This is a genomic window from Pseudomonas sp. FP198 (assembly GCF_030687895.1).
Classification (GTDB): Bacteria; Pseudomonadota; Gammaproteobacteria; order Pseudomonadales; family Pseudomonadaceae; genus Aquipseudomonas.
The window spans coordinates 1,323,372-1,550,965 of sequence record NZ_CP117452.1 but is presented as its reverse complement, the minus strand read 5'-3'; the positions used below and the strand labels follow the sequence as shown (position 1 = coordinate 1,550,965).

214 protein-coding genes, 6 tRNA genes, 3 pseudogenes and 2 riboswitches (2 of these 225 cut by a window edge) are annotated in these 227,594 nt (G+C 61.1%); of the genes and pseudogenes, 111 read left to right on the top strand and 112 right to left on the bottom strand.

Annotated features, from left to right (window positions below; all coding sequences use genetic code 11):
• From PSH78_RS07295 to cobO, 10 genes are all read right to left on the bottom strand, one after another.
• Positions 1-161, bottom strand: the start of a protein-coding gene (locus PSH78_RS07295) for an adenosylcobinamide-GDP ribazoletransferase (RefSeq protein WP_305499449.1). 571 nt of this gene lie to the left of the window's left edge; the window shows 161 of its 732 coding nt (coding positions 1-161); its start codon is at positions 159-161; its stop codon lies off the left edge, out of view.
• Between the two features lie 2 nt (positions 162-163).
• Positions 164-739 (bottom strand): alpha-ribazole phosphatase family protein, encoded by a 576-nt coding sequence (cobC, locus tag PSH78_RS07290; RefSeq protein WP_305499448.1) that lies wholly within the window; start codon positions 737-739, stop codon positions 164-166.
• Complete coding sequence (gene cobT / locus PSH78_RS07285) at positions 736-1,791, bottom strand: nicotinate-nucleotide--dimethylbenzimidazole phosphoribosyltransferase (protein ID WP_305499446.1); 1,056 nt, start codon at positions 1,789-1,791, stop codon at positions 736-738. Before cobT ends, cobC begins: the two co-directional genes overlap by 4 nt.
• On the bottom strand, positions 1,788-2,309 hold the full coding sequence (gene cobU / locus PSH78_RS07280; protein ID WP_305499445.1) for a bifunctional adenosylcobinamide kinase/adenosylcobinamide-phosphate guanylyltransferase: 522 nt from the start codon (positions 2,307-2,309) through the stop codon (positions 1,788-1,790). The genes cobT and cobU overlap by 4 nt, the downstream gene beginning before the upstream one ends.
• Before the next feature lie 132 nt (positions 2,310-2,441).
• On the bottom strand, positions 2,442-3,893 hold the full coding sequence (locus tag PSH78_RS07275) for a cobyric acid synthase (RefSeq protein WP_305499443.1): 1,452 nt from the start codon (positions 3,891-3,893) through the stop codon (positions 2,442-2,444).
• On the bottom strand, positions 3,890-4,882 hold the full coding sequence (cobD, locus tag PSH78_RS07270) for a threonine-phosphate decarboxylase CobD (protein WP_305499442.1): 993 nt from the start codon (positions 4,880-4,882) through the stop codon (positions 3,890-3,892). The genes PSH78_RS07275 and cobD overlap by 4 nt, the downstream gene beginning before the upstream one ends.
• Complete coding sequence (gene cbiB / locus PSH78_RS07265; RefSeq protein ID WP_305499440.1) at positions 4,875-5,783, bottom strand: adenosylcobinamide-phosphate synthase CbiB; 909 nt, start codon at positions 5,781-5,783, stop codon at positions 4,875-4,877. The genes cobD and cbiB overlap by 8 nt, the downstream gene beginning before the upstream one ends.
• On the bottom strand, positions 5,780-6,430 hold the full coding sequence (gene bluB, locus PSH78_RS07260) for a 5,6-dimethylbenzimidazole synthase (protein WP_305499439.1): 651 nt from the start codon (positions 6,428-6,430) through the stop codon (positions 5,780-5,782). The genes cbiB and bluB overlap by 4 nt, the downstream gene beginning before the upstream one ends.
• Positions 6,427-7,806, bottom strand: coding sequence for a cobyrinate a,c-diamide synthase (locus PSH78_RS07255; protein WP_305499437.1), 1,380 nt, complete (start codon positions 7,804-7,806; stop codon positions 6,427-6,429). The genes bluB and PSH78_RS07255 overlap by 4 nt, the downstream gene beginning before the upstream one ends.
• 11 nt (positions 7,807-7,817) lie before the next feature.
• Positions 7,818-8,429, bottom strand: a complete 612-nt coding sequence (gene cobO / locus PSH78_RS07250) for a cob(I)yrinic acid a,c-diamide adenosyltransferase (protein WP_305499435.1) — start codon at positions 8,427-8,429, stop codon at positions 7,818-7,820.
• Between the two features lie 81 nt (positions 8,430-8,510).
• Positions 8,511-8,726, bottom strand: a riboswitch (cobalamin riboswitch).
• Between the two features lie 159 nt (positions 8,727-8,885).
• On the opposite strand from cobO, the gene PSH78_RS07245 reads away from it, so the two are divergent.
• Together PSH78_RS07245 and PSH78_RS07240 are read left to right on the top strand one after the other, a co-directional pair.
• The gene (locus PSH78_RS07245; RefSeq protein ID WP_305499434.1) at positions 8,886-9,470 is read left to right on the top strand and encodes a hypothetical protein; all 585 of its coding nucleotides are present in this window, start codon (positions 8,886-8,888) and stop codon (positions 9,468-9,470) included.
• A 210-nt stretch (positions 9,471-9,680) separates the two neighbouring features.
• Positions 9,681-10,994 (top strand): annotated as a pseudogene (locus PSH78_RS07240) (sorbosone dehydrogenase family protein).
• A 125-nt stretch (positions 10,995-11,119) separates the two neighbouring features.
• Here the strand turns inward: PSH78_RS07240 and PSH78_RS07235 are convergent.
• The 5 genes from PSH78_RS07235 to PSH78_RS07215 form a co-directional block, all read right to left on the bottom strand.
• Positions 11,120-11,653 (bottom strand): C40 family peptidase, encoded by a 534-nt coding sequence (locus PSH78_RS07235; protein WP_305499432.1) that lies wholly within the window; start codon positions 11,651-11,653, stop codon positions 11,120-11,122.
• Between the two features lie 166 nt (positions 11,654-11,819).
• On the bottom strand, positions 11,820-12,446 hold the full coding sequence (locus tag PSH78_RS07230; RefSeq protein ID WP_305499431.1) for a C40 family peptidase: 627 nt from the start codon (positions 12,444-12,446) through the stop codon (positions 11,820-11,822).
• A gap of 213 nt (positions 12,447-12,659) precedes the next feature.
• A complete protein-coding gene (gene hda / locus PSH78_RS07225) occupies positions 12,660-13,364 on the bottom strand; it encodes a DnaA regulatory inactivator Hda (protein WP_003178999.1) in 705 nt (234 codons plus the stop codon).
• 169 nt (positions 13,365-13,533) lie between these two features.
• The gene (locus PSH78_RS07220) at positions 13,534-14,607 is read right to left on the bottom strand and encodes an AI-2E family transporter (RefSeq protein ID WP_305499429.1); all 1,074 of its coding nucleotides are present in this window, start codon (positions 14,605-14,607) and stop codon (positions 13,534-13,536) included.
• Positions 14,608-14,639: 32 nt separating this feature from the next.
• Entirely contained in the window at positions 14,640-15,698 is a 1,059-nt protein-coding gene (locus PSH78_RS07215) for a DUF2066 domain-containing protein (protein ID WP_305499427.1), read from the bottom strand.
• Between the two features lie 365 nt (positions 15,699-16,063).
• On the opposite strand from PSH78_RS07215, the gene purM reads away from it, so the two are divergent.
• The 4 genes from purM to PSH78_RS07195 all read left to right on the top strand — a co-directional run bounded on the left by purM (position 16,064) and on the right by PSH78_RS07195 (position 18,975).
• Positions 16,064-17,122, top strand: coding sequence for a phosphoribosylformylglycinamidine cyclo-ligase (gene purM, locus PSH78_RS07210; protein WP_305499425.1), 1,059 nt, complete (start codon positions 16,064-16,066; stop codon positions 17,120-17,122).
• Positions 17,122-17,772: a phosphoribosylglycinamide formyltransferase gene (purN, locus tag PSH78_RS07205; RefSeq protein ID WP_305499423.1), complete on the top strand. Its 651-nt coding sequence runs from the start codon at positions 17,122-17,124 to the stop codon at positions 17,770-17,772. The genes purM and purN overlap by 1 nt, the downstream gene beginning before the upstream one ends.
• 8 nt (positions 17,773-17,780) lie before the next feature.
• Positions 17,781-18,494 (top strand): DUF3108 domain-containing protein, encoded by a 714-nt coding sequence (locus PSH78_RS07200; protein WP_305499421.1) that lies wholly within the window; start codon positions 17,781-17,783, stop codon positions 18,492-18,494.
• Between the two features lie 286 nt (positions 18,495-18,780).
• Positions 18,781-18,975: a hypothetical protein gene (locus PSH78_RS07195; RefSeq protein WP_305499420.1), complete on the top strand. Its 195-nt coding sequence runs from the start codon at positions 18,781-18,783 to the stop codon at positions 18,973-18,975.
• 127 nt (positions 18,976-19,102) lie between these two features.
• Here the strand turns inward: PSH78_RS07195 and PSH78_RS07190 are convergent, their stop codons facing one another.
• The 7 genes from PSH78_RS07190 to PSH78_RS07160 all read right to left on the bottom strand — a co-directional run bounded on the left by PSH78_RS07190 (position 19,103) and on the right by PSH78_RS07160 (position 27,575).
• Positions 19,103-19,642: a DUF2058 domain-containing protein gene (locus PSH78_RS07190; RefSeq protein ID WP_305499418.1), complete on the bottom strand. Its 540-nt coding sequence runs from the start codon at positions 19,640-19,642 to the stop codon at positions 19,103-19,105.
• Between the two features lie 26 nt (positions 19,643-19,668).
• Positions 19,669-20,502: a nucleoside triphosphate pyrophosphohydrolase gene (gene mazG / locus PSH78_RS07185; protein ID WP_305499417.1), complete on the bottom strand. Its 834-nt coding sequence runs from the start codon at positions 20,500-20,502 to the stop codon at positions 19,669-19,671.
• A gap of 135 nt (positions 20,503-20,637) precedes the next feature.
• On the bottom strand, positions 20,638-22,884 hold the full coding sequence (gene relA / locus PSH78_RS07180; protein WP_305499415.1) for a GTP diphosphokinase: 2,247 nt from the start codon (positions 22,882-22,884) through the stop codon (positions 20,638-20,640).
• Between the two features lie 101 nt (positions 22,885-22,985).
• A complete protein-coding gene (rlmD, locus tag PSH78_RS07175; protein WP_305499414.1) occupies positions 22,986-24,356 on the bottom strand; it encodes a 23S rRNA (uracil(1939)-C(5))-methyltransferase RlmD in 1,371 nt (456 codons plus the stop codon).
• Positions 24,356-25,258 carry a cysteine synthase CysM gene (cysM, locus tag PSH78_RS07170; RefSeq protein ID WP_305499413.1) on the bottom strand — a complete coding sequence of 301 codons (903 nt, stop codon included), beginning with the start codon at positions 25,256-25,258 and terminating at the stop codon, positions 24,356-24,358. The genes rlmD and cysM overlap by 1 nt, the downstream gene beginning before the upstream one ends.
• 186 nt (positions 25,259-25,444) lie before the next feature.
• Complete coding sequence (locus tag PSH78_RS07165; RefSeq protein ID WP_305499412.1) at positions 25,445-26,866, bottom strand: sensor histidine kinase; 1,422 nt, start codon at positions 26,864-26,866, stop codon at positions 25,445-25,447.
• Complete coding sequence (locus PSH78_RS07160; RefSeq protein ID WP_305499410.1) at positions 26,853-27,575, bottom strand: response regulator transcription factor; 723 nt, start codon at positions 27,573-27,575, stop codon at positions 26,853-26,855. Before PSH78_RS07160 ends, PSH78_RS07165 begins: the two co-directional genes overlap by 14 nt.
• Before the next feature lie 215 nt (positions 27,576-27,790).
• On the opposite strand from PSH78_RS07160, the gene PSH78_RS07155 reads away from it, so the two are divergent.
• The 4 genes from PSH78_RS07155 to PSH78_RS07140 all read left to right on the top strand — a co-directional run bounded on the left by PSH78_RS07155 (position 27,791) and on the right by PSH78_RS07140 (position 32,618).
• A complete protein-coding gene (locus PSH78_RS07155) occupies positions 27,791-30,541 on the top strand; it encodes a response regulator (protein ID WP_305499409.1) in 2,751 nt (916 codons plus the stop codon).
• Positions 30,542-30,607: 66 nt separating this feature from the next.
• Complete coding sequence (locus PSH78_RS07150) at positions 30,608-31,597, top strand: 2-hydroxyacid dehydrogenase (RefSeq protein WP_305499408.1); 990 nt, start codon at positions 30,608-30,610, stop codon at positions 31,595-31,597.
• Between the two features lie 182 nt (positions 31,598-31,779).
• Complete coding sequence (locus PSH78_RS07145) at positions 31,780-32,214, top strand: hypothetical protein (RefSeq protein ID WP_305499407.1); 435 nt, start codon at positions 31,780-31,782, stop codon at positions 32,212-32,214.
• A complete protein-coding gene (locus tag PSH78_RS07140; protein ID WP_305499406.1) occupies positions 32,214-32,618 on the top strand; it encodes an META domain-containing protein in 405 nt (134 codons plus the stop codon). The genes PSH78_RS07145 and PSH78_RS07140 overlap by 1 nt, the downstream gene beginning before the upstream one ends.
• Positions 32,619-32,787: 169 nt before the next feature.
• Here the strand turns inward: PSH78_RS07140 and PSH78_RS07135 are convergent, their stop codons facing one another.
• Positions 32,788-33,255, bottom strand: a complete 468-nt coding sequence (locus PSH78_RS07135; protein WP_305499405.1) for a TlpA disulfide reductase family protein — start codon at positions 33,253-33,255, stop codon at positions 32,788-32,790.
• A gap of 105 nt (positions 33,256-33,360) precedes the next feature.
• Between PSH78_RS07135 and arsC the strand changes: the two genes are divergently transcribed.
• From arsC to PSH78_RS07120, 3 genes are read left to right on the top strand one after another with little or no spacing between them, the layout of a single operon-like run.
• Positions 33,361-33,714: an arsenate reductase (glutaredoxin) gene (gene arsC / locus PSH78_RS07130; RefSeq protein ID WP_305499404.1), complete on the top strand. Its 354-nt coding sequence runs from the start codon at positions 33,361-33,363 to the stop codon at positions 33,712-33,714.
• The gene (gene wrbA, locus PSH78_RS07125) at positions 33,711-34,316 is read left to right on the top strand and encodes an NAD(P)H:quinone oxidoreductase (protein WP_305499403.1); all 606 of its coding nucleotides are present in this window, start codon (positions 33,711-33,713) and stop codon (positions 34,314-34,316) included. The genes arsC and wrbA overlap by 4 nt, the downstream gene beginning before the upstream one ends.
• A complete protein-coding gene (locus tag PSH78_RS07120; RefSeq protein ID WP_305499401.1) occupies positions 34,309-34,734 on the top strand; it encodes a DUF2069 domain-containing protein in 426 nt (141 codons plus the stop codon). The genes wrbA and PSH78_RS07120 overlap by 8 nt, the downstream gene beginning before the upstream one ends.
• Before the next feature lie 100 nt (positions 34,735-34,834).
• Here PSH78_RS07120 and PSH78_RS07115 read toward each other — a convergent pair whose 3' ends face one another.
• Positions 34,835-35,509, bottom strand: coding sequence for a DNA-3-methyladenine glycosylase I (locus PSH78_RS07115; RefSeq protein ID WP_305499399.1), 675 nt, complete (start codon positions 35,507-35,509; stop codon positions 34,835-34,837).
• Positions 35,510-35,575: 66 nt separating this feature from the next.
• Positions 35,576-36,400, bottom strand: coding sequence for a tRNA 2-thiocytidine(32) synthetase TtcA (ttcA, locus tag PSH78_RS07110; protein WP_305499398.1), 825 nt, complete (start codon positions 36,398-36,400; stop codon positions 35,576-35,578).
• Between the two features lie 431 nt (positions 36,401-36,831).
• On the opposite strand from ttcA, the gene PSH78_RS07105 reads away from it, so the two are divergent.
• Positions 36,832-37,434 (top strand): Yip1 family protein, encoded by a 603-nt coding sequence (locus PSH78_RS07105; RefSeq protein ID WP_305499396.1) that lies wholly within the window; start codon positions 36,832-36,834, stop codon positions 37,432-37,434.
• 162 nt (positions 37,435-37,596) lie between these two features.
• Positions 37,597-38,091 carry a SprT family zinc-dependent metalloprotease gene (locus PSH78_RS07100; RefSeq protein ID WP_305499395.1) on the top strand — a complete coding sequence of 165 codons (495 nt, stop codon included), beginning with the start codon at positions 37,597-37,599 and terminating at the stop codon, positions 38,089-38,091.
• 121 nt (positions 38,092-38,212) lie between these two features.
• Here PSH78_RS07100 and PSH78_RS07095 read toward each other — a convergent pair whose 3' ends face one another.
• Together PSH78_RS07095 and PSH78_RS07090 are read right to left on the bottom strand one after the other, a co-directional pair.
• On the bottom strand, positions 38,213-39,388 hold the full coding sequence (locus PSH78_RS07095) for a CaiB/BaiF CoA-transferase family protein (protein ID WP_305499394.1): 1,176 nt from the start codon (positions 39,386-39,388) through the stop codon (positions 38,213-38,215).
• Between the two features lie 311 nt (positions 39,389-39,699).
• Positions 39,700-41,052: a dicarboxylate/amino acid:cation symporter gene (locus PSH78_RS07090; RefSeq protein WP_305499392.1), complete on the bottom strand. Its 1,353-nt coding sequence runs from the start codon at positions 41,050-41,052 to the stop codon at positions 39,700-39,702.
• Positions 41,053-41,386: 334 nt separating this feature from the next.
• Here PSH78_RS07090 and PSH78_RS07085 point away from each other — a divergent pair, with 334 nt between their 5' ends.
• On the top strand, positions 41,387-42,385 hold the full coding sequence (locus PSH78_RS07085) for an AraC family transcriptional regulator (RefSeq protein ID WP_305499390.1): 999 nt from the start codon (positions 41,387-41,389) through the stop codon (positions 42,383-42,385).
• Between the two features lie 187 nt (positions 42,386-42,572).
• On the opposite strand, the gene PSH78_RS07080 is transcribed toward PSH78_RS07085, so the two are convergent.
• From PSH78_RS07080 to PSH78_RS07070, 3 genes are all read right to left on the bottom strand, one after another.
• The gene (locus PSH78_RS07080; protein ID WP_305499389.1) at positions 42,573-43,919 is read right to left on the bottom strand and encodes an ATP-binding protein; all 1,347 of its coding nucleotides are present in this window, start codon (positions 43,917-43,919) and stop codon (positions 42,573-42,575) included.
• Entirely contained in the window at positions 43,916-44,593 is a 678-nt protein-coding gene (locus PSH78_RS07075; protein ID WP_025215075.1) for a response regulator, read from the bottom strand. The genes PSH78_RS07080 and PSH78_RS07075 overlap by 4 nt, the downstream gene beginning before the upstream one ends.
• Positions 44,594-44,687: 94 nt before the next feature.
• Complete coding sequence (locus PSH78_RS07070; protein ID WP_305499387.1) at positions 44,688-45,287, bottom strand: hypothetical protein; 600 nt, start codon at positions 45,285-45,287, stop codon at positions 44,688-44,690.
• 142 nt (positions 45,288-45,429) lie between these two features.
• On the opposite strand from PSH78_RS07070, the gene PSH78_RS07065 reads away from it, so the two are divergent.
• Together PSH78_RS07065 and PSH78_RS07060 are read left to right on the top strand one after the other, a co-directional pair.
• The gene (locus tag PSH78_RS07065; protein WP_305499385.1) at positions 45,430-46,221 is read left to right on the top strand and encodes a dienelactone hydrolase family protein; all 792 of its coding nucleotides are present in this window, start codon (positions 45,430-45,432) and stop codon (positions 46,219-46,221) included.
• Between the two features lie 199 nt (positions 46,222-46,420).
• Positions 46,421-47,146 (top strand): 4'-phosphopantetheinyl transferase, encoded by a 726-nt coding sequence (locus PSH78_RS07060; protein WP_305499383.1) that lies wholly within the window; start codon positions 46,421-46,423, stop codon positions 47,144-47,146.
• A 117-nt stretch (positions 47,147-47,263) separates the two neighbouring features.
• Here the strand turns inward: PSH78_RS07060 and PSH78_RS07055 are convergent, their stop codons facing one another.
• Complete coding sequence (locus PSH78_RS07055; protein ID WP_305499381.1) at positions 47,264-48,874, bottom strand: ATP-binding protein; 1,611 nt, start codon at positions 48,872-48,874, stop codon at positions 47,264-47,266.
• Complete coding sequence (locus PSH78_RS07050; RefSeq protein WP_305499379.1) at positions 48,871-49,593, bottom strand: response regulator transcription factor; 723 nt, start codon at positions 49,591-49,593, stop codon at positions 48,871-48,873. Before PSH78_RS07050 ends, PSH78_RS07055 begins: the two co-directional genes overlap by 4 nt.
• Before the next feature lie 859 nt (positions 49,594-50,452).
• On the opposite strand from PSH78_RS07050, the gene PSH78_RS07045 reads away from it, so the two are divergent.
• Complete coding sequence (locus PSH78_RS07045) at positions 50,453-53,344, top strand: ribonucleoside-diphosphate reductase subunit alpha (protein ID WP_305499377.1); 2,892 nt, start codon at positions 50,453-50,455, stop codon at positions 53,342-53,344.
• A 265-nt stretch (positions 53,345-53,609) separates the two neighbouring features.
• Here the strand turns inward: PSH78_RS07045 and flgE are convergent, their stop codons facing one another.
• The 6 genes from flgE to PSH78_RS07015 all read right to left on the bottom strand — a co-directional run bounded on the left by flgE (position 53,610) and on the right by PSH78_RS07015 (position 58,717).
• Positions 53,610-54,929 carry a flagellar hook protein FlgE gene (flgE, locus tag PSH78_RS07040; protein ID WP_305499376.1) on the bottom strand — a complete coding sequence of 440 codons (1,320 nt, stop codon included), beginning with the start codon at positions 54,927-54,929 and terminating at the stop codon, positions 53,610-53,612.
• A 32-nt stretch (positions 54,930-54,961) separates the two neighbouring features.
• Positions 54,962-55,681 carry a flagellar hook assembly protein FlgD gene (gene flgD, locus PSH78_RS07035; protein WP_305499375.1) on the bottom strand — a complete coding sequence of 240 codons (720 nt, stop codon included), beginning with the start codon at positions 55,679-55,681 and terminating at the stop codon, positions 54,962-54,964.
• 15 nt (positions 55,682-55,696) lie between these two features.
• A complete protein-coding gene (gene flgC / locus PSH78_RS07030; protein WP_305499374.1) occupies positions 55,697-56,140 on the bottom strand; it encodes a flagellar basal body rod protein FlgC in 444 nt (147 codons plus the stop codon).
• A 3-nt stretch (positions 56,141-56,143) separates the two neighbouring features.
• Entirely contained in the window at positions 56,144-56,551 is a 408-nt protein-coding gene (gene flgB, locus PSH78_RS07025; protein ID WP_305499373.1) for a flagellar basal body rod protein FlgB, read from the bottom strand.
• 357 nt (positions 56,552-56,908) lie between these two features.
• Positions 56,909-57,736, bottom strand: coding sequence for a protein-glutamate O-methyltransferase CheR (gene cheR, locus PSH78_RS07020; protein ID WP_305499372.1), 828 nt, complete (start codon positions 57,734-57,736; stop codon positions 56,909-56,911).
• A gap of 54 nt (positions 57,737-57,790) precedes the next feature.
• Positions 57,791-58,717: a chemotaxis protein CheV gene (locus tag PSH78_RS07015; protein WP_305499370.1), complete on the bottom strand. Its 927-nt coding sequence runs from the start codon at positions 58,715-58,717 to the stop codon at positions 57,791-57,793.
• 78 nt (positions 58,718-58,795) lie between these two features.
• On the opposite strand from PSH78_RS07015, the gene flgA reads away from it, so the two are divergent.
• The 4 genes from flgA (at position 58,796) to PSH78_RS06995 (ending at position 61,391) form a co-directional block, all read left to right on the top strand.
• Complete coding sequence (flgA, locus tag PSH78_RS07010; protein ID WP_305499368.1) at positions 58,796-59,560, top strand: flagellar basal body P-ring formation chaperone FlgA; 765 nt, start codon at positions 58,796-58,798, stop codon at positions 59,558-59,560.
• A gap of 161 nt (positions 59,561-59,721) precedes the next feature.
• Positions 59,722-60,036: a flagellar biosynthesis anti-sigma factor FlgM gene (gene flgM, locus PSH78_RS07005; RefSeq protein WP_305499366.1), complete on the top strand. Its 315-nt coding sequence runs from the start codon at positions 59,722-59,724 to the stop codon at positions 60,034-60,036.
• Positions 60,037-60,084: 48 nt separating this feature from the next.
• On the top strand, positions 60,085-60,552 hold the full coding sequence (locus PSH78_RS07000) for a flagella synthesis protein FlgN (protein WP_305499365.1): 468 nt from the start codon (positions 60,085-60,087) through the stop codon (positions 60,550-60,552).
• Between the two features lie 92 nt (positions 60,553-60,644).
• The gene (locus PSH78_RS06995) at positions 60,645-61,391 is read left to right on the top strand and encodes a flagellar brake protein (protein ID WP_305499364.1); all 747 of its coding nucleotides are present in this window, start codon (positions 60,645-60,647) and stop codon (positions 61,389-61,391) included.
• Positions 61,392-61,454: 63 nt separating this feature from the next.
• On the opposite strand, the gene PSH78_RS06990 is transcribed toward PSH78_RS06995, so the two are convergent.
• From PSH78_RS06990 to PSH78_RS06970, 5 genes are all read right to left on the bottom strand, one after another.
• On the bottom strand, positions 61,455-62,822 hold the full coding sequence (locus PSH78_RS06990) for an MFS transporter (protein ID WP_305499362.1): 1,368 nt from the start codon (positions 62,820-62,822) through the stop codon (positions 61,455-61,457).
• Positions 62,823-62,892: 70 nt separating this feature from the next.
• The gene (locus PSH78_RS06985) at positions 62,893-64,131 is read right to left on the bottom strand and encodes a glutamine synthetase family protein (RefSeq protein ID WP_305501195.1); all 1,239 of its coding nucleotides are present in this window, start codon (positions 64,129-64,131) and stop codon (positions 62,893-62,895) included.
• A gap of 329 nt (positions 64,132-64,460) precedes the next feature.
• On the bottom strand, positions 64,461-65,153 hold the full coding sequence (locus PSH78_RS06980; protein WP_305499360.1) for a sensor histidine kinase KdpD: 693 nt from the start codon (positions 65,151-65,153) through the stop codon (positions 64,461-64,463).
• Positions 65,146-66,753, bottom strand: a complete 1,608-nt coding sequence (locus tag PSH78_RS06975; RefSeq protein WP_305499359.1) for a tetratricopeptide repeat-containing response regulator — start codon at positions 66,751-66,753, stop codon at positions 65,146-65,148. Before PSH78_RS06975 ends, PSH78_RS06980 begins: the two co-directional genes overlap by 8 nt.
• Before the next feature lie 166 nt (positions 66,754-66,919).
• Positions 66,920-66,996: transfer RNA gene (locus tag PSH78_RS06970), tRNA-Arg, on the bottom strand.
• Between the two features lie 528 nt (positions 66,997-67,524).
• Here PSH78_RS06970 and PSH78_RS06965 point away from each other — a divergent pair.
• Positions 67,525-67,851 carry an Arc family DNA-binding protein gene (locus PSH78_RS06965; protein WP_010226671.1) on the top strand — a complete coding sequence of 109 codons (327 nt, stop codon included), beginning with the start codon at positions 67,525-67,527 and terminating at the stop codon, positions 67,849-67,851.
• Between the two features lie 119 nt (positions 67,852-67,970).
• Here PSH78_RS06965 and mgtE read toward each other — a convergent pair whose 3' ends face one another.
• Positions 67,971-69,413, bottom strand: coding sequence for a magnesium transporter (gene mgtE, locus PSH78_RS06960; protein WP_305499357.1), 1,443 nt, complete (start codon positions 69,411-69,413; stop codon positions 67,971-67,973).
• Between the two features lie 321 nt (positions 69,414-69,734).
• Here mgtE and PSH78_RS06955 point away from each other — a divergent pair.
• Positions 69,735-70,245 (top strand): annotated as a pseudogene (locus PSH78_RS06955) (cell envelope protein SmpA); the annotation flags it as partial.
• A gap of 22 nt (positions 70,246-70,267) precedes the next feature.
• Here PSH78_RS06955 and PSH78_RS06950 read toward each other — a convergent pair.
• The 7 genes from PSH78_RS06950 to ltaE all read right to left on the bottom strand — a co-directional run bounded on the left by PSH78_RS06950 (position 70,268) and on the right by ltaE (position 76,223).
• A tRNA-Arg gene (locus PSH78_RS06950) sits at positions 70,268-70,344 on the bottom strand.
• Positions 70,345-70,416: 72 nt separating this feature from the next.
• A tRNA-Arg gene (locus PSH78_RS06945) sits at positions 70,417-70,493 on the bottom strand.
• Positions 70,494-70,599: 106 nt separating this feature from the next.
• Positions 70,600-70,690 (bottom strand) — tRNA-Ser (locus tag PSH78_RS06940).
• A 62-nt stretch (positions 70,691-70,752) separates the two neighbouring features.
• Positions 70,753-70,941, bottom strand: a complete 189-nt coding sequence (gene csrA / locus PSH78_RS06935; protein ID WP_003178872.1) for a carbon storage regulator CsrA — start codon at positions 70,939-70,941, stop codon at positions 70,753-70,755.
• A 185-nt stretch (positions 70,942-71,126) separates the two neighbouring features.
• Positions 71,127-72,368, bottom strand: coding sequence for an aspartate kinase (locus PSH78_RS06930; RefSeq protein WP_305499355.1), 1,242 nt, complete (start codon positions 72,366-72,368; stop codon positions 71,127-71,129).
• Positions 72,369-72,451: 83 nt separating this feature from the next.
• Positions 72,452-75,073 (bottom strand): alanine--tRNA ligase, encoded by a 2,622-nt coding sequence (gene alaS / locus PSH78_RS06925; RefSeq protein ID WP_305499353.1) that lies wholly within the window; start codon positions 75,071-75,073, stop codon positions 72,452-72,454.
• A gap of 145 nt (positions 75,074-75,218) precedes the next feature.
• Complete coding sequence (gene ltaE, locus PSH78_RS06920; protein ID WP_305499351.1) at positions 75,219-76,223, bottom strand: low-specificity L-threonine aldolase; 1,005 nt, start codon at positions 76,221-76,223, stop codon at positions 75,219-75,221.
• Positions 76,224-76,484: 261 nt separating this feature from the next.
• A riboswitch (FMN riboswitch) is annotated at positions 76,485-76,652 on the top strand.
• A 101-nt stretch (positions 76,653-76,753) separates the two neighbouring features.
• Here ltaE and PSH78_RS06915 point away from each other — a divergent pair.
• Complete coding sequence (locus tag PSH78_RS06915) at positions 76,754-77,263, top strand: 6,7-dimethyl-8-ribityllumazine synthase (RefSeq protein ID WP_305499349.1); 510 nt, start codon at positions 76,754-76,756, stop codon at positions 77,261-77,263.
• A 123-nt stretch (positions 77,264-77,386) separates the two neighbouring features.
• Here PSH78_RS06915 and astE read toward each other — a convergent pair whose 3' ends face one another.
• The 7 genes from astE to PSH78_RS06875 form a co-directional block, all read right to left on the bottom strand.
• Positions 77,387-78,394, bottom strand: a complete 1,008-nt coding sequence (gene astE, locus PSH78_RS06910) for a succinylglutamate desuccinylase (RefSeq protein ID WP_305499347.1) — start codon at positions 78,392-78,394, stop codon at positions 77,387-77,389.
• A 12-nt stretch (positions 78,395-78,406) separates the two neighbouring features.
• Positions 78,407-78,694 (bottom strand): topoisomerase II, encoded by a 288-nt coding sequence (locus PSH78_RS06905; RefSeq protein WP_305499345.1) that lies wholly within the window; start codon positions 78,692-78,694, stop codon positions 78,407-78,409.
• Between the two features lie 68 nt (positions 78,695-78,762).
• The gene (gene astB / locus PSH78_RS06900) at positions 78,763-80,109 is read right to left on the bottom strand and encodes an N-succinylarginine dihydrolase (protein WP_305499343.1); all 1,347 of its coding nucleotides are present in this window, start codon (positions 80,107-80,109) and stop codon (positions 78,763-78,765) included.
• Between the two features lie 144 nt (positions 80,110-80,253).
• Positions 80,254-81,723, bottom strand: a complete 1,470-nt coding sequence (astD, locus tag PSH78_RS06895; RefSeq protein WP_305501194.1) for a succinylglutamate-semialdehyde dehydrogenase — start codon at positions 81,721-81,723, stop codon at positions 80,254-80,256.
• The gene (gene astA, locus PSH78_RS06890; protein WP_305499341.1) at positions 81,720-82,745 is read right to left on the bottom strand and encodes an arginine N-succinyltransferase; all 1,026 of its coding nucleotides are present in this window, start codon (positions 82,743-82,745) and stop codon (positions 81,720-81,722) included. The genes astD and astA overlap by 4 nt, the downstream gene beginning before the upstream one ends.
• A gap of 56 nt (positions 82,746-82,801) precedes the next feature.
• Positions 82,802-83,821, bottom strand: coding sequence for an arginine/ornithine succinyltransferase subunit alpha (gene aruF / locus PSH78_RS06885; RefSeq protein ID WP_305499339.1), 1,020 nt, complete (start codon positions 83,819-83,821; stop codon positions 82,802-82,804).
• Positions 83,822-84,054: 233 nt separating this feature from the next.
• Positions 84,055-85,275: an aspartate aminotransferase family protein gene (locus PSH78_RS06875; protein ID WP_305499337.1), complete on the bottom strand. Its 1,221-nt coding sequence runs from the start codon at positions 85,273-85,275 to the stop codon at positions 84,055-84,057.
• A gap of 334 nt (positions 85,276-85,609) precedes the next feature.
• Between PSH78_RS06875 and PSH78_RS06870 the strand changes: the two genes are divergently transcribed.
• Together PSH78_RS06870 and PSH78_RS06865 are read left to right on the top strand one after the other, a co-directional pair.
• Positions 85,610-90,715: a dermonecrotic toxin domain-containing protein gene (locus PSH78_RS06870; RefSeq protein WP_305499335.1), complete on the top strand. Its 5,106-nt coding sequence runs from the start codon at positions 85,610-85,612 to the stop codon at positions 90,713-90,715.
• 312 nt (positions 90,716-91,027) lie between these two features.
• Complete coding sequence (locus PSH78_RS06865) at positions 91,028-96,037, top strand: leucine-rich repeat domain-containing protein (RefSeq protein ID WP_305499334.1); 5,010 nt, start codon at positions 91,028-91,030, stop codon at positions 96,035-96,037.
• Positions 96,038-96,042: 5 nt separating this feature from the next.
• Here PSH78_RS06865 and PSH78_RS06860 read toward each other — a convergent pair whose 3' ends face one another.
• The 6 genes from PSH78_RS06860 to acs form a co-directional block, all read right to left on the bottom strand.
• Positions 96,043-97,023, bottom strand: a complete 981-nt coding sequence (locus PSH78_RS06860; RefSeq protein ID WP_305499333.1) for a GlxA family transcriptional regulator — start codon at positions 97,021-97,023, stop codon at positions 96,043-96,045.
• A 112-nt stretch (positions 97,024-97,135) separates the two neighbouring features.
• The gene (locus PSH78_RS06855; RefSeq protein WP_305499332.1) at positions 97,136-97,900 is read right to left on the bottom strand and encodes an ABC transporter ATP-binding protein; all 765 of its coding nucleotides are present in this window, start codon (positions 97,898-97,900) and stop codon (positions 97,136-97,138) included.
• Between the two features lie 56 nt (positions 97,901-97,956).
• The gene (locus PSH78_RS06850; protein ID WP_305499330.1) at positions 97,957-98,655 is read right to left on the bottom strand and encodes an ABC transporter permease; all 699 of its coding nucleotides are present in this window, start codon (positions 98,653-98,655) and stop codon (positions 97,957-97,959) included.
• Positions 98,652-99,341, bottom strand: coding sequence for an ABC transporter permease (locus tag PSH78_RS06845; protein WP_215008046.1), 690 nt, complete (start codon positions 99,339-99,341; stop codon positions 98,652-98,654). The genes PSH78_RS06850 and PSH78_RS06845 overlap by 4 nt, the downstream gene beginning before the upstream one ends.
• 90 nt (positions 99,342-99,431) lie before the next feature.
• Entirely contained in the window at positions 99,432-100,205 is a 774-nt protein-coding gene (locus PSH78_RS06840; protein ID WP_305499327.1) for an ABC transporter substrate-binding protein, read from the bottom strand.
• Positions 100,206-101,000: 795 nt separating this feature from the next.
• Positions 101,001-102,956 (bottom strand): acetate--CoA ligase, encoded by a 1,956-nt coding sequence (gene acs / locus PSH78_RS06835; protein ID WP_305499326.1) that lies wholly within the window; start codon positions 102,954-102,956, stop codon positions 101,001-101,003.
• A 445-nt stretch (positions 102,957-103,401) separates the two neighbouring features.
• Here acs and PSH78_RS06830 point away from each other — a divergent pair, with 445 nt between their 5' ends.
• A complete protein-coding gene (locus PSH78_RS06830; protein WP_305499325.1) occupies positions 103,402-103,665 on the top strand; it encodes a DUF2790 domain-containing protein in 264 nt (87 codons plus the stop codon).
• Positions 103,666-103,923: 258 nt separating this feature from the next.
• On the opposite strand, the gene PSH78_RS06825 is transcribed toward PSH78_RS06830, so the two are convergent.
• Positions 103,924-104,118 carry a hypothetical protein gene (locus PSH78_RS06825; RefSeq protein WP_305499324.1) on the bottom strand — a complete coding sequence of 65 codons (195 nt, stop codon included), beginning with the start codon at positions 104,116-104,118 and terminating at the stop codon, positions 103,924-103,926.
• Positions 104,119-104,153: 35 nt separating this feature from the next.
• On the opposite strand from PSH78_RS06825, the gene PSH78_RS06820 reads away from it, so the two are divergent.
• The 4 genes from PSH78_RS06820 to PSH78_RS06805 all read left to right on the top strand — a co-directional run bounded on the left by PSH78_RS06820 (position 104,154) and on the right by PSH78_RS06805 (position 109,972).
• Positions 104,154-105,404 carry a ribonucleotide-diphosphate reductase subunit beta gene (locus PSH78_RS06820; RefSeq protein ID WP_305499322.1) on the top strand — a complete coding sequence of 417 codons (1,251 nt, stop codon included), beginning with the start codon at positions 104,154-104,156 and terminating at the stop codon, positions 105,402-105,404.
• 392 nt (positions 105,405-105,796) lie between these two features.
• On the top strand, positions 105,797-106,084 hold the full coding sequence (locus PSH78_RS06815) for a hypothetical protein (protein ID WP_305499320.1): 288 nt from the start codon (positions 105,797-105,799) through the stop codon (positions 106,082-106,084).
• Positions 106,085-106,362: 278 nt separating this feature from the next.
• Positions 106,363-108,567, top strand: a complete 2,205-nt coding sequence (locus PSH78_RS06810) for an ATP-binding protein (protein ID WP_305499318.1) — start codon at positions 106,363-106,365, stop codon at positions 108,565-108,567.
• 1 nt (position 108,568) lies between these two features.
• On the top strand, positions 108,569-109,972 hold the full coding sequence (locus tag PSH78_RS06805; RefSeq protein WP_305499317.1) for a hypothetical protein: 1,404 nt from the start codon (positions 108,569-108,571) through the stop codon (positions 109,970-109,972).
• Positions 109,973-110,005: 33 nt separating this feature from the next.
• On the opposite strand, the gene PSH78_RS06800 is transcribed toward PSH78_RS06805, so the two are convergent.
• Complete coding sequence (locus tag PSH78_RS06800; protein ID WP_305501193.1) at positions 110,006-110,890, bottom strand: DNA cytosine methyltransferase; 885 nt, start codon at positions 110,888-110,890, stop codon at positions 110,006-110,008.
• 150 nt (positions 110,891-111,040) lie between these two features.
• On the opposite strand from PSH78_RS06800, the gene PSH78_RS06795 reads away from it, so the two are divergent.
• The 4 genes from PSH78_RS06795 (at position 111,041) to PSH78_RS06780 (ending at position 113,942) form a co-directional block, all read left to right on the top strand.
• Entirely contained in the window at positions 111,041-112,243 is a 1,203-nt protein-coding gene (locus PSH78_RS06795) for a restriction endonuclease (RefSeq protein WP_305499316.1), read from the top strand.
• A gap of 6 nt (positions 112,244-112,249) precedes the next feature.
• Complete coding sequence (locus PSH78_RS06790) at positions 112,250-112,669, top strand: very short patch repair endonuclease (RefSeq protein ID WP_305499315.1); 420 nt, start codon at positions 112,250-112,252, stop codon at positions 112,667-112,669.
• Positions 112,670-113,055: 386 nt separating this feature from the next.
• Positions 113,056-113,565 (top strand): Bro-N domain-containing protein, encoded by a 510-nt coding sequence (locus PSH78_RS06785; protein ID WP_305499314.1) that lies wholly within the window; start codon positions 113,056-113,058, stop codon positions 113,563-113,565.
• Positions 113,566-113,750: 185 nt separating this feature from the next.
• Positions 113,751-113,942: a DNA-binding protein gene (locus tag PSH78_RS06780; protein ID WP_305499312.1), complete on the top strand. Its 192-nt coding sequence runs from the start codon at positions 113,751-113,753 to the stop codon at positions 113,940-113,942.
• 56 nt (positions 113,943-113,998) lie between these two features.
• On the opposite strand, the gene PSH78_RS06775 is transcribed toward PSH78_RS06780, so the two are convergent.
• Together PSH78_RS06775 and PSH78_RS06770 are read right to left on the bottom strand one after the other, a co-directional pair.
• Complete coding sequence (locus PSH78_RS06775) at positions 113,999-114,385, bottom strand: type II toxin-antitoxin system VapC family toxin (protein ID WP_305499311.1); 387 nt, start codon at positions 114,383-114,385, stop codon at positions 113,999-114,001.
• Complete coding sequence (locus PSH78_RS06770) at positions 114,382-114,627, bottom strand: type II toxin-antitoxin system Phd/YefM family antitoxin (RefSeq protein WP_305499310.1); 246 nt, start codon at positions 114,625-114,627, stop codon at positions 114,382-114,384. The genes PSH78_RS06775 and PSH78_RS06770 overlap by 4 nt, the downstream gene beginning before the upstream one ends.
• 391 nt (positions 114,628-115,018) lie before the next feature.
• On the opposite strand from PSH78_RS06770, the gene PSH78_RS06765 reads away from it, so the two are divergent.
• Positions 115,019-116,008 (top strand): hypothetical protein, encoded by a 990-nt coding sequence (locus PSH78_RS06765; protein WP_305499308.1) that lies wholly within the window; start codon positions 115,019-115,021, stop codon positions 116,006-116,008.
• 17 nt (positions 116,009-116,025) lie between these two features.
• Here PSH78_RS06765 and PSH78_RS06760 read toward each other — a convergent pair whose 3' ends face one another.
• The gene (locus tag PSH78_RS06760; protein ID WP_305499306.1) at positions 116,026-116,721 is read right to left on the bottom strand and encodes a hypothetical protein; all 696 of its coding nucleotides are present in this window, start codon (positions 116,719-116,721) and stop codon (positions 116,026-116,028) included.
• 303 nt (positions 116,722-117,024) lie between these two features.
• Here PSH78_RS06760 and PSH78_RS06755 point away from each other — a divergent pair, with 303 nt between their 5' ends.
• Positions 117,025-117,342 (top strand): helix-turn-helix transcriptional regulator, encoded by a 318-nt coding sequence (locus PSH78_RS06755; RefSeq protein WP_305499305.1) that lies wholly within the window; start codon positions 117,025-117,027, stop codon positions 117,340-117,342.
• A gap of 10 nt (positions 117,343-117,352) precedes the next feature.
• Here PSH78_RS06755 and PSH78_RS06750 read toward each other — a convergent pair whose 3' ends face one another.
• Positions 117,353-118,399 carry an MBL fold metallo-hydrolase gene (locus PSH78_RS06750; protein ID WP_305499303.1) on the bottom strand — a complete coding sequence of 349 codons (1,047 nt, stop codon included), beginning with the start codon at positions 118,397-118,399 and terminating at the stop codon, positions 117,353-117,355.
• A 189-nt stretch (positions 118,400-118,588) separates the two neighbouring features.
• Between PSH78_RS06750 and PSH78_RS06745 the strand changes: the two genes are divergently transcribed.
• Entirely contained in the window at positions 118,589-119,197 is a 609-nt protein-coding gene (locus tag PSH78_RS06745; protein WP_305499301.1) for a TetR/AcrR family transcriptional regulator, read from the top strand.
• A 3-nt stretch (positions 119,198-119,200) separates the two neighbouring features.
• Here the strand turns inward: PSH78_RS06745 and PSH78_RS06740 are convergent, their stop codons facing one another.
• A complete protein-coding gene (locus PSH78_RS06740; protein WP_305499299.1) occupies positions 119,201-120,148 on the bottom strand; it encodes a LysR family transcriptional regulator in 948 nt (315 codons plus the stop codon).
• 14 nt (positions 120,149-120,162) lie between these two features.
• Between PSH78_RS06740 and PSH78_RS06735 the strand changes: the two genes are divergently transcribed.
• Both PSH78_RS06735 and PSH78_RS06730 read left to right on the top strand, forming a co-directional pair.
• Complete coding sequence (locus tag PSH78_RS06735; RefSeq protein ID WP_305499297.1) at positions 120,163-120,873, top strand: CTP synthase; 711 nt, start codon at positions 120,163-120,165, stop codon at positions 120,871-120,873.
• Positions 120,870-121,184, top strand: coding sequence for an antibiotic biosynthesis monooxygenase (locus PSH78_RS06730; protein ID WP_305499295.1), 315 nt, complete (start codon positions 120,870-120,872; stop codon positions 121,182-121,184). Before PSH78_RS06735 ends, PSH78_RS06730 begins: the two co-directional genes overlap by 4 nt.
• A 263-nt stretch (positions 121,185-121,447) precedes the next feature.
• Here the strand turns inward: PSH78_RS06730 and PSH78_RS06725 are convergent, their stop codons facing one another.
• Positions 121,448-121,774: a DUF2025 family protein gene (locus PSH78_RS06725; protein WP_305499293.1), complete on the bottom strand. Its 327-nt coding sequence runs from the start codon at positions 121,772-121,774 to the stop codon at positions 121,448-121,450.
• A 235-nt stretch (positions 121,775-122,009) separates the two neighbouring features.
• Between PSH78_RS06725 and PSH78_RS06720 the strand changes: the two genes are divergently transcribed.
• The 3 genes from PSH78_RS06720 to PSH78_RS06710 all read left to right on the top strand — a co-directional run bounded on the left by PSH78_RS06720 (position 122,010) and on the right by PSH78_RS06710 (position 124,766).
• On the top strand, positions 122,010-123,137 hold the full coding sequence (locus PSH78_RS06720; RefSeq protein WP_305499291.1) for a glycerophosphodiester phosphodiesterase: 1,128 nt from the start codon (positions 122,010-122,012) through the stop codon (positions 123,135-123,137).
• Between the two features lie 122 nt (positions 123,138-123,259).
• Complete coding sequence (locus tag PSH78_RS06715; protein ID WP_039758030.1) at positions 123,260-123,565, top strand: PepSY domain-containing protein; 306 nt, start codon at positions 123,260-123,262, stop codon at positions 123,563-123,565.
• A gap of 178 nt (positions 123,566-123,743) precedes the next feature.
• Positions 123,744-124,766, top strand: a complete 1,023-nt coding sequence (locus PSH78_RS06710) for a transporter (protein WP_305499288.1) — start codon at positions 123,744-123,746, stop codon at positions 124,764-124,766.
• Positions 124,767-124,956: 190 nt separating this feature from the next.
• Here the strand turns inward: PSH78_RS06710 and PSH78_RS06705 are convergent, their stop codons facing one another.
• Positions 124,957-126,582: a methyl-accepting chemotaxis protein gene (locus tag PSH78_RS06705; RefSeq protein WP_305499287.1), complete on the bottom strand. Its 1,626-nt coding sequence runs from the start codon at positions 126,580-126,582 to the stop codon at positions 124,957-124,959.
• A gap of 288 nt (positions 126,583-126,870) precedes the next feature.
• On the opposite strand from PSH78_RS06705, the gene PSH78_RS06700 reads away from it, so the two are divergent.
• From PSH78_RS06700 to PSH78_RS06690, 3 genes are all read left to right on the top strand, one after another.
• Positions 126,871-127,014: a hypothetical protein gene (locus PSH78_RS06700; RefSeq protein WP_305499286.1), complete on the top strand. Its 144-nt coding sequence runs from the start codon at positions 126,871-126,873 to the stop codon at positions 127,012-127,014.
• Positions 127,015-127,089: 75 nt separating this feature from the next.
• Positions 127,090-127,302: a hypothetical protein gene (locus PSH78_RS06695; RefSeq protein ID WP_305499285.1), complete on the top strand. Its 213-nt coding sequence runs from the start codon at positions 127,090-127,092 to the stop codon at positions 127,300-127,302.
• 83 nt (positions 127,303-127,385) lie between these two features.
• On the top strand, positions 127,386-128,585 hold the full coding sequence (locus PSH78_RS06690) for an MFS transporter (RefSeq protein WP_305499284.1): 1,200 nt from the start codon (positions 127,386-127,388) through the stop codon (positions 128,583-128,585).
• Here PSH78_RS06690 and arfB read toward each other — a convergent pair.
• Positions 128,582-128,995 carry an alternative ribosome rescue aminoacyl-tRNA hydrolase ArfB gene (gene arfB, locus PSH78_RS06685; protein WP_305499282.1) on the bottom strand — a complete coding sequence of 138 codons (414 nt, stop codon included), beginning with the start codon at positions 128,993-128,995 and terminating at the stop codon, positions 128,582-128,584. The genes PSH78_RS06690 and arfB overlap by 4 nt on opposite strands.
• Positions 128,996-129,278: 283 nt before the next feature.
• On the bottom strand, positions 129,279-130,700 hold the full coding sequence (locus PSH78_RS06680; protein WP_305499280.1) for an amino acid permease: 1,422 nt from the start codon (positions 130,698-130,700) through the stop codon (positions 129,279-129,281).
• Positions 130,701-131,357: 657 nt separating this feature from the next.
• Between PSH78_RS06680 and PSH78_RS06675 the strand changes: the two genes are divergently transcribed.
• Together PSH78_RS06675 and PSH78_RS06670 are read left to right on the top strand one after the other, a co-directional pair.
• Positions 131,358-131,495: a hypothetical protein gene (locus PSH78_RS06675; RefSeq protein ID WP_003178782.1), complete on the top strand. Its 138-nt coding sequence runs from the start codon at positions 131,358-131,360 to the stop codon at positions 131,493-131,495.
• A gap of 85 nt (positions 131,496-131,580) precedes the next feature.
• Entirely contained in the window at positions 131,581-132,546 is a 966-nt protein-coding gene (locus tag PSH78_RS06670; protein WP_305499279.1) for a leucyl aminopeptidase, read from the top strand.
• A 225-nt stretch (positions 132,547-132,771) separates the two neighbouring features.
• On the opposite strand, the gene rluB is transcribed toward PSH78_RS06670, so the two are convergent.
• The 6 genes from rluB to PSH78_RS06640 form a co-directional block, all read right to left on the bottom strand.
• Positions 132,772-134,007, bottom strand: a complete 1,236-nt coding sequence (gene rluB / locus PSH78_RS06665; RefSeq protein WP_305499278.1) for a 23S rRNA pseudouridine(2605) synthase RluB — start codon at positions 134,005-134,007, stop codon at positions 132,772-132,774.
• 144 nt (positions 134,008-134,151) lie between these two features.
• Positions 134,152-134,343: a DUF1289 domain-containing protein gene (locus PSH78_RS06660; protein ID WP_305499277.1), complete on the bottom strand. Its 192-nt coding sequence runs from the start codon at positions 134,341-134,343 to the stop codon at positions 134,152-134,154.
• Between the two features lie 122 nt (positions 134,344-134,465).
• Complete coding sequence (scpB, locus tag PSH78_RS06655; RefSeq protein ID WP_305499275.1) at positions 134,466-135,425, bottom strand: SMC-Scp complex subunit ScpB; 960 nt, start codon at positions 135,423-135,425, stop codon at positions 134,466-134,468.
• Positions 135,426-135,436: 11 nt separating this feature from the next.
• Entirely contained in the window at positions 135,437-136,135 is a 699-nt protein-coding gene (locus tag PSH78_RS06650; RefSeq protein WP_305501191.1) for a ScpA family protein, read from the bottom strand.
• A 132-nt stretch (positions 136,136-136,267) separates the two neighbouring features.
• Positions 136,268-136,897 (bottom strand): L-threonylcarbamoyladenylate synthase, encoded by a 630-nt coding sequence (locus tag PSH78_RS06645; protein WP_305499273.1) that lies wholly within the window; start codon positions 136,895-136,897, stop codon positions 136,268-136,270.
• Between the two features lie 13 nt (positions 136,898-136,910).
• Complete coding sequence (locus PSH78_RS06640; RefSeq protein WP_305499271.1) at positions 136,911-137,774, bottom strand: PHP domain-containing protein; 864 nt, start codon at positions 137,772-137,774, stop codon at positions 136,911-136,913.
• An 87-nt stretch (positions 137,775-137,861) separates the two neighbouring features.
• Between PSH78_RS06640 and PSH78_RS06635 the strand changes: the two genes are divergently transcribed.
• The 14 genes from PSH78_RS06635 (at position 137,862) to PSH78_RS06570 (ending at position 150,225) form a co-directional block, all read left to right on the top strand.
• A complete protein-coding gene (locus PSH78_RS06635; protein WP_305499270.1) occupies positions 137,862-138,458 on the top strand; it encodes a septation protein A in 597 nt (198 codons plus the stop codon).
• Position 138,459: 1 nt separating this feature from the next.
• Positions 138,460-138,759 carry a YciI family protein gene (locus PSH78_RS06630; RefSeq protein ID WP_305499269.1) on the top strand — a complete coding sequence of 100 codons (300 nt, stop codon included), beginning with the start codon at positions 138,460-138,462 and terminating at the stop codon, positions 138,757-138,759.
• A gap of 247 nt (positions 138,760-139,006) precedes the next feature.
• Positions 139,007-139,417, top strand: coding sequence for a translation initiation factor 2 (locus tag PSH78_RS06625; protein ID WP_305499267.1), 411 nt, complete (start codon positions 139,007-139,009; stop codon positions 139,415-139,417).
• A 7-nt stretch (positions 139,418-139,424) separates the two neighbouring features.
• Positions 139,425-140,102, top strand: a complete 678-nt coding sequence (locus tag PSH78_RS06620; RefSeq protein ID WP_283553908.1) for a response regulator transcription factor — start codon at positions 139,425-139,427, stop codon at positions 140,100-140,102.
• A 309-nt stretch (positions 140,103-140,411) separates the two neighbouring features.
• Positions 140,412-140,849 (top strand): Spy/CpxP family protein refolding chaperone, encoded by a 438-nt coding sequence (locus PSH78_RS06615; RefSeq protein WP_305499264.1) that lies wholly within the window; start codon positions 140,412-140,414, stop codon positions 140,847-140,849.
• A 68-nt stretch (positions 140,850-140,917) separates the two neighbouring features.
• Entirely contained in the window at positions 140,918-142,258 is a 1,341-nt protein-coding gene (locus PSH78_RS06610) for a HAMP domain-containing sensor histidine kinase (protein ID WP_305499262.1), read from the top strand.
• 74 nt (positions 142,259-142,332) lie between these two features.
• A complete protein-coding gene (locus PSH78_RS06605) occupies positions 142,333-142,851 on the top strand; it encodes an RNA polymerase sigma factor (protein ID WP_305499260.1) in 519 nt (172 codons plus the stop codon).
• A 113-nt stretch (positions 142,852-142,964) separates the two neighbouring features.
• Positions 142,965-143,927, top strand: coding sequence for a FecR domain-containing protein (locus PSH78_RS06600; protein ID WP_305499258.1), 963 nt, complete (start codon positions 142,965-142,967; stop codon positions 143,925-143,927).
• Between the two features lie 119 nt (positions 143,928-144,046).
• Positions 144,047-146,641, top strand: a complete 2,595-nt coding sequence (locus tag PSH78_RS06595; RefSeq protein WP_305499256.1) for a TonB-dependent receptor — start codon at positions 144,047-144,049, stop codon at positions 146,639-146,641.
• A 78-nt stretch (positions 146,642-146,719) separates the two neighbouring features.
• Positions 146,720-147,310: a biliverdin-producing heme oxygenase gene (locus tag PSH78_RS06590; protein WP_305499254.1), complete on the top strand. Its 591-nt coding sequence runs from the start codon at positions 146,720-146,722 to the stop codon at positions 147,308-147,310.
• A gap of 134 nt (positions 147,311-147,444) precedes the next feature.
• Positions 147,445-147,876, top strand: a complete 432-nt coding sequence (locus tag PSH78_RS06585; protein WP_305499252.1) for a YbaN family protein — start codon at positions 147,445-147,447, stop codon at positions 147,874-147,876.
• 33 nt (positions 147,877-147,909) lie between these two features.
• Complete coding sequence (locus PSH78_RS06580; RefSeq protein WP_305499251.1) at positions 147,910-149,256, top strand: CoA transferase; 1,347 nt, start codon at positions 147,910-147,912, stop codon at positions 149,254-149,256.
• A 174-nt stretch (positions 149,257-149,430) separates the two neighbouring features.
• On the top strand, positions 149,431-149,790 hold the full coding sequence (locus PSH78_RS06575) for a DUF5064 family protein (RefSeq protein ID WP_305499249.1): 360 nt from the start codon (positions 149,431-149,433) through the stop codon (positions 149,788-149,790).
• A gap of 258 nt (positions 149,791-150,048) precedes the next feature.
• Positions 150,049-150,225: a hypothetical protein gene (locus PSH78_RS06570; protein ID WP_305499247.1), complete on the top strand. Its 177-nt coding sequence runs from the start codon at positions 150,049-150,051 to the stop codon at positions 150,223-150,225.
• A gap of 7 nt (positions 150,226-150,232) precedes the next feature.
• Here the strand turns inward: PSH78_RS06570 and PSH78_RS06565 are convergent, their stop codons facing one another.
• Positions 150,233-151,126 (bottom strand): helix-turn-helix domain-containing protein, encoded by an 894-nt coding sequence (locus tag PSH78_RS06565; RefSeq protein ID WP_305499245.1) that lies wholly within the window; start codon positions 151,124-151,126, stop codon positions 150,233-150,235.
• Positions 151,127-151,296: 170 nt separating this feature from the next.
• Between PSH78_RS06565 and pobA the strand changes: the two genes are divergently transcribed.
• Together pobA and PSH78_RS06555 are read left to right on the top strand one after the other, a co-directional pair.
• Positions 151,297-152,487: a 4-hydroxybenzoate 3-monooxygenase gene (pobA, locus tag PSH78_RS06560; RefSeq protein WP_305499243.1), complete on the top strand. Its 1,191-nt coding sequence runs from the start codon at positions 151,297-151,299 to the stop codon at positions 152,485-152,487.
• A gap of 51 nt (positions 152,488-152,538) precedes the next feature.
• Positions 152,539-154,083 (top strand): MDR family MFS transporter, encoded by a 1,545-nt coding sequence (locus PSH78_RS06555; protein WP_305499241.1) that lies wholly within the window; start codon positions 152,539-152,541, stop codon positions 154,081-154,083.
• 125 nt (positions 154,084-154,208) lie between these two features.
• Here PSH78_RS06555 and PSH78_RS06550 read toward each other — a convergent pair whose 3' ends face one another.
• On the bottom strand, positions 154,209-155,558 hold the full coding sequence (locus tag PSH78_RS06550) for an MFS transporter (RefSeq protein ID WP_305499240.1): 1,350 nt from the start codon (positions 155,556-155,558) through the stop codon (positions 154,209-154,211).
• Between the two features lie 356 nt (positions 155,559-155,914).
• Here PSH78_RS06550 and PSH78_RS06545 point away from each other — a divergent pair.
• Positions 155,915-158,090: pseudogene (locus PSH78_RS06545) on the top strand (hypothetical protein).
• Between the two features lie 285 nt (positions 158,091-158,375).
• Here PSH78_RS06545 and PSH78_RS06540 read toward each other — a convergent pair.
• Positions 158,376-158,681, bottom strand: coding sequence for a DUF2288 domain-containing protein (locus tag PSH78_RS06540; protein ID WP_305499239.1), 306 nt, complete (start codon positions 158,679-158,681; stop codon positions 158,376-158,378).
• A gap of 30 nt (positions 158,682-158,711) precedes the next feature.
• Between PSH78_RS06540 and PSH78_RS06535 the strand changes: the two genes are divergently transcribed.
• From PSH78_RS06535 to PSH78_RS06510, 6 genes are all read left to right on the top strand, one after another.
• Positions 158,712-158,960, top strand: coding sequence for a hypothetical protein (locus PSH78_RS06535; protein ID WP_305499238.1), 249 nt, complete (start codon positions 158,712-158,714; stop codon positions 158,958-158,960).
• Positions 158,961-159,020: 60 nt separating this feature from the next.
• Positions 159,021-160,148: a branched-chain amino acid ABC transporter substrate-binding protein gene (locus tag PSH78_RS06530; protein WP_305499237.1), complete on the top strand. Its 1,128-nt coding sequence runs from the start codon at positions 159,021-159,023 to the stop codon at positions 160,146-160,148.
• A 230-nt stretch (positions 160,149-160,378) separates the two neighbouring features.
• A complete protein-coding gene (livH, locus tag PSH78_RS06525) occupies positions 160,379-161,302 on the top strand; it encodes a high-affinity branched-chain amino acid ABC transporter permease LivH (RefSeq protein WP_014336891.1) in 924 nt (307 codons plus the stop codon).
• Positions 161,299-162,555, top strand: a complete 1,257-nt coding sequence (locus tag PSH78_RS06520; protein ID WP_305499236.1) for a high-affinity branched-chain amino acid ABC transporter permease LivM — start codon at positions 161,299-161,301, stop codon at positions 162,553-162,555. Before livH ends, PSH78_RS06520 begins: the two co-directional genes overlap by 4 nt.
• Positions 162,552-163,319 carry a high-affinity branched-chain amino acid ABC transporter ATP-binding protein LivG gene (gene livG, locus PSH78_RS06515; RefSeq protein WP_060738896.1) on the top strand — a complete coding sequence of 256 codons (768 nt, stop codon included), beginning with the start codon at positions 162,552-162,554 and terminating at the stop codon, positions 163,317-163,319. The genes PSH78_RS06520 and livG overlap by 4 nt, the downstream gene beginning before the upstream one ends.
• Positions 163,320-164,021, top strand: coding sequence for an ABC transporter ATP-binding protein (locus PSH78_RS06510; RefSeq protein ID WP_186613630.1), 702 nt, complete (start codon positions 163,320-163,322; stop codon positions 164,019-164,021). It begins immediately after the preceding gene.
• Between the two features lie 164 nt (positions 164,022-164,185).
• Here PSH78_RS06510 and PSH78_RS06505 read toward each other — a convergent pair whose 3' ends face one another.
• A complete protein-coding gene (locus PSH78_RS06505) occupies positions 164,186-165,094 on the bottom strand; it encodes a LysR family transcriptional regulator (protein ID WP_305499234.1) in 909 nt (302 codons plus the stop codon).
• 104 nt (positions 165,095-165,198) lie between these two features.
• On the opposite strand from PSH78_RS06505, the gene PSH78_RS06500 reads away from it, so the two are divergent.
• The 3 genes from PSH78_RS06500 to PSH78_RS06490 all read left to right on the top strand — a co-directional run bounded on the left by PSH78_RS06500 (position 165,199) and on the right by PSH78_RS06490 (position 168,256).
• Positions 165,199-165,798 carry a short chain dehydrogenase gene (locus PSH78_RS06500; RefSeq protein ID WP_305499232.1) on the top strand — a complete coding sequence of 200 codons (600 nt, stop codon included), beginning with the start codon at positions 165,199-165,201 and terminating at the stop codon, positions 165,796-165,798.
• 59 nt (positions 165,799-165,857) lie between these two features.
• Entirely contained in the window at positions 165,858-166,532 is a 675-nt protein-coding gene (locus PSH78_RS06495; RefSeq protein ID WP_305501190.1) for a COG3650 family protein, read from the top strand.
• A 110-nt stretch (positions 166,533-166,642) separates the two neighbouring features.
• Positions 166,643-168,256 (top strand): NAD(P)/FAD-dependent oxidoreductase, encoded by a 1,614-nt coding sequence (locus PSH78_RS06490; RefSeq protein WP_305499231.1) that lies wholly within the window; start codon positions 166,643-166,645, stop codon positions 168,254-168,256.
• Between the two features lie 121 nt (positions 168,257-168,377).
• Here the strand turns inward: PSH78_RS06490 and PSH78_RS06485 are convergent, their stop codons facing one another.
• Positions 168,378-169,472, bottom strand: coding sequence for a PLP-dependent cysteine synthase family protein (locus PSH78_RS06485; protein WP_305499230.1), 1,095 nt, complete (start codon positions 169,470-169,472; stop codon positions 168,378-168,380).
• Between the two features lie 267 nt (positions 169,473-169,739).
• On the opposite strand from PSH78_RS06485, the gene nhaA reads away from it, so the two are divergent.
• Positions 169,740-170,927, top strand: a complete 1,188-nt coding sequence (gene nhaA / locus PSH78_RS06480) for a Na+/H+ antiporter NhaA (protein WP_305499228.1) — start codon at positions 169,740-169,742, stop codon at positions 170,925-170,927.
• A gap of 627 nt (positions 170,928-171,554) precedes the next feature.
• Here nhaA and PSH78_RS06475 read toward each other — a convergent pair.
• On the bottom strand, positions 171,555-172,019 hold the full coding sequence (locus tag PSH78_RS06475; RefSeq protein WP_003184697.1) for a glycine zipper 2TM domain-containing protein: 465 nt from the start codon (positions 172,017-172,019) through the stop codon (positions 171,555-171,557).
• A 172-nt stretch (positions 172,020-172,191) separates the two neighbouring features.
• Between PSH78_RS06475 and PSH78_RS06470 the strand changes: the two genes are divergently transcribed.
• Entirely contained in the window at positions 172,192-172,476 is a 285-nt protein-coding gene (locus PSH78_RS06470; protein WP_305499226.1) for a hypothetical protein, read from the top strand.
• On the opposite strand, the gene pdxH is transcribed toward PSH78_RS06470, so the two are convergent.
• The 4 genes from pdxH to dinG all read right to left on the bottom strand — a co-directional run bounded on the left by pdxH (position 172,424) and on the right by dinG (position 177,903).
• On the bottom strand, positions 172,424-173,071 hold the full coding sequence (gene pdxH, locus PSH78_RS06465; protein ID WP_305499225.1) for a pyridoxamine 5'-phosphate oxidase: 648 nt from the start codon (positions 173,069-173,071) through the stop codon (positions 172,424-172,426). The genes PSH78_RS06470 and pdxH overlap by 53 nt on opposite strands.
• Positions 173,072-173,095: 24 nt before the next feature.
• A complete protein-coding gene (locus PSH78_RS06460) occupies positions 173,096-174,214 on the bottom strand; it encodes an OmpA family protein (protein WP_305499223.1) in 1,119 nt (372 codons plus the stop codon).
• Positions 174,215-174,333: 119 nt separating this feature from the next.
• Positions 174,334-175,479: a serine hydrolase domain-containing protein gene (locus PSH78_RS06455; protein WP_305499221.1), complete on the bottom strand. Its 1,146-nt coding sequence runs from the start codon at positions 175,477-175,479 to the stop codon at positions 174,334-174,336.
• A 279-nt stretch (positions 175,480-175,758) separates the two neighbouring features.
• On the bottom strand, positions 175,759-177,903 hold the full coding sequence (gene dinG, locus PSH78_RS06450; RefSeq protein ID WP_305499220.1) for an ATP-dependent DNA helicase DinG: 2,145 nt from the start codon (positions 177,901-177,903) through the stop codon (positions 175,759-175,761).
• Positions 177,904-178,002: 99 nt separating this feature from the next.
• Here dinG and PSH78_RS06445 point away from each other — a divergent pair, with 99 nt between their 5' ends.
• A complete protein-coding gene (locus PSH78_RS06445; protein WP_305499219.1) occupies positions 178,003-178,467 on the top strand; it encodes a DUF2269 family protein in 465 nt (154 codons plus the stop codon).
• Positions 178,468-178,593: 126 nt separating this feature from the next.
• Here the strand turns inward: PSH78_RS06445 and PSH78_RS06440 are convergent, their stop codons facing one another.
• The 4 genes from PSH78_RS06440 to PSH78_RS06425 all read right to left on the bottom strand — a co-directional run bounded on the left by PSH78_RS06440 (position 178,594) and on the right by PSH78_RS06425 (position 181,280).
• The gene (locus PSH78_RS06440) at positions 178,594-179,352 is read right to left on the bottom strand and encodes a collagen-like protein (RefSeq protein WP_305499218.1); all 759 of its coding nucleotides are present in this window, start codon (positions 179,350-179,352) and stop codon (positions 178,594-178,596) included.
• The gene (locus tag PSH78_RS06435) at positions 179,345-179,617 is read right to left on the bottom strand and encodes a DUF1145 domain-containing protein (RefSeq protein ID WP_305499216.1); all 273 of its coding nucleotides are present in this window, start codon (positions 179,615-179,617) and stop codon (positions 179,345-179,347) included. The genes PSH78_RS06440 and PSH78_RS06435 overlap by 8 nt, the downstream gene beginning before the upstream one ends.
• Positions 179,618-179,762: 145 nt before the next feature.
• Positions 179,763-180,488, bottom strand: a complete 726-nt coding sequence (locus PSH78_RS06430; RefSeq protein ID WP_305499214.1) for an OmpA family protein — start codon at positions 180,486-180,488, stop codon at positions 179,763-179,765.
• A 90-nt stretch (positions 180,489-180,578) separates the two neighbouring features.
• On the bottom strand, positions 180,579-181,280 hold the full coding sequence (locus PSH78_RS06425) for an OmpA family protein (protein ID WP_305499213.1): 702 nt from the start codon (positions 181,278-181,280) through the stop codon (positions 180,579-180,581).
• 192 nt (positions 181,281-181,472) lie between these two features.
• On the opposite strand from PSH78_RS06425, the gene PSH78_RS06420 reads away from it, so the two are divergent.
• The 4 genes from PSH78_RS06420 to PSH78_RS06405 all read left to right on the top strand — a co-directional run bounded on the left by PSH78_RS06420 (position 181,473) and on the right by PSH78_RS06405 (position 183,226).
• Complete coding sequence (locus PSH78_RS06420; protein ID WP_305499211.1) at positions 181,473-181,970, top strand: DUF6231 family protein; 498 nt, start codon at positions 181,473-181,475, stop codon at positions 181,968-181,970.
• A gap of 14 nt (positions 181,971-181,984) precedes the next feature.
• A complete protein-coding gene (locus PSH78_RS06415) occupies positions 181,985-182,461 on the top strand; it encodes a YchJ family protein (RefSeq protein ID WP_305501189.1) in 477 nt (158 codons plus the stop codon).
• A gap of 70 nt (positions 182,462-182,531) precedes the next feature.
• A complete protein-coding gene (locus PSH78_RS06410; RefSeq protein ID WP_305499209.1) occupies positions 182,532-183,017 on the top strand; it encodes an LEA type 2 family protein in 486 nt (161 codons plus the stop codon).
• A 5-nt stretch (positions 183,018-183,022) separates the two neighbouring features.
• Positions 183,023-183,226 (top strand): SEC-C metal-binding domain-containing protein, encoded by a 204-nt coding sequence (locus PSH78_RS06405; protein WP_305499208.1) that lies wholly within the window; start codon positions 183,023-183,025, stop codon positions 183,224-183,226.
• A gap of 139 nt (positions 183,227-183,365) precedes the next feature.
• Here the strand turns inward: PSH78_RS06405 and PSH78_RS06400 are convergent, their stop codons facing one another.
• Entirely contained in the window at positions 183,366-183,923 is a 558-nt protein-coding gene (locus PSH78_RS06400; protein ID WP_305501188.1) for a cysteine hydrolase family protein, read from the bottom strand.
• Between the two features lie 182 nt (positions 183,924-184,105).
• On the opposite strand from PSH78_RS06400, the gene PSH78_RS06395 reads away from it, so the two are divergent.
• The 10 genes from PSH78_RS06395 to pdeM all read left to right on the top strand — a co-directional run bounded on the left by PSH78_RS06395 (position 184,106) and on the right by pdeM (position 197,389).
• Positions 184,106-186,556: a penicillin acylase family protein gene (locus tag PSH78_RS06395; protein ID WP_305499206.1), complete on the top strand. Its 2,451-nt coding sequence runs from the start codon at positions 184,106-184,108 to the stop codon at positions 186,554-186,556.
• Positions 186,557-186,793: 237 nt separating this feature from the next.
• Complete coding sequence (locus PSH78_RS06390; protein WP_305499204.1) at positions 186,794-187,825, top strand: ligase-associated DNA damage response exonuclease; 1,032 nt, start codon at positions 186,794-186,796, stop codon at positions 187,823-187,825.
• A complete protein-coding gene (locus PSH78_RS06385; protein WP_305499202.1) occupies positions 187,822-189,510 on the top strand; it encodes an ATP-dependent DNA ligase in 1,689 nt (562 codons plus the stop codon). The genes PSH78_RS06390 and PSH78_RS06385 overlap by 4 nt, the downstream gene beginning before the upstream one ends.
• Before the next feature lie 403 nt (positions 189,511-189,913).
• Entirely contained in the window at positions 189,914-190,696 is a 783-nt protein-coding gene (locus PSH78_RS06380; protein WP_305499201.1) for a transporter substrate-binding domain-containing protein, read from the top strand.
• A 57-nt stretch (positions 190,697-190,753) separates the two neighbouring features.
• Positions 190,754-191,482 (top strand): ABC transporter permease, encoded by a 729-nt coding sequence (locus PSH78_RS06375; RefSeq protein WP_305499200.1) that lies wholly within the window; start codon positions 190,754-190,756, stop codon positions 191,480-191,482.
• A complete protein-coding gene (locus PSH78_RS06370; RefSeq protein WP_305499199.1) occupies positions 191,479-192,189 on the top strand; it encodes an ABC transporter permease in 711 nt (236 codons plus the stop codon). Before PSH78_RS06375 ends, PSH78_RS06370 begins: the two co-directional genes overlap by 4 nt.
• Positions 192,190-192,217: 28 nt before the next feature.
• Positions 192,218-193,336 carry a succinylglutamate desuccinylase/aspartoacylase family protein gene (locus PSH78_RS06365; RefSeq protein ID WP_305499198.1) on the top strand — a complete coding sequence of 373 codons (1,119 nt, stop codon included), beginning with the start codon at positions 192,218-192,220 and terminating at the stop codon, positions 193,334-193,336.
• Between the two features lie 13 nt (positions 193,337-193,349).
• The gene (locus PSH78_RS06360) at positions 193,350-194,114 is read left to right on the top strand and encodes an ABC transporter ATP-binding protein (RefSeq protein WP_305499197.1); all 765 of its coding nucleotides are present in this window, start codon (positions 193,350-193,352) and stop codon (positions 194,112-194,114) included.
• 132 nt (positions 194,115-194,246) lie between these two features.
• Positions 194,247-196,733, top strand: coding sequence for a ligase-associated DNA damage response DEXH box helicase (locus PSH78_RS06355; RefSeq protein ID WP_305499196.1), 2,487 nt, complete (start codon positions 194,247-194,249; stop codon positions 196,731-196,733).
• Entirely contained in the window at positions 196,733-197,389 is a 657-nt protein-coding gene (gene pdeM, locus PSH78_RS06350) for a ligase-associated DNA damage response endonuclease PdeM (protein ID WP_305499195.1), read from the top strand. Before PSH78_RS06355 ends, pdeM begins: the two co-directional genes overlap by 1 nt.
• Before the next feature lie 35 nt (positions 197,390-197,424).
• Here pdeM and PSH78_RS06345 read toward each other — a convergent pair whose 3' ends face one another.
• Both PSH78_RS06345 and dcd read right to left on the bottom strand, forming a co-directional pair.
• Positions 197,425-197,631: a hypothetical protein gene (locus tag PSH78_RS06345; RefSeq protein WP_305499193.1), complete on the bottom strand. Its 207-nt coding sequence runs from the start codon at positions 197,629-197,631 to the stop codon at positions 197,425-197,427.
• A gap of 100 nt (positions 197,632-197,731) precedes the next feature.
• A complete protein-coding gene (gene dcd, locus PSH78_RS06340; RefSeq protein ID WP_274105043.1) occupies positions 197,732-198,298 on the bottom strand; it encodes a dCTP deaminase in 567 nt (188 codons plus the stop codon).
• A gap of 353 nt (positions 198,299-198,651) precedes the next feature.
• Between dcd and PSH78_RS06335 the strand changes: the two genes are divergently transcribed.
• Positions 198,652-198,861, top strand: a complete 210-nt coding sequence (locus tag PSH78_RS06335) for a cold-shock protein (protein ID WP_002554837.1) — start codon at positions 198,652-198,654, stop codon at positions 198,859-198,861.
• A gap of 196 nt (positions 198,862-199,057) precedes the next feature.
• Here PSH78_RS06335 and PSH78_RS06330 read toward each other — a convergent pair whose 3' ends face one another.
• Positions 199,058-200,065, bottom strand: coding sequence for a DUF481 domain-containing protein (locus tag PSH78_RS06330; RefSeq protein WP_305499191.1), 1,008 nt, complete (start codon positions 200,063-200,065; stop codon positions 199,058-199,060).
• 146 nt (positions 200,066-200,211) lie between these two features.
• Here PSH78_RS06330 and PSH78_RS06325 point away from each other — a divergent pair, with 146 nt between their 5' ends.
• From PSH78_RS06325 to PSH78_RS06310, 4 genes are all read left to right on the top strand, one after another.
• Entirely contained in the window at positions 200,212-200,574 is a 363-nt protein-coding gene (locus PSH78_RS06325; RefSeq protein ID WP_305501187.1) for an MGMT family protein, read from the top strand.
• 44 nt (positions 200,575-200,618) lie between these two features.
• Positions 200,619-202,178 carry an AmpG family muropeptide MFS transporter gene (locus PSH78_RS06320; protein WP_305499190.1) on the top strand — a complete coding sequence of 520 codons (1,560 nt, stop codon included), beginning with the start codon at positions 200,619-200,621 and terminating at the stop codon, positions 202,176-202,178.
• Between the two features lie 129 nt (positions 202,179-202,307).
• A complete protein-coding gene (locus PSH78_RS06315) occupies positions 202,308-204,023 on the top strand; it encodes a proline--tRNA ligase (protein WP_305499189.1) in 1,716 nt (571 codons plus the stop codon).
• 17 nt (positions 204,024-204,040) lie between these two features.
• Complete coding sequence (locus tag PSH78_RS06310; protein ID WP_305499188.1) at positions 204,041-204,994, top strand: hypothetical protein; 954 nt, start codon at positions 204,041-204,043, stop codon at positions 204,992-204,994.
• Between the two features lie 76 nt (positions 204,995-205,070).
• On the opposite strand, the gene dinB is transcribed toward PSH78_RS06310, so the two are convergent.
• The gene (gene dinB, locus PSH78_RS06305) at positions 205,071-206,132 is read right to left on the bottom strand and encodes a DNA polymerase IV (RefSeq protein WP_305499186.1); all 1,062 of its coding nucleotides are present in this window, start codon (positions 206,130-206,132) and stop codon (positions 205,071-205,073) included.
• Between the two features lie 283 nt (positions 206,133-206,415).
• Between dinB and PSH78_RS06300 the strand changes: the two genes are divergently transcribed.
• The 4 genes from PSH78_RS06300 to PSH78_RS06285 all read left to right on the top strand — a co-directional run bounded on the left by PSH78_RS06300 (position 206,416) and on the right by PSH78_RS06285 (position 210,871).
• A tRNA-Met gene (locus PSH78_RS06300) sits at positions 206,416-206,492 on the top strand.
• Between the two features lie 220 nt (positions 206,493-206,712).
• Positions 206,713-206,789: transfer RNA gene (locus tag PSH78_RS06295), tRNA-Met, on the top strand.
• Between the two features lie 150 nt (positions 206,790-206,939).
• Complete coding sequence (mprF, locus tag PSH78_RS06290) at positions 206,940-209,582, top strand: bifunctional lysylphosphatidylglycerol flippase/synthetase MprF (protein ID WP_305499185.1); 2,643 nt, start codon at positions 206,940-206,942, stop codon at positions 209,580-209,582.
• Positions 209,582-210,871: a virulence factor family protein gene (locus tag PSH78_RS06285; protein WP_305499183.1), complete on the top strand. Its 1,290-nt coding sequence runs from the start codon at positions 209,582-209,584 to the stop codon at positions 210,869-210,871. The genes mprF and PSH78_RS06285 overlap by 1 nt, the downstream gene beginning before the upstream one ends.
• A gap of 201 nt (positions 210,872-211,072) precedes the next feature.
• Here the strand turns inward: PSH78_RS06285 and PSH78_RS06280 are convergent, their stop codons facing one another.
• Entirely contained in the window at positions 211,073-212,914 is a 1,842-nt protein-coding gene (locus PSH78_RS06280; protein ID WP_370871112.1) for a potassium transporter Kup, read from the bottom strand.
• A gap of 336 nt (positions 212,915-213,250) precedes the next feature.
• On the opposite strand from PSH78_RS06280, the gene rimO reads away from it, so the two are divergent.
• From rimO to tsaA, 5 genes are all read left to right on the top strand, one after another.
• On the top strand, positions 213,251-214,591 hold the full coding sequence (rimO, locus tag PSH78_RS06275; RefSeq protein WP_305499179.1) for a 30S ribosomal protein S12 methylthiotransferase RimO: 1,341 nt from the start codon (positions 213,251-213,253) through the stop codon (positions 214,589-214,591).
• Between the two features lie 316 nt (positions 214,592-214,907).
• Positions 214,908-215,381, top strand: a complete 474-nt coding sequence (locus PSH78_RS06270) for a GNAT family N-acetyltransferase (protein ID WP_305499178.1) — start codon at positions 214,908-214,910, stop codon at positions 215,379-215,381.
• An 82-nt stretch (positions 215,382-215,463) separates the two neighbouring features.
• Positions 215,464-216,174, top strand: a complete 711-nt coding sequence (locus PSH78_RS06265) for an rRNA pseudouridine synthase (protein ID WP_305499177.1) — start codon at positions 215,464-215,466, stop codon at positions 216,172-216,174.
• 64 nt (positions 216,175-216,238) lie between these two features.
• Positions 216,239-216,700 (top strand): DUF1456 family protein, encoded by a 462-nt coding sequence (locus PSH78_RS06260; protein ID WP_305499176.1) that lies wholly within the window; start codon positions 216,239-216,241, stop codon positions 216,698-216,700.
• A 3-nt stretch (positions 216,701-216,703) separates the two neighbouring features.
• Positions 216,704-217,402: a tRNA (N6-threonylcarbamoyladenosine(37)-N6)-methyltransferase TrmO gene (gene tsaA / locus PSH78_RS06255; protein ID WP_305499175.1), complete on the top strand. Its 699-nt coding sequence runs from the start codon at positions 216,704-216,706 to the stop codon at positions 217,400-217,402.
• 201 nt (positions 217,403-217,603) lie between these two features.
• Here tsaA and fpr read toward each other — a convergent pair whose 3' ends face one another.
• Positions 217,604-218,383 carry a ferredoxin-NADP reductase gene (gene fpr, locus PSH78_RS06250; RefSeq protein WP_003198368.1) on the bottom strand — a complete coding sequence of 260 codons (780 nt, stop codon included), beginning with the start codon at positions 218,381-218,383 and terminating at the stop codon, positions 217,604-217,606.
• 122 nt (positions 218,384-218,505) lie between these two features.
• On the opposite strand from fpr, the gene PSH78_RS06245 reads away from it, so the two are divergent.
• Positions 218,506-219,432 carry a LysR family transcriptional regulator gene (locus tag PSH78_RS06245; RefSeq protein ID WP_181289263.1) on the top strand — a complete coding sequence of 309 codons (927 nt, stop codon included), beginning with the start codon at positions 218,506-218,508 and terminating at the stop codon, positions 219,430-219,432.
• Positions 219,433-219,435: 3 nt separating this feature from the next.
• On the opposite strand, the gene PSH78_RS06240 is transcribed toward PSH78_RS06245, so the two are convergent.
• From PSH78_RS06240 to PSH78_RS06230, 3 genes are all read right to left on the bottom strand, one after another.
• A complete protein-coding gene (locus PSH78_RS06240; protein ID WP_305499171.1) occupies positions 219,436-219,798 on the bottom strand; it encodes a diacylglycerol kinase in 363 nt (120 codons plus the stop codon).
• A 70-nt stretch (positions 219,799-219,868) separates the two neighbouring features.
• A complete protein-coding gene (gene erdR, locus PSH78_RS06235; RefSeq protein ID WP_305499169.1) occupies positions 219,869-220,522 on the bottom strand; it encodes a response regulator transcription factor ErdR in 654 nt (217 codons plus the stop codon).
• Between the two features lie 213 nt (positions 220,523-220,735).
• Positions 220,736-221,482, bottom strand: coding sequence for a tRNA-uridine aminocarboxypropyltransferase (locus tag PSH78_RS06230; protein ID WP_305499167.1), 747 nt, complete (start codon positions 221,480-221,482; stop codon positions 220,736-220,738).
• Between the two features lie 183 nt (positions 221,483-221,665).
• On the opposite strand from PSH78_RS06230, the gene PSH78_RS06225 reads away from it, so the two are divergent.
• Positions 221,666-222,088 (top strand): quorum-sensing-regulated virulence factor family protein, encoded by a 423-nt coding sequence (locus tag PSH78_RS06225; protein ID WP_305499165.1) that lies wholly within the window; start codon positions 221,666-221,668, stop codon positions 222,086-222,088.
• Here PSH78_RS06225 and PSH78_RS06220 read toward each other — a convergent pair whose 3' ends face one another.
• Complete coding sequence (locus PSH78_RS06220; RefSeq protein ID WP_305499163.1) at positions 222,089-222,283, bottom strand: hypothetical protein; 195 nt, start codon at positions 222,281-222,283, stop codon at positions 222,089-222,091.
• A gap of 398 nt (positions 222,284-222,681) precedes the next feature.
• On the opposite strand from PSH78_RS06220, the gene PSH78_RS06215 reads away from it, so the two are divergent.
• Together PSH78_RS06215 and PSH78_RS06210 are read left to right on the top strand one after the other, a co-directional pair.
• Positions 222,682-222,879 carry a hypothetical protein gene (locus PSH78_RS06215; RefSeq protein ID WP_305499162.1) on the top strand — a complete coding sequence of 66 codons (198 nt, stop codon included), beginning with the start codon at positions 222,682-222,684 and terminating at the stop codon, positions 222,877-222,879.
• On the top strand, positions 222,860-223,978 hold the full coding sequence (locus PSH78_RS06210; protein ID WP_305499160.1) for a TIGR00730 family Rossman fold protein: 1,119 nt from the start codon (positions 222,860-222,862) through the stop codon (positions 223,976-223,978). Before PSH78_RS06215 ends, PSH78_RS06210 begins: the two co-directional genes overlap by 20 nt.
• A gap of 44 nt (positions 223,979-224,022) precedes the next feature.
• Here the strand turns inward: PSH78_RS06210 and recX are convergent, their stop codons facing one another.
• The 6 genes from recX to PSH78_RS06180 form a co-directional block, all read right to left on the bottom strand.
• Positions 224,023-224,490, bottom strand: coding sequence for a recombination regulator RecX (gene recX / locus PSH78_RS06205; RefSeq protein WP_305499159.1), 468 nt, complete (start codon positions 224,488-224,490; stop codon positions 224,023-224,025).
• 8 nt (positions 224,491-224,498) lie between these two features.
• Complete coding sequence (gene recA / locus PSH78_RS06200; protein WP_079303629.1) at positions 224,499-225,551, bottom strand: recombinase RecA; 1,053 nt, start codon at positions 225,549-225,551, stop codon at positions 224,499-224,501.
• 83 nt (positions 225,552-225,634) lie between these two features.
• Positions 225,635-226,135 carry a CinA family protein gene (locus PSH78_RS06195; RefSeq protein ID WP_305499157.1) on the bottom strand — a complete coding sequence of 167 codons (501 nt, stop codon included), beginning with the start codon at positions 226,133-226,135 and terminating at the stop codon, positions 225,635-225,637.
• Between the two features lie 71 nt (positions 226,136-226,206).
• Positions 226,207-226,743, bottom strand: coding sequence for a lysis system i-spanin subunit Rz (locus PSH78_RS06190; protein WP_305499155.1), 537 nt, complete (start codon positions 226,741-226,743; stop codon positions 226,207-226,209).
• Positions 226,725-227,288: a glycoside hydrolase family 19 protein gene (locus PSH78_RS06185; protein WP_305499153.1), complete on the bottom strand. Its 564-nt coding sequence runs from the start codon at positions 227,286-227,288 to the stop codon at positions 226,725-226,727. Before PSH78_RS06185 ends, PSH78_RS06190 begins: the two co-directional genes overlap by 19 nt.
• Positions 227,289-227,312: 24 nt before the next feature.
• On the bottom strand, positions 227,313-227,594 hold the 3' portion of the coding sequence (locus PSH78_RS06180; protein ID WP_305499152.1) for a phage tail assembly chaperone. It continues 165 nt past the right edge of the window; only the last 282 of its 447 coding nucleotides appear in the window; the start codon falls outside the window, past its right edge; it ends in the stop codon at positions 227,313-227,315.

Sequence of the window (227,594 nt, the reverse complement as noted above, 5' to 3'; positions counted from 1 at the left end):
CCCGACAACCAGGCATCGAGCCCCCAGAGCAAGCCGCCGAACAACAACCCTACCGACGGATAGAACAGCAGCGAACGACCCAGTTGCGCCGGTTCAGGCATGCCCGGCAAGCGCACCGGCAGGCTGCTGAGAAATTGCAGGGCGATCCAGAAAGGCAACATCTTCAGCCCGCCTCTTCGAGGACGGGACCGGACGCCACCAGAAGAGAGAACAGCGCGCCGTGGGCGACTTCGACATTGAGCAACTGCTCGCGCGGCAAACCGCGGGCGCGGGCCAGCAGCAACCGCATCACGCCGCCATGGCTGACCAGCAGGATGCGCTGCCCGGCGTAGGCTTGATGCAAGCGTTCGAGCGCCGCCAGCACTCGCGCCGAAAACTCCAGCACCGGCTCGCCGTCCGGCGGCGTGAAGCCGTAGGGATCGGCCCAGAATCGCCCCAGCGCCTCGGCGTCAGTCTCCATCAATGCCGCCGCGCTGCGGCCTTCCCAGGCGCCGAAATGCAATTCCTGCAGGTCCTTGTCCAAGTGCACCGGCAAGCCAAGTCGCGCGCCCAGCTGTTCGGCGAAACGCGCGCAGCGCTGCAACGGCGAACTCACCAGCCGATCCCACGGCCCGCCCGCTGCGACCGCCGCGTGCATCTGTTCCCAGCCTCGTGGCGTCAGGGCGTCGTCGAGACTGCCGCGCAGCCCGCCGCCCAGTTCGGTCTCGCCATGGCGCAACAGGTCCAGGCGCAAGGTCATGCCGGGCGATCCGCCACGGCCGCTTCGGCGAAGGTCGCCATCTGCCCGTGGAGGTCACAGGCCAGGCGCAACAACGGCACCGCCAGCGCCGCCCCGCTGCCCTCGCCCAGGCGCAAGCCGAGGTCCAGCAGCGGTTCGGCAGCGAGGGTTTCCAGCACGTGGCGGTGTCCCGGTTCGGCGCCACGGTGGGCGAACAACAACCAGGGCCGGCACGCCGGATTGAGCCGCACCGCCACCAGGGCCGCGACGCTGCAGATGAAGCCATCCACCAGCACGGCGATGCCCTGCTGCGCACAGGCCAGATAGGCGCCGACCAACGCGGCGATTTCAAACCCGCCAAGGTTGCACAGCGTTTGCAGCGGGTCGCCGTTCGACGCACCGTGCACGGCCAGGGCGCGTTCGATGACCTCGGTCTTGCGGCGGATACCCGCCGCATCCAGCCCGGTGCCCGGCCCGACCAGATGCGCCACCGGGCAATCGAGCAAGGCACAGGCCAGCGCGCTGGCCGCCGTGGTATTGCCGATGCCCATCTCGCCACCGATGAACAGTTGCGAACCGCTGGCGGCGGCGCGCATGACGCTGTCGCGTCCGGCTTGCAGGGCTTGCTCGCCGTGGGCCAGGGTCATGGCCGGGCCCTGGAGGAAATTGGCGGTGCCCGGGCCGACCCGCAAATGCCGCACGCCGGGCAAGTCCAGCGAAGGCGTCACGGTGCCCAGGTCGACGACCTCCAGGCAAGCGCCCAACTGCCGCGCGAGCACACTGATGGCCGCGCCGCCGCTGACAAAGTTGAGCAGCATCTGCCCGGTCACTTCCTGGGGATAGGCCGAGACGCCTTCGGCCACCACGCCGTGGTCGCCAGCAAAAATCGCGATCCACAACTGCTCAAGGCTCGGCTTGACCTGCCCTTGCAGGCCCGCCAGTTGCACCGCCACCGACTCCAGGCGCCCGAGAGAGCCGGCCGGTTTGGTCAGTTGTTGTTGCCGCGCCAACGCTTGTTCCAGCACTTGGCTATCAACAGGCTTGCACGGGTCCAGCCACCAGCGGTGATTCATAACGCAGTACCTTTGAGAGTCAGGGGCAGGCCGGCGACGGTCAGCACAACGCGCTGGCAACGTTCGGCCAGGGCTTGATGCAGCCAACCGGCTTCATCGACGTAACGGCGAGTCAACTCGCCCAGCGGTACGACACCCAGGCCGGTCTCGTTGCTGACAAAAATGATTTCACCGGGCAGCGCGCCGATGCAGTCCAGCAGGGCTTCGCGCTCGGCAGCCAGTCGGTCGGCATCGTCGAGCATCAACAGGTTGGTCAGCCAGAGGGTCAGGCAATCCACCAGCAGGCAGCGCTCGCTCGCGGCGGTATCGCGCAATACCTGCGCCAGCGCCAGCGGCTCCTCCACCAATGCCCACTCTGCCGGGCGCCGGGCGCGATGCTGGGCGACACGTTGGTTCATCTCGCCGTCCAGGGGTTGGCTGGTGGCGATGTAGGTCACCGCCAGGCCGGTGCCTGCCGCGAGTTTCTCAGCCAGGCGACTCTTGCCGGAGCGGGCGCCGCCGAGGATCAGTTGCAGCATGGGTCGTTCTCTTTCAAATAGGCGGTGTTGGTGCTGGCCCCTTCGCGAGCGGGCTCGCTCCCACAGGGATTATGTACACCGCAAGGCCCATGTGGGAGCGAGCCTGCTCGCGAAGGGGCCCTTTCAGCCGCCTCAAATCCCACAGAGTTCACGCAACACCCCGGTATCCAGATGCCGCTCCACCAGATCCGCCAACCGCTCGATATCGCGCTCGCGCAACCCGTGGTAATCCACCGCTTGCACATCCTGCACACCCGCCCAGCGCAGCAACGCGCTGCTCGCCGCTGGCGTTTCAAACAGCCCATGCAAATAGGTGCCGAAAATCTGCCCGTCGAGGCTCCGCGCACCGTCGCAGCGACCGTCGTCCAGCGTCACCGCAGGGTTTTCCAGGGCCGGTCCAATGGTCACGCCCGCATGGATCTCATAGCCGCTGACCTCGGCATCCTCCAAAGTCAACCGCCCGCGCACGTTGCGCAACTGCTTCTCACGCTCCAGTGTTGTCTCGAAGTCCAGCAGGCCCAGCCCGGCACTCGAACCGGCCGCGCCTTCCAGCCCGAGCGGATCGTGGACCTGACGGCCAAGCATCTGCAAACCACCGCAGATGCCCAGCAACTTGCCGCCGTAGCGCAGGTGCCGATTGATCGCCGTCTCCCAGCCGTTGGCGCGCAGGTAGGCCAGGTCGCTGCGCACGCTTTTCGAACCGGGCAGGATGATCAGGTCGGCCGGCGGGATGGTCTGGCCGGGGCCGATGAATTGCAGGTCGACCTGCGGGTGCAGGCGCAGCGGATCGAAATCGGTATGGTTGCTGATGCGCGGCAGCACCGGCACCACCACCTTGAGTACCTGTTCGGCCTTGTCAGCCTGACGCTGATCGAGACCGTCCTCGGCTTCCAGGTGCAAGTCCATCACATAGGGCAATACGCCAATCACCGGTTTGCCGGTGCGTGCTTCGAGCCAATCCAGGCCGGGTTGCAGCAACGCCAGGTCGCCACGAAAACGGTTGATAATGAAACCTTTGACCCGCGCCTGTTCGCTGGGCGAAAGCAACTCAAGGGTGCCGACCAGATGGGCGAATACGCCGCCGCGATTGATGTCGGCGATCAGCAGCACCGGGCAATCGACGGCCTCGGCAAACCCCATGTTGGCGATGTCGCCGGCACGCAGGTTGATTTCCGCCGGCGACCCCGCGCCCTCCACCATTACCAGCGGATACGCCGCGCGCAATCGCTGATGGGAAGCCAGCACCGCTTGCATCGCGATGGCTTTGTAATCGTGATACGCCACCGCGTTCATGCTGGTCACGGCGCGGCCATGGATGATGACTTGGGCACCGGTGTCGCTGTTGGGCTTGAGCAGCACCGGGTTCATGTCGGTATGCGGTTGCAGCCCACAGGCCTGGGCCTGGACCGCCTGGGCCCGGCCGATTTCGCCGCCATCGGCGGTCACCGCGCTATTGAGCGCCATGTTCTGCGGCTTGAACGGCACCACGCTCACACCCTGGCGCCTGACCCAGCGACACAGCGCCGTGACCAGGGTGCTTTTACCGGCATCGGAGGTGGTGCCCTGCACCATCAAGGTGGTCATTGAATGTCCTTGGCGTAGGCCTCGAAAGCCTGTTCGAGACGCAGGAATTCCGCGTCATTGGCCGGCAGCCCGAAGCGCAGGCTGCTGGTGTTGATGAACAGCCGCAGGAGAATGCCGCGCTGGGCCATGAATTCATAAAGGGCCCGGGCGTGCTCGGTAACCAGCCACTGGAACAATCCGCAGCCACCGTGGGGCTTGAAGCCGTGGTGTTCGAGCAGCAGCGCCAGGCGCTGACTCGTTTCCTCGCAACGCTGGCGCTGGCGAACATGTGCCTCGGTATCCAACAGGCACGCCTGGCCCAACACCCGCGTCGGCCCGCTGACGGCCCACGGCCCGACCTGTTCGGCGAGCAGCTTGAGCAAGCGTCGCTCGGCCAGGACGAAACCGAGGCGAACCCCGGCCAGGCCAAAAAACTTGCCGAACGAGCGCAGCACGATCAACCCGACCTGATGGGCATAGGCGGCGAGGCTCAGGTGCGGCGTGATATCCATGAACGCTTCGTCCACCACCAGCCAGCCACCCCGCTGGGCCAGCCGCGCATGCCAATCCAGCAGGCGTTCGGGCTTCAGGCTCAGGCCCGTGGGATTGTTCGGGTTGACCACCACCAGCACGTCGAGGCTGTCGAGGAAGAAATCCACTTCCGCTTCCAGTACTTCGCGCACGATGTAGCCGCTGCGGCGCCACGCTTCGGCGTGTTCGGCGTAACAGGGCGACAAGACCCCGACCTTGCCCGCTCGGCGCAGGCGCGGCAGCAGCTGGATGGCCATTTGCGAACCGGCCACCGGCAGCACATGCGTCGCTTCGTAATAGTCGCAAGCGGCCTGTTCCAGACCATCGTCGGTCTCCGGCAGGCGCGCCCAGGCGCGCAATGGAATCGCCGGGATCTCGAACGGCCAGGGCGCGAGGCCACTGGACAGGTCGAGCCAGTCGGCCTCGGCAATCCCGTATTGCCGGGCGGCGTTGCGCAGTCGTCCACCATGCTCAAGCATAAAACTCGGCTCCGAGGCAGAGAATCAGCAGCCATAACCATACGCCGCGTTGCACCAATTGCCAGCCTCGGTCAATCGAATCGGCACTGGCCGGCACGCCCTCGCCCAATGGCGGGCGTTGATGCAGTTCGCCGTGATACACCGCCGCGCCACCCAGCTCCACGCCCAGCGCGCCGGCACCGGCGGCCATCACCGGCCCGGCATTCGGGCTGTCCCAGGTCGGGCCCTGGCTGCGCCAGCATTTGAGTGCCAGGCGGGTCTTGCCGAGCACGGCGTAGGTCAACGCCACCAGGCGCGCGGGAATGTAGTTGAGCAGGTCGTCGATCTTCGCCGCCGCCCAGCCGAAACGCTCGAAGCGCTCGTTGCGATAGCCCCACATGGCGTCGAGGGTATTGCTCAATCGATACAACACCACGCCGGGCGCACCGGCCACGGCGAACCAGAACAACGCGGCGAAGACCGCGTCGCTGCCGTTTTCCAGGACCGACTCGGTGGCGGCGCGGGCGACAGCGGTTTCGTCCAGCTCGGCGGTTTCGCGGCTGACCAGGTAACCGACGCGTCGACGCGCCTCGTCCAGGTCACCGCTGCGCAACGCCCGGGCCACCGGCTCGACATGCTCGCCGAGACTGCGCAGGCCGAGGGCGCAATACAGCGCCAGAATCTCCACCATCCAGCCAATCATCGGTGCCCAGGACAGGGCGGTGGCGAGCAAGGTCAGCGGCACCACGGCGATCACCCACGCCGTTACCCCGTGGCTGCGCCAGCCACGCCCGCCAGAGTTGAAACGTTGTTCGATGCGATCGGCAAAGCCACCGAAGGCCACCAGCGGATGCCAACGCCGGGGCTCCCCCAGCAGCGCATCCAGCGCCACCGCGGCGGCACTGAGCAACGCTACGCTCATGGGCGCACTCCCCAGCGGTTTTCATACAGCAGTTCGGTGAGCGGACGCGGTTGCGCCCAGCCTTCCAGGGCCAGCATCGGCGCCGGGTAGAAGCCTTCGACCGGCCCCAGGCACAGGACCGCCAACGGCTTGGCCCCGGCGGGCAGGCCCAGCAGGTCAGCCAGGGCCTGGGGTTCGAACAGCGACACCCAACCCATCCCCAGCCCTTCGACGCGGGCCGCCAGCCACAGATTCTGGATGGCGCAGGACAGCGAGGCCAGGTCCATTTCCGGCAAGGTCCGGCGACCGAATATGTGCCGCTCGCGGTCGTCCATCAATGCCGCCACCAGTACCTCGGCGCAGTCGTTGATGCCTTCGACCTTGAGCTGCATGAATTCATCGCTGCGCTCGCCCAGGGCTTCGGCGGTACGGATGCGTTCCTCTTCCACCAGTCGCTGGACCTGCCCACGCAAGGCGCGGTCGCTGATGCGGATGAAGCGCCACGGTTGCATCAGCCCGACGCTGGGCGCCTGGTGCGCGGCTTCCAGCAAACGGCGCAGCAACGCCGGTTCGACCGTACCGCCGGTGAAATGGCGCATGTCGCGGCGTTCGGCGATGGCGCGGTAGACGGCTTCGCGTTCGGCCTGGGTAAAGGCGTTGTCAGTCATGGCCTCATCGCGAGCAAGCTCGCTCCCACATTTGAATCGCGGTCCCCTGTGGGAGCGAGCCTGCTCGCGAAGGCGGCCCCAGGGTCGGGCGCAAACAACGCGGCAATCGCCTCGGGATTGGACGGAAAGTAAAAGTGCACATAGGAAGCCGTCATCCGCCCCAAGCGGAAAACCGCCTCAGCCCCTCGCCCGCCGTTTGGGCTATGCCCACGGGCAATCGGCTCAAGTTCAGTGCTGGTCAAGGAGTGATGATAGGTATGCCCGCGCAGGGTGCCTTCCGGCAGCTCGACTGACTGCAACGCGAGGGCCGCAAGGCGCTTTTGCATCTGCGCTTCACCGCTCAACAGGCCAAGCAGCTCAGCGCGAGTGCCCTCGACATCAGTCAGTGAGTCGAGCAGGTAGAGCATGCCACCGCATTCGGCGAGCAGCGGTTTGCCGGCTGCATGGTGGGCACGGATCGCCGTCAGCATCGGCACGTTCCGGGCCAGTGCAACGTGATGCAGCTCCGGGTAACCGCCAGGCAAATACAGGCTGTCCGCCTCGGGCAGTTCGGTGTCATGAATTGGGGAAAAGAAGGCCAGTTGCGCGCCCATGGCCCGCAGCAGGTCGAGGCTGGCGCCATAGGTGAAGGCAAACGCTTCGTCACGGGCGACGGCGATGCGCACACCGTCGAGCCACGGCTCAACGGTTGTCAGTTCGGGGGCGGCGAACTCGACCTGGGGCGGCAGCGCCACTTCACAACTGCCGGCCAATGCTTCGGCCGCTGCGTCGAGGCGAACGTCCAGGTCATTCAGTTCGCTGGCCTGGACCAGTCCGAGATGGCGGCTCGGCAACTCGATGCCGGTTTCCCGCGAGAGCGCGCCGTACCAGCGCAGGCCTTCGGTCAGGCTGCCTTCGAGCAATTGCGCGTGGCGCAGGGTGCCGACCCGGTTGGCCAGGACGCCAGCGAACGGCAAGTCCGGCTGATAACGGGCCAGGCCCAGGGCCAGGGCGCCGAATGTCTGGGCCATGGCGGTGCCGTCGATCACGGCCAGCACCGGCACGCCGAAGTGGCGCGCCAGGTCGGCGCTGGACGGGGTGCCGTCGAACAGCCCCATCACGCCTTCGATCAGGATCAGGTCCGCTTCGGCGGCGGCTTCCCATAACAGTCGGCGACTTTCCTGCTCGCCGACCATCCACATGTCCAGTTGATAGACCGGCGCGCCGCTGGCGCGCTCAAGGATCATCGGATCAAGAAAATCAGGCCCGCATTTGAACACACGCACCTTGCGCCCCTGGTTGCGATGCAAGCGTGCCAGCGCCGCGGTGACGGTGGTCTTGCCCTGGCCGGAAGCCGGCGCGGCAATCAGCACCGCCGGACAGTGGCGGCTGGTCATCGAGGTTTCGCTCACAGTTCGACGCCTTTCTGCGCCTTGATACCGGCCTGGAAGGCATGTTTGATCATGCCCATTTCGGTCACGGTATCGGCCAGTTCGATCATCTCCGGCTTGGCGCCACGGCCGGTGACGACCACATGTTGCATGGGCGGGCGGGCCTGCAGATCGCTCAACACCTGATCGAGATCGAGATAACCGTGCTTGAGAGCGATATTGAGCTCATCGAGCACCACCAGGCCGATGGATGGATCGCCGAGCAGTTGCCGCGATACCGCCCAGGCGGCTTCGGCGGCGGCGATGTCGCGCTGGCGATCCTGGGTCTCCCAGGTAAAGCCTTCGCCCATGACGTGAAAGCGCACCTGCTCCGGGAAACGGCGGAAAAACAGCTCCTCGCCGGTGCTGTTGCGCCCTTTGATGAACTGCACCACGCCGCACTGCATGCCGTGGCCCATGGCACGGGCGAGCATGCCGAACGCCGAACTGCTCTTGCCCTTGCCGTTGCCGGTCAGCACCAGCAGCAGGCCACACTCGTTGGGCGAATTGGCGATGCGCTCGTCAATCACGGCTTTCTTGCGCAGCATGCGCGCCAGGTGGCGTTCGTCGCGATCGGGCGTATCGGTCATGAGGGGAGCTCTCCGTTGGGACTGGATAACGGCGGGCGGGCACAAAAAAGGACGGCAGCGAGCCTGGCATCGCCCACCGTGATGCCGTTGGATGAATCAGGCCGGTCTCCGGGCTCATGAGCGGCGTAATGCCTGGCTGCGCGCCTTCCCATGTCATGCGACACAGTGGCCTAGGCACAGCGTTGACTCATTTACCGTTGCGGGGGCAGCGCCGGGTTCGCATTCGCTCACCGGCTTCCCTGTTTCACCCTGTCGGCCGCGACCGCGCCACAGAGCACCTGAAACAAGCCGCGAAGGTTAGAGGGTTGGGGATGGAGCGTCAATTAAAGCCGCCACCTGTATCCGCTCGTTGACTGGCCCTGATCAATAAACTGACAGCGATCTTGTGCGAAGTTGCGGCAAGTGATATCAAATAGACACTACGACCCGATAGCACAAGAACAAGAGGGCAAACGCATGCAAGGCATGATCATCAGCAATCCGAAGCTGGAGTTTCTGCGCCCGGTGCTGGAACGCTGGTTCGACTGTATCGATCGCTACAACGCCGTGCGCGGCGACAACGACACCCCCTACTGGCATGATGAAAAAGCCAACCTCGGGCTGCTGTCTGCCGCTGCCTGGATGGCTGAGATGGTCACGCTGCAGAACGCAGCGACGCGCAAGCAGAACGAAGAAGGCGAACGCAACGTCAGCGCCGACCTGTTCATTGCCAGCGCCGATGAGCGCGCCTTTATCCAGGCCACCCAGCGCTGGCCGAAGGTCAACAACCTGAACCTGACCCAACCCTTGCTCGAAGCCGCCAGCGACGCCAAGCGCATCAGCTACGCCAGCGACCTGAAACTGGGCTGCCTGTTCGTCGCCCCGCAAAAAGCCCAGCAAAGCGCCACGCCGGAAGAATTGCAGGACATGATCGACGACCTGCAGAAGGAGAACACCTGCGCCGTGGCCTGGTACTTCCCCTACGCCTATCGCAAATTGCGCAACGAGGCGGGCCAGTACCATCCGGGTATTGCGGTGCTGCTGAAGCAGGCGCACGGCTGATTCATCGACCTGTGGGAAAACATGTGGGAGCGAGCCTGCTCGCGAAGACGGTGCAACAGTCAACCATCGATGTTGCCGGATATAGCGCTTTCGCGAGCAGGCTCGCTCCCATAAAGGAATCTGCTTGCCTGACTGTTGTTACCCACCGTTGAACCATCCCACGTCTACGCTCCTCTATGAGTAACCACATGCACTCATAGGGAAGCCCGCATGCTCAAGCCACCTCATCTGTTAATCATTGCCCTGGCTACGGGGCTTGTCGCGTGTGGCGAGTCTTCCACATTGCAGGTTTCCGACGGCACCGGCCCGTCGCCGAAACTGCCCGAGCCGAACAAAGACCCTGATTCCCACGGTGAATATCGCCGAAGCGGTCGGCTGGCCGGACGGCGCCAAGCCAACCCCGGCCCAAGGCCTGCAGGTAGTCGCGTTTGCCGAAGGGCTGGATCATCCGCGCTGGCTTTACGTACTGCCCAATGGTGATGTGCTGGTCGCCGAAACCAACGCCCCGCCCAAGCCCGACGATACCCAGGGCATTCGTGGCTGGGTCATGAAAAAAGTTATGGGCCGGGCCGGTGCCGGCGTGCCCAGCCCCAACCGCATCACCCTGCTGCGAGACGCCAATCACGATGGCATCGCCGAGACCCGGACGATTTTCCTGGAGAACCTCAATTCGCCGTTCGGCATGACCCTCGTCGGCAATGACCTGTACGTGGCCGACACCGACCGGTTGATCCGCTTTCCGTACAAGGAAGGCGACACACAGATCAAGGCACAGCCAACCAAGGTGGTCGACTTGCCGGGTGGCACTTTGAACCACCACTGGACCAAAAACGTCATCGCCAGCCGGGACGGCAGCAAGCTGTACGTGACCACCGGTTCGAACAGCAACGGTTGGCGAGAACGGCATGGAGGCGGAAGAAGGCCGGGGCGGCAATCTGGGAAGTCGACCGGGCCACAGGCACCCACCGCATCTTCGCCGCAGGCCTGCGCAATCCCAATGGCCTGGCGTGGGAGCCACGCAGCGGCGCGTTGTGGACGGCGGTCAACGAACGGGACGAGATCGGCAGCGACCTGGTGCCGGACTACATCACGTCGGTGAAGGATGGCGGCTTCTATGGCTGGCCCTACAGTTATTACGGGCAGAACATCGACGTCCGGGTCGAGCCGCAAAACCCCGCGCTGGTGGCCAAGGCCATCGCCCCCGACTATGCGGTGGGCCCGCATACCGCCTCCCTGGGCCTGAGCTTCGCCGAAGGCAGCAAGCTGCCCGCGCCGTTTACCGAAGGGGCTTTCATCGGGCAACACGGCTCCTGGAACCGCAAGCCCCACAGTGGCTACAAAGTGATTTTTGTTCCGTTCAGCGGCGGCAAACCGGTCGGACAACCGGTGGATGTGTTGACCGGCTTCCTCAATGCAGACGAAAAAGCCCAGGGCCGGCCGGTGGGCGTGGTGATCGACAAGCAGGGTGGGTTGTTGGTGGCGGATGATGTCGGGAACAAAATCTGGCGGATGTCAAAAAACTAAAGCTGAACCCGTGGCGAGGGAGCTTGCTCCCGATGGGTTGCGCAGCAGCCCCCGGCTTTTCTAGCGGTCGCTCCGCAACCGAGCGGGAGCAAGCTCCCTCGCCACAAGAGCCTATGCAGCAGGAATCAGGGATTACGCGCCAGGTGCTCCGGCTGCAGCACGCGCTTGGCGCCCAGGTAGGCTTTCTGCCAATAGGCCTTGGACAGACTGTCGAGCTTGACCGTCCCGCCCGTGGCTGGCGCGTGGACGAAACGCCCCTCGCCGACATAGATTCCGGCATGGCTGACCTGGGAGCCGCCATTGGTGGCGAAGAACACCAGGTCGCCACTCTGCAACGCATCCTTGCCGACTTCCGGCGCGCGCATGCTGATCATTTCGCGCGTGGAGCGTGGCAGCGAGATACCAGCCGCGTCACGGTACACATAGCCGATCAAGCCACTGCAATCGAAACCTGAATCCGGCGTGTTGCCGCCCCAGCGATAAGGCGTGCCCACCAGGCCCAAAGCCCGGAACAGCACGTCTTCGGCGGCGGGAGAAAAAGTCTGGGAAGGTGCGAACACCACCGGAGCCCGCACTGGCGCGGGCGGTGGGGTGCGACTGGCGCAAGCGCTGAGCAGTGCGGCAAGAACCATGAGAGCGAGACGGGCGGAGGTCGACATAGGCACAACAATCCTGATCTGGATGCGGCTTTTTCTGCCGTGGAGATGGAAACAGATCCGCCCGCGTAATACGCAGGCGGATTGCCATCAATCAATGATCATGGATTCTAGCGGCTATGAGCCAAACTTCAAGTAAGACTTTAAGTTTGCCCTACAAACTGTACGTTTACTTGCGAGCCGTCACTACCGTCGGTGCCATGGCGAGGGCACGCTTGGCTTCGATGAAGGTCTTGCTCCAGTAGCTGTCGCCCAGGCTGTCGATTCGCACCCCACCGCTGCGGCGGCTGCTGGAGTGGATGAACTGGTTGTCGCCCAGGTAGATACCGGCGTGGCTGACGCGACCGCGACGACCATTGGTGCTGAAGAACAGCAGGTCACCGGGTTCGAGCTGGTTGCGAGCGACCAGCGGGGCCTTCACGTTGATCATTTCACGCGTGGAACGCGGCAGGGTCATGCCCGCTTCTTCGCGAAACAGGTAGCCGATGAAGCCGCTGCAGTCGAAGCCGGCTTCGGAGGTCCCGCCAAAACGATAACGTGTGCCGATCAACGACATGCCGCGCTCCAGGATGCTGTCTGCCAGCACTGGAAGCTGATAAGGCTTGCTGCCGGCGAAGTCTGCCAGCTCTTTGTCGGAGGCCATTTCTTCCTGGAACGCAACGGCGGAAGACTGGGCGGTAACGGTGTTTTTCACCTGTGGTTGTGGCGCTTGCTGGGTCACTGGAGAGTGGGCAGCGCAACCGAACAACAGGGTAACGAGTGCGAGAGGCACGAGGGGTGCGAAGCGATTTAGCATGGGCACGACCGTGGCTGAGGTAGTAAAGATGGCGAGACTATGCCTTCTATCAACCTCATTTGCAAATTCAATCGATGCAAATGTGACTTCTCGGTTTTACCTTTACATCTAAGCGCTTAAGCCCATTTCAAGCGTCATGTGGCCTGCAGCCCAGCAGGGCCGCGGGTTTCGCCGCGAGCAAAACAGGCTATGAGCCACTACGGCGTGACCGTTCTACCAGCCTAAAGTTTCTTTCAAAAAAGGAATAGTCAGCTTGCGCTGGGCCTGGAGCGAGGCCTGATCGAGGCGTTCGAGCAATTCGAACAAGGCGCTCATGCTGCGGGTGCCACGGGTGAGGATGAAATGCCCGACCTCGTCGGTCAGGTGCAGGCCGCGTCGAGATGCACGCAATTGCAACGCGCGAAGTTTGTCTTCGTCGGAAAGCGGGCGCATCTGGAAGATCAGCGCCAGGGTCAGGCGGGATTTCAAGTCCGCCAGCTTCACCGGCAACTCCCGTGGCGAGGTCGATGCGGCAATCAACAGGCGCCGACCACTGTCGCGCAACCGGTTGAACAGATGGAACAACGCCTCTTCCCAATCGGCCTTGCCGGCCACTGCCTGGAGATCATCCAGGCAGACCAGTTCGTACTGCTCCAGGTTGTCGAGGATTTCCACGCCGCGATCCAGCAGCTCGGCCAGTGGCAGGTACACGGCAGGCTCACCCAACTGCTCGAAGCGCAAGCACGCCGCCTGTAACAGATGCGTGCGCCCTACCCCGTCCTTGCCCCACAGATAGATCAGGCTCTCGGTCCAGCCGGCGTCGGCTTCGCAAAGCCGCTCGACATAGCCGAGTGCAGCGGCATTGGCGCCTGGGTAGTAATTGATGAAGGTGGCGTCATCACGCAGACGCACACCAAGGGGCAGCTGAATCGGTTTCATGCTGACTGAACGGCTCCAAGGGAACCATTAGTGGCCTCTGTGTAAAGTTTGCAAAGTTTATACCCGTGGCGCGGACCGCACAATGCGCCGGACCACGAGCAAAATCAAAGGTTTGCAGCAGCAAGGGCACGGAGCGTCAGTTTCCCTGACGCCGCGCCTGCGATTTTCCCTAGAGGTCGGGGTCCTCTGCGCCGCTATATATGTCGGAATCCTTGTACAGATCGTGCATATGCCGCACCAGCACCATGATCACCGCCGCCACCGGCAGCGCCAGCAGGATCCCGGTGAAGCCGAACAACTCGCCACCCGCCAGGATCGCGAAGATCACCGCCACCGGGTGCAAGCCGATACGATCCCCCACCAGCAACGGCGTCAGCACCATGCCCTCCAGCGCCTGCCCGACCATGAACACCGCGACGATGCCGACCATGGGATACAGGTCGCCGCCAAACTGGAACAGTCCGGCGATCAACGCGGCGCCAATCCCGATGACAAACCCCATGTAGGGCACGATGGCCGCCAACCCGGCGATCAGGCCGATCAACAGGCCCAGCTCCAACCCTACCAGCATCAGCCCCGCCGCGTAGATGAAACCCAACGCGACCATGACCAGCAACTGCCCCCTGACAAACGCCCCCAGCACTTCGTGGCATTCGCCAGTCAGCGTCATGATGCGTTCTTCGCGATGACGCGGGAGCAGGCTGCGGATCTTCGCCATCATCAGGTCCCAATCGCGCAGCAGATAAAAGGCCACCACGGGAATCAGCACCAGGTTCGCCAGCCAGCCGATCAGCGCCAGGCTCGAAGCCGTGGCCTGGCTCAATACCACGCCGACGATATCGGTGGTCTGCCCCATGTGTTCACTGATGGCGGCCTTGACCTTGTCGAACTTCCAGAAACCGTCCGACAGGCCCAGCTTCGATTGCACCCACGGCACCGCGGTGTGCTGCAGCCAATCGAGCATCTGCGGTGCCAGCTCGTACAGGCGCACCAGTTGCTTGGCCAGCATGGGTATCAGCACCAGCAGCAGAGCGCTGACGATCAAGGTAAACAACGCAAACACCGCCACCACGCCCCAGGTCCGGGACAGCCCGAGTTTTTCCAGGCGATCGACCACCGGATCGAACAGATAGGCCAGTAACAGCGCAACCAGGAACGGCGTGAGGATCGGGTGAAGCAAGTAGATAAATGCAATCAGCAGGGCGACCCCACCCAACCAGAACCAACGCCGCGTATCACCCATGAACCACTCCTGCCCCTATAAAAGAAAGAAAACTACCAGCGGAATCGCAAGTTAGCCGCCGGCGACGGTGTCGGTGTCGCGACCGGAACCGTTCCGTCGGCGGCCGGCTGCGCCGCAGGCGCTTGCGCGACGGCTTCACCCGGCGGCAATTCCTGCAGTTTGGCCAGGGCCAGTTGTGCCTTCAATTGCTCGGCGCTGCCGTTGACCTTGTAGACGATCATGTCGCCCTCGACCCGCTGCACCTGGCCAGCGAACGGTTCGAGCAGGCGCCCGAGCGCCGCATAACGTTCCAGATTCATGCCTTGGACTTCCAGCAACTGCTCGGTCGCCACGCCCGGCTTGGCCACGAAACGCGGCGCCAGGCGCTGGCTCACCGCCAACATCACGGCATCGGCCAATGCCGTGGGATCGGCTCCCTGGGCGCTGCCCTGTTCGCGCTGGTCGCCCAGCCACAGGCGCCAGGTAGCCTGCCACTGGCCACCCTCCTCCTTGGCATGGACCGCCAGCAAGGCATCCGAGCCATACCGGTCCGACGCCTCACGCAACGGCGCCGGATCGTTGCCCTGCAACGTCGGCGCGGTGGCGACAATCTGCTCGCTCAAATCCGCCAACGGCAGGTGCAGCGGCAAGCCCCGGTGCTGGGCCGCGCGGCGCAGAGGCGTGGCGCTGGCCTGGCCATCGCCGACCAGGCTGGAGCCTTCTGCCGAGTCATTCAGCCACCAGCCTAGAATCGATGGTCGATTCGCGCCCCAGAGAGGCAGGCCCGCCGAACGCAACGCGCGGTCGGTGCTGGCGGGATCGAAGTCCACCTGCAGGCTTTCCGGAGGACCGGCGTCGTAGCCATATTGCAGAATGATCTGCTGCGGATCCTTGCGGATCGCCGCCAGGCCGGGATTCTGCGCGGCCTTGGCGTCGCCGGTCAGGCGTAGCACCAGGGTGTCCAACGCTCGCAACGTTGCCTGGTTACGCTCATCCGGCACCTGGCTGCTGACCGGCTCACGCACCTGATAAAGGTTATTGAGGGTTTCGGCATGGCTCGCCAGGCTGATCAGCGACAGGCAGCCCATGGACAAGAATTTGAAAAGACGCATGGAAGATTCCCGGACATAACGGCTGGCACCGGCCGTGTGGAGAAGATTGAGCATGGCTGTGACCACGGCACCGGGGAAAACATTCACCACCCGGCGCGAGTTTTCTACTGTCATAACCATAGCCGCTTACCGCTACACCTTATACAGACGCGTCGCCCAGTACCAATACAAGAAATAACGGTTTTTTTTGGCGGATATGTCCCTGCCCGTCGGCGCGAGGATGGCCGCTGGTCCACAAGCCTGATAAAATCGCGCGCCTTCGCAGACCGGCAATGGCTGGGCACCGGAATAATTCGTACAACGGTTATTCAATGACCCCGGCGATCGGTCGTTACCCAGAAATCCCCCCTTTAAAGGCCTGGATCATGAGCAAGCAACCCTCCCTGAGCTACAAGGACGCCGGTGTAGACATCGACGCCGGTGAAGCATTGGTCGAACGCATCAAGAGCGTCGCCAAGCGCACCGCGCGCCCGGAAGTCATGGGCGGCCTGGGCGGTTTCGGCGCCCTCTGCGAGATCCCGGCCGGCTACAAGCAACCGGTCCTGGTCTCGGGTACCGACGGCGTCGGCACCAAGTTGCGCCTGGCCTTGAACCTGAACAAGCACGACAGCATCGGCATCGACCTGGTGGCCATGTGCGTGAACGACCTGGTGGTCTGCGGCGCCGAACCACTGTTCTTCCTCGACTACTACGCCACCGGCAAACTCAACGTCGACACCGCCGCCCAGGTCGTGACCGGCATCGGCGCCGGCTGTGAATTGTCCGGTTGCTCGCTGGTCGGCGGCGAAACCGCTGAAATGCCAGGCATGTACGAAGGCGAAGACTACGACCTGGCCGGTTTCTGCGTTGGCGTCGTGGAAAAGGCCGAGATCATCGACGGCTCGAAAGTCGCCGCCGGCGACGCCCTGCTCGCCCTGCCATCTTCCGGCCCGCACTCCAATGGCTACTCGCTGATCCGCAAGATCATCGAAGTCTCGGGTGCCGATATCGAGAACACCCAGCTCGACGGCAAGCCACTGGCCGACCTGCTGATGGCCCCGACGCGCATCTACGTCAAGCCGCTGCTCAAGCTGATCAAGGACACCGGTGCCGTCAAGGCCATGGCCCACATCACTGGCGGCGGTCTGCTGGACAACATTCCGCGCGTGCTGCCAAAAGGCGCCCAGGCCGTGGTCGACGTGGCGAGCTGGACCCGCCCGGCGGTGTTCGACTGGCTGCAGGAAAAAGGCAACGTCGATGAAACCGAAATGCACCGCGTGCTGAACTGCGGCGTGGGCATGGTCATCTGCGTGGCCCAGGAGCACGTCGAAACCGCGCTGAACGTCCTGCGTGACGCGGGCGAGCAGCCTTGGGTCATCGGCCAGATCGCCACCGCGGCCGAAGGCGCCGCACAGGTCGAGCTGAAAAACCTCAAGGCACACTGATGTCCGCAACCTGTGACATCGTGGTGCTGTTGTCCGGCACCGGCAGTAACCTGCAGGCCCTGATCGACAGTACACGGACCGGCGACAGCCCGGTCCGGATCCGCGCGGTGATTTCCAACCGCGCCGATGCCTACGGCCTGCAACGTGCCAAGGCGGCGGGTATCGATACTCGCGTCCTCGATCACCAGGCGTTCGACGGCCGCGAGGCCTTCGATGCCGCGCTGATCGAACAGATCGACGCCTTCAATCCGCAACTGGTGGTCCTGGCCGGTTTTATGCGCATCCTCAGCGCCGGCTTCGTGCGTCACTACCAGGGCCGCCTGTTCAATATCCATCCGTCGTTGCTGCCCAAATACAAAGGGTTACACACTCACCAGCGTGCGCTGGAGGCCGGTGACACGGAGCATGGCTGCTCGGTTCACTTTGTCACCGAGGAACTCGATGGCGGACCACTGGTCGTACAGGCAGTAATACCGGTAGAGTTGCACGACACGCCGCAAAGCCTGGCGCAACGGGTCCACGCCCGCGAACACCAGATCTACCCGATGGCCGTGCGTTGGTTTGCCGAAGGCCGGCTGACGCTCGACGATCGCGGAGCCTCACTGGACGGCCAGTTGCTCGCCGCCAGCGGCCATTTGATTCGATACTAGGAGATTTTATGCGTCGCGCCCTGCTCTTCGCTTGCGCTCTGCTTGCCCTGCCCCTGGCACAGGCCGCAGACCTTCAACCGTTCTCCGCCAGCTATACCGCCGACTGGAAACAGCTGCCCATGAGCGGCACCGCCGAGCGCAGCCTGACCAAGGAGGCCAACGGCACCTGGAAGCTGAGCTTCAAGGCATCGATGATGATCGCCAGCCTGACCGAAGAAAGCACCCTGACCCTGGACAAGGACACCCTGCTGCCGCAGTCCTATCACTTCGAGCGCGGTGGCCTGGGCAAGGCCAAGAAGGCTGACCTGGATTTCGACTGGAATGCCAAGATGGTCACCGGCACCGATCGCGGTGACGCGGTCAAGCTTCCATTGAATCGCGGCATGGTCGACAAATCCACGTATCAACTGGCCCTGCAGCACGACGTGGCGGCCGGCAAGAAAAGCATGAGTTATCAGGTCGTCGATGACGGTGAAATCGATACCTATGACTTCCGCGTGCTCGGCTCGGAAAAAGTCGACACCAAGGCCGGCCAGATCGACGCCATCAAGGTCGAGCGCGTGCGCGACCCGACACAAAGCAAGCGCATCACCGTGCTCTGGTTCGCCAAGGACTGGGATTACCTGCTGGTCCGCCTGCAGCAAGTCGAGACCGACGGCAAGGAGTACAACATCATGCTCCAGGACGGTACGGTCAACGGCAAGGCTGTGAAAGGCAGCTGATCAGCGCCGAATGTTAAAAAGCCCCGCAGATGCGGGGCTTTTTAATGCGCGGATTTCAGGTTCACCATGTAAATCCCACAGGGTCCGGTAGCTGCTTGACGACATGAAATCTTTTTCATGAACACCACCTGCGACCAAACGCCGCGCCCTGCCTGGCCTGCACGAGGGCTACACGCTTCATGAAAACTTCTTAATCGCCCCGGCCATTTACTTAGCTCGCTATCCAAATCTATAACAAAACCCTGCACACGCCTTGCTGCAGATAACAGAGATTGGAGCTTGCAAGATGACTGTGAAAGTAACTGAACGCGACGACGCCCACATGTCCCACGAAGGCATTGCCGCCGGGATCCGGATCTGGGATGTGCATCAACAGGATCTGCTGGTGGGCATGTTCCATTCCGAGACGGACGCTCATAACTACAAGGCCGAGCTGGAACGTGAGGAGCGGCAGCGTTTGCGTGAGATGGCTGAGTCCTGAATGACACGGGGCCCCTGTGGCGAGGGAGCTTGCTCCCGCTGGGCTGCGTAGCAGCCCCTTTTTGTGAGCGCTTCGCACTCAAGCGGGAGCAAGCTCCCTCGCCACAGTTTGTTTCAGGTCGCCGGTCCTACCACATCAAATCATCAGGAATCTGATACGCCGCGTACGGATCATCGGCATCCACTTCTTCGGTCTGGGTGTTGAGCTGGACGATGCGCTTGGGGTCGCGCTCCTGGATCTTCAGCGCCGCTTCGCGCGGGATCACTTCATAGCTCCCGGCATGATGGACGATCGCCAGGGAACCGCTGCTCAGCTTGTTACGCATCAGCGCATTGACCGAGATGCGCTTGACCTTCTTGTCGTCGACGAAGTTGTAGTAGTCATCGGTGGTCAGCTTCGGCAGGCGCGACACCTCGATCAATTGCTTGATCTGCGCGGCACGGGCCTTCTGCTCGGCCTTTTCCTGCTGCTGGCGGTTGAGCTCCTGGTCGCGCTTGACCTTCTCGGCCATGGCTTCCTGGGCCGCACGCTGCTGGGAGTCGTCCAGTTCGACCTGGCCTTTGTGGGCCAGGCGTTGCTGCTTCTGTTTCTCTTTGCCGACCTGCTTGGCCTGCTTTTGGTTGACCAGCCCTGCTTTGAGCAACTGGTCGCGAAGGGAAAGGCTCATGGTGCTTACTCACTTAGGCAACGGCCTCAGCCGCAGCTGGGCAAATTCTTTTCCTGACGTTTGGCTTCGCCCCACAAGGCGTCCAACTCTTCGAGGGTGCAATCTTCCATGGGACGGTGGGTCTCGCGCAATGCCTGTTCGATAAATCGGAAACGTCTTTCAAACTTTGCATTGGCGCCACGCAAGGCCGTTTCGGGGTCGACTTTCAAGTGTCGAGCCAGGTTCACCACGCTGAACAGCAGGTCACCCACTTCGTCGCTGATGGCTGCGGTGTCATTGTCCGCCATGGCTTCGAGCACTTCGTCGAGCTCTTCACGGACCTTATCGAGCACCGGCAGCGGTCCCGGCCAATCGAAACCGACCTGACCGGCGCGCTTCTGCAACTTCGCCGACCGCGACAAGGCCGGCAATGCCGCCGGTACATCATCAAGCAACGACAACTGCTCGGGCACCGAGGCCTTCTCGGCGCGCTCCTCTGCCTTGATTTCCTCCCAGCGCTGCTTGACCTGCTCTTCGCTCAGGCGCGGGGTATCCTCGGCTGCGTAAAGGTCACCGGTGGGAAACACATGGGGATGGCGGCGAATCAGCTTGCGGGTGATGCTATCGACCACGCCGGCGAATTCGAAACGGTTTTCTTCCCGGGCCAGCTGGCTGTAATACACCACCTGGAACAGCAAATCGCCCAACTCGCCTTGAAGGTGATCGAAGTCGCCGCGCTCGATGGCGTCGGCCACTTCGTAGGCTTCCTCCACGGTATGAGGGACGATGGTTGCGTAGGTTTGCCTGATGTCCCACGGGCAGCCGTATTGCGGGTCGCGCAAGCGGTTCATCAGGTGAAGCAGGTCTTCGAGGCTGTACATCAATCATCCCACCACAAAAAAATCCCTGTGGGAGCGAGCCTGCTCGCGAAAGCGGTACATCAGTCAAAACCATACCGGCTGACACACCGCTTCGCGAGCAGGCTCGCTCCCACATTTCCGGACTGTGCCTGACCTTTAGCCCGGCGTCCGATTGCGCCGGGTCTCGATGATGTTCGGCAACTGGGAAATCCGCCCCAGCAACCGCCCCAATGCATCCAGCCCCGGAATCTCGATGGTCAGGGACATCAGCGCGGTGTTGTCCTCCTTGTTCGAGCGGGTGTTGACCGCCAGCACGTTGATCCGCTCGTTGAGCAGCACCTGGGACACGTCACGCAGCAGGCCGGAACGGTCGTAGGCGCGGATGATGATGTCCACCGGGTAGGTGAGCACTGGCACCGGGCCCCAGCTGACCTGGATGATCCGCTCCGGTTCGCGACCGGCCAGTTGCAGCACCGAGGCGCAATCCTGGCGGTGAATGCTCACGCCACGGCCCTGGGTGATGTAGCCGACGATCGCATCCCCCGGCAGCGGCTGGCAGCAGCCGGCCATCTGGGTCATCAGGTTGCCCACGCCCTGGATCTGGATGTCGCCGCGCTTGCCGGGCTTGTAGCCGGTGGCCTTGCGCGGAATCAGTTCCAGTTGCTCGTTGCCGCGTTCCGGCTCCACCAGTTGCTGGGCGAGGTTGACCAGTTGCGCCAGGCGCAGGTCACCGGCGCCAAGGGCGGCGAACATGTCCTCGGCGGTCTTCATGTTGGCTTTTTCAGCCAGCTTGTCGAAATCCACCTGCGGCAGGCCCAGGCGACTCAGCTCGCGTTCGAGCAGGGTCTTGCCGGCGGCGACGTTCTGGTCGCGGGCCTGCAACTTGAACCAGTGGACGATTTTCGCCCGCGCTCGTGAAGTGGTGATGTAGCCCAGGTTCGGGTTCAGCCAGTCGCGGCTCGGCGTGCCGTGCTTGCTGGTGATGATCTCGACCTGCTCGCCGGTCTGCAGGCTGTAGTTGAGCGGCACGATCCGCCCGTTGATCTTGGCGCCACGGCAGTTGTGGCCGATCTCGGTATGCACCCGGTAGGCGAAGTCCAGCGGCGTCGCTCCCTTGGGCAGGTCGATGGCGTGGCCGTCGGGAGTGAAGATGTAGACCCGGTCCGGCTCGATGTCGACCCGCAACTGCTCCGCCAGGCCGCCGATGTCACCGAGTTCCTCGTGCCATTCCAGCACCTGGCGCAGCCAGGAGATTTTCTCTTCGTAATGGTTGGACCCGGACTTGACGTCGGTGCCCTTGTATTTCCAGTGGGCGCAAACCCCCAGCTCGGCTTCTTCGTGCATGGCATGGGTGCGGATCTGCACCTCCAGCACCTTGCCTTCCGGGCCGATGACCGCGGTGTGCAGCGAGCGGTAGCCGTTTTCCTTCGGGTTGGCGATGTAGTCGTCGAACTCCTTGGGAATGTGCCGCCACAAGGTGTGGACGATCCCCAGCGCGGTGTAGCAATCGCGCATTTCCGGAACCAGCACGCGCACGGCGCGAACGTCGTAGATCTGGCTGAATTCCAGGCCTTTGCGCTGCATTTTGCGCCAGATCGAGTAGATGTGCTTGGCCCGGCCACTGATATCGGCTTCCACGCCGGTGGCCTGCAATTCCTCACGCAACTGAGTCATGACATCGGTGATGAAGCGCTCGCGATCCAGCCGTCGTTCATGCAACAGCTTGGCGATCTGCTTGTACTGGTCAGGCTCCAGGTAGCGGAAGGACAAGTCCTCCAGCTCCCATTTGATGTGACCGATACCGAGACGGTGGGCCAGCGGCGCGTAGATGTCGAACACCTCACGGGCGACACGGTTGCGTTTTTCGTCGTCGGCGGACTTCACGGCGCGGATCGCGCAGGTGCGCTCGGCCAGCTTGATCAGCGCGACACGCACGTCGTCGACCATGGCCACGAGCATCTTGCGCAGGTTTTCCACCTGGCCCTGGGTGCCCAGGACCATGGACTGGCGCGGGCTGAGGCTGGCGCTGATGGCCGCCATGCGCAACACGCCGTCGATCAGCTTGGCGACCACGGTGCCGAAACGCTGGTTGACCATCGGCAGCTGGATCTGCCCTTCACGCACGCCGCGGTACAGCACCGCGGCGACCAGCGAGTCCTGGTCGAGCTTGAGGTCGGCGAGGATTTCGGCGATCTCGAGGCCCGTCTGGAAACTCGAGGTGCCTTCGGACCACAGGTTCTTCGCCGCGTTGTGTTGCTGTTCCGCCTCACGAGCGAACTCGCAGGCTTGCTTCAAGGCTTCGCGATCCAGTGCCGGATCGATACTGACCGCGTGATCGAGCCAAGCCTCGAGATTGATACTGCCGTCGGTGTTGATCGGCTGGTGTGCTCTCACCTGTACCATCTTTACTTACCTTCCCTATGACGCAGATTCAATGCGTCCACATCGCTGACCTTCGTTGCCCGTGTTTCCGCCCAGGGCTGTGGCGGGTCGGCACGAACGGGTCAGTCGGACAAGCCATCCTGGCTCGCTTCAAATAACGCCATGGCCTCGACATGCGCCGTCTGAGGAAACATATCGAGAATCCCGGCACGTTTTAACCGGTAGCCCTGCTTGATCAATTCGACCGTGTCCCGGGCCAAAGTTGCCGGGTTGCACGACACATAAACCAGCCGCCTGGCACCCAGCGAGGCCAGCTTGCGCACCACCTCGAAAGCACCATCACGGGGTGGGTCCAAGAGTACCGCAGAAAAGCCTTCGCCGATCCACTCGGCAGCCGCCAAAGGCTGGGATAAATCGGCCTGAAAAAAGGCAGTGTTATGCAAATTGTTGCTGAGGGCGTTCGCCGCCGCGCGCTCGACCATGGTCTGCACGCCCTCCACCGCCACCACCTCGCGCACCTGCCTGGCCAGCGGCAAGGCAAAGTTGCCCAGGCCACAGAACAGGTCCAGCACTCGCTCATCGGGTCGAGGCGCCAGCCATTGCAGCGCCTGGGCGACCATCGCCTCGTTGACGGCGGCGTTCACCTGGATGAAATCCCCCGGCCGGTAAGCCAGCTCCAGGTCCCAGGTTACCAGGCGATAACCCAGGGCCTGCCCCGGATCGACCGGTTGCGGCTCGCCTTCGCCATGCAGCCACAACTGGGCCTCATGGAACGCGCAGAAATCCTTGAGGATCGTCAGGTCGGCTTCCGACAACGGCGCCATATGCCGCAGCAATATCGCCAGGGACGAGCCGGCGAACAACTCGACATGGCCCAAAGCCTGAGGTTTACCCAAACGACGAAGCATTTCCGGCAGGCGACTCATGATCGGCTGCAAGGGCTGTACCAGCACCGGACATTCGCCGATGGCAACGATGTCCTGGCTGCCGACGGCACGGAAACCCACTTCAAGCTTTTTCGCTTTCTGGTCCCAACGCACCGCCACCCGGGCGCGACGTCGGTAGCCGAATTCCGGCCCGCTCAACGGCGCGGCCCACTCATCCGGCTCGACACCCGCCACTCGCGACAATTGCTCGGCGAGCATGCGCTGTTTCAGGGCGAGCTGTTCGCCGTGGGGCAAATGCTGGACGCTGCAACCGCCGCAGCGACCGGCATGCACGCAGGGCGCTGCACGACGCAGTTCGCTGGAGGAAAACACCCGTTCGGTGCGGGCCTCGACCACTTTGCCATGGGCACCGAGCACCCGCGCCTCGACCTCTTCACCGGCCAGGGCGCCGATGACAAACCAGGTCCGCCCATCGACAAACGCAATGCCCCGGCCATCGTTGGCCAGGCGCTCAATCGTCAGGCGCTGCTTTTTTCCGGTAGGCACTTGCGGGGCCCGGCTTCCGCCGCTGGGCTGGAAGCGCAAGCCTCTTTCTTGTTTGGCCATCAGTTGGGCGCGTCGAAGATGCCGGTCGACAGGTAACGGTCGCCACGGTCGCAGATGATCGCGACGATCACTGCATTTTCCACTTCCTTCGACAAACGCAGCATGCCCGCCACGGCACCGCCCGAAGACACGCCGCAGAAAATACCTTCCTCACGGGCCAGGCGACGGGTCACGTCTTCGGCTTCGCTCTGGGCCATGTCGATGATGCGATCCACGCGATCGGCCTGGTAGATCTTCGGCAGATATTCCTCGGGCCAGCGGCGGATGCCGGGGATGGCCGAGCCTTCCATCGGTTGCAGGCCGATGATCTGCACGTTCGGGTTCTGTTCTTTCAGGTAGCGTGAAGTACCCATGATGGTGCCGGTGGTGCCCATCGAGCTGACGAAATGGCTGATCGTGCCATCGGTCTGGCGCCAGATCTCCGGGCCGGTGGTGGTGTAGTGGGCTTCTGGATTGTCGCCATTGGCGAACTGGTCCAACACCTTGCCCCGGCCCTCGGCCTGCATGCGCTCGGCGAGGTCACGGGCGCCTTCCATGCCCTCTTCCTGGGTCACCAGGATCAGCTCGGCGCCATAGGCCGTCATCGCCGCCTTGCGCTCGGCGCTGGAGTTATCGGGCATGATCAGGATCATCTTGTAGCCCTTGATCGCCGCCGCCATCGCCAGGGCGATGCCGGTGTTGCCGGAGGTCGCCTCGATCAGCGTATCGCCGGGGCGGATCTGCCCGCGCAATTCGCCACGGGTGATCATCGACAGCGCCGGCCGGTCCTTGACCGAACCCGCCGGGTTGTTGCCTTCGAGCTTGAGCAAAAGCGTATTGCTGGTCGCGCCGGGCAGGCGCTGCAAACGAACCAGCGGGGTGTTGCCGACGCAATCGGCGATGGTTGGGTACTGCAAAGTCATGGCGTATTCGCAATCCGGGCTGCGGGGGCGCCTATCATACCGGCAAACCCGGCGAGGCCATATCACGCAAAGTGTGGTGGTTATGGCTTATGGGAATAAGCAGCGCCCAGGCCAAACGCACTCACGTGGCGAGGGAGCTTGCTCCCGCTGGGTGACGAAGTCGCCCCAATCCGGGTTTGTGGGGTGTCAGGCAGTTTGCAGGGGGCCGCTGCGCGCCCCAGCGGGAGCAAGCTCCCTCGCCACGGAGGCGGTGGCTGCTTGAGTGGCGACCAGACGCAGATTCAACCGCAGGCCCTTCCTGCCGTTCTGCGCCCACAGCCGTCCAGCCTGGCGCGCCAGCGCATTACGGGCGATGCTCAGGCCCAGCCCGAAACCGCCGTCTCCCGGGCGCGAGCCATCGAGACGGGTGAACGGGTCGAAGATACGCTCAAGATCCTGCTCGGCCACGCCACCGCCTTCGTCCTCAAGCCACAGCAGCCAGAAACCGCCCTCACGCCGACCGCCCAGCCGCACCACGCCACCGGGCGGCGAGTGCCGGATGGCGTTGCGCAGGATGTTTTCCAGAGCCTGCGCCAGGGTGTTGAGGTTGCCCTGGACCCAGCAATCGGCATCGACGGCGCATTGCAGTTGAGCGCTGGGCCAGCCGCTTTCGTAACAGGCGTTTTCCGTGAGCATTTCCCACAAGGCCTGGACCTGGATCGCCTCGACCGCCAATGGCGCGCGTTCGGTGTCGAGCCAGGCCAGTTGCAGGGTGTCCTCGACCAATCGCTGCATGCCTTCGACTTCCCGGGCGACGCGCTCGCGCAACTGGCCCAGGTCCCGCTCGCTGTCGCTGGCGACTTGCAGGCGACTCAGCGGTGTGCGCAGCTCATGGGACAGGTCGCGCAGCAGTTGCTGTTGCAGCGCGACGGTCGATTGCAACCGCTCGGACATGTGATCGAAAGCCCGACCCAGCTCGCCCAGTTCATCGGCACGCTCGGTGGTACGGCTGGACAGGCGCACGCCCAACTGATCGGCCCGCCAGGCATTGGCCTGTTCGCGCAGTTGATTGAGCGGCACCACCAGCAGGCGATACAGCCCGACACAGAGCAACAGGGTGAACAATCCAGGAATCACGCCGTTGGTCATCACCCGCCAGAACCATTGGTACTGCCCCGGCAGGAAACGCTCGGGCAGTTCGATCACCAGGCTGCCGACGGACGGGTCGCCGGGGAACGGCACCCGCAGCCACGGTCGCCCTTTCTTGTGGATCGGCCAATCCAGACCACGGAGGAAGGTCAGACGCTCGACCTCTTTCTCGGTCAGCGGCTGCCCGCTCAACGATTGCAGGTCGGGGCCGATCACCCCCACCCAGCTTGCCTCGCGCGGCTGCATGCCTTGCAACCAGCGGTCCACCCCCGCCTGCCGGCCGGAACGCCAGGCCTGCTCGGCCTCGGCGGCGTAACGCGTGAGGGTGCCGCGGGCCTGGTCCGAGAGGAACTGGTTGCGCTCCTCCATATAACGGCCCCATGACCAGCTCAGCCAGATCATCAGCAGACAGAACGCCACCAGCAGGCAGGCCAGTTTCCAGAACAACGAGTGCCGCCCAGGCAGATCAGACCACTTCATCGACGGCACTCAACACGTAGCCCTTGCCCCACACCGTGCGCAGCTCTCGCGCGGTGTAGCCGATAGCCTTGAGCTTGCGGCGGATCTGGCTGACATGCATGTCCAGGCTGCGATCATGCGGTGCATAGCCGCGCTGCAACACATGCTGATAGAGGAAGGCCTTGCTCAAGACTTCACTGTCGCTGCGGTGCAGGACGTCGAGCAAACGGTATTCGCTGCGCGTCAGCCCTGCCCATTGGCCTTGGACTTGTACATCACTGCGCTGCTCATCAAAATCCAGGTCCTGCATCTGGTGCGGGGTCATCACCTCGGCCGGGCGCCGATCCAGCGCCACTCGGCGCAGGATGGCCTCGATGCGCACGCGCAACTCCGCCATGCTGAACGGTTTGGGCAGGTAATCGTCGGCGCCGAGGCGAAAGCCGCTGATGCGATCCGCTTCCGCGCCCAGGGCAGACATCAGCAACACCGGGGTCGAATGGCTCCTGCGCAAACGGGTCAGCACCGCGAGGCCATCCAACCCGGGCAGGAGGATGTCCATCAGCACCACGTCGAAAGCCTGCCGGCAGGCGATGTCCAGGCCATCCTGGCCGTTCTGGCACCAGGTCACTTCGAAGCCGCTGCGGGCCAGATGCTCATGGACATAAGCGCCCAGCACGGGGTCGTCTTCGATGGCAAGGATGCGCGGCGGCACAGCGGGGATGGGATTCATCAGTATCTGCAAACAATTCTCAGTTGAACAATTATTCAAGATCGGCTCCCGACAGGCAACCGCCGTGTATCGCCACGGCAAATGGCCAGCCGGTCGGGATGCGCGAGGACATGAATTTTACGAAGAAGGCGCGCCTGCAAATCGCTACACTGCGCAGATGTTGCGCGCCGGATGCGCGTAAAGCTCAATCGGACCGCTGGATGCAGGAGACAAGTGTGCTCAAGAAACTGGGAATCAAAGGCCGTGTGCTGCTGCTCACCCTGCTGCCGACCACCTTGATGGCGCTGGTCCTGGGCGGTTATTTCACTTGGGTGCAGCAATCGGACCTGCATGCTCAGTTGCTGCAACGCGGTGAAATGATCGCCGAACAACTGGCACCGCTGGTCGCTCCGGCCATGAGCCGCCAGGACATCGAGCTGCTGGAGCGCGTCGCCACCCAGTCCCTCGAACAAACCGATGTTCGCGCGGTGACCTTCCTGGCCCCCGATCGCACACCGCTGGCCCATGCCGGCCCGACCATGCTCAACCGGGCGCCGGAGGGCAACAGCAGCCAACTGCTGCAACGCACCGGCAACGACGCCACACGCTACCTGTTGCCGGTGTTCGGCAAGCATCGCAACCTGGCTGGCGAACTGATTCCCGAAGAAGCCGATCGCCTGCTGGGCTGGGTCGAGCTGGAGCTGTCCCACAGCGGCATGTTGCTGCGCGGCTATCGCAGCCTGTTCGCCAGCCTGCTGCTGATCGCCGCCGGCCTGGGTTGTACCGCGCTGCTGGCTCTGCGCATGGGCCGCACCATCAATCGACCGCTGAGCCAGATCAAGCAGGCCGTGGCGCAGCTCAAGGACGGGCATTTGGAAACCCGCCTGCCACCGCTGGGCAGCCAGGAGCTGGATGAACTGGCGTCGGGCATCAACCGCATGGCCGGCACCTTGCAGAATGCCCAGGAAGAGTTGCAGCACAGCATCGACCAGGCCACCGAAGACGTGCGCCAGAATCTGGAAACCATCGAGATCCAGAACATCGAGCTGGACCTGGCCCGCAAGGAAGCGCTCGAAGCGAGCCGGATCAAATCCGAATTCCTCGCGAACATGAGCCATGAAATCCGCACGCCGCTCAACGGCATCCTCGGGTTCACCCATTTATTGCAGAAAAGCGAGCTGACCCCGCGCCAGCTCGACTACCTGGGCACCATCGAAAAATCCGCCGACAGCCTGCTCGGCATCATCAACGAAATTCTCGACTTCTCGAAGATCGAGGCCGGCAAGCTGGTGCTCGACAGCATCCCCTTCAACTTGCGGGACCTGCTGCAGGACACCCTGACCATCCTCGCCCCCGCCGCGCACGCCAAACAGTTGGAGCTGGTGAGCCTGGTCTACCGCGACACGCCGTTGTCGCTGGTGGGTGACCCGCTGCGGCTCAAGCAGATCCTCACCAACCTGGTGAGCAACGCGATCAAGTTCACCCGTGAAGGCACCATCGTCGCCCGCGCCATGCTCGAAGAGGAGCACGAAGACAGCGTGCAGTTGCGCATCAGCATCCAGGACACTGGCATCGGCCTGTCCAGCCAGGACGTGCGGGCGCTGTTCCAGGCCTTCAGCCAGGCCGACAACTCCTTGTCCCGGCAGCCCGGCGGGACCGGTCTGGGCCTGGTGATCTCCAAGCGACTGGTGGAGCAGATGGGCGGTGAGATCGGCGTCGACAGCACGCCAGGCGAAGGCTCGGAGTTCTGGATCAGCCTGCGCCTGCCCAAGACCCGCGACGACGCCGAAGACCTGCCCGGCCCGCCGCTGCTGGGGCGCCGCGTGGCGGTTCTGGAAAATCACGAGCTGGCCCGCCAGGCCTTGCAGCACCAGCTGGAAGACTGCGGTTTGCAGGTGACGCCGTTCAATACCCTGGAAAACCTGACCAACGGTGTCACCGTCGCTCACCAGACGGACCAGGCGATTGACCTGGCCGTGCTCGGCATCACCAGCAACGACATGCCGCCGGAGCGTCTCAACCAGCACATCTGGGACCTCGAGCACCTGGGCTGCAAAGTGCTGGTGCTGTGCCCCACCACCGAACAGACGCTGTTCCATCTCTCGGTGCCCAACCCCCACAGTCAATTGCAGGCCAAGCCGGCCTGTACCCGCAAGCTGCGCCGGTCGCTTTCCGACCTGGTCAACCCGCGCCCGGCCCGCAACGAACCCAATGAACCGGTGGCCAGCCGCGCGCCCAAAGTGTTGTGCGTGGACGACAACCCGGCCAACCTGCTGCTGGTGCAGACCCTGCTCGAAGACATGGGCGCCCGGGTGCTGGCGGTGGAAAGTGGTTACGCGGCGGTCAAGGCCGTGCAGAAGGAAACCTTCGACCTGGTCCTGATGGACGTACAGATGCCCGGCATGGATGGCCGCCAGAGCACCGAAGCGATCCGCCAATGGGAAAGCGAGCGGCATTGCACGCCACTGCCGATCGTCGCCCTTACCGCCCACGCCATGGCCAACGAAAAGCGTGCCCTGTTGCAAAGCGGCATGGATGACTACCTGACCAAGCCCATCAGCGAGCGCCAGCTGGCCCAGGTCGTGCTCAAATGGACCGGCCTGGCGCTGCGCAACCAGACCCCGGATCGGGGCGCTGATGCCCAGGGCAGCAGCGAGCTGCTGGTGCTCGACCACGAGGAAGGCCTGCGCCTGGCCGCCGGCAAGGCCGACCTGGCGGCGGACATGCTGGCGATGTTGCTCGCCTCCCTAGAAGCCGACCGCGAAGCGATCCGCCAGGCCAGCGAGGCCAACGACCACAACGCCCTGATCGAACGGGTCCACCGCCTGCACGGGGCCACGCGCTATTGCGGCGTACCGCAACTGCGTGCGGCCTGCCAGCGCAGCGAAACCTTGCTCAAGCAGCAAGACCCGAGGGCTGCCGCGGCCCTGGAAGACCTGGACCGGGCCATCAACCGGCTGGCCAGCGAGGCGCGCATCAGCGCCTGATCCAGCGCAATGGTCACCGGCGCAATGGCTGTTAAGCTCGGTTCATCCCAGCGCCAGGAGGCCGCCATGCGTGCAATTCTATTCAGCAGCCAGACCTACGATCGCGACAGTTTCAGCAAGGCCGCCGTACCCGCCGGCCTTGAATTGCAGTTCCAGCCGGCGCGCCTGAGCCTTGACACCGTGGCCCTGGCCGAGCGGTACGAGGTGGTGTGCGCCTTCATCAACGACGACCTGAGCGCGCCGGTGCTGGAACGACTCGCAGCCGGTGGCACCCGGCTGATTGCCCTGCGCTCGGCCGGCTTCAACCATGTCGACCTGCCCGCCGCCAAGCGCCTGGGGCTGAGCATCGCCCGGGTGCCGGCCTACTCGCCCCATGCGGTGGCTGAGCATGCGGTGGCATTGATCATGGCCTTGAACCGCTGCCTGCACCGCGCCTGCAACCGCACCCGGGATGGCAATTTCAGCCTGAATGGCCTGACCGGCTTCGACCTGGTGGGCAAGACCGTGGGCGTAGTCGCCACAGGACAGATCGGCGCGACCTTCGCCCGGATCATGGCCGGTTTCGGTTGCCAGTTGCTGGCCTACGACCCGTTCCCCAACCCTCAGGTCGAAGCCTTGGGGGCCCGCTACCTGCCTTTGGCCGATCTGCTGGCGCAGGCGCAGATCATCAGCCTGCACTGCCCGCTCAACGACCAGAGCCGACACCTGATCAACGCCCGCTCCCTGGAAACCATGCAACGCGGCGCCATGCTGATCAACACCGGACGCGGCGGCCTGGTGGACACACCGGCACTGATCGAAGCGCTGAAAAACGGCCAGCTGGGTTACCTGGGCCTGGATGTCTACGAGGAAGAGGCCGAATTGTTCTTCGAGGACCGCTCCGACCTGCCGTTGCAGGACGATGTGCTCGCGCGGCTGCTGACCTTTCCCAATGTCGTGGTGACCGCACACCAGGCGTTCCTGACTCGCGAAGCACTGGCCGCGATTGCCACCACTACCCTCGACAACATCGCCGCCTGGGCCGCCGGTTCGCCACAAAATCTGGTGGATGGCTGACTCATCCCCTGTGGGAGCGAGCCTGCTCGCGAAGACGGTGTGTCAGCCACACATTGATCGACTGAGCCGCCGCTTTCGCGAGCAGGCTCGCCCCCACAGGGGGATTTCGTCGGCCCGCCCCGCTTGTAGGCGATGCCCAAGCCAGCCCCCGTGCTAGCATATCGCGCCTATCTGGAGGACCCATGGCCGAACACGATTTTCGCTACACCCTGATGAACCCGCAGCACACCTTGACCGAGGTCCGTGCCCTGGCGCCGGGCCGTTACCAAGTCACCGGCAATGGCGGATCGATCCAGGCCAACGACATATTGCTCGTCACCCTCAAGGGCAGCAAGGACCTTTCCATGCGCCTGACCGTCGACACCGTTCGCCATCTGCTCAAGCCGATCGGCCAATGGACCGCCATGACCACCGGTCCGGTGTTCGGTGAACTGGCGATCCACACCTGGCAGGTCAAGTGCGACCAATGCGCCAGGGAACTGAGCTTCGAGTTCGCCGTCGATGCCAAGCTCGGCACCAAGGCCCAGAAACCAGCCGCCAGCGCACGCATTGCCGAGCTGGGCTGGACGACTGACGGGGAGAAACACCGGTGCCCGAAATGCCAGGAAGCCGCCTGATGAAACATCTGGTCCTGGCCACGCTGATCGGTGCTGGCCTGATGGGCTGCGCCGCCGATCCGGTGCAACTGCAACACAACCGCAGCTACATCCTCGAATGGATCGGCGAGCGGCCGTTGATGGATTACAGCCACCTGACCATCACCCTCGACGATGACGGTCGTGCCTACGGCAATGCCGGCTGCAACCACTGGTTCGCGCCCTACACCCTGGAAGGCGACCGCTTGAGTTTCGGTAGGATCGGCAGCACCCGCAAACTCTGCGCCCCGGCATTGATGGAGCAAGAGACGCGTTTCTTGCAGGCGCTGGAGAAAGTCGAACGCTGGGACGTGTCGCCCATCGGCCAGACGCGTTTCTGGCCGGCCCAGGGCAAGCCGCTGCGGTGGTGGTTGGAAGAGGGTTGAGGCCCAGGTCAACCAGCTTCTGCCTGTGGCGAGGGGATTTATCCCCGCTGGGCTGCGCAGCAGCCCCTAGACATTCAACTCAGATACACCGAGTTGCCTGGTTTTAGGGCTGCTCCGCAACCCAGCGGGGATAAATCCCCTCGCCACAAAGTGCCTATTCCCAATCAGTTCATTTCAGCGCTTGCAACGCCTCCAGCCTGGCCATCACCGCCGCCGCCGTCTGCTCTCCCAGCAACTGTTCACGCACCTTGCCCTGGGTATCGATGATGTACGTCACCGGTAGGCCTTCACTGCGCGGGACATCAAAGAACTCGGCCGGATCCTGGGCCAGTACGGTGAAGCGGATGCCCAGCTTCTCGCTGGCGCTCTTGAGTTCTTCGCCTTGCACCTGATCGAAGTTGACCCCGAAGACACCTACGTTGCGTCCCTTGAGCTGTTCGGCCAAGGCATTGAACTCGGGGATTTCAGTGCGACACGGCGCGCACCACTCGGCCCAGTAGTTGAGCACCAGCCATTGGTTGTCCAGCCGCTGCGCGGCAATTGGCTGACCGTTCTGGTCCACGCCGTAATCGTTGCCGCAGCCGCCGAGCAATAAAAAGCCGATGAATGTCAGTGCCGCCGCCAATCGCCTTGCCATGTGCCGATCCTTGTCTGAATGTGGACAGCTGCGCGACCCATCAGGTGCTAGGGGCCTCGCAGCACAGTAGAATAGCCGCCACCTTACGCAAGATGCGACCCGCTCATGACTGATCTGACGCTTTATCACAACCCGCGCTGCTCGAAATCCCGCGGTGCGCTGGAACTGTTGCAAGCCCGTGGCCTGGCGCCAACCGTGGTCCGATACCTCGAAACCCCGCTGGACGCTGCGCAGCTGGAGCGGCTGCTGGGCAAGCTCGGCATCGATGCACGCCAGTTGTTGCGCACCGGCGAAGATGAATACAAGACCCTGAACCTGGCTGACGAAAGCTTGAGCCAGGCGCAGTTGATCGCCGCCATCGCCGCCCACCCGAAACTGATGGAACGGCCGATTCTCGAAGCCGGCGACAAAGCGGTGATCGGCCGCCCACCGGAGAAAATCCTGGAGATCCTGCCGTGACCACGCCCTATATCCTGGTGCTGTATTACAGCCGCAGTGGCTCTACCAACGAAATGGCCCGCCAGATCGCTCGCGGCGTCGAGCAGGCCGGGCTGGAAGCCAGGCTACGCACGGTGCCGGCGATCTCCACCGAGTGCGAGGCGGTGGCGCCGGATATCCCCGAACAGGGCCCGCTCTACGCCAGCCTCGATGATCTGAAGAACTGCGCCGGCTTGGCCCTGGGCAGTCCGACCCGCTTCGGCAACATGGCCGCGCCGCTCAAATACTTCCTCGACGGCACCAGCAACCTGTGGCTGACCGGCGCCCTGGTGGGTAAGCCGGCCGGGGTGTTCACCTCCACCGCGAGCCTGCATGGCGGCCAGGAAACCACACTGTTGTCGATGATGCTGCCACTGCTGCACCACGGCATGCTGATCACCGGCCTGCCCTACAGCGAGTCGGCCCTGATCGACACCCAGGGCGGCGGCACACCCTACGGCCCGAGCCACCACGCCGGCGCCGACGGTAAAAGCGGCCTGAATGAACACGAAGTCGCCCTGTGCCGCGCCTTGGGCCTGCGCCTGGCAAAAACCGCTTTGTTGCTGGAGAACGGCCGTGGCTAAGAAGCCGAAGATCCTGCCGCCGGTCGAGTGGCTGGAGCCGCGTGTGCACATCGCCCGTAACCTCAGCCTGTTGTGCTTTTTCGGCCTGGTGGGGCTGCTCAGCGGGTATTACCTGCTGATCGCCGACCTGCACGGCGCGCGCCCCTGGGTGATTCTGCTGATCGAACTGGTGCCACTGCTGATACTCGCGCCAGGCATGCTCAGCGGCAGCGCGCGCGGGCATTCATGGATGTGCTTCGTGGTGAACCTGTATTTCATCAAGGGCGCGCTGGCGGCCTACGATCCGAACCGGCAATTATTCGGCCTGCTGGAGATGGCGGCGAGCGTGGCACTGTTCTGCTCGGCGTTGCTGTATGTGCGCTGGCGGTTCCAGTTGAACCGGCGGTTGGCCGGCGAAGGCGAGATCTCCGTCGCCTGATAAACCGCCTTCGCGAGCAGGCTCGCTCCCACAGGGGGATTTGTGAACACCACAGATCCAGTGTGGGAGCGAGCCTGCTCGCGAAAGGAGCGACGCGGTTTCAATGATTCACGGTATAAGCCAGCATCATCGAGATCTGGCTCAGCGGCCGCCCGCCACTCTCTTCATGCCACTGGTTGAACGCATTCTGCACCGTCGCCAGGTCCCGCTGGCTGGACGGGACTTTATCGATGAGGTCCTGGGCATTGAGCGCCGCCACGACGTCATAGCTGGGCACGAACGTATCCTTGCCCATCATCCGCAGGAAACGCGGCGCCGACAGGCCGCCCAACTGATGGCCGTGTTTTTTCAGGTAGGTCCACAAGCCGACGATATCGGTCACCGGCCAATCGGCGATCATCGCACCGAAGCTGCCCTTTTCATGGGCCACATCCAGCACCAGCTGCGCGTTGCGCGGCACGCTCTTGAGCTTGCCCAGGTGGCGGATGATCCGCGCATCCTGCATCAGCCGCTCCAGGTGCTCGGCGCTCATCAGCACGACCTTTTCCGGGTCGAACCTGAAAAACACCTCTTCGAACGCCGGCCATTTCGCATCGACCAGGCTGTGCTTGAGCCCGGCGCGAAACACTCGCAGCGCCATGGTCGAGAGGTAGCGATCATCGCTGATCTTGCGCAGTTGCGCCGGGGTCTTGGGTACAGGCAGGTGGGCTTCCAATTCAGCCGCCGAACCGAAGCGGTTCAGACAATACTCGTGCAGCCACTTGTAATCGCGCATGCCCTCTCCTGGGGTTGAAATGAAAACGGCGCTTGCAAGCGCCGTGAATGCAAGCTGTCGGTAGCGTCAGAGATTCACCACATTGACGAACCGCGGCGTGGCGCTTTCGTCGATGCGCAGGTTGGCGAAGTCGAACAGGTTGCGGTCCGCCAGTTGCGACGGAATGACGTTCTGCAGGCCCCGGAAAATGCTCTCGGTGCGGCCCGGGGTCTTGCGCTCCCATTCCTGGAGCATCTCCTTGACCACTTGGCGCTGCAGGTTTTCCTGGGAACCGCACAGGTTGCAGGGAATGATCGGGAACTGCTTGAAATCCGAATAGGCCTGGATGTCCTTCTCGCTGCAATAGGCCAGCGGACGGATCACCACGTTGCGCCCATCGTCGGCGCGCAGCTTGGGCGGCATGGCCTTGAGCGAGCCGTTGTAGAACATGTTGAGGAAGAAGGTCTCGACGATGTCGTCGCGGTGGTGACCCAGGGCCATCTTGGTCGCGCCGATCTGGTCAGCGAAGGTATAGAGCGTTCCGCGGCGCAGGCGCGAGCACAGCGAGCAGGTGGTCTTGCCTTCGGGGATCAGTTCCTTGACCACCGAATAGGTGTCTTTCTCGACGATGTGATATTCAACGCCCAACGATTCGAGGTAGGCCGGCAGCACGTGCTCGGGAAAGCCCGGCTGCTTCTGGTCCATGTTCACGGCAACGATGTCGAACTTGATCGGGGCAACCTTCTGCAAATGCATCAGCACGTCGAGCAAGGTGTAGCTGTCCTTGCCGCCGGACAGGCAGACCATGACCTTGTCGCCATCCTCGATCATGTTGAAATCGGCGACGGCCTCACCGGCCAGGCGGCGCAGGCGCTTTTGCAGTTTGTTCTGGTTGACCGTGAGAGTGCCCATGACGCGAAATCCGTGAGGTGTGACGAAAGGCCGGCATTTTACGCAAAAAATCCGCCTTCGGCGAAGACTGATGACGGACGCTATTGTGGCGAGGGGATTTATCCCCGCTGGGGTGCGAAGCGCCCCCTAATCCGCCTGTACACCGTACTGTGCCAGACCTGATAGAAGGGGCTGCTGCGCAGCCCAGCGGGGATAAATCCCCTCACCACAAGTAAATCCCTGTCAGCCAGACGCAAGGGTCACAGACCCATCGGCGATTAGCAACACGGCGAACAGCGCGATTTGCTCTAAGCCGCCCATCCCCTTGGCGGTCACTCCTTTCTATACTGCGGCATAAGGTCGCACACACTTACAGACCTTTACTTACCCGGCCCTTTGGCCCGTAGGCGCTCCGTTGGGGGGCGATGGCAATAACAAAGGAGTGACTGGCTATGATCCATCATGTCGTGGGGCTCTTTACCCACCCTGATCAAGAATGGAAGGAAATCCGTGGCGATCAGGAGGAAAGCATCAGCCACATGTACCTCACCCACACGCTGATCCTCGCGGCTATCCCGGCGGTGTCGGCGTTCATCGGCACCACGCAGGTGGGATGGGTCATCGGCAATCGTCCACCGGTCATGCTCACCCTGGAAAGCGCGCTGTGGATGACCATCATGTCGTACCTCGCGATGTTGGGCGGCGTGGCGGTGATGGGCGCGTTCATCCACTGGATGGCCCGCACCTATGACGCCAACCCGAGCCTGGCCCGTTGTGTCGCGTTCGCTACCTACACCGCGACGCCGTTGTTCATCGGCGGGTTGGCGGCGCTCTACCCGCACATGTGGCTGGGGATGATCGTCGGCACCGCGGCGATCTGCTACACGGTCTACCTGCTGTACGTGGGTTTGCCGACGTTCATGAACATCCCGCAGGACGAAGGCTTCCTGTTTTCCAGCTCGGTGCTGGCCGTCGGCCTGGTCGTGCTGGTTGCCATCATGGCGTTCACGGTCATTGTCTGGGGATTAGGCGTGGGTCCGGTCTATACCAACTGAAGGCTTGCACAAGCCCTCCGAGAAAAAAGACGATCTGCCAACACAGGCCGCCGCAAGGCGGCCTTCCTGTGCCTGGGGCCGGCGAAACGACCGCTGGGCAGCTGGGCGATTCGCAACGGCCAGCGCTTGCGGCATACTCGGCTTTCTGGAGACCCGTAAAGCATGCTCGAGCAACTCAATACCCGCGTCGAAGAGTGTTACCAACAAGCTGAATCCTTTTTCAAACGTCCTTTCAAACGCCCGGTGGTCAGCCTCAAGTTGCGCGGCCAGAAGGCCGGTGTCGCGCACCTTCATGAAAACCTGCTGCGTTTCAATCCCCAGCTGTACCGGGAAAACGCCGACGACTTCCTCAAGCAGACCGTTGCCCACGAAGTCGCGCACCTGATCGCCCATCAGTTGTTTGGCGACCGCATCCAGGCCCATGGCGAGGAATGGCAACTGATCATGCGCGGGGTCTACGAACTGCCGCCCAACCGTTGCCACAGCTACGAGATAAAACGCCGCACCGCCACCCGCTACATCTACAAGTGCCCGTGCGACGGCAGCGACTTTCCGTTCACCGCACAGCGCCATAGCCTGGTGCGCCAAGGGCGGCGGTACTTGTGCCGAAGTTGTCGCAGTACGTTGGTGTTCAGCGGGGAGACGCGGGTCGAGTAGCCTGGATTAGTCGTGTCTTGGCCGGCCTCATCGCGAGCAAGCTCGCTCCCACAGGGGATTTTGTGAACGCCGCAGATCCAGTGTGGGAGCGAGCTTGCTCGCGATGAGGCCCGAAAGAACACTACACAACCACCCTGTCATCCCGCAGCCGGGCAATCTGCTCATCTCTGAACCCCAACTCCCGCAACACCTGCTCCGTATGCGCCCCCAGCCTCGCGCCTATATGCCGAGGCTCGGGCAAACCTGCGGAAAACTTCAACGGGCACGCCATCTGCGCCTGGCTCGATCCGTCGCCGCGGGGCACCTGGGTGACCAGATGCCTGGCCTTCAATTGCGGATGCTCAAGCGCTTCGTCCAGCTCCAGCACCGGTTCGACGCAGGCATCCACCTCGGCGAATAACGCGCAAAGGTCAGCAAAATCGCGCTTCTCGAATTCGGAGCGCAATTGCTCTTTGAGCCGCTGCTGTTGCTCGGGCGCCAGGCCTTGGGCGGCGAGCTCCGGCCGCCCCAGGGCCGCGCACAATGCCTGCATGAACCCTGGCTCGAGACTGCCCACCGACATCCAGCGGCCATCCCGCGTGCGGTAGTAATCATAAAAACTGCCACCGTTGAGCGCATGGTTTTCCCAACCCGGTTTCACCCCGCAGGCCAGGTAACCGGCGCCGGCCAGTGCGTTCAGGCTGAAGACGCAGTCGGTCATGCTCACGTCCAGGTGCTGGCCCTGCCCGCTCTGCTGGCGGGCAATGACCGCCGCCAGCAGGCCGATCACCCCGTGCAGCGAACCGCCGGCAATGTCCGCCGCCTGGATGCCCAGCGGCAGCGGACCGCTGTCGGCCCGGCCGGTGTGGCTCGCCAGCCCGGCCAGGGCCAGGTAGTTGATGTCATGGCCGGCGCGATCCTTGAACGGGCCGGTCTGGCCATAACCGCTGATCGACACGTAGATCAGCCGGGGATTGATCGCCTTCAAGGCTTCGTAACCCAGGCCCAGCCGCTCCATCACGCCGGGGCGGAACTGCTCCAGCAAAATGTCATGGTCGTCCAGCAACCGCTTGATGATCTCCAGTGCCGCCGGCTGCTTGAGGTCCAGGGCCAGGCTGCGCTTGTTGCGGTTGAGGTAGGCATGGCTGGCCGAGGTGCCCTGGTCATGGGGCGGCAATATCCGCAGCAGGTCAGGACGCTCCGGCGATTCGATGCGCAACACCTCGGCCCCCATGTCCGCCAGCAACAACGAGGCGAACGGGCCGGGCAGCAGGGTGGAAAAATCCAGAACCTTGAGCGATGCCAGTGGGCCTTGCATGAGCGATCTCCGCTTGAATGGTGTGTTCAAGCCTAGGCAGGGGCTGGCGATGGGGCAATTACCGGGCGCGTCGTTCGGGCTGACAAATCCGCTCATGACTGAGGCGAAACCTTGTGGCGAGGGGATTTATCCCCGTTGGGCTGCGAAGCGGCCCCAGATTCATCTGCCACCTAGCGTGTTCAGATCGGACGTAGGGGGTTGCTGCGCAACCCAGCGGGGATAAATCCCCTCACCACAAAGGCATGCCAAGCGGCAAAAATCGAGCACATGAAAAAACCCGCCGAAGCGGGTTTTTCATTGCAGCCTGAAGCTTACTTCACAGCGCCTGGAGCAGCGGATTCAGCCGCGACAATCTGCGCTTGCGCGATCTGCTCGTCATCTTCACGCACATCGGAGATACCGCGACCACCGGAAGCCAGCTCGGTCTGCAACTGGTCTTCGTCCAGTTCCTTGACCCACTTGGCAACCACGATGGTGGCAACGGCGTTACCGACCAGGTTGGTCAGCGCGCGAGCTTCGGACATGAAGCGGTCGATGCCGAGGATCAGCGCCAGACCGGCAACCGGCAGGTGGCCCACGGCCGACAGGGTGGCCGCCAGCACGATGAAGCCGCTACCGGTTACGCCGGCAGCACCTTTGGAAGACAGCAGCAGGACCAGCAACAGAGTGATCTGATGCGTGATGTCCATCGGGGTGTCGGTGGCCTGGGCGATGAACACCGCGGCCATGGTCAGGTAGATCGAAGTACCGTCGAGGTTGAACGAGTAGCCAGTCGGGATCACCAGGCCCACCACGGACTTCTTGGCACCCAGGCGCTCCATCTTGATCAGCATGCGTGGCAAGGCCGATTCCGACGAGGAGGTGCCCAGCACGATCAGCAATTCTTCACGGATGTAGCGGATCAGCTTGATCACGCTGAAACCGTGGGCGCGACAGATGGCGCCCAGCACCACCAGCACGAACACTACGCAGGTGATGTAGAAGCAGATCATCAGCTGGCCCAGTTGCACCAGCGAACCGACACCGTAGGCGCCGATGGTGAAGGCCATGGCACCGAACGCACCGATCGGCGCGAGCTTCATGATCATGTTGATGATGATGAACATGACGTGAGCGAAGCGATCGATGAAGTCCAGCACCGGCTTGCCGTAGGCACCCAGGCGATGCAGGGCGAAACCGAAGAGCACCGAGAACATCAGCACTTGCAGGATGTCGCCGTTGGCGAAGGCGCCGACGATGGTGTTCGGGATCACGTTGAGGATGAAGGCAACGATGCTCTGGTCTTTACCGGCATTGATGAAGCCGGCGATCTTGCTGGTGTCCAGGGTCGACACGTCGATGTGCATGCCGTTGCCCGGTTGCACGACGTTGACCACGACCAGGCCGATCAGCAGGGCAATGGTGGAAACGATTTCGAAATAGAGCAGTGCATAGCCGCCGGTCTTGCCGACCGATTTCATGTTCTGCATGCCGCCGATGCCGCTGACGACGGTACAGAAAATGATCGGGGCGATGACCATCTTGATCAGTTTGATGAACCCGTCACCGAACGGCTTGAGGGCAACGCCGGTCTGCGGGTAGAAGTGGCCGAGCAGAATGCCGATGGCAATGGCTACGATCACCTGGAAATACAGGGATTTGTACAGTGGCTGACGAGTCGTCATGGCAAACCTTCCTCAAGAGTCCCGTGTGACAACATCCACCTGTTGTCCACGACACCTCAATTGCGAACCCTCCTGCACTGGAGGGATTTGTTTTTTGTCGGCTGCACGCGGCAGACCTGTGTATGGCATCGCAAGGCCCGTGCCATTTTTACGAAACGTCCTACAAGTGCCGGGGCAGACGGCGTTTGCTTCTTACCTGGAAATTAAACGCACGCCCAAACTTGGCGGTTTTCCGCCAACCTCCCGCGTCACGTTCCTGGATTTGGCGGATATCCGCCTTGTCGAGCCCCGACGCCCTGTTACCATTCGTCCGCTCAACGGACGGATTTGTGCCATGCGCCAACGCACCATCGCCAGCCACTTCGCCCGCGCCGCCCTGGGTGGCGCGCGTCGGCAGGGGTTCGACTACGTTCCCCTGCTGCAACAACTGGGGATCAGCCCGGAGCTGCTGGACGAGCCGCGCGCGCGAATTGCCCCCGAGCAATTCGCCCGCCTGTTGCAGGCGCTGTGGGTCGCATTGGCGGACGAATACCTGGGCTTTGGCCGGGCACCGAGTAAACCCGGGACGTTCGCCATGATGTGCCACACGTTGATCCACTGTCGGACGCTGGGCAAGGCGCTGCAACGCGGCCTGTTGTTCTACAGCCTGTTCCCCGACGCCCCGAGCCTGACCCTCGAAGCTGAAGGCGACCGGGTAAGGCTGAGCCTGGACGAGTCGACACTGTGTGATCCCGACCACTTCCTGGCCGAAAGCCTGCTGGTCATCTGGCATCGCCTCGGCAGTTGGCTGATCGGCCAGCGGATCGGCCTGGAACAAGCGACGTTCAGCTATGCCAGGCCAGGCCACGGCGCGGAGTACGACTTGCTGTTCCCCTGCCCCTTGGTCTTCGAGGCGCGAAGCAGCAGCCTGTTATTCCATGCCCGCTACCTGGAAATGCCGTTGCTCCAGGACGAGCGAACCCTCAAGCACTTTCTCGAACGCTCCCCCGCCGACCTGCTCTCGCGCCCGGACGATGGCCACAGCCTCACCAGCCAATTGCGGCGCCTGCTCAGCCGCGACACGGCGCGCTGGCCGGACCTGGACACGGTCGCGGCGCATCTGCATATCAGCTCGCAGACCCTGCGCCGGCATCTGCGCGAGGAAGGCACCAGCTTCCAGGAGCTCAAGGATCAGTTGCGGCGGGATATCGCCATCTACCACCTGGGCCGCGCGGACCTGTCGTTGCAGCAGATCGCCGAACAGCTGGGGTTCTCCGAACCGTCGGCGTTTCATCGGGCGTTCAAGAAGTGGACGGGGGTGACGCCGGGGGCTTATCGGGAGCAGGAGAGTTGAGTGGTGACATCGGATGTGCTGCCCCTGTGGCGAGGGGATTTATCCCCGTTGGGCTGCGCAGCAGCCCTAAAGCAATGTACTCAATCTACCTGACACACCGAGTTGTCTGTTTGGGGGCTGCTGCGCAGCCCAGCGGGGATAAATCCCCTCGCCACAGGGGCCGGCAAACACACCGAAAATGTTCCAGTCAAACCACCGGAAAATGAATCCGGAACGCCGCCCCGCCCAGCTCTGAATCCGCCAGCGTCAACCGGGCGCCATAGCTCTCGATGATGTCTTTTACCACCGCCAGGCCGATCCCCTGCCCCGGATGCTGGCGATCCAGCCGTTCACCCCGCTGCAGGATCCGCGCACGCTGGTCCGGTGGCACGCCCGGTCCGTCGTCCTCGATGCTCAACTCCGTCCCGCCGAGCGTCTGGTGCACGCTCACCCGCACGTGCCCCAGGCACAGCCGATAGGCGTTTTCCAGCAGGTTGCCGAGCATCTCCAGCAAGGCGCCCTGCTCGATCGGCACCTGGCAATCCTCCGGCAGGTCGAATTCGACCTGCACGCGCTTGTCGCGATAGACCTTGTCGAGGGTGTCGCAGAGGCTTTGCAACACCGGGCGCAAGGGCACCTGATGGCGCACCAGGCCGCTTTTGCGCAGGCTGGCACGCTGCAGCTGGTAGCCGATCTGCTGGCTCATGCGTTCGATCTGGGTTTGCAGCACCCAGGCCTGCCCACGATCCTCGGGGCGCCGAGCCATGTCCTCGCTGACGCCTTGCAGCACCGCCAGGGGAGTCTTGAGGCTGTGCGCCAAGTCATCGAGGGAGTCCCGATAACGGCTGCGCTGCTCACGTTCGCTGTGCAGCAGGCGGTTGAGCGAGCCGGTCAGGCGCAGCAGCTCGCGGGGATGCGCGGTGCTGAGGCTTTCGCGGGTGCCGGTTTCGATTTCGTCCAATTCCTGGCTCAGGCGCCGCAGCGCCCGCAAGCCCCAGGTCAGGCCGATCCACAACAGCGCCAGCAGCACCGCCAGCGCGGCGCCGAACCCCAGGTAAAGGTTTTCTCGCAGGCCTTGCAGCGTCATTTCGTAATCGTGCACCGGCTGCAGGGTGACGATGCTGAACGCCGCGCTCTGGCCCCCGAGCAGCTTGACCTCGACGTCGTAGACGAAGAACTCCTGGCCGTTGTCCTCGCGGATGCGCGCAAACTGGTTGCCCAGCCCGTCGTAGCGCGGCGCGTAGTTGATGTGTTCTTCCTGGGTCGCCTTCGAACGCCAGACCAACCGGCCTTCGCGATCATAGATGTAGCCCAGCAGGCGCGCATCGGCGAGGTTGAAGCGCTCATCGGGCAATTGCGCCGGCATCTTCAGGCGATTGTTTTCGACCCGGGCGGCGGAGATCAGCGTGGTCACGTCCGAAGCCAGGCGCTGCTCGATGGATTCCTGCAAGGCCAGGCTGAAGGCGCCCTGCATCGCCGGCAGCAGCGCCAGCATGAACAGCACGGCCAACGTCATCGCGGCCAGCATCAACCGCAACCGCAGCGAACGAATCACTGGCAGCGCTCGTTGAACAGGTAACCCAGGCCACGCACGGTATCGATCGGCTTGAACCCGGCCGGCGCCTCCAGCTTGCGGCGCAGGCGCCCGACCAGCACTTCGATCACATTGGGATCGCGCTCGTCGTCATCGGGGTAAAGCTGCTCCATCAGGCGATCCTTGGCGACCACCTGCTGGTGATGGCGCATCAAGTATTCGAGGATGCGGTATTCGTAGGCGGTCAAGGCCAGCGGCTCGTCACCGAGGGACGCCTGCTTGCGGTTGAGGTCGAGCAACAACGGACCGGCCACGATGGTCGATTGGGTGAAACCGCTGGAGCGACGCAGCAGGGCATTCAGCCGGGCTTCGAGCTCTTCGAACTGAAACGGCTTCACCACGTAGTCATCGGCCCCGGCAGCCAGGCCTTCGACTTTGTCCTGCCAGTTGCCGCGGGCGGTCAGGATCAGGATCGGGAAGGTCTTGTCCTGCGAGCGCAACCGGCGAATCAGTTCCAGGCCGCTGATGCCCGGCAAGCCCAGGTCGATCACCGCCAGGTCGTGATTGAATTCGCGGACCTGGTACAAGGCTTCCTCGGCATTGGCCACGGCCTGGACCACATGGCCGCTGTCGGTGAGACGGGTTTGCAAATGGTGGCGCAACAACGCTTCGTCTTCGACAACCAATAGTTTCATGGGCCTCTCCCAGGCGAATCAAACAACCAATTTCCAACCAAAGGCGCCGGATCGTAAGCGCCGATCCGGCTGCATCCCATCATTACCCTGCCGCCTAGAACGTATAGTTGGCGGACAGGTAGGTCTGGGCGCTGCTGGTCAGGTCCAGCGACCCCACCTTGGCGCCATCGCGCGGGCTCATCTCGGTGCTGGCATTGCTGCGCAGGTAACGGTAACCCAGTTCCACCGAGGTGTTTTGCGAAATCTGCTGCAGCACGCCGCCTTGCAGGCCAACGGCATAGCCGATATCGCTGTCGCGGCTGAAGCCTGGTGAATCCTGGGTCAACTTGGTCAGGCCCGCCGTGCCACCTCCGAACAATTTGGTGCTGGCGGTCACCGGATAGAACAGATCGTAGCTGCCCAGCAGGTTCTCCTGGCGCAGCTTGATTCCGTTGTGGCTGCCCGATACGTTGTCGTAGGTGGCGTAGTAGCGGCCCTGGTCATTCTGCCGACCCAGGCGCAGGCCGTAGGTGGTGTCCTTGCCGATGATACCGTCGGCGTTGGGGTTGTTCAGCGCGCTGTCCAGGGCATTGGATTTCTTGACCTTGTCGCTGGTCTGGCCGAGGGTCAGGCCGGCGAAGTTGTCATCGGCATGGGCCAAGGCGCTGGCGCCCAGCACGGTGAAGGCCAGCAGCAGTTTTTTCATAGCAGTCATGGTCAGGTACCTTTTGATGCGGTGGTTGTGTGAAGTCGCAGCCACGATATCCAGGGGTCCCTGAACCCCTCTTGAACGTTCTCTGAACCTGGGCTGAATGAATCGGCTAGTCTGTTCCAACAAACTTTTAAGGAGATCGATCATGCGCAGGTTGCTTGCTGTTGTACTTCTGGCCTTGAGCGGCGTCAGCCACGCCGCCATCCAGACCCAGGAGATTCCCTACACCAGTGCCGACGGCACGAAGCTGATCGGCTATTACGCCTATGATGACGCGGTCAAAGGCCCGCGCCCCGGCGTGGTGGTGGTGCATGAATGGTGGGGCCTGAACGACTATGCCAAGCGCCGCGCCCGTGACCTCGCCGGCCTGGGCTACAGCGCCCTGGCCATCGACATGTACGGCGACGGCAAGAACACCGAGCATCCGAAAGACGCCCTGGCCTTCATGCAGGCCGCGCTCAAGGACGGCAAGGCGGCCAGCGCGCGCTTCCAGGCCGGCCTCGACCTGTTGAAGAAACAACCGCATACCGACCCGGACAAACTCGCCGCCATCGGCTACTGCTTCGGCGGCAAGGTGGTGCTGGACGCGGCGCGCCAAGGCGTTCCACTGGCCGGCGTGGTGAGTTTCCACGGCGCGCTGGTCACCAACACGCCGGCCACCCCCGGCAGCGTCAAGGCCAGGATCCTGGTGGAACACGGCGCGCTGGACAGCATGGTCACCGAAGACAACGTCACCGCGTTCAAGAGCGAAATGGACAAGGCCGGCGCCGACTACAAGTTTGTCAGCCTGGAAGGCGCCAAGCACGGCTTCAGCAACCCCGACGCCGACCGCCTGAGCCATGGCGAACATGGTGGGCCGGACATCGCCTACAACAAGGAAGCTGACGAGAAGTCCTGGGCGGATATGCAGAAGTTCTTCAAGAAGATTTTCAACTGACAGCGGCTCTTTCAGTTGAAACCCTCGTGGCGAGGGAGCTCGCTCCCGCTCGGTTGCGCAGCGACCGCAAGATTTCAGGGCCGCTTCGCGCTGGAGCGCCAGCGCGGCCCAGCGGGAGCAAGCTCCCTCGCCACAAAAGCCTCCTCGCTCACAGCCCCACCACTACCCAGGCGCAAGCCAACCCGGCAAAATGCCCGGCATGAACCCACTCCCTGCCCTGCCCGCCTGCTGTTCGCCCCTGGATGACCACTGGCTGCTGCCCGACGCCCTGCCCGATACGGTGCTGCTCAGTACTCGCTTCGATCCGCTGTTGCTTGTCGCTGAGGATTTCCCCAACAGCGCCATCGAGCCTCCGGCGAGCATCCGGCGCTCGGTAGCCAAGCGTCAGGCGGAGTTTCTCGCCGGGCGGATCTGTGCCCGGGCGGCATTGCTGCGGCTCGACGGCCATGCCGGCGTGCCGGCCATCGGCGAAGACCGCGCCCCGGTGTGGCCGGCCCATGTCAGCGGCTCGATCACCCACAGCACCGGCCGGGCAGCGGCAATCGTCGCGCAAAAGCGGGATTGGCAAGGGCTGGGCATGGATCTGGAAAACCTCCTCGACCCCGAACGCGCCGAGCGCCTGGCCGCTGAAATCCTCACCCCGGCGGAACTGCTGCGCATGGCCACCGCGCCGCAGGATGACCGCGCATTACTGGTCACCCTGACTTTTTCGATGAAAGAAAGCCTGTTCAAGGCGCTGTACCCGATCGTCGGGCAGCGTTTCTACTTCGAGCACGCCGAAATAGTCGAGTGGTCCCACGACGGACAAGCGCGGCTGCGGTTATTGACCGATCTGTCGACCGAGTGGCGCCATGGCAGTGAGCTGCAGGGGCAGTTTGAGTTGAAGGATGGGCAGTTGTTGAGCCTGGTGGGCGTCAAGGCCTGAGAGTTGTATTGGCCAGGATGCCGCCTTCGCGAGCAGGCTCGCTCCCACAGCTGGAACGCATTTCATAATGTGGGAGCGAGCCTGCTCGCGAAGAGGCCGGCATGGACACCGCCGCTCTCAAGACCGATCCTGATGCCTCGGCCAGCTCAAGCTGAAACACGCCCCGCCCAGGCGCTTGCTCTTGCCGATCAGCGCCCGGCCGTCGTGCCAGTGGATGATCCGCCGCACAATCGACAGCCCCAGCCCATGGCCGCCCGACGCGCGTGCGCGGCTGTCGTCCAGGCGCAGGAAGGGCTTGAACACCCGCTCCCAGGCCGCCTCCGGTACGCCCGGGCCGTCATCCTCGACGTCGACCCGACAGCGCAACTGGCCGACCTGGTAACTGACGGTCACCTGGGATCTGGCGTGGCGCATGGCATTGCCCACCAGATTCTGCAACGCCCGATGTAAAAAGCGTGGCTCGGCCTCGACCCAGGCGCCGTCGCAATCGGCGGCGGACAGGCACAGGCCGCGCTCTACGGTAATCCCGGCGCGCAACGGGCCCAGTTCTTCGATGACCTGGTTGACCAGCGCATCCAGGTCGACCCGTTGAAAATTCAACGCCGGCGACCCTTGCTCCAGCCGCGCATACGTCAGCATCTCGTCCACCAGCCGATCCAGGTCTTCGATGTCGTGATCCATGCCGGCCAAGTACTTGTCCCGGGCCTCGGGCGTGCTGGCGCTGCCGAGCATTTCCAGGCCGAAGCGCAGGCGCGCCACCGGTGTACGCAGTTCATGGGACACCGCGCGCACCAACTCGCGCTGGATCGCCAGCAGTTGCTGCAAGTGCTCGGCCATGCCATTGAACGCTGCGGCCAGGCGCCCGACCGAGTCAGCCCCCCGAGCGGGTACGCGGGTCTCCAGACTGCCCTGGGCGATCTGGGTCGCGGCCGACTCCAGGCCACGCAGGCGCCGCTCCAGCTGGCGCACCAGCAGATAGACGATCAGGCCGATCAGGCTCAATCCGAGCGCGGCAATCAGCACCAGCCACTCGGGCGGGTACGGATTCATCTGGTACAGCGGGCCGATTTCCAGCACCCACGGCGTCCCCACCATGCCGGCGAACACCCGGATCGAGTCGGCGCCCTTGCCCAGGGCCATCACCGTGTCGCCCTCGGCCACCCGCCGGCGCTGGTCGTCGTCCATGTCCGCCTGTTCGACGGTCATCAGGCGCAGGTCGAAACCGAAGCCTTTTTCCTGCTTGAGTTGCGCCAAGCGCTCGGGTTGCTCGGCCACCGGATAGCGCACCAGTTCGTCGGCCAGCAGGTAAATGGTTGCCCGGGCCAGTTGCTCGCTGATCTGGCGAACCTCCCCGACCAGGGTCAACTGCTCGCCATCGCTGACCAGCCGATACACCTTCGCCGCATGCGGCCCGATCTGCTCCACCAGGACCTGCCCGCGCAATACCCGGGTGCGCTGGCCCAGGTCGAGGTCGGTCTGGCTGAATGTCTGCAACGCCAGCGGAATGCCCAGCAGACGTTCCCACACCGCCAGGGCCCGGCGCCGTTCGGTGTCGTTCATCGGCCGCAGGTTGTCGGCCATCAAGGAAAACGTGCCATGGGCCAGGCGCTCGCGGTATTGCTCGCCGCGCGTCTGGTTGAGCAGGTGCAGCGCCAGCACGCCAAGCACCGCCACCAGCACCAGTGCCGCGCACATGCCGCCATAGATGCGCAGGAAGATGGAGTTCACGGGGTCGCGTCTACGCAGGCTTCAGGGACGAACAGGTAGCCTTTGCTGCGGATGGTCTTGATCAATCGAGGATGCTCCGGGTCGTCGCCGATCTTCGGACGGATGCGCGAGATACGCACGTCGATCGAGCGATCCTGGCCGTCGTAGCCGATGCCGCGCAGGGCGGTGAAGATTTCCTCGCGGGACAGGATGCGCCCGGCGTTGGACACCAGCAGCCAGAGCAGGTCGAATTCGGCGCTGGTCAGCTCGATACCGTTGCCCTGCAACCAGGCTTCGCGCAAAGCGTTGTCCACCACCAACGGGCCGAACTCCAGGCGCCGCTGCTTCGGTGCCGCGGACGGCTCCGGCTCGCTGCGTCGCAGCAGGGCCTGGATGCGGGCCAACAGGACGCGCGGGCGCACCGGCTTGCAGACATAGTCGTCGGCGCCCAGGTCCAGGCCCTGGATCTGGTCGGTGTCGTCAGCCCGCGCGGTGAGCATCAGGATCGGCCCGTCGTAGTGCTCGCGCGCCTTGCGGCAGATGCTCAAGCCATCTTCGCCGGGCAGCATCAGGTCGAGAATGACCAGGTCCGGCTGCTCGTCGATGATCCGCTGGGCCGCCACCGCGCCGTTGCCCTCGATGGCGACGCGCAGGCCGTTGCTTTCCAGGTATTCGCGGGTCAGCTCGGCCAGCCGCTGGTCATCCTCGACAATCAATATCTGCCAGGCTTCTTGTTCCACGGAGGGGCCTCGTCTTGTTGTAGCTATAAAAAGAAAGGATGAACGCTCATCCTGTGGCGAGGGAGCTTGCGCCCGCTCGGTTGCGCAGCGACCGTAAAATTCCGGGGCCGCTACGCAGCCCAGCGGGAGCAAGCTCCTTCGCCACAACAGTGCCCACTTGAAAATGTGCGTCCTCCCATCTTTTTGTCATATCAAAGGAGGATCATCGCGCTCATGCACCGGCCGATTGTATAAACGGCGGCTGTATGGAAAACAAGCGGACAAATGCGTTCGGTCGAGGCGGATGTGTGTGGTAACGTGCGCGCCCGCAAAAACACCAAGCTGTTTTCGGCCGCTCGAAATCGTTGAAAAAAGGCTCGCTCCAGCAAGGTCGCGGCCTACAGAGCAGTTCCACGTTTCGCACACAAATTACGCACAGGCTTATCCACAGGTAGCACGTTGATTCATCCCCCAAAACGCATTATCTTGTAGCCCGCCGCGCAAAAAACCCTACATGTAGGGTTTCAGGCCAAAAACCAAACACAAGTCGGATAGAGAATTCAAGCGCTTTTCTTGCCTCTGTCTTGCTGCAACAGCGCATTTTTCCAAACCCAGACCGCCCCTGCGGATGGCAGCTGTTTCCAAGGTCGAAAACGACCGGAACGGTACGGGTGTTGCAGTTCTTTGCTGCCCACCTTGGCAAACCCGGTTTCGAGCCCAGGCTCGCGACCCGAGAACTTCGGATGGAAGCGGCGCCACTGGCCCGCTTCCTACTGTCCCGAAGTTGTTATACCCGGCGCCAGCCGGTTGTAGTGCTTCAGGACGGAACGGTGGGCACCGTGATGGTGCCCAAATAAACATAGAGAACGTGGAGACACCCATGCACACCGACACAACTCGCGAGAACCCGCAGGGCACCGCGCCGCTGGCCGCCGATTCGAGCCCGGATCTGTCCGCCACCGCGCCTGGCCAGCTGCGCGTGATCAAGCGTAACGGGACTGTCGTTCCTTACACCGATGACAAGATCACCGTCGCTATCACCAAAGCGTTCCTCGCAGTTGAGGGCGGCACCGCTGCCGCCTCGTCGCGAATCCACGACACCGTGGCCCGCCTGACCGAACAGGTCACCGCGACCTTCAAGCGTCGCATGCCGTCGGGCGGCACCATCCACATCGAAGAGATCCAGGACCAGGTCGAACTGGCCCTGATGCGTGCCGGCGAGCAGAAAGTCGCCCGCGACTACGTGATCTACCGTGACTCCCGTGCCAAGGAGCGCGCCATCCGCACGCCGGCCGACGCACCGGTCCAGGCCCACCCTTCGATCCGCATCGCCCGCGCCGATGGCAGCCTGGCGCCACTGGACATGGGCCGCCTGAACACCATCGTCACCGAAGCCTGCGAAGGCCTGGAAGAAGTCGACGGCGACCTGATCCAGCGCGAAACCCTGAAGAACCTCTATGACGGCGTCGCCCTCAAGGACGTCAACACCGCGCTGGTGATGACCGCGCGGACCCTGGTGGAACGCGAGCCGAACTACTCGTTCGTGACCGCCCGCCTGCTGATGGACACCCTGCGCGCCGAAGGCCTGAGCTTCCTGGAAGTCGCCGAGAGCGCGACCCACCACGAGATGGCCGACCTGTACGCCAAGGCCCTGCCGGCCTATGTCGCCAAGGGTATCGAATACGAGTTGCTGAACCCGGTCCTGGCCGAATTCGACCTGGAAAAACTCGGCAAGGCGATCAACCACGAGCGCGACCAGCAGTTCACCTACCTGGGCCTGCAAACCCTGTACGACCGTTACTTCATCCACAAGGATGGCGTGCGTTTCGAACTGCCACAGGTGTTCTTCATGCGCGTGGCCATGGGCCTGGCGATCGAAGAGAAGCAGCGTGAAGACCGTGCCATCGAGTTCTACAACCTGTTGTCGTCCTTCGACTACATGGCGTCGACCCCGACCCTGTTCAACGCCGGCACCCTGCGTCCACAACTGTCGAGCTGCTACCTGACCACCGTGCCGGACGACCTGTCGGGCATCTACGGCGCCATCCACGACAACGCCATGTTGTCGAAATTCGCCGGTGGCCTGGGCAACGACTGGACCCCAGTTCGCGCATTGGGCTCGTACATCAAGGGCACCAACGGCAAATCCCAGGGCGTCGTGCCGTTCCTCAAAGTAGTCAACGACACCGCCGTTGCGGTCAACCAGGGCGGCAAGCGCAAGGGCGCGGTCTGCGCCTACCTGGAAACCTGGCACATGGACATCGAAGAGTTCATCGAGCTGCGCAAGAACACCGGTGATGACCGTCGTCGTACCCACGACATGAACACCGCCAACTGGATCCCGGACCTGTTCATGAAGCGCGTCTTCGATGACGGCAAGTGGACCCTGTTCTCGCCATCCGAAGTGCCGGACCTGCACGACCTGACCGGCAAGGCCTTCGAAGAGCGCTACGAGTACTACGAAGCCCTGACCGAGTACAACAAGATCAAGCTGTTCAAAGTCGTCCAGGCCAAAGACCTGTGGCGCAAGATGCTCTCGATGCTGTTCGAGACCGGCCACCCATGGCTGACCTTCAAGGATCCGTGCAACCTGCGCAGCCCGCAGCAGCACGTGGGCGTGGTCCACAGCTCGAACCTGTGCACCGAGATCACCCTGAACACCAACAAGGATGAGATCGCGGTCTGCAACCTGGGCTCGATCAACCTGCCGAACCACATCGTCGACGGCAAGCTGGACACCGCCAAGCTGCAACGCACCGTGAACACCGCCGTGCGCATGCTCGACAACGTGATCGACATCAACTACTACTCGGTGCCGCAAGCGAAGAACTCCAACTTCAAGCACCGTCCGGTCGGCCTCGGCATCATGGGCTTCCAGGACGCGCTGTACCTGCAGCACATCCCGTACGGTTCGGACGCTGCGGTCGAGTTCGCCGACAAGTCCATGGAAGCGGTCAGCTACTACGCGATCCAGGCTTCCTGCGACCTGGCCGACGAGCGCGGTTCGTACGAGACGTTCCAGGGTTCGCTGTGGTCCCAGGGCATCCTGCCGCTCGACTCGCAACAGATCCTGATCGCCCAGCGCGGCCAGAAATACATTGATGTTGACCTGAACGAATCCCTGGACTGGGCTCCGGTTCGCGCCCGTGTGCAGAAAGGCATTCGTAACTCCAACATCATGGCCATCGCACCGACCGCGACCATCGCCAACATCACCGGCGTGTCGCAGTCGATCGAACCGACCTATCAGAACCTGTATGTGAAGTCGAACCTGTCGGGCGAATTCACCGTGATCAACCCGTACCTGGTTCGCGACCTCAAGGCTCGCGGCCTGTGGGACTCGGTCATGATCAACGACCTGAAGTACTACGACGGTTCGGTACAGCAGATCGAGCGCATCCCGCAGGAACTCAAAGAGCTCTATGCCACCGCGTTCGAAGTGGACACCAAGTGGATCGTCGACGCCGCCAGCCGTCGTCAGAAGTGGATCGACCAGGCTCAGTCGCTGAACCTGTACATCGCCGGCGCTTCGGGCAAGAAGCTCGACGTGACCTACCGCATGGCCTGGTACCGTGGCCTGAAAACCACCTACTACCTCCGTGCCCTGGCCGCCACCAGCACCGAGAAGTCGACCATCAACACCGGCAAGCTGAACGCGGTCTCCGCTGGCGGCAACCACGGTGACGATTCGGTCCTGGCTGCGCCAGCCGGCCCTGCGCCAGTGCCAAAAGCCTGCGCCATCGACGAGCCGGATTGCGAAGCTTGCCAATAAGCTGAGCGGGTGGGCGCTGAAAGGCGCCTGCTGAGGAAAGCCCCCGATAGACCGCTGGTTTATCGGGGGTTTTCTTTTGTCTGGAATAAAGTGTTGACTGACCCAGCGCTTTCGCGAGCAGGCTCGCTCCCACATTGGAATGTGTCCTCTCTGTGGGAGCGAGCCTGCTCGCGAAGAGGCCGGCACAAACAATACAAAACCATCACCCATGAAAAAGCCCCTCTTGCGAGGGGCTCCTTGTGCAGCTTTCAAGCAACCATCGATATCAAGTCATCTGAATAATGGTCTGCATGATGGTGCTCTGGGTGGAGATGGTCTTGGCGTTCGCCTGGTAGTTGCTCTGGGCCTTGATCAGCTCGACCAGTTCGTTGGTCAGGTTGACGTTGGACTCTTCCAGGGAGTTGGAGACGATCGAACCCAGGGTGCCGGTTTCCGGAGCATCGTAGCCCGGGATGCCCGACGCAAAGGTTTCTTTCCAGCTAGTGCCGCCTACAGGCTGCAGGCCTTGCTCGTTGGTGAAGCTGGCCAGGGAGAGCTGGCCGATCGGCTTGGTCTGGTTGTTGCTGAAGTTCGCCAGCAGCACACCGCTGCCGTCGATGGTCAGGTTGGTGATCTGGCCGGTGGCGTAGCCGTTCTGAGTAGGAATCGACCGTGCAGTGTCAGCGTTGAACTGGGTGGTCTTGCCCAGGGAAAGTGTGATGGTATCAGCGCCATCGGCACCGTTGGCGCTCCACACGCCATCCTTCACGGTACCTGGAATCCAGCCCGTAAGCAGCAGATCGCTGCTCTCGCGCGGCGTGCCCGACGGCATTGGCGTACTGACCTTAAGCAACTCGCCGCTCTCGCCAAAAGTCATGGTCGAAGGGACCGCAAGGGTGGTTGCGTCGGTCGGCGAACTGCCGTCCAGGTTACGACCATCGATCAGGGTGTAGACGTCCCAGGTGTTGGCGCCCGTCTTGACCATGTACTGGTCCATGGAGTGCTGGTTACCCTGGGCATCGTAGACCGGGGTGGTGAACTGCTTGGTGAAGGTGGCGGTATTGGCCGGATCGAACTTGTAGGTCGCCGTCTTCGGAATCGCGTCTGCCGTCGAGTTCAGGTTGATGGTCGACGAAATCAGGTCGGTGGGCTTGGGCGGCAGGTTGGACGTGTCGATGCGCAGGTCGGTCAGGATGCCGTTCTGGATCTTGCCGTTGGCATCCACGCCATAACCCTGCAGGCGCGCGGTGCCTTCGCTGTTGGTGATGAAGCCTTCCTTGTCGGTCTTGAAGGTACCGGCACGGGTGTAGCTCAGCGAACCGTTGTTGCTCAGGACAAAAAAGCCCTGGCCCTGGATACCCATGTCCAACACGTTGCCGGTGTTGTTCACGTCACCCTGGCCGAACTGCTGGGAAACGTTGGCCAGGCGCACGCCGTTGCCGACGGTCTTGGAGCCCGAGCCCAGCTTGGTGGCCGAGTAGACGTCGGCGAATTCCGCGCGGGACGACTTGAAACCGGTGGTCGCCACGTTGGCGATGTTGTTACCCGTCACGTCCAGCTGTTTGTTGGCTGCATAGAGACCGCTAAGGCCGATATTGAAAGACATATTGCACTCCTTTTTGCCGGGTTAGTCGGCTCTTACATACCAATAGTTTGTACGCGTGACAGCGGGATGCTGCCCAGGCCGGCGAGGTTGAGCATCAGCTCGCCGCCGGTCTGGCTGATCGTGACGCTGCTGACCGTGGCCGGCAGGTTGGTGACCAGCGAAGTCGCCTTGCCATCGATGGTGGTCGAGGCGGCGAAGGTATAGGTGCCCGACTCGAGCGGGGTGCCGTCTTCGCCCTTGCCGTCCCAGATGAAATCGGCCTTGCCGGCGTTCTGGCTGCCCAGCTCGATGGTGCGCACCGTCTTGCCGTCCTTGTCGTTGATCTTGATCGAGAGGGACGATACCGATGTCGGTACCACCACCGTGCCGTTGAGGCTCTTGGAGGTGTCGACCACCGCCTTGTCGCCCGGGGCAATGACCGAACGGCCCACCAGCGAAGAAGCCTGCAGGGCCTGGGACGAGTTGTAGTTGCTGGCAATACCCCTGACGGTGTCGTTGAGGGTGGTGATGCCTTCCAGGCTGCTGAACTGCGCCAACTGGGCAACGAACTCGCCGTTGTCCTGTGGCTCCAGCGGGTTCTGGTTATTCAGCTGAGTGACGAGCAACTGCAGGAACGCATCCTTGCCCAGCTCTTTCTTGCCAGTCGCCGCAGCCGACGCCGCGCCCAGGCCATCGGTCGTGGTGTTGGTCTTGACCGAGGAGTTGGCCAGTACTTCGTTGAGGCTCAAACCGGTGGTATTGGTGACGCTCATGTGACTCGCCCCTTATCACTGACCGAGGGTCAGGACCTTCTGCATCATGGCTTTGGCGGTGTTCATCATTTCGGCGTTGGTCTGGAACGAACGACTGGCGGAAATCATGTCGGCCATTTCTTCAACGACGTTGACGTTCGGGTAGTAGACGTAACCCTTGGCGTCGGCGGCCGGATGATTCGGCTCGTAACGGGCGTCGAGGTTGCTCTGGTCCTCAACCACGCCGAGTACCTGTACCCCCTGCCCGGCCGCGTCCTGGTCCTGGAACAGCGAGTCGCTGCCGCCGGACTGGCCGCCCTGGAACATGGTGGCGAATACCGGGTGGCGGGCGCGGTAGGTCTGGTCGATGCTCGACGAGACGGTCTCGGCGTTGGCGATGTTACTGGCGACGGTGTTCAGGCGAGTGGTCTGGGCACTCATGGCACTGCCGGCGATGTTGAATACGCTCGCGATCGACATGAATTACTCTCCACGCAGGGCTGATACCAGCCCTTTGAATTTACTGTTGAGCAGGGTGAAGCTGGCCTGGAAGTTCACGGAGTTTTCCGCGTAGTTGGACTGTTCCAGTTGAGCATCCACGGTGTTCTGGTCGATCGACGGCTGCATCGGCGTGCGATACATCAGCGATTCGTCGCCACTGCCAACGCCTTCGGCTTCGATATGACGGTTGTTGGTCATGTTCAAGGCGAAGTGGCCGTTCTTGGTTTTTTCGTTCTGCTCGGCGAGCACCTTGGAAAAGTCCAGGTCACGGGCCTTGTAGTTCGGGGTGTCGGCGTTGGCAATGTTATTGGCCAGGACTTCGGCACGCTGGGCGCGGAAGCCCAGGGCCTTTTCGTGGATACCGAGCGCTTTATCGAAGCTGATGCTCATGGCGGAAACCTTTGGGTGACCAGAATGTTCGTACGATGGCTTTAGCAATCACCGTGCCACTTTCCAAAAGCCCGTAAACCGGGGCTTTGCGGGGATCGGCAAAGCGGCAATGCCAGAAAAGCGGCAATCGGTTTCCGCTGGCTGCCGCTTTTCTGCCGCTTTCATCCAGACAATGGGGGACAAATGTGGGAGCGAGCTTGCTCGCGATAGCGATCTGTCAGATACATGGATTTTGGATGTGCCGCCGCTATCGCGAGCAAGCTCGCTCCCACAGGGATGTGTTGGATTGGAGGAACTGGAGGGCAAAAAAAAAACGGGAGCCCCGTGGGGCTCCCGTTTTTTTATAACCCAGGCCAATCACTTCGCCTGATAGATGATCCCCGGACTGCACTGGACCATCTGGTAATGATCCGGCAAGCCGTTCAACGCCTCGGACGCGCCAAGGAACAGGTAGCCGCCCGGCTTCAGGGTGCTGTGGATACGCAGCAGGATATCTTTCTTCACCTCGGCGGAGAAGTAGATCAGCACGTTGCGGCAGAACACGATGTCGAACTTGCCCAGGCTGGCATAGCTGTCCAGCAGGTTGAACGAGCGGAACTCCACGCGGCTCTTGATTGGCGCCTTGACCACCCATTTGCCCGGTCCTTTCGGATCGAAATAGCGTTGCAGGCGATCAGGCGACAGGCCACGGCCGATGGCCAGGCTGTCGTACTCACCGGTCTTGCAGTTGTTGAGCATGGTCCCGGACAGGTCGGTGGCGACAATTTGCACGCCCATCTTCAGCTGGCCGAGGTTGGAGCGTTCGAACTCATCGATGGACATCGACAGCGAATACGGTTCCTGTCCCGACGAGCAGGCCGCCGACCAGATGCGCAGGCGTTGCCCCGGACTGGCCTTGATGGCCGCCGGCAAGACCCGGTTCTTCAATACTTCGAAGGGATAGGTATCGCGAAACCACAGGGTTTCGTTGGTGGTCATCGCGTCCACCACCATCTCGCGCAACCCGCTGCGTGGCTGGGTCTGGATGCGCTGCACCAGTTCGCCCAGCGACTTGAGGCCCTGTTGTTCCATCAATTTGTTGAGACGGCTCGACACCAGGTACTGCTTGTTTTCACCAAGCAGGATGCCACAGGCTTTTTCCAGGAAGACCCGGAACTGTTCGAAATCCAAATTACCCGTAGACAAGATACCGCCTCTTTTCACTGTGTTGACTTGCCGGGCGCACAACGCGCCCGACCTTTATTCTGCTGCCTTGATTCGCTCGACCACCCGCGACGCCAGGTCGTCGGGCCGGAACTTGGCCAGAAAATCATCGGCGCCGACTTTCTTGACCATCGCCTGGTTGAAAACCCCGGACAACGACGTATGCAAGATGATGTGCAGCTTCTGCATGCGCGGGTCGCTGCGAATTTCCGACGTCAGGGTGTAGCCATCCATTTCCGGCATCTCGATGTCGGAAATCATCATCAGGAACTCTTCTTCCGGCTTCTTGCCCTCATCGACCATCTGACGCAGGTAATCCAGCGCTTGCCGTCCGTCGTTGAGGGCGACCACTTCGACGCCGACCGTTTGTAGACAACGCGTGACCTGCTTGCGTGCCACCGAAGAATCGTCGACGGTCAGGACCCGCAGCGAAATCGCCTTGTGCTGGGTCTCGGCATCCACCACGCCGACGGAAATCGTCTCCGGGGTCGGCGCCACTTCGGCGAGGATCTTCTCCACGTCGATGATTTCAACCAACTGGTTATCGACCCGGGTCACCGCCGTCAGGTAGTGATCGCGGCCGGTGCCCTTGGGCGGCGGATGGATCTCTTCCCAGTTCATGTTGACGATGCGCTCAACCGACCGCACCAGGAACCCTTGGGTCTTGGTGTTGTACTCGGTGATGATCACAAACGGATTGCTCTGGTCCAGCAGCCGACCGGAACCGGTCGCCATTGCCAGGTCGAGAATCGGGATGGTCGCACCCCGGATATTCGCCACACCGCACACGACGGGACTGGATTTCGGCATCAGGGTCAGCTTAGGGCATTGCAGCACTTCGCGGACCTTGAACACGTTGATCCCATACAGTTGTTGGCCATCGAGACGGAACAACAACAGCTCCAGGCGATTCTGACCGACCAGCTGTGTGCGCTGGTTTACCGAATCCATCACTCCCGCCATGCCCTGACTCCTACCTAACGCTAATGTGTCCGACGCGCATTCATCACTAAACGGCACGGGGCTTGCTATTGAACCGGCATGAACGCACAAACGACATTTTCTCGACGCCTGACCACTCACTGCCGCCACTGGCTCGGTGCACTGTTGGCTGTCTGCCTGTTCGCAGTTGGCGGACGTGCCGTCGCTGATGTGCCGGTTACCTTGCCTGATCTCCTTATCGGCGTCACGCAGGGCTTTCTTGAATTCACCGTAGAAGACTACCTGGCAACCAGTCAAACCGAAGGTCGCTACGAGATCGAAGTCAACCAGCTCGATCCGCGCCTGCGCATGCCGATGTGTGACAAGGAATTGACTGCCTCGCTGGAAAGTCCGGCCAGGCCCCTGGGTCGGGTCACGGTGAAGGTACGTTGCGACAGCGCCGCGCCCTGGACGGTTTTTGTGCCTGCTCAAGTACGGCTGTTCCGCGAGATCGTCACGACCACCCGTCCGCTCAAGCGCGCCGGGATTGTCGAGCCGCAGGACGTGGTGCTGCGTGAACGCGACATCAGCCAGATCAGCCAGGGCTTCCTGACGTCCGTCGACCAGGCGATCGGGCAGAAACTTGTCCGACCAATGGTCGCCGATCAGGTCGTCACCCTCGTGCACCTGGAACAGGCCGAAGTGATCCGCAAGGGCGACCAGGTCGTCATTACCGCCCGCAGCGGCACCCTGGCCGTGCGGATGCCTGGCGAGGCGCTGGCCAATGGCGGCGTACGCGAGCAGATTCGGGTAAAGAACCTCAATTCGAAACGGGTGATCAAGGCGCAGGTGATAGCGCCCGGCCACGTGGAAGTGGCCATGTAACGGGGTAGACAGGCTGGCGCTTGACCTCGGTGTTCCCTAGACTGTGCCTTACGCAAAGGCAAGCGCAGACGTGCGCACGTTCATTTGATAAATGAGCCTAAAGTTATTTTGGGGATGGCCGAAAACATGGCAAGCGTCCAAATACCCAGAGGTTTTTTACCATGGTCATCGATTTCAATCGTTTAAACAGCTCCTCGCCGCTGACAGGCACAACGCGCACCGGCGCCAGCAAGGAAACCGTCGAAACCGACAAGTCCAAGCCAGCCGACAAGGCCGCTACTGTCAACAACGGGGAGTCGGTACACCTCAGCAATGAGGCTCAGCAGTTGCAGAAGGTCACTGACAAGCTGCGCGATCAACCTGTCGTCGACGACGCCCGTGTGGCGCAGTTGAAAGCAGCAATCGCCGATGGCAGCTATAAAGTCGACAGCAACCGTGTAGCCAGCAAACTGCTCAACTTCGAAGCCCAGCGCTAGGCTGATGCCAGCGCCAGGCTTTTGGACGCTTAAGACCCAAGGCCAGCCATGCACGATACTAATTTGTTGCAATTGATCATCGACGACTTTGCCCCGGCGCAACAATTGCTGGAGCTGTTGCAGACCGAAGCCCTGGCATTGCACGGGCGGGATATGCCTCTGCTGGAAAATCTTCTGGCGCAGAAACAGGCATTGATCATTTTGCTCGATCAGCATGGCCGCAAGCGCAGCGAGATTCTCGCCAGCCTCAACCTGCCCGCTGACAACAACGGCCTCGCGCAACTGGCCAGCCAGTCGTCGGTTGGCGATCAGCTGTTGGCGCAAAGCGCGGTGCTCAATGACCTGCTCAGCCAGTGTCAGGCCGCCAACGCCCGCAACGGTCAATCCATCCAGATGCAGCAAGTCGCTACCGCCAACCAGTTGCGCATCCTCAATGGCGGCGAAATCCCTACGCTCTACGACGCTCGCGGTTCGACCGCAAAAATGGTCAAGCACCGTCCGCTCAGCCAGGCGTGAAACGAACGATGCCTGCGCACTATCAACGCGCGATACATGCTGGCAAAATGCTGGCTCTTTGTAGTCGTATTTTGCCTGGAGATTGACCCACCGTGTTCAATGCCACAAACGCGGATGATGCTCCGCAGCCGCCCATGGTCCTCACCACCCCCCTGGAAATCTCCGGCAACCTGCGGATGCTGCAAGAGAGCCACGATCCCCTGATCATTACCTTTCATGAGCGCACCCAGCGTTTCCAGAGCTACCTGGTGGATGTCGATCGCGACACCAACACCATCGCCCTGGACGAAATGATCCCGCGGGACGGCGAGCGTTTCCTGCTGGCAGGCGAGCCGTTTCGGGTCGAGGGTTTTCATGACGGCGTGCGCATTGCGTGGGAAGGCAACGGGCCGCTGACCATCCAGGACTCGAAGGACGGCCGCTGCTACCGCGGCGCCCTGCCTGAAGAAGTGGTTTACCACCAGCGCCGCAACGCCTTCCGGGCCGCACTGAAACTGGCGCAACTGGTGAATGTGGAACTGGGTGGCGACAAGCTCAAGTCACCGGTGAACGGCAAGCTGCTGGATATCTCCGCAACCGGCTGCAAGCTGCGCTTCGATGGCGACATCACCGCACGCCTGCAGCTGGGCCAGGTCTACGAACGTTTTGTCGCCGCCCTGCCCTTCGGCAACATGACCGCGCCGGTCGAACTGCGCTACCTGCATTTTGAAGAGCGGATCAATACCACCTTCGCCGGTGTGCGCTTTCACAACATCAGCGGCCTGGTGCAGCGCCAGGTCGAACGCTTCGTGTATCAACTGCAGCGTGAAGCCCGGCGGTTCGATAAAGACGATTTCTGATGTTTCGTGGGCCATAAAAAACGGGCAATCCCTTGCAAGGATTGCCCGTTTTTCATGGCCGCTTCATGGCCTGGCCCGGGTGAAATCCGAAGGTGGCGGTTCGTCGTCCGCGCCTTCTGTGACCGGCTCCAGTTCCGGCTCAGGCTCAGGCTCCACGTCGGGGTTGGGCGAAGTCTGCATCTGATCCTGGACGACCTGCTCGTCTACCCGAGGGTCGAGGCACGCCACCAACGGTGAACTGGTCATGTTGTCCGGCATGGCCACGTGGTGCAGCGGCGCATCATCGACCTGATGCAGGTTGGTGACCGCTTTCGGCCGGATCCGCCACACCAGCACCAAGGCGAACAAGGCGAAAAACCCGTACAACATCTGGCTGCCGAACAGCTTCATCAGCACCCCGGCCGCCAACGGACCGATACTCGCGCCCACGCCGTAAGTCACCAGCAACATGGCCGTGAGCGACACTCGGCGATCGCCTTCGACATGGTCGTTGGAAAACGCCACCGCCAATGGATACAGGCAAAACTGCACCAGCGAACAGCAGAATCCGGCGATGAACAGGACTTCCACCGGCACCTTCGGCAGGATGGCCAGCGGCAACGCGCACACCACCAGGATCAGCGCGAAGCAGCGAATCAGCAGCGCACGATCGTAACGATCCGACAGCCAACCCAGCGGCCACTGCACCAGCAGGCCGGCAAAAATGCAGCTACCCATGAACAGACCGACCTGCTCGGTCGTCAGCCCCTGCTGGGAGGCGTACAGCGGCGCCAAGCCGTAGAAGGAACCGACGATCAGCCCCGAGCCAAGCACCGTGGTCAACGATTGCGGCACGCGCTTGATAAAGAAGCGCGGCTCCATCGGTGCCGGATGCAGCGGCGCCGGGTGAATCCGCCGGGTCAGCGCCACGGGCACCAGGCACAGGGCAAAACACAACGCCACCAGCATCAGCAGCTCCAGGCCCAGGGCCGGGTGCATGACGAGAATCAGCTGGCCCAGCACCAGCCCCAGGTACGAGGCGATCATGTAGCCGCTGAACACCACCCCGCGCTGCTTGGCCTCGGCCTGCTCGTTGAGCCAGCTCTCGATGACCATGTATTGGCACATCATGCCCAGGCCGACAATCATCCGCAGCACGATCCACGCCGGCAGCCAGTTCACCAGGCCGTGGCCCAATACCGCCGCGCCGACGATCCCGGCGCAGGCCGAATAGGCCCGAATATGCCCGACGCGGGCGATCAGCCGATGGCCGATCTTGCCGCCCAGCACCAGGCCGAAATAGTTGGCGGCCATCAGCGCACCGACCCACAGGCTGTCGACGTTGTCGGCAGCCAGGCGCAAGGCCAGGTACGTACTCAGGAGGCCCGAGCCGATGAGCATCATCAGCGAGGCGAAATAAAGCGCTCGAAAAGGTTTCCAGATTTGGCGCATCGGCGTTCCGAGCGGCTCCTTGAGGTGAGTGAGGGCAATCTTCTGAAGATAGCCCGAATGCGACGGTTGGTTATGCCTGGGCCGCCAGGACGCGCCGCTCCCAAGGCGTGATCTCGTCAAGGAAACTGGTCAGTTCCAGGCTCTTCGAAGCGATGTAACCTTCGATGAACTCGCTGCCGAACAGTTCCTTTGCCAAGTGGCTACGCTTGAGACGCTCAAGGGCCGCATGCAAGGTACATGGCAGCGAGAGATTCTCCGGCACTTCGAATTCGCCTTGGATCGCAGCGCTTGGCTCCAGCCGGTTTTCGATGCCATACAGCCCGGCCGCCAAGCTCGCCGCGATCGCCAGGTACGGGTTGGCGTCAGCCCCCGGCAAGCGGTTCTCGACCCGTCGGGCCGCCGGCGAACTGGCCGGAATGCGCAACCCGGCCGAACGATTGTCATGGGACCAACAGGCATTGTTTGGCGAGGCAAACGGGTGGCACAAGCGATGGTAGGAATTCACGTTCGGCGCGAACAGTGCGGTGAAATCCGCCATGCCGGCCTGCTGCCCTCCAATGAAGTGGCGGAAAACAGCCGTTGGCTCGCCCGCCTCGTCGCTGAACACATTCCGCCCACTGTCCAGCTCGACGACGCTCTGGTGAATGTGCATAGAACTGCCTGGCGTCTGCGCCAGGGGCTTGGCCATGCAGACCACCGTCAGGCCGTGCTTGAGCGCCACTTCCTTGAGCAGATGCTTGAACAGGAATGTCTGGTCGGCCAGCAGCAGAGGGTCGCCATGCAGCAGATTGATTTCGAACTGGCTCACGCCCATTTCATGCATGAACGTATCGCGCGGCAAGCCCAACGCCGCCATGCATTCGTAGACTTCGGTGAAGAACGGGCGCAAGCCATTGTTGGAGCTGACGCTGAACGCCGACTGGCCGTCTTCGCGGCGTCCATCCAGGCCCACCGGCGGTCGGAACGGCTGGGTCGGATCCGGATTGGCCGCGAAGACGAAAAACTCCAGTTCCGTCGCGACGACCGGCGCCAGCCCAAGCGCCGCATAGCGCGCGATCACCGCCTTGAGCTGACCACGGGTCGACAGCGGCGAGCTCTCCCCGCTGAGCTCGTCGGCGTCGCAAATCGCCAGGGCACGCGGATGACTCCATGGCAGGCGATGGATCTGTTTCGGATCAGCCACCAGCGCCAGGTCGCCATCATCGCTGCCATAAAAACGCGACGGCGGGTAACCGCCCATGATGCATTGCAGCAGCACGCCTCGCGCCATCTGCAACCGCCGGCCTTCAAGGAAGCCCTCGGCGGTCATCACCTTGCCTCGCGGCACGCCATTCAAATCCGGCGTGACACATTCAATCTCATCAATGCCCGTCAGTCGCTGTGCGAGTGAACGCTGGCCATCGGTCGTCATGACGCAATCCTTGTTATGTGCGAGCCGCGAACGGCAACCCGTACAAAATAGGCTCCGGCTGTTCGGAATATCAAGCAGCTACAAAAATAAACAGTTGCAACTGAAACAACTGTGGGAGCGAGCCTGCTCGCGAAGGCGGTGGATCAGCCAACTCAGTATCGAATGGGCGGACGCCTTCGCGAGCAGGCTCGCTCCCACAGGGGGAATTGTGTTGCGAGAGGTTTTGTTCAGGGCAGGTAAAGCCTGAACACCCCACCACCCAGCACGCCGCCATTGGCAATCTCGGTACGCCCGCTCAAGCCACCCCGCTGATGCAGACCGGCGATCCTCGCGGCGAAATACAGGCCCAGGCCGGTGCTGCCAGTGCTGTGGTTGATGCCCTGCACATACTCGGCCTGACGCTCGATCATCGCAGCAGGATAACCTTCGCCGTCGTCATTGATGGTCAATACCAGTTGCCCGGCCTCGTCGCTCACACTGATCAAGAGCGTCTGGCGAGCATGGCGAATCGCGTTGTTGATCATGTTGTCGAGCACCGAGGCAATCAGCTCACGATCAAAAAAGCCCAGCGGGCTCAACGGGTCGACTTCGTAGGTGGCCATGATCCCGCGGCTGCGGAACACGTCCTGATGGCCGGCCAGTTGCGCTTCGATGAAGTCATCCAGCTCATGATAGGCCGGATGCAACGGCAACTGGTTGACCCCCAGCTTGTACAGCCCCAGCAGTTGCACAAGCAGGCCGTTGAGGTGGGCGAACTCGAAGTCCATCACGCCCTGCTCCGGGGTCTGCCGCTCGGGCTCCGGCAAACGCTCGAGCCATTGCGCATGAGCCTGCATGAGCAAGGTCAGGGAGTTCTTCATGTCGTGCACGGTAGATGCAATCACCGTGGAAAAATCGAGAGCCTGTTCGCTGTCATTCATCGCCAAATGCCTTGCTTCGCAGTTTCTGATAGCGCGAAAAACGCGCATCGGTATCGGGCATCATGCCCACCAGTTTCAGGCAGGCGCGACATTCCTGGAGCAGCTCCGATTCGACGCTGGTATCGGTGCCGTGGAGCAGGGATTGCGCCATGTTCAGGGCAATACTGATGTTCTTTGGTTGCAGCTTCAGGGCGCGCCGGAACAGCTCTCGCGCCTCGGGCAAGGCGCCGGTCTTGTAGACGCGCACACCTTCGCGGTTCAGCTCGGCGGCGGCATTGCCCTGATTGAGAATGTTGGGGTCATCGGTGAGCTTGGCGATGCCTTGCATCACTGCCGGATCATCGCCGTAGATTTCCGCGCAGTTCTTCAGCATCGACTCGCCGGCGCTGGTCTGCCCAAGCATCTGCAACTGCTTGGCCACCAGCAAGGCGGCTTCGGCGCTCATGAATTGCTCCATGCCGTCGAGGCGCTGCAACGCCTGTTCGGTGAGCTTCTCGGCGGTTTCGGCATCGTTGAGCAACAGGCTCGTGGCCTTCATCAACCGCGCCCGGACTTGCAGCCCCGGATCGCTGGGGTTTTCCTTGGCCACGGCGCTGAGCGTCGTGTTGATTTCCAGGCGAGTGCGGGTATCCAGGCCTTTCTCGCTGCCCTTGCTGATCAGCGCATGGGCCAGGCCGAGGTTGGTTTCCGGGTCCTTGAAGCGCGACTGCGCACCCTGCCCCACCGCCTGGCGGTAGGCTCTCGACGCGGTGTCGTAATCTTCGTTGGTCATTGCCAGCTTGCCCAGCAGCGCTTGCCGGCGCACCGCCAGGGGCGACAGGCGCACCGCCTCTTCCAGCACATTCTGCGCCTGCTTCGTATCACCTTCGGCCACCAGCACATCGGCCATGCCGTCGTACAGGGCGGGCATCATCGGAAAAGCCTTCAAGGCTTTTTCATAGACAGCCTTGGCCTCGCCCACCTGCCCGCGCTTGAACAGCAACTTCCCCAGCCCCGCGTACGCCCAAGGCAACGGACGATCCGCAATGATGGAGTTGTACAACCGCTCAAGGGCCTCGTTCTGATTCAGGTCGCGTAACGCATCGGCGCGATAACGCAGGCACAACGGCCCATAACGAGGGTCCTGCTTGCAAAGGGCGATACAGGCATTGAGCACCTCCATCGGCTTGCCGCGGTCAAGGGCTTGCAGGATCGGCTTGAGCAAGGTCTTGCGCTGCTCGAGCCGTTCCAGCCGCTGGGCCAGGCCGGAGCGATTGAACGGCTTGGTCAGGTACGCATCCGGCTCATGTTCCAGGGCACTGAGCACCATCGCCTGGCTGGTCTCGGCAGTCACCATGAGGAACACGCTTTCATGGCTGATCAGCTTCTCGACCATCAGGTCTTCCAGCACCTGCTGGCCATTCTTGCGCCCGTCGCCCAGGTGATAATCCTGCAGGATAAAGTCGTAGCGCTTCTGCGAGCACATGCGCAGGGCCACTTCACCGGTATCGGCGGTATCCACGTCCTTGACGCCCAGCTCCCGCAACATGGACCGGACGGAACTGCGGAAATCCGAGAAATCATCGACGATCAGAAAACTTTTTTGGTGGTACGCCAGCATCGAGGATGTCCAGGCAAATAAGAAAAAATGAACTCAATGGCGAAACAAACGAAACACCGCTTCACAACGCCGGGACGTCAGGAAAGGAGACTCATCGGGTTATCGGCAGCAGATGGCGTTCCGTTAAGGGAGAGTAGATCGGCGCTGGGGGGCTGGTGCGAAAAAATGGTGTCCCAGGGCAGGTTCGAACTGCCAACCTTCCCCTTAGGAGGGGGATGCTCTATCCAATTGAGCTACTGAGACACGGGTCGACCGCGAGAAACGCGGTGCGTTGGACGGCGTGCATGTTAACGGCCGCTCTCGCGTTTGTCATGTCGTCGTTGCCTGATAAGTGTAGGCAAATGGTGCAGCTGAACCGCTGCGCGGAGCACAGGCCTGGCGAATTCAGCCACCATTCATCCATCCCCGGCTTGTCGGCCTAGTAAATCGGCATTTTGCCACTATCCTATACAAAGCAAGGACAGTCGGCGTTTTGCTCCGTAGCGGTTATCCGCCAGACGGTATGGCACAACGACACGATGCAGTGGTCACAAATGCGGAACCTGTGTGTTTTTTCAAACCAGTCCGCATTTTTTGACGAAGGGTGCTGGCATAACGCCTTTACCCGGATCAGAATTTTTCACAGAATTGGCGCCAATGATCTGGCAATTTTGAGGCATCATGCGGGCCTCTTAACAATTCAGGTTGAACATTTGGCTGCGGACCTTGTCCTATCGACATCCTGCGGCCAATCCCGAGAACCGCTCCCCTGAACTAACCGGTTAAATAAATATGCGCCCAATGAAACAGGCAATTTATTCCAGCCGTACGGCTGACAAGTTCGTCGTGCGTCTGCCAGACGGAATGCGGGAACGCATTGCCGAGGTGGCTCGTAATCACCACCGCAGCATGAACTCCGAAATCATCGCGCGCCTTGAGCAAAGCCTGATTCAGGAAGGTGCATTGGGTGAAGAGTTGAGCATGCGCCTGGACAGCCCTGAGCTGTCGCTGCACGAGCGCGAGCTGCTGCAACGCTTCCGACAACTTTCCCATCGTCAGCAGAACGCCCTCGTTTCGCTGATTGCCCACGATGCAGAAATGGCCGCAGACGCGTCCTGATCGCAACGTAGAAATTAAAGCCAGCCTTGTGCTGGCTTTTTTTTGCCTGGAATCCGGCCCTGGCAAAAACCATCGCCCACAAAAAGCCCGCCAATCAGGCGGGCTTCTTGAGGAGCCATTCAGAGCAGGAAAATCGTCGCCAGGCCCAGGAAGATGAAGAACCCTCCACTGTCCGTCATGGCGGTAATCATCACGCTGGCGCCCATTGCCGGGTCGCGTCCCAGGCGGGCCAGGGTCATCGGGATCAGTACCCCCATCAACGCCGCCAGCAGCAGATTGAGCGTCATCGCCGCGGTCATCACCACACCCAGCGACCAACTGCCGTATAGCAGGTACGCCACCACGCCGATCACGCCGCCCCAGATCACGCCGTTGATCAACGCCACAGCCAGCTCCTTGCGCATCAATCGCGATGTATTGCCGGTGCTGACCTGGTCCAGCGCCATGGCGCGAACGATCATGGTGATGGTCTGGTTGCCAGAGTTGCCGCCGATGCCGGCTACGATAGGCATCAACGCCGCCAGCGCTACCAGTTTCTCGATGGAACCTTCGAACAGGCCGATGACGCGAGAAGCGACAAACGCCGTAACCAGATTGACCGCCAGCCAGGCCCAACGGTTGCGCAGGGATCTCCAGACCGAAGCGAAGATGTCTTCCTCTTCTCGCAGACCGGCCATGCTGAGGACTTCGCTTTCGCTTTCCTCACGAATCAGGTCAACCATTTCGTCGATGGTGAGACGGCCGATCAGTTTGCCGTTCTTGTCCACCACCGGCGCGGAAATCAAGTCATAACGCTCGAATGCCTGGGCCGCGTCGTAGGCATTTTCGTCGGGATGGAAACTCACAGTGTCGCTGGCCATGACCTCGGCAACCTGCTTCTCCGGGTCATTGACGAGCAGCCGCTTGATCGGCAGCACGCCCTTGAGCACGCCGTCGTAATCAACCACGAAGAGTTTGTCGGTATGCCCCGGCAGCTCCTTGAGGCGACGCAGGTAACGCAAGACCACTTCAAGGCTGACGTCCTCGCGGATCGTCACCATCTCGAAGTCCATCAGCGCACCGACCTGCTCGTCGTCGTAGGACAACGCCGAGCGGACACGCTCGCGCTGTTGCCCATCAAGGGCTTCCATCAGCTCATGGACAACGTCGCGCGGCAGTTCGGGGGCGAGGTCGGCGAGCTCGTCGGCGTCCATCTCTTTGGCCGCCGCCAACAGCTCGTGATCATCCATGTCGGCGATCAGGGTTTCACGAACCGAGTCGGACACTTCCAGCAGGATGTCACCGTCGCGATCGGCCTGGACCAATTGCCAGACCGTCAGACGTTCTTCCAGTGGCAAGGCTTCGAGGATGTAGGCGACGTCGGCCGAGTGCAGGTCATCGAGCTTACGCTGCAACTCGACGAGATTCTGCCGGTGGACCAGGTTCCCGACCCGGTCGGAATGAGGGCCTTCCTGGCGATGCGTCAGGTCTTCCACGACCCGCTGACGATGCAGCAGCTCAACGACTTGAGCGAGGCGATCCTGAAGGCTTTCCTGCGTTTTTTTTACTTCTACTTCGGTCATAGGCGAACTCCACTCCCAGCAGTGGAGCACGCCGGAAGGATCAATCAGTCAATTCATGATTGGTAAAACGCGATATTGAGTAACTACTGGGTAAGTCCATGAAGATATTCCAAAGCCCCGGCGGGGCTGACGGCCGCAATCATACACCGCTTGACGCTCTAGAACGTTAAAAAATCGTGGCAAGAACAAGCGCTTGCGAGACAAACCTGAACACAGGCTGAACCTCTGCATTTACGACGACTTATTCTGAAAAGAAAACACACGCCGCGGCGCAAATGTAGCGGCTACCCTTCTCTACCAACGGTCAAGGAGGAAGCCCGGATGCCCGCAAACCGCTGTCTGTTTCCGCTCGCCGCCTTAGCCTGCCTGCCCCTCTGGAGCGCCGCACAAACCGTGCATCGCTGCGAAAACGGCGCCGGGCAGGTGACATTCACGAGCCTGAGCTGCCCGTCCGGGGAGATCCTGTCCGTGCAGCAGATAAACTCATTCAACCCAGGCCACGTCGCACCGCTGCTGCCGGAAGCGCAGCCGCAGAAAACATCCAGCAACATAAATAGACGCAAGGCGCCGACCATCGTCGGCCAGTTGGAGGACGACTGCGGGAATCTGATCGACGCCAGTCAGCGCCGGGAGGCAATCATGAATCGGCGGGTAATCGCTGGCATGAGCCAGCAAGACGTGGAGAGCGCACTTGGTCGGCCCGATACGATCAAGGTGCGGAATTCGAACACGCGCTATACCTACAAAAAGAGGAACGGCCGCAGCACGGAGGTCGCGTTCGATGAAAAAGGCTGCGTGAAACGTTAAATCCCAGACAGCAAAAAGCCCGCGTTGGACGCAGGCTTTTTGGTGTTTGGTGCACTCGACAGGATTCGAACCTGTGACCGCTCGGTTCGTAGCCGAGTACTCTATCCAGCTGAGCTACGAGTGCAAGTTGTGGTTTTATACCAGATCACAACTGGTTGTAGCCAAGTTATTTGCATCGCTGCAAGCAACTCTTAAATGGTGCACTCGACAGGATTCGAACCTGTGACCGCTCGGTTCGTAGCCGAGTACTCTATCCAGCTGAGCTACGAGTGCATTTGTTGCCGCGCATTATAGGTCGCCGAATCTTTTTGTAAAGCGCTTTTTTCAGTAATTTCAAACACTTACCGATCAAGCCAGAGACAGCGCACTAAACGAATAATGGCGGAGAACGGGGGATTCGAACCCCCGACACCCTTTTGAGGTGTACTCCCTTAGCAGGGGAGCGCCTTCGGCCACTCGGCCAGCTCTCCGCAACACGGGGCGTATATTAACCACCTTCATCCCCGTTTGCAAACATAAAAATCGATAAAAATTAATGGCTTGGTTCGTCGTCCTTCTCTTTCTTGATACGCAGGTAAATTTCCTCCCGGTGCACAGCGACCTCTTTCGGCGCGTTGACGCCGATACGCACTTGGTTTCCTTTGACGCCGAGCACGGTCACGGTGATTTCGCCATCGCCAATAATCAGGCTCTCTGCGCACCGACGGGTCAGAATCAGCATACCTTTCTCCTCACGCGATTCAGTTCAGGAACAACAGTCTGCAAAAAAAAGGGCATGCCCCCTACAAGCGAAACGGTCGCAGCCCACAGGCCTAGTATTGACCAGCGGGCGCAAAAGAACAGTTTTGGGACATGCCATCCGGAAAAACAAAGGGCGCGGTCGAAACCGCGCCCTCAGTCAACGCCTTACTCGCCCTGTCGGGCCGCAGCGTCAAGTTCAAAAGCCGTGTGCAGGGCGCGCACGGCCAGTTCCAGGTACTTCTCTTCGATCACCACCGACACCTTGATTTCCGAGGTGGAGATCATCTGGATGTTGATGCTTTCCTTGGCCAGCGATTCGAACATCCGGCTGGCCACGCCTGCGTGGGAGCGCATGCCGACGCCGACGATCGAGACCTTGGCGATCTTGGTGTCGCCCACCACTTCCCGGGCGCCGATCTCGCCAGCGGTCTTTTTCAGCACGGTTTCAGCGGCCTGGTAATCGTTGCGGTGCACGGTGAAGGTGAAGTCGGTGGTGTTATCGTGCGCGACGTTCTGCACGATCATGTCGACTTCAATGTTGGCCGCGCTGATCGGGCCGAGAATCTTGAACGCCACGCCGGGAGTGTCTGGCACGCCACGGATGGTCAGCTTGGCTTCATCGCGGTTGAAAGCGATGCCGGAAATGATCGGCTGTTCCATGGATTCCTCTTCATCGATAGTAATGAGGGTGCCCGGACCCTCCTTGAAGCTGTGCAGAACGCGCAGCGGAACGTTGTACTTGCCGGCGAACTCCACCGCGCGGATCTGCAACACCTTGGAACCGAGGCTGGCCATTTCCAGCATCTCTTCGAAGGTGATCTTGTCCAGGCGCTGAGCCACGGGCACGACCCGCGGATCGGTGGTGTAGACGCCATCCACATCGGTGTAGATCTGGCACTCGTCAGCCTTGAGGGCTGCCGCCAGGGCCACGCCAGTGGTATCGGAACCGCCACGGCCGAGGGTGGTGATGTTGCCGTGCTCGTCCACGCCTTGGAAACCGGCGACAACCACGACGCGGCCAGCCTTCAGGTCACCGCGAATCTTCTGGTCGTCGATCTGCAGGATACGCGCTTTGTTATGCGCACTGTCGGTCAGGATACGCACCTGGTTGCCGGTGTAGGACACCGCCGGTACGCCACGCTTGATCAGCGCCATGGCCAGCAAGGCGATGGTCACCTGCTCGCCAGTGGAAACGATTACGTCCAGCTCACGGGGGACCGGTTGCTGGTCGCCGCTGATTTGCTTGGCCAGATCGATCAGACGGTTGGTCTCGCCGCTCATTGCCGACAGCACGACCACCAGGTCATCGCCAGCGTCACGGAATTTCTTAACCTTGTCGGCGACTTGTTCGATTCTCTCGACGGTGCCGACCGAGGTGCCTCCAAATTTCTGTACGATCAAAGCCATTTCAAAGCCGCCTCTGCCCATGAAGGGCGCCCAAATAATCTCGACAGCGCCCGGGCCCGCCTTGGCGAACCCGGGGCGCTGCCTTAAATGCCCTGCTCTACAAATGCAACGGTCTGGGCCAGTGCCGCGTCCAGGGCGCTGGCGTCGGTACCGCCGCCTTGCGCCATGTCCGGACGACCACCGCCCTTCCCGCCCACTGCCGCAGCGGCCTGCTTCATCAAATCACCGGCTTTGAGTTGGCCAGTCAGGTCTTTGGTCACGCCTGCGACGAGAACGACCTTTTCCTCATGGACACCGCCGAGCAGGATCACTGCGCGGCCGAGTTTGTTTTTCAGTTGATCGACCAGCGCCAACAGCGCCTTGCCGTCCTGGCCGTCGAGACGCACGGCCAGCACTTTCACACCCTTGACGTCCACCGCCTGGGCCGACAGATCGTCGCCCGTGGCGCTGGCAGCCTTGGCCTGCAACTGTTCGAGCTGCTTTTCCAACAGGCGGTTGCGTTCCAGCACAGCCGACAGCTTGTCGATCAGGTTGTCACGGCTGCCCTTGATCAGGCTCGCCGCTTCCTTGAGTTGTTCTTCAGCCGCGTTGAGGTAGGCCAGCGCCGCAGCGCCAGTGACCGCCTCGATACGCCGCACACCGGAGGCCACGCCGCCCTCGCTGATGATCTTCAGCAGGCCGATGTCGCCGGTACGATTGGCGTGGATGCCACCGCACAGCTCCACCGAGAAATCGCCCATGCTCAGCACGCGCACGTTGTCGCCGTACTTCTCGCCGAACAGCGCCATGGCGCCTTTGCGCTTGGCGGTCTCGATGTCGGTTTCCTCGGTCTCTACCGGGGAGTTCTTGCGAATCTCGGCGTTGACGATGTCTTCCAGCGCCTTGAGTTGCTCAGGCTTGATCGCTTCGAAATGGCTGAAGTCGAAGCGCAGGCGCTGGCTGTCCACCAACGAACCCTTCTGCTGGACATGCTCACCCAGCACCTTGCGCAACGCTGCGTGCAGCAAGTGCGTCGCGGAGTGATTCAACGCAGTCGCGTGACGGACGTCGGCGTCGACATGGGCGGCCACGGGTGCTGCGACCATCAGGCTGCCGGAGGCCAGCACGCCGTGGTGCAGGAACGCGCCGCCGGTCTTGGTGGTGTCACGCACATCGAAGCGCGAGTTGCCGGCCTGCAAGTAGCCGCTGTCGCCGATCTGGCCGCCGGACTCGGCGTAGAACGGTGTCTTGTCCAGCACGATCACGCCTTCCTGGCCTTCGCTCAGGATGTCGACCGATTGCCCGTCCTTGTAGATCGCCACGATCTTGGCCGAGCCGGTGGTCGCGGCGTAACCGGTGAATTCGGTGGCCACGTCAACCTTGACCAGGCTGTTGTAGTCCATGCCGAAGGAGCTGGCGGAACGCGCGCGCACGCGCTGGGCCTCCATCTCGCGCTCGAAACCTTCCTCGTCGAGGGTCAGGTTGCGTTCGCGGGCGATGTCGCCGGTCAGGTCCATCGGGAAGCCATAGGTGTCGTACAGCTTGAACACCACGTCGCCCGGAACCACGTTGCCCTTGAGCTCGGCCAGATCCTGCTCGAGGATCTTCAGGCCCTGCTCCAGGGTCTTGGCGAACTGCTCTTCTTCACCCTTGAGGACACGTTCGATGTGCGCCTGTTGAGTCTTGAGCTCCGGGAAGGCCTCGCCCATCTCGGCCACGAGCGCCGCGACGATCTGATAGAAGAAGCTGCCCTTGGCGCCCAGCTTGTTGCCGTGACGGCAGGCGCGACGAATGATCCGGCGCAGCACATAGCCGCGACCTTCGTTGGAAGGCAGCACGCCGTCGGCGATCAGGAAGCCGCAGGAACGGATATGGTCGGCCACCACTTTCAGCGAGGCCTGGTTGTCGTTGGTGCAACCGATGGCCTTGGCCGAAGCGGCCAGCAGGCTCTGGAACAGGTCGATCTCGTAGTTGGAGTGGACGTGCTGCAACACCGCACTGATCCGCTCCAGGCCCATGCCGGTGTCTACCGACGGCGCCGGCAGCGGATGCAACACGCCGTCGGCGGTGCGGTTGAACTGCATGAACACGTTGTTCCAGATCTCGATGTAACGGTCGCCGTCTTCTTCCGGCGAGCCGGGTGGGCCGCCCCAGATGTCGGCGCCGTGATCGTAGAAGATCTCGGTGCAAGGGCCGCACGGGCCGGTATCGCCCATGGTCCAGAAGTTGTCGGAAGCGTAAGGCGCGCCTTTGTTATCGCCGATGCGCACCATGCGTTCAGCCGGGACACCGACCTCTTTGGTCCAGATGTCGTAGGCTTCGTCGTCGGTGGCGTAGACCGTGACCCAGAGCTTTTCCTTCGGCAGGTTCAGCCACTTTTCGGAGGTCAGGAAGTTCCAGGCGAAGGTGATGGCGTCGCGCTTGAAGTAGTCACCGAAGCTGAAGTTACCCAGCATTTCGAAGAAGGTGTGGTGACGAGCGGTATAACCGACGTTTTCCAGGTCGTTGTGCTTGCCACCGGCACGCACGCATTTCTGGCTGCTCACCGCGCGGGTGTAGGCACGTTTTTCCTGGCCCAGGAAGCAGTCCTTGAACTGGTTCATCCCCGCGTTGGTGAACAGCAGGGTCGGGTCGTTGCCCGGAATCAAAGAGCTGGAGGCTACTCGGGTGTGGCCTTGCTCTTCGAAGAAGCGAAGGAAGGCTTCACGGATTTCTGCGCTTTTCATTAGGTTCTTCCACGGAGGCTGCGGCCAAAGGCCTGTGCAAAACGTCAACAGACGAAGCAACGGCAAAGGGCCGCATTATATCGGCCCTTTGCGTGGGGTACAGTGTGTTATGCGATAGAAACCGTCAATCGGACCGCTGAAAGGATCAGTTGCGGGAAAATTCGACGAAAGTGTCGATCACCTGGTCGATTTGCCCGGCGCCGACATCCATGTGGGTGACCATGCGCAGACGGGGCGCGGCACTGAGCTGGATGCCTCGCTCGGCGGCATAGGCCTTGATCGCTTCGGCCCGCTCGCCGATCTGCACGTAGACCATGTTGGTCTGCACCGGCTCGACGGAATAACCGGCCGCACGCAAGCCCTCGGCAAGCCGCTGGGCATTGGCGTGATCGTCGGCCAGGCGCCGGACGTTATGTTCCAGGGCATACAGCCCCGCCGCCGCGAGGATCCCGGCCTGGCGCATGCCGCCACCGACCATCTTGCGCAGCCGACGGGCCTTGCCGATCAACTCGTCAGTGCCGCACAGCACCGAGCCCACCGGAGCACCGAGCCCCTTGGACAGGCACACCGACACCGAATCAAAATGCTGGGTGATCTCCCGGGCGTCCACGTTCAGCTTGACGGCGGCGTTGTACAGCCGCGCGCCGTCCAGGTGCAGCGCCAGGCCATGTTGCCGAGTGAAACGCCGGGCTTGCGCCAGGTATTCCAGCGGCAAGACCTTGCCCTGCATGGTGTTTTCCAGAGCCAGCAAGCGGGTACGGGCAAAATGGAAATCGTCGGGCTTGATCGCGGCAGCCACTTGCGCCAAGTCCAGCGAACCGTCCGCCTGCACCTCCAGAGGCTGGGGCTGGATCGAACCGAGCACCGCCGCACCGCCACCCTCGTATTTGTAGGTGTGGGCCTGCTGACCGACGATGTATTCATCGCCGCGTTCGCAGTGGGCCATCAACCCCAGCAGGTTGCTCATGGTGCCCGTGGGCACGAACAACGCCGCCGCGAACCCCAGGCGCGCGGCCAGCTCGGCTTCGAGACGATTGACGGTCGGATCTTCGCCATACACATCGTCGCCGGTCGGCGCGCTGGCCATGGCATCCAGCATGCCAGCGGAAGGTTGGGTCACCGTGTCGCTGCGAAGGTCGATAACGCTCATGAATCTGGCCTCGGTTCTGTATGGGGAAATTTCCTTTCGAAGGGCAATTACTGCGGGCATGGGCAGGAATAATCAAGCCCGGTCGAAGGAAAAGAACACCTGGCCTGAAGATTGATCAGTTCCCCTGTGGGAGCGAGCCTGCTCGCGAGTGCGTTGGGTCAGCAACATCTATTCAACTGACACACCGTATTCGCGAGCAGGCTCGCTCCCACAGGACTTTATGTGTTAAAAATCCTCCGCCGTCACAAAACGTGACGGCAAAAACGTTCTCAGGGCGGGGTGCAATTCCCCACCGGCGGTAATTGCGCGTAATGCGCATAGCCCGCGAGCGCTTGGTGCTACACGGTCTTTACCGTGCAGCGACAAGGTCAGCAGACCCGGTGTGATTCCGGGGCCGACGGTCATAGTCCGGATGAAGAGAGAACGGGATTGACACCCAAGGGCCGCCTGCGACTGTCTTGTGCGCTGCGTACCCTCGAATCCCCTTCGATTCATGACGCCCTGTTTTTCACACAAACAGGAACCAGAACATGCAACCCACCGCAATCGACAGCAAGACCAAAACCCATCCGGGCGAGCGCGTCGCGTTCATCCAGGCCTGCTGGCACAAGGAAATCGTCGACCAGAGCCGTAAAGGCTTCGTCACTGAGATGATCAGCCAGGGTTATCAGGAAAGTGACATCGACTTCTTCGAAGTCGGCGGCGCGTTCGAAATCCCGCTGCACGCCAAGCTGCTGGCCAAGTCTGGTCGTTACGCCGGCATCGTCGCCGCCGGCCTGGTGGTGGACGGCGGCATCTATCGCCACGAGTTCGTCGCCCAATCGGTGATCAGCGGTTTGATGCAGGTCCAGCTGGAAACCGAAGTGCCGGTCTTTTCGGTCGTGCTGACGCCGCATCATTTCCACGCCGGCGAAGAACATCAGAAATTCTTCTTCGAGCACTTCGTGCACAAGGGCCAGGAAGCGGCGAAGACTTGTGCCGATACGCTGCACAAGACGCGGGCGTTGCGCCGCAGTGAGCAGCGGGCGGTGGCGGTCTAAAGAAACACTGAGACCCTGTGGGAGCGAGCTTGCTCGCGATAGCGGACTGTCAGTCACCTTCAACATTGACTGAAGCACCGCAATCGCGAGCAAGCTCGCTCCCACATTGGTTCTGCGTTGGCTTTAGGCCAGGCTCTCGTCCGTCGCCGGCACGATCAGGATGCCCGCGCGCAAGCCATTCTTGACCTTGGGGTTGGGGAAGATGATCCGGGCGCCCTCTTCTTCGATCACCCAACGGGTCTGGGCGATGTCCTCGGCCAGGACATAACCTTTTTCAAGCTCCGAGAAGTTCTCGATGTCCGCCGGCAGGTTCAGGCGGAAGCTGTCGCTGTGCTTGATGATTTCCCGCGCCACGCTGAACAGTTGCAGACCGTCCAGGCGGTCTTCCAGCTCCGGTTCGTTGCCTTCGATGATCTGGTGCAGGCGGGTTTCCAGCGGGTTCACGTTGACGCCATCGTTCTGCCCGAACGGCCGCGCCTTGCCCAGTTCCAGGGTGAAGGACTCGGCGCCCAGCTGATCGTAGGTGTAGGCGCTGAAGACGATGGACGGTTTGTTCTGCAGCAACACCGCTTCCATGCCCGCCGCGCGCAGGCGCGCCAGCTCGCGACGTGAGTGTTGGCGACCTTCCTTCCAGGGGTACAGGGCGAACTGCTCGATCTTCGAACCGCGAATGGCGGTGTGCAAGTCGTAGTGCAGACGGCTGCGGTCCGGCACGCTGAAGAAACTCGCGGCCAGCCGTTCCAGCTCACAGGCGCGCAACGCCTCGGGACCGCCGCTCAGTTCGTGGCGGCCGTTGAACAGCCGGTTGACGTCCTGCTCGACAAAACGCTCGCCGCGACGAATCGCCTCGGGGTTGCCGAACAGAAAAAGAATGCGTGCCCGCGGCTTCAGGTCGCCGCGGGCAATGTCGTGCAGCAGGCGATCGAGCAACTCGATCGGCGCGGTTTCATTGCCATGGATACCGGCCGACAGCAGCAGGTCCAGGCCGTTGTCCCGGGCTTCGGGCGGCTTGACCTCCAGCGCGCCCTCGCTCAACCAGCGCATCCGTACGCCTTCGACAGTCAGTTGAGTCTTCTCCGCCGGTTCGCGGCCGGCGAGGGTCAGTTCAAGCAGTTTGCCGAGGGCGAGCATAGCGCGGTTTCCTTAGTGGTCGTGGCCGCAGTCAGGGCCATGGACGTGGTCGTCATCGCCGATGTCGGCCGGTTCCATTTCCAGTTGCAGGCTGACCAGGTTGGTCGCCAATGGACGCAGCAAGAGGTTGGCGTATTCCGCGTCCCCTTCCTCGACGTCGACGCCGATCAACAGCTGGCCGCGGCCGTCCTGCTGGATCCACAGCTCCTTGCCCTGCCACATCACCGCGACGCGGGTGCAGGAGGTTTCCAGTTGCGTGCCGTCGGTGTCTTCCAGGATCAGCTGCAGGGTATCGCTCATGTCTTTATATTCTCGTCTGGGATAAGGCAACGCGCCCTGCTTTGACTGTAGTCAGGACGCGCGCGCTTTCAATTGATCTGGAAAGGATAAACCGCGCCAAGTTTAAGGATTTGTGTCAGTTCATCCAGTGCCGACCGGCATTCAAGCAACAATTGCGGGTCCGCCAGGTCGTTTTCGGTCATGCGGTCGCGGTAATGGCGCTCGACCCATTGGGTCAACGACTCATACAGCGGCGCGGTCATGATAACCCCTGGGTTGACGGCCGCCAGTTCGGTTTCGTTAAGCGCCACGCGCAACCTCAGGCAAGCGGGGCCGCCGCCGTTCTGCATGCTTTGCTTGAGATCGAAGACCTTCACTTCGCGAATCACCCCGCCAGAGCCCGTCAGGCCTTGCAGGTAGTTCCAGACACGTTCGTTGCCACGGCACTCTTCCGGGACGATCAACAGCATCGAGCCGTCGGCACGCGACAGCAACTGGCTATTGAACAGGTAGGAACGTACCGCATCATCCACGGTGACCGCCGAACGCGGTACGCACACTGGCTGAAATTTCCCACCGACCTTGGCGATTTTATCGCTCAGCTCGGCCAGCATCTTGTCCGTGTCGAGGAAAGCGTCCTCGTGGTAGAACAACACTTCGCCGTTACCCACCGCGATCACGTCGTTGTGGAAGACGCCCTGGTCGATCACCGCCGGGTTCTGTTGGGCGTACACCACGCCCTCCTCGCTCAGGCCGTGCAGGCGGGCAACGGCGCGGGACGCTTCGAGGGTCTGGCGCGCCGGGTATTTCTGTGGCGACGGGTAACGGCTGTCGAAGGCGCTGCGGCCGAAGACAAAAAACTCGACGCCGGCCTCGCCATAGGCACGGCAGAATCGTGTGTGGTTGGCCGCGCCTTCATCGCCGAACTGCGCCACCGCGGGCAACGCGGCATGATGGGCGAAGTGCTGCTGGTCGGCGAACATCGCGCCCAACACACGGCTGGTGGTCGGGTGCTCGATGCTGCGGTGGTACTTGCAATTGAGGTTGGCGGCGGTGAAATGCACGCGGCCGTCAGCGGTGTCGGCGCTCGGGCTGACGGTGGCGGCGTTGGCCACCCACATGCTCGAGGCCGAGCAACTGGCAACCAGCAGCGGCATCGCTTCTTTCGCGGCGCGCTGGATGACCTGCGCATCGCTGCCGGCAAAGCCCAACCGACGCAAGGCCGCCACGTCCGGACGCTCCTGCGGCGCCAGCACGCCCTGCTGAAAGCCCATGTCCATCAGCGCCTTCATTTTCGCCAGGCCTTGCAGCGCCGCTTCCTTGGGGTTCGAGGATTGCTGGCTGTTGCTCTGGGACGCGACGTTGCCGTACGAGAGCCCGCCGTAGTTATGGGTCGGCCCCACTAGACCGTCAAAGTTGACTTCATAGGATTTCATCAGCGAGGCTCCACGAGAATCTGTTTTCTTATAGACATCAATTACAACCGCAGCGCGGCCTTCGTCGGATCGCCGCCCGGAGCAGGCTCGCTCCCACAAGGACTGTGTAAATCCCTGTGGGAGCGAGCCTGCTCGCGAAGGGGGCTACGCCATTCGCACGCCAGGCGTCAGGCTGGCCGGCATCACCAGGCTTGGCGTCTCCAGCGACGCCACCGGATACGCGCAGTAATCCGCCGCGTAATAAGCACTGGCGCGGTGGTTGCCCGAGGCGCCGATGCCGCCGAACGGCGCACTGCTGGCGGCGCCGGTCAGCTGTTTGTTCCAGTTGACGATGCCGGCACGGCTTTGCAACCAGAACTGGTCGTAACGTTCTTGCGAATCCGAGAGCAAACCGGCGGCCAGGCCATATTGGGTATTGTTGGCTTCGCTGATCGCGGCGGCAAAATCCTTGTAGCGGATCACCTGCAGCAGCGGCCCGAACAACTCTTCGTCGGGGCGCTCGGCCACGGCGGTCACGTCGAGGATCCCAGGGGTCAGCAATGCGGCCTGGGGCTGCGGCTGGGTCATGGCGAGCAGTGGCACCGCGCCCTTGCCCAGCAAATGATTTTGCGCATCCATCAGCGCCTTCGCCGCGCCTAAGGAAACCACCGAGCCCATGAACGGTGCCGGTTGCTGGTCAAAGGCGCCGACTTCGATCGTCGAGCTGACCTGCACCAGGCGCGCCAGCAAGGCATCGCCCCAGGCACCTTCCGGCACCAACAGACGGCGTGCGCAGGTGCAACGCTGGCCGGCGGAAATGAACGCCGACTGGATGATCGTATAGACCGCCGCATCGACGTCGGCCACTTCATCCACCACCAGTGGGTTGTTGCCGCCCATTTCCAGCGCGAGGATCTTGTCCGGACGACCGGAGAATTGCTGATGCAGCAGGTTGCCGGTGCGACTGGAGCCAGTGAAGAACAGCCCGTCGATGCCCGGATCCGCCGCCAGGGCGATACCGGTTTCCCGCGCGCCCTGCAGCAGGTTCAGCACGCCCGCCGGCAGGCCGGCCTCGACCCAGCACCGGACCGTCAGCTCGGCGACTTTCGGGGTCAGCTCGCTCGGCTTGAACAACACGCAGTTGCCCGCCAGCAGCGCCGGCACGATGTGCCCGTTGGGCAAATGGCCGGGGAAGTTGTAGGGGCCGAATACCGCCACCACACCGTGAGGTTTGTGCCGCAGCACGGCGGTGGCGTCGCCCAGTGGGCCGCTCTTTTCGCCGGTGCGCTCGCGGTAGCTCTGTACCGAAATCGCCACCTTGTTGATCATGCTGGTGACTTCGGTGGCGGCTTCCCACAGCGGCTTGCCGGTTTCCTCACCGATGCAGCGAGCCAGTTCGTCAGCGTGCGTCTTCAAGGTGCCGGCGAAGGCTTCGAGCACCTGGATGCGTTCATCCAGCGAGCGCCCCGCCCACTCCGCAAACGCCTGGCGTGCGGCCTGCACGGCCGACTCGACCTGCGCCGCCGTGGCGCCCTTGCCCGTCCACAGCACTTGCTGGGTGACCGGGTTCAACGACTCAAAGACGTCGCCCTGGCCTTCCAGCCAGCTTCCCGCGATGTACAACGATTTCATTATTTGGTCTCCCGAGCGGCGGACAACGCCACGGCACGCACCTGGTCGCCGGCGTTGAGTTGAAGACGTTTGGCGGTCAGCGGGTCGACCACCAGGGTGCCCGCGGCGAAGCGCGCAGGCGCCGCGGTGATGCGGCAGTCCTGGCACTTGCGGTTATGAATGAGGAATGGCGTGGCGTCATCGCCCGGCGTGCCGATGGCCAACACCAGCGCCTGACTGTCGCGAATCGCGCGGATCTTGCCGGTCTCGCATTCGACGGCGGGGCCGGCGTCGAAGATGTCGACGTAGCCCTGATAACTGAAGCCTTCGCTCTTGAGCATCGACAGCGCCGGTTCGGTGTCGGGATGAACCTGGCCGATCACGGCCCGGGCATCCTCGGACAGGAAGCAGGTGTACAGCGGGAACTTGGGCATCAATTCGGCAATGAAAGCCTTGTTGCCCACGCCGGTCAGGTAATCGGCCTGGCTGAATTCCATCTTGAAGAAGTGCCGGCCGAGGCTTTCCCAGAACGGCGAACGGCCGTTTTCGTCGGACATGCCGCGCATCTCGGCGATGATCTTGTTGCCGAACAGCTGGGTGAATTCAGCGATGAACAGCAGCCGCGCCTTGGCCAGCATGCGGCCGTTGAGGCCGTTGCGGTAGTCGGCGTGAAGAAAAAGCGAGCACAGCTCGGAATTGCCAGTCAGGTCGTTGGCCAGAAACAGCGTCGGGATTTCCCGATAGATGTTCAACTCCTGGGAAGCGCTGACCGTCAGGCCGACCCGGAAGTTGTACCAGGGCTCGCGCAGCCCCACGGCACCGGCGATGGCGGAAATGCCCACCACGCGACCGTCGTCGTCCTCAAGCACGAACAGGTAGTCCGCATCGCCGCGCCCGGCTTCGCCGCGAAAAGTCTTCTCGGCCCAGCCGACCCGATGCGCCAGGCGCTCTTCGTTGGCCGGCAGGGTGGTCAGGCCGGTGCCGGTGCTGCGGGCCAGGGCGATCAGAGCGGGTAAATCGCTGCTGCGTACGGGACGAACGATCATGCTATCTCCTCAAACGGGCCGCTCCAGCCACCCGCGAAAAACTCGTCTGTAAAGCGTTATACGGCTACCAGGCGCACGCTGGCACCCTCGCCGACGCCGAGGGCTTCGGCCGCTTCCATATCCAGTGTCACGGGCTTGCCCGGCGCGTAATCGAGTTCGAGCAGCACGGCGCGGTAATCCTGCAGTTGGGCATTGGCCACCAGGTACTGGCGGCCGACGCCCTTGACCGTTTCACCGATCTTCACCGGCACCACGCGGCTCTGGGCGATCGAGCGGATCCCCGAGACACGCGCGTGCAAGGTCGGACCGCCGTCGAAGATGTCGATGTAGTGATCGGTCTCGAAACCTTCGCGCATCAGGATGTCGAAGGTGATCTGTGCACGCGGGTGGACCTGGCCCATGGCTTCCTGGGCGGCGTCCGGCAACAGCGGCACGTAGATCGGGTAATGCGGCATCAGCTCGGCGAGGAAGGTACGGCTTTTCAGCCCGCACAGGCGCTCGGCGGCGGCGTAGTTGAGGTCGAAGAAGTTGCGACCGATGGCATCCCAGAACGGCGAATCACCGTTCTCGTCGCTGTAGCCGACGATCTCGGTCACCACCGAATCGGCGAAGCGCTCCGGGTGGCTGGCGACGAACAGCAGGCGTCCGCGGGAGTTGAGCTCCGCCCACGGCGAGCCGACCAGTTCCGGGACCACGTAGAAACTGGTCAACAGGCTGTTGCCGGTCAGGTCGTGGCACTGGGACAGGACGTGAATCTTGTTGTGGATCTTCAGCTCGCGGGAGGCATGGACGAACGTCTCGTTGCGAAAGCTGTAGAACGGCTCGGAATAGCCCGCCGACGCGACGATGGCCGAACAGCCCACCAGCTTGCCGGTGGTGGTGTCTTCGAGGACGAAGAAATAGCTTTCCTCGCCGTTGAAACTGACTTCGGCGGCGAACGAGGCTTCGCTTGCGGCGATCTTGTCGCTCAGGCGTTCCACGTCGTCCGGCAAGGAAGTGACACCGATCGGACTGTCCGCAGCCAGACGCTGTACCTCGCCCAGGTCAGTCATTTGCGCGGGGCGCATCACCAGCATGGTGTCACTCCTTAACTTGAAATAAACGGTTCGACCATCGGATCGATACACAGAGAAAACCAAACGAACACCCTGACCCGCGTTACATCCGCGGGGGTCTTCGATTTTTCAGCCGCAACAAGCACCCTGTGGGAGCGAGCTTGCTCGCGATAGCGGTGTGTCAGTCAACATTGATGTTGGCTCATCCGACGCCATCGCGAGCAAGCTCGCTCCCACAGGGGTCAGGCTCGGCCTCAGGCTTGCGTCAGCTTCGCCGCAGCCCGCTCGAAGCGGTCCAGGCCGGCGTCGATGTCGGCGTCTTCCACCACCAGGCTCGGGGCGAAACGAATCACGTCCGGGCCGGCTTGCAGAATCATCAGGCCTTCCTGCTCGGCGGCGTTGAAGATGTCCTTGGCCTTGCCCTTCCAGGCGTCGTTCAGCACGCAGCCGATCAACAGGCCCAGACCGCGCACTTGGGTAAACAGGCCGTATTTCTCGCCGATCTGCTCCAGGCGCGCCTTGAATTTCTGATGCTTGGCTTTGACGCCACCGAGCACTTCAGGCGTATTGACCACGTCGATCACCGCTTCGGCCACCGCGCAGGCCAGCGGGTTACCGCCATAGGTGGTGCCGTGGGTGCCGACCACCAGGTGCTTGGCCAGCGCTTCGGTGGTGAGCATCGCCGCGATCGGGAAACCACCGCCCAGGCTCTTGGCGCTGGTGAGGATGTCCGGAACCACGCCGTAGTGCATGTAGGCGAACAATTCGCCACTGCGGCCCATGCCGGTCTGCACTTCGTCAAATACCAGCAGCGCATTGTGTGCATCGCACAGCTCGCGGGCGCCTTGCAGATAAGCCAGATCGCCCGGCAACACGCCGCCCTCGCCCTGGATCGGCTCCAGCACCACGGCGCAGGTCTTGTCCGAGACCGCTGCTTGCAAAGCCGCAAGGTCGTTATAAGGAACGTGGGTGATGCCGGTGATTTTAGGACCGAAACCGTCGGAGTACTTCGACTGCCCGCCAACGTTGACGGTGAACAGGGTGCGTCCGTGGAAGCTGTTGAGCGCGGCGATGATTTCGTATTTTTCGCTGCCGAACCGATCAAAGCCGACGCGCCGGGCCAGCTTGAAGGCGGCTTCGTTGGCTTCGGCGCCGGAGTTGCAGAAGAACGCGCGCTCGGCAAAGGTCGCGTCGACCAGCTTGTGGGCCAGGCGCAAGGCCGGCTCGTTGGTGAATACGTTCGACACATGCCACAGCTTGTTAGCCTGCTCGGTCAGGGCTCCGACCAGGGCCGGGTGGGCATGGCCCAGTACGTTGACTGCGATACCGCCAGCAAAGTCGATCAACTCGCGACCGGACTGGTCCCACACGCGGGAACCGGCACCACGCACAGGGATAAAGGCAGCAGGTGCATAGTTGGGAACCATTACCTGGTCGAAATCGGCGCGTTGGACCGCGGCTTGCTCAACGGACATCGGAGTCTCCTGAAGAGGAACACCCGCCTGGAACTGGCGAGCTTGGTGAGGATTGTAAGGACAGTTTTCAGCCCGGCCTTGCCGCCAAGCGACAACTTCTTATAGCGCCAACCCACGATTTGCGCGGGTTTACGGCAATGCGACAAATAGCATCGCAAAGGCGCAGTTTAAACGTTGGCGCAGGATTTGAGGCGACGGCATCGACATTTGCTTCAAGCATCAGCCGGCATCGCCCATGCCATACATATGTAGTGCCTTTGCGTTGCGCAAATCAGGTTTGCTGGCATGCCGGTCCCACGGGTATCGGTCACCATCAACCTATACGGAATCAACCATGAACACCCCCGTTACCATCGTGCTTCCAAAGCGCAAACTCGATCACCAGGCGCTCATAGCAAACGCGCTGCCGGGATGGATAGCCAAGCGTCCGCTCAAGCAACTCGAACAACTGAAAACAGTCCGGCCGGTGCTGCCCGACTGGTTCAAGAAGGCCACGGCGGCCCAACACAAGGAACTGAGAAACACCCAGACGGACAGCTGGACAAAACGTAGCGACGTCGAAAAAGAGCTGGAGCGGTTACTGGATGTCCATGCGTTTGCTGAACCGCTGCTGAAAAAACATCTCAAGCAGCGCTTCAGACTCGACCTGGATGTCAAGGAAACATTCATCCACTTGTATATCCCGACCACAATCATTGGCCTGCCTACGGATGGCACGAAGGTGTGGAGCGTATCGCTACTGGACGCGGCGCTGCATAACTTCGAGGCTTTCGAAGGCGAACCCGATGCACATCTCCCTGAATCCGGCTTCATTACCCGCCCTGACGCCAACGGCCGGTTCAGGATACTCGCCGAGGTCAACGGCAAGCTTGCGGTCGATCAGTTCGTCAAATTTTGCCGGGAGCTGGATATCGGCCGGCGCTACAACACCCATCTCCGTGAGGAACTGGGCCTCGATGACCGAGGCAAACAACTGCGACTCAAAACCAGGATCATCGACAGCCAGCGGGCAGACCTGAAAGCCGCCCTGCATCACGCCAGCATGACCCTCGCCATTCAACCCGGCAGGCTGCAGTCACTGCTGGCCTTTATCGCGGGCCGGGATAACACCTGGCAGACATACGACCTGACGTTGCTCTCGACGCCATTGACCGGTCCCCTGCTCTTCTCGCCCGGCAATGAATGGTCGGCCACCGCCCCCGTTGTCGTCTACATACCCCACGACCCGGTGTCCCCCCTCAAGGAATACCCGTCGATGGCAGCGTTCATGACGCACCTCACCGAGCAACTGCGCAGCGACAGCTACAAACAGTTCTTCAGCCGGTTTATCGAGCACGATCAACTCGGCAGTTTCCACTGGGCCCTCAAACGCAAATTCTTCCATGTCATCGAGGATCGCCCCAATGCCCCTGACTTTGCGCCGGCGGTATTTGGAACCGTCGAAGAGCTGCGGCCGATTGCGAACCCAAGCCTGGACTACTCGACCTCGAAAATATCCGGGAGCGTCCTGGAAGAGCTCTACGCCAGGCAACTGAGCAAGATTTTCAATGATGCGAAAGTCATTGCCGTGTCCACCGACAGCGAAGACCGCAAGACCCGCCATGATCGCTGGGAGCGGTTAAAGAGTATCGGCCTGGCCCTGTTCAACGCCGCGCTATTTGTCATCGCGCCCTTTGTGCCGATCGTCGGCGAGTTGATGATGCTGCAGATGGCCTATCAGCTACTCGAAGACGCTTACGAAGGTGTACGCGACTGGGTGGAGGGTAAGTCGATAGAGGCCTTTGAACATTTGTTCGCGATTGTCGAAACCGTACTCCAGGCGGCCGGTTTCGCAGTAGGGGGCAAGATTGTCGGGAGTTTGTACGAGGATCTTTCCCTACCTTCGCCATTTGTCAGGAGCCTCAAACCGGTGGTTTCCACCGATGGTAATACTCGCCTGTGGAACCCTGACCCGACGCCTTATGCACACCCGATCGAAGTACCGCCCACCTCGAAACCCAACACGCTTGGCCTGCACGAACATAACAACCAGACGTTGCTGAAGCTGGCCGAAAGTGATCGTCTGCAGCACACCCTGGTCTTGAGTAAAACCGCCGAAACCGAACGCTATAGCCTGGCTCACCCTACCCGGACCGACGCCTACAGCCCGCGAATGGAGCATAACGGCCAAGGTGCCTGGTTGATGGAGGGGGAACAACCGCAAGCTTGGGAAAGTACCACCCTGATGCGGCGCCTGGGCCACGCGACGGATGGGTTCAGCGACGCAGAACTGCAACAGCTGCGCATCATCAGCGGCACCGACGAAGGCGTTCTGCGCAGGGTCCATCTGCAAAGCGAAGCCATGCCACCCCTGCTGGACGACACCCTCGCGCGTTTCAAAACCTACCAGACAGTCGAAAAGAATATCGGCCACATCCGTGCCGGCGAAGCGCTGGACACCCGAGGCGGCTGGTTTGAACCCTTGGTAACCGAACTGGATGGCTGGCCCAGCGACAAAGCCCTGGAGGTATTTGCCGACGCCACGCTGACCGGCACGCCTCATCACCACGGCAACTCCGTCCCATCCGCCGACACCTTCAGGATTTCCCTGGCGGATCTGAACGGCGGCAAACTTGCTCCGCTTATCGCCGAAGGTCTCGATGAGCAACAACTCGGCGAGTTGATCGGATCGCAGACCCCGAAAGAACAAGCCCCACAGCGACTGAACGAAAAACTGGCCGACCGCGCCGCGAGCCGCAAAGGTGAGATTTTCGAGCAGGAATACCGCGAACAGAAACCCAGGCCGACGCCAGGGACTGCCTTGATCGACAGCACCGTTGCAGACCTGCCTGCCCCAGTGACCCGCACACTGCTCGACACGGCCACACCTGCGGAAACGGCGATCATGACCGAGCAGCACAGAGCTCCCCTGCGACTGCGGAACCTGGCCGAGGAAATGCACGTACAAACCCGAATAACCCGCGCCAAGGAAGGCCTTCTTGAAGACGACCTGCTGACGCCTGAGGGGGAAAAGCTGACGCTCAGCACACTCTCGGCCTTTTCCGACGCGATCAGCGATGTACACATTGAAGTCCGGGACAAGGTATTGGATGGCACATTGCGCGCCAACCATCAGCCGTCGCGCGCTACGCTCAAGCGGGTACTGGTCCGTACAGAGCCGGGCAAATATGAGGTGCGCGACGCGGACAACCAGTTGCTGCACCCGGCCAAGCGCTTCCACAGCGCATTGCTCAACGCTTTGCCGCCGAAAAACCTCGGTAAATTGACCTCGCGCTTCAAGCAAGGCGAGAAATTCAAACAGTGGCTGATCGACCAATACCAGAACACTGACCAGATACGCACCGCGCTGGACTTTCCAGCCGCTGGCAGCTCCGTCTCCCGCGAGACCGAAACCTTGCTGCGTGGCCCGCTCTATAGCCGACTCAGGCCTGCGACCGAAGCCGTGCCCGCTGAAGAGAACCCGTTGACTGAACGGCTGAAAAAAATCTATCCGACCAGGGATGAGGGGCAGATCGCCGATATGCTCAGCCGGCTCGACTCCGATGAGCAAGTGCAAAAACTCGCCGAACTGGAAAACGAAAAGCAGGAGCTTTTCGATGAGCTGGACCGGTGGGCGTCCACTCAGCCACGCCACATCAATGCCCGCAATATCCGCGCGGCACAACGCAAAATTGCCGCTAAGATCAAGGAGTCCTGGCTGCGGGGTGAAAAAGCGCATATCTGGACCGAGGGTTTTGTCCTGCCAGAGGATTCGACGCTGCGCCTGGAGGGAATACCGCTCAATAACGTTAGGTTCGAAGACCTCACGCTGAGTAAAAAACTGATTCATGTAAAAAAGTTGAGCCTGGATGGTTGTGACTTGTCTTCACTCAGCGCCGATTTCCTGTCGAACTTTCCCAAGCTCCGGGTCCTGACGGCCTCCGACAACAATCTTCTACGCCTGCCGGAGGCATTGAACAGCCTGCCGGCCCTGAGATTCATTGACCTTTCGCATAACCGGATCGTGATAGACCCCTCCACGACAGCTGGGCTGCAAAAACTACCGTCGCTGCGTTTAGTGAACCTCAGCCGAAACCCACTGGGACTCGCTCCCGACATCAGCGGCCTGCCGAATCTCGAAGGGCTGATACTGGACAGGACAGAGATCACCGACTGGCCCAAGGGGCTGTTTTCGCAGCCAAGACCCGAGCACTTTGGTTTGCGGTTGCTGGGCAACGAGATAACCACCGTGCCGGTCTGCGACGACGCGTCCCCCGAAGCCTGGATTGTGGCCCAGACTCAGCTGGACCGGCAGAAGCTCGATTTGCAAAGCGACAGCAAGCTCGCCGATTACCGCCGCTCCTGGGGCCTCGATCCTCATCGTACGTATCCGCCGCGAGGCGACGAAGGCAGCGCTTTCTGGCTGGAGGGCTATCGGGGCCAGGAGCTAGAGGCGAAGAAAAACAACTGGGATCGTTTGGAAAACGAGCACGGTTCCCAAGGTTTTTTCGAAGTCATTGCCAGGTTGGAAATAACCGACGACGCCTTCGAAACCGAAGGCGATCAGGAAGCCTATGAAAAAAACCGCCCCGAGCTTAGCCGGAAGGTCTGGCGGATGATCGATGCCGCCTATGACGACACCGCGCTGCGCGAAAAACTGTTCACAATGGCCAACGCCCCTACCAACTGCGCAGATGCCGGAGCCCAGATCTTCAATGCCATGGGTATCGAGACAATGCTCTGCGAGTTCTCTCGGGCAGGCAGCGATGCGCCGACCCTGGAAAAAAACCTGATCCGCCTGGCCCAGGGCAAAGCGCGACTCACCAAGCTCTACGAGATCGCCCGCGCCGATGTGGCGCAGCGTGTATTGCCTGTGGAAAAGGGCGGCCTGGGCCTGCGGTTCACCAGTGAGGTAGTCGACGGCGTACCCGGCACGGTGGATGAGGTAGAGGTGCATACGGCCTATCAGGCCCGATTGGCCAATAGCCTGGAACTGCCTTGGGTATCGGAGCACATGGTTTATCGCAACACGGCAGACGTCACCGATCAGAAGATAGTGAAAGCCTACAGCCTGGTGCAGGAGGGCGAGCGTAACGGTGGCCTGGTCAATCAGATCCTCGATGTCGAGTTCTGGGACACTTATCTGAGCGAGACCCATGCCCGCAGGCTTCAAGGCAACGATGAGCTCTACGAAGCCCAGGCCGAGCGGCTTGAACAGCTGCGAGACCTGCAGCACGAGTGGGTCGAGTCCAATATCCGCCTGGAAGATCGGGCCCCTGTGAAAAAACAGACACTGAGCAAACTCGCCAGTCAGTTGAGCGTGCCGGAAGCTGATGTGCTGACCGAAGGTAAGATGCCGGACAGTCTCTATAACCGAACCTACAGCGCCCTTGCCGACCGGCGTCAGGAGCTCCGGCGCCTGCTGACCCGTGACGCGCTCACCCAAGCCCGCCTGCTGTAACCCCTTGCCTGCGCTCGGCAGGCAGCAATGACGGCTTGACGAGCCCCATCGCGAGCAGGCTCGCTCCCACAAGGGATTCAGGTTGCTACAAATTCTACATTCAGCACAAAACCTGTGGGAGCGAGCCTCCCACAAGGCCAGCACCCGGCAATGTGGGAGCGAGCCTGCTCGCGAAGCTTCTGAAAGTTTGTACAGCGCATCAATGCCGCCTCGCGGCGTTGCATGCATTCAAGGCGCTATACATATGTAGTGCCTTTGGCTTGGGGAATTTTGTTCTGCTGGCGCCTTCACTCACTTTCGAAGGCCACACTCATGCAAGCACCCATCACCCCAGCCGACATCGTAACCACGGTCAAATCCCACTACCAGCACGTGCTCGATGCCATCCCGCCGTGGGTAGGCAAGGCCTCCGTACAACAACAGACTGATCTCAAGCAGACCAAGCCTCTGTCGGCCCCCTGGCTGCTGAGCGCGACGCCCGCCCAGCACGAGCAGATGAAACGCCTGAACGCCGCCCAGTGGCAAACGCGCAATGCGCTCCAGGACCAGCTGCAAGATTTGCAGGACATCAACGCCTTTGCCAGGCCGTTGCTCGAAGCCGCCCTCAGAAGCCAGTTCGGCTTGACACTGGACGTAGAAAAAACCCTGTTGTGGCTGTACGTCCCACAGCATATTCCCGGGCTGCCGATCAGCTCCGGTGGCGCGCGGATATGGAAGGTTTCCCTGTTGGGCGCAGCCTTGCACAACTTTGAACCGGACGAGGCCAGGCCCGATGCCTACGAACCAGACTCGACCTACGTCGCCGAGCTCAGCCCTGGTTCGAACGAAGAAGAGACCGGACACTTCGAACCTCTGATGTCGCTCCGGCAGCAGATGCCGATCCCGGCGTTTATCCACGCGTGTCGAAAGCTGGATATCGGCGGCCAGTACCAACGTTATCTCCAGCAACAGTTGGGCATCGGCAACGCCGTCGCAACTCGCGCACTGCAGCGCCAGGTCAGCGCAAGCCAGGCAGCGGCACTGAAAGCCGCCCTGCACCTGGCGCTGATGAAAAAAGACATCAGTGCGCACAGCCACTCGCAGGTCCTGGGCCTGCTGGACGGATCGTCGTGCATGCGGCTCGACGGCCAGCCACTGTACAGTCATGGCCTGAAAATCATGGATGTTGCGCTGACCGGCATAGTGCTGTTCGCCCAGGACTTTGAACAGGCGCAGCACCCCGTGCCGCTGGTGGCCTATATTCCTGACGATCCCGACACCCCGATCAAGGAATACGCCTCCTCAACGCTGTTCAGCTCGGCATTGACTCAAAAGCTGCGGGACAAGAATTACCAGCAATTTTTCAGTCACTTTGTCGGCCATCAGGAGCGCCCGCTGTTTTTCTTCGAGCTGAACCAGCGGCTGGCTTCCATCCAATGGCACCGACCGGCTCCCGGTGATTCCCGGCCCCCATGGCGAGAAACCCCGATCGATCAGCCCAACCTGCAGTTCAGCGCAGAGCTGGTCCCATGCGAGCTGATGCAGTACCTCTACCGGCGCAAGCTGGACAAGATCCTCAACGATGCGCGAACCATCGCCGTTTCCACTGCCAGCGCGGATCGCAACGCTCGCTGGAAACGCTGGGATGCTTTGTCAAAGGTCGCCAGTGCACTGGTCAATATCGTCGCTTTCGTCGCCACCCCCTTTCTACCAGTGCTCGGCGCCTTGATGCTCGGCTACGCCGCTTACCAACTGCTGGACGATACGTTTGAAGGCATCCTCGACTGGGCCGAAGGGCTCAAGCGCCAGGCCTTCGAGCATCTGATGAGCGTGATGGAAACCCTGCTCCAGCTAGGCGGTTTCGCGGTTGGCGTGCCGATAGCCGAGAGCATTCTGCGCAAGGTACTACCAGAGGAAGTCTGGAGATTCATCGACAGCCTGATGCCGGTCACACGCGTCGATGGCCAGCAACGCTTGTGGCACCCGGACCTGGCGCCCTATGCCCAGAAAATCGAACCGGTCAGCAGCAGCGCCCCCGATCAGATCGGCCTGCATGAGCACCTGGGTCAAAAAATCCTGAAGTTGGACCCGCAGCGCTTCGTCGTCAACCAGGAGGCCGGCGAAGGCATCTACCAGATCGAGCACCCGACACGCCCGGATGCCTACGCTCCACAGCTCAGCTACAATGGTGCCGGCGCCTGGCGAACGGAACTGGATCGTCCGTTGACCTGGGACGACACCACGCTCATCCGACGTCTCGGTGAACAGACTGACGGATTCTCCGACGAACAACTCCAGCAGATGCTCACCGTCAGCGGTACTCGCCCTGACGCGTTGCGCAAACTGCACATCAACAACGAACCAGCGCCACCGCTGCTGGCCGATACGCTGGAGCGTTTCAAGATCGCCCAGGACCTGCAACGCTTCATCGACCTGATCGGGAGCGACGATCCGCTGCTCTATCGCCGCGCCGATGCGCAAACCCAAGTTCAACTGTTGACCAGCTATGGACTGTTGCCATCGACCCGCGGGCTGCGCTTTCTCAACGGCGCCGGAGAAGTCATATGGAGCTATCCGCCCGCGTCGCGCTTGCCCATGATCGACATCCCCGAAGCGCAGATGAACCAGGGAGCCCTTCTCGATACGATCATGCAGGGCTTGAGCGAACCGGAGATCAAGACGCTGCTGGAGGAAGAGCCCGGCCTCCCGCCGACCAGCCTCGGGCCGCGAGTCGCCCGGTTGCGCAAGCAGATGGCGAAGCTGGCCAAAGACAAGTGGCTGTCAATGTTCGAGTCGCGCTACGACACCAAGCAGGCCCTCGCTGATCCGATGACACAAAATCTGATGGACCGCTATCAGGGCCTGCCTCGCAGCGTCGCCGAAGAGCTGCTGCGCAACGCCACGGTCGAGGAATACACGGGCATCGGCGCCAACCGTTTTTCGGCGCGCATCGATGAACTGGCGCGCTGGACGCTGCTGGAAACCCGCACCGTTCGCGCCTATGAAGGCCTGTATGTGAATGAACTCGGCGGGGCCGACACTGATCGGCTGGTCCTGCATTCGCTGGATCGACTGCCCAACTGGTCCCCGGACGTACGCCTGGACATGCGCGCCTACTCCTTCAAAGGCCCGTTGCAGGACAGCATTGGCGCCCCCCAGGGAAAAATCGTCAGGACTCTGGTTCGCGGCGACGACCTGGCCTATACCCCGGTTGATGATGCCGGTCTCGAGCTGCATGGCCCGACGGATATCTATCAAGGCGTGCTGCAGGCCCTGCCCGATGCGCAACGCAACGCGCTGGACATCCACATCGGCCAAGGCGAGCGACTGCGCCAGACCATCGGCCGCTTCCCGCTGGACCGCGACAGCTTGCGCGAACTGCTGGCCAGCGACCCGATCCGCAAACCCCAGTACGACAGCAGCACCATGCGCCTGCCCGGCGGCATGGATGGCTATCGGCCTGGCACGTCGGCCGAGGGTCCGGGCGCATCACCGACGCCGGAGGAGCGGGCGCAAGATCTGTTTCCAAGTCTCAACGCCGAGCAGATCCGCAACCTGGTCAGGTCGCTGGAAAGCCGTCCTGAGGGCGCCCGCTCGATATTGGTCGCACTGCAACGATCCTACGCGGCACTGGAGACGGACCTTTCCCGCTGGGTGGCCGAAACACCGCGACGGGCCTCCGAGACGCAGGTGAGCAACAGCGAATACCAGGCCGCCAGCCTCAAGCGTCAGCGCTGGGCTGAAGAGATCAAGCGATGCCTGCGGCGGGAAACGGACCTGGATGAGGTTCCCGGCGGCCGAGCCAGGCCAAGCCATGTATTGGAACTGGAGGAACCGATGCCAGGGCGATTGCCGACGCTCAGGATGCGCTTCCAACATGTGAGCTATTTGCAATTGGCGGGCGACAGCACGACCGAGGGCCTCGTCGAATTCCTCCAGGCCTTTCCCAACCTGCGTCACCTGGATATCGATGGCATACCGATCCCGACACTGCCGGAGCAGATCACCGGCCTGCCGAATCTGGAGGTACTGAAGCTGAACGATTGCCGGATTTCCCTGGATGCCAACAGCCATGCCGCGCTTTCTTCCATGACCCGGTTGCGGGTGCTGGACCTGTCCGAAAATCCCCTCGGCCTGCCCCCCGATGTGAGCAGGATGGCAGAGCTGCGGCAATTGAAGCTGGGCAACACGGGTATCGCTCAGGTGCCAACCGGGCTTGAGTCACGCCCGCACCTGACCACCGCCAGGCTCGAACGCAACCGCATCACCGAGCTGCCACCCGCGCTGTTCGAGCTGCCGGGTGAGGTCAGCAAAAAGATCGATCTCACCGGTAATCCACTCTCCCAGGCGACGCTCGAACGGGTGAAAACCTATGCGCTGGAAAACGTCGGGCACATGAGCGTCGATGCCCCCCATGAATGGAGCCGACGGGTACAGGCGCTCTATCCTTCACTTACCCGCAGGGATGCCAACCGGTTCATTTTCGACCTGCCGGGTACGCTCGCCGAGGTCCCTGGGAAGCTGTTACGGCTGGAAAGCGAACTGGCTCAGCTCAACGCTGACCTCGAACAATGGCAGCAAGACGTGTTCCTGTTGGATCCGACCGCCCTGGCAGAGGAGCAGCTCAGGCGCACTGCGCTCAAAGAGAAGCTTGTGGATTGCTGGCAACGCGACCTCTCGCAAGACCCCGATGAGCATCCCGACAGGTTCGCGTTCGCCGGGAACATCCATGGCGCGATGCCCAGGCTCAATGCGCGGTTCGAGCACATCAGGACAGTCGATCTGCAAGGCGGCCCTGCCACAACCGCAGTGGATGGCCTGCTCCAATGCTTTCCCAATCTCCAGACCATGGCCCTGGCCGACTTCAACCTGGGGCAACTGCCCGAAGCGATATTCAACAGGCCCCAGTTGATCGACCTCGCCCTGCATAATTGCAGGATCCGGCTGACGCCTGCCGACGCAAGGCGTCTCGCTGGATTGACCGGGCTGGAAGACCTGGATTTGAGCGGCAATCCGCTGGGTACTTTGCCAGAGGTCTGGCGCATGAGCCGGTTGAAAACCTTATTGCTGTCCGACTCGCAACTGAGGCGGGTGCCGGAAGACGTTTTCAACATGTCCGCGCTGGTGACACTCGACCTCAGCAATAACCTGATCACCGACCTGCCCGCCGATATCCTCGAGATGAGGGCCGAGGCTGGCGATGACTTCGATCTGGGTGGCAACCCGCTTTCGGAACAGGGCCTGGGCCGTCTACGAATCCGCTACCAGCAAACCGGGAAGGACCTGGGCGTGCCAGCGGCCAGATGGGATGCGCAAGGTAACCCACTGGAGACGACCCGGTAAAAGTTTCAGCCGCGTTCCGACGGTACCGACGACAATTCGAACGGGCTGCTGCTGCGTCGCTGGTTACGATCTTCCCGCGGCGTGGCGCCGAAGAAGTTGCGGTAGGCACTGGAAAAATGCGGCCCTGAAGAGAAGCCGCAGGACAGGCCGATCTGGATGATCGATTTGCTGGTCTGCATCAGCATCTGCCGGGCCTTGTTCAGGCGCAGTTCCAAGTAGTACTGGCTGGGCACGCGGTTGAGGTATTGCTTGAAGATCCGCTCCAGCTGGCGACGGGACACGCACACATGCTGGGCGATTTCATCGGTGGTCAGCGGCTCTTCGATGTTGGCCTCCATCAGCAGCACCGCCTGGGTGAGCTTCGGATGACTGGAGCCGAGGCGGTTCTGCAACGGGATGCGCTGGCGCTCGCCGCCTTCGCGAATGCGCTCGACCACCAGTTCCTCCGAGACCGCGCCGGCCAGCTCCGCGCCGTGGTCCCGGGCCAGCACCGCCAGCAACAGGTCGAGCACCGACATGCCGCCACAGGCGCTCAGGCGATCGCGGTCCCAGTCGAACAAATGGCTGGTGGCGATGACCTTGGGAAAACGTTCGGAGAAATCGTCCTGCCAGCGCCAGTGCACGGCGGCGCGGTAACCGTCGAGCAAGCCCAATTGCGCCAGGGGATAGACGCCGGCGGACAAGCCACCAATTACACAGCCGGCGCGCACCAACTGCTTGAGCGCGCTGCTTAGCGGCGAGGCCAGCGACGTCGGCGGCTCGTCGGCCAGCAGGAACAGTTTCTGCAGGCCTTCGAGCTTGCCGGCCCAGGGTTCGCCCGGCAGTTGCCAGGCACCCTCGGCCGGCGGCTCGGCGTGCAAAAAGGACAGCTCGTAGACCACGTCCGGATGCACTCGCTGCGCAACGCGCAAGGCCTCCTCGGCCAGCGCCAGCGTCAACGCTTTAGTGCTGGGCCAAATCAGGAAACCTATTCGATGGGCAGTCATGTTGGGCAATCCGAAGCGAAAACAGTGTTAAAGCCAAAAGCGGCTGCAACCAAATTAGACCATCTGGCGCGCGGTGCGCAGCATGACCCAAATCAGGTGCGTACGGGAGCGATTACTTCAGGCTGCCCGACAGGAATTGTTGCAGGCGCTCCGATTGCGGATTGACCAGCACTTCGCGCGGGTTGCCGCGTTCTTCGACGATGCCTTTGTGCAGGAACACCAGTTGGTTCGACACCTCGCGGGCAAAGCCCATCTCGTGGGTCACCACCACCATGGTCCGGCCTTCCAGGGCCAAGGCCTGCATCACCTTGAGCACGTCGCCGACCAGCTCCGGGTCCAGCGCCGAGGTCGGCTCGTCGAACAGCATCACTTCAGGTTCCATCGCCAGCGCCCGGGCAATCGCCACGCGCTGTTGTTCGCCGCCCGACATGTGGCCCGGGTAGGCGTCCTTGCGGTGGGCCACGCCGACCTTGTTCAGGTAATGCTCGGCCTTCTCCCGCGCCTCGGCCTTGGCCACGCCCAGCACATGCACCGGCGCTTCGATGATGTTTTCCAGCGCGGTCATGTGCGACCACAGGTTGAAATGCTGGAACACCATCGACAACCGCGAACGCATGCGTTGCAGCTGCTTGGGGTCCGCGGCCTTCATGGCGCCGTCCTTGCCTGCTACCAGCTTCAGCTCTTCGTTGTTGAGCAAAATCTTGCCGGCATGGGGTTGCTCAAGCAGGTTGATGCAACGCAGGAAGGTGCTCTTGCCGGAGCCACTGGAGCCGATGATGCTGATCACGTCGCCAGCGGCGGCTTTCAGGGACACGCCCTTGAGCACTTCGTGACTGCCATAGCGTTTATGCAGGTCTTGGACTTCAAGCTTGTACATGCGGTCGGTTCTCACAAAACGTCAGTCGTTGAGCAGTCGATCGGATCGATGCGTTATCAGTGCTTGCGCGGGGCCAGGTAACCCAGCCAGCGGCGCTCGGCCAGTTTGAACAGGCGCACCAGGATGAAGGTCAGGCACAGGTAGAAAACGCCGGCCGTGATGTAGGCCTCGAACGGCAGGTAATACTGAGCATTCACCGTGCGCGCGGCGCCGGTGATGTCGATCAGGGTGACGATGGACGCCAGGCTGGTGGTCTGCAGCATCATGATCACTTCGTTGCTGTATTGCGGCAGCGCCCGGCGCAACGCCGACGGCAGCAGGATCCGGCGGTACAGCTTGTAGCGCGACATGCCCATGGCCTTGGCCGCCTCGATCTCGCCGTTAGGCGTGGCCCGCAGGCTGCCGGCGATGATTTCGGCGGTGTAGGCGCTGGTGTTGATGGCGAACGCCAGGCACGCGCAGAACGTCGCGCTGGACAGCCACGGCCAGAGGACGCTCTCGCGCACCACCTGGAACTGCGCCAGCCCGTAATAGATCAGGAACAGCTGCACCAGCATCGGCGTGCCGCGGATCACGTAGGTGTAGAGCCAGGCCGTCATGTTGACGACAGGCTGCTTGGACACGCGCATCAGCCCCAGGGGCAACGCCGCCAGCAGGCCGAAGAAGAGCGACAGGGCCAGCAGCTTCAGGGTGGTCAGCAGGCCACTGAAGTACAGCGGCAAGGCTTCATAGATGACGTTGTAGTCGAAGATCATAGATCAGCCGCCCTTACGCCTACCGAGTAGCGCTTCTCAAGGTGACGCAATGCCAGCAACGAGACACTGGTGATCACCAGGTACATCGCCGCCACCGCGAGGAAGAAGGTGAAAGGCTCGCGGGTGGCATCCGCCGCCTGCTTGGCCTTGAACATCATGTCTTGCAGGCCCACCACCGAAATCAGCGCGGTGGCCTTGGTCAGTACCAGCCAGTTGTTGGTGAAGCCCGGGATCGCCAGGCGGATCATCTGCGGCACCATCACCCGGAAAAACACCTGGAAGCCGTTCATGCCATACGCCATGCCCGCCTCGGCCTGCCCCTTGGGGATTGCCATGAACGCGCCGCGAAAGGTCTCGGACAGATACGCACCGAAGATGAAACCCAGGGTACCGATACCGGCCGCCAGCGGGTTCAGGTCGATGTAGTCGTCATAGCCGAGCATCGGCGCGACGCGGTTGAGCAAGTCCTGGCCGCCGTAGAAAATCAGCAGGATCAGCACCAGGTCGGGAATGCCGCGGATGACCGTGGAATACAGGTCGCCCAGCCACGCCAGCCAACGCACCGGCGAGAGGCGCAACGCGACACCGATCAGCCCCAGGACAATGGCCAGGGCCATGGACGACAAGGCGAGCTGAAGCGTCAACCATGCGCCATCGAGGATGACAGCCCCGTAGCCTTTCAACATGATTCAGGTCCTCGAAAGTGGGATGAAAAAATGGCGCAAACCGCAGAGATCCTGTTGCTTGCGCCATTTCGCCGCAGTGGCGGGACGTGGTTACTTGCCGTAGATATCGAAGGCGAAGTATTTGTCCTGGATTTGCTTGTACTTGCCGTTCTCGCGAATGGCGGTGATCGCGCTGTTGATCTTGTCTTTCAGCGCATCGCCCTTGCGAACCGCGATACCGATGCCGTCGCCGAAGTATTTCTCGTCGGTGAAGGCCGGGCCGACGAAAGCGAAGCCCTTGCCCGCGTCAGTCTTCAGGAAGCCGTCATCCAGCAGCGTCGCGTCGGCCACGGTGCCATCGAGACGACCGGCGGAAACGTCCAGGTAGATTTCGTTCTGCGAACCGTACGGCTTGATCTCGGCACCCAGCGGGGCCAGGACTTCACGGGCGAAACGCTCGTGGATCGAACCACGCTGTACGCCGATGTTCTTGCCCTTGAGTTCGGCCAGGCCGTCGCTCACCTGGGTACCGGCCTTCATCACCAGACGGGCCGGGGTGTTGTAGTACTTGTTGGTGAAGTCGACAGACTTCTTGCGATCTTCAGTGATCGACATGGACGACAGGATCGCGTCGATTTTGCGCACCTTCAGCGCCGGGATCAGACCGTCGAACTCTTGCTCGACCCAGACGCACTTGACCTTCATCTCTTCGCACAGCGCATTGCCGATGTCGTAGTCGAAACCGACGATGCTGCCATCCGGGGCTTTCGAGGCGAACGGAGGGTAAGCCGCTTCGATACCGATCTTCAGGGGTTTCTCATCGGCGAACGTCGGCAGGGACAGCACGGACAGTGCCAGGGCGCCAAGCAGCACAAGTTTCTTCATCTTGGAACTCCATCGGTAAAGGGCGAAAACGGCAGAGTGAGCAACAGCCCAATATGCGAATGGGTGGAACGAACTTGCGTCCTAGGAAGCTCGCGATTTATCAACGCGAGCCACGACGAGCGAGTGATCGGCATTCTAACGACAGGCCCGAAGCCGATATTTCTTCAATGCGACAACTAATTACAGAAGCATTGAGAAAGCTGTTCGAGCACATTGACAGCCCCGCAAATTCATGCAAGAGCAAAAGACAGGGAACCGATCCATGCTGCAAATAGCGGGCCCATTATTCGCAAACCCTTCTAATCCGGCAAGCACAGCGTGTCGGCTTGTTTTTCCATCGGTCCGAAACGGCCCTGAAACGGGGCTCTGCGTTTCACTTCGCCCCGTCGTGGCGCCCGAGGTTACACATTTCGAAACACCGGTAACGTTCAGACGCCTCCTACATTGAAGCCCGATATTTATTCAACCCCCCTTGTGGCAGACCCACTATCCATCCAAACACCGCCCCCGTGGCGAGGGAGCTTGCTCCCGCTGGGCTGCGCAGCGGCCCCAAAACCAGACACAAGAGTCATTCGACCCCCGAACCTGTGGCGAGGGGATTCATCCCCGTTGGGCTGCGCAGCAGCCCTAAAACCAGCCAGCTCGATGTGCCAGACAGATTGGGCTGACTGCCTTGGGGCTGCTGCGCAGCCCAGCGGGGATAAATCCCCTCGCCACAAAAGTGAGCGCCACATGCCTATAAAAAAAGCCCCACCCGGCAAACGCCTGGCGGGGCTTTGTGTGTTGCAGTGAGCGTCAGGCGACGTTCATGGTCTTGTGCGTCTCGATCAGGTGCGCCACCACACCCGGGTCGGCCAGGGTGGAGATATCACCCAAGCCGTCGTATTCCGCCGTGGCGATCTTGCGCAGGATGCGGCGCATGATCTTGCCCGAACGGGTTTTCGGCAGCCCCGGCGCCCACTGGATCACGTCCGGCGAAGCAATCGGGCCGATCTCCTTGCGCACCCAGTTCTTCAATTCCAGGCGCAGGGCTTCGCTGGTTTCTTCGCCGGCATTCAAGGTGACGTAGACATAGATGCCCTGCCCCTTGATGTCGTGCGGCACGCCCACCACCGCCGCCTCGGCGACTTTCGGGTGGGCAACCATGGCGCTTTCGATCTCGGCGGTGCCCATGCGGTGACCGGAGACGTTGAGCACGTCATCTACCCGACCGGTGATCCAGTAGTAGCCGTCCTCGTCGCGACGAGCGCCGTCACCCGTGAAGTACATGCCGCTGAAAGTCTTGAAGTAAGTGTCGACAAAACGGTCATGGTCGCCGTACAGCGTACGTGCCTGGCCCGGCCACGAATCGAGGATCACCAGGTTGCCTTCGGCGGCGCCTTCGATCAGGTTGCCAAGGTTGTCCACCAGCGCCGGCACTACACCAAAGAACGGACGCGTGGCCGAACCCGGCTTCAACGCCGTGGCGCCTGGCAGCGGGCTGATCAATACGCCGCCGGTCTCGGTCTGCCACCAGGTGTCGACGATCGGGCAACGCTCCTTGCCGACATTCTTGTAGTACCAGTCCCAGGCTTCCGGGTTGATCGGCTCGCCCACCGAACCCAGCAGGCGCAGGCTGCTGCCATCGGCGCCTTCGACAGCGGCGGTGCCCGAGGCCATCATCGCGCGGATCGCGGTCGGCGCGGTGTAGAGAATATTGACCTTGTGCTTGTCGATCACCTTGGCCACCCGGGTGACGTCCGGGTAGTTCGGCACGCCTTCGAACAGCAGCGTGGTCGCGCCATTGGCCAACGGGCCGTAGACGATATAGCTGTGGCCAGTGACCCAGCCCACGTCGGCGGTGCACCAGTAGATGTCACCGGGCTTGTAGTCGAATACGCGTTCGTGGGTCAGCGCCGCGTACAGCAAATAACCGGCGGTGGTGTGCTGCACGCCTTTGGGCTTACCGGTGGAACCGGAGGTGTAGAGGATGAACAGCGCTTCCTCGGCGCCCATCTCTTTCGGCGCGCAAACAGTGCCAGCCACTTTCATCAGGTCTTCGTACCAGATGTCACGGTGCTGGTTCCACTTGATGTTGCCCGACGTGCGCTTGCACACAATGACTTTCTGGATGCTGCTGGTTTCCGGGTTGGTCAGCGCGTCATCGACGTTGGCCTTGAGCGGGATCTTCTTGCCGGCACGGATGCCTTCGTCGGCGGTGATCACCACTTTGGATTTACAGTCGATGATCCGGCCGGCCAGGGCTTCCGGCGAGAAGCCGCCGAACACCACCGAATGGATCGCGCCGATCCGGGTGCAGGCCAGCATGGCGACCACGGCCTCGGGAATCATCGGCATGTAGATCGTCACCACGTCGCCGCGGTGCACGTCCTGGCCGCGCAGGGCGTTGGCGAACTTGCAGACTTCTTCATGCAGTTCGCGATAAGTGATATTGCGGCTCTCGGACGGGTCATCGCCCTCCCAGATGATCGCAACCTGATCGCCGCGCTCTTCCAGATGACGGTCGAGGCAGTTGTAGGAAACGTTCAAGGTGCCATCGGCGAACCACTTGATGTCGACATGGTGGTCGTCGAAGGAGGTCTGTTTCACCGTGGTGAAAGGCTTGATCCAGTCGAGGCGCTTGGCCTGCTCGCGCCAGAAGCCATCGGGGTTGACGACCGACTGCTGGTACATGGCCTTATAGGTCGCCTCGTCAGTCAGCGTATTGGCCGCAACCTCGGGACGAACGGGATACACAGAAGCCGCACTCATCTTTCTTACCTCGGTGACAATAGTTGTTTTTGTATGGTTCCGTTGTAGCTTGGGGCGGGCCTATAGAACCATTCGACGATGGTAGTAACAAGTCCCTACAAAATGTCGGTACTAACCCGCAAATCCACCTGAAGATATTTTCATGTGGGAGATATCTGTGGGAGCGAGCCTGCTCGCGAAGGCGCCAGTTCGGCCGACATCAAATCAATGGATTTGTTAACAGGCCCGAAGGCCGATTATTACCAGATCAACCAACAGTGTTTATCAAAACCAAGTCTGTTTACCCCTCCCCTCGCCTCCTAAAATCAACCCCGCCAACCGGCAAACCCGATTGACGCAACACAGCCCCCACGAAGGCCGTTGATCCAACTTCCAACACTTGCTCCACACGCAGCCCCAAAAAGGCTGCGTGACCCCACTCGACCTCAAGAAAGGTGAAATACAGATGAAAGCTTTATGGGTTCTGGTCCTTGGCAGCCTTTGCGCCACCGCCATGGCGGATGAGGCCCCGACCGATGTCGCACAGCAGAAACCGGCGATCGAGGAGTACACCTACTCCACCCACCTGGACATCGCCAAAGTCATTTCCATGAGCACTATTCCGAACGTCTGCGAAGTGGTCCCGGCAAAAATGGAATATGAAGATTCCAAGGGCCAGCGCCACATCATGCGCTACAGCGTGATGGGCACCGGCTGCTCCAACGGCTGATCACAACCGGCAGTTTCCATGGCCCGATTTCGATCGGGCCTGGTTGTGTCTGGAGCCACCAAAAACCGCCAGCAAACACAACATGTAGTGCAAAACGGCAAAAATCGATCACTTTCCGATCAAAAAAGCCCGCCATCCGATCCCTTCAAAAAAAATCTTCAACGGCCAAAGCCTTGTAAACCCTCGCTCCCATGCGGGTATGCCCCCCGCGACCTCTTCTGTGAGCTATTTCGCCGCACCACGTAGGCAAAAAAGTCCTTATAATGCCGCCTTAAACGGGCCTGCAATATCCCCTACAGGGATCAAAGCCAACCTGAAGCCTGCGTAACGGCCGACCATGCCGATGCGTGCAAGCCGCTTCAGCACAACCCGTACATTTTTCTGTTTATTGCCTGCGTCAGCTGCTGCAACAAACGACTTTCCAAGATCCACCGCGGCCAGTAGGCCTTTCAATGGGCATCTGGCCCTCACGCAGGAGACGACACGTCATGCTGAGCTGGGACGAATTCGACAAAGAAGACGACGGCGAAGTCGCGGTAAAAGGCGCCAACGCCGGCCACGCTTCTGAAGCCAACATGGACCGCCTCGACAGCGCCGGCGGTGCCGCCGCGCTCGAAGCCCGCGCCGTGACGGCCAGCGACTCGGCCGCGATCATTCGCGCCAAGGCCGCCCTCGACAAACTCGATGTCGCCGAAGGCCTCGCCGAACTCGAAGGCGCCTCCGCCCGTGTCGCCGTCGATGAAAAGCGCATGATCAACTGCCGCGCCGACCTCAACCAGCTCGTGCCATTCAAATACGACTGGGCCTGGCAGAAGTACCTGGACGGCTGCGCAAACCACTGGATGCCGCAAGAAGTCAACATGACCGCCGACATCGCCCTCTGGAAAAACCCGGAAGGCCTGACCGACGACGAACGCCGCATCGTCATGCGCAACCTGGGCTTCTTCTCCACCGCCGACTCCCTGGTTGCCAACAACCTGGTCCTGGCCGTGTACCGCTTGATCACCAACCCGGAGTGCCGCCAGTACATCCTGCGCCAGGCCTTCGAAGAGGCGATCCACACCCACGCCTACCAGTACTGCATCGAATCGCTGGCCATGGATGAAGGCGAAATCTTCAACATGTACCACGAGATCCCGTCGGTCGCGAAAAAAGCCGCCTGGGGCCTGAAATACACCCGTTCGATCTCCGATCCGAAGTTCGAAACCGGCACCCCGGAAACCGACAAAGAGTTGCTGCGCAACCTGATCGCGTATTACTGCGTCCTGGAAGGCATCTTCTTCTACTGCGGCTTCACCCAGATCCTCTCCATGGGCCGCCGCAACAAAATGACCGGCGTCGCCGAGCAGTTCCAGTACATCCTGCGCGACGAATCCATGCACCTGAACTTCGGCATCGACGTGATCAACCAGATCAAGATCGAAAACCCACACCTGTGGGACGCCGAAATGAAGGAAGAAGCAACCCAGATGATCCTGCAAGGGACCCAACTGGAAATCGAATACGCCCGCGACACCATGCCTCGCGGCGTACTGGGCATGAACGCGGCGATGATGGAGGACTACCTCAAGTTCATCGCCAACCGTCGCCTGTCGCAGATTGGCCTGAAGGAAGAGTATCCAGGGACGACCAACCCGTTCCCTTGGATGAGCGAGATCATGGACTTGAAGAAAGAGAAGAATTTCTTTGAGACTCGAGTGATTGAGTATCAGACGGGTGGGGCTTTGAGCTGGGATTGATACCCGCCAAATTGAAACTAACATTGTCGGCATTCCGGATCAAAAAAGCCCTGTTTTTCAGGGCTTTTTTTTGAAAATAATCTGCAAATTCACAGATATAAATTATGGACAAAAGACGCCGGGGACTAATTAATAATCAAATTAAACTGATATACGCTTTAAAAAAAGGCAGGTCTGAGAAATGGTGCCTCAACCTATGGAGTCGTTTCATCAAGGCTAGAGATCAGTATCAATGCCTCATATGCTCCTCAAAGGAGCGCATACAAGCGCACCATATATTTCGTAGATCGTTATATCCATTCGGATGGTTCCAGCCTGGGAACGGAATAACGCTATGCCTCCAATGCCATGATCGCCAACACGCAAAATTTAATCGCTCACCAGATCTAAACATGCCCGTCGACGCCCAGGGTGGAGATGATTTGAATGACGCATTTTATTACCTTGACTGCCTAGCAAAAGATGCAAGCATCCAAAACCTGAATCATGATGAATTTTATTACATAGAAGAGCACATGCTTAGATTTTTTATGCGCCTACAAGGATGTGAGCATATGACTAAATTCTTACACAATGAAAACTATACGAAGCTAGAAATAGCCCTTGAAATTTGGCGCACATCACCGCCGAATATGATTCAAGCACTCATCAGAGCCAACATTCCGAAGTGGGCCCTGTAAGCAATAGGCGCAACCCACAGGCCTAACCTCAAAATTATGCAGATGAACTCAATAAATGGTGACATGGCAACGATATCGGCTAGTGACGTAGCGCAACGCCTCGGAAAACCCGAGTAGGCGGCCTTGCAGAGCTTGTTACCTCTCTACGTCGCCCCTTATCGCTACATTTTTTTGATTTTTGATGGCAAAGTGATCTCTGAATCATAGGCAGCCACAATTTTTTCTAATATATTTATCCAGTAGCGACACGATGAAATCTTAATTAAAGAGGGAGCATTATGCAAAAGGCAATTGCATCATTCAGACCTAAAGCAAGAATAATGGAACTCTTAGGTGAACAACTGATAAAAAATCATACCCTTGCATTATTTGAGATAGTGAAAAATGCATATGATGCAGATGCAAGTGAAGTAGAGCTTGAACTAACCAATATTGATGAAGACAATGGCGAAATAACCATCATCGACAACGGATACGGAATGAGCTTTAAAACCGTAACCGAAGTATGGATGGAGCCTGCAAACGGGCATAAGTTAGAAACCAGAAACAAAGGTGAACGGACTGCAAAAGGCAGACTTCAGGTTGGCGAGAAAGGGGTTGGTCGATTTGCGGTACACCGCCTTGGCACTAAAATATTGATGGTCACCAAATCCAAAGACACACCCGAAGTTATTGTAGATATAGACTGGGCTGAATTCGCAAAGTCTGAGTATTTAGATGAAGCCAAAGTACATATTCAAGAACGCGACTCCGAGATCTTTAAATTCGGGGCGACTGGCACATATATCAAAATCTCCAACCTCAAACAGAAATGGCGTAGAGGAGAAATCAGGAAGCTTTATAGATCAGTAAAATCTATGACCCCAGCCACCCTAACATACAAAAACGAAGAGCACGCGGAGAAGCAGTCAGACTACAAGGACCGTTTTGAGGTTTCATTTAAAATAACTCCTGAAAAAAAATGGCTAGATGATCTTTTCGACCCCGAGCTTGCTGAGAGCCAGAGTTTATTTAGCTTCAATTTCGAGCTTTCAAACGAAGGATTTTATTATAACTACAATTTCACACCTTACCCTGCGATAAAAGCTGACTATAACGGGCTCATATTTGATCGCAATACAGAGCTTTCATCCGAAAACTTTGAATTTTTTCGATTCAAGTTTCCAGAGGATGGGGAAAGTTGGCGAGAACGAAAAAAACGACCACAACGGCCTGACCTCTACCACCTCACTAATCCGGATAATCATGGCTTAGGAATTGGTACACTTAGAGGAAAAATCATCGGCTTTGACTTTGACAAAGATATTTTAAGATATATAAAAGATGAAAAAGGAGGACTTGAAGAATATGTAAAACAGCAAGGAGGCATTAAAGTCTATCGAGACGGCCTTCGAGTGTATAACTATGGGGAACCAGGAGATGATTGGTTAGGACTTGATCACCGACGTATTCAAGGACCTACTAGAAAATTTGGCAGCAAACAAATAATTGGAGAAATTCATCTTGAGCTGGAGGGAAGTCCAGACTTAAAGGAAAAAACAAACAGAGAAGGTTTCGTTGAGAACGATGCATATAACGAACTTGTATATGCAATGCTTTGCATAATTTCTCAGTTCGAGGCAGAAAGAAACAAAGATAAACGATTGCTTAAAGATGCGCTAAGCACCACTCCAGGCCCAACCACAGGAACAATGCACAAAAAAGGCATTGAAGAATTATTAAACGATTTAGAACAGTCGGTTCTAAAAAACAAGGAACTTGACATTCAAATAGGCGAAATCGTTCGAGGAGTTGGAAAAAGTTATCGCGAGACACGAGATGTAATGTTATCAGCTGCCGGAGCGGGATTAGGTTTAGTTACAGTTTTTCATGAGTTAGAAAGAGGTGTAAAAGGGCTAAACGCAAGCATTATAGAACGCGCGCCTATCGAACAACTGCAAAAAATGTCAAACGAACTAGTGTCTATATTGCAAGGCGCTATGTATATGGTCAGCAACAAAAAAATGGAAGAAATCAAGGCTTCCGACTTGGTGAGATATGCATTGCTCACGCAACAAAGAAGGTTCAGTAGGCATAAGATAACATTTCTGGACGGTTTCAAAAACCGGCCGGACCTAGATTTTACGATCAAGGGAATGAGACGAATGCTGACCTCTGCATTAGTCAATGTCATTGATAACGCAATCTACTGGCTAGATGAAATCGAAACCGAACGTTTTATTTGGATCGCGCCCACGGCCGAAATGGAATCACCTGCAATAATAATTGCGGATAACGGGCCTGGCTTTCTGGATGATGCGGCAGATCTTATTCAGCCTTTCCATACGAGAAAGCCCGCCGGCATGGGTATAGGGTTATATTATACCGATATGGTTATGAAAGCCCATGCGGGGAGACTTGCGTTTCCTGAGAGAAACTTTATTGAAGCTCCGGCGGCCCTAACAGGTGCACATATCGGACTAGTGTTCAAGAGGGAGCATTGAGATGTCAACTATCGGACACGCATTAGTAATTGACGACAAATATGACGATGGAATGTTGATTTGTACTATTTTGATTAAAAATCTCACTCCATGCTATTTCTTTCAATTCGACGAAAAAACCCTTGCCGACCGTATAGCGCAAAATCCACCTAAGTTAAATAGCATCCGAGTTATTTTTCAAGATTTGGCATTAATATCAGCCGGAGAGCCAGGAAAAAATGATTATGAAGCTGCAACTACGACTATTGAATCTATAGTTTCTGAAAATAACGGTCCGTGGCTTTTAGTAACTTGGTCCACGTGGGCTGGGGCAGAAAGCGGCTTTGAAACAAAAAAAGCTGACGAACTTTTTAACCATTTAAGAGAAAATCTAAAGCCAACCCAAGCGCCATACGCCTATGTTTCATTAGACACAAAACCACAATTCACATCGCATGGAACTCACAGCGAAGTAGAACGATATGACTTAATTGAACCTGCTAAAATAAATGAGCTTACCGACCATATCCTTGCGAAATCCAACTCGTTTCCGGCCACAAAATCTCTACTATCTTGGGAAGTAGAGGTGTTTAGAGCTATATCCGAAACCATTTCAGAAATCACTAGCTTCATTAAGCCTGGTACTTTTTTCGACGCTGATCTGGGCAGTATTTTATACGAAATGGCACTGGCTGAGATAGGAAAGAACGTTGCTCCTGAAAACATGAAAAAAGGAATTAAAGAAGTACTCTCTTCAATTCTTCGCGACAAAATATCTGCAACAATGGAAGGTCTGGAAAAATTTAACACGATAGATATAGATCGACATGTTCGGCTAGAGAACTGGAAGGCTAAAACTAATAGAATCATTCACTTAGAGGAGCTTTCTATCGACTCACCACTTCCGCCTGGTAGTGTAATAAATATATCACAGCACTTTCACCTTCTACCTAGTGGTAATATTACTGAAGAAGAGTTTGGAAAATTTTTGCGCTGCAATTTCTTACAATTCTCCCGAACTGAAAACTTACAAAAAGCGATTGTCACCGAAGCTTGTACCCTTGTGGCACTAGACATCACTCCTCCATGTGATCACGCACAGAACAAGTCCCCTTGGAATAAATACTTAGTTGGTATAAAAATACCAAAAAACTATTCCGATTTTTGCAATGCCATTAGCGGAGGAGAGAGGCAAAACAAACTTATTGGTGAATACCTCATAAAACTCCCTGAGATGATAAGCAATGGAGGCGAGCACTACCATTTCATATTCAACTCGAAACTGACCTTCGCTCTAAACTCTTCATTCGCCAACGAAAAACTTGCACCTCTTATTTTAGGGCGCTTACGAGAGCAAATGCTTGCAGATATTAACAGCTGGCTTATTAGACAGACCACTAGACCTGGAATAGTGGAAATACGATGATATTCGGCCTCCTTCTGGAGGCCATTTTAATTATCAGGCAGCATTTTGGCATTGTTTAGTCAATTTTAATCCGCGTACAATAGCTTCCATGACCGGAGAGCAAACAGCATTTCCCATTAGCTTCACCTGTTCTCGCCTGGTAACGGGCGGAAAAATGTAGTTATCAGGAAAACCCATAGCCTTGCGCAGCTCATCAGGCTGAAGCATACGCATCATATGTCCGTCATCGGTCGGTTTAACATATGCGAATCTATCAACTGTCGTAATTGTTCTCAACGGGGATTCCATACGCTGCCAACCGCCTCCGCCATCCGTACCATAATAAACAATTAAGAACGGCATATTAGGCCCTAATTCAGCTATTGCACGATCAGCCCGAGCAAGTGTTTCCGTGGCTCGATTAGGTTTCCGCAATGGAGTCATTTTATATCTTCCACTGTCGTCCAAAATATCCCAAACGGTCGTACGTGGAGCACTTCCCGGAAAAATCTGACCGGGCATATCCATTAGATCCGCGATCATAAAAAGCCTACGTCTGCGTTGAGCAACACCGAACTCAGATGCATCTATGACTTGTTCACGCACATTATATTTTAACCTTACAAGTTCCTCCATTAACTCCCCATACCTCCCCCATGGTTTCATATGAACTACATTTTCCAAAGTAATCCAACGAGGTTTCATAACTTCTGCATATCTAATTACCTGAAAAGCGGTATCTCTGCTTTCCTCTGATCGAGGTTTACTCCCTCTCGCGCAAGTGTGATGGGTGCACTCAGGCGATGAAATCAGCAGGTCTATTGGTCCAGTTTTTTCCAAAACCTTCTCTGGGGTTAGAATTCGGAGGTCTTGTTGAAAAACATTTGCCTCTGGAAAATTCAGCCTGAAGGACTCTGCTGCCGGCCCCCATAAATCCACACCACCCACGATCTTGGCCCCCCCCCTCCCGAGCTCCGAGGCTGCTCCCCCCCGCCCCACAGAACATGTCAAACGTTCGAATCTGATCCATTTAGAAACCTTCAAATTTATCTTCTAGCCAGGTTACCAGGTTCCCGGCACCATTCAATCATGATGGCACGAGGACACCACAATGACCGACAACCTGGTTTATCTGTTGACGAGCTGTCAAGCTCAGATTTGAGGATTGACGCTCGCTACGCTGGGAGCCGAAATGGTAATTCCAGCGATGATCCCCTGACCAAACTGCTAAGCCTCAGCAACCAGGGCGGCTTCAGGATCAGAGGCAAACGCAATGATCCGCGCCTGATAGCACTTTTATCGAGCATGGAGGATTTTGACTGGCCCGATGAGCTGGACCTCTCCACGGGCGTGTTCACCTACTACGGTGACAACAAGAAACCCGGGCGTAAATTGGACGAAACCAACCGGTATGGCAACAACCTTTTGGAGCTGATTTTCGAGTGGCAGCATTCAGGATTACGTGCCTTGATCCCACCCATTCTTGTTTTCACCAAGGCGGGAATCTATCGAGATGTGATTTTCCGAGGTTTGGCAGTCCCCGGCCGGATAGGCAGCACTCACAACGACGATTTGGTCGCTGTGTGGCACGCAAGCAAAGGCCAGCGCTTTCAGAATTACAGAGCCACCTTCACCATCCTTGACGTGCCAGAGATACCGAGATCATGGCTGGAGGACGTCATCAATGGAGTTCGAGCGAGTGAAAGCGAGCACGCGCCAACCGAATGGCTGAAATGGGTCAGATCCGGGCAATACACACCACTGATTGCCAAACGCTCTCAACCCATCCGCTCGAAGAAAGATCAACTCCCCTCCGCGCGAGAAGACATCAAAATACTTGCCATTTTGCACAAGCATTTTGAGTCGGATCCTTATGCGTTCGAAGCCTGTGCTGCGCATCTGGTAAGGATATGCCTGCCTGACATCGTAGATCTGGATCTGACAAGACGTTATCGAGATGGTGGTAGGGACGGCATTGGCAAGCTCAGGATTGGGAGGGCAGAGACGTCTGTTCTCGTGGACTTTGCAATCGAGGCCAAGTGTTATGGAGCGAACAATTCGGTTGGCGTGCGAGAGGTTTCAAGATTGATCTCTCGCCTGCGCCATCGGCAATTCGGAGTAATCATTACGACCTCCTGGTTGCATGACCAAGCCTACAAGGAGATCGTGGAGGATGGTCATCCAGTGATGATTTTAGCGGGCCGAGACGTCGTTGAGCTTCTGCGGGAAACGGGATTACATGATAGTTCTGCTGTCCAGACATGGCTGGAGACGAGTTTTTCCGCTGAGTGAGTTTTGATGAGTGCAGATATAGTCACCCCCGAACACCGCTCCAGGATCATGGCAGCAATCAAGGGGAAAAATACCAAGCCCGAAATGATCGTGCGATCGGTGTGCCATGCAATGGGGCTTCGCTATCGTCTGCATCGGAAAGATCTTCCAGGGAAGCCCGACTTGGTCCTGCCCAAGCATCGATTGTGCATATTCGTTCACGGCTGTTTTTGGCACCGACATCCTGGATGCAAATACGCTTACACGCCAAAAAGCAGACCGGAATTTTGGCTGCCTAAATTGGCAAAAAACGTGGAACGAGATCTCAGTGCACAACAGGCACTGGAAACGCTCGGATGGCGCGTGGCGGTTATCTGGGAATGCCAGACAAAAAACAGAGAAATCCTCCGCACCGAAATCCTGAAGACACTCGATCGAAGCACCTAGCCCTGCGCGATTTGGACAGGATAATAATCAGATACTTTTCAAGGTTGACCATCCGGCAATCACCCCCTAGGCTTTCAGTTCGGCGCCTAAGAAACGCCTCAACCAGAGCGGCCCTCCGCACCCGACAGTCAGCGGCTTTTTTTCGCCTGCGGTTTTCTACGCCTGCGAAAATTCCCCGTTATGTCGGGAGTGGGCGAATACAAGACCCGAAAGGGGAATATGTCCGGCCCGTCTCTGGTGGGTTTCTTAGCTCCCGACACCCATAACGAATGCCCTAAGAAAGCAGCCAGAGGTAAAGGATATGCCTGTAAATCTGCCCTTCAAGATGAACGTAACCAGCCCTACCCGCTCGTCAGCTCATGCACAGCCGCTTCTGGAGGTCTGTCATGTCTGACCCACTGATACCTACTCAATTTATTCGACACAATATTCATCTGCATGCCCTCCTGGTTGAAAACCAGGCTTGGTTCAGCGCATCCGATTTGGGTCGTTTGATGGGCAAGCACCTAGATGAACGCATGACCCGCAAGCTTGATCCTGACCAGCGCAGGATGATGCTCACGCACATCCACGGCTTGACCGAAGAGCGTCTGATGCTGAGCGAGTCGGGCGTCTATGCGTTGCTGGTTTATCACTACTGTCCTGAGTATCGGTTGCTGCGTGAATGGATCACGCATCAGGTGGTGCCAACCCTGCGGGATGAGCGCTATTCACACAAGGTGGAGCGGCCGATGTTGAGTGTGCTGGATTGGCCGAAGATGTCGCTCTGCATGCTGCACTGGCAGGATGAGCCATGGATTCGCTTGCGGGATATGCCAGCGGTGTTGGTGGATGATCCGTTTAGCCAGCATGAGTCTTGGTGGCGGAAAGCCTCTCGGATTTTGCGAGGGTTTTGAGCGCTCAAGCAGAAGCCGTCGTCCGTGTTCGGGCGACGGTGTTTGTTTGGGGATGGGATTGGGGCGCAGCCCAGCGGGAGCAAGCTCCCTCGCCACGGGAGTTGAAGCGGCTACCAGGCAAGCTCCGTGATTTTGAGAGCAGTGCCAGTCCAGCTTGTTGGACAAGAGACCCAAGGAGACATGTAATGACGAAAAAAATAAGAACTAAGGCCTTCGAGTCGATTCACAGCTCGGCCGAAGCGCTGCTGAAAATCGGCGCTATCGACATGGCCACTATGCGGGAGTTTGACGAGGTCTGCATGGCTGAAGTACCTGCTGAAATCTCAGATTCAGAAGAATCGCCTGCCCTCAGAGCTGGTCCTCAAAACCATCAATAGATGTCTTCGGGGGGCGGTCAAAATCCGCCGGTTGTGAACATCAGCATCTCGCCCCCTCACAACCGCGCCGAAACCACCCGCACCCCGTACTGCGGAATAATCCCGTCCGCGGTGACTAACTCCAGTCCTTCCGCCTGAGCCTGGGCAATCAACATACGATCAAATGGATCGCGATGAATTTCCGGTAACTTGCCCGCCTGCTGACCATGGAACAATGAAATCGGCAGTTTGGTAAAACCCTCGTCCTCAACGAGCGCCTCAAGATCCTCTGGAGCTTCAAGCATCCCTTTAGCCTGTTTGATCGATATCTCCCAGATCGAAGCGGCGCTCACCAAGACCTGATTACGTGACTCGCCCATTATTTGCCGAGCTTCTGCGCCCAGAGCAGGATCATCGGAGAGCCACCAAAGGAATGCATGGGTATCTAACAACAGACGCCTCATAAACTGCCCTCAAATCCATCGATGATGTCATCGGGAGTCTTGTCAAAATCCGCAGACATCCGAATCTTTCCTTTTAACCGCCCAGGCTTGCGCGCCCGAGGTGAATCGATATGAGGCAGCAGATCCAGATAAGGCTTACCAGCCTTGGCGATTACAACCTTGTCGCCATGCCATGCACGCTCAGCAAGCTGGGAAAGCTGGGACTTCGCTTCGTGCATATTCACTTGCACCAGTTCATTCATATAGCACCTCCACAGATTAGCTAAGCTAGCCTAAGCCGTGAATTTTAGATAAGCAAGATACCGAGCTAGCCGTTTGTCAAAATGGCGTCTCAAGCCGCAGTCATCAAAGTGGATTGTTCAGCATTTGGGGCGTCACGCCTCCGTCGGACCTTTGTTGCCATCCCGATTTTGTTGTGGAACGGGGGGCCGCTCCGCAGCCCAGCGGGAGCATGCTCCCTCGCCACGGGTTGATGTCAGGGCACAGGTGGGTGGCAGGCTTGATGGTCGGATTGGGGATTGGGCATCGCGAGCAGGCTCGCTCCCACAGAGTTTTGTGGTGTGTTGAAACTTTGGGTGCAGCCCGCCGCTTCCTTCGGTATTAATACACTTCCTCTCACGGACCCGAGCCTCGATGAAATTCGACACTGCCTACTGCCTCAGCCTCGATGCCAAGCTTTCGATCTATGACGTTCGGGATCTGAATTTCGACGAGACCATGGCATTCGACTCGGCCAAGGAGCGCTTTCAGTGCCCCAACGATGTGTGTCGGGCGGCGTTTGATGAGGATAATCGGCTTACGACGTTCAATGCCAAGAACGTCAACTACATCCGCACGCCACATTTCAAGAATCAGCCAACCACCCGGCATATCGAGGATTGCCCGTATGTCAGTCCGAAGACGCCGGGGTTGGATCTGGAGAGTGGCGAGGCAGAAGCGGATGACGGCCGTGAAGAGCATTTCCCGTCGGAGCTGTTGCTGACTCGGCGTGAGTACGTTCGCAAGCCGTCGGATCAGCCGAAGGATGTTGATGCGACTCGGCCCACGTCGAACCTCCCATCGTCCCACGGCGACAACGCCCATTCCGCTCAGGACTCGACGCCCGACAAGACCAGCGTCTTCGCCCACCCGGTGGAGTGTTTCGTCTCGAATTTCGACAACAAGGATCTGCTCAAGCGCATGCCGCTGAAGATTGGCGAGCACACCGCGCCTTACAGTTCCTTTTTCAAGAAGATCGACTTTCTGCTGGATAACAAGGGACTGATCTACTGGGGCAAGATCAAGGAGATCAAGGATTACACCCAAAGCTTTCGCATCGATTTCGAAGCGAAGGTCTGGTTCAAGCAGCCGGACGAGGCGAAGAAAAAGCCTTATTCAGTCAACGTCTACCTGAGCAAGAAACTGATCGATAACTACCGCAAGCGCAAGGCGTTCCTGGCAGAGATCAAGCACGCCATCGACAGTGACGCGCCGTTGTATTGTTTCTTTTATGGCGTCACGCCGGAGCTGAAGCAGGTGCCGAGCAAGAAGAACCCCGAGCAGACGTTCGGGGTGTTCAGTGCCAATATCGAGAACCTGGACCACTTCATTATTCGGGAGGCGCCGGGGTTGACCGAGAAGTAACTTGCAGCACCACGCTTTTATTGCGTCTCTTGAGCAAGTTGCCGTTCGAACGCCCATATTTCCCGTTTCACTTCCATGCGCCGCTCACGCGCTGCCTGGGCGGCCGATTCATCCAAGCCGCCATAACGTCGCAACCAGTGAATAACCATCTCTTCATCCGGGTACTGATAGCCCTTGTATTCCTTAGTGCTTCTCGGGACGTCGTTCATGCTGCCATCGAAGCGGCCCGCAGAGAACTCATCAGAGGGTAACGTGCCCCATTCGGCGGCGCAGTCCTCGAACGTCCAGGAAATCTCGTTGATGTGCTTTTGCGCACCGCGATGGCCGCGTTTGTAAAAAACGTACTCATCGCAACATTTCCCAAAGCGTTCCATCATCGGCTCGCCATCCACCCAGCGAAGAAGATCATGATGCCCCGCGTGGCGCATCAGGCCATTGATCCATCGTTCGGAAAACCGCCGGACAAACCCTTCGATGTCAGCCTTTTTAGCATCGGCGAAAATCATGCAGTAGCGGGTTCGTACGTGGATGACGAACAACACGTGTTTGCGTTGCACACTGATCGCGTGAACCAGCCATTGTTCGTCGAGGTCACCCAGCTCATCGTCCTCGATAACAGGCGATGGTGGTTTTTCCACCGGGGTGATTTTCTTGCCTTTGCTCACACGGCTGAAAAAGTTGCTGGCTGCTTCGGTGCAGTTGAAGATCAACATTTGGGCTCTCGGAAAATGCTGGAAATACTAGGCGTCTTCGGCCCATTCAATCTCGAAGGGTTGGCGAATAGCGTCAGAAATCCTCTCACGTAGCTCCTCGCTCAGAACCGCCAGTTCCTGATCGCTCAGCAGATCATATGCAACCAGCAATCTCAAAGAGTTTCGTCGGGTACTAGGTCACGCCCCGAGCACCCGGCCGGAAATGACCGCTGGTCATTGATCAAGAAAATGAGATTGAAGCGGAGCCAAAACAACTGTACAAAAACACAGTATTTTTTGAATCCACAGCTTTGGAGCACCCCCATGGCCTCTCTCGCAATCAAAACCACCTTGGAACGCATCGCCGTCTATCAATTCACCCCTGCCCACAGCGCACAGGCCCGAGCCATGCTGGGGTGGAGTGTCGAGGAGCTGTCCCGTGAATCCGGCGTCTCGGTCCAGGCCATCCGACGTTTCGAGGCGGGCGGCGAGTTGCTCGATGTCACGCGCCTGGCCCTGGCGTTTCGATTCGAGGCCGAAGGCCTGGTGTTTTTCCCCGGCTTCACTCCTGGGCGCGGCATGAATATCAAGGGCGCTACGCCCAACCCGATGGAGCGGGCGGATTACGCCATGATCGAGTAGCGGCCCGCTCTCACGCCACGCCGGTCTGGTTTTGATAAGCCGAGGGCTCCACGTCCAGCCACCAGGCGCGCCCCCGTTGCGGTTGCGCCAGGTTGAAGGCCTCGCCCATTTGCGGCGTGGTGATGCTGACGTTGCGCTCCCAGGCCAGGGCCAGGATGCGGTCGAAGGGTTCATACCAGGCGTGCATCGCCAGGTCGAACGTGCCGTTGTGGATCGGCAGCAGCCAGCGGCCCTTCAGGTCGATATGTGCTTGCAGGGTCTGCTCCGGCTGCATGTGGACGTGGGGCCAGTCGACGTTATAGGCGCCGGTTTCCATCAGCGTCAGGTCAAAGGGGCCGTATTGCTCGCCGATGCGTTTGAAGCCGTCGAAGTAACCGGTGTCGCCACTGAAGAAGATCCGCGTGGCGCCATCGATCATGACCCAGGACGACCATAAGGTGCTGTTGCTGTCGAACAGGCCGCGCCCGGAAAAGTGCTGGGATGGCGTCGCGATGAACTCGATACCGGCCACCTCGGTGCCTTGCCACCAATCCAGCTGACGCACCTTGCTGGCATCGACGCCCCATTTGATCAGGGTGTCGCCCACGCCTAGAGGCGCGAGGAAGTGCCGAGTCTTGGCCGCCAGCTTGAGGATGGCCTGATGATCGAGGTGGTCGTAATGATCGTGGGACAGGATCACCGCTTCGATCGGCGGCAATTCTTCCAGGCTGATGGGCGGCTGGTGAAAACGCTTCGGACCGGCCCACTGCACGGGTGAGGCACGCTCGGCGAACACCGGATCGGTCAGCCAGAACTTGTCTCGCAGCTTGAGCAGCACCGTGGAATGGCCGAGGCGGAAGACGCTGTGGTTCGGCGCGGCCAGCAGAACGTCCCGGGTCAGCGGCTTGACCTCGATGGTGCCTGCGGGCCGTGTGGTTCGCGGCTTGTGAAAAATCATGTTCCAGATGACGCGCAGGGTCGTACCGAATCCTTCGCGCGGAGTGAAGGCATGATTGCGAAACTTGCCTTGCTCATGCCGCGATGAGGGGTTGTCGGTGCGAAACGAGGGAGTGGTCATGGTGCGATAACTCCAAGGGCGTCAACGCAGATGCGCTTCGCCGTCGTGGGACGCTGGATGGCCGTTGCATGCACGCTCAGCCGTTTGGCAAGTAAATTACACCGCACGGTGTAGTTTCTAGATTGCATGAATCCCGGGAGCAAGTAAACTGCCGAGTGTAATTTCTCCCTTTCCAGCCGACGAGTGCCCATGACCGTACCGCAACGCCTTACCGAGCGAAAACGCGAAGCTATCCTCCAGGCGGCGATTGCCGAATTCCGCAGCAGCGGCTTCGAGATCACCAGCATGGACAAGATCGCGGCGACCGCGGGGGTGTCCAAGCGCACGGTGTATAACCACTTCCCAAGCAAGGAAGAGCTGTTCGCCGAGATTCTCAATCGGTTGTGGAACAGCATCACGGCGGAACAGCTCACGCCTTACAACCCGCAAGCCCCACTGCGCGATCAGCTGCGAACGCTGCTTCAAGCCAAACTGCAGATGCTGGCCGACGAGAATTTTCTCGACCTGGCGCGCATCGCCATCGCCGCCACGATTCATTCCCCCGAGCGGGCCCAGGACATGGTTGCGCGCATGGGCGAGCGTGAAGAAGGCCTGACCGTCTGGGTTCGCATGGCCCAGGCCGATGGCCGGCTGAAACCCGTCGACCCGGCATTCGCGGCCCAGCAGATGCATGGGCTGATCAAGACGTTCGCTTTCTGGCCGCAGATCTCCATGGGCCAACCAAGCCTGGCGCCCCATGAGCAGGCGCAGGTGATCGAATCGGCACTGGACATGTTCCTCGCCTGCTACCAGCGCTGAACCTCAGTTCAGCCGCAGGTTGCGCCCCAGCTCGTCAAACAGCGCAACCACCGAGCGCAACGCGCGGCAATCCGGCCGGGTCAGCAGCCAGAGCGCCGTGTCATACCCGGCCAAAGGCTCGCCAATGGGCGTCAGGCCCTGGTTGCCATCGACCAGGAAATCCGGCAGCGCCGCAACGCCCAGACCGGCCCGCACCAGTTCAGTCACCGAGAGCATGCTGCTGCAGCGATAGGCAGGCACCACGCCTGGCAAGTGCTGGCGGCGCCAGGCAACGGTAGGGTGATCCGGCAGGAAATCGTCCGGCGCGATCCAGGTCATGGCGGCAAGGTCATCCGCATTGGCCGAGGACAAATACGTGGCGCCGGCACACACCCGGTAAACCACGGGGCCCAGTTTTCGACCCACCAGATGCCCCGGCGGCGTGCGGGTCAACCGCAAGGCAATATCCGCATCGCGACGGCTCAGGTTGGCGAAGTCGTTCGTGGTGCTCAGTTCCAGGGTCAGGGCCGGATAGGCGGGCATGAACCGCGCCAACGCGGGCAGCAACAATGCCTGCAGCACCGAGTCGGTACAGGTCAGGCGTACTGTGCCGCTGACCACGTTGCCGCCCTGCTCCACCCCGACACGCGCGGCCTCCAGCGCCTGCTCGGCGCGCTCGGCCTGCTCGGCCAATGCCTGCGCGAGGCTCGTGGGTAAATATCCGGAACGGCTTTTCTCGAACAAGGGCTGGCCCAGCGCCGCCTCCAGACGGCGCACCGAGCGGAAGACCGTCGACACATCCACTTCCAGCAGCCGCCCGGCCCGGGCCAGCGAGCCGCCACGGACCAGCGCCAGGATCAAGGATAAGTCGGGATAACCGAGGCGATATTGCGTCGCTGCATTGAGCACTTGGATAAACGCCAATATTGATTGCGTGAACGCCAATTTATAGTGGCGAGCAGGAATCAACAAGCGGCGAGACTCTCATGGAAAAACAGCGTCCCATCCATATCGCCCTGATCGGCGATCATGACCCGCAAATCACCGCTCACCGAGCGATCCCCCTCGCACTTGAGCTGGCTGGCGAGCGAACCGGCTGTGACATTGGTTTCCAATGGCTGGCCACCGATCTCATCGTCGACGACAAGCTGCTTTATGACTTCGATGGCATCTGGTGCGTGCCCGGCAGTCCTTACCGGAACGAAAGCGGTGCCTTGCGAGCCATCCGTTTTGCCCGCGAGCAGCGGCGCCCTTTCCTTGGCACCTGCGGTGGTTTTCAGCATGCCGTACTGGAATATGCCCGCAACGTGTTGGGTTGGGCCAACGCCGCCCATGGCGAAACTTCTCCAGAGGCGGAACGGGCGCTGCTGACGCCGCTGAGCTGCGCCTTGATCGAAACCATCGACAGCCTTCAGCTCGAAGTGGACTCGCTGATCGCCAAGGCTTATGGCAGCCCGACAGCGTTCGAGGGTTACCGTTGCCGCTTCGGGGTCAATCCGCATTTTGAACAGGACTTGCTGAATGAGCGGCTGCACGCCGTAGCCCGGGATTCGGCCGGCTACCTGCGAGCGGTGGAGCTGCGTGATCATCCGTTTTATGTCGCGACGCTGTTCCAGCCTGAACGTGCCGCGTTGGAAGGCCGGGTGCCGCCGCTGGTCAAAGCGTTTGTCGCAGCCTGCGCGAGGAAAATGCCATGAGCGCCCATTATTACGCAGTGATCTTCACCTCCCTGCGTACCGAGGGGGACCAAGGCTACGCCGAAGCCGCCGAGCGCATGCTCGCCCTTGCCCGGGAGCAGCCTGGATTTTTAGACGTCGAATCGGCCCGTGGCGATGATGGCTGGGGGATCACCGTGTCCTACTGGCGCGATGAAGCAGCGATCCTGGCCTGGAAGCAGCATCCCGAGCACAGCGCGATCCGTGAGCGCGGTCGCTCCACCTGGTACAGCCAATGCCATACGCGGGTGTGCAAGGTCGAACGGGACTATGCCTTCCAACGCCAAACCTGATGCCAGGAAACAAAACACAAAACCTGTGGGAGGAGCTTGCTCGCGATAGCGGCATGTCAGCCACCGCGATGTTGACTGATCCAACGCTTTCGCGAGCAGGCTCGCTCCCACATTGGTCCTCATTGAACCCAGATATCGGGCTCGACCCAAATCCCCTGTGGGAGCGAGCTTGCTCGCGATAGCGGTATGTCAGTCACGGCGATGTTGACTGATCCAACGCTTTCGCGAGCAGGCTCGCTCCCACAAGGACATTGCGGCCAGGTTCAACCGTCGACCAACTGCCGCACCGCCACGATTTCCGGCAAGTCCTGGCGGGCCATGTACACCCGCAGCGGTTCGGTAAGGTTGATCCGGTCGTCGATGTTCTGGTCCAGCAACAGCTGGATTCGCTCGCGCCTGAGCGCCATGGTGCCGTCCGTTACCGGGGCCCAGACAAATTCGCAGGTGGGGATGATGCCGTCGGCGGCCACGTCCATGCCAAAGGAATCTTCGCTGAAACGCACGATGTATTGGCCGGTCTTGCGATTCAGGCCGACGAAGCCCCTGAGCTGGTCGGCGGCCTGGCAGATGAGTGTCGAAGTGGTGCGCATGGTAAACCTCATGGATGCGTCTGGAGGGACGTCTGATCGATGGTTTACACGCAAGGCAGGCGAACAATGAGGTTTCCCTCTGCCGGGGAAACTGGTGACCAAGGGTACTTCAAAGCGGCTTGAAAAAGCGTGGGAAAATTCCTCTCGGATGGATCAATGTCGGTATGGCGATAGCGTCCGCAGCGTTCAATTGTTAAAAGAGAGGTTTTACAGCCCCCACGAAAGGAACTCGAGCATGCCCGTCACCTTTACCCGTAGCGCGTTGATGCTGAGCCTGATGCTCGGTTTCGGCCCGGCACACGCCGCCGAAGTGCCAAGTCCCAAGGCCCTGGCAACCCAGCAGGGCATCCCCCATCCCGCGGTCATCGCCCATCGCGGCGCCTCGTTCGATGCGCCGGAGTCCACCGCCGCGGCCTACAAGCTGGCCCGTGACCTGGGCGCTGATTATCTTGAGCTCGACCTGCAACGCAGCAAGGATGGCGTGCTGTTCGTCCTGCACGACGACAGCCTGCTACGCACCACCGATGTCGCCACCAAGTTCCCCGAGCGCAAGGACAGCACCGCCAACCAATTCACCATGGCCGAACTCAAGACGCTGGACGCCGGCAGCTGGTTCAACGCGGCCTACCCGGAGCGCGCGCGTCCTGCCTTTGTCGGCCTGAAGATCCTGACCCTGGATGAGGTCATCAATATCGCCGAGGGCAACCCGCAACAGAAGCCGGGGCTTTACATCGAAACCAAGGAACCGAAGCTGTTCCCGGGCATCGAGCGCGACCTGAAGGACAAGCTCCAGGACCGTGGCTGGCTGAGCCCGTCCGGTTCCAAGCTGGCCAAGCGCGCCCTCGGTGTGGGCCAGGGCAAAGGCAAGGTGGTATTGCAGACCTTCGAAAAGAGCAGCCTGGAACTGCTGCACAAGGAAATGCCCAAGGTGCCGAAAATCCTCTTGCTGTGGGTCGGCGAAGGCAATATCGAGCCCAAGTCCAAGGTGCCGTTTGCCGAGTCCGGCGAGACCGACAAGGCGCTCTACTACGCGAAACAGGAGCCCAAGGACAAGGCCGAATTCGAAAAATGGGTCCAGTACGCCAAGGCCCAGGGCGCCATCGGCACCGGCCCGTCGGCAGCATTGACCCATGGCGGCAGCCAGAGTTATTCGGATCTGGTGAAACCCTGGATGAACCAGTACACCCATGACCAGGGTTTGCTGGTGCATGTCTATACGGTGGATGAGCCGGTGGACTTCAAGAAAGTCATGGATGCCGGCGTGGATGGCATTTTCACCAACCGGGCCAGCGAATTGCTCAAGTACTTCAAACGCCCTGAAACAGGCAGTGTGACGCAACTTTTGCAGAAGAACGGTTACTGATGGACAGCAGCGGATCGGCGCATCCGCTGCAAGTTTTCCGAATTAAGGGTGAATTAAGTTGCCAGAGATAATCTGAACCCACTTAAACGAATCAACCTTTAACGACACCAAGGAAAGACAATATGAAAACTTTGACTGCCCTGTTCACCGCTGCCGCCCTGACCCTCACCGCCGGCCTGGCCCAGGCTGATGTACGAATCGACCAGGTTCCTCAATTGGTCAAGGACGGCAAGATCAAGTCGCTGGAATCGATGAATGCCGAAGCCCTGAAGTTGCACCCAGGCGCTACCATCACCGATACCGACCTGGACAATCACTTTAATGGCTACGAATATGAAGTGGAACTGAAAACCGCCGATGGCAAAGAGTTCGACGTTGATTTCGATGCAACCACCGGCAAAGTCCTGAGCAATAAACAAGATACTTAATCAGTCGTATAAAGAAGCCGCGCAACTTCCGGTTGCGCGGCTTTTTTGCATCCGAAGGTAAACCGCTGCTGACCCGCCAACCCAGTCCAACCGTCACAAAACCTTCAAACAACCCTGCAATGATGCCGCTAAGTGAACCTGTCATCGCCACGGCAGGCACTCCCGCCAGCGAGCCCGCATGAATCACAGCATTGATCAAAGCCACCGCGATCCGGATCTGTTCGGCCTGCTCTACGGGTTTCGCTTCCGTCCCGGCGAACGCGGGCGAGAGATCGATTCGGCCCAGGCCCTGCGATGCCTGCAGCAACCGGAGGACGCCGACGAATTCCTCTGGCTGCATCTGAACCTGGCTCATGCCGCTTGCGAGCGCTGGATGAAAAACCACCTGGCCTTGCCCGAGGAGTTTTTCGAAGCCCTGCACGAAGGCTCGCGCTCGACCCGCATCGAGCATGTGGACTCGGCCTTGTTGGCCGTGGTCAACGATGTGGTATTCAACCTCAGCAACCTGGTGTCGTCGGACGTGTCCACCTTGTGGGTTTGCGTTCACAGTCGGCTGATCATCAGCGCACGCCTGCAGCCATTACACTCGGTGGACAAGCTGCGTTCGTCAGTCAAGGCTGGCGAGTGCTTCCGTTCGCCGCTGGAACTGCTCGTGCATCTGCTGCGTGACCAGGGCGAAGTGCTGACCCAGATCGTGCGCAAGACCAGCCTCAGCGTCGACCAGATCGAAGACCAGTTGCTGTCCTCGCGGGTGTCCAACAACCGCGCCGAACTGGGTAGCCAACGGCGGATACTGGTGCGTCTGCAACGCCTGCTGGCATTGGAGCCGGGTTCGTTGCTGCGGCTGCTCAATCGCCCGCCACAATGGTTGCAGAAAGAAGACGTCAAGGAGCTGCGCAAATCCACCGAGGAGTTCGCCCTGATCATCAACGACCTCACCGCGTTGGGCGAGCGGATCAAGTTGCTGCAGGAGGAAATCGCCGCCAACCTCAATGAACAGAGCAACCGCACGCTGTTCACCTTGACGGTGGTCACGGTGCTGGCCTTGCCCATCAACATCATTGCCGGTTTTTTTGGCATGAATGTCGGCGGCGTGCCGCTGGCCGATGATGCCCACGGCTTCTGGATTCTCGTCGCACTGGTGGCGACGTTCACCCTGATCGCCGGGCGCTGGGCGTTTCGCAAGCGCCGGGATTATTGAATCGATCCCTGTTTGCCGCTCGTATGAGCTTTTGTGGCGAGGGAGCTTGCTCCCGCTCGGCTGCGCAGCAGTCGTAAGTTTTTTCCTGATGCACCGCATTGAATGGCTAAGGGGCTGCTACGCAGCCCAGCGGGGATAAATCCCCTCGCCACAGGCGTCAATCAGGCCCTATTCCAAACGGTCAACGCACTCAAGCACTCAACCGCGCCGTCACTTCATTCAACTGCCCGGACAACCCGTGCAGATCACGGCTCGCCGCTTCGGTGCGCTGCACATTGTCCAGGTTGGTGCTGGCGATGCAGGTGATTTCCGTCAGGTTGCGGGAGATGTCCTCGGCCACCGAGGTCTGCTCTTCCGCCGCCGTGGCGATCTGGCGGTTCATGTCGCGAATCGCTTCGACTGCGTGGGTGATGCGCTCAAGCATCTCGCCGGCCTGGGTTACCTGTTCGACACTTTCTTCACTGCGCGACTGCCCGCTTTCGATGGCTTGGGCCGCGTCCACCGCCCCGGTCTGGACGGTCTGGATGATCTGATTGATCTCGATGATTGACGAGGCCGTGCGCTGAGCCAGACTGCGCACCTCATCGGCCACTACCGCAAAACCACGCCCCGCCTCACCGGCCCGAGCGGCCTCGATGGCGGCGTTGAGAGCCAGCAGGTTGGTTTGTTCGGCGATCCCGCGGATCACTTCCAGTACCTTGCCGATGCGCCCGCTATCGGCTTCCAGACGACGGATCACCGTGGCCGTGTTGGCAATTTCGCCGCGCATCTGCGTGATCGTGTGAATAGTGCCTTGCATCACTTTCTCGCCCTGCTGCGCCGAATGATCGGCGTCATCGGCTGCCTGCGCCGCATCGGCGGCGTGGCGGGCAACTTCCTGGGCGGTGGCGGACATTTCGTTCATCGCCGTCGCCACCTGATCGGTGCGTTCGAATTGCTCGCTGGTGCCCTGGCTCATCAGGCTGGCGATGGCGTTCAACTCACCGCTGGCGCTGTCCAGCTCGGTGGCGCTGCGTTGCAGGCGGGTAAAGGTTTCGGCAAGGAAATCGCGCAACGTGTTGGCCGCAAGGGCCAGGTCGCCCAGCTCATCCTGGCGCGTGCTCGACACACGCTCGGCGAAACGCCCGCGGCTCAGTTGCGTCACGTATTCGATCAGGTTACGGATCGGCTGCACCAGGTTGCGGTTGACCAGCCACAGGCTCAGCAACCCGATCAGCACTCCCGAGACGAGCATGATCACCGTCCCCAGCAGGATCGTGCGATCGGCACCGGCACTGATCAGCGCCGACTGCTCATCACCCAGTTTGTGCAGCTCGACCACCAGCTCGCTCATCTGCTCGCTGGTTGCACGGTCCACGCCCTTGACCGCGGCATCACCTGCCGCCGCGTCGCCGCCGGCCGTTACAAACGCATCACGACCCTTTTGATAGGCTGCGCCCAGTTGGGCATGTTCGCCTCGCAGGCGCTCGATGCGCGTCTTGATCTGAGCCGGAACACCGCCGTGTTTGATCAGCTCGCCAAGGATCCCCTGGACATCACGCTGACGGTCTTCGAATTGCTTCCAGTATTTCTCCAGGTCCGCCGGCTGCTTGCCACGTAGCAACACGTTTTTCCATTCCTGGACCTGGACCTTGAATTGCAGGTTGGCCTCGTCGATCAATTGCGACGCACGCAACGGCCCGTCGATCAGGTTGCGATAATTCTGGATGCCATCGGAAAGGAAATGGAAGGACGCCAGGGCGATCAGCAGCATTGCCAGCAAGCTGCCGCTCAGCAACGCCAGGATCTGGGCTTTCAGGGATTTTTGTAAAAACATGGAGTCGATCTCTCGGCAAAAAGGACCGTCCATGTCCAGGGTCCACTGTCGCAAATGAGCGTGCGGGATATAGCATGCCATCGGCACGCATGCCCCGCTCTTGAGCCTTGGCGACCACCGGTAATGACGTCGTTTTCCGCCAGTGAACATGACCTGTCCGGACAACTCCTTTTGTCGCTCCGCCTGGATTAAAAAGTCTTTTTGTCATTTCTTCTGGGGTATCCTGCCCACGCTTTGTACAAGCGCGGATCTACCCGATCGATCAACAGACTTTGCGAGGAGCGCGAAATGCACGAGATTCCTAATCTCCCCTTCCCAAGCCTGCACGAACCTGAGCAGACGCCCACGCTACAAGCCGGGGGGCAACCTGACGCCCAGCAACCCGAGCCGCCGCAAGCCACTGAACGCCGCCAGGCCGACAGCGAAGACTGATACACCGGCACCAACAGACTGTGTGGAAAGCGCTAAGATGCGCTTTCCACACCGCCTGAATCCGAGCCCAGCACCATGACCGACGACACCTCCTCCTTCAGCCCGGCCCAGGCCAGCGTCCTGATCGACACCGCCGAGAAAATGGTCGACATCTGGACCCGTCTCTCCCCCGAAAAACAAGCCGCCCTGCTGGCCCGCTTCGGCACGGAAGAAAACGCCCTGGCCGCTCTCGTCACCACGCATCTGGTCGCTGGCAAAACCCCTGGCGAGACGCCGTCCGGCAAATAGTTCTACTTTTCCACGCCCTGCCCACGCGGTCGCCGTTATCATAAGCAGCCTATCTATCCAGCTGCCCCGTGGACCTTTTACCCATGCCAGATTCCCAGCGCCCCTTGGCGGTCACGCTGCAAGTCGTCTCCATCGTCCTGTTCACCTTCATCGGCTATCTGAACATCGGTATTCCCTTGGCCGTACTGCCCGGCTTCGTCCATGGCGAGCTGGGTTTCGGTGCGGTGATCGCCGGGCTGGTCATCAGCGTGCAGTATCTGGCCACCCTCCTCAGCCGGCCTTATGCGGGGCGCATCATCGACAACCTGGGCAGCAAGCGGGCGGTCATGTTCGGCCTGGCCGGATGTGGCCTGAGCGGCGTGTTCATGCTGGTCTCGGCCTGGACCGCGGGCATGCCGGCCCTGAGCCTGGGCAGCCTGCTGGTCGGACGCCTGGTGCTGGGCAGCGCGGAAAGCCTGGTGGGCTCCGGCTCGATTGGCTGGGGCATCGGCCGGGTCGGCGCGGCCAATACCGCCAAGGTGATTTCCTGGAACGGTATCGCCAGTTATGGCGCGCTGGCGATCGGCGCGCCGCTGGGGGTCTGGCTGGTCAGATCCCTGGGGCTGTGGAGCATGGGCGTGAGCATCATTCTGCTGGCGATGCTCGGGCTGGCATTGGCCTGGCCGAAAACCGCCGCGCCGATCGTCACCGGCGAACGCCTGCCGTTCATGCATGTGCTCGGACGCGTGCTGCCGCATGGTTGCGGCCTGGCCTTGGGCTCCATCGGTTTTGGCACCATCGCCACCTTCATCACCTTGTACTACGCCACCCGGCATTGGGATAACGCCGTGCTCTGCCTGAGTCTCTTCGGTGCGAGTTTCATCGGTGCGCGTTTGCTGTTCGGCAACCTGATCAACCGTCTCGGTGGCTTCCGGGTGGCGATCGCCTGCCTCTCGGTGGAAACCCTGGGCCTGTTGCTGTTGTGGCTGGCGCCGGATGCGCAGTGGGCCCTGGCGGGGGCTGCGTTGAGTGGTTTCGGGTTTTCGCTGGTATTCCCGGCGCTGGGGGTGGAAGCGGTCAACCTGGTACCGGCCTCCAGCCGTGGGGCGGCAGTGGGCGCCTATTCACTGTTCATCGATTTGTCGTTGGGCATCACCGGTCCGTTGGCCGGCGCGATTGCCGCGGGTTTCGGCTTTGCCTCGATCTTTCTGTTCGCCGCGCTGGCAGCCCTCGGTGGGCTGGCATTGAGCGTCTACCTGTATCGCCAGGCCCCTCGGTATCGCGAGGAGCGGGACAGGCACTAGAAGTCCACCTTGCCGCGCCCGGCCTTGATCGAGCCGCGCTTGGTCTTGGATTCGAGACGACGTTTTTTCGAACCCAGGGTCGGCTTGGTCGGACGGCGTTTCTTTTCGACCTTGGTGGCGCTGAGGATCAGCTCGACCAGACGCTCCAGCGCATCGGCCCGGTTCTGTTCCTGCGTGCGGTATTGCTGGGCCTTGATGATCAATACGCCGTCGCTGGTGATGCGACTGTCGCGCAGGGCCAGCAGCCGCTCCTTGTAGAACTCGGGCAGCGACGAGCCGGGAATGTCGAAGCGCAAGTGCACGGCGCTGGAAACCTTGTTGACGTTCTGCCCGCCGGCGCCCTGGGCGCGGATGGCCGTCAGCTCGATCTCGGCGTCCGGGATGTGCACGGTGTTGGAAATGACCAGCATGGAATGCGTCCGGTGTCAGGCTCCACAGGATACCGCGAATTCTCAAGACCGCACCTGCTCCCCATGGGAGTGATGGTGACCACACACACTCTGTGAACACTGAAGATCAATGTGGGAGCGAGCTTGCTCGCGATGGCGGTGGATCAGCAGCATAGATGTTGACTGACACGCCGCTATCGCGAGCAAGCTCGCTCCCACAGGGATTTCCCACAGAAGGTTTGTGTGTGTGCCCTTGAAACAACAAACCCGGCACTTGGCCGGGTCTGTTTTACTGGCGAAAAACTTACTTGGCGGCAGCCGCCACAGCCAGTTCGTGCCGGGCACTGCGCTTGTTCTTGATCACGTAGCACACCCACATGAACACCACCCACACCGGAATCGCGTAGACCGAGACCTGGATGCCCGGGATCAGCAGCATCACGCCGAGGATGAACACCACGAATGCCAGGCAGACGTAGTTGCCGTACGGGTACCACAACGCCTTGAACAGCGGCGTCTGGCGAGTCTGGTTCATGTGCTGGCGGAACTTGAAGTGCGAGTAGCTGATCATCGCCCAGTTGATCACCAGGGTGGCAACCACCAACGACATCAGCAACTCCAGCGCATGCTGGGGGATCAGGTAGTTCAGCAGCACCGCCACCAGCGTGATCGCCGCCGAAGCGAGGATCGACCGTACCGGCACGCCACGCTTGTCGATTTTCGCCAGCGCTTTGGGCGCATCGCCCTGCTCGGCCATGCCCAGCAACATGCGGCTGTTGCAGTAGGTGCCGCTGTTGTACACCGACAGCGCGGCGGTCAGCACCACGAAGTTGAGGATGTGCGCCGCGGTGTTGCTGCCGAGCATCGAGAACACCTGCACGAACGGACTGCCACTGTAGGCATCGCCAGAGGCGTTGAGCGTGGTCAACAGACTGTCCCATGGTGTCAGCGAGAGCAGCACCACCAGCGCACCGATGTAGAAAATCAGGATCCGGTAGATCACCTGGTTGATGGCCTTGGGGATCACGGTTTTCGGCTTGTCGGCTTCGGCAGCGGTGAAACCGAGCATCTCCAGGCCGCCGAAGGAGAACATGATGATCGCCATGGCCATCACCAGGCCGCTGACGCCGTTGGGGAAGAACCCACCGTGGGACCACAGGTTGGTAACCGAGGCCTGCGGGCCGCCATTACCACTGACCAGCAGGTAACTGCCCAGGGCGATCATGCCGACGATCGCTACCACCTTGATGATCGCGAACCAAAACTCAGCCTCGCCAAACACTTTGACATTGGCCAGGTTGATCGCGTTGATGAGGATAAAAAACGCTGCCGCCGAGGCCCAGGTCGGGATGTCCGGCGCCCAGTAATGGATGTATTTGCCGACGGCGGTCAGCTCGGACATGCCCACCAGGATATAGAGGATCCAGCAGTTCCAGCCCGACAGGAATCCGGCGAAACCGCCCCAGTATTTGTGCGCGAAGTGACTGAAGGAACCGGCCACCGGCTCTTCGACAATCATTTCGCCCAACTGGCGCATGATCATGAACGCGATGAAGCCGCAGATTGCGTAGCCGAGGATCATCGACGGGCCGGCTGATTTCAGCACCCCCGCCGAGCCGAGGAACAATCCGGTACCGATTGCGCCACCGAGGGCAATCAGTTGGATGTGGCGATTTTTCAGGCCGCGCTTCAGCTCGCCTGAGTGCGTATTTTCTACAACGGTCATGCGTCACCTATTTGTTTTTATCTGTGACGAAATCGGACCCGACACGCTTGTGGCGTGGCGGAGTGAACAAGGCGGATAACCTTGAAAGTGCGTGGGTACGCGAAGGGTCACAGTAAAACGCGGCGCATTGTACACTGCAGTACCTTCGCTGCCAGACACCAGCAGACCAGCGTTTCACCCCGCACTTGAGGTCTGGCGCGCATCTGACCCTTCCCGCGGGCTTGAAACAAGCGCTGCGAAGTATCAGAAAACGCGTCAAGCCGAGCCACTCGGCAGCTTTTCCTTACAGCCCTCCCAAATACCGATACCGGTTCGCTCGACCGGTCAAAACCGTCAGTATTCCTTTACAAGCCGTAACGCAAACTTTCCATGCAGGAAGTTTCCGAAGGATGACTGCAAATTGACGGTAGCTAGCTACCTAATAAAAAACCGCCGCCAGCCGGCTGTTTTTCAATAGCTAATTTGCCGCGAAAAAATAGAACAAAAAGTTCAAACGAAAAAAATAAAATATTTTTTTGCATTCCAAAAAACCCTCGACTAGGTTTTCAGCCACTTGCCCAGGCATCGTGCCGGCGAGTTTTTGCGGTGCCGATTCAGTTGGGTTCTGCCCGCCGGATCGGCCCGCGTTTTCCGCAAAAGTCATCTAGGAGATTCACTATGCAAGCACTGGACAAAGACTTGGAAACCGAACTGCAACTGGATGAATGGTTCGAAGCGCCGACCCATGAAGCCGCCGTTGAAATGATGCAAGCCGACGCCGTTGTGCCGTTCGGCACGGCAATGTGGCCTCTGTAAGCGCTACCCGGCGGAGCTGATCCGGCCGGTCGGCTCCGCCATTTGCCGCGAGGGACGCCACATCAATCGCCAAGGAAGAATAAGCATGGACACCCAACGAGCCATCTCTCATTTCCTTTACTACCTCGAACATCATCCCGCCCTGGCCGGCATCCAGCCCGCCAAGGTGTTGCTCGGCCACACGGCCGACTACGAAGCCCTGACTGGCGCAATCGCCGAACAGGCCGGCAGCGGCTCGCCGTTCAGGTTCAGCGCCATGCGCCTGGATCTCGAGCCTACGGAGCGCCTGTCCCAGGCAATTGCCGACAGCGACCTGTACATTTTTTTCTATGACTCTTCGACCTTGCCCAATCCCCGCCCCGACGGCCCGGACTTTGTCCGTGCGCTGCAAGGCGTGATGGCGGAAAACTGGAAGAAATCGCTGCTGTTCAAGGATTACGGCGAATATTTCTACGACACCTTCAGCGTCATTCCGCAACGCATCGCCGGGCTCAACAGCCACCTCATCCGCCGCATGTCCCAGGCCACGACGTTGAGCTTCGAGGATGAGCACGGCTCGTATTTCGACACGGCGCTGAACAGCGTCAAGAAGTGGACCGATATCAATGGCGTCGGCAACTACGACCTGGCCCCAGGCGAAATCGCCACTCACAGCGACACCATCAATGGCCGGGTGAAATTTGTCGGCACGTTCCTCAGCACGATTCCCTTCGCGCGCAAGTACGGAGTGTTGCAATCGCCGCTGGAGTTGTGGATCGAAGATTCCACGATCCAGAAAATCGCCACCGACGTACCGGGCCTGGAACACGACTTCAACAAGTACCTGGACGCCAACCCGTCCAACCGCCGCATCGAGGAACTGGGCATCGGCACCAACGAAGGGGTCAAGGGCCTGTACGCTCGCAATGCCGGTTTCGAAGAGCGCCATTGCGGCTTGCACCTGGGGCTCGGTGGCGGGGCCAAGGGTAGCCATCACCTGGATCTGATTTTCCAGGGGGGTGTGCTGGCGTTGGACAAGGAGCCGGTGTTTGATGGGCGGTTTGTGCTTTAGGCTGGATCTTCTGTGAAGCTGATGGCGCCATCGCGAGCAAGCTCGCTCCCACAGTTTGAACTGCGGTGAATACCCAGTTTGTATTCGACGCAATCCCTGTGGGAGCGAGCTTGCTCGCGAAGGCGGACTCGACTGCACCACATCACTAAAGCCAGACCAAAAAAAACGCCAACCCAACGGTTGGCGTTTTTTCTTGCAGCTAGAAGCTTGTAGCTCGCAGCTGTATTACTCCGGCTTACGACGCCCAAACCCCGGACGCTGCCCCGAACCTGCCGGCGCGCCACGGCGCTTGCCCGACGGTGCATCGCGGTCGGCCAGGATGATACCCGGGCGTTTTTTTGGCGCCGGCTTGGCCGGACGCTTGGTGTCGGCCGGACGATCAGCGACCGGCGTCCCACGACCCGCCGGAGCACCGCGACCTTCGCCGCGCTCGGTACGACCGTTGGCCGGACGTGGCGTACGCGGGCCGCGCTCGCCGTCCTGACGTGGCGCAGGCTTGCGGGCCGGACGCTCGCCTTCGATCTGCGGTTCACGGGAAGGACGCGGGCCAGTCGCTGCGCCATCGGCCGCCGGACGCAGCGTACGCACGCGCTCGGTCTTGCCCATCGGACGCGAGGACTTGCGCTGCATCCGCTCCAGCTTGTCCTTGCTCTTGGCGGTCATCTGCGGCATGGAGACAGGCTTGAGGCCCACTTCGGCCGCGAGGATGTCGACTTCCTGCTGGGTCATTTCACGCCAGCGGCCCATCGGCAGGTCGGAGTTGAGGAACACCGGGCCGAAACGCACGCGCTTCAGGCGGCTGACCACCAGGCCCTGGGATTCCCACAAGCGCCGCACTTCACGGTTACGGCCTTCCATCACCACGCAGTGGTACCAGTGGTTGAAACCTTCACCGCCCGGTGCCTGCTTGATGTCGGTGAAACGCGCCGGGCCGTCTTCCAGCACGACGCCGGCCTTGAGGCGCTCGATCATCTCGTCATCGACTTCGCCACGCACGCGGACAGCGTATTCGCGGTCCATCTCGTAGGATGGGTGCATTAGGCGGTTGGCCAACTCACCGTCAGTGGTGAACATCAGCAAACCGGTGGTGTTGATGTCCAGGCGACCGATGTTGATCCAGCGGCCTTCTTTCGGACGCGGCATCTTGTCGAACACCGTCGGACGGCCTTCCGGGTCGTCACGGGTGCAGATTTCGCCGTCGGGCTTGTTGTACATGATCACGCGGCGCACCGTTTCGGCTGCCTCTTCGCGCTTGATCACCTTGCCATCGATGGTAATGGCGTCGTGCATGTCGACACGCAGGCCCAAGGTGGCGTCTTTGCCGTTGACCTTGATGCGGCCCTGGGTGATCCAGGCTTCCACGTCACGGCGCGAACCGACGCCGATACGGGCGAGGACTTTTTGCAGTTTCTCGCCTGCTGGGCCGATTTCCTGGCTGTCGTTCTGGTCTAGGTCTTTCATTTCTGGGCACCTCCCGGTGTGGTCGAGTCAGGCTTGGCCTGACACTTTGAAAACGGGTCTTTCGGCGAAGGGATCGCCAAAGGGTCGCGAATCATACGCTCGTTGAAGGATTCGCGCATCAGAGACTAGCTGATGGAAACGCGCTCAGCGCTTTTTCCGCCGACCGGTGGCACCCAGCTTGATCAGGCGCAGCGCCGCTTCGGCCAGCACGGCGCGCTTGTCGTCCTTGTCGAGTTTTTTCCAGGCCTTGATCTCGCGCTTGCTGCGTCCGCAACCGATGCAAATATCTTCGTCGAACTTGCAGAGGCTGATACAGGGGTCTTTGGTGGAGCTCATGATTCACCCGGGATTTTGTGTGGGAGCGAGCCTGCTCGCGAAGGCGGTGTATCAGTCAAACTGATGCTGACTGAGCTGACGCTTTCGCGAGCAGGCTCGCTCCCACAAGGGAAGGAGGTGTGTCAGTCGTCGAACTGGCGCCGTTCGTTTTCGATCGCTTCGGCCAGGGCGCGGGCCTCGGCTTCTTCGTCGCTCAGCTCGGGTTCCGGCGGCTCGAGGGCGGCGACGGCGGCGAGCAGTTTTTCCCGGGCTTGGGCAACGCCGAGGATGTCTTCTTCAGGTTCCGGTTCCCATTCCGCTTCGGGCTCGGGTTCCACCGCACTATCGGGCTCCGCCAGCCCATCCGGCTCACCTTCAGGATCAGGAGCGTCACGCAGCAGGTCATCGAAGTCGGTCTTCAAGCCCTCCTCCATGGTGTCCAGCTCCAGCAACAACGAGTGGAAACTGGTCTCTTCCTTCGGCTCTTCGGGCTCGGCGCTGGCATCGGCCAGTTCCTGCAAGGCCTGGGGCACCGGGGCGTCGTCGAATTCGAGCATCGGCTCGGGCTCCAGCTCCCGCAGTTCGGCCAGCGGCGGCAGATCGTCGAGGTTCTTCAGGTTGAAGTGATCGAGAAACGCCTTGGTGGTGGCGAACATCGCTGGCTTGCCCGGCACGTCGCGATAGCCGACGACGCGGATCCACTCGCGTTCCAGCAGGGTCTTGACGATGTGGCTGTTGACCGCCACGCCACGCACATCCTCGATCTCGCCCCGGGTGATCGGTTGGCGATAGGCGATCAGCGCCATGGTTTCGAGCATCGCGCGGGAATAACGCTGCGGCCGCTCCTCCCACAGGCGCCCGACCCAGGGGGCGAATTTTTCGCGGATCTGCAAACGGTAGCCGGACGCTACCTCCTTGAGTTCGAAAGCCCGCCCTTCGCAGGATTTACCCAGCAGCGTCAGGGCTTTCTTGAACACGGCAGGCTCAGGCCGCTCGCCTTCTTCGAAGAGTTCGAACAGACGCTCCATCGACTGTGGCTTTCCAGAGGCCAACAGGAAAGCTTCAAGCAAGGGCGCCAGTTCACGGGGTTCGGTCAGATTCATCGGTTTGCTCGTTATTCGGCTCGGGCTCGCACATGGATCGCTGCGAACGGCTCATTCTGCACCAGCTCGACCAAGGATTCCTTGACCAATTCCAGGACCGCCATAAACGTCACCACCACGCCCAGCCGCCCTTCTTCGGCGGTGAACAGCTCGACAAAGGGCACAAAACTGCCGCCCTTGAGCCGTTCCAGCACATCGCTCATGCGCTCGCGGGTGGACAATGCCTCACGGCTGACCTGGTGACTTTCAAACATGTCGCCCCGGCGCAGGACCTCGGCCATGGACATCAGCAACTCTTCCAGGCTCACGTCCGGCAGCAATTTGCGCGCCCGCGCCTCGGGGGCGTCGAGCTTGGGCACCTGCACATCGCGCCCGACCCGACTCAAGCCGTCGATGCCTTCGGCCGCGGCCTTGAAGCGCTCGTACTCTTGCAGGCGACGGATCAGCTCGGCCCGGGGATCGTCCTCTTCCGCCTCGACCTCGGCCGAGCGCGGCAGCAGCATGCGCGACTTGATCTCGGCCAGCATGGCCGCCATCACCAGGTATTCCGCCGCCAGTTCCAGGCGCACCGACTGCATCAGCTCGACGTAGCCCATGTACTGGCGGGTGATTTCCGCCACCGGGATGTCGAGGATGTTGATGTTCTGTTTGCGGATCAGGTACAGCAACAGGTCGAGCGGGCCTTCGAAGGCTTCGAGGAAAACTTCCAGCGCATCCGGCGGGATGTACAGGTCCAGGGGCATTTCCATGACCGCCTGGCCATAGACCATGGCGAATGGCAGCTCCTGTTGCGCGCCGGCCTGGCTGTCGACGTTTTCGACCGCGGTTTCCACAACCGACATTCAGGCCTCGACCATGAACGGCGTCGGATCGCCGCAGCCGACGCGTACCACTTGTGGTTCGCCGTCGGCCAGGTTGATCACCGTGGACGCCTTCATGCCGCCGTAACCGCCGTCGATGATCAGGTCGACCTGATGCTCGAGCAGTTGGCGCATTTCATAAGGGTCGGTCAGCGGATCGGTCTCGCCAGGCATGATCAGCGTCACGCTCATCAACGGCTCACCGAGTTCCGCCAGCAGCGCCAGGGCAATGGGATGGCTGGGCACTCGCAGCCCGATGGTGCGCTTCTTTGGGTGCAGCAACAGCCGCGGGACTTCCCGGGTGGCATTCAGGATAAAGGTATAAGGGCCCGGCAGATGGGCCTTGAGCAGGCGGAAGGTGCCGGTGTCGATCTTGGCGAACAAGCCCAACTGCGAGAGATCGCTGCAAATGAGCGCGAAGTTGTGTTTGTCGTCCAGCTGACGCAGGCGTCTTACCCGCTCGACCGCATTTTTATCGCCGATCTGGCAACCAATGGCGTAGGACGAGTCGGTGGGATAGACCACTACGCCACCGCCACGGATGATTTCCACAGCCTGTTTGATCAGGCGCGCTTGCGGGTTTTCCGGATGAATCTGGAAAAATTGACTCACGTGTTCTACCTGTTCAGACGGCGGCGATAACGGGATCATGTTTGAATCTACACCATAGTGGTGGCAGATCTTCCGGCAACGGGCGGTATTCGCCAATCTCGGACCAGCCTCCCGGGCCGTGGAAATCACTCCCGGCGGTCACCAGCAGGCCAAACTCCCGGGCGAGGATCGCCAGGCTGCCGACCTGCTCGGCCGGCTGATGGCCATTGACCACTTCGATGGCATGGCCCCCTGCTTGAATATAGTCGGCTATCAGGCGGCGGCGCTTGCTGCGGGTGAATTCATAATGCCAGGGATGCGCCAGGCTGACCCACGCCCCAGCGGCCCGCAGAGTCTCGACCGTTTCCTGCAGGGTGGGCCAGTGCTGCTTGACGTCCCCCAGCTTGCCGGCCCCCAGCCATTTTCGGAAGGCTTCGGCGCGGTCCTTGACGAAGCCCTCGCGCACCATCCAGTCGGCAAAATGCGGCCGGGCCGGGGCATTGCCGCTGTCACCCAGTTCCTGCTGGACCTGCCGGGCGCCTTCCAGCGCACCGGGCATGCCCTTGAGGGCCAGTTTGCGGCTGATCTCCTCGGAGCGCAGCCAGCGACCGTCGCGCAATTCGGCAATGGCCTGGACCAGTGACGGTGCATTCACATCAAAGCCGTAGCCCAGCACGTGGATGGTCGCCCCGCCCCAGGTGCAGGACAGTTCGACACCGTTGACCAGTTGCATGCCCAGCGCGGTGGCGGCGCTACGCGCCTCGTCGAGGCCTTCGAGGGTGTCGTGATCGGTCAGGGCCAGGACTCGCACGCCGTGCTCGAACGCCCGCGCCACCAGAATCGCAGGCGCCAGGGCGCCATCGGAGGCCGTGCTATGGCAGTGCAAATCAACATTCACGAGACTTTGTTACCTCAAATCAGCTGGCCCTATCGCGGCCAAGGATGTTTGTTATTATGCCGCCACATCCTGCTTCTGGCTGCCATTGTGAAACAATTCATCGATTTCATCCCGCTCCTGCTGTTTTTCATCGTCTACAAACTTGATCCACGGACCGTCGACGTCGCCGGCCACTCCTTGACTGTAGGCGGTATCTACAGCGCCACCGCGGTGCTGATCATCAGTTCCCTGGTGGTCTACGGCGCGCTGTTCGTATCGCAGCGCAAGCTGGAGAAGAGCCAGTGGCTGACGCTGATCGCCTGCCTTGTATTCGGCAGCCTGACCCTGGCCTTCCACAGCGAGACCTTCCTCAAATGGAAAGCCCCGGTGGTCAACTGGCTGTTCGCCCTGGCCTTCATCGGCAGCCACTTCGTCGGCGATCGCCTGCTGATCAAGCGCATCATGGGCCACGCACTGAGCCTGCCGGACGTGATCTGGACCCGATTGAACATCGCCTGGATCGCCTTCTTCCTGTTCTGCGGCGCCGCCAACCTGTTCGTTGCGTTCACGTTCCAGCAGTACTGGGTCGACTTCAAGGTCTTCGGCAGCCTGGGCATGACCTTGCTGTTCCTGATCGGCCAGGGCATCTACCTGTCCCGTCACCTGCACGATGCCGAACCCACCACGCCAAAAACCGAGGACTGACATGCTCTACGCAATCATTGCCACCGACGTCGCCGACTCCCTGGAAAAACGCCTGGCCGTGCGCCCGGCCCACCTTGAGCGCTTGCAGCAGCTCAAGGCCGAAGGTCGCATCGTGCTGGCCGGCCCACACCCGGCGGTGGACAGTAATGATCCGGGCGCCGCGGGTTTTACCGGCAGCCTGATCGTGGCCGAGTTCGACTCCCTGGCCACCGCGCAAGCCTGGGCCAAGGCCGACCCGTTTGTGGAAGCTGGCGTCTATGCCGAGGTCGTTGTGAAACCGTTCAAGCAAGTCCTGCCGTAAATCCCCAGGGCAATGAGCCTGCGCGGCTCATTGCCCTGTTGCTCATGTTTCTCATTTGCCTGCCGAAAACCTGTCTAGGCTTCGTACGAAAAGTGCCTGCGCGACGATCATGCTGCGTTGAAAACAGGCTCGGAATGCTCATTGACAACCAGTCAACTCCGCTTCCTCGCCTGTTTTCGCCTTGCCTGATCGCCGCTCGGCGACTTTTCGTACAAACCCTAATCTCGATTGGAATTCAGGAGTTGCAATGCGCAAAGGTCGGTTGTGCCTGTTGTTGGTCTCGTTGGCGATTGGAGCACCCGCCCACGGCGAGGAAAGCCCCGAGGCTGCTCATTCGGCGCCCTTGTCCCTGAGCGCGGGCGGCCAGATCGCCGAATTGCAGCAGCGCCTGAAAGACAGCGAGCGCATGCGTGAAGCACTCACCCAGCAACTGCAGAACACCAACGGTGAACGCGAGAGCGCGCTGGTGGGACGGCTGCGCCAGGAGAACCAGCGCCTGAAGTTGCAACTCAAGGAAGCCCAGTCCAGCCCCCTGCCGCGCCTGCTGACTGAACAGCAACAGTGGTTCGTCGTCGGCGCCGGGGTAGCGCTATTGGCCCTGCTCTGCGGTATCTTTGCCAGCGGTGGACGTAGACAACGTCGGCAATGGCTAAATTGAGTGAGTCATGAGCGAGCTGTTACTGATTGATGATGACCAGGAGCTGTGTGAGCTCCTCGGCAGTTGGCTGGGCCAGGAAGGTTTCCAGGTCCGCGCTTGCCACGATGGCCAGAGCGCCCGCAAGGCCCTGGCCGAAACCGCTCCAGCGGCGGTGGTGCTGGATGTGATGCTGCCCGACGGCAGCGGCCTGGAACTGCTCAAGCAGTTGCGCAACGATCACCCGGAATTGCCGGTGCTGATGCTCTCGGCCCGCGGCGAACCGCTAGATCGCATCCTTGGCCTGGAGCTGGGGGCTGACGATTACCTGGCCAAGCCTTGCGATCCACGAGAACTGACCGCCCGCCTGCGCGCCGTGCTGCGCCGCAGCCATCCCACCGCGGTTTCCAGCCAGATCGAACTGGGTGACCTGACCTTCAGCCCGGTGCGTGGCGTGGTCAGCATCGATGAACAGGAACAGACCCTCACCGTCTCCGAAAGCCGCCTGCTCGAAGCGCTGCTCAAGCAGCCGGGCGAGCCGCTGGACAAGCAGGAACTGGCGCAGATTGCCTTGGGCCGCAAGCTGACCTTGTACGACCGCAGCCTCGACATGCACGTCAGCAACCTGCGCAAGAAGATCGGTCCCCACCCCGACGGCCGCCCGCGCATCGTCGCCCTGCGTAGCCGGGGCTACTACTACAGCCTCTGAAGATTGCGGCTTCTCTCAGCCTCTAGAGGCTTTTGTGGCGAGGGAGCTTGCTCCCGCTGGGCTACGAAGTAGCCCCAAGATTCTGCGGTTGCTGCGCAACCGAGCGGGAGCAAGCTCCCTCGCCACAAAAGCGCCCTCACCACAGCAAGTACCCCCATCACAGGGCTTTGTGTTCGGGCCTGCAGATTTGTCAGGTCCTCGCCAAACTGTCTTTACCCAAGCTTTACCCACCCCTGACCGCCGCTGACCTTGATCTTTGTAACCTGCACACATCCGGAACTGACCGGGAACGAGACAAGGAGAGACACCATGCGCAAGACCCTTACCGCTCTGATGTTCGCCGCCGCCCTGCCGACCGTGGCCATGGCCATGCCCGAAGGCCCGGGGCCGATGGGCCCGATGGACGGTCCGCGTCACGGTGGCCAGATGCACGATAAAGGCCCCTACAGCCAACTGGACCTGACCCGCGAACAACGCGAGCAGATTCGCCGGATCATGGGTGAACAGCGCCATGAGCAACGCGAACTGGTCGACAAGTACCTGGCCAAGCTGTCGCCAGCCGACCAGAAAGCCATGCAGGACGAAATGCAAGCGCGGCACCAGAAAGTCGATGCCCAGATCCGTGGCTTGCTGAAGCCCGAGCAGCAGAAAGAGTTTGACGCCATCCAGAAAAAACGCGCCGAACGTCGGGCCGAGTGGGCCGAATTCAAGGCCTGGAAAGCGCAACAGCCGCAAAAAGCGCAATAATGCGCTGAAGCACCCCCAGCCCAACGGCATGCCGCCGTTGGGCTTTCCTGGTTTTCGAGGATAAATCCGTGCGTTCACTGTTCTGGCGCATCCTGGCCAGTTTCTGGCTGGCCATCGCCCTGGTCGCGGGACTTTCGATCCTCATGGGCCACATGCTGAACCAGGACGCCTGGATCCTCAGCCGCCATCCTGGGCTCAACACCCTGGCCGAAGAATGGACGCAATCCTACGAAAGCCAGGGCGAAGAGGCCGCGCAAGACATCCTGCAACAGCGCAAGCGCAAGTATCACATCGACGTCCAGGTGCTCAACGAGAGCGGCGACCCGGTGGTGCGCGGCACCTTTCCCCATCGCGCCGCGGCTTTCGAGGCACGCCAGAACAACGACGACCGACGCCTCCCGTGGCGGCGCTTGACCGACGAGTTCACCAGCGCCAAGACCGGTGACACCTACCTGTTCATCTACCGCATCCCCCATCCCGAACTGGACGCCTGGCACCGCGACAGCCTGCTCTGGCCCCTCAGTGCCCTGGCCATTGCGCTGGTGGTACTGACTTTGTTCAGCCTGTTGGTGACCCTCTCCATCACCCGCCCGCTGAGCCGCCTGCGCGGCGCGGTGCATGATCTGGGGCAAGCCACGTACCAGCAGAACAGCCTCGCCAAACTGGCCAACCGCCGGGACGAATTCGGCGTACTGGCCACTGACTTCAATCGCATGGGTGCGCGCCTGCAAAGCCTGATCGCCAGCCAGCGCCAATTGCTCCGTGATGTTTCCCATGAACTGCGCTCGCCCCTGGCCCGGCTGCGCATCGCCCTGGCGCTGGCGGAGCGGGCGAGCCCCGCCGAGCGTGAGAAACTCTGGCCGCGCCTGACACGCGAATGCGACCGCCTGGAAGCGCTGATCAGCGAAATCCTCGTGTTGGCCCGGGTCGACGCCGACAACGCCAGCGCCGAGGAAGTCGACCTCAACGGTTTGCTGGAGAACCTGCAAAAAGACGCCCAGCTGGCTTCACCGGAGCAACACGTGCGCCTGGAAGCCGAGCCGCAACTGACGCTCAAGGGCTGGCCCACCATGATCGAGCGGGCGCTGGACAATCTCCTGCGCAACGCCCAGCGTTTCAACCCTGCCGGGCAACCCATCGAGATGCGTGCCGCGCGCCAAGGGGAACGGATAATGATCAGCGTGCGCGACCACGGCCCCGGCGTAGAGGCCGAACACCTGGGCCAGTTGAGCGAACCGTTTTATCGCGCTCCCGGCCAGACCGCCCCCGGGCATGGCCTCGGCCTCGCGATCGCGCGCCGTGCGGCGGAACGGCATGGCGGAACCCTGGGATTGGCGAACCACCCCGACGGCGGATTCATCGCCACCCTGGAATTGCCGCTGGTGCCGGGCGCGGTGGTGCAACCTTGAGCACCAAATCAAGGCTTGACCTTTCGAGTATATGATAAGCATTATCATCTACTCGAACCGAACCGAGCCCTACCGTGAGCCAATCACGCTTCCATCAGGTTTTCCTCGCCCAGCGCATGCCGCTGCTGCGCACCCTCGAACGCATGGTCAACAACCCCAGCACCGCCGAAGACCTGCTTCAGGAAACCTACCTGCGCGTCACCCGCGCCCTGAACGAGCGCACGGTCGAGCATCTCGAACCCTTCGTCTTCCAGACCGCCCGCAACCTGGCGCTCGACCATCTGCGCGCGCGACGCATCCAGTCACGCACGCTGCTGGACGACGTGCCGGTGGATGTGGTGAACAACGTCATCGCCCCGCAAAGCAGCGCCGAGGACGCTGCCCATGCCGGCCGATTGCTTGAACAACTCAACCTCAGCCTGCAGTCGCTGAGCCCGCGCCAGCAGCAGATCTTCATCCTCAACCGCCTGCATGGCCACAGTTACCAGGACATCGCCGAACGCTTGGGCGTGTCGCTGAGCACCGTGCAGAAAGAACTGAAATTGATCATGGCGATTTGCGTGGGCGTGGCCGAACGCCTGGGCGCCGATTGAGTCTGCAGGACACTGGCGGCCAACGACCACGCCGATTGCGTTGGCCAACGAGCCTGCTAGTCTTGGTCGCCTGATTACAAGCAGCCGTGCAAAGACACTGCCGAGGACCCACCGTGACGGACAACCATCGCTCACCTGAAGCCGCTGCGGCACAGGACACCGCCCACGCCATGGACCAGGCGCTGGACTGGCTGGTCCTGCTCGACAGCCCCAGCGATGAACAGACCCGACAGTTCCAGGCCTGGCTGGCGGCAGATCCGCGTCATGGCGAAGCGTTCTCCAGGGCCCAGGCGATCTGGAACGGCCCACAGATCATCGAAAGCGCCCGACAGCTCCAGGCTCGCCCCAAGGCCACCGCGCTGTCGCGCCTGCGAGCCCATTGGAAACCCCTGGCCACCGCCGCCGTGCTGTTGCTCGGGTTGTTCAATTTCAGCGACCTGCCCCTGCAATTCCAGGCCGATCACCTGACCGTGGTCGGTGAGCGCCAGCGCCTGCAACTGGAAGACGGTTCCAAGGTCCTGCTGAATACCGACTCGGCGTTTTCCAGTTCCTTCGACGAACAGCGGCACGTGGCCCGGCTCTACAAGGGCGAGGCTTTTTTCGAAGTGCCGGCCAGTCGTAATGTGCCGTTGGTGATCGACGCCGGGCCGGTAACCGCGAGTGTCAGCGACACCACGTTTGCCGTGCGTTACCTGGACGGCGTCGCTCAGGTCCAGGTGCAGCGCGGCGATGTCGACCTGCGTGCGACCCGCTACGATGCCCATGTCCGCTTGTCGGCCGGCGAAAGTATCCGCATCGGTCCCAACGGCTTCGACCGCCCGGCACGCCTCGATGTCGGCACGGACCTGGCCTGGGTCCAGGGTCGGCTGGTGTTCGAGAATCGGCCGCTGGGCCAGGTACTGGCGGAGTTGCGACGCTACTACCCGGGCTGGATCATCAACAACAACCAGCAGTTGGCCGGCGTGGCCGTGACGGGTAACTATCGCCTCGACCAGCCGCTGGACGTGGTGCGCTCCCTGGCCCATATCACCTCTGCCCGCCTCCAGGAATTCCCGGCGCTGGTGATCCTGAACTGAATGAGAATTATTTTTACTCGATAGCTCCCGCTGGTTCGTCTCGTTATAGCCAATGCAATTGATTCGCATCTCGCGATGCCAATCTGCACCTATAACAGATGCGACACGGAGCGCTATCGATGTCCTCTCGCCTTACTTGCCGGTTTCTTGCCCCCTCTTGCACGCTGTCACTGCTGACCGCCGCCATCCTGATGACCGGCACCGCGCCGGCGGCGCTGGCTGCCACCGCCGAGCAACCGCCAGCGCGCAACATGGGCGACTACACCTTCAGCATCGCCCGGCAACCACTGGTTTCCGCCCTGAACGCCTTTACCGCCGTCACCGGCTGGCAGGTGGGGCTGCCGGCAGAGCTGGCCGAAGGCGTCGCCTCGCCGGGGGTGGACGGCTCGCTGCCGCCGGAAAAAGCCTTGGAGCGCCTGTTGGTGGGGACCAACCTGAGCTACCGCAAACTGGGCAATAACAACATCGTCCTGGAAAAACGCAGCGCCGGCAGCGCGCTGGAGTTGCAACAGGTGACCATCAGCGCCACCCGCCAGGAACAAGACATCGCCAGCGTACCGAGCACCGTTTCGATCCATGATCGCCAGGAGCTGGACCGCAACAACGTCAACACCATCAAGGACCTGGTACGCTATGAGCCCGGCGTGTCGGTGGGCGGCGCGGGCCAGCGCGGCGGCATCAGCGGCTACAACATCCGCGGCATCGACGGCAACCGGATCCTGACCCAGGTCGACGGCGTGGAAATCCCCGGCGGTTTCTTCAACGGCCCGTACGCCAAGACCCAACGCAACTACGTCGACCCGGAAATCATCAAGCGCGTGGAGATTCTGCGCGGCCCGGCCTCGGTGCTGTACGGCAGCAACGCGATCGGTGGTGTCGTCAGTTATTTCACCCTCGATCCGGACGACATCATCAAGCCCGGCAAGGACGTCGGCGCGCGTCTCAAGACCGGCTACAGCTCCGTCGATGAGAGCTGGCTCAAATCCGCCACCGTCGCCGGCCGCAGCGGGCCGTTCGACGGGCTGTTGCATTACAGCCAGCGCAACGGCCACGAGACCGAATCCTACGGCAGCAACAACGGCACCGGCCTGGACCGCACCGCCGCCAACCCGGAAGATGTGCGCGCCAACAACGTGCTGGCCAAACTCGGCTGGGACTACAGCGCTGACGCACGCCTGAGCCTGGTGTACGAGAAGTACAAGAACGATCGCGACGTCGACCTGAAAAGCGCCTACGGCGGGCCCTATTCCAACGGCCAACCAGCCATTCCCGCCTCCATCCTGCCCGGCGGCATGTACCAGTGGCGCACCGGTAACGATACGATTACCCGCGAGCGTTTCGGCCTGGAGCATAGCTTCGCCCTCGACAGCCTGCTGGCCGACAACATCAAGTGGAGCCTCAACCACCAGATCGCCAAGACCGACCAGCCCACCGCCGAGTTCTATTTCCCGATCACCCGCCGGGTGTTGCGCACCCGTGAAACGCTCTATGAAGAAAAACAGTGGGTCTTCGACGCGCAGGCGGACAAGTCATTCAGGGTGGCCGACACCGATCACACACTGACCTACGGCACCACGCTCAAACATCAGAAAGTCACCGGCTCACGCAGCGGCAACGGCGTGTGCCTGGCGGTCGGCGTGGGCTGCCCCGCCGTCGGCGCCATCAGCACCCGGGACGTATTGGCCAAAGCCAGCGACTTCCCGGACCCGACCATCAACACCTACAGCGTTTTCGCCCAGGACCAGATCAGCTGGGACAAATGGACCTTCACCCCGGCGCTGCGCTACGACTACACCCGGCTCAAGCCACGCCTGACCGAGGAATTCCTGCGCACCGTGGACCCCACCAACGGCGGTACGGTGAGTGGCGAGGACAAGAACTGGCATCGCGTCTCGCCGAAGTTCGGCCTGACCTACGCCCTGACCGACCAGTACACCTGGTACGGCCAATACGCCGAAGGGTTCCGCACCCCGACCGCCAAGGCCTTGTACGGACGTTTCGATAACGCCGGCGTGGGCTACAGCGTGGAACCCAATCCCGACCTGGAACCGGAAAAAAGCAAAAGCTACGAAACCGGCCTGCGCGGTCGTTTCGACTCCGGATCGTTCGACGTGGCGGTGTTCTACAACAAGTACCGCGACTTCATCAACGAAGACGCCATCACGCCCGGCGCCGACCAGTTGACCTTCCAGAGCAACAACATCAAGCACGCCACCATCAAGGGCATCGAAGCCAAGGGACGCCTGGACCTGGACGTGTTCGGTGCGCCAACAGGCCTCTACACCCAGGGCTCGGTGGCCTACCTGTATGGCCGCAACAACGACACGGGCGAGCCGCTCAACAGCGTCAACCCGCTTACCGGCGTGTTCGGCCTGGGCTACGACCAGGAGCAGTTCGGCACCTTGCTCAGCTGGACCCTGGTCCAGAAGAAAAACCGCGTCGACGACAGCAACTTCAATTCGCCCGACGGCGTCAGCGGCCAGTTCAAGACGCCGGGCTTCGGCATTCTCGACCTGAGCGGCTACTACAAGGTGACTAACGACGTCACCGTCAGCGGCGGCCTCTACAACCTCACCGACAAGAAGTACTGGCTGTGGGATGACGTGCGCGGCTACGACAGCGTCGGCGAAGCGGCGGTGCTGAGCCCGGCCAACCTCGATCGCCTGACGGCGCCGGGGCGCAACTTCGCGGTCAACCTGATCTGGGATATCTGATCCGGTTCCAGGCAACAGTTCCCTGTGGCGAGGGGATTTATCCCCTCGCCACGATGTATTCACTTCAAGGATTTTTTCATGACCACCCCACGCCCCGCCCTACGCTCCCAGCGCCTGAACCAGATCACCCACGAGCCCCACGGCAAGCTCGACGCCCTGGTCAAAGCCCACGCCCCATTCGAAACCCAGGCCGGCTACGCGCGCTTCGTCGTCGCCCAATACCTGTTCCAGTCAGAACTGGTGGCGCTGTACAACGACGCGCAACTGGCTGCCCTGATCCCCGACCTGCCGGCCCGCTGCCGCGCCGAAGCGGCCAAGGCGGATCTCGCGGACCTGGACGCCGAAGTGCCCGCGCCGGTGGCCGGAGCGGTAAAAAACCCGAGCCAGGCCGAAGCGCTGGGCTGGCTGTTCGTTTCCGAGGGCTCGAAGCTCGGCGCCGCGTTCCTGATCAAGCGTGCCGTGGCCCTGGGAATGAACGAAACCTTCGGCGCCCGGCACCTGGCGGAACCGGAGGGCGGCCGTGCCGAAGGCTGGAAAACCTTTACCCGTACCCTCGACGGCCTGGCCTTCACCGAACAGCAGGAAGCCGAGGCGGACAAAGGCGCGCTGGAGGCCTTCAACCGGTTTACCGTGTTGCTGGAACACGCCTACGCGGCCGAGCTGGCCTGACGGTCACCCACGCCCTTGTGGGAGCGAGCTTGCTCGCGATGGCGGTACATCAGGCAACATCTATGGCGACTGGCAGTCCGTCATCGCGAGCAAGCTCGCTCCCACAAGGTAAAGCGCATGTCGGATAGAAATACATGAGCCGTATACCCTCAAAACCCAGCCAACTGCTCTTCGCCCTGCTCGCCTACACCAGCCTGGCCCTCGGCCTCATCGCCTTGGTCGTGCCCGGCCTGCCGACCACCGAGTTCATCCTGCTCGCCGCCTGGGCCGCGACCCGCAGTTCGCCGCGTCTGAGCGCCTGGCTGGAGCGCCATCGGTTGTTCGGGCCGATGCTGCACAACTGGCGCAACGGCAAGGTCATCCCGCGCCGGGCCAAGGTCGGCGCCACGATCAGCATGCTCGGTTGTGCCGCAATGATGTGGCTGATGCTTGCCCACGGCTGGCCGATGTACCTGGCCATGGCCGGCATGGGCCTGGGCAACCTGTGGATCTGGTCACGCCCGGAAACTCGTGGCGAGGGAGCTTGCTCCCGCTGGGGCGCGAAACGGCCCCCTACACAATTTTGAACTATGCTCGCGCTCTCGCCTGGAGGGCTTTCGATGTCAGATCTGCTCACATCCATGCAAACCGCCCTCGGTTTGCCCACGACCCCGATCCCCTTCACTGGCGAAGGCGCGCTGCCCTCTGCGTTCGCCGTTACCGAGTTGGCCTGCGCCAGCATCGCTACGGCCGGTCAAGCGGTCGCCGAACTCATTCATCAGCAAACCGGCCGCCTGCCGACGCTTGAAGTCGACCGGCGCCTGGCCTCGTTCTGGTTCGTCACGTCCCTGCGGCCCGTCGGCTGGAGCGTACCGCCGCTGTGGGACCCGGTGGCTGGCGACTACGCCACCGCCGACGGCTGGATCCGCCTGCACACCAATGCACCGCATCATCGCCTTGCTGCGGAAAAAGTCCTCGGCAGCTGCACCGACCGCGCCGACATGGCGAACAAAGTTGTCCGTTGGAACAAGGCCGAACTGGAACAGGCCGTGGTCGACGCCGGTGGTTGCGCTGCACAGATGCGTTCCTGGCAGGCGTGGCAGGCCCATCCGCAAGGTTTGGCGGTGAACGCCGAACCGCTTGTTCACTTCGATGACACGCGTGCAGCTGCGCTTGAACCCTGGCTCGGCTCCGTCGCCCAGCCGCTGGCGGGTTTGAAGGTGCTTGACCTGACCCGCGTGCTGGCCGGTCCGATTGCCAGCCGTTTTTTGGCCGGGCTGGGCGCCGATGTGCTGCGCATCGACCCGCCGACCTGGAACGAACCCGGCGCGGTTCCGGAAGTCACCCTCGGCAAACGCTGCGCCCGCCTCGATCTGCATCAGCCCACCGACCGCGCGACGTTCGAAGGATTGCTCAAGGATGCTGACATCCTCCTGCACGGCTACCGCGCCGACGCGCTCGAGCGCCTGGGCTACGGTGCCGCACAACGCCGCCAGCTGGCGCCCGGGCTGATCGACGTCAGCCTCAACGCCTACGGCTGGAGCGGCCCCTGGCAACACCGACGCGGCTTCGACAGCCTGGTGCAGATGAGCAGCGGCATCGCCGAGGCCGGCATGGCCTGGAAACAGACAGACAAACCGACGCCGCTGCCCGTCCAGGCGCTGGACCACGGCACCGGCTACCTGATGGCGGCCAGTGCGATCGTACTGCTGGCTCGACGCTTGGCCGATGGCCGTGGCGGTTCGGCACGCTTGTCGCTGGCCCGTACGGCGAAGCTGTTGATCGAGGGTGGCGCCGACGACGGGGCTGCGTTGCGCCCCGAAGACGAGGCCGACCAGGGACTGCTGGTGGAACAAACGCCCTGGGGCCCGGCGCACCGCTTGCAGGTGCCGCTGAAAATCACCGGCACACCGTTGCAGTGGGCCCTGCCGGCCACCGAACTGGGCGCACATCGCCCCCAGTGGTGATCGTTCGATCGCCATCGCGAGCAAGTTCGCTGTCGGGCATCGAGGCTATCGTCCAGGGCACCGCCGGCACGCGCATCAGCACGGCAACGGCGGGGATTGTTTGTCGGCAACCACAAAACTTATACGGCAGGCGCGGTGTCTGCCGTTCTCCACGCCTTCGAAGGAGAGGCCCTTATGGCCACGTTCCAACCCGGTCACCTGCACATGGAACGCCATGCGCTGAACAAGGACGACTACAGCTACAACCTGTGCATCGATTACGCGGTGACCCAGGATCCCAAGGAAGGCACAGGCATGTCGTTCCGGCTACACGGCACGGTGGAAGACAAGAACGTGGACGAGACGTTTTTCCTGGCCAAGGACCAGGCCTTCGACTTCGCCCGCCACGCCACGCGCATCGCCCAGCAGTACGGCATGCCCAAGACCGCCAGCATCGGCTCGATGCACAAGTATTACGACGAGATGTTCGAAGACGTGCGGCACCAGCTCGACGTCAAGCCGGGTGATCCGATGAAGCCTGAGCATTTGGAATAATCCTGACACCCCTTCGGGCCTGAAAAGCACCTGTGGCGAGGGAGCTTGCTCCCGCTCGGTTGCGCAGCGACCGCAAAATCCTGGGGCCGCTGCGCAGCCCAGCGGGAGCAAGCTCCCTCGTCACAATGAATCCCTGCACCTGGCGCTATCAGTGGTCTGAATACCGGGCTACACACAAAACCCGCCCGACTGGCAACTCGCCATGGCTGACCTATGCTGAAAACAGTACCCCCGGGTATTCGTTCAGAGGTCATCGCCATGAACATCAAAACAAGAAGACGCCTCGCCATTTTTGTCACCTGCACGGCCACGCTAGCGCTGTACGGCACCGCGGCTTATCGGGTCGAACAGGCCAGGCAGTTGCCCCGTGAATACGCCAGTTGCAACTTCGAACGCTGCATACCGCACAACGCATCCCTGAACGCTCTGCGCTGAAGCGGTTTCAGTCGTCCTGCTGATCGGTCTTGAGCCGGTCGCGGAAGGCCTTGGGCGAAATGCCGACACGCCGGCGAAACAGCCGGGTGAAATTGGTCGGGTCGGAAAAGCCGAGCAGTTCGGAGATCTCGTAGATGGTCATGCCGGTGTAGGTCAGCAGCCGCTTGGCCTCCAGCAGCTGGCGCTCGTGCATGATCTGCAACGCCGGTTGCCCGGCCAGCTCGCGACAGGTGCCGTTGAGGTGCGATACCGAGATGCCCAGGCGATGGGCGAGGTCTTCGACCTTGACGTGCTGGCGATAGGTTTCCTCCACCAGCTGGATGAACCCGTTGAGATATTCCCGGGCCCGTTGCGGGCGCTGCGACGAGGTACGCCTGTCCATTACCTGACGACTGACCCAGACCATGATCACGCTGACCAATGCATGCATCAGCATTTCCCGGGCCGGTTCGTGGCCAACATATTCCGCCTGCAAGGCGCTGAACAGGCTGTTGAGGTAGTCGGCGTTTTCGCCGGCCGGGTAGGCTTCGGCCTGGGCCAGGATATTCACCGAATGCCCGAGCTGCCCTTGCAGATGCGTCACCAGCGGCGCCGCCAGGGTAACCACGTAACCTTGCACATCCTCGGAAAAACGAAAGCCATGCACTGACAAGGGCGGCAGGATCTGCACGGCCGGCTCGTCGAGGCGGGTGCGCTGGCCTTCTATCTCCAGCTCGGCCTGGCCCTTGTAGACAAACAGCAACTGACACAGGTCCGCATGCCGATGGGGTTTGATTTCCCACTGGTGTTCGCTGCTGCGCGTGGAAATGGTTTCGCAATGCAGCAGGTCCGGCGTCGGCCAATCCTGGCTCTCGCCATAGAGCTTGAACACCGGTATCGAAGGCAGCTCGGTTTTCTTCATACGAGGGTTGGCCTCGGGTTACGGGCGGTAATCGCACCGATTGGCAGAAAGTACAGGTTTCAGCGCAGTTTTCCCCTTCAATTGACAGGTTCGCAAGCGAAAAATGCAGGCCAGGATTACTAATAATAAACACCGACCCTGGTCGCGTGCTCTTGCGAGTCATAACAACAATGAAAACCCTCAAGACCCAAGTCGCCATTATCGGCGCCGGCCCCTCTGGACTGCTGCTCGGCCAGTTGTTACACAACGCCGGCATCGACACGCTGATCCTGGAACGCCAGACACCCGACTACGTCCTCAGCCGCATCCGCGCCGGCGTGCTTGAGCAAGGCATGGTGCAGTTGCTGCGCCAGGCCGGGGTCGGCCAGCGCATGGACGCCGAGGGTTTACCCCACGATGGTTTCGAGCTGGTCCTCAATGGCCGGCGCGTGCACATTGACCTGAAGGGGCTGACTGGCGGCCAGAACGTCATGGTCTACGGCCAGACCGAAGTCACCCGCGACCTGATGGCTGCCCGCGAGGCATCCGGGGCGCGGACCCTGTATCAGGTTGACAACGCCCAACCCCACGACCTGCAGACCGACCAGCCCTTCGTGACCTTCGAGCATGCGGGCGAAACCTGGCGCCTGGACTGCGATTACGTGGCCGGCTGCGACGGCTTCCACGGCGTCGCGCGGCAATCGATCCCGGCGGAAAAACTCAAGGTCTTCGAGCGCGTCTACCCGTTCGGCTGGCTCGGCATCCTCGCCGACACCCCGCCGGTCCACGAGGAACTGGTCTACGCTCGCCATGAGCGCGGCTTTGCCCTGTGCAGCATGCGCTCGCGAACCCGCACCCGTTATTACCTGCAAGTGCCCGCCGAGGAACAGATAGCCGACTGGCCGGACGAACGTTTCTGGAGCGAGCTGAAAAACCGCCTGCCCGCCGACCTGGCCGAAGCGCTGGTGACCGGACCCTCCATCGAAAAAAGCATCGCGCCGTTGCGCAGTTTTGTCGTCGAACCGATGCAGTACGGGCGGATGTTTTTGGTCGGCGACGCCGCCCACATCGTCCCGCCCACCGGTGCCAAGGGGTTGAACCTGGCCGCCAGCGACGTCAGTACGTTGTTCAACATCTTGCTCAAGGTCTATCGCGACGGCCGCGTGGATCTCCTGGAACGCTATTCGGCCATTTGCCTGCGGCGGGTCTGGAAGGCCGAACGGTTCTCCTGGTGGATGACGTCGATGCTGCATCGCTTCGACGACGACGCGTTCAACCAGCGCATCAGCGAAGCGGAGCTGGAGTATTTCGTCGACTCCGAGGCCGGTCGAAAAACCATTGCGGAAAATTACGTCGGCCTTCCTTACGAGGCTATCGAATAGCCAACTATCGATTTAAACTGCGGGCTCCCGTCCATTCGCCTCCCCGGCGCGATGCCCGCAGGTCCAGCCTTGAATCAGCCCGATACGCCTCAAGCCCCGCAACCCGCCATCCGCAGCGTGCTGGTGGCGCTGATGCTGGCGATTTTCCTCGGGGCGTTGGACCAGACCATCGTCGCCGTCTCGATGCCGGCGATTTCCGCGCAATTCAAGGATGTCAGCCTGCTGGCCTGGGTGATCTCCGGCTACATGGTCGCGATGACCGTTGCGGTGCCGATCTACGGCAAGCTGGGCGACCTGTACGGCAGGCGGCCATTGATGCTGTTCGGCATGGGCCTGTTCACGCTCGCCTCGCTGTTCTGCGGCCTGGCGCAGGACATGCAGCAACTGGTACTGGCGCGGATTTTCCAGGGCATCGGCGCTGGCGGGATGATCTCCGTGAGCCAGGCGATCATCGGCGACATCATCCCGCCCAGGGAACGCGGCCGTTACCAGGGTTACTTCAGCAGCATGTATGCGGTGGCCAGCGTCGCCGGGCCGGTGCTGGGCGGCTACATGACCGAATACCTGTCCTGGCGCTGGGTGTTCTGGATCAACCTGCCGCTGGGCCTGGGCGCCTGGCTCGTGGCCCGGCGCACACTGGTGGGGCTGCCGGTGCCGCAACGCACGCCCATCATCGACTACCTGGGCACCGTGTTGCTGATCATCGGCCTGACCGCCTTGCTGCTGGGCATTACCCAGGTGGGCCAGGGCCACGCCTGGCACAGCCGCGAAGTGCTCGGGCTGCTCGGTGGCGCCGTGGTCGTGCTAGGGGTATTCGCCTGGCATGAGCGCCGCGCCCGGGAGCCGTTGCTGCCCATGCACCTGTTCGTCAACCGCAGCGCGGTGTTGTGCTGGTGCACGGTGTTCTTCACCAGTTTCCAGGCGATCTCACTGACGGTGCTGGTGCCGTTGCGCTTTCAGAGCGTGACCGGCGCCGGTGCCGACAGTGCCGCGCTGCATTTGCTGCCACTGGCGATGGGTCTGCCGATGGGCGCCTATTTCGCCGGACGGCGCACCTCGATCACCGGTCGCTACAAACCGATGATCCTCAGTGGCGCCCTACTCTTCCCGTTCGCCATCCTCGGCATGGCCTTCACCTCGCCCGCGGCATTCTGGCTCAGCAGCCTGTTCATGCTGCTTGGCGGCATCGCGTCCGGCATGCAATTTCCCACCTCGCTGGTGGGTTCGCAGAATTCGGTGCAGCAACAGGACATCGGCGTGGCCACCAGCACCACCAACCTGTTCCGCTCATTGGGCGGCGCGGTCGGCGTGGCATTGATGTCGGCGCTGCTGCTGGCGCTGTTGCAGGATTCAGGTTTCGCCCAGCTCGCCGGTTCGTCAGTGATCGGCGAAGGGCATTCCGGCAACGTGCTGCTCGACGGCCTGAACGCCGCGCCGGGCGCGGCACGGGATGCCTTGCGCGAGGAGCTACAAGCGACGTTCCGGCATTTGCTGATGATCAGCGCGGCGGTGTCGTTGCTAGGGTTGGCGGCTGCCGTGGCGATGCCCGACTGCCTATTGCGCGGGCGTGAAGAGAAGACTCAAGGACGATACTGAACCCGTGGCGAGGGACCTTGCTCCCGCTGGACTGCGCAGCAGGCCCAAAATCCAGAGTGAACAGGGGAAATTCTGGGGCCGCTTCGCGGCCCAGCGGGAGCAAGCTCCCTCGCCACAAAATCCCGTTAGGCCGCCCCCACGACACCTTCAGGCACCACCACTGCGCTCATCCCTTCCTTCATCCGCTTGGCATCGCGCACGAAGCAGCGAGAGGCCAGGAACAGGAACACCATGGTCAACAGCAGCGCCACCGGGATCAGGTACATCGCGTCATGCAGGCCGATCGCCTTGAACGCTTCGGTCATCTGTGGGGCGCCTGCGGCCGCCATGGCCGTGCGGGCGAAGTAATCCGACAAGCCGCCGACCACCACCGGCCCCAGGCCACCGCCGAGAAGATACAGCCCGGCAAAATACAACGCCATCGCCGTGGCCCTCAGGCGCGGCTCAACCACGTCCTGGATAGCGGTGTAGACGCAGGTGTAGAAGTTATAGGCAAACAGCCAGCCGACGCTGAACACGGCGACAAAGATGCCGATTTCGATGCGCCCGGCATGCAGGGCCCAAGCGGTAGTGACCGTGGAAATCGCCAGGCTGAACGCCGCGAACAACAACCGGCCATTGGGCACGCGCTGGTGAATCTTGTCGGCCACCCAGCCGCCAAGGGTCAACCCGAACAACCCGGTCACACCGACCATGATCCCGGTCGCCACGGCCGCCTCGTGCAGCGGCATCCCGAAATAGCGCTGCAGCATCGGCACCAGGAAGGAGTTGCAGGCATAGGTGGCGAAGTTGAAGCACAGCCCCGCCAGGATCAGCCAGAGAAAGGTCGGAATCGCCAGCACCCGGCGAATCGGCTTGTCGACCTTTTCCTGGGACACCGCCACGGTTTCCGCCGCGCCGCGCTTGGGTTCCTTGATGAAAAACATGAACACCGCCAGCACCAGGCCCGGCACCGCCGCAATAAAGAACGGCGCGCGCCAGCTGTCGAACGCCTTGACCATCGCGCCAATGGTGAAAAACGCCAGCAGCAGGCCCAGCGGCAGTCCCAGCATGAAAATGCCCATCGCCCGAGCCCGACGGTGCGCCGGGAACAGATCGCCGATCAACGAGTTGGCCGCCGGCGCATAACTGGCTTCACCGATGCCCACGCCCATGCGCACCACCAGGAACGCCCAGAAACTGCCCACCAGGCCGTTTACCGCCGTCAGCCCGCTCCAGGTCGCCAGGCCCCAGCCCATCAGTTTGCTGCGCGAGCCAGTATCGGCCATGCGTCCCAATGGCAGGCCCGCGATGGCATAGACGATGGTGAAGGCGGTACCGATGATGCCGATCTGGAAGTCGCTGAGGCTCCACTCCATGCGGATCGGCTCGATGATGATCGCCGGGATGGTGCGGTCGAAAAAGTTGAACAGGTTGGCCAGGAACAGCAGGAACAGAATGCGCCAGGCATTCGCCGCTTGGGTCGAGTTCTGCATGGGTCCGTCTCTTCTTATTGTTGGGCGAGGCATCCGAGCCCGGAGCCTGCAATCTAGACAGCAGCGTGCGCGCTGTCTTCAATCATTCGCGCGGCTGATACCCGACCATGGTGAATGGCGCATTCGTGACGACGGTCATTTTTCTGTAGGAAATGCCATCATTTTGCCCCTTCGCGATTAAAGATCGTCCTACAGATGCCGATCCAGATAATCAGGAAAAAGATTCTCCCGAGCGGCGCCACGGCATGGCCTGGAACGCTTGGGCCGACCTTCGCGCGATCAAAAGACGCGAGCTCCCATCCGCGATGGTTCGATGACCAGATCGTCGAACCGACCAGTCAGGCATACGGCGCACAATGACCTCCAAAAAAACAGCCACTGCGGTTTCCGATCTGACCCTGAGCCCGGCCGCCAACGGCGCGGACGCCTCGGCGCTGTCGAGCAGCTCGCGATCCCTGGCGACCCAGCAATACCTGTATTTCACCGAGACCAACACCGACCGCATCCTCGACAACCTCGATGGCCTGCGTGATGCCGTATTCCCGCGCCCGCCGCCACCTGGTGGATGACGAGAGCGAACGTGGCCAGCAGGAATTCCCCTCGGTGTGCCTGATCGGCCTCGGGCGCTGCGGCTCCAACATCGCCCTGGACGTAGCGGAACTGGTCTACAACGCGCGCAAGTTCTACCTCAACGAATTCAACGCCGAAGACAAGCACTACGGTGACAAGGGCTATCGCCCCGCCCAGTGGATGCGCAACCTGCGCCTGGGCACCAGCAAGGCGAGCAAACCGGTGTTCCTGGTGGAACCGCTGGTCATGCTCGGCGACCTGGACAAAGACATCGCCGGGCGTATCCGTTTTTCCCGCAAGGGCGAAAAAAGCGGGTTCTTGCGCGACTACAGCAAGATGAAAATCATGGACCTCTCCGAAGTCCACGCCGGTGGTGCCGGTAACGCGCCGATCCTCGGCCAGTACCTGGCGAAGATCATCCTGAACAAGGACACCCAGCGCTTCTCCAGCCCCGACTGGAAAATGATCCACTCGTACCTGATAGATAGCTGCGGCATCAAGGCCAACCAGTCGCGCCTGTATTTCTCGATCTTCAGCGCCGGCGGCGGTACCGGTTCGGGCATGGCTTCGGAGTTCGGCCTAGCCCAGCAGTACTCGTACATGAACAAGACGTTCGACACCAAGCCGATGGACGAACACGACAGCAAGAGCGGTCATTCCTTCGTCTTCGAACCGATTTTCACCAGCGGCATCTGCGTGCTGCCGAACATTTCCGATCACCGCAGTGAAATGTCCGAGGCGCTGCACATCAACGCCGGACGCCTGCTGTGCAAATACCTCTCGGAAGAATGGGATTTTTCGTACAACTTCGCCAACGAAGACAGCAGCGAAGCCAGCGTCATGGGCCGTATCCGGCCATGGAACGCGATGATGCTGATCTCCAACGACATCATGCGCTACGCCGAAGAAAGCGATGACGGCAACATCCAGAACATTGACGTCAATGCCATGGAAAAGCACGCCAACCAGTACATTTCCCAGCAGATCTTCAACATCCTCACGGCCCAGGCCGTGACCACCGATTACGACCAGAACTACTTCCGGCGCGCCGGCATCGACATCGGCGAAACCATCCGCCTGGACGCCAACGACCTGTTCATGAGCCTGGCCGGCCCGGTGGCGATTGCCTACGCTGAATCCGTTGTTCCGGAAACCCCGGCGCCGAGCGGCGACAAGTTCAAGGTGTTCGAAAAAGAGCCGCCACGCCTGAACATCGACGACCTGTTCTTCCGCTCCATCGACCTGCCGCACTTCAACAAGGTCACCCAGGCCATCGAAGGCATCAGCCTGTTGCCGATCGAGTCCAAGCGTTACCGGGCCTCGCTGGAGCAATACAAGAACTCCGGCTACGACGCCGCCGCCCTGCACGACCTGCACTTCTTCAAGAACTGCTCGTCGGTGGTGTCGATCGTCTCGCTGCCCAAGGACTACAAGCTGTCCTACATGGACCTGAACCGGCTCAAGACCCACCTCAACAGCCTGTTCCCGAACACCACGCTCAAGCGCTATGCGCTGGTGATCGGCGCCTCGGCCAACTTGTCGCTGACTACCCTGATCGCCAAGAGCCCGTGCCTGTCGGATGACTTCCTGACCCTGATCGTGGCGTTTATCAAGCGTTGCTTCGCGCGCACGCCGTATCGTTTCGACGAGACCCTGGACAACTCGATCCTGGACTTCATCATCAATGAAGAATTCGACGAAGCACGCATCGACGAGCTGCTCAATGAATTCGAGAACCCGGCGAAGATCCTCGACACCAACTGGTACGCGATCAAGCCGATGTACGAGAAGAAATATCGCGAGCTGATCAGCGACAAGGAAAAATTTGTCTCGATCAACGACATCCGGCTGTCCCGGGACTGCGTGAAGAAGTCCATCAAGTATCTGCGTGAGATCTACCGTCACCGGATTGGCAAGACCAAGGTTATTTCGCTAAATAACCATACGGGCAAGAGTTATTGAGCTGGCGCTGGGACCGAGTCGCCTCAATCGCGAGCAAGCTCGCTCCCACAGGATTTGTGAACACTGATCCCTTGTGGGAGCGAGCTTGCTCGCGATGGCAGTCTTGAATCCAACACCTGAACAACATCCAGAAACAATTAGGCAGCCCACCGGCCGCACCAAAAACTGTTCCCGTTACGTATACGTCACCCTGCCCTGTGGCGTTTCGCCACGGCAGGTTGTCATCACGCTACTCACCTACACACTTTGCGAGATGTCAAAACACGGACCAACTTGGTGCATCGATCAATTCGACGCCCTTTCCTGGATCATTATCCACGGCGAAACCACCACGGCCCACAGCAGCGGATCACGCTCGAGAAAATCCAGCGCCCGCGATTCAGACAGCTTGGCGAGCTGCCCGCCGGCCAGCCAGGCGGCGACTTTGGTACCTTCGTCCTCGGCAATGGCCTCGGCTGCGGCGATCAGATCCAGTGCCGGATCGACCCACAATAGGGCACCCTTGGCAAAGAACGGTTCCAGCTCCTTCCAGGTAATGGATGCGGTTTCACCGAGCAATTTGGCATAGAGGGTGCTAGGTTCTTGATTCATGGGAGCTGTCCGGAAAAGAAATCGGCGCGAATGATAACGTCGGTGGTCTGGCAGAAAAACCCGGTTGCAATTGCAGCACCGATTGAAAAGCGCAGGAAAGCCAAGGATTGCCGATTTGACCGGACCAACCCCGCCGCCAATCTGTCTTTTTCTTTCAATAAAGCGACACCCCCAGGTTTTGCCCCCAAGCGCCAGCTTCCCTTGCCAACAATCGGCGCTCTACACTGTACCGGTACAGTTGCCAGGGGCATTTTCCGCGTGGGTATCCAAGATATCTGACCCGGTTCTGCTGCTACGGCGCCAGGACTATAAAAACTACAACAGCATGAGTGGAGCACTATGACTAAGGCTACTAAGCAGATTTCCAAACTGTTTGCCGCTATGGTTCTGGCCGGGGTTGCCAGCCATTCGTTCGCCGCCGACACCATCAAGATCGGCATCGCCGGCCCGAAAACCGGCCCTGTAGCCCAATACGGCGACATGCAGTTCAGTGGCGCAAAAATGGCCATCGAACAGATCAACGCCAAGGGCGGCGTCGACGGCAAGCAACTCGAAGCCGTTGAATACGATGACGCCTGTGATCCGAAACAAGCGGTCGCGGTCGCGAACAAGGTCGTCAACGACGGCATCAAGTTCGTGGTCGGCCACCTGTGCTCCAGCTCCACCCAGCCGGCTTCGGACATCTACGAAGACGAAGGCGTGATCATGATCACCCCGGCTGCCACCAGCCCGGACATCACCACGCGCGGCTACAAGATGATCTTCCGCACCATCGGCCTGGACAGCGCCCAAGGTCCGGCAGCGGGCAACTACATCGCCGACCAAGTCAAGCCGAAAATCGTTGCGGTCCTGCACGACAAGCAGCAGTACGGTGAAGGCATCGCCAGCGCCGTGAAGAAAACCCTCGAAGGCAAAGGCGTGAAAGTGGCCGTCTTCGAAGGCGTGAACGCCGGCGACAAAGACTTCTCCTCGATGATCGCCAAGCTCAAGCAAGCCAACGTCGACTTCGTCTACTACGGCGGCTACCACCCGGAGCTGGGCCTGATCCTGCGTCAATCCCAGGAAAAAGGCCTGAAGGCCAAGTTCATGGGTCCGGAAGGCGTGGGTAACGACTCGATCTCGCAAATCGCCAAGGAATCCTCCGAAGGCCTGCTGGTGACCCTGCCGAAATCGTTCGACCAGGATCCGGCCAACGTCGCCCTGGCTGACGCGTTCAAGGCCAAGAAAGAAGACCCGAGCGGTCCGTTCGTATTCCCGTCCTACTCCGCAGTGACCGTGATCGCCGACGCGATCAAGGCTGCCAAGAGCGAAGACGCAGGCAAAGTGGCTGAAGCCATCCACGCCGGCACCTTCAAGACACCTACCGGTGACTTGAGCTTCGACAAGAACGGCGACCTGAAAGACTTCAAGTTCGTGGTTTACGAGTGGCATTTCGGCAAACCTAAAACCGAAGCTTCGCCTCAGTAAGGCCTGGCCTGACTGACTGCCAATAAAGCCCACGGCGTGCCGTGGGCTTTGTTTTAAATGTATTGGGCCGCGCTGGCGTGATCCGCCAGTCTCCCCACCTGAAAATCTCAAAACCGTCATCAGCGGTTCGCTGGCAAACCTCGAGTTCGAAGTGGATGCAGATCCACGGGGCCCGGGCGGGAAAATGACTCCACCAGTGAAATGCGTATCAGGTTTTTAGGAGCGCTGTAATGCCTGACATCTATCACTTCTTCCAGCAGCTGGTTAACGGCCTGACCGTTGGCAGCACGTATGCCCTGATCGCCATCGGCTATACGATGGTCTACGGCATCATTGGAATGATCAACTTCGCCCACGGCGAGGTGTACATGATCGGCTCCTACGTGGCGTTCATCGCCATCGCCGGGCTGGCCATGATGGGACTCGACAGTGTCCCGCTGTTGATGACCGCGGCTTTCATCGCGAGCATCGTGGTTACCAGTTCCTATGGTTACAGCATCGAACGGATCGCCTACCGCCCGCTGCGCGGCAGCAACCGTCTGATCCCGCTGATTTCCGCCATCGGTATGTCGATCTTCCTGCAGAACACGGTACTGCTTTCGCAAGACTCCAAGGACAAATCCATTCCCAACCTGATTCCGGGCAACTTCGCCATCGGGCCAGGCGGGGCACATGAAGTGCTGATTTCCTACATGCAAATCGTGGTGTTCGTGGTGACCCTGGTCGCCATGCTCGGCCTTACGCTGTTCATCTCCCGTTCCCGCCTGGGCCGCGCCTGCCGCGCCTGCGCCGAGGACATCAAGATGGCCAACCTGCTGGGCATCAACACCAACAACATCATCGCCCTGACCTTCGTCATCGGTGCGGCCCTGGCGGCCATCGCCGCGGTGCTGTTGAGCATGCAATACGGTGTGATCAACCCCAACGCCGGTTTCCTCGTGGGCCTGAAAGCCTTTACCGCCGCGGTGCTCGGCGGCATCGGCAGCATCCCCGGCGCGATGCTCGGCGGATTGGTGCTGGGCGTGGCGGAAGCCTTTGGCGCCGACATCTTCGGCGACCAGTACAAGGACGTCGTGGCGTTCGGCTTGTTGGTTCTGGTTCTGTTATTCCGGCCGACCGGCATCCTGGGCCGTCCGGAGGTTGAGAAAGTATGACTAGGCATCTCAAATCGGCGCTCTTCAGCGCCCTGCTGGTCTGGGCCGTGGCCTACCCGGTACTCGGTCTCAAACTGACCATCGTTGGTATCAACCTGGAAGTGCACGGCACCAGCCCGGCCATCCTGGCGACCATCGCCGTGTGTTCCGTCCTGATGTTCCTGCGGGTGCTGTTCAGCACGCAGATCAGTGCGGCGTGGAAGGCGTCGCCCGACGTGCCGGTGATCCCGGCCAAGGCCAGCAACTTCCTGACCCTGCCGTCGACCCAGCGCTGGATCGTGCTGGGCCTGATCGTCGTGGCCCTGGTATGGCCGTTCTTCGGCTCTCGCGGCGCGGTCGACATCGCCACGCTGATCCTGATCTACGTGATGCTCGGCCTCGGCCTGAACATCGTCGTGGGCCTGGCCGGGCTGCTGGACCTGGGTTATGTCGGCTTCTACGCCGTCGGGGCCTACAGCTACGCGCTGCTGTCGCACTACTTCGGCCTGAGCTTCTGGATCTGCCTGCCGATCGCCGGGATGATGGCCGCCACCTTCGGTTTCCTGCTGGGGTTCCCGGTCCTGCGCTTGCGCGGTGACTACCTGGCGATCGTGACCCTGGGTTTTGGCGAGATCATCCGCCTGTTCCTGCGCAACCTGACCGACATCACCGGCGGCCCGAACGGCATCAGCAACATCGAGAAGCCGACGTTCTTCGGCCTGACCTTCGAACGTAAAGCCGCCGAAGGCCTGCAGACCTTCCACGAGTATTTCGGTCTGCAATACAATTCGATCAACAAGGTGATCTTCCTTTACCTGGTTGCCCTGCTGCTGGCCCTGGCCGCGTTGTTCGTCATCAACCGCCTGCTGCGCATGCCGATCGGCCGTGCGTGGGAAGCCTTGCGCGAAGACGAAATCGCCTGCCGTGCGCTGGGTCTCAACCCGACCGTGATCAAGCTGTCGGCCTTTACCCTGGGTGCTGCGTTCGCTGGTTTCGCCGGTAGCTTCTTCGCCGCTCGCCAAGGCCTGGTGACGCCCGAATCCTTCACCTTCATCGAGTCGGCGATCATCCTCGCCATCGTCGTGCTGGGCGGGATGGGCTCGCAGTTGGGTGTGATCCTGGCGGCGATCGTGATGATCCTGCTGCCCGAAATGATGCGTGAATTCAGCGAATACCGCATGTTGATGTTCGGCGCCTTGATGGTGCTGATGATGATCTGGCGTCCTCAAGGTCTGCTGCCTATGCAACGCCCGCACATGGAGCTGCGCAAATGAGCCGTGAGATCCTGAAAGTCGAAAATCTGAGCATGCGCTTCGGTGGTTTGCTGGCGGTCAACGGCGTGGCCCTGACCGTAAAAGAGAAACAAGTGGTTGCCTTGATCGGGCCGAACGGCGCGGGGAAGACTACGGTGTTCAACTGCCTGACCGGTTTCTACCAGCCTACCGGCGGCACCATCCTGCTGGACGGCGAGCCGATCCAGGGCCTGCCCGGTCACCACATTGCCCGCAAGGGCGTGGTGCGGACCTTCCAGAACGTGCGGCTGTTCAAGGACATGACGGCGGTCGAGAACCTGCTGATCGCCCAGCATCGTCACCTGAACACCAACTTCTTTGCCGGCCTGTTCAAGACCCCGGCGTTCCGCAAGAGCGAACGCGAGGCCATGGAGTACGCCGAGTACTGGCTGGACAAGGTCAACCTCACCGAGTTCGCCAACCGTACCGCCGGGACGCTGGCCTACGGTCAGCAACGGCGCCTGGAAATCGCCCGCTGCATGATGACCCGCCCGCGGATCCTCATGCTCGACGAACCGGCCGCCGGCCTCAACCCCAAGGAAACCGAAGACCTCAAGGCGCTGATCGGCGTGCTGCGTGAGGAGCACAACGTGACCGTGCTGCTGATCGAGCACGACATGAAGCTGGTCATGAGCATTTCCGACCACATCGTCGTGATCAACCAGGGCACGCCCCTGGCCGACGGTACGCCGGAACAGATCCGCGACAATCCTGAAGTGATCAAAGCCTACCTGGGGGAAGCGTAAATGCTGCAGTTCGAAAACGTTTCCACCTTCTACGGCAAGATCCAGGCGCTGCACAGCGTCAACGTCGAGGTCCGCCAGGGCGAAATCGTCACGCTGATCGGTGCCAACGGTGCCGGCAAGTCCACCCTGCTGATGACACTCTGCGGTTCGCCGCAGGCCCACAGCGGCAGCATCCGCTACATGGGTGAGGAGCTGGTGGGCCAGGACTCGGCGCAGATCATGCGCAAGAGCATCGCCGTGGTACCTGAAGGCCGTCGGGTATTTGCCCGACTGACCGTGGAAGAAAACCTCGCCATGGGCGGTTTTTTTACCGACAAGGGCGACTTTCAGGAACAGATGGACAAGGTGCTGCACCTTTTCCCACGCCTGAAAGAGCGTTTTACCCAGCGCGGCGGCACCATGTCCGGCGGCGAACAGCAGATGCTCGCCATCGGTCGTGCCCTGATGAGCAAGCCCAAGCTGTTGCTGCTCGACGAGCCGTCGCTGGGCCTGGCGCCGATCATCATCCAGCAGATCTTCGACATCATCGAACAACTTCGCAAGGATGGCGTGACGGTGTTCCTGGTGGAGCAGAATGCCAACCAGGCGCTGAAGATCGCTGACCGGGCGTACGTGCTGGAAAACGGTCGCGTGGTGATGCAAGGCACCGGTGAAGCACTGCTGACCGACCCGAAAGTGCGCGAGGCGTACCTGGGCGGTTGAGTCTGTCGGAATAAAAAAACGGCCTTCGGGCCGTTTTTTTTCATCTAGATGCGCACGCCCCCGTGGCGAGGGAGCTTGCTCCCGCTGGGCCGTGTAGCGGCCCCAAAAAATCTGTGAGCGCTACGCACTCAAGCGGGAGCAAGCTCCCTCGCCACAGGGACCGACTACAACCGATCCAACGCCTCCCCGCTGCGCTTGAACCATTCAATCAGATAATCGGCTAGCACCTGCGTACGCTTGGGCAATCCGCCCTGATAGGGATGCACCAGGTACATCGGCATGCGACGGGTCTGAAAGTCGCGCAGCAACCAGCGCAGGCGGCCGTCGGCCAGTTCCTGGTCAAGCAGATACGACGGCAGACGGGCGATTCCAGCGCCGGCCAGGGCGGCTTTTTTCAACAGGCTGTAATGGTTGCTGGCAAACGGACCGGACACCCGCACCCGCAGCAACTCGTGTTGCTGGTGGTACAACCACTCCTCACGACCGCTGTAGTGACTGTTGAGCAGGCATTTGTGCTCCGCCAGGGCCTGGGGAACCGTGGGCTCACCGAAGCGCTCCAGATAGGCCGGACTGGCGCAAGTCAGCTCATGCCAGGCCAGCAGCGGGCGAGCCACCAACCGCTCGTCGATCGCCGCATCCGAACGGATCGCCAGATCAAACCCATCGCGCGATAAATCGCGGTAACCGTTATTGAGCTCCAGCTCGATCTGCACGTCGGGGTAGGCGTGAGCGAACTCCGTCAGCAGGCCTTCGAAAAAGGTTTCGCCCAACGAAACCGGCACCGTCATCCGCACCGGCCCGGAAATATCGCCCTTCAAGCGGGCCAATGCCTGACGCGCCCTTTCCACCTGCACCAACAAGGCCTGGGCCTGGGGTAACAGCGCCGCGCCCGCCGCCGTCAGGCTCAGGCGTCGCGTCGTGCGCTGGAGCAGGATCACTGAAAACCGCTCCTCCAGCAGGCTGATGCGCTTGGACAGCTGCCCCTTGCTGCATCCCAACCGCTGCGCCGCCAGGGTAAAACTCCCGGCCTCGACCAGCACGGCAAAGGCTGCCAGATCATCGATCTCGCTCATTGGATTGTTTCCAAATGAAAACCAAAGGTTTCCTATTAGCACGCTTATCCCCAGGAAAATCCACTCTAGACTGCAACCTCGTCCACCCCCTTGAGGATCAGTCCATGAAAATCCTGTTGATCGGCGCCAACGGAACCATCGGTTCGGCCATCGATAACGAGTTGTCGCCCCGTCATGAAATCGTTCGTATCGGCCGCCACAGCGGTGACGTGCAAGTGGATATCAGCGACAGCGCCTCGATCCGCGCCCTGTTCGAAAAAACCGGCCGCTTCGATGCTTTGGTTTGTGCAGCGGGCAACGTCACTTTCGCGCCGCTGGGCGACATGACCGAAGAAAGCTTCGCCCTCGGTTTGAAAGACAAGCTGATGGGCCAGGTCAATCTGGTGTTGATCGGCCGCGAATTCGCCAATGACGGCGCATCCTTTACCCTCACCACCGGCGTACTCAGCCACGACCCGATCAAGAGCGGCGCCTCGGCGGCCCTGGTGAACGGCGCCCTCGACAGTTTTGTACGCGCTGCGGCAATCGAGCTGCCCCGGGGCCTCAGGCTCAACTCGGTAAGCCCGAACGTATTGCTGGAAGCGATGGACAAATATGCGCCGTACTTCCGCGGCTACAAGCCGGTTCCCGCGGCTGAAGTGGCATTGGCCTACGCCAAGAGCGTCGAAGGCCTGCAAACCGGGCAGACTTTTCACGTCGGCTGACCCCTTGTGATGAAGGATCAGTCTGAGTAACGTGGCGGCACTTGTCTGGAGACCCAATGATGCGTGCCGCCCGTTCCCTGTTGTGTATTACCCTGCTTCCGTTTTTCGCCGGCTGCCAGTTGCTCGACGCCCCGCGCCAGAGCGCCTCCCATGCCGGCCAGACGCGCATCCAGGGCGAACTCACGGCGGCCGATGGCAAGCTGGTGTTCCAGCCGTGCCAGGAACAGCGCCGCTACATCGTCAACGACACCGGCGGCACCAGCGTGCTGCAACAAGCCGCCACCCTGGCGGATGATCGCGGTAAACTCTTTGCCGATTTGCGCGGGCGTATCGTTTCCAGCGCGACGGCCGGCACCGACAGCCAGTTGGACGTCGAGCAGCTGTATCGGCTGGAGCGCTCCGGGACCGCTTGCGACGACATTGACTTCAAGCGGGTGATTCTGCGGGCAGCGGGGCATGCCCCTGAATGGACGCTGAAGGCCAGCGGCAAGGGCCTGGTCCTGGATCGCGAAGGCCAGCCGCCGCTGGCGGTGCCTTACGTCGAGGAGCAGTTGGGCGATGGCCGCTTCAACCTCGGCACCGAGGCCAACGGCCAGAAGGTCGAGTTGTGGGTCACGCCGCAACGCTGCGTCGACAGCACCAGTGGCAGCGTGCAGCACATGAGCGCCGAGTTGCGGGTCAACGGTCAGGTCCAGCGCGGTTGCGCCTACTTCGGTGGCGCGCGCGACGACTGATTCGACGCATGGCGGGTTTTAGCCTCACGGAAAACCGGGATTGCGGCTTATAATCGCCGGTTTGAAGAACGCCTTGGCGCAGTTGTGCGCCCCGCGAACCGGACCCCGTCATGTTACGAATCACCGAACTCAAGCTGCCGATCGACCATCCCGAAGAAGACTTGCGCCCTGCCATCGTGCAGCGGCTGGGCATCGCCAGCGATGACCTGCTCGACTTCACCCTGTTCAAGCGCAGCTACGACGCCCGCAAGAAATCCTCCGAGCTGTGCTTCATCTACACCATCGACCTGTCGGTACGCGATGAAGCCGGTGTGCTGCGCAAGTTCGCCGATGACCGTAATGTCAACGAAGCGCCGGACATCAGCTACAAGGTGGTTGGCCAGGCACCGGCGGATTTGAGCGAGCGGCCGATCGTGGTCGGCTTCGGGCCGTGCGGCATCTTCGCCGCCATGTTGCTCGCGCAGATGGGTTTCAAGCCAATCATCCTCGAGCGTGGCCCGGAAGTACGCCAGCGCACCAAGGACACCTGGGGCCTGTGGCGTAAAAGCGTGCTCAACCCCGAGTCCAACGTGCAGTTCGGCGAAGGCGGCGCGGGGACGTTCTCCGACGGCAAGCTCTACAGCCAGATCAAGGATCCGAAATTCCTTGGGCGCAAGGTCCTGCATGAGTTCGTCAAGGCCGGGGCCCCCGAAGAAATCCTCTATGTCAGCAAGCCGCACATCGGTACGTTCCGTCTGACCGGCGTCGTCGAAAACATGCGTGAGCAGATTCGCGCCTTGGGCGGTGAAGTGCGCTTCGGCGAACGAGTTACCGACGTTTTGATCGAGGACGGCCAACTGGTTGGCGTCGAGCTGGCCAGCGGTGAGCAGATCCGTTCGAAACACGTGATCCTCGCCCTGGGCCATAGCGCCCGGGATACCTTCCGCATGCTCCACAGCCGTGGCGTATACATGGAAGCCAAGCCGTTCTCGGTGGGTTTCCGTATCGAACACCCGCAATCGCTGATCGACAGCGCACGCCTGGGCAAGTACGCCGGCCACCCGAAACTCGGCGCCGCCGACTACAAACTGGTGCACCACGCGAAGAATGGTCGCTCGGTGTACAGCTTCTGCATGTGCCCGGGCGGCACCGTGGTGGCGGCGACCTCCGAGCCGAACCGCGTCGTCACCAATGGCATGAGCCAATACTCGCGCAACGAGCGCAACGCCAACTCCGGCATCGTCGTCGGCATCACGCCGGAAGTGGATTACCCGGGTGGCCCGCTGGCGGGCATCGAGTTGCAGGAACGCCTGGAGTCCCACGCCTTCGTGCTCGGTGGCAGCAACTATGAAGCCCCCGCGCAACTGGTGGGTGATTTCATTGCCGGCAAGCCGTCCACGGCGCTGGGCAGCGTCGAACCGTCCTACAAACCTGGGGTTGCCCTGGGCGACCTGGCCTTGGCCCTGCCGGATTTCGCCATCGAGGCCATCCGCGAAGCGCTGCCGGCGTTCGAAAAACAGATCCGTGGTTATTCGCTGCATGATGCGGTGCTCACCGGCATCGAGACTCGCACCTCATCGCCGCTGCGCATCACCCGCAATGAAACGCTGCAGAGCTTGAATGTGAAAGGCCTGTTCCCGGCTGGCGAAGGTGCCGGTTATGCCGGCGGGATCTTGTCGGCGGGCGTGGACGGGATCCGGATCGCCGAAGCGGTGGCGCGGGATATTCTTGGCTTGAACGACTGATATCTGTTCCCTGTAGGAGCGAGCCTGCTCGCGAAAGCGATGAATCATTCAGCATTTGTGTTGAATGTTAATCCGCTTTTGCGAGCAGGCTCGCTCCCACAGGGCTCCCGGAGTTTTCCAGTCAGATATTGGCCCGCAACACGGTTTCAGGCAGCGCTTCCCCGCGCTCCGCGCATGCCGCCACCGCATCGATCAATGGCTCCAACTCATACCCCTGGGCCTTGAGCCACGCCGGATCATAATAAGTCGTGGCATAACGCTCCCCGCCATCACACAGAATCGCCACGATCGCCCCCGACTCACCGCCTTCCACCATTCGCTTCGCGGCGATCAGCGCACCGATCAAGTTGGTGCCGCTGGATCCGCCGACCCGCCGTCCCAGTCGCTGGGCCAGGTAGTGCATGGCCGCGAGGGACAGGGCGTCCGGCACCTTGACCATCGCATCGATCACCTTGGGCAGGAACGAGGCTTCGACCCGTGGCCGGCCGATCCCTTCGATCCGCGACCCGCAATCCAGGCGCAGGCTGGCATCACCGCTGCGGTAGTAGTCGAAAAATACCGAACGCTCGGCGTCGGCACACAGCACACGGGTACTGTGCTGGCGGTAGCGTACGTAGCGGCCCAAGGTGGCCGTTGTACCGCCCGTGCCGGGGCTGGAGATCAGCCAGGTGGGCTCCGGATGCCGCTCGAAGCGCATCTGCTGGAAAATCGACTCGGCAATGTTGTTGTTCGCCCGCCAGTCCGTGGCCCGCTCGGCGTAGGTGAACTGGTCGATGAAGTGCCCGTCATGCTCGCGGGCCAGGCGTTCGGATTCGGCGTAGATCTGCGTAGGGTCATCCACCAGATGGCTCTGGCCGCCATAGAAGGCGATCTGGGCGATTTTTTCCCGGGAGGTAGTGGCAGGCATCACCGCGATGAAAGGCAGGCCCAGCAACCGCGCAAAATACGCCTCGGAAATCGCCGTCGAGCCGCTGGAGGCCTCGATCACCGGTGCTCCGGGCTTGAGCCAGCCATTGCACAACGCATACAGGAACAGCGAGCGGGCGAGTCGGTGCTTGAGGCTCCCCGTGGGATGGCTGGACTCATCCTTGAAATACAACTCAATGCCCGGCAGTCCGGCCAGCGGCAATGGGATCAGATGCGTATCGGCACTGCGTTGGAAATCCGCCTCGATGATACGGATGGCTTCACGCGCCCATTGGCGGGGATCGTTCATGGTGTTTTCTCGCAGGACCGGGAGGACTTTCAGACAGACCGATGGCCGTGGGCACGATCTGGTTCAGGAAATACGAGACACCAGCTTAGGAAAAAACCGACATCCCGCACAGGTACAGCTAAGGTCCAATGTGCCCGGCAACTGCCAGAATGCCCGGCGCAGGCGCTGTAACGACATATAACAAAAAAGAATATAACTTTTGTTTTAACAACAAACAGTACGGGTTAGGGTGTGCCATCTTTTTGATTTGATGAATGGAGAGCAACCTTGGCTCTACGTAACTCACTGACGCGGTTTTTCCAGCTGGAAGCTGCCAGCGGCCTGCTCTTGATTGCCGCCGCCGTGCTGGCCCTGGTCATCAACAACTCTCCGCTGTCCTGGCTGTATGGCGGCCTGCTGGACACGCCCGTGGTCGTCCAGGTCGGTGCGTTGAAGATCGCCAAGCCTTTGTTGCTGTGGATCAATGACGGCCTGATGGCACTGTTCTTCCTGCTTATTGGCCTGGAGGTCAAACGCGAGGTGCTCGACGGGCAACTGTCGAAACCTTCGCAGATCGTCCTGCCGGGGGCCGCGGCAATCGGCGGCATGCTGGTGCCGGCGCTGATCTACTGGTTTCTCAATCGCGACAACCCCGCCGCGCTCGCTGGCTGGGCGATTCCTACGGCTACCGATATTGCCTTTGCCCTCGGCGTGCTGGCCTTGCTTGGCAAGCGTGTACCGGTGTCGCTCAAGCTGTTCCTGATGACACTGGCGATCATTGATGACCTGGGCGCCATCGTCATCATCGCGATGTTCTACTCCGGCGAGCTGTCGACCCTGTCGTTGGGGCTGGCCGCGGCCTGCATCGCAGCCCTGGTGGCAATGAACCGGCTGGGCGTGGTCAAGCTCGGGCCGTACATGGTGGTCGGCTTGATTCTCTGGGTCTGTGTGCTCAAGAGCGGCGTGCATGCCACGCTGGCGGGGGTGACGCTGGCATTCTGCATCCCACTGCGCACGAGAAACGCTGAAACCTCCCCCCTGCTGACGCTTGAGCATGCGCTGCACCCTTGGGTGGCCTACATTATCTTGCCGCTGTTCGCATTCGCCAACGCTGGCCTTTCGCTGAGCGGCGTCACGGTCGAGAGCTTTACCCATCATGTTCCGATGGGCATCGCAATCGGCCTGTTGCTGGGCAAGACTGTCGGCGTGTTCAGCCTGACCTGGCTGGCGGTGAAAATCGGCATCGCCAGCCTGCCTGCCGGGGCCAATTGGGGGCAGATACTGGGTGTGGCGATTCTTTGTGGCATTGGTTTTACCATGAGCCTGTTCGTCGGCTCCCTGGCGTTCGTGCCGGAGGTGAGTGAGTATGCGGGGATGGATCGGATGGGGATTCTCACCGGGTCGATCCTGGCGGCGCTGATTGGGTATGGGGTGACGGCGATGGCTAGTCGCAGGTCTGCTGTGGGGGCTTCGTGATGGTGTGTATATCCGTTGCCGCGGTGACGGCTGCTTGTGGTTTCGCTTTTACAGCGACTCACTTTCGAAGAGCGCGAAAGTAAGCAAAGCGCTTTTGCCCCACCACTCGGCACCTCGCCTGGGCTCGGTGTGCCCTCACTCCGGCATTGCTCCGTGGGCCCGCCGCGAAGGGCCGTCCCTGGCCCAGCGCGGCTATCCCGGCATCCATGCCGGGATGCCCACTGCGCAATGCCTGCGTTCGGCCAGCGTGGTTAACGGGGCGCCGAGATCAAAGTCAAAAGCAGAGCAACAGCAACAGCAACAGCGCAATAAGCGCTTAGCATCTCTGTAGCTGAGCCACCGCTATCGCGAGCAAGCTCGCTCCCACATTGGATTTTTGACAGACGTAAATTCGCGAGCGAGATGGAATCCCTGTGGGAGCGAGCCTGCTCGCGAAGGGGCCAGCCCAGCCAATATATTCATTGGCTGACACACCGCCTTCGCAAGCAAGCCCGCCCCTACCGGGAAAACGCGAACCTATCAAACCAGGTCGGTTTTATACTTTTGCGCTCATCAAAAGTGACCCGCTGTAAGAGCGGAACCTCCGGTAGCCATCACCGCAGCAACGGATATACATACCGATAGCCTTTAGTGCGATACGCGACTCGTACCATCGACAGTCGAAATCCGCACCCGCTCACCTACACGGAACACTTCGTTCTCCTGAACCTGCTGAACATAGGCACGCATGCTGCCGTCATCCTCACGTACAGTGATCTCTACACCCTGGGTACGGGTCAGGCCTTCTTCAGTGGCGGAGCCGATCAGGCCACCGGCCACGGCGCCGATCACGGCTGCCACGATGCTGCCACGACCACCGCCGATAGCGCTGCCGCCAACACCACCGACCACCGCACCGGCTGCGCCGCCGATCGGGGTCTTGGTGCCTTCGATCTTGACCGGGCGCAGGGACTCGATGGTGCCCATGCGAATCGTCTGCACGCGACGCGCTTCGTCACGGGAATAGGAGTCACCGGTCAGGCTTGACTGGCAGCCTGTCAGTAACATCGCCATCGTGGAAAAGGAAGCAACCAGCAAAACAGACTTGCGCATAGCATCAAACTCCAAAAGACAGTGATCCATTAAACTCCCCCGGCTTGATGCCTGTCACGGCCTTGCCGGGGAAAAATTGTTTTCATTCAGGTGGGATACAGGCGCACCCGAAAAATTCACCCAACAGTAGCGCCAATTTCGAAAGTTCGCGTCATCGACCCCGGGATTTTCCATGGATTACTTCATCATAGTCGTCGCCACCGTCGCCGGTCTGTACTTTCACGGATGGCTTTACGTACGTATCAAACGCTGGATGGACCGCGACCTGGCCTTGTCGTTGGCGGGGCAGGATGGACGGAAGCGAGACTACATGCTGCGACAATTGGCCCTCGCTCGCGAACAAGGGATCAAGCGTCGGGACCTGCCGCACTGGCTCCAGACCGCTGCGGCAGGTTACTCCGACGTCAGGGCGCCAGACGCTCGCGAATCCAGTCCGCGCCTTGCAGGCGATAGTTGAGGCGATCGTGCAGGCGGCTCGGGCGGCCTTGCCAGAATTCGATGCGTTCGGGCAACAGGCGATAGCCGCCCCAATGCTCGGGGCAATGGGGTTGGCTGTCGCTGAAGCGTTGCTCGGTGGCCTTGAGCAAGTCTTCCAGCTCATTCCGCCCGGCGATCACTCGGCTCTGGGGTGAGGCCCAGGCACCGAGACGGCTGCCCAGCGGCCGTACCTGGTAATAAGCGTCCGACTCTTGCGGGGTGACCTTCACGACCTTGCCTTCGATGCGCACCTGGCGCTCCAGAGTCGGCCAGAAAAACGTCATGGCCGCGAACGGATTCGCGGCCAGTTGCTGGCCCTTGGCGCTGTCGTAGTTGGTGAAGAACGTGAAGCCCTCGGCATCGAGCCCCTTGAGCAGCAGGATCCGGCAGTGAGGCCTGCCGTCTGCGTCCACCGTCGCCAGGGTCATGGCATTGGCTTCCACCGGTGCCTGTTCGGTTTTCACCGCCTCGGCAAACCATTGATGAAACAACGCAAACGGCTCGGCCGGGGCTTGCGCTTCGGTCAGGCCATCGCGGGTGTAGTCACGGCGCATATCAGCCAGGGTTTGGGTCATGGCGCGTTCCTTGTGGTCAGCCGATCACTGTTTGGCGGTATCGGCGGCAGCGACTTTCTTGCCGTCGGCAGCGGCCTTGGCCGGCTCGGGCTTCTTCGCGGGCGTAGCCTTCTTGGCTGGGGTCTTCTTCGCGGGCGCCTTTGCCACAGCCTTCGCCGGAGCCTTCTTGGCCGCTGCTTTCTTGGCAGCCGGAGCGGCAGCTTTTTTCGTCGCTGGAACCGGGGCCGGTGCGGCGGGTTTCACGTCCTGGGCAGCGACCATGGTCACCGGTGCAGGGGCTGGCATGTTGTACTTGCTCAGCAGTGCAACCATGGTGTTCGCTGGCGTAACCAGCAACTCGACGCGACGGTTCAAGGCCCGGCCTTCAACGCTGTCGTTGGCCGCACGCGGAGCCACCGAGCCCATGCCACGCAGCATCAGGCGATCACGCTGCAAACCGCTGAGACGGAAAATCGCCGCCACCGATTGAGCACGTTCCTGGCTGAGCTTCAGGTTGGCCGGCGCCGCGCCCGACGTATCGGCGTGACCCAGGATCAGCACGGCGGTTTTCGGATCGGCTTCAAGAATCTTGGCGACGCGAGTGAACGGACCGAGTGTCACCGGCAGCAGCATGGCCGGACGATCAGGGTTGAACGAACCGTCCGCGGGAGCGGTAACCACCAGCACGTTATCGCGACGTTCGAGTTCGAGCTTGCTGTCCTTGATCGCCGTACGCAGCTTCGGCTCATAGTCGTCGAGCCAGGCCTGGGTGACTTTCGGGTCGGGCATCGGCACCGCCTTGGCGGTCTCCTGTTCCTTGCCGCCGAATGGCCACCACCATTTGCCGTTGCTTTCGGCTTCGGCCTTGGCAACGGCTGGCGCCTTGGCTTCAGGTTTCAGCGGTTCTTTTTTGGCGACATCATCCGCGGCGGATTCATCCGAAGAGAATGGCCACCACCAGTGCGTGGCCCCCTCGGCCTTGGCCTGCGGTGCCTCGGCGGCGGGTTTCAAAGGAGCCGGTGTCGCCGCATCCTTGCTCGCAACCTTGTCGGACGAGCCGAACGGCCACCAGCCACCGCCGCCCTCGGCATCATTTTGTGGGTTTTGTGCGCAACCGGTAATAGCGAAGCACAGCGCCAGAGCGAGGGTTTTATTCGATGACATTGGATATCCACAAAAATGATCAGGATGAAAAAACAGAGGCCATGTTCCGGCCGCATAAACAGTCGCTTGGAAACCGCAAAGGAGCTGAGGTTCCTGTACCCATTACCGACAACCGCTTTTTACAGACAAGTGGCAAGCACCCGCGCGAGATTCTGCGCGCGCGGGTCCATCAGGACGTAAGGTCCCAACGTGTTGGTCACGAAACCGAACGCAACGTCGTGCTCGGGATCGGCAAAACCGATGGAGCCCCCTGCCCCAGGGTGACCAAACGCCCGCGGCCCGAGGCCGTAGGTCGCGTTGGGCACATCCGCCTGGTCGAGCATGCAACCCAGGCCGAAACGGGTCTGGGTCAATAAAGTCTTGTCCTCGCCGAAGCTGTGCTGGCGGGTCAGTTCGTCGAGCATTTCACCTTCCAGCAGGCTGCCGTCGAGCAGGCCGGCGTAGAACCCGGCGATGCTCCTGGCATTGCCGTGGCCGTTGGCGGCCGGTTGCTGCATGCGGCGCCACTCGGGTTTGTTGGTGCTGGTCATGATCGATGGCGGGTTGGTGAAGGCCCGGGTGGTCATGGCCGAAGGTTCACGCATCGTCACCTGCAACAGGCGCTGTGCTGCCGCATCACCGGCGTTGCCTTTGCCACGGGCGATATGCGCCACGCGATGAAATTCTTCGTCAGCCAAACCGACATGGAAATCCAGCCCCAGCGGTCTGGCGACCCGAGCCACCATGGACTCACCCGGCCCTCGGCCATCGACTCTGCGCAGCAACTCGCCGATCAACCAGCCGTACGTGATCGCGGCATAACCGTGGCCTTCGCCAGGCGTCCACCAAGGCGTTTCAGCCGCCAGGGCATCGGTCATGGCCTGCCAGTCATAAAGTGCTTCAGGCGCCATCAACTCTCTCAGCGCCGGTAGTCCGGCCTGATGGCAGAGCAATTGACGCAGGGTGACGGACTCCTTGCCGGCGGCCGCGAACTCGGGCCAATAGCGAGCGACCGGCGCATCGAGCTGCAGCTTGCCCTCGGCTACCAGTTGCAGGGCAGTCACGGCGGCGAATGTCTTGGTGCAGGAAAACAGATTGGCGATGGTGTCGCTGTGCCAGGCTTCATGACCATCCTTGTCGGCGGTGCCGGCCCAGATGTCGATGACGGTGCGGCCGCCCACCTGAATGCACAACGCCGCGCCGCGTTCCTGGGAATTGTCGAACAGCGCCGCGAACGCTTCACGCACGGCCTCTAACTGAAGCTCGTAATGACCTTGAATTTGCACCCGTAACTCCCTTGGAACAAACGCTTTTTTGTCAATGGCTGGCATTGTTTCAGCGATTGGGGCTTTTGGGAACCGTGTCTGGACGGCTGGTTGATTTCACCACTGAGGCAGCAAATGAATCTGTGGCGAGGGGATTTATCCCCGCTGGGGCGCAGAGCGCCCCCCAAAACAGGCAACCCGATTTTCCAGGCTTACCGAGGCGCCTGGTTTTAAGGGCCGCGTTGCGCCCCAGCGGGGATAAATCCCCTCGCCACAATCAATCTCCTACGCCTGTTGAAGCTAGGAAATCTCCCGCCGAAACGGCGGCAGCGCGTTGAGGATCGCTTTGCCGTAGCGTTGGGTCACCAGCCGGCGATCGAGCAGGGTGATGGTGCCGCGATCTTCCTCGGTACGCAGCAAGCGGCCACAGGCCTGGACCAGCTTCAGCGAGGCATCCGGCACGGAAATCTCCATGAAGGGATTGCCGCCACGGGCCTCGATCCATTCGGCCAAGGCGGCTTCCACCGGATCGTCCGGCACCGAGAAGGGAATCTTGGCGATCACCACGTGTTCGCAATAGGCCCCCGGCAAATCGACGCCTTCGGCAAAACTCGCCAGGCCGAACAGCACGCTGGAATCGCCGCCATCGACCCGGGCCTTGTGCTTGTTCAAGGTTTCCTGCTTCGACAGGTTGCCCTGGATGAACACCTGCTTGCGCCAGTCACGATCGAGGCCGTCAAAGACGTCCTGCATCTGTTTGCGCGAGGAAAACAGCACCAGGGTGCCGCGCGAACCTTCCACCAGCGCAGGCAGCTCACGAATGATCGCCGCAGTGTGAGCCGCAGCATCCCGCGGATCGGCCTTGAGGTCCGGCACCCGCAGCACGCCGGCGTCGGCATGGTGGAAGGGGCTCGGGACCACGGCGGTCACGGCTTTTTTCGGCAGGCCGGCGCGCATGCGGAAACGCTCGAAAGTGCCCAGGGCAGTCAGCGTGGCGGAGGTTACCAGCGCGCCGTAGGCGACGTTCCACAGGTTGCGCCGCAGCATGTCCGCCGCCAGGATCGGGCTGGCATTGACCTCGATGTCAAACAGCGAACCGCTCTCGGCCAGCGTCAGCCAACGCGCCATCGGCGGATTGTCTTCCGGGTCTTCGGTGGTGAACGCGGTCCACAGCTCCCAGTTACCCTGGGAGCGGGACAGCAAGCTGCCGAACAATGGATACCACTCCTCGGCCTGGTTGCTGGCGATGCCGATATTGACCTCGCCATCCATGCCTTCCTTGAGCAGATCGGTCAGGCGCGTGAACAGGTCGGTCAGGCGCGCGAAGCCCTTCTTGAGTTCGATGCCCATCTCGCGCATATGCTCGGGGATCACCCCGCCGACAAACCGATGGCGTGGTCGCTCGCGGCCCTCGACATCTTCGCCAGGCTTGAAGTCGGCCACCTGCTCGCAGGCGGTGAACATGAACTGCTGGTTAGTCTTGATCTCCCGCGCCAGCTCCGGCACCTGCTCGATGAACTTGCCCAGGTCGCCCGGCAACGGATGCTGGGCGAGCAGTTTGGTGAGGTTCTTGGCGGTGGTTTCCAGCCAGTCGGCGGTTGAGCGCAGCCGGGTGTAGTGGGCGAAATGGCCGATGGCCTTGTCCGGCAGGTGATGACCTTCGTCGAACACATAGATCGTGTCGCGCGGGTCCGGCAGCACGGCGCCGCCGCCCAGGGCCAGGTCGGCCAGGACCATATCGTGGTTGGTGACGATCACGTCGACCTTGCCCATGCCTTCGCGAGCCTTGTAGAAAGCGCACTGGCCGAAGTTCGGGCAATGGCGATTGGTGCATTGGCTGTGGTCGGTGGTCAGGCGCGACCAGTCGGCGTCTTCCAGGGCCGTGGACCAGCTGTCGCGGTCGCCGTCCCACTTATTGCCGGCCAGCTTTTCGATCATGCTGGTGAATAGCTTCTGGCTGGCCTCGTCGACCTCGATCCTGAAACCTTCTTCCTCGAACAACTGGGCCGTGGCGGTCTGCGCGTGGCCTTCCTGCAACAGCATGTCGAGTTTGGACAGGCACATGTAGCGCCCACGACCCTTGGCCAGCGCGAAACTGAAGTTCAGCCCGCTGTTGCGCATCAGGTCGGGCAGGTCCTTATAGACGATCTGTTCCTGCAGGGCCACGGTGGCCGTGGCGATCACCAGGCGTTTGCCGGCGGCCTTGGCGGTGGGGATCGCCGCCAGGCTGTAGGCCACGGTCTTGCCGGTACCGGTGCCGGCCTCCACCGCGACAACGGCAGGCTCGCCGCTGCGCCGGCCTTCGTCGTCGGTGTCGATGTCACCCAGGACTTTTGCCACTTCGGCAATCATCAGGCGCTGGCCATATCGCGGCTTGAGGCTCTTGGCTTCGAGAAAACGCGAATAGGCGCCCTGGATCGTGGTTTTGAGTTCGGTGCTGATCATGAATGGTCGGGCGCAAAAAACGCTGGATAAATTTTCAGTGGTTCGGATCGGCGGCTATCATACCCCGCTAATTAATCCTGCGCAGAACGGAGTGACCCAATGACACCCTTTGCCCTCGTCTACACCCTGCATTTGCTGGCGGCCCTGGTCTGGGTTGGCGGTATGTTTTTCGCCTGGATGATCCTGCGACCCGCCGCAATCACGGCGCTTGAGGGCCCTGCCCGGCTCAAGTTGTGGGTAGAAGTGTTTCAGCGTTTTTTCGTCTGGGTCTGGGTGGCCGTGGTGCTTTTGCCGATCAGCGGCGTGGGCCTGATCCACATGCGCTTCGCCGGTTTCGAAACCGCGCCGCGTTACGTGCAGGTAATGATGGGGTTGTATGTGGTGATGGCGGCTTTGTTCATCCGTATCCAGGGCCTGCAACTGCCAGCATTGCGTAACGCTGTGACGGCGCAGGATTGGCCGACGGGTGCGGCGGTGCTGGGGAAGATTCGCAGGCTGGTGGGGATCAATCTGTTGATCGGGTTGCTGGTGGTGGCGATCGGCGCGGCTCGGCCGATGTTCTGAAAATATCATCGAACCCTGTGGGAGCGAGCTTGCTCGCGATGGCGTCGAATCAGTCGCCATCGGCGTGACTGATCGATTGCTTTCGCGAGCAGGCTCGCTCCCACCTCAGCACAGTTTCGAGACGGCCTAGAACCGCTGCACCGTCACCGCACCCGCCGCGCCGGCAGGCCCTGGCTGGCCATCGGCACCGGGACGACCGCTCTTGCCGCCGTCGGCGGTGTAGACCAGGCAGCCCTTGGCCTTGCCTCCCGCGCCAGGCTTGCCGCCAGGCCCGGCCGCGCCACCAGCGCCGCCATCTACCATTACCTTGATCTGTTCGTCGGGATAAGCGCGGGGCAACTCCAGCCGAACCAGCGCGCCGGCCGCGCCCGGCTGACCGTCAGCGCCGTTGCTACCGTCGGCGCCGCGACCGGCCGAACCCCAAGTGCAACCCGGTGCCTGGCCGTTGGCGCCGTCGAGACCCACATAACCTGGCGCGCCGGTACCGCCACGGGCATCCACCGACAACAGCGGCGCGTTCAACGCCTCGAAGCGCAGATTGAGGTTACGCCCCGGGCGCGCCGCCTTGGTATAGGTTCCCGGCGCGCCACGGGCGGTAATCTGGCTGCCTTCGGCCAGTTCGGCCTGGCTGACTTTCATCTCCAGCGCCTGTTGTGCCGGTACGATGGCGATCCTTGCCTCACGTCCCAGGTGCAATTGGCCGATCGACAGCTCAGTGACGTTCGAAGGCACCAGCAGCGTGCCGTAGTCGGCCACGTCCAATCGCTCCAGGGCAAGCGTGCTGGTGGTGTTGGGCAAGCGCATCAACGAGTGGCTTTCCACCTGGACCACTTGAGCGCTGGCCCACGGGCATACGAGTAAGGCGAGCAGACACAGTTTACGCATGGGAGGCCTCTGGCGCGGTCGGGAGGGCTTGCAGGTGAAAGATGCCGAACAGCAGCACCCTGAGGCGATCACGACCAGGAGCGGGACGACCACGAAACCGAGCCCTGAACAACAGAAGTTCGAGCAGATGGATCGCCAGTAACGACACCCCGGCCAGATTGACCAACAGATGCAGCGGATGGACGAACGGCATGACCAGATTGACCAGCACCACCAGCCAGAACAGCAGGGTCAGCAAGCGCCCCAGCCACCAAAACACCTTCATATGCCCCCCGTTCGAGAATTATTCTTTGCGCGCACAGTAACGGCTTGCGCGCAGGATATGCCAGGGGGCCCGGCAAATTTAATCCAGGCCCAGCGGACCGCCTTCCTGGCGATCCGACGGCTCTGGCCCGCTTGGGCGATGATGTTTAACGCTGGATATGCAATTCGACCCGACGGTTCTGGGCCCGCCCCTCATCGGTCTCGTTGTCGGCCACCGGTTGGCTTTCGCCCTTGCCTTCACTCGTGAGTTTTGCCGGGGCCACGCCCTGCGTCAGCAAATACTCCACCACGCTGCCGGCTCGACGTTCCGAGAGGTCCTGGTTATACGCCTCGGTACCGACACTGTCGGTGTGACCCACCACGCGGATACTGGCGACGTTGGCGTGATTCAGTTTTGCCGTCAGCTCGTCGAGCTGGCTTCTGGCCGCGGCGGTGAGGTCGGACTTGTCAAAATCGAACAGCACCTTGCCAGCGTCGTTCAGGGTAATGACTTCGCTGGTGGGCATGTCCGGCTCGGCCGGTGGCGTGCTGGCCGGGTATTGCGGCAGCGGGCAGCCGTGATGTTCGACGGGGGTGTTGGCCGGTGTGTCGGGACAACGGTCGCGACGATCGAATACACCGTCGTCGTCTTCGTCGCCGTCCTGGGCGTAACAGATCAAACCACCGCCCAGCAGCCCCAACGCAGCGCCACCGGCGGCCCAGCCACCGCTTTCGATGGCCCCGAGACCACCGCCGACAAGCCCGCCGATCAAGCTGCAGATCGGCCAGGTACGTTGATTGAGCGAGGCACTGCCATCACTGTGAGTGGCGCAACCGGACAGCAGGCTGCTTGCCAGCAGTACCGGTAAGGCGGCCCTGATTAGAACGTTCATGGTGAATGCTCCTGTGTCACCGGCCCATACCGGTCACACAGGAGTAAAGACCCGCATCCGCGACTGTACAAGCCGCGGAGAACGAGGGGTTCAGCGGTTTATCTTGATTTCCGTGCGACGGTTCATCGCGCGACCATCGGCGGTTTTGTTATCCGCCACCGGCTGGCTTTCCCCGGCGCCGGCCACCGAGACGAAACTGGCGCGAGGCACGCCGCTTTCGACCAGGTATTGAACCACCGAGTTGGCGCGTTTTTCCGACAGTTTCTGGTTATAGGCATCGCTGCCGACGCTGTCGGTGTGCCCGGTCACGCGCAGTTGCGCGGTGGAGGTTTCCTGCTTCAGCCGGGTCGCGATGGTGCTCAGCACTTCTTTGTCCGTCGGCGTGAGGGTGGCCTTGTTGAATTCGAAATGCACGTCGCGGACCACGATCGTTTCTTCCTGGACCATCACGGGCGCTTCAGCCACCGGTGTCGGTGCAGGTGCCGGAGGTGGGCAGCCGTCGGCATCGACCTGCACGCCCTTCGGCGTGCCCGGGCACTTGTCACGACTGTCCGGCACGCCATCGCCGTCCTCGTCGCCATCGCCATGAGCCCAGCACCAGCCTGCCGCCACCGTACCGGCGACCAGTGCGCCCGGGCCGATCCAGGAACTGCTTTCGATGGCGCCCAATCCTGCGCCGACCACACCACCGGTGGCCGCACAGATCGGCCAGTCGGTTTTTTGCAAACCTGCGCAACCAGTCAACACACTGGTTAGCAGAACCAGGGGTAACGCTGTCCGAACTATGCTCATCGGTTTATCTCCTTGAAGGATCGGCTTCGCGCCGATTCAGGGGAGTAAAGACCCGACTCGGGTTCTGCGCCAGCGTGACGCAACCACAGCTTTGGCCGCCTGTTTACGGCGGATCGCGGCGTTCGAAGACAAACCGCTCTAGGCCCGTGCGTCCACGCGCGCTATCGTGGCGGTTCTGACTGAGGAACTTCGATGAACGTTGCCATTTCTTCGCGCACGCCCCAGCAGGCGCTGGCCGCCGTGCTTGACCGCTATGCCCCGCAAAAGCTGCTGCTGATCGGCGCTGGCAGCTTCCCCGCGCTCGAGGCATTCCAGCAGGCGCATCCCGACACCGAGGTGGTCCATGCCGCCCCCGGCCCCTTGCCGGCGGATCTGGCTGCGCGGCGTTTCGACCTGGCCCTGGCGCTCGATTGCCTGGAGCATTTGCCCAAGCGCGACGGTCTGAACCTGTTGGGCGGCATTCGCAATCTCAACGCCAGCCGAATCGCCGTGCTGGCCGACCTCAATGCGTGCGGCTGGCAGGAAACCGACTTCTTCTCCCTGGCCCTGCAGGCCAGCGAGCGCTTCCAGCGCGAAGATCAGGTGCTGACCCTGTTTACCTACGATCTGCTTGAATACAAGCAGGTCCCCGACTGGCTCAACTCACGTTTCTGGGCCAACCCGGAAAACTTTGGAAAATATTGGTGGTAGCTGTGGACACTAGCCTGCATACAACCATTTGCCCTTGCGGCAGCGGCAACCCGTTGGACGCCTGCTGCGGCCATTATCACGACGGTCATCCAGCGCCCTGCGCCGCAGCCTTGATGCGCTCGCGCTACAGCGCTTATGTGCTGGGCCTGGTGGATTATCTGGTGAGCACCACCCTGCCCGCCCAACAGGAGGGCCTCGACCGCCGGGCCATCAGCGAATGGAGCGCCGGCAGCACCTGGCTGGGCTTGGAGGTGGAGAGCAGCGAGGTATTCGGCGGCCAGCCGGAACATGCCTTCGTCACTTTCACCGCACGCTGGCACGACGGCCAGGGCGAACACAGCCACCGCGAACAATCCTCGTTTGTGCAGAACGGCGGGCGCTGGTACTTCATCGACCCGACCGTGCCGGTCAAGACGGGACGCAACGACAACTGCCCGTGCGGTAGCGGGCACAAATTCAAGAAGTGCTGCGCCAGCTATTTTGCCGGTTGATTTTCGGAAACGTCCGACGCCCGCCCGCCGGCCAAGGGGGCTAGACTGGAAATAAACCAGAGGCCCGGACATGACCCAGACATCTCGATTGCTGCGCATCACTTGCCTGCTCCTGTTCGTCGGGCTAGGGGGGTGTGCGTCCTGGCGAGGTGAAGAGGCACCCGAACCGCAGGTGCATCTGGTCAAGGTGGAGGTCGTGCGGGCCCGGTTGCTGGAACAGAAGTTCATGTTGCACTTTCGCGTCGACAACCCCGGCGAAGACGACCTCACCGTACGCGGCCTGACCTACCGGATCCACCTGGACGACTTGCTGCTGACCGAAGGTGAGCATGAACACTGGTTTACGGTGCGCCCCGGACACAGCGCCTATTTCAAAGTGCCGATCCGCACCAACCTGTGGCCGCAGGTGCGCGAACTGGTGAAAATGCTGAAGAAACCCCGGCAACAGATTCCCTATCGTCTGGAGGGGGAGCTGGAAACCGGTTTATTCATCGCCCACTACGTGCACCTGGAACGCAATGGCGTGATAATCGCCGCCGATCTAATTGCGGAGTAACCCCGATGACCCAACAACCCCACGTCCATGGCCCTGATTGCAACCACGACCATGATCTTCACCACGATCATGATCACGGCCATGTCCACGGCCCGAACTGCGGCCACGCCCACCAGGAACCCGTGCGCAACACCCTGAAGGACGTCGGTCGCAACGACCCTTGCCCGTGCGGCAATGGCAAGAAATTCAAGAAGTGCCATGGGGCTTGATCAGTCCAGGCTGATGATTTTTTGACTGTTAGACCGTCATCGCGAGCAAGCTCGCTCCCACACGGGTTTTGCGGTGCACGCATATCTCTGTGGGAGCGAGCTTGCTCGCGATGAGGCCAGTAAATTCAAAACCTGTCTGTCAGCCCGCCGCCAGAATCCGCTCCACGCTGACCACCGTCGCATACTCCCCATGCAGGTTCCCCAGGGACATCGCATGCACCTCGACAGCCGAACGGACATAACCGAAGAAGTCGGCCTTGTCGAAGGTATAACACGCATCCTCGGCCACCCACGTATCGAACCCCAGGTTGCCAGCCGTGCGCGCGGTGGACTCCACCGAATTGTTCGTGGCCACGCCGACAATCACCAGTTGCCCGATTCCCGCACTGCGCAAATCCGCCTCCAGGGTGGTGCCGCAAAACGCATCGGGCACCTGCTTCTGGACCAGCCCCTCCCCGGCCAGGGGCTTGAACCGCTCCTGAACCTCCACGCCTGATTGTCCAGGCCAGAAGACTGATGCCTCGGACCGGGACAGATGATGGACATGGATGACCGGCCGCGCCGACTCTCGCCAGCATCCGAGCAATTCCAGCATGCGCAGCTCCGCCTCGGGATTGTTGCGCGGGCCAAGCCTGGGATGGAGGATGCCTTTCTGCTGATCGATAAGGATCAGCGCCGCGTTTTTCTGTAGCGCCATGCCGGATTTCTCGGTCGTTGATTTTCCATACTTGAGCATCACCTTCTCCTACAAGCAAGTCTCCAGAGGCTGGGCTTTCATCGCAAAACATCAAATAACCCCAAAGCCCGCTTGCGCGCCCTTCTCCTGCTCACTAACGTAGCGCCTTTATTGGTGCCACCCCCTCCCGCAGGAGCTTTGCCATGGCCTCGCCAGCCTCGATTTCTTTCCTTCCCAAGCTCGGCGTTGCCGCAGCAGTGGCCAGCGTGCTCGGTTTGAGCGGTTGCCAGGCCTGGAATACCCAGGACACGGTCGCGCCCACCACCGGCGTACAACCGCTCAAGGGGCTGGCGCAGAATGTCTCGGTCCGGCGTAATGCCTTGGGCATGCCGCTGATCGAGAGCAACAGTTTTCATGACGCCCTGTTTGCCCTCGGCTATGTGCATGCCAGCGACCGGATCACCCAGATGGCGACCCTGCGCCTGCTCGCCCAGGGCCGCCTGGCGGAAATGTCCGGCGCCGAACGGCTGGACGTTGACCGCTACATGCGCGCCGTCAACCTGAAGAAAAGCGCGGATGAGCTGTACAAGGCATCTTCGCCACGCCTGAAGCGCTTTTTCGAAGTCTATGCGCGAGGCGTCAACGCCTACCTGTTCCGCTATCGCGACAAGCTGCCGGCAGACCTGGCCGCCACCGGCTACAAACCCGAGTACTGGAAACCGGAAGATTCGGCGCTGCTGTTCTGCCTGCTGAATTTCACCCAGTCGGCCAACCTGCCGGAAGAAGTCGCCGCCCTGGTGCTGGCCCAGAGCGTAACCAACGATAAACTGGCTTGGCTGAGCCCGTCCTACCCGGACGAGCCATTGCCCCTGGCCGAAGCCGAAAAGCTGCAGGGCGTCCGGCTCAATGGGCAGATTCCCGGTTTGAATGAAATCAGCAAGGCCAGCGCCGAGTTGGCCGACCTGAACCTGCTGGGCGCAGCGTCGTCGAGCAACTGGGCCATCGGCCCGCAGCGCAGCCGCAACGGCAAGAGCCTGTTGGCCGGCGACAGTCATGGCCCACTGGGCGTGCCGTCGCTCTGGAGCCCGGTGCAGATTCGCGCGCCCAAATATCAGGCGGCCGGGCTTTCCGTGGCGGGCATCCCGATGATCCTCGCGGGCTTCAACGGTAACGTCGCGTGGAGCATGACCAGTGTTCTCGGCGACAACCAGGACCTGTACCTGGAAAAGATCCGACGCCAGGGCAACGGCCTGTCCTACGAAGCCAACGGCAAGTGGCAGCAAGCGACCGTGCGCAACGAAACCTACTTCATCAAGGGCCAACGGTCGATCAGAGAGGCGGTGTACGAAACCCGCCACGGCCCGCTGCTCAACAGCGCCCAAGGCCCGGCCATGGCCAACGGCCTGGGGCTGGCCCTGCAGCTGCCGAGCTTCAGCGACGACAAGACCCTGGACGCGCTCTTCGATCTGTCACGCGCGCAGAATGTCGAGAGAGCCTCCGACGCCAGCCGGGAGATCCGCGCCCTGGCGGTAAACATGGTGTTCGCCGACGCCCGCAACATCGGCTGGCAGGTCACCGGTCGTTACCCGAACCGCCGCGAGGGCGAGGGCCTGTTGCCATCGCCGGGCTGGGACAGCCGTTATGATTGGGACGGCTACGCCGATCCGATGCTGCATCCCTACGACCAGGACCCGGCGCAGGGTTGGCTCGGCACCGCCAACCAGCGCGTCATTCCCCATGGCTACGGCATGCAACTGTCCAACTCCTGGGCGGCGCCGGAACGTGGCGAGCGCCTGGCCGAACTGGCCGGCGCAGGCAAGCACGACGCCCGCAGCCTGATCGCCATGCAATACGACCAGACCACGACATTCGCGGCCAAGCTGAAGAAAGTCTTCGAAGCCCCGGGCATGGCCCAGCCACTCAAGCAGGCGATCGAAGCCCTGCCGGAGGCGGACCGCGCCAAGGCACGCGAGGCCTACACCCGCCTGATGGCGTTCGATGGCCGGCTCAGCCCGGTTTCCACCGACGCAGCGATCTATGGGCTGTTCCTGCAGGAAAGCATGAAGCAGACGTTCCTTGATGAACTGGGCCCCGAAAACAGTCCGGCGTGGAAAGCGCTGGTCGCCAACGGCCAGCTGTCTTATTCGGCCCAGGCCGATCATTTGCTTGGTCGTGAGGACAGTCCGTTCTGGGACGATGTGCGCACGCCGCAAAAAGAAGACAAGGCCGTTATCCTGGCTCGCAGCCTCGCGGCGGCCGTTAGCGCCGGTGACAGTCTGTTGGGTACTGACCACAGCGCGTGGCAGTGGGGCAAGCTGCACCGCCAGGAATGGAAAAACGCCAGCGGCCAGACCGTACGCGGCCCGCTGGCAGCCGGCGGCGATGGCAGCACGCTCAATACCGCCGCGTTCGCCTGGGGCCAGGATTTCAACACGACCCTGGCGCCGGCCACCCGGTTTATCGTTGATTTCAGCCAGCCTGAGCCGTTGACGATCCAGGGCGGCGCCGGCCAATCGGGCAACCCGGCCAGCCCGCACTATCTGAACGGCCTCGAGCCATGGCTCAAGGGCCAATATCAAAGCCTGCCCTTGCAACCGCAGAATTTTGACCGGGCGTATGGCAAGACTCGTTTGACGCTGGTGCCGGGAAAATAGGTTCTCCATTGTGGCGAGGGGATTTATCCCCGCTGGGCTGCGAAGCAGCCCTGAAACCAAGCAACTCGGTACATCTGACAGGTTCAATCAGTTGCCTTGGGACTGCTTCGCAGACCAGCGGGGATAAATCCCCTCGCCACAGTCGTTCATGCCGTAGGTTGATCCTGCCCCAAAACCGATCGAACTTCTTCCTCCTCCGTTGCCTCTACCGGACAAGCCCATCGCCCCGGTAACCGCATGGATCTGGTCATTGCCCGCCCCGAAGGCCTGTATTGTCCGCAGGGAGATTTCTACATCGACCCATGGCGTCCGGTGGACCGCTCGGTCATTACCCACGCCCACGGCGACCATGCCCGCGGCGGCAACCAGCACTACCTGGCAGCGGCACCCGGCGAAGGCATCCTGCGCTCCCGGCTGGGCCAGGACATCAACCTGCAAACCCTGCCCTATGGCGAACGGCTGGTGCACCATGGCGTGACCTTGAGCTTTCATCCCGCCGGCCATGTATTGGGCTCTGCCCAGGTGCGGCTGGAATATCAAGGCGAGGTGTGGGTCGCGTCCGGCGACTACAAAGTGGAGCCCGACGGCACCTGCGCACCGTTCGAGCCGGTGAAATGTCATACGTTCATCACCGAATCCACCTTCGGCCTGCCGATCTATCGCTGGCAGCCCCAGACGCAGGTGTTCGATGAGATCAACCAATGGTGGCGCGGGAACATCGCCGCCGGCCGGGCCAGCGTGTTGTTCTGTTATTCCTTTGGCAAGGCCCAGCGAATCCTCCACGGCATCGACGCGAGCCTGGGCCCGATACTCGCCCATGGCGCGGTGGAGCCGCTGAACCGGGTCTATCGCGAAGCCGGTGTGCACCTGCCGCCGACGATCTATGCCGGCGATGTGAAAAAGACTGATCCGATCATGAGCCAGGCGCTGGTCATCGCCCCGCCCTCCGCCGGTGGCAGCACCTGGATGCGGCGTTTTGGCGATTACAGCGACGCCTTCGCCAGCGGCTGGATGCGCTTGCGCGGCACCCGTCGGCGACGGGGCGTGGATCGGGGCTTCGTGCTTTCCGATCACGCCGACTGGCCTGGCCTGCTCTGGGCCATCGAACAGACCGGCGCCGAACGGGTCATGGTCACCCACGGATCGGTCGCCGTGCTGGTGCGTCATCTCTGTGAACAAGGCCTCGACGCCCAGGGCTTCACCACGGAATACGGCGATGACGAAGAGGACGTCGCCGTGGCGAGCGACAGCGGCGAGGACGCTTCATGAAAACCTTTGCCGAGCTGTACGCCGAACTCGACGCCACCACCTCAAGCAACGCCAAGCTCGCGGCCATGCAGGATTATTTCAGCAAGGCGCCACCCAAGGACGCCGCCTGGGCGGTGTATTTTCTCTCGGGCGGGCGTCCCAGGCAGTTGGTACCGGTGAAAATCCTCCGGGAGCTGGCGGTCCAGGTGTCCGGCCTGTCTCTTTGGCTGTTCGAAGAAAGTTACCAGGCCGTGGGCGACCTGGCCGAAACCATTTCGCTGGTACTGCCCGAATCGCCCCACAGTTCCGATGAAGGCCTGGCGGTGTGGATCGAGGAAAAACTCCTGCCATTGCGCGGTGAGACGCCAGAGGTACTGACGCAGCGGCTTCCGGCACTGTGGGCAGAACTTGACCGATCCAGCCTGATGCTCTGCATCAAGCTCATCACCGGCAGTTTCCGCGTCGGGGTGTCCAAGCTGTTGGTCACCCGGGCGCTGGCTATGATGGCCGGTCTCGACAGCAAACGGGTGGCCCAACGGCTGGTGGGCTACACCGATCTGTCCCATCGCCCGACCGCGGCCAGTTACCTCAAGCTGATCGCCGGCGAATCCGCCGATGAACACGCCCAACGCGGCGGCCAGCCTTATCCGTTTTTCCTGGCCCATGCCTTGTCGCAACCGGTTGAGCAATTCGACACCTTGTTGGGGCCGGCCAGCGACTGGCAGGTGGAGTGGAAATGGGACGGAATCCGCGCCCAGGTGATCAAGCGCGACGGCCATTTGTGGGTCTGGTCCCGTGGCGAGGACCTGGTGACTGAGCGCTTTCCTGAATTGCATTGCCTGGCGCAGGCGTTGCCCGACGGCACGGTGATCGATGGCGAAATCGTGGTCTGGAAAGCCCCGCAGGCGGTCACCGAGGATGCCTTTGATCCGGAGGCGCCGCTGCAGCCGGCGGTACAAACCTTCGCCCTGTTGCAACAGCGCATCGGTCGCAAGACCCTGAGCAAGAAGGTGCTGGAAGACGCCCCCGTGGCGGTGATGGCCTACGACCTGTTGGAATGGCAGGGCGAGGACTGGCGCAGCCGGCCCCAGGCCGAGCGTCGCGAGCAACTGGAAGCCCTGGTTGCCCGCTGCCACAGTCCGGTGCTGTTGCCGTCGCCCATCGTCACCGGCCACGATTGGCTCGACCTCGCCCGCCAGCGCGAAGCGTCCCGCAGTCTCGGCGTCGAAGGCATGATGCTCAAGGCGCGCAACGCGCTGTACGGCGTTGGCCGGACCAAGGACATGGGCGTGTGGTGGAAATGGAAGATCGACCCGTTCAGTGTCGACGCGGTGCTGATCTATGCCCAGCGCGGCCATGGCCGGCGCGCCAGCCTCTACAGCGACTACACCTTCGCCGTGTGGGACAACCCGCCCGGCAGCCGCGAACGCACGCTGGTGCCTTTCGCCAAGGCCTATTCAGGGCTGACCGATGCAGAGATGCGCCAGGTCGACAGCATCGTGCGCAAGACCACGGTGGAAAAGTTCGGCCCGGTGAGCAGCGTCACGCCGACCCTGGTTTTCGAACTGGGCTTCGAAGGCATCGCCTTGTCCAAGCGCCACAAGAGCGGGATCGCGGTACGTTTTCCACGGATGCTGCGCTGGCGCCAGGACAAGACCGTCGAAGAGGCGGACACGCTGGCGACGCTTCAGGATCTTCTGAAATAACCCCTCGGTCATTGTGGTGAGGGGATTTATCCCCGTTGGGCTGCGAAGCAGACCCAAAACTGATCAACATGATCGGTCTGACACGCCGAGGTGCCGGTTTTTTTGGGGCCGCTGCGCGACCCAGCGGGGATAAATCCCCTCGCCACAGATAAACCCCATCCACAGACAATCCCCTCCACCACGACAGAATCAACGAACAGCACGCTCCATCCCGGTGCGCTTTTTGATGTACGCTCATCCCCGCGCACCATCGCGTTCCGTCTCTCGCCGCCAGTGCTTTTAAAACACTTGTTCGGCACTATGGTTCGGAAATTGCTACCTTTATGCCGTCATACCGTTCTGACCTTCACCGGTAACAATCTTACGCGCCACAAGCGCTCAAATTGGTTTTAGGGACTCAATAATGAAAAAAGCACTGCTGACCCTTTCTGCACTGGCGTTGTGCATGGCCGCCGGCGTCGCCACGGCCAAGGAATACAAGGAACTGCGTTTTGGTGTCGACCCGTCCTACGCCCCGTTCGAATCCAAAGCCGCCGATGGCAGCCTGGTGGGTTTCGACATCGACCTGGGCAATGCGATCTGCGAAGAACTGAAGGTCAAATGCAAATGGGTCGAAAGCGATTTCGACGGCATGATCCCCGGCCTCAAGGCCAACAAATTCGACGGCGTGATCTCGTCCATGACGGTGACCCCGGCCCGTGAAAAGGCTATCGACTTCTCCAGCGAGTTGTTCTCCGGCCCAACGGCCTATGTATTCAAGAAGGGCTCGGGCCTGAGCGCAGACGTTGCCTCGCTCAAGGGCAAGACCGTCGGCTACGAGCAAGGCACCATCCAGGAAGCCTACGCCAAGGCCGTGCTGGACAAGGCCGGCGTCAAGACCCAGGCCTACCAGAACCAGGACCAGGTCTATGCCGACCTGACCTCGGGCCGCCTCGATGCCGCGATCCAGGACATGCTCCAGGCCGAACTGGGCTTCCTGAAATCGCCAAAAGGCGAAGGCTATGAAGTCAGCCAGCCGGTGGACAGCGAACTGCTGCCCTCCAAGACCGCCATCGGTATCAAAAAGGGTAACAAAGAGCTGAAGGCGCTTTTGGATAAAGGTATCAAAGCGTTACACGACGACGGCAAATACGCCGAGATCCAGAAAAAACACTTTGGCGATCTGAATCTGTACAGCGGCAAATAATGCGCGGCGCCCACCCTGAACCGGGTGGGCGCTTTTTTCCTGCCAAAGGCAATGTCCATGTTCGAACAATTCCTACAAAGTCTGGGGCTCTCGGCCTTCAGCCTGCAGGGCTTTGGCCCGCTGCTGATGCAAGGCACCTGGATGACCATCAAGCTGTCGGCCCTGTCCTTGCTGCTTAGCGTCCTGCTCGGGCTGCTCGGCGCCAGCGCCAAATTGTCCAGCGTCAAACTGCTGCGTATTCCGGCCCAGCTCTACACCACGCTGATTCGCGGCGTGCCCGACCTGGTGCTGATGCTGCTGATCTTCTACAGCCTGCAAACCTGGCTGACGTCTTTTACCGATTTCATGGAATGGGAATACATCGAGATCAACCCGTTCGGCGCCGGGGTCATCACCCTGGGCTTCATTTACGGTGCGTACTTCACCGAAACCTTTCGCGGCGCGATCCTCGCGGTGCCTCGCGGGCAGGTCGAAGCGGCCACGGCCTACGGTCTCAAGCGTGGCCAGCGTTTCCGCTATGTCGTGTTCCCGCAAATGATGCGCTTTGCCCTGCCGGGCATCGGCAACAACTGGATGGTCATGCTCAAGGCCACCGCCCTGGTGTCGATCATCGGCCTGGCCGACCTGGTCAAGGCCGCCCAGGATGCGGGCAAGAGCACCTACCAGCTGTTTTATTTCCTGGTGCTGGCGGCGCTCATCTATCTGCTGATCACTAGTGCATCCAACGCTATCCTGCGCTGGCTTGAACGCCGCTACGCCGCCGGAGCCCGGGAGGCCGTGCGATGATCGAACTCCTGCAGGAATACTGGCGACCGTTTCTCTACAGCGACGGCGTCCACATCACCGGCCTGGCGATGACCCTGTGGCTGCTCAGTGCTTCGTTGCTGATCGGCTTCGTAGTGTCGATTCCGCTGTCCATCGCCCGGGTTTCACCCAGGTTCTACGTCCGCTGGCCCGTGCAGTTCTATACCTATCTGTTCCGTGGCACGCCGCTCTATATCCAATTGCTGATCTGCTACACCGGCATCTACAGCATCGAGGCGGTGCGCGCCCAACCCGTGCTCGACAGTTTCTTTCGCGACGCGATGAACTGCACGATCCTGGCGTTCGCATTGAACACCTGCGCCTACACCACGGAGATCTTTGCCGGGGCGATTCGCAGCATGAACCACGGCGAAGTCGAAGCGGCCAAGGCTTACGGATTGACCGGCTGGAAGCTCTACACGTACGTGATCATGCCGTCGGCGCTGCGTCGTTCGCTGCCGTACTACAGCAACGAAGTGATATTGATGCTGCACTCGACGACCGTGGCGTTCACCGCTACCGTTCCAGACGTGTTGAAAGTCGCCCGGGATGCCAACTCGGCCACTTTCCTGACGTTCCAGTCGTTCGGGATCGCCGCGTTGATCTACCTGACCGTCACGTTTGCACTGGTGGGCCTCTTCCGTCTCGCCGAACGCCGCTGGCTGGCCTTTCTCGGGCCGACCCACTAAGGCTTCCGTTCCCAGGACATACATGTAAATGCGCCACCAGATTCATGACCTGCTGGCCCCACTGCCGGGGACCGCACGCAAGATCCACAGCTTCCACTTCGGCCCGGAAAAAGCCGTCGGCAAAATCTATATCCAGTCGTCCCTGCATGCCGATGAATTGCCCGGCATGCTGGTCGCCTGGCACCTCAAGCAGCGCCTGGCCGAACTCGAGGCTCCGGGCCACCTGCGGCACGAAATCGTGCTGGTGCCGGTCGCCAACCCGATCGGCCTTGAGCAGGTCCTGATGGACGTGCCCCTGGGCCGTTACGAATTGGAGAGCGGGCAGAATTTCAACCGCCGGTTCGTCGACCTGAGCGAAGAGATCGGCAACGAAATCGAAGGCCTGCTGACCGACGACCCGCAGCACAACCTGATGCTGATCCGCACCAGCCTGCGCGACGCCCTCAGTCGGCAGACCGCCAGCACCCAACTGCAATCCCAGCGGCTGGTCCTGCAACGCCTGGCCTGTGATGCCGACATGGTGCTTGACCTGCATTGCGATTTCGAAGCCGTCGCCCATCTCTACACCACGCCCGAGGCCTGGCCGCGGGTCGAGCCGCTGGCGCGCTACATCGGCGCCGAGGCCAGCCTGCTGGCGACCGACTCGGGTGGCCAATCGTTCGATGAGTGCTTCACGCTGCTCTGGTGGCAGCTCAAGGAGCGTTTCGGTGAGCGTTTCGAAATTCCCCTGGGCAGTTTTTCGGTAACCGTCGAATTGCGCGGCCAGGGTGACGTCAACCATGGCCTGGCGAGTCTCGACTGCCAGGCCCTGATCGAATACCTGATCCACTTCGGCGCCATCGACGGTGAGCCGGTGCCGTTGCCCGACCTGCCCTACCCGGCCACGCCGCTGGCCGGCGTCGAACCGGTGGCGACACCGGTCGGCGGCCTGCTGGTGTACAGCGCCCTGCCCGGTGAATACCTGGAGGCGGGACAGTTGATCGCCGAAATCATCGACCCGGTCAACGACACCGTCACCCCCGTTCATTGCCGTAATGCCGGGCTGCTGTACGCCCGCTCGCTGCGTCGCATGGCCACCGCCGGCATGGTCATCGCCCACGTCGCCGGGACCGAAGCCTACCGCAGCGGCTACCTACTTTCGCCTTGAGGATGCCTGTTCCATGTACAAACTGACCATCGAAGGCCTGCACAAAAGCTATGGCCAGCATGAGGTGCTCAAAGGGGTCTCGCTCAAGGCCAGGACCGGCGACGTGATCAGCCTGATCGGCGCGAGCGGCTCGGGCAAAAGCACCTTCCTGCGCTGCATCAATTTCCTTGAACAACCCAACGACGGCGCCATGAGCCTGGACGGCCAATCGATCCAGATGATCAAGGATCACCACGGCATGCGCGTGGCCGACGCCGACGAGCTGCAACGCATCCGCACGCGCCTGGCCATGGTGTTCCAGCACTTCAACCTGTGGAGCCACATGACCGTGCTGGAAAACATCACGATGGCGCCGCGCCGGGTGCTGGGCGTCAGCAAGCAGGAAGCCGAGGATCGCGCCCGCCGTTATCTCGACAAGGTCGGCCTGCCGGCACGTGTCGCCGAGCAATACCCGGCGTTCCTGTCCGGTGGCCAGCAACAACGCGTCGCGATTGCCCGCGCCTTGGCCATGGAGCCTGAGGTGATGCTGTTCGACGAACCGACCTCGGCCCTGGACCCGGAACTGGTGGGAGAAGTCTTGAAGGTCATCCAGGGGTTGGCCGAAGAAGGCCGGACCATGATCATGGTGACCCACGAGATGAGCTTCGCCCGCAAGGTATCCAATCAGGTGCTGTTTCTGCACCAGGGCCTGGTGGAAGAAGAAGGCGCGCCGGAAGACGTGCTGGGCAGCCCGAAGAGCGAACGTCTCAAGCAGTTTCTCAGTGGCAATCTGAAATAGATTCCCCTCCCGCCGTGGCGAGGGAGCAAGCTCCCTCGCCACAAAAGCGCGCCTGCCAGAACCTGTGTCATAAAACCTTTCACACCCCGCCGTGGTCTTTGAAGAAGGACTTTCAGGGCGCATACCGCACGCATGGGGACATCCAGCAACTTCGCGAAACAGTGGTTCGATGCCCGCGGCTGGAAGCCGTTCGCCTTTCAAAAGCAGGTATGGGCTGCGGTCAAGCGCGGCGAGTCAGGGTTGCTGCATGCCAATACCGGCGCCGGCAAGACCTACGCCGTCTGGTTTGCCGCCCTCAACCGTTTCGCCCGCAGCGTGCCGCCACCGGACAAGCCTCGTAAACGCAAACCGCCGAGCGAACCGCTGACCGTCTTGTGGATAACGCCGATGCGCGCGCTGGCCGCCGACACCGGCAAGGCTCTCGAAGCGCCCCTCGATCCGCTGCAGATTCCCTGGAGCGTAGGCCTGCGCACCGGTGACACCAGCGCCAGCGAACGCGCCCGACAAGGCCGGCGCTTGCCCACGGCGCTGATCACCACGCCCGAAAGCCTGACGCTGATGCTCGCCCGCGCTGATGCGCAAACGGCCGTGTCGACCCTGCGCATGGTCGTGGTGGACGAGTGGCACGAATTGCTCGGCAACAAGCGCGGCGTGCAATTGCAGCTGGCCCTGGCTCGCTTGCGCTACTGGCACCCCGGGCTGATTGTCTGGGGCGTATCCGCGACCCTGGGTAACCAGGCCCACGCCGAGCAGGTATTGATCCCACAAGGCGGCGGAATAAGTGTGCAGGGCGCCGATGCCAAGGCGTTGCAGGTCGATACGCTGTTGCCGCCAACCCTCGAACGTTTTCCGTGGGCGGGGCATATCGGCCTGAAAATGTTGCCCCAGGTGGTTGCTGAAATCGACACCAGCAGCAGTTGCCTGGTCTTTACCAATACACGCGCGCAAGCGGAAATCTGGTACCAGGCCATTCTGGAAGCGCGCCCGGATTGGGCCGGACTGATCGCGTTGCACTATAGCTCGTTATCCCGCGACACCCGCGACTGGGTGGAGCGGGCGTTGAAGGAGGGCCAGCTCAAGGCAGTCGTGTGTACGTCCAGCCTCGACCTCGGGGTGGATTTTCTGCCCGTGGAGCGCGTGTTGCAGATCGGTTCCGCGAAGGGCGTCGCTCGCTTGATGCAACGCGCCGGACGCTCCGGCCATGCACCGGGGCGGACCTCGCGTATAACCCTGGTGCCGACCCATAGCCTGGAGCTGATCGAGGCCGCCGCCGCCCAGGATGCCGTGGCACAGCGGCGAATCGAGCCGCGTGAATCGCCCCACAAACCCTTGGATGTACTGGTCCAGCATCTGGTCAGCATGGCCTTGGGTGGTGGTTTTGTGCCCGAGGAGCTGTTCGATGAGGTGCGCGGGGCCTGGGCCTACCGCGACCTGAACCCGGCCGAGTGGGCCTGGGCGCTGGCGTTCGTGCGCCACGGCGGCCTGTCGCTGACCGCCTACCCTGATTACCGACGGGTCGAACCGGACGAACACGGGATCTGGCGCGTGCCTGACGCGCGTCTGGCCCGGCGCCACGGCATGAGCATTGGCACCATCGTCAGTGACGCCAGCCTGCAATTGAAATTCTGGAGCAAGGGCGGCGGCGGCAAGACCCTGGGCAGCGTGGAAGAAGGATTCATCGCACGCTTGCGCCCCGGCGATGGATTCCTGTTCGCCGGGCGATTGCTCGAGTTGGTCCGGGTCGAGGACATGACAGCTTACGTACGCCGCAGCCAGGCGAAAAAAGCCGCCGTGCCGCGCTGGAATGGCGGACGCATGCCGCTTTCCAGCGAGCTCGCTGCTGCGGTCGTCGCGCGCTTGAGCGAAGCCGCCCAGGGCCGTTTCGACGGACCGGAAATGCAAGCCGTACTGCCGCTGCTGTCAACGCAGCTGCGTTGGTCCGGCCTGCCGACGCAGGGAACGCTGCTAGCCGAAGCGCTCAAATCCCGGGAGGGTTGGCACCTGTTCCTGTATCCGTTCGCCGGGCGCCAGGTACATCTGGGCCTGGCCAGCCTGTTGGCCTGGCGCGTCAGCCAGCGCCAACCGGTGACGTTCTCGATTGCGGTCAATGACTACGGCCTGGAATTGCTCAGTGCCACCGAGCTGGATTGGTCAACGCACCTGAACCCGGCGCTGTTGCGCACCGATGGCTTGCTGGCCGACGTTCTCGCCAGCCTGAACGCCGGAGAACTGGCCCTGCGCCGCTTCCGCGAAATCGCCCGGATCGCCGGGCTGGTGTTCGCCGGCTACCCCGGCGCCCCCAAGAGCACCCGCCAAGTGCAGGCTTCCAGCGGGTTGTTCTATCAAGTGTTCAAGCAATATGACGCCGATAACCTGCTGCTGGCCCAGGCCGGCGAGGAAGTCCTGCGCGAAGAATTGGATATACGCCGACTGGAGCAGACCTTGGAACGCCTCGATACCTTGACACTCGACCTGCACCTGATCAAACGCCCTACTCCGCTGGGCTTCCCCTTGCTGGTGGAGCGATTCCGCGAAAGCATGAGTTCGGAAAAGCTCGCCGATCGCATCCGGCGCATGGTCAGCGAACTGGAAAAAACCGCTGATCGAGGAAGCGCCTGATGCCCGCGCCGTATCCCGTCAACCTCGCGGGCGAAGAGCTCTGGCTGTTGCCGCAAAAAGCCCTGTACTGGCCGGCCCAGGAAACCCTGATGGTGGCCGATGTGCATTTCGGCAAGGCCGCGGCCTACCGCAGCCTCGGCCAACCGGTACCCCACGGCACCACGGCGAACAACATCGCCATGCTTGACGGGTTGCTGGCGAGCCTGCCGTGCCGACTGCTGATATTCCTCGGGGACTTCCTGCATGGGCCCGGCTCTCATGCCCCAGGCACTTTGAAGGCCCTTGCCGACTGGCGTGAACGGCATCGCAAACTTGCCATCACGCTGATCCGCGGCAATCACGACAAACGCGCCGGCGATCCGCCAGCGGCACTCAATATCCGCGTCGTCCCCGAGCCATTGCTGTTGGGCCCTTTCGCCGTGCAACACGAGCCTACCCCGCATCCAAGTCGACACGTGCTCGCCGGGCATGTGCACCCGGTCTACCACCTGAGCGGTAAAGGCCGGCAACGCCTGCGCCTGCCGTGCTTCCGCCTCGGTAGCGAGATCAGCCTGCTACCGGCCTTCGGCGCCTTCACGGGAGGCTATCGGGTCGATCAGGACAACGACTGCAAGATCTTCGTAGTGGGCGACAACGAAATATGGCCCGTCAGTTGAAGCGTTCAGGCTTGAACTGACGGGCCATTGGCTGATCAGGCTACGGGCGCGGGAGGCGGTTCGTCCGGAAGAGTCGGTTCGCCGGGTTCGGTAGGCTGTTCGTTAGGGGTATCGGGGTCGGGCTGGCCAGGGATGCCGCCCGCCGCTTCAGCAGGGTGGGCCAGTAATGACCAAGCCAGGACGCCGATCTGATTGGGCTCAAGCCTTGCCAGTTCGGCACTGATTCGCGGATCGATCTTCATAGAGCAACTCCTGAGCGAAGGCCCGTTGCGCAGACGCAAAAACGGGCAGTACACCCAATAGAGTGCCTGCCCGCTCAGGAATTCCAACAGCTCGTCAGAATCAGGTACGCGGCAGTGTCACACCGCGCTGGCCCTGGTATTTACCGCCACGGTCCTTGTAAGAAACTTCACATTCCTCATCGGACTCAAGGAACAACATCTGCGCCACGCCCTCGTTGGCGTAGATCTTCGCCGGCAGGGTCGTGGTGTTGGAGAACTCCAGGGTCACGTGGCCTTCCCATTCAGGTTCCAGGGGTGTCACGTTGACGATGATGCCGCAGCGGGCGTAGGTGCTTTTACCCAGGCAGATGGTCAGCACGTTGCGCGGGATGCGGAAGTACTCGACGGTGCGGGCCAGGGCGAAAGAGTTCGGCGGAATGATGCAAACGTCGCTTTTGACGTCGACGAAGCTCTTCTCATCGAAATTCTTCGGGTCGACGGTGGCCGAGTTGATGTTGGTGAACACCTTGAATTCGTCGGCGCAGCGCACGTCGTAGCCGTAGCTGGAAACGCCGAAGGAAATCAGCCGCTCGGCGCCTTCGCCACGCATCTGGCGCTCTACGAAGGGCTCGATCATGCCGTGCTCTTGCGCCATGCGGCGAATCCACTTGTCCGATTTGATGCTCATGGCGGGTTTCCTGAAATAGCGAGGTGGAAAAAACTGTCCGGCATCTTACCGGGGCGCGGGACGGGTTCAAAGTGCGAGACGCAATTCTCGGCGATCCGCCTTGATTTCCGGGCTCTGACGGCTATCGCCATTGCCGTCAGTCATTAAAACCGAGAAACCTTCGCAAAGACCATTGGCACGTTTCGGAAAAAGGGGTAAGGTGGCGTCACTGTGTTGCTTGTGTCACTGAGAATCTCTACACGATATGTTGAATTTCGATCCAACCATCTACAAGAATTTTTCCTGCTCTTTGCACTCAGTCTCGGCCAGGGTTCTTCCTGAGTCGCAGTTATCTTTGTTCAAGGAGTTACACCATGTCTAATCGCCAAACCGGTACCGTTAAGTGGTTCAACGATGAAAAAGGCTTCGGCTTCATCACCCCACAATCCGGTGACGACCTGTTTGTTCACTTCAAAGCTATCCAATCCGACGGCTTCAAAAGCCTGAAAGAAGGCCAACAGGTTTCTTTCATCGCTACCCGCGGTCAGAAAGGCATGCAAGCTGAAGAAGTTCAAGTTATCTAACTTGTCCTTGCTTTAGTAAAAAGCCCCGCCCTCAAAAGCGGGGCTTTTTTGTGCCTGGGTGTTTATGCCTGCGTACAAAAAACTGTGGGAGCGAGCCTGCTCGCGAAAGCGACGGACCCGTTGCATCTGTGACAACTGGTGTACCGCTTCCGCTAGCAGGCTCGCTCCCACAGGGTCTGGTGGTGTTGACCGGGGGTTACCAGGTCACGCCAAAGCCGGCGGTGTAGCGCGTCTTGCTCAGGTCGCTGTCTTCGGTCCCTTCGATGACATCCTTCTCGGCCTTGAGGTTGAGCGACGCCCAATCGGTGACCTTGTAGCGCAACCCGATCTCGGCGTCATAGGCGTATTCAGCCACGCCGGACAGCGGCTTGCCCACTTCGCCGTTGGTAAACAGCTCGACGCGCTTGCCGATCAGGTAACGGTTGTAGTCCCACTTCATCGCCACGGAATAGAAGTTGTCCTTGCCGCCGTCGCGATATTCATAGTCGGTGCGGTTGAGCAGCGAACCCAGGGAGAAAGCGCCCAGTTCGTCATCCCAGAACTGATAACCCGGACCGGTACCGACCACGCGCTGGCGGGCCAGGTCTTCGACCTTGTCACGCTTGTAGTTCAGGCGACCTTGCCAGAACCATTTTTCCGTGAGGAAGCGGTCGAGGGAATACTCCAGCCGCCAGTTGTCGGCCGACACCACGTCATCCTGGAATTCGCGGTTGTATTCGCCTTCGGCGGTGTGCCGCCATCTGCCGTGGCGCGCCGAGGTCTTGAAGTCGATGTCGTAATCGTCGGTATCGGCTTCCGCACGCTGATAATCCAGTGCAGCGTCGATATTGCCCTTCCACACGAGGTCCTCGACCACCGGCTTGGGTTTGAGGATCTGCTGGATGCTCGCCAGCTCGACGGTCTTGGGCGCATCACCATTGGCCAGCGTGACCTTGCCATCCTCGGCCGCCTGTAACGCCTTGGCTTTTTCGCCGGTGTAGGCATCCTGCTTGACCAGCAGTTGCTGGTCGCTTTCAAGTGTCTTGACCTGTTTCCAGTCAATCGGGATAGCACCCGCGTAATCGGTCTGGATCAGCAATTTGCCGCCGTCGAAAACGGTTATCTTGCCGCTGAGTTTGTCGCCGTTCTTCAACCAGACGGTATCGGCGAGCAAAGGCATGGAGGCACTGGTAACAGCTAGGCACAACAGGGTTCTGGACAACATAAGCGATAATGGGCTCAAGTTTGCGAGGAAAAGGCGGCATTATCCCCCAGGATGACACCTCAGCAACGACTGACCTGCATATGGATGATGAGTTCATTTATCAATTGGCCCTGTAGGCATTAATCTACAGACGGCCATTTTCAGGAATTCCCCACGTGACCGACACCCCAGCGGCCCCCGAGAACGCCGCCCAGATCCGCCGCACCACGCTTTACCTGACCCTGGCCCAAGTGCCGGCCGGCAAGGTCGTCACCTATGGTCAACTCGCCGAAATGGCGGGTCTGGGCCGCGCCGCGCGCTGGGTCGGACGAACGCTCAGCCAGTTGCCGAACGACACGAAGCTGCCGTGGCATCGAGTCCTCGGTGCCGGTGGTCGGATCAGCCTGCCGGCGGGCAGCGCCTCGGGAGACGAACAACGCGCACGCCTGCGCATGGAAGGGATCAGTGTCCTGAATAATCGTGTTGATATTCAGCGTCATGGCTGGCGCCCGGTAGAGCACAGCGGTTAGAGTGCGCGCTTTGTTTTCGCAATTTTTGAGGCAGACTCCAGCCCATGCCCCGTAAAACCTGGCGCGCCGCCCTTGCCGCCTATGCCAGTCCTTCGACGCTCGTGCTGTTGCTGCTTGGCTTCGCCGCCGGCCTGCCTTACATGCTGGTGTTTTCCACGCTGTCGGTCTGGTTGCGCGAGGCCGGCGTGGCCCGCGAAACCATTGGTTACGCAAGCCTGATCGGCCTGGCCTATGCCTTCAAATGGGTCTGGTCGCCCCTTCTCGACCAATGGCGCCTGCCATTGCTCGGCAAACTGGGACGTCGACGCTCGTGGCTGGTGCTCTCCCAGGCCCTGGTGATCCTCGGCCTTGTCGGCATGGGTTTCTGTGACCCACAAAAACACTTGTCCTGGCTGATCGCGATTGCCGTCATAGTGGCCTTCGCCTCGGCCACCCAGGACATCGCCGTCGATGCCTACCGATTGGAAATCGCCGACGACACCCGCCAGGCCGCCCTGGCTGCCAGCTATATGTCCGGCTACCGGGTTGCCGCCTTGCTGGCTACCGCCGGCGCGCTGTTTTTCGCCGAAGGGTTCGGCTCCACCGGGTTCAGCTACAAGCATTCGGCCTGGGCGGGTACGTACCTGCTGTTTGGCGTACTAATGGTCCCGGCGCTGCTGACCTCGCTGTTCATGCGCGAGCCGCCAGTACCGTTGCGTACTCAATTGCAGGCCGGCCGCTATACCTTCGTCCATCAGTTGGCTTCGGTATTCGTATTGATCGTGCTGCTGGTGTCGGTCCCGGCGATGTTCACCCAGCTCTACAACACCGACTTTGCCAGCGTGCTGTTCGAAGGCGTCAGCCTGCTCGACCTGCTGCTCCAGGACCGCGCCTTCCTGCGCGCCATCCTCTATATCATCCTGACCGCCCTGTGCCTGTCGTCCATGGGGCGCCGAGGCCTGGCGCCGGTACTGACGCCGGTCAACGATTTCATCCTGCGCTACCGCTGGCAGGCCCTGCTGCTGCTCGGCCTGATCGCGACCTACCGGATGTCCGACACGGTCATGGGCGTCATGGCCAACGTTTTTTATATCGACCAGGGTTTTACCAAGGACCAGATCGCCAGCGTCAGCAAGATCTTCGGGCTGATCATGACCCTTGTCGGCGCCGGCATGGGCGGCCTGCTGATCGTGCGTTTCGGCATCCTGCCGATCCTGTTCATCGGCGGCGTATCGTCGGCCGCCACCAACATCCTGTTCCTGATGCTGACGGACATGGGCGCCAACCTGAAGATGCTGATCGTCACGATCTCCCTCGACAACTTCAGCTCCGGCCTGGCCACCTCGGCGTTCGTCGCGTACCTGTCGAGCCTGACCAACCTGAAATTCTCCGCGACCCAATACGCCCTGCTCAGCTCGATCATGCTCTTGTTGCCGCGCCTGATCGGCGGGTACTCCGGGGTCATGGTGGAAAAATTCGGCTACCACGATTTCTTCCTGATCACCGCGTTGCTCGGCGTTCCGACCTTGCTGCTGATCGCCTTGCACTGGTATCAGGAGAATCGCCGAGAGGGCTCGGCGCCAGAGTCGGAATCGCCGCCGCCCCGGCCCGCTCAAGAGCTGTAGGAAATCTCAACAGGCGCCGACGAAAGCGACGCCTGAATCCGGCGACCGGCCACGCGCCTGTACGCCAGGGCATCTCGCCCGTACAATGCTGCGTCACTTCTCGTCATCAGCAACCGACAACGGCCAACCATGCGCACCAGTCAATTTTTGCTCGCCACACAGAAAGAAACGCCTTCCGACGCCGTCGTGATCAGCCACCAGCTGATGCTGCGCGCAGGCATGATCCGCAAGCTCGCCTCCGGCCTGTACACCTGGCTGCCGATGGGCCTGCGGGTGATGCGCAAGGTCGAAGCCATCGTCCGCGAAGAAATGGACGCCGCCGGCTCTCTGGAAGTGTTGATGCCGAGCACCCAGCCGGCCGAGCTGTGGCAGGAGTCGGGGCGCTGGGAGGAATACGGCCCGGAGCTGCTGCGCATCAAGGACCGTCATGGTCGCGATTTCTGCGCGGGCCCGACTCACGAAGAAGTGATCACCGACCTGATGCGCAACGAGTTGAGCAGCTACAAGCAACTGCCAATCAACCTGTATCAGATCCAGACCAAGTTCCGTGACGAGATCCGTCCGCGCTTCGGCCTGATGCGCGGTCGCGAATTCATCATGAAGGACTCCTACTCGTTCCACGCCGACCTGGCCTCGCTGCAAGTCACTTACGACCGCATGCACCAGGCGTACTGCAACGTGTTCACCCGCCTGGGCCTGAAGTTCCGCCCGGTTGAAGCCGACAACGGCTCCATCGGCGGTGCCGGCTCCCACGAATTCCACGTGCTGGCCGAGTCCGGCGAAGACGACATCGTCTTCAGCAACGGCTCCGACTACGCCGCGAACATCGAGAAAGCCGAAGCCGTGCCACGGGAAACCTCCCGCGCCGCGCCGGCCGAAGAATTGCGCCTGGTCGATACGCCGAACGCCAAGACCATTGCCCAATTGGTGGAAGGCTACAACCTGCCGATCGAACGCACCATCAAGACCCTGATCGTGCGCGCGGAAGAAGAAGGCAAGCTGATTGCCCTGATCATCCGTGGCGACCACGAGCTGAACGAAATCAAGGCCGCCAACCAGCCTGGCGTCGCCAGCCCGCTGGTCATGGCCACCGATGCCGAGCTGCGCGATGCCATCGGCGCCGGTGCCGGCTCCCTCGGCCCGTTGAACCTGCCGCTGCCGATCATCATCGACCGCTCGGTGGAAATGATGAGCGACTTCGCCATCGGTGCCAACATCGATGACAAGCACTATTTCGGCGTGAACTGGGAACGCGACCTGCCGGTCCCAACCGTCGCCGATCTGCGCAACGTCGTAGCCGGCGACCCGAGCCCGGACGGCAAGGGCACGCTGGAAATCAAGCGCGGCATCGAAGTCGGGCATATCTTCCAGCTGGGCGACAAGTACAGCAAGGCGATGAAGTGCGAAGTGCTCGGCGAGAACGGTAAGCCGGTCACGCTGCAGATGGGCTGCTACGGCATCGGCGTGTCCCGCGTGGTGGCTGCGGCCATCGAGCAGAACAACGACGAGAACGGCATCATCTGGAGCGACACGCTGGCGCCGTTCCAGGTTGCCCTGGTGCCGCTGCGCTATGAAACCGAACAGGTTCGCGAAGCGACCGACAAGCTCTACGCCGAACTGACGGCCGCCGGCTTCGAAGTACTGCTGGACGACCGCGACAAGAAAACCAGCCCCGGCATCAAGTTCGCGGACATGGAACTGATCGGCATCCCGCACCGGATCGTCGTCAGTGACCGTGGCCTGGCCGATGGCAACCTGGAATACAAGAGCCGTACCGAGGCCGAGGCGCAAGCGCTGCCGGTCGCCGACGTGCTGTCCTTCCTTCAGGCCCGTATCCGCCGCTGAGACCAGATAGAGACGTCATGTTCAAGCGAAACACCTTAGGCCTCGGGGGCGCCGCACTGTGCGGCGCCCTGCTGGTCAGCGGCTGCGCCAACCAGATGTCGCAACGCAACGAGCACGAAGAACGGATCGAGCGCAAATTGCTCGACCATAGCCTGCAGATCGATGTGGGCGAACCCAAGGTGCTCGACCTGCCGCAGCGTCGGGTGCGGATCAACGAACAGAAGACTTTCGAGGTCACCGAGTTCGAGGTCACCCGCCATTACGATCGCTACACGCCGTACCAGCCTTGGCGGGAGGTCTACGAGATTCCGCTGGGCGCGGTGGCGGTGGTGGCCGGCGTCGGCGCGAACGTGGTCAATGTGTTCGCCCTCGGCAGCTTGCCGGACAGTGCGACCCGCGACTGGATCAGCTACGGTTTTGCCGGTCTCAATCCGTTCATGAACGTGCCTTCCAATGGCCGCGCCCAGCAAAACCTGGCAGGTATCGATGAAATCCAGCGCGACAAGCGCACGGAACATTCGAGCCTGCCCTGGAGCGAACGCCCGGTACAGGTGAAAGCCGCCCGGCAGACATTCGAGCTGAGCACCGACCGTAACGGCGTGTTGCGCTTGAACCTGCTGGAAAGCCCGTTCGCCGAGCATGACCTGAGCCAGTTCGGCAAACTGCAGATCAGTGTGACGGATGCCCAGGACGAGGTGCACACCGACTCATCCCTGAGCGTCAGCAGTACGTTGCGCAGCAAACTGGTCGAAGCCCACGCCCTGATCTACGACGACCTGGAAGACGACGAAGTGAGCCAGTGGGTTCATCGGGTCAAGCGTCTCTCGGAACTGGGGCTTGAAGAAGAAGCCAGCGAACTCGAACAGAGCCTGATCGAACTGACCCGCAACGATCCGGAACTGCAGGCCGAATTCATCAAGGCCCTGACCAAGGATGGCGGCCGGTTGGTGGCGGACCCGGGCGCGAGCTGACTCTGCATGTTCCCCTGTGGCTAAGAAGCTTGCTCCCTAGCCACAGGGTGTCGCGTATTTCCCGAGGCCAGCGGTTTTACCGCTCAAACAACTCCAACTGCTCAAACCCGCCCCGCAAATCCTCCAGCCTCACCCCTATCCCCAACAATCGCACCGGCTTGCCGCCGCGGTTGAACGCCTGGGTCAACAATAGCTGGTAACTGCCCAGGTCCCGCCCTGCCCCAGCCTGCTCAAGGGTGGTCTGGGTGAAGTCATGGAATTTCACTTTGACGAACGGCTTGCCCGGTCGATAGCTGCTGTCGATCCGCGCCATGCGCCCGCCCAGGGTTTCCATCAGTTCGGGCAGTTTGTCGAGGCAGCTCTGCAGATCAGGCAAATCGACGTCGTAGGTGTTTTCCACGCTGATGGATTGCCGCCGGCTGTCGTTGTGCACCAAGCGCTCGTCAATCCCACGGGCGAGGCTCCAGAGTCGCTCGCCGAAACTGCCGAATTCACGCACCAGTGCCAACTTGTCCCACTCGCGCAAGTGCAGGCAGTCAATAATCCCGAGCCTGTTCAACTTGTCGGCGGTGACCTTGCCGACGCCGTGCAGCTTGCTCACCGGCAGCGCCGAGACGAAATCTTCCACTTGGTCCGGCGTGATGACGAACAGGCCGTTGGGCTTTTTCCAGTCACTGGCGATCTTGGCGAGAAACTTGTTCGGCGCCACGCCTGCGGAAACGGTGATGTGCAGCTGGTTGGAAACACGCCGGCGAATATCCTGGGCGATGCGCGTGGCACTGCCGCCGAAATGCGGACTGGCGGAGACGTCCAGATACGCCTCGTCCAGCGACAGCGGTTCGATCAGGTCGGTGTAATCGCTGAAAATCGTCTGAATTTCCTTGGAGGCCTCCCGATAGGCGTCCATCCGCGGCTTGACGATGGTCAGGTCGGGGCAGAGCTTCAGCGCGTGGCCGGAAGACATGGCCGAGCGCACACCGTAGGCCCGCGCCTCGTAATTGCAGGTTGCGATGACCCCACGCCGGTCCGCCGAGCCACCGACGGCCAGGGGTATGCCGGCCAGCCGCGGATCATCGCGCATTTCGATCGCGGCGTAGAAGCAGTCGCAGTCGACGTGGATGATTTTGCGTTGCGTCATATAAGCAGCGGTACATGCGATAGATCGGAGCGCCAGTATCTCACTCGAACCTGTACATAGCACCAGTAGTTTGAAAGATCCTTCGACAGATGTGGAAAACGCCTACATGAATGTGTTTCTTCAATCGCAGCGAACCGCCCAATAGAGCGCCAGGCCTTGCCAGGCCTGCGTCACAGCGCTGTCACATTGCCTTGGCGAAGGCTAACCATTTGAAGCTGAACAGGTTTTTCCAGCAAAGGGGGTTGACAGCCGAGCGATTCGCTGTAGAATGCCGCCACACAGACGCGGGATGGAGCAGTCTGGTAGCTCGTCGGGCTCATAACCCGAAGGTCGTCGGTTCAAATCCGGCTCCCGCAACCAAACATCAGAAAAGGCTACTCGAAAGAGTGGCCTTTTTTTGTGCGCGCGTGTTTTCCCCTGCCGGTGCATTCCTTGTCGCTACCGCCATCGCAAAACGTCGAAGTTGTAGGACGATTTCCGTTTGTTTTCGCGCATTTAGGTGAACCGGCCGTTTATTTCATCCGGCGCTCCATTAACGGTTGACAGTCCGGCGTTCGCCTGTAGAATGCCGCCACACAGACGCGGGATGGAGCAGTCTGGTAGCTCGTCGGGCTCATAACCCGAAGGTCGTCGGTTCAAATCCGGCTCCCGCAACCAAATATCAAGAAAGGCTGCTCGAAAGAGTGGCCTTTTTTGTGTGTGCCGAAAAAGCCCCATTACAAATATTTTGTAATTATTTTCCGCCGCAGGGATTGGTAACTTGGCTGGATACCCCCATCCTGTCGCGCATAGCTCAAGAGGTGATTGATGCGCGCCCACTCGTCTGACCCACAAGACACTGTCAATGCGACACAACCGATCAAGGCCGAGCGATTGCGCTGGCTGGACCGGATCAGCCAGTACCGGCAACCGATCGGCCTCGCCGTCACGCTGCTGCTGTTTGCGATTGCCTTGATCGCCTGCCGTCACCTCCTGAGCGAACTCGACCTCTACGCCCTTCACGACTCGATTCTCGAGGTGCCGCGGCCGGCGCTGCTCGGTGCGATCGCCGCCACCGTGGCCGGCTTCATCATTCTGCTGGGCTATGAATGGTCCGCCACTCGCTACGCCGGCGTGAAGCTGCCCACCCAAACCCTGATCCTCGGCGGCTTCAGCGCGTTTGCCATCGGCAATGCGATCGGCCTGTCGCTGCTGTCGGGCGGTTCGGTGCGCTACCGCCTGTATGCCCGCCACGGCCTGGGGGCGGCGGATGTCGCCCACATGACATTGTTCGCCAGCCTGTCACTGGGTTGCGCGCTACCGCCACTGGCGGCCCTGGCGACGTTGAGCAATCTGCCTGCCGCCTCTGCCGCCCTGCACCTTCCCGCCACGTTGCTGGGGGTGATCGCCGTTGCCGTGTTGCTGCTGACCTGCGCGCTGGCCATCGGCATCTATCGCCGCCGCCTGCCGGAACAACCCTATCGGGATGCCCTGCTGGTCAAGGCCGGTCGCCGCACGCTGCGTCTGCCGGGCCGCCGTCTGACGTTCCTGCAACTGATCATCACCGCGCTGGATGTCGCCGCCGCTGCAACGGTGCTCTATCTGTTGCTGCCAGAAGCGCCACCGTTCGGCCCCTTCCTGCTGGTTTACCTGCTGGCGCTGGCCGCCGGCGTCCTCAGTCATGTGCCGGGCGGCGTCGGAGTGTTCGAAGCGATCCTGCTGGCCGCGTTTGCCGACAAGCTGGGGGCGGCGCCGCTGGCAGCCGCACTGCTGCTGTATCGGCTGATCTATGTGCTGCTGCCGATGCTGGTGGCGTGCGTATTGTTGTTGATCAATGAGGCACAACGCCTGTTCCAGACCCGCCAGACCCTGCGGGCGGCGTCCGGTTTCGCGGCGCCGATCCTCGCAGTGCTGGTGTTCCTGTCCGGCGTGGTGCTGCTGTTTTCCGGCGTGACGCCGGAGATCGACACGCGCCTGGAGCACATCGGTTTCCTGATCCCCCATCGCCTGGTGGACGCCTCGCACTTTGGCGCCAGCCTGGTGGGCGTGCTGTGCCTGTTGCTCGCCCAAGGCCTGCGTCGCCGCTTGTCCGCAGCCTGGATGCTGACCACTGTCCTGTTGCTGGTGGGCGCCCTGCTCTCGCTGCTCAAGGGTTTCGACTGGGAAGAAGCCACGCTGCTGACGCTGACCGCTGCCCTGCTGGCGGTCTTCCGGCGTTCCTTTTACCGCCCAAGTCGCCTGACCGAGCTGCCTTTCTCGCCGTTGTTCCTGATTGCCAGCCTCTGCGTGCTGGGTGCGTCGATCTGGCTGCTGCTGTTTGCCTATCAGGATGTGCCCTACAGCCATCAACTGTGGTGGCAGTTCACCCTGGACGCCGACGCGCCTCGTGGCCTGCGCTCGCTGCTGGGTGCCGCGGTGCTGCTGGTGGTGGTGTCCCTGACCTGGCTGCTGCGCACCGCTCGGCCGGTGATTCACCTGCCTACGGCTGAAGAGCTGGAGCGCGCCAGGACGATTCTCATGGCGTCTTCGCAACCCGACGGCGGCCTGGCCCTGACCGGCGACAAGGCGCTGCTGTTTCATCCCAACGATGAAGCCTTCCTGATGTATGCCCGCCGTGGCCGCAGCCTGGTGGCGTTGTACGACCCGATCGGGCCGACCCAGCAACGGGCGGAAATGATCTGGCAGTTTCGTGACCTGTGCGACATCTACCACGCCAGGCCAGTGTTCTATCAGGTGCGTGCCGAGAACCTGCCCTATTACATGGACATCGGCCTGACCGCGATCAAGCTGGGCGAAGAAGCGCGGGTCGATCTCAAGCGTTTTGATCTCGAAGCCAAGGGCAAGGAAATGAAGGACCTGCGCTACACCTGGAACCGCGGCACCCGTGACGGCCTGTCACTGGAAATCCATGAACCGGGCCAGGCGCCGATGGACGAACTCAAGGTCATTTCCGATGCCTGGCTGACCGGCAAGAATGTGCGCGAGAAAGGTTTCTCCCTGGGGCGATTCAGCCATGATTACCTCAAGCACTTCCGCATCGCGGTGATTCGTTTCGAGGGGCGTCCGGTGGCGTTCGCCAACCTGCTGGAAACCCATAGCCATGAGCTGGCCAGCCTTGACCTGATGCGGGCTCATCCCGAAGCCCCGAAGCTGACCATGGAGTTCATGATGGTCGGCCTCATTCAGCATTACAAAAACCATGACTACGCCCGCTTCAGCCTCGGCATGGTCCCGCTCTCGGGCCTGCAACCGCGTCGCGGCGCGCCATTGACCCAGCGCCTGGGTTCGATGGTGTTTCGCCGTGGCGAGCAGCTCTACAATTTCCAGGGGCTGCGCCGCTTCAAAGACAAATTCCAGCCTGACTGGGAACCTCGTTACATGGCCGTGCCCGCCGGACTCGATCCGCTGGTGGCGCTGGCCGATACCGCCGCCCTGATTGCGGGCGGCCTGACTGGATTGGTGAAACGCTGATGATGCAACGCTCCTGGCGATACGTAGTGGCCGCCCTGCTGGTGCTGGCGATGATTCTCGGTGGCGGCTACTGGTACTGGAACCGCCCGGCCCCGCAACCGACCCTGGAACAACTGGAGCCGGCCGACGGCGTGCCGATGACCCGGGTCATCCCCGGCACCAAGGCACGCGCCCAGGTGCTGGTGGCGGTCAACGAGGACCAGAAGCTCAGCGACACCCAATTGACGACCCTCAGCCGCAGCGGCTCGGCGCAGATCGTCCAGGTGATCCTGCCCAAGGACTGCATGCTTCAAGGGCGTGCCTTGCAAGCCGGCCTGCGGCAGCTGCACGGCCCGGCCACGCTGGTCAGCGGCATCGGTCCCGGCGCGGTGCTGGCCTGGCGCTGGCTGGCTGAACAGAAGGACGACAAGGCCCAGGCCGTCTCGGTCGACCTGGCCCTGGAAAAACCCGGCTGCACCCACCTGCTGCCCAAAAGCGCTGCCCATGGTCGCTGGCTGGTGGCGTGGAACGATAATCCCGACGATACCAGCGCCGCTTTCGTGCGCGACCAGAAGAATGCCGAAACCAGCATCAGCGACTACGACATCAACCTGGCGCAGGTACTGAACAACGAACTGCGCAAGATCCTGGTGGGCGCCGACAAGGGCAAGGGCGGCCTGAGCATCCCGGTGGTGGAAGTCCCCGCCAGCCAGGCCCGGGACACCGTGACGCTGTTTCTTTCCGGCGACGGTGGCTGGCGTGACCTGGACCGCGACGTGGCCGATGAGATGGCCAAGGTCGGTTACCCGGTGGTCGGCATCGACACCCTGCGCTATTACTGGCAGCACAAGAGCCCCGAACAGAGTGCGACCGACCTGACCGAGCTGATGCAACACTATCGCCAGATCTGGGGCACCAAACGCTTCATCCTGACCGGCTATTCCTTCGGCGCCGATGTCCTGCCGGCGATCTACAACCGCTTGCCGGCGACAGAACAGCAGCGCGTCGATGCGATTATCCTGCTCGCCTTTGCCCGCACCGGCAGCTTCGAAATCGAAGTCGAGGGCTGGCTCGGCAACGCCGGCACCGAAGCCGCCACCGGCCCGGAAATGGCCAAGCTGCCGGCGGAAAAAGTGGTGTGCATCTACGGCGCCGAAGAAGCCAACGAAAGTGGCTGCACCGACAAGACCGCCGTAGGCGAAGCCATAAAGCTGCCCGGCGGCCATCACTTCGATGAAAACTACCCGGCCCTGGCCAAGCGGTTGATCGATGAGATCAACAAGCGGCAGACCACACCTGCCGCGCAGTGAGTTGATACACCGCTGACAAAAAGCCCCTGCAACCTCACGGTGCAGGGGCTTTTTTGTTGCTCGCTTGGTGCCCCCCTTGTGGGAGCGAGCCTGCTCGCGAAAGCGTCGACTCATTAGGCCATCGTGCTGGATGTGCCGCCGCCTTCGCGAGCAGGCTCGCTCCCACAAGGGATCCGCCTTGCCATGGGCCCTGTTACAGGCCTACATCTCCACCTGCGTCCCCAGCTCGATAACCCGGTTCAACGGCAGATTGAAGAAGCGCAGGTTGCCATTGGCGTTCTTCAACATGAAGGCGAACAGCGACTCGCGCCAGCGCGCCATGCCTTCAAGCTTGGAGGCGATGACGGTCTCGCGGCTGAGGAAGTACGTCGTGCGCATCGGGCTGAAATCCAGCTCATCCAGATGGCAGAGCTTGAGCGCTTGGGGCACGTCCGGTTCGTCGGTGAAGCCGAAGTGCAGGATGACCCGGAAGAAGCCCTCGCCGTAGGCATCGACCTCGAAGCGCCGCTGCGACGGTACGCGGGGAATGTCCTCGTAGACCACGGTCAACAACACCACTTGCTCGTGCAGCACCTGGTTGTGCAACAGGTTATGCAACAGCGCGTGGGGCACGGCATCCGAGCGCGCGGTCAGGAACACCGCGGTGCCCTGCACACGATGGGGTGGTTGCACGCGGATGCTGCTGATGAACACCGGCAACGGCAACGCTCCTTCGTCCAGGCGCTCCACCAGCAGTTGTTTACCGCGCTTCCAGGTGGTCATCAACACGAACAAGGCGATACCGGCAATGACCGGGAACGCGCCGCCCTGGATGATCTTCGGCACGTTGGCGGCGAAGTACAGCCCATCTACCAGCAGGAAACCGAACAGCACCGGCACCGCTAGCAGCGGCGGCCACTTCCACAACAACAGGATCACGGCAGAGACCAGAATCGTGGTCATCAGCATCGTACCGGTGACCGCCACGCCATAGGCTGAAGCCAGCGCACCGGACGATTCGAAGCCCAGCACCAGCAGCACCACGCCGACCATCAACGACCAGTTCACAGCACCGATATAGATCTGGCCCTGCTCGGCGCTGGAAGTGTGCTGGATGTACATGCGCGGGATATAGCCGAGCTGGATCGCCTGGCGCGTCAGCGAGAACGCGCCGGAAATCACCGCCTGCGAGGCGATCACCGTAGCCAGGGTCGCCAAGCCCACCAATGGCAGTAATGCCCAGCTCGGCGCCAGCAGATAGAACGGGTTGCGCGCCGCTTCCGGGTCGCCGAGCAGCAAGGCGCCCTGGCCGAAATAGTTGAGCATAAGGCCCGGCAGCACGAGGATAAACCAGGCGCGAGCGATCGGCTTGCGACCGAAATGCCCCATGTCGGCATACAGCGCTTCAGCCCCGGTCAGCGCCAGCACCACCGCGCCAAGGATCGCCACGCCCATGCCCGGGTGGACGACAAAGAAACGCACGGCCCAGGCCGGGTTCACTGCGTTTAATACTTCCGGATGCTGGCTGATGCCATACACGCCCAGGGCGCCGAGCACGAGGAACCAGGTCACCATGATCGGGCCGAACAGGATGCCGATCCGCGCGGTGCCGTGGCGCTGGATCAGGAACAACGCGACCAGCACCACCACCGAAAGCGGCACCACCCAATGATCGATGCCTTCAAATGCCAGGCCGAGGCCTTCCACCGCTGACAGCACCGAGATCGCCGGGGTGATCATGCTGTCGCCATAGAACAGCGCCGCACCGATCAAGCCGCAGACCACCAGCAACGTGCGCAACCGCGCCCTGCCGGCCGCCGCCCGCCGCGCCAGGGCGGTCAAGGCCATGATCCCGCCCTCGCCCTGGTTGTCGGCCCGCAGGACGAACATCATGTATTTGATCGACACGACCCAGATCAGCGACCAGAAGATCAGCGACAGAATCCCCAGCACGCCGTCATGGTTGACCGGCACGCCATAGCCGCCGGAAAACACTTCCTTCAGGGTATACAAGGGGCTCGTGCCGATGTCGCCATATACCACTCCGACCGCCGCGACCAGCATGCTCAGCGGCTTGGTTGCCGAATGCTCGGCAGTCGCCGCCTGACTACTTGCATGACCCATCCAACACTCCTGATTCCCCAGACCTGTCTTCTTTTAAAAGAAGCCGTACGCTTTGTGCCGCAGCATGCGCTGTTTTACGCTTTGTTACAGACGTTTTGTTGACTGTAGCAATCGCCAGAAGGCAAAGGCGCGAAGCATAGCGCAGCACTCGTCGTTTTTCCCTGCATAAAGCTGGTCAAGTGCGCCCGCCATGGATAGAATTGCGCACTTTTTGATCAGAGGCGCGTCAGGCGCCCTGTCTCGCACGAGACGATCCCCCTTATACCGAGGTTAGACATGTCCACCACTCCCGCGCCAGCCAACCCGAAGGTTGGCTTCGTATCCCTGGGTTGCCCGAAGGCTCTGGTCGACTCCGAGCGCATCCTGACCCAACTGCGCATGGAAGGTTATGACGTGGTGTCCACCTACCAGGACGCCGACGTGGTAGTGGTCAACACCTGCGGCTTCATCGATTCCGCCAAGGCCGAATCCCTCGAAGTCATCGGCGAAGCCATCAAGGAAAACGGCAAGGTCATCGTGACCGGCTGCATGGGCGTGGAAGAAGGCAATATCCGCAACGTGCACCCGAGCGTGTTGTCGGTGACCGGTCCGCAGCAGTACGAGCAAGTGGTCAACGCCGTGCACGAAGTCGTGCCGCCGCGCCAGGACCACAACCCGCTGATCGACCTGGTGCCGCCGCAAGGCATCAAGCTGACCCCGCGTCACTACGCCTACCTGAAGATTTCCGAAGGCTGCAACCACAGTTGCAGCTTCTGCATCATCCCGTCGATGCGCGGCAAACTGGTCAGCCGTCCGGTCGGTGATGTACTCGACGAGGCCCAGCGCCTGGTCAAGTCCGGCGTCAAGGAGCTGCTGGTGATTTCCCAGGACACCAGTGCCTACGGTGTCGACGTGAAATACCGCACCGGTTTCTGGAACGGCGCGCCGGTGAAAACCCGCATGACCGAGCTGTGCGAAGCCCTCGGCAGCCTCGGCGTCTGGGTCCGCCTGCATTACGTCTACCCGTATCCGCATGTCGATGAGCTGATCCCGCTGATGGCCGCCGGCAAGATCCTGCCGTACCTCGACATCCCGTTCCAGCACGCCAGCCCGAAAGTGCTCAAGGCCATGAAACGCCCGGCGTTCGAGGACAAGACCCTCGCGCGCATCAAGAACTGGCGCGAAATCTGCCCGGACCTGATCATCCGCTCGACCTTCATCGTCGGCTTCCCCGGCGAAACCGAGGAAGACTTCCAATACCTGCTGAACTGGCTGACCGAAGCCCAGCTCGACCGCGTCGGTTGCTTCCAGTACTCGCCGGTCGAAGGCGCACCGGCCAACGACCTGGACCTGGACGTGGTCCCGGACGACGTCAAGCAGGACCGTTGGGAACGCTTCATGGCGCACCAGCAGGCGATCAGCTCGGCCCGCCTGCAAATGCGCATCGGCCGTGAAATCGAAGTGCTGGTGGACGAAGTCGACGAGCAAGGCGCCGTCGGCCGCTGCTTCTTCGATGCCCCGGAAATCGACGGCAACGTCTTCATCGACAACGGCAGCAACCTCAAGCCGGGCGACAAGGTCTGGTGCAAGGTCACCGACGCCGATGAGTATGATTTGTGGGCTGAGCAGATCGCCTGAGCAGGGCCTGCACTCAAGGGGTAATGCGGTTCACTCAGGGAAAATGCTGTACCCGTGGCGAGGGAGCTTGCTCCCGCTCGGCTGCGAAGCAGTCGTAAACCGGCGGGTGCGGTGTGACTGACGCTCCGCATGCGACAGGTTTTGGGGCCGCTTCGCGGCCCAGCGGGAGCAAGCTCCCTCGCCACGGGAATGTGCATATTTTTCCGGCTGCCCTGCACTTGAAAAGTCATGAAGCCCTGCTCTGTAACAAGATGCGGGGCTTTTTTACGGCTATCGTATGCAGATACAACATTTCCACCATAAGGAACAGGCGGACATGCGTCAGCATTCGGTCATCCACACGCCGAAACCGAGCGATTACGAAGAATTGACCCGGGTCTGGGAAGCGTCGGTACGCGCCACCCATGACTTCCTGCCGGACAGCTACATCGAGCTGCTGAAGAACCTGGTACTCACCCGTTACCTGGACGCGGTGATGCTGATCTGTACTCGCGACCAGCGTCAACGCATCACCGGGTTTGCCGGTGTGGCGGCGGGCAAGATCGAAATGCTCTTCATCGACCCGCAACACCGTGGCCAAGGCCTGGGCAAACAACTGCTGCGCTATGCCATGGAGCACCTGAACGCCAACGAGCTGGACGTCAACGAACAGAACCCGCAAGCCCTGGGCTTTTATCTCAAGCAAGGCTTTGAAGTGGTCGGGCGTTCCGCACGGGATGGCATGAACCAGCCCTACCCGTTGCTGCACATGCGCTACAAACAAGCCGACCTGAAGGCCGGACGCGGCTAAAAGCCGCCTGAGGCAAATGGACCCGCGATTAACCGGCGCCAGACAGGTACAATGCCCACCCTCTTTTTGTTACGGCCCCGTCATGACTGACCCGATTCGTCTCTCCAAACGCCTCATCGAACTCGTCGGCTGCTCCCGTCGGGAGGCTGAGCTGTTCATCGAGGGCGGCTGGGTCACCGTGGACGGCGAAGTGATCGACGAGCCGCAGTTCAAGGTCACCGGCCAGAAGGTCGAACTCGACCCGCAAGCCAAGGCCACTGCGCCGGAGCCGGTGACGATCCTGCTCAACGTTCCGGCGGGCATGGACGCCGACACCGCCATGGCAACCCTCGGACCGGAGACCCTGAGCGACGAACATCGCTTCGGCAAGCGCCCGCTCAAGGGCCACTTCCTGCGCCTGACCGCCAGCGCCGACTTGCAGGCCAATGCCAGCGGCCTGCTGGTGTTCACCCAGGACTGGAAGATCCTGCGCAAGCTCACGGCCGACGCGGCCAAGATCGAGCAGGAATACGTGGTCGAAGTCGAGGGCGAAATGGTCGCCCACGGTCTTAATCGCCTGAACCACGGCCTGACCTACAAGGGCAAGGAATTGCCTGCGGTCAAGGCCAGCTGGCAGAACGAAAACCGCCTGCGCTTCGCCATGAAGAACCCGCAACCGGGCGTCATTGCATTGTTTTGCCAGGCGGTCGGCCTCAAGGTCGTCGCTATCCGCCGCATCCGCATCGGCGGCGTGTCCATTGGCAAGGTGCCGTTGGGCCAATGGCGCTATCTGTCCGCCAAAGAAAAATTCTAGATACGACTTTACTGGCGCCGCACCGAGCTGGGGCGCCCACAGCCGATTGATCAGGACTGCACACATGATTCACAACGACGTACTGCGCAGCGTGCGCTACATGCTCGACATCAGCGACAAGAAAGTCATCGAGATCATCAAGCTGGGCGGCCTGGATGTCTCCCTGGAAGACCTGACCGGCTACCTCAAGAAAGACGAGGAAGAAGGCTTCGTGTTCTGCCCGGACCTGGTCATGGCGCATTTTCTCGATGGCCTGGTGATCTTCAAGCGCGGCAAGGACGAAAGCCGTCCGCCGCAGCCGATCGAAGTGCCGGTGACCAACAACATCATCCTGAAGAAACTGCGCGTGGCGTTCGAGCTGAAGGAAGACGACATGCACGCCATTCTCAAGGCCGCCGAATTCCCCGTGTCAAAGCCGGAGTTGAGCGCGCTGTTCCGCAAATTCGGCCACACCAACTATCGCCCATGCGGCGACCAGTTGCTGCGCAATTTCCTCAAGGGCCTGACGCTGCGCGTACGCGGCTGATCCATGAGCTACAACGTTTCCCCCATCGGCTTCGTCCGCTCCTGCTTCAAGGAGAAGTTCGCCATTCCGCGCCAGCCACACCTGGCCCCGGCCGCGCGTGGCGTGCTGGAGCTGGTGGCGCCGTTCGACCAGGGCGAGGCGGTGCAGGGCCTGGAGCAGGTCAGTCATGTCTGGCTGCTGTTTCTGTTCCATCAGGCCCTTGAGGAAAAACCACGATTGAAGGTGCGTCCGCCCCGACTGGGCGGCAACAAGTCCATTGGCGTATTCGCCACCCGCGCCACCCATCGCCCCAACGGCATCGGTCAGTCAGTGGTGAAGCTGGAACGGGTCGAAGCGGGTCGGCTGTGGATTTCGGGCATCGATCTGCTGGACGCGACGCCAGTGCTGGACATCAAGCCCTACGTGCCCTACGCCGACATCATCGGCTCGGCGACGAACAGCATCGCCAGCGCAGCGCCTGCATTGATTCCGGTGCAATGGGCGGACTCAGCCCTGCTTCAAGCCCGCGAGCATGCCCTGCGCCTCGAAGAGCCCTTGGTGGAGCTGATCGAACAATGCCTGGCCCAGGATCCACGTCCGGCGTATCAGGTCCCCGCAGCCGAACGGGAATACGGCGCGCAGTTCTGGGACCTGGATGTGCGCTGGCATTATCCGCAGCCGGGGTTGATTCGGGTACTGGAAGTAATCCCGGCGCAGGAATAATTGCCGGAAACGAAAAAGCCCGCGCCGCCTTGATCAGGCAGCGCGGGCTTTTTTTGGGGCTACTGCTGGACCGAGTCGCCTTCTTCGCGAGCAGGCTCGCTCCCACATTTGGCCGGGTTGTCACAAGACCCTGTGGGAGCGAGCTTGCTCCGGGCGGCGATCCGATGGTGGCGGTAGGTCAGCCACCGCATGAACCGCGACTTATTTCTCTACAAACGCCCGCTCGATCAGGTAATCACCCGGCTCACGCATACGCGGCGAAACGGTCAGGCCGAAGCTGTTGAGCACTTCGCTGGTCTCGTCGAGCATGCTTGGGCTGCCGCACAACATGGCGCGGTCGTCCTGCGGATTGATCGGTGGCAGGCCGATGTCGCGGAACAGCTTGCCGCTGCGCATCAGGTCGGTCAGGCGGCCTTCGTTCTCGAAGGGCTCGCGGGTCACGGTCGGGTAGTAGATCAGCTTTTCGCGGAGCGCTTCGCCGAAGAATTCGTTCTGTGGCAGATGCTCGGTAATGAATTCGCGGTAGGCGACTTCATTGACGTAACGCACGCCGTGGCACAGGATCACTTTCTCGAAACGCTCGTAGGTTTCCGGATCCTGGATCACGCTCATGAATGGCGCCAGGCCGGTACCGGTGCTGAGCAGGTACAAATGTTTGCCAGGCTTGAGGTCGTCGAGCACCAGCGTGCCGGTAGGCTTCTTGCTGATGATGATCTCGTCGCCTTCCTTCAGGTGCTGCAGCTGGGACGTCAGCGGACCGTCGGGAACCTTGATGCTGAAGAATTCGAGATGCTCTTCCCAATTCGGGCTGGCAATCGAGTAAGCGCGCATAAGCGGGCGGCCGTTGGGCTGCTGCAGGCCGATCATCACGAACTGACCGTTCTCGAAGCGCAGGCCCGGATCGCGGGTGCACTTGAAGCTGAACAGAGTGTCGTTCCAGTGATGAACACTGAGGACACGCTCGTGGTTCATGTTGCTCATGTACGGGGGACTCCTGGAAATGATGCCTGCGCCGATAATCTGCGCAATTGCATCGCATTCTAATGGCGGCGACAATATCTGTTAAATGGATTATTAAGATAAGGGTTATCGGTTATATCGATATGCGATTTACTCTACGTCAACTTCAAGTCTTCGTCGCCGTCGCTCAGCAGGAAAGCGTGTCCCGTGCCGCGGGCCTGCTCAACCTGTCGCAGTCGGCCGCCAGCACTTCCATCACCGAATTGGAGCGCCAGTCCAGCTGCCAGCTCTTCGACCGCGCCGGCAAGCGCCTGAGCCTCAACGCCCTCGGCAAGCAATTGCTGCCCCAGGCGGTGGCGCTGCTGGACCAGGCCAAGGAGATCGAAGACCTGCTCAACGGCAAGTCCGGCTTCGGCTCACTGGCGGTCGGCGCCACCCTGACCATCGGCAATTACCTGGCGACCCTGTTGATCGGCGGCTTCATGCAGCGCCATCCGGAAAGCCAGGTGAAGCTGCATGTGCAAAACACCGCCAATATTGTGCATCAGGTCGCCCACTACGAAATTGATCTGGGTCTGATCGAAGGCGACTGCAGCCACCCGGACATTGAGGTGCAGAGCTGGGTCGAGGACGAATTAGTGGTGTTCTGCGCGCCCCAGCACCCATTGGCCAAACGCGGCCAGGCGACCATGGAGGAGTTGACCCGCGAAGCCTGGATCCTGCGGGAACAGGGTTCCGGCACCCGCCTGACCTTCGACCAGGCCATGCGTCACCACCGTAGCGCGTTGAATATCCGCCTGGAGCTGGAACACACCGAAGCGATCAAGCGCGCCGTGGAGTCCGGCCTGGGGATAGGCTGTATCTCGCGCCTGGCTCTGCGTGACGCCTTTCGCCGGGGCAGCCTGGTGGCCGTGGAAACCCCGGACATGGATCTGGCGCGGCAATTTTATTTCATCTGGCACAAACAGAAATACCAGACCTCGGCCATGCGTGAGTTTCTTGATCTGTGCCGGGCGTTCACCGCTGGGGTGCAGCGTAGCGACGAGATCGTCCTGCCCGCCATCGCCTGAAACTCAGAGCAGTATCAGGCCCCAAACCAACGCAATCATCGTCAGGGCGACCAACTGGGCGGCGCTGCCCATGTCCTTGGCGTTCTTCGACAGCGGGTGCAGCTCCAGGGAAATGCGGTCGATGGCCGCTTCCACCGCCGAGTTCAGCAACTCCACGATCAGGGCCAGCAGGCACACCGCGATCAGCAAGGCCTGCTCGACGCGGCTGACGTTAAGGAAGAACGACAGAGGAATCAGGATGACATTGAGCAGCACCAGTTGACGGAAAGCGGCTTCGCCAACGAACGCCGCACGCAGGCCGTCCAGGGAATAGCCGGAGGCATTGAGGATGCGTTTCAGGCCGGTTTGGCCTTTAAAAGGTGACATAAAGTAGGCACTGATCGAAAGGAATGGAGAAGCTAATGGAACCGCAGTCAAAAAAGCGTGAATTCAGACACTACGACTGCGGCGAAATTGACTCGAGTTGTTGCAGCAACAAGGCTGCCTGCGTTCGGGTGCGCACGTTGAGTTTACGAAAGATCGCAGTAACGTGGGCCTTGATCGTCGCCTCGGACACATTCAGCTCATAGGCAATCTGCTTGTTCAGCAGGCCTTCGCAGACCATGGTCAGCACCCGGAATTGCTGCGGCGTGAGGCTGGCCAGGCCTTCGCTGGCGGCCTTGGCTTCCGCGGAAACACTCACCGCTTCGAACGCCTGGGGCGGCCAGGATACATCGCCATCGAGGACGGACTTCACCGCTCTTTGGATCATTTCCAGGGAGCTGGATTTGGGAATGAACCCGCTGGCGCCGAACTCGCGGGCCTTGACCATCACCGAGGCCTCTTCCTGGGCCGAGACCATCACCACCGGAATCTGCGGGTATTGCCCACGCAACAGCACCAGGCCAGAAAAACCATACGCACCGGGCATGTTCAGATCCAGCAGCACCAGGTCCCAGTCGGCCTTTTCAGCCAATCGGCTTTCCAGTTCCGCGATGCTGGCCACCTCCGTCAACCGGACATCCGAGCCAAGGCCCAGGGTCACTGCCTGATGCAACGCGCTGCGAAAGAGCGGGTGGTCATCGGCAATCAGGATTTCGTATGTGGCCATTTTTCCAATGATCCTGTTTTTAGTGGCAGGCCCGATGCATTCGCGCCTCGCCGAACAACCCAAGACACCGCCATGCAGCGGTATCAACAGGGGGCACGTTCAACGCCAATCACAGCGTTTCAAACTCCAGCCGCCCCCTGGTCGGCGCCAAGCATGCCCAGCGAAGCCGGGGTGGTCAAGCAGCACGGTCACGGCCTTATCCAGTATGGGCCACTACTCGGTCAACAGCGCAGGAACCGCGCGAACGAAGGGCTGCAGCTCGGCATGGGCCGGCGTGGACTCGTTCACCTCCTGCTGGCGCTTGGCGCCGAGGTAATGCTGGCTGAACACATCGAAATAGGCGTCCAGGGCCGACGCCGCGTCGCTGTCCCCCGCCAGCTCCAGGCACAGCGCCGCCACTTCGGCGGTACACAGGTGTTCGCTGCGGGTCGAGCGACGCAAGCGATAACGAGACAACTTGTCGGGCAACAGGCTCAGGATCGGCAATCGGTCGAAATACGGGCTTTTTCGAAACATCTTGCGCGCTTCCGTCCAGGTCGCGTCCAGCAGAATGAATAACGGACGCTTGCCCTGATCGAGCGCCACCGTGTGGGTGACACGAGACGGTTCGACGTACTCGCCTGGAAACACCAGATAAGGCTGCCATTGCGGGTCATTCAGCAAAGCCAGCAATTGCCCGTCGACCTCGGTACGCGACCAGATGAAGGCATGGTTGTCGCGCACCACATCGGCGATCAGCCAACCGGTATTGCTCGGCTTGAAGACTTCTTTGTTGGTCATGATCAGGCAGACCCCGGAACGGGTCTCGACGCTCGGGCGCCAGGCACACAGGCAATGGCTTTCGATCACCCGACACGCGCTGCAACGAGGCGCGCGCCAGCCACGGGCCTGGAGCGGCTTGATGCCCTCGTCGACGCGCTGGTCGCGCAGGCGGGCTACGGCGTTGGGGGCATGGATCATAGCGGGCGACGCCCACGGACAAGAGAACTCGACACGAACAACACTCGGCAGGACAACAGAGCCCGGCAGTCTACCAGAGCGCGCAAGCCTGTACCGTCTACCCGGGCTCCCCTATAATCGCCGCCACTGAACGCACAGTCACGTGACCGGTCGAACCCCCTGTCACTGAACCAGGAGAGTTTCATGCTGCGCCTTATCGTCCCTACCGTTGCCGTTCTGCTGGCGACGTCCATCAGCGCTCAGGCCGCGTCGCTGAAAGAACTCGAACTGAACAAGATGCTGCAGAACGTGGCCACGCAAAGCAGCGTCGGCACTCCACGCGCCATCAACGAAGACATTCTCGACCAGGGTTATACCGTCGAAGGCACCGAGCTGATCAACCATCTCAGCGTGCAAAGCAGCCACGCCCAGAAAATGCGCGCCGACCCCAAGGCGGTCTACTTCCAGCTGGGCTCCACGGTGTGCACCAACCCAGGCTTTCGCAAGTTGATGGCCAAGGGCGCAACCATGCGTTACGAATTCACCGAAGTTAAGACCAATCGTCCGGTCGCCACCGAACGCTTCCAGGAATCGGACTGCCCGAAACCGGCCAAGACCAAAAAATAATCAACCCGAGCTGGCGCGCCGCTGCTCATCGTCGGCGCGCAGTTCCGCCACCAGCGCCTGCAAATAGCGCGAGCGCCATTCCCTGCCCTCCAGCCGACGGCAGCACTCCTCTTCAAGGCTCACCTGATTGGCCTGAGCCGCTTCCAACAGCATCAGGTACAACTGCTTGTCGAGCTCCAGAGTTACCCTGGTCATTTCTCCCGCCTCCCTGCCCCGAAAATGCTTAACTCCCCGGCGTGGACGCCCAACCCTGGACGTCGAATAACGTCGGCACGCTTGTTATTGAGTAAATCAGAGCGGCACGTAGCCAGTCGGTGATCTGACGAGCGGCGCATTACCCACTATCAGAGCTGGAGCGCAGGATGCCTTCGCGAGCAGGCTCGCTCCCACAGGAATTTTGCCGAACGCATACCTGATGTTCACTGAAGATCAATTGTGGGAGCGAGCCTGCTCGCGATGACGGGTTCCAACAAAGCCAGGTGACGGTTGCAAATCGTCATCTGCGAGCGCCATGATCAACAAGAGGCTAGATTCAAAATATCGCTTGTTACCGGGCAGAACGAGGCTGCCCTTGCCAAAACCCTGACGCTTGATTGTTTTTCATCCAAGGGAAACAGCAGAATCCGTTGGCTGGCTTGATCGCCTTGCTGCAATTTGCGTCGAGCCAGGTTGAACGCCCGGGCAAACGCCGGGCTGACGACGGCACAGGAAGTGCCGTGGCCCTGACGAATCTCTCGTTCGGGCCGGGTTCTGTTCAGAAGGAGAAGCTGAATGCCTTACAAACCGAATGACCTGCTCAGTCGGCATTTTGAGAGCCATGGCCACGACCTCACCCGCAAGGTCGAAGAGCAACTCAACCTGGTATCACCCAACAGTCCCAATCTCCCCATTTACCGCGACATGATCCTGACCGTGCTGCGCATGGCCCAGGAAGATCACAACCGCTGGAACGCCAAAATCACGCTGCAAGCACTGCGCGAACTGGAACATGCCTTCCGCACGCTCGAACAATTCAAGGGCCGTCGCAAAGTCACGGTCTTTGGCTCGGCCCGAACGCCCATAGAACATCCGCTGTATGGCTTGGCGCGAGAACTGGGGGCGGCGCTGGCCCGGTCGGACATGATGGTCATCACCGGCGCAGGCGGAGGCATCATGGCCGCCGCCCATGAAGGCGCAGGCCGCGAGCACAGCCTGGGCTTCAACATCACCCTACCCTTCGAACAACATGCGAACCCGACCGTCGAGGGCACGCAGAATCTCCTCCCGTTTCATTTTTTCTTCACCCGCAAGCTGTTCTTCGTCAAGGAAGCAGACGCGTTAGTGCTCTGCCCAGGTGGTTTCGGCACCCTTGATGAAGCATTGGAAGTCTTGACGCTGGTGCAGACGGGCAAGAGCCCATTGGTGCCGATAGTGCTGCTGGATGTGCCGGGAGGTAGATTCTGGCAGAGCGCCCTGGATTTCATCCGCGAACAACTGGGAGAGAACCGCTACATCCTGCCCACCGACATGAAGTTGATGCACCTGGTGTACACCGCCGAGGATGCGGTGGAAGAAATCAACCAGTTCTATCGCAACTTCCATTCCAGCCGCTGGCTCAAGCATCAGTTCGTGATTCGCATGAATCATGCGCTCACCGAACAGGCGATGCAGCAGATGCAGGTCCAATTTGCCGATCTATGCCTGAACGACTGCTTCCATCAGCATGCCTACAGCGGCGAGGAGCCGGAGGAGGCGCCTTTCAGCCACCTGACGCGCCTGGCATTCACCTTCAATGCCCGCGATCACGGTCGACTTAGAGAACTGGTGGACTATATCAACCTGCCGGAAAACTGGGCCCAGCCTGCCGCCCAGCCCCACCCGCTGACCTGGGAACCAATCGAGGTGACTTGAGCCCAAAAAAAACGGCCCGCTATCGTAATAGCGGGCCGTTTTATCTAGTCATCCATGCTACGACCGCTGAACAGCCGATTGATCATTTCCATGGAGTATCCTCGATACGCCAGGAAACGCCCTTGCCTGGCCCGCTCCTTCGCATCAATGGGCAGATGCCCTGAGAACTTGCGACGCCAGGTATCGATTAACTGTTCCTGCCAATCGATACCGCTTTCCCGCAGGGCAAGTTCGATATCCGGTCGTTGCAAGCCGCGCTGGCCAAGTTCTTCGCGAATTCGCATCGGACCATAACCAGAGCGGGCGCGATAGGAAACAAAGCTTTCAAGATAGCGCGATTCCGACAACAGCCCCTCTTCCGTCAAGCGGTCCAGGGCTGTGTCGATCAATTCATCAGAGGCGCCGCGCTGGCGCAGTTTACGCGTCAGCTCGACTCGACCGTGCTCGCGTCTCGCGAGCAGGTCCATTGCGGTTCGCCGCACCGCGACGAGGGTATCGAGTACGGCGGTCATCGGATCGATCAGATGTCAGCGTCTGCCAGATCGTCTGCAGTCTCGCGGTTGGCCACGGCCTTGACGTCTGCAACCGGGCTCAACAGTTTGTCACGCAGTTGCTTCTCGAGAGCTGCCGCGACTTCCGGGTTGTCCGCCAGGAACTTGGCCGAGTTGGCCTTGCCCTGACCGATCTTGGTACCGTTGTAGGCATACCAGGCGCCGGATTTTTCGACAAACCCGTGCAGCACACCCAGGTCGATCATCTCGCCGTTGAGGTAGATGCCCTTGCCGTACAGGATCTGGAATTCAGCCTGACGGAACGGCGATGCAACCTTGTTTTTCACGACCTTGACGCGGGTTTCACTGCCGACAACCTCATCACCCTCTTTCACCGCGCCGGTACGACGGATGTCCAGGCGAACCGAGGCGTAGAACTTCAGCGCGTTACCACCGGTGGTGGTTTCAGGACTGCCGAACATCACGCCGATTTTCATGCGGATCTGGTTGATGAAAATCACCAGGCAGTTGGCATTCTTGATGTTACCGGTGATCTTGCGCAGGGCCTGGGACATCAGGCGAGCCTGGAGGCCCACGTGCATGTCGCCCATTTCACCTTCGATTTCCGCCTTGGGTACCAGTGCCGCTACGGAGTCGACGATGATCACGTCAACCGCGTTGGAGCGCACCAGCATGTCGGTGATTTCCAGGGCCTGCTCGCCAGTGTCCGGCTGGGAAACCAGCAGGTCATCGACGTTGACGCCCAGCTTGCCGGCGTATTCCGGGTCCAGGGCGTGTTCGGCGTCGACGAAGGCGCAGGTCGCACCGGCTTTTTGAGCCTGGGCGATCACGGACAGGGTCAGCGTGGTTTTACCGGAGGATTCAGGACCGTAGATTTCAACAATACGACCTTTTGGCAAGCCGCCGATGCCAAGCGCGATGTCCAGGCCCAGGGAGCCGGTGGAGATGGAAGGAATAGCCTGGCGGTCCTGATCGCCCATACGCATTACGGCACCCTTGCCGAATTGACGTTCGATCTGACCCAAGGCCGCAGCCAAGGCTTTCTTCTTGTTGTCGTCCATTAAAGTCCTCACGTAATCAATAAGGCCTGACGGCCAACACCTGTATAAGTAGCCAGTATTATTCCACAGCGATTCAGGATCGCCTACCCCTGATTTGAGATTTCTGTGGCGGCATGTTGTAACAGCCCGTCTAGCGCGGCCTTCACCGTTTGTCGGCGGACCTCGTCGCGGTGGCCTGGAAAGAAGCGCCGCTCGCTGAACACCGCCTCGCCAACGCCCCAGGCGAGCCATACGGTGCCCACCGGCTTACTCGGCGAGCCTCCGTCCGGCCCGGCCACGCCGCTGACCGCCACGGCGAAACGCGCCAGGCTTTTCTGCTGGGCGCCCCGCGCCATCGCCTCCACCACCTCGCGGCTGACCGCGCCGACCTTGCCGAACAATTCGGGAGGTACACCCAACTGCTGGGTTTTCTGGCGATTGGAATAGGTGACGTACCCGGCTTCGAACCAGGCCGAACTCCCCGGAATCCGCGTGATCGCCTCGGCAATCCCGCCGCCGGTACAGGATTCGGCGGTGGTGACATGGGCATTGAGCACCTGCAAGCGCCTGCCCAGTTCAGCGGCCAGTTCGGTAATGTCATCCATGCTGCTCTCCTGATTCGACGCGGTTGGCGCCTACCGTACACCAGCAGCCACAGCTTGCAAGGTCCGGCAGATTACCGGGCCAATGCTCTGACATAGGCCTGGCAGGCCTGCAAGGCGATCAGTCCACGGTCGCCCTCGTCGGTGATGGCGATAATTCGTTGAGCATGCGTCGGGTCAAGTCGGGCGCGTGGGGCGCCATGATCCATGCCGCCGGCGCCGGTGGCGGCAGGCATTGCACAACCGGCGGCAACATCGTCGGCGTCGAGGAGGACTGACAGCCGGACATCGGCAGTAGCAAGGCGATCGCGCAGGCGATCCTGGTCACGTTGGGCATCGCTCAAGGCTCGGTAGTGGGTTTGTTCGCTGGCGGAGAGTTGCCGTTCCAGGGCGAGGCGTTTGTCCTGCTCGACCTTTTGCTGCATCGCTGCCGCCTGGGTCATTCGATTGAGCGTCTCGGACTGCGACTGCGCCAGTTGCGCCAGTTGCCTGCCGTACCGCCACTCCTGGAGCCGCCACGCCAACATGGCTGGGCCACCGATCAGCAGCGCCACCAATACAACGACACCTAGCGTCCGGCAGGAAAACGGCATCAGGCCGAAGGTTGGCATAACACTTCCCTCGCCCGCGCCCAGAGTTGCAAGCGATCCTGCAAGCCATTCAGGCCGCCATTGATGCGGCGGGTGATGCTGTTGAACTGGTCACGATCAGCCAGCTCGTTCAGGCCGTTCTGCGCCCAGAACCAGGCGGCGGATTGCGCCGCCCATTGCGGTTGTTCGAGCAGTTCGGGCAAGGCCAGCAAACGTTCGTCGCCGAACAGCCCCAGGCTGCAACGAAGGTAATTGTCGTGGCCGGTAATCTGGATCAAGCCCCGGCCGCGATACTTCTGACCGTCACCGTCGGGCCGGGTCGAGTTGCCCAGGCGAACGGCCAGGGTTCCGGTGTCGTATTTGCTCAGGTATTGCTCGCTGCCCAGCTCCCGTACATAACGCAACTGCCCCGATTCGTGACCGACCTGGGCCAGGAATGCGGCGATGCGCTTGGGGGTGTCGATGCGGTAACGGGACATCGCGGTGTTCAACGCTGGAATAAAAACGCCCGCTTGGGCGCGGGCGTCGGGCATGATCTTGATGAGTTGCTGTTGCGTAAGGTCCATGTTCGGGTCATCGCACATACATGATCAAAGCTGCCCGGCCAGCCAGGATGGCGGGGCCGGACGGTGTTCGGCGGCTGGAAAGTGCTCGTCCTGTGGCCATTCCCTCAGGGCCCGGCGATAGGCCTGCAACTGCGTGTACTGCGCCTGGTCCAGCGTCGTGCCACCGCCGTCGTCCATTTCGTCGCGGTCGCGCGCTATGAGGCGGTCGGTTGCGGTGAGCTGGGCGTTACGCCACGCATATTCATTTTCCGAAGCCTGGGCCAATGTCAGAGCAGGGGGATCTACGAGAATGGGATAACCGTTGTC

Bases quoted from the DNA above. Each gene is read 5' to 3' on its own strand.
- cobC (WP_305499448.1), bottom strand. From the start codon at position 739: ATGACCTTGCGCCTGGACCTGTTGCGCCATGGCGAGACCGAACTGGGC.
- cobT (WP_305499446.1), bottom strand. From the start codon at position 1,791: ATGAATCACCGCTGGTGGCTGGACCCGTGCAAGCCTGTTGATAGCCAA.
- cobU (WP_305499445.1), bottom strand. From the start codon at position 2,309: ATGCTGCAACTGATCCTCGGCGGCGCCCGCTCCGGCAAGAGTCGCCTG.
- PSH78_RS07275 (WP_305499443.1), bottom strand. From the start codon at position 3,893: ATGACCACCTTGATGGTGCAGGGCACCACCTCCGATGCCGGTAAAAGC.
- cobD (WP_305499442.1), bottom strand. From the start codon at position 4,882: ATGCTTGAGCATGGTGGACGACTGCGCAACGCCGCCCGGCAATACGGG.
- cbiB (WP_305499440.1), bottom strand. From the start codon at position 5,783: ATGAGCGTAGCGTTGCTCAGTGCCGCCGCGGTGGCGCTGGATGCGCTG.
- bluB (WP_305499439.1), bottom strand. From the start codon at position 6,430: ATGACTGACAACGCCTTTACCCAGGCCGAACGCGAAGCCGTCTACCGC.
- PSH78_RS07255 (WP_305499437.1), bottom strand. From the start codon at position 7,806: ATGACCAGCCGCCACTGTCCGGCGGTGCTGATTGCCGCGCCGGCTTCC.
- cobO (WP_305499435.1), bottom strand. From the start codon at position 8,429: ATGACCGATACGCCCGATCGCGACGAACGCCACCTGGCGCGCATGCTG.
- PSH78_RS07245 (WP_305499434.1), top strand. From the start codon at position 8,886: ATGCAAGGCATGATCATCAGCAATCCGAAGCTGGAGTTTCTGCGCCCG.
- PSH78_RS07235 (WP_305499432.1), bottom strand. From the start codon at position 11,653: ATGTCGACCTCCGCCCGTCTCGCTCTCATGGTTCTTGCCGCACTGCTC.
- PSH78_RS07230 (WP_305499431.1), bottom strand. From the start codon at position 12,446: ATGCTAAATCGCTTCGCACCCCTCGTGCCTCTCGCACTCGTTACCCTG.
- hda (WP_003178999.1), bottom strand. From the start codon at position 13,364: ATGAAACCGATTCAGCTGCCCCTTGGTGTGCGTCTGCGTGATGACGCC.
- PSH78_RS07220 (WP_305499429.1), bottom strand. From the start codon at position 14,607: ATGGGTGATACGCGGCGTTGGTTCTGGTTGGGTGGGGTCGCCCTGCTG.
- PSH78_RS07215 (WP_305499427.1), bottom strand. From the start codon at position 15,698: ATGCGTCTTTTCAAATTCTTGTCCATGGGCTGCCTGTCGCTGATCAGC.
- purM (WP_305499425.1), top strand. From the start codon at position 16,064: ATGAGCAAGCAACCCTCCCTGAGCTACAAGGACGCCGGTGTAGACATC.
- purN (WP_305499423.1), top strand. From the start codon at position 17,122: ATGTCCGCAACCTGTGACATCGTGGTGCTGTTGTCCGGCACCGGCAGT.
- PSH78_RS07200 (WP_305499421.1), top strand. From the start codon at position 17,781: ATGCGTCGCGCCCTGCTCTTCGCTTGCGCTCTGCTTGCCCTGCCCCTG.
- PSH78_RS07195 (WP_305499420.1), top strand. From the start codon at position 18,781: ATGACTGTGAAAGTAACTGAACGCGACGACGCCCACATGTCCCACGAA.
- PSH78_RS07190 (WP_305499418.1), bottom strand. From the start codon at position 19,642: ATGAGCCTTTCCCTTCGCGACCAGTTGCTCAAAGCAGGGCTGGTCAAC.
- mazG (WP_305499417.1), bottom strand. From the start codon at position 20,502: ATGTACAGCCTCGAAGACCTGCTTCACCTGATGAACCGCTTGCGCGAC.
- relA (WP_305499415.1), bottom strand. From the start codon at position 22,884: ATGGTACAGGTGAGAGCACACCAGCCGATCAACACCGACGGCAGTATC.
- rlmD (WP_305499414.1), bottom strand. From the start codon at position 24,356: ATGGCCAAACAAGAAAGAGGCTTGCGCTTCCAGCCCAGCGGCGGAAGC.
- cysM (WP_305499413.1), bottom strand. From the start codon at position 25,258: ATGACTTTGCAGTACCCAACCATCGCCGATTGCGTCGGCAACACCCCG.
- PSH78_RS07165 (WP_305499412.1), bottom strand. From the start codon at position 26,866: ATGAAGTGGTCTGATCTGCCTGGGCGGCACTCGTTGTTCTGGAAACTG.
- PSH78_RS07160 (WP_305499410.1), bottom strand. From the start codon at position 27,575: ATGAATCCCATCCCCGCTGTGCCGCCGCGCATCCTTGCCATCGAAGAC.
- PSH78_RS07150 (WP_305499408.1), top strand. From the start codon at position 30,608: ATGCGTGCAATTCTATTCAGCAGCCAGACCTACGATCGCGACAGTTTC.
- PSH78_RS07145 (WP_305499407.1), top strand. From the start codon at position 31,780: ATGGCCGAACACGATTTTCGCTACACCCTGATGAACCCGCAGCACACC.
- PSH78_RS07140 (WP_305499406.1), top strand. From the start codon at position 32,214: ATGAAACATCTGGTCCTGGCCACGCTGATCGGTGCTGGCCTGATGGGC.
- PSH78_RS07135 (WP_305499405.1), bottom strand. From the start codon at position 33,255: ATGGCAAGGCGATTGGCGGCGGCACTGACATTCATCGGCTTTTTATTG.
- arsC (WP_305499404.1), top strand. From the start codon at position 33,361: ATGACTGATCTGACGCTTTATCACAACCCGCGCTGCTCGAAATCCCGC.
- PSH78_RS07115 (WP_305499399.1), bottom strand. From the start codon at position 35,509: ATGCGCGATTACAAGTGGCTGCACGAGTATTGTCTGAACCGCTTCGGT.
- ttcA (WP_305499398.1), bottom strand. From the start codon at position 36,400: ATGGGCACTCTCACGGTCAACCAGAACAAACTGCAAAAGCGCCTGCGC.
- PSH78_RS07105 (WP_305499396.1), top strand. From the start codon at position 36,832: ATGATCCATCATGTCGTGGGGCTCTTTACCCACCCTGATCAAGAATGG.
- PSH78_RS07100 (WP_305499395.1), top strand. From the start codon at position 37,597: ATGCTCGAGCAACTCAATACCCGCGTCGAAGAGTGTTACCAACAAGCT.
- PSH78_RS07095 (WP_305499394.1), bottom strand. From the start codon at position 39,388: ATGCAAGGCCCACTGGCATCGCTCAAGGTTCTGGATTTTTCCACCCTG.
- PSH78_RS07090 (WP_305499392.1), bottom strand. From the start codon at position 41,052: ATGACGACTCGTCAGCCACTGTACAAATCCCTGTATTTCCAGGTGATC.
- PSH78_RS07085 (WP_305499390.1), top strand. From the start codon at position 41,387: ATGCGCCAACGCACCATCGCCAGCCACTTCGCCCGCGCCGCCCTGGGT.
- PSH78_RS07075 (WP_025215075.1), bottom strand. From the start codon at position 44,593: ATGAAACTATTGGTTGTCGAAGACGAAGCGTTGTTGCGCCACCATTTG.
- PSH78_RS07070 (WP_305499387.1), bottom strand. From the start codon at position 45,287: ATGACTGCTATGAAAAAACTGCTGCTGGCCTTCACCGTGCTGGGCGCC.
- PSH78_RS07065 (WP_305499385.1), top strand. From the start codon at position 45,430: ATGCGCAGGTTGCTTGCTGTTGTACTTCTGGCCTTGAGCGGCGTCAGC.
- PSH78_RS07060 (WP_305499383.1), top strand. From the start codon at position 46,421: ATGAACCCACTCCCTGCCCTGCCCGCCTGCTGTTCGCCCCTGGATGAC.
- PSH78_RS07045 (WP_305499377.1), top strand. From the start codon at position 50,453: ATGCACACCGACACAACTCGCGAGAACCCGCAGGGCACCGCGCCGCTG.
- flgE (WP_305499376.1), bottom strand. From the start codon at position 54,929: ATGTCTTTCAATATCGGCCTTAGCGGTCTCTATGCAGCCAACAAACAG.
- flgD (WP_305499375.1), bottom strand. From the start codon at position 55,681: ATGAGCGTCACCAATACCACCGGTTTGAGCCTCAACGAAGTACTGGCC.
- flgC (WP_305499374.1), bottom strand. From the start codon at position 56,140: ATGTCGATCGCGAGCGTATTCAACATCGCCGGCAGTGCCATGAGTGCC.
- flgB (WP_305499373.1), bottom strand. From the start codon at position 56,551: ATGAGCATCAGCTTCGATAAAGCGCTCGGTATCCACGAAAAGGCCCTG.
- PSH78_RS07015 (WP_305499370.1), bottom strand. From the start codon at position 58,717: ATGGCGGGAGTGATGGATTCGGTAAACCAGCGCACACAGCTGGTCGGT.
- flgA (WP_305499368.1), top strand. From the start codon at position 58,796: ATGAACGCACAAACGACATTTTCTCGACGCCTGACCACTCACTGCCGC.
- flgM (WP_305499366.1), top strand. From the start codon at position 59,722: ATGGTCATCGATTTCAATCGTTTAAACAGCTCCTCGCCGCTGACAGGC.
- PSH78_RS07000 (WP_305499365.1), top strand. From the start codon at position 60,085: ATGCACGATACTAATTTGTTGCAATTGATCATCGACGACTTTGCCCCG.
- PSH78_RS06990 (WP_305499362.1), bottom strand. From the start codon at position 62,822: ATGCGCCAAATCTGGAAACCTTTTCGAGCGCTTTATTTCGCCTCGCTG.
- PSH78_RS06985 (WP_305501195.1), bottom strand. From the start codon at position 64,131: ATGACCGCCGAGGGCTTCCTTGAAGGCCGGCGGTTGCAGATGGCGCGA.
- PSH78_RS06980 (WP_305499360.1), bottom strand. From the start codon at position 65,153: ATGAATGACAGCGAACAGGCTCTCGATTTTTCCACGGTGATTGCATCT.
- PSH78_RS06975 (WP_305499359.1), bottom strand. From the start codon at position 66,753: ATGCTGGCGTACCACCAAAAAAGTTTTCTGATCGTCGATGATTTCTCG.
- PSH78_RS06965 (WP_010226671.1), top strand. From the start codon at position 67,525: ATGCGCCCAATGAAACAGGCAATTTATTCCAGCCGTACGGCTGACAAG.
- mgtE (WP_305499357.1), bottom strand. From the start codon at position 69,413: ATGACCGAAGTAGAAGTAAAAAAAACGCAGGAAAGCCTTCAGGATCGC.
- csrA (WP_003178872.1), bottom strand. From the start codon at position 70,941: ATGCTGATTCTGACCCGTCGGTGCGCAGAGAGCCTGATTATTGGCGAT.
- PSH78_RS06930 (WP_305499355.1), bottom strand. From the start codon at position 72,368: ATGGCTTTGATCGTACAGAAATTTGGAGGCACCTCGGTCGGCACCGTC.
- alaS (WP_305499353.1), bottom strand. From the start codon at position 75,073: ATGAAAAGCGCAGAAATCCGTGAAGCCTTCCTTCGCTTCTTCGAAGAG.
- ltaE (WP_305499351.1), bottom strand. From the start codon at position 76,223: ATGAGCGTTATCGACCTTCGCAGCGACACGGTGACCCAACCTTCCGCT.
- PSH78_RS06915 (WP_305499349.1), top strand. From the start codon at position 76,754: ATGCAACCCACCGCAATCGACAGCAAGACCAAAACCCATCCGGGCGAG.
- astE (WP_305499347.1), bottom strand. From the start codon at position 78,394: ATGCTCGCCCTCGGCAAACTGCTTGAACTGACCCTCGCCGGCCGCGAA.
- PSH78_RS06905 (WP_305499345.1), bottom strand. From the start codon at position 78,694: ATGAGCGATACCCTGCAGCTGATCCTGGAAGACACCGACGGCACGCAA.
- astB (WP_305499343.1), bottom strand. From the start codon at position 80,109: ATGAAATCCTATGAAGTCAACTTTGACGGTCTAGTGGGGCCGACCCAT.
- astA (WP_305499341.1), bottom strand. From the start codon at position 82,745: ATGATCGTTCGTCCCGTACGCAGCAGCGATTTACCCGCTCTGATCGCC.
- aruF (WP_305499339.1), bottom strand. From the start codon at position 83,821: ATGCTGGTGATGCGCCCCGCGCAAATGACTGACCTGGGCGAGGTACAG.
- PSH78_RS06875 (WP_305499337.1), bottom strand. From the start codon at position 85,275: ATGTCCGTTGAGCAAGCCGCGGTCCAACGCGCCGATTTCGACCAGGTA.
- PSH78_RS06870 (WP_305499335.1), top strand. From the start codon at position 85,610: ATGAACACCCCCGTTACCATCGTGCTTCCAAAGCGCAAACTCGATCAC.
- PSH78_RS06865 (WP_305499334.1), top strand. From the start codon at position 91,028: ATGCAAGCACCCATCACCCCAGCCGACATCGTAACCACGGTCAAATCC.
- PSH78_RS06860 (WP_305499333.1), bottom strand. From the start codon at position 97,023: ATGACTGCCCATCGAATAGGTTTCCTGATTTGGCCCAGCACTAAAGCG.
- PSH78_RS06855 (WP_305499332.1), bottom strand. From the start codon at position 97,900: ATGTACAAGCTTGAAGTCCAAGACCTGCATAAACGCTATGGCAGTCAC.
- PSH78_RS06850 (WP_305499330.1), bottom strand. From the start codon at position 98,655: ATGATCTTCGACTACAACGTCATCTATGAAGCCTTGCCGCTGTACTTC.
- PSH78_RS06845 (WP_215008046.1), bottom strand. From the start codon at position 99,341: ATGTTGAAAGGCTACGGGGCTGTCATCCTCGATGGCGCATGGTTGACG.
- PSH78_RS06840 (WP_305499327.1), bottom strand. From the start codon at position 100,205: ATGAAGAAACTTGTGCTGCTTGGCGCCCTGGCACTGTCCGTGCTGTCC.
- acs (WP_305499326.1), bottom strand. From the start codon at position 102,956: ATGAGTGCGGCTTCTGTGTATCCCGTTCGTCCCGAGGTTGCGGCCAAT.
- PSH78_RS06830 (WP_305499325.1), top strand. From the start codon at position 103,402: ATGAAAGCTTTATGGGTTCTGGTCCTTGGCAGCCTTTGCGCCACCGCC.
- PSH78_RS06820 (WP_305499322.1), top strand. From the start codon at position 104,154: ATGCTGAGCTGGGACGAATTCGACAAAGAAGACGACGGCGAAGTCGCG.
- PSH78_RS06815 (WP_305499320.1), top strand. From the start codon at position 105,797: ATGCCCGTCGACGCCCAGGGTGGAGATGATTTGAATGACGCATTTTAT.
- PSH78_RS06810 (WP_305499318.1), top strand. From the start codon at position 106,363: ATGCAAAAGGCAATTGCATCATTCAGACCTAAAGCAAGAATAATGGAA.
- PSH78_RS06805 (WP_305499317.1), top strand. From the start codon at position 108,569: ATGTCAACTATCGGACACGCATTAGTAATTGACGACAAATATGACGAT.
- PSH78_RS06795 (WP_305499316.1), top strand. From the start codon at position 111,041: ATGATGGCACGAGGACACCACAATGACCGACAACCTGGTTTATCTGTT.
- PSH78_RS06790 (WP_305499315.1), top strand. From the start codon at position 112,250: ATGAGTGCAGATATAGTCACCCCCGAACACCGCTCCAGGATCATGGCA.
- PSH78_RS06785 (WP_305499314.1), top strand. From the start codon at position 113,056: ATGTCTGACCCACTGATACCTACTCAATTTATTCGACACAATATTCAT.
- PSH78_RS06780 (WP_305499312.1), top strand. From the start codon at position 113,751: ATGACGAAAAAAATAAGAACTAAGGCCTTCGAGTCGATTCACAGCTCG.
- PSH78_RS06775 (WP_305499311.1), bottom strand. From the start codon at position 114,385: ATGAGGCGTCTGTTGTTAGATACCCATGCATTCCTTTGGTGGCTCTCC.
- PSH78_RS06770 (WP_305499310.1), bottom strand. From the start codon at position 114,627: ATGAATGAACTGGTGCAAGTGAATATGCACGAAGCGAAGTCCCAGCTT.
- PSH78_RS06765 (WP_305499308.1), top strand. From the start codon at position 115,019: ATGAAATTCGACACTGCCTACTGCCTCAGCCTCGATGCCAAGCTTTCG.
- PSH78_RS06760 (WP_305499306.1), bottom strand. From the start codon at position 116,721: ATGTTGATCTTCAACTGCACCGAAGCAGCCAGCAACTTTTTCAGCCGT.
- PSH78_RS06755 (WP_305499305.1), top strand. From the start codon at position 117,025: ATGGCCTCTCTCGCAATCAAAACCACCTTGGAACGCATCGCCGTCTAT.
- PSH78_RS06750 (WP_305499303.1), bottom strand. From the start codon at position 118,399: ATGACCACTCCCTCGTTTCGCACCGACAACCCCTCATCGCGGCATGAG.
- PSH78_RS06745 (WP_305499301.1), top strand. From the start codon at position 118,589: ATGACCGTACCGCAACGCCTTACCGAGCGAAAACGCGAAGCTATCCTC.
- PSH78_RS06735 (WP_305499297.1), top strand. From the start codon at position 120,163: ATGGAAAAACAGCGTCCCATCCATATCGCCCTGATCGGCGATCATGAC.
- PSH78_RS06730 (WP_305499295.1), top strand. From the start codon at position 120,870: ATGAGCGCCCATTATTACGCAGTGATCTTCACCTCCCTGCGTACCGAG.
- PSH78_RS06725 (WP_305499293.1), bottom strand. From the start codon at position 121,774: ATGCGCACCACTTCGACACTCATCTGCCAGGCCGCCGACCAGCTCAGG.
- PSH78_RS06720 (WP_305499291.1), top strand. From the start codon at position 122,010: ATGCCCGTCACCTTTACCCGTAGCGCGTTGATGCTGAGCCTGATGCTC.
- PSH78_RS06715 (WP_039758030.1), top strand. From the start codon at position 123,260: ATGAAAACTTTGACTGCCCTGTTCACCGCTGCCGCCCTGACCCTCACC.
- PSH78_RS06710 (WP_305499288.1), top strand. From the start codon at position 123,744: ATGAATCACAGCATTGATCAAAGCCACCGCGATCCGGATCTGTTCGGC.
- PSH78_RS06705 (WP_305499287.1), bottom strand. From the start codon at position 126,582: ATGTTTTTACAAAAATCCCTGAAAGCCCAGATCCTGGCGTTGCTGAGC.
- PSH78_RS06700 (WP_305499286.1), top strand. From the start codon at position 126,871: ATGCACGAGATTCCTAATCTCCCCTTCCCAAGCCTGCACGAACCTGAG.
- PSH78_RS06695 (WP_305499285.1), top strand. From the start codon at position 127,090: ATGACCGACGACACCTCCTCCTTCAGCCCGGCCCAGGCCAGCGTCCTG.
- PSH78_RS06690 (WP_305499284.1), top strand. From the start codon at position 127,386: ATGCCAGATTCCCAGCGCCCCTTGGCGGTCACGCTGCAAGTCGTCTCC.
- arfB (WP_305499282.1), bottom strand. From the start codon at position 128,995: ATGCTGGTCATTTCCAACACCGTGCACATCCCGGACGCCGAGATCGAG.
- PSH78_RS06680 (WP_305499280.1), bottom strand. From the start codon at position 130,700: ATGACCGTTGTAGAAAATACGCACTCAGGCGAGCTGAAGCGCGGCCTG.
- PSH78_RS06675 (WP_003178782.1), top strand. From the start codon at position 131,358: ATGCAAGCACTGGACAAAGACTTGGAAACCGAACTGCAACTGGATGAA.
- PSH78_RS06670 (WP_305499279.1), top strand. From the start codon at position 131,581: ATGGACACCCAACGAGCCATCTCTCATTTCCTTTACTACCTCGAACAT.
- rluB (WP_305499278.1), bottom strand. From the start codon at position 134,007: ATGAAAGACCTAGACCAGAACGACAGCCAGGAAATCGGCCCAGCAGGC.
- PSH78_RS06660 (WP_305499277.1), bottom strand. From the start codon at position 134,343: ATGAGCTCCACCAAAGACCCCTGTATCAGCCTCTGCAAGTTCGACGAA.
- scpB (WP_305499275.1), bottom strand. From the start codon at position 135,425: ATGAATCTGACCGAACCCCGTGAACTGGCGCCCTTGCTTGAAGCTTTC.
- PSH78_RS06630 (WP_305499269.1), top strand. From the start codon at position 138,460: ATGCTCTACGCAATCATTGCCACCGACGTCGCCGACTCCCTGGAAAAA.
- PSH78_RS06625 (WP_305499267.1), top strand. From the start codon at position 139,007: ATGCGCAAAGGTCGGTTGTGCCTGTTGTTGGTCTCGTTGGCGATTGGA.
- PSH78_RS06620 (WP_283553908.1), top strand. From the start codon at position 139,425: ATGAGCGAGCTGTTACTGATTGATGATGACCAGGAGCTGTGTGAGCTC.
- PSH78_RS06615 (WP_305499264.1), top strand. From the start codon at position 140,412: ATGCGCAAGACCCTTACCGCTCTGATGTTCGCCGCCGCCCTGCCGACC.
- PSH78_RS06595 (WP_305499256.1), top strand. From the start codon at position 144,047: ATGTCCTCTCGCCTTACTTGCCGGTTTCTTGCCCCCTCTTGCACGCTG.
- PSH78_RS06590 (WP_305499254.1), top strand. From the start codon at position 146,720: ATGACCACCCCACGCCCCGCCCTACGCTCCCAGCGCCTGAACCAGATC.
- PSH78_RS06585 (WP_305499252.1), top strand. From the start codon at position 147,445: ATGAGCCGTATACCCTCAAAACCCAGCCAACTGCTCTTCGCCCTGCTC.
- PSH78_RS06580 (WP_305499251.1), top strand. From the start codon at position 147,910: ATGTCAGATCTGCTCACATCCATGCAAACCGCCCTCGGTTTGCCCACG.
- PSH78_RS06575 (WP_305499249.1), top strand. From the start codon at position 149,431: ATGGCCACGTTCCAACCCGGTCACCTGCACATGGAACGCCATGCGCTG.
- PSH78_RS06570 (WP_305499247.1), top strand. From the start codon at position 150,049: ATGAACATCAAAACAAGAAGACGCCTCGCCATTTTTGTCACCTGCACG.
- PSH78_RS06565 (WP_305499245.1), bottom strand. From the start codon at position 151,126: ATGAAGAAAACCGAGCTGCCTTCGATACCGGTGTTCAAGCTCTATGGC.
- pobA (WP_305499243.1), top strand. From the start codon at position 151,297: ATGAAAACCCTCAAGACCCAAGTCGCCATTATCGGCGCCGGCCCCTCT.
- PSH78_RS06555 (WP_305499241.1), top strand. From the start codon at position 152,539: ATGCCCGCAGGTCCAGCCTTGAATCAGCCCGATACGCCTCAAGCCCCG.
- PSH78_RS06550 (WP_305499240.1), bottom strand. From the start codon at position 155,558: ATGCAGAACTCGACCCAAGCGGCGAATGCCTGGCGCATTCTGTTCCTG.
- PSH78_RS06540 (WP_305499239.1), bottom strand. From the start codon at position 158,681: ATGAATCAAGAACCTAGCACCCTCTATGCCAAATTGCTCGGTGAAACC.
- PSH78_RS06535 (WP_305499238.1), top strand. From the start codon at position 158,712: ATGATAACGTCGGTGGTCTGGCAGAAAAACCCGGTTGCAATTGCAGCA.
- PSH78_RS06530 (WP_305499237.1), top strand. From the start codon at position 159,021: ATGACTAAGGCTACTAAGCAGATTTCCAAACTGTTTGCCGCTATGGTT.
- livH (WP_014336891.1), top strand. From the start codon at position 160,379: ATGCCTGACATCTATCACTTCTTCCAGCAGCTGGTTAACGGCCTGACC.
- PSH78_RS06520 (WP_305499236.1), top strand. From the start codon at position 161,299: ATGACTAGGCATCTCAAATCGGCGCTCTTCAGCGCCCTGCTGGTCTGG.
- livG (WP_060738896.1), top strand. From the start codon at position 162,552: ATGAGCCGTGAGATCCTGAAAGTCGAAAATCTGAGCATGCGCTTCGGT.
- PSH78_RS06510 (WP_186613630.1), top strand. From the start codon at position 163,320: ATGCTGCAGTTCGAAAACGTTTCCACCTTCTACGGCAAGATCCAGGCG.
- PSH78_RS06505 (WP_305499234.1), bottom strand. From the start codon at position 165,094: ATGAGCGAGATCGATGATCTGGCAGCCTTTGCCGTGCTGGTCGAGGCC.
- PSH78_RS06500 (WP_305499232.1), top strand. From the start codon at position 165,199: ATGAAAATCCTGTTGATCGGCGCCAACGGAACCATCGGTTCGGCCATC.
- PSH78_RS06495 (WP_305501190.1), top strand. From the start codon at position 165,858: ATGCGTGCCGCCCGTTCCCTGTTGTGTATTACCCTGCTTCCGTTTTTC.
- PSH78_RS06490 (WP_305499231.1), top strand. From the start codon at position 166,643: ATGTTACGAATCACCGAACTCAAGCTGCCGATCGACCATCCCGAAGAA.
- PSH78_RS06485 (WP_305499230.1), bottom strand. From the start codon at position 169,472: ATGAACGATCCCCGCCAATGGGCGCGTGAAGCCATCCGTATCATCGAG.
- PSH78_RS06475 (WP_003184697.1), bottom strand. From the start codon at position 172,019: ATGCGCAAGTCTGTTTTGCTGGTTGCTTCCTTTTCCACGATGGCGATG.
- PSH78_RS06470 (WP_305499226.1), top strand. From the start codon at position 172,192: ATGGATTACTTCATCATAGTCGTCGCCACCGTCGCCGGTCTGTACTTT.
- pdxH (WP_305499225.1), bottom strand. From the start codon at position 173,071: ATGACCCAAACCCTGGCTGATATGCGCCGTGACTACACCCGCGATGGC.
- PSH78_RS06460 (WP_305499223.1), bottom strand. From the start codon at position 174,214: ATGTCATCGAATAAAACCCTCGCTCTGGCGCTGTGCTTCGCTATTACC.
- dinG (WP_305499220.1), bottom strand. From the start codon at position 177,903: ATGATCAGCACCGAACTCAAAACCACGATCCAGGGCGCCTATTCGCGT.
- PSH78_RS06445 (WP_305499219.1), top strand. From the start codon at position 178,003: ATGACACCCTTTGCCCTCGTCTACACCCTGCATTTGCTGGCGGCCCTG.
- PSH78_RS06440 (WP_305499218.1), bottom strand. From the start codon at position 179,352: ATGCGTAAACTGTGTCTGCTCGCCTTACTCGTATGCCCGTGGGCCAGC.
- PSH78_RS06435 (WP_305499216.1), bottom strand. From the start codon at position 179,617: ATGAAGGTGTTTTGGTGGCTGGGGCGCTTGCTGACCCTGCTGTTCTGG.
- PSH78_RS06430 (WP_305499214.1), bottom strand. From the start codon at position 180,488: ATGAACGTTCTAATCAGGGCCGCCTTACCGGTACTGCTGGCAAGCAGC.
- PSH78_RS06425 (WP_305499213.1), bottom strand. From the start codon at position 181,280: ATGAGCATAGTTCGGACAGCGTTACCCCTGGTTCTGCTAACCAGTGTG.
- PSH78_RS06420 (WP_305499211.1), top strand. From the start codon at position 181,473: ATGAACGTTGCCATTTCTTCGCGCACGCCCCAGCAGGCGCTGGCCGCC.
- PSH78_RS06410 (WP_305499209.1), top strand. From the start codon at position 182,532: ATGACCCAGACATCTCGATTGCTGCGCATCACTTGCCTGCTCCTGTTC.
- PSH78_RS06405 (WP_305499208.1), top strand. From the start codon at position 183,023: ATGACCCAACAACCCCACGTCCATGGCCCTGATTGCAACCACGACCAT.
- PSH78_RS06400 (WP_305501188.1), bottom strand. From the start codon at position 183,923: ATGGCGCTACAGAAAAACGCGGCGCTGATCCTTATCGATCAGCAGAAA.
- PSH78_RS06395 (WP_305499206.1), top strand. From the start codon at position 184,106: ATGGCCTCGCCAGCCTCGATTTCTTTCCTTCCCAAGCTCGGCGTTGCC.
- PSH78_RS06390 (WP_305499204.1), top strand. From the start codon at position 186,794: ATGGATCTGGTCATTGCCCGCCCCGAAGGCCTGTATTGTCCGCAGGGA.
- PSH78_RS06385 (WP_305499202.1), top strand. From the start codon at position 187,822: ATGAAAACCTTTGCCGAGCTGTACGCCGAACTCGACGCCACCACCTCA.
- PSH78_RS06380 (WP_305499201.1), top strand. From the start codon at position 189,914: ATGAAAAAAGCACTGCTGACCCTTTCTGCACTGGCGTTGTGCATGGCC.
- PSH78_RS06375 (WP_305499200.1), top strand. From the start codon at position 190,754: ATGTTCGAACAATTCCTACAAAGTCTGGGGCTCTCGGCCTTCAGCCTG.
- PSH78_RS06370 (WP_305499199.1), top strand. From the start codon at position 191,479: ATGATCGAACTCCTGCAGGAATACTGGCGACCGTTTCTCTACAGCGAC.
- PSH78_RS06365 (WP_305499198.1), top strand. From the start codon at position 192,218: ATGCGCCACCAGATTCATGACCTGCTGGCCCCACTGCCGGGGACCGCA.
- PSH78_RS06360 (WP_305499197.1), top strand. From the start codon at position 193,350: ATGTACAAACTGACCATCGAAGGCCTGCACAAAAGCTATGGCCAGCAT.
- PSH78_RS06355 (WP_305499196.1), top strand. From the start codon at position 194,247: ATGGGGACATCCAGCAACTTCGCGAAACAGTGGTTCGATGCCCGCGGC.
- pdeM (WP_305499195.1), top strand. From the start codon at position 196,733: ATGCCCGCGCCGTATCCCGTCAACCTCGCGGGCGAAGAGCTCTGGCTG.
- PSH78_RS06345 (WP_305499193.1), bottom strand. From the start codon at position 197,631: ATGAAGATCGATCCGCGAATCAGTGCCGAACTGGCAAGGCTTGAGCCC.
- dcd (WP_274105043.1), bottom strand. From the start codon at position 198,298: ATGAGCATCAAATCGGACAAGTGGATTCGCCGCATGGCGCAAGAGCAC.
- PSH78_RS06335 (WP_002554837.1), top strand. From the start codon at position 198,652: ATGTCTAATCGCCAAACCGGTACCGTTAAGTGGTTCAACGATGAAAAA.
- PSH78_RS06330 (WP_305499191.1), bottom strand. From the start codon at position 200,065: ATGTTGTCCAGAACCCTGTTGTGCCTAGCTGTTACCAGTGCCTCCATG.
- PSH78_RS06320 (WP_305499190.1), top strand. From the start codon at position 200,619: ATGCCCCGTAAAACCTGGCGCGCCGCCCTTGCCGCCTATGCCAGTCCT.
- PSH78_RS06315 (WP_305499189.1), top strand. From the start codon at position 202,308: ATGCGCACCAGTCAATTTTTGCTCGCCACACAGAAAGAAACGCCTTCC.
- PSH78_RS06310 (WP_305499188.1), top strand. From the start codon at position 204,041: ATGTTCAAGCGAAACACCTTAGGCCTCGGGGGCGCCGCACTGTGCGGC.
- dinB (WP_305499186.1), bottom strand. From the start codon at position 206,132: ATGACGCAACGCAAAATCATCCACGTCGACTGCGACTGCTTCTACGCC.
- mprF (WP_305499185.1), top strand. From the start codon at position 206,940: ATGCGCGCCCACTCGTCTGACCCACAAGACACTGTCAATGCGACACAA.
- PSH78_RS06285 (WP_305499183.1), top strand. From the start codon at position 209,582: ATGATGCAACGCTCCTGGCGATACGTAGTGGCCGCCCTGCTGGTGCTG.
- PSH78_RS06280 (WP_370871112.1), bottom strand. From the start codon at position 212,914: ATGCTGGTCGCGGCGGTCGGAGTGGTATATGGCGACATCGGCACGAGC.
- rimO (WP_305499179.1), top strand. From the start codon at position 213,251: ATGTCCACCACTCCCGCGCCAGCCAACCCGAAGGTTGGCTTCGTATCC.
- PSH78_RS06270 (WP_305499178.1), top strand. From the start codon at position 214,908: ATGCGTCAGCATTCGGTCATCCACACGCCGAAACCGAGCGATTACGAA.
- PSH78_RS06265 (WP_305499177.1), top strand. From the start codon at position 215,464: ATGACTGACCCGATTCGTCTCTCCAAACGCCTCATCGAACTCGTCGGC.
- PSH78_RS06260 (WP_305499176.1), top strand. From the start codon at position 216,239: ATGATTCACAACGACGTACTGCGCAGCGTGCGCTACATGCTCGACATC.
- tsaA (WP_305499175.1), top strand. From the start codon at position 216,704: ATGAGCTACAACGTTTCCCCCATCGGCTTCGTCCGCTCCTGCTTCAAG.
- fpr (WP_003198368.1), bottom strand. From the start codon at position 218,383: ATGAGCAACATGAACCACGAGCGTGTCCTCAGTGTTCATCACTGGAAC.
- PSH78_RS06245 (WP_181289263.1), top strand. From the start codon at position 218,506: ATGCGATTTACTCTACGTCAACTTCAAGTCTTCGTCGCCGTCGCTCAG.
- PSH78_RS06240 (WP_305499171.1), bottom strand. From the start codon at position 219,798: ATGTCACCTTTTAAAGGCCAAACCGGCCTGAAACGCATCCTCAATGCC.
- erdR (WP_305499169.1), bottom strand. From the start codon at position 220,522: ATGGCCACATACGAAATCCTGATTGCCGATGACCACCCGCTCTTTCGC.
- PSH78_RS06230 (WP_305499167.1), bottom strand. From the start codon at position 221,482: ATGATCCATGCCCCCAACGCCGTAGCCCGCCTGCGCGACCAGCGCGTC.
- PSH78_RS06225 (WP_305499165.1), top strand. From the start codon at position 221,666: ATGCTGCGCCTTATCGTCCCTACCGTTGCCGTTCTGCTGGCGACGTCC.
- PSH78_RS06220 (WP_305499163.1), bottom strand. From the start codon at position 222,283: ATGACCAGGGTAACTCTGGAGCTCGACAAGCAGTTGTACCTGATGCTG.
- PSH78_RS06210 (WP_305499160.1), top strand. From the start codon at position 222,860: ATGCCTTACAAACCGAATGACCTGCTCAGTCGGCATTTTGAGAGCCAT.
- recX (WP_305499159.1), bottom strand. From the start codon at position 224,490: ATGACCGCCGTACTCGATACCCTCGTCGCGGTGCGGCGAACCGCAATG.
- recA (WP_079303629.1), bottom strand. From the start codon at position 225,551: ATGGACGACAACAAGAAGAAAGCCTTGGCTGCGGCCTTGGGTCAGATC.
- PSH78_RS06195 (WP_305499157.1), bottom strand. From the start codon at position 226,135: ATGGATGACATTACCGAACTGGCCGCTGAACTGGGCAGGCGCTTGCAG.
- PSH78_RS06190 (WP_305499155.1), bottom strand. From the start codon at position 226,743: ATGCCAACCTTCGGCCTGATGCCGTTTTCCTGCCGGACGCTAGGTGTC.
- PSH78_RS06185 (WP_305499153.1), bottom strand. From the start codon at position 227,288: ATGGACCTTACGCAACAGCAACTCATCAAGATCATGCCCGACGCCCGC.